Genomic DNA, 223,616 nt, shown 5'->3' on the forward strand with positions numbered 1-223,616 from the left:
CAGTTGGGTCGGGGCCGTTTTCTTGTCGCTGAATACGCCGGGAAGGTTGATCGTCGGCGGGTGGAAGGAGAACCCGCTTTCCGACGAAGTCGGTTGTCCGATGCCGGCGGCGAAGGCCCCCGTTCCGGACACAAACAGCACTGCCAACGTGCCGCTCAGGATTGATCTGAAATGCATATGCCTCTCGCCATGAAACCAGTGAACGTTCGCACCGCACCGACCGTCGAGCAAAACAACTGCATCACAAGGCAACTGCATTACTAGGCCCGCCGTCGTATCCGGCACTTTGGCCTTCTAGCAGGACGCCAGACTTCGGCCAAATTTTGTTTACGGCTGCCAAACATGGAAAAGGCGACCCTGCGGCCGCCTTTCCCCGAATATGTGTTGCAAAAATACCGATCAGCTGCCGGCGCCGGCAAGCGTGGTGACGGCGCGGCGGTTCTGCGACCAGCAGGAAATGTCGTCGCAGACGGCGACGGGACGTTCCTTGCCATAGGAAATGGTCTTCAGCCGGTTGCCCGCGACACCCTTGGCGACAAGGAAGTCGCGCGTCGCGGCAGCGCGGCGAGCACCGAGCGCGAGGTTGTATTCACGCGTGCCGCGCTCGTCGGCATGACCTTCGACGACGATGCGGTACTGGCCGTATTTGTTCAGCCACTGGGCCTGGCGAGCGAGCGTCTGCTGGGCGTCGGCGCGGATCGAGGTGGAGTCCGTATCGAAGAAGATGCGGTCGCCGATATTGACGGTGAAGTCCTGCGCCGAACCCGGCGACGCGGCACCGGCGCCATTCAGGCCGAGATCGGCAGCGCTGTTGAGGTTTTTCTTGGAAGCGCAACCGGCAATCGCCAGCGAGGCGAAAAGCGCGATCATGACCGGATTTGTTGCTAGTTTCGCGATACGGCGCATGCCGCCTCTCCTTCGCATTCGAGTGAATCCATTGATCGGTCAGTAACCATCTTTGGGTTAACCGCCATTCAACAAACACGGTTAAAATTCGGTTTCGGCTGCCGTCCGCAGCCCTTTGTCCGAGGCCATATTTCACGCGGACCCTAGGCCAAAATACGGCCAAAACGCGACGTAGATGCAAAAAGAGGCCATAAATGGCCTCTTTTTTCGTCGATTCCAAGAATTGCCGCGCTGTTATTCCAGCAAGGGCGACCATGCCGGATCGGATGCAAAGTTCGCGGTCGGGATAGACTGCTCGTTGCGGCCGGTCAGGTCCACGGAAACCAGTTTCGGCCCGCCGGACGAGTCGCGGAAGAACATCAGCACGCGGCCGTTGGGTGCCCAGGTCGGCCCTTCCTGCTGGAACCCGGAAGAAAGAATGCGCTCTCCCGAGCCGTCGGTGCGCATGACGCCGATCTGAAACTCGCCGGCCGTCTGCTTGGTGAAGGCGATGAGATCGCCGCGCGGCGACCACACAGGGGTCGAATACGTGCCGTCGCCAAACGAAATCCGGGTCTGGCCGGACCCGTCCGCGCCCATCACGTAGATCTGCGCGCGCCCGCCCCGGTCGGAGGTGAAGACGATTTTCGAACCGTCCGGCGAATAGGAGGGCGAGGTGTCGATGGCCGTCGAATTGGTCAGCCGGGTGGTCGAGCGGCTGCGCAGATCCATGGTGAAAATGTTGGAATTGCCGTCGTCGCGCAGCAGCGACATGATGACCTTCTGGCCGTCTGGCGAAAAGCGGGGGGCGAAGGTCATGCCGGGGAAGTTGCCGACCAGTTCGCGCTGGCCCGTTTCTATCTGCAGCAGATAGACGCGGGGCTCGCCGCCCTCATAGGACATGTAGGTTATTTCCTGCCGGTTCGGCGAGAAACGCGGCGTCAAAACGATCGCCTTGCCGTTGGAAAGATAGCGCACATTGGCGCCGTCCTGGTCCATGATGGCGAGGCGTTTTACGCGCGCGTTCTTGGCTCCGGACTCGTCGATGAAGACGATGCGGGTATCGAAATAGCCCTTCTCGCCGGTCAGCCTCTCATAGATAGCGTCGGCGATGATATGGGCGACGCGGCGCGTATTGCTGTCATTGGCAAAGAACTGCTCGCCGGAAAGCTGTTGGCCGGCATAAGTGTCCCACAGCCGGTATTCGGCGCGGATGCGCCCGTCGGCTTCCTTGGTGACGCGGCCGGTGACCAGCGCCTGCGCGTTGATGACCTTCCAGTCGTCGAAGCGGGGGGCGACGTCGGGGTTCGAAATCTTTTCGATGAAGGCCGATTTGTCGATCGGCGCGAACAGGCCGGATCGCTTCAGGTCTGCCGCGATAATGCCGGAAATCTCGGTACCGAGCTTGTCGCCGGCCAGAAAGTCGGTGATGGCGACAGGCAGCGGCTCGATATTGCCCTTGTTGACGTCGATCGTCACCAGCGCATGGGCCGGCACAGTGGCAAGCCCGGCAAGACCGGTGGCGAGGGCGCCTATCATCATCAGCGTAGAAAGCAGCTTCTTCATGCCATAAACCTCTTTTGTCCTTTTGGCGGCGTTCGTCAGAACATGTCGCTCGGATCGAAATTGACCACCACTTCGGCCCAGGTATCGTATTTGTCGGCAGGCAGGTTGAACGGCGCGCATTTCTGCACGGCGCGAACGGCGGATTCGGCCGCCGTCCTGCCGGGTCCGGACGGGGCACCCCCGGCAACGATTTCGGGACGCCCCTGCAGCATGCCCGAGCGGTCCAGTTGGAAGCGCACGGAAACTTTTAGCGTCGAGGCATCGTCCACGCCTGCCGGAATGCTCCAGCAGCCGCCCAGTTTCTGGCGCAGCGCGTCCATCTCGTTTTGCGACAGCTTGGCCCCGCCGGTCGATTTATCGCCGCCAAGCGAAGCCTGCTCGGTCGAGCGCTTGGCGCCGCCGCCGGAAGCCTTCTGCTTGTTCAAAAGCGCGGAAATGGCGTCGGCGTCGAATTCCTTGTCTTTCGATTGCGGCCTTGCCGAAGCTTCCTTGACCGGCTTGTCGGCATTCTTGCGGTCCGGCGCCTTCGCGGTTTCGGCTGGTGCCGGCCGCGGCTGCGGACGCGCGTCGGGTGCGGGTGCCGCGTCAGGCAACTGCACCGTCTCCGTCGGCGGCTCGGCGGCAATGGCCTCGGCCACCGCATCCGGCTTGACCTCGGGCTGCGGCTGCTTCTCGGCCGCCTTTTCCTTGGGTGGCTCCGGCTTCGCCTCAGGCTCCTTGATAGGCACCGGCTTGGGATCGGGCTGCTTGACCGGCTCCGGCTTCACCTCTTCCTTGAGCTGCGGCACCGGCGCCACGTCGGTGGCGGGCACGGGCTTGGGCTCTTCCTTGGGCTTGGGAACGTCCTCGGTCTTGACCGGCTCTTTCGATTCCGGTGCGGGCTTCGGGGCGGCAGCCTCTTCCACCGGCTTCGGCTTGGCCTCCGGCGTCACCGGCTTGTCGGTATCGACGCTGTTTTCGCCAACCTTCTGGGCATCGGCGACCACGTCGGGCCGCTCGGTCGGCGTCGGCGCGGGCTTGTCGTGCATGGTCGCCTTCTTGTCGCCCTGCTGGATCTGGGTGATTTCCGAAAGCGGAACGATGTCGACCGGCATCGATTCGATGTCGGTCACTTCCAGCGCAGAAGGCGCCGACAGCGAAAACAGCCCGAAGGCGAGCACCGCCGCGTGCAAGATCACCGATGTGGTGAGACCCGCCTTCAAGATTACTGATCCTGTTCCTGCAAGGTGACGAGGCCGATATTCTTGTAACCGGCGGCCGAAATGCGGGCCATCACCTTCATGACGGTGCCATAGTCGGCGGTCTTGTCGCCGCGCACGAAGATGCGCTCCTCATAGCCTGTCTTGGAGATGGCCTGCAGCTTGGCCACCACCTCCTCGATGGGGATTTCGGTTTCTTGCAGATAGACCTTGCCGGTATCGTTGATCGAAACGGTGATCGGCTGCGTATCGGCGTTCATCGACTTCGCCTGCGTGTCCGGCAGGTCGATCGGCACGCCAACGGTCAGGAGCGGCGCGGCCACCATGAAGATGATGAGCAGCACCAGCATCACGTCGACCATCGGCGTGACGTTGATCTCGGAGATCACGCCGTGTTGGCGACGCCGCCTGCCACCGCGTCCGCCTCGGCCTGAGCCACCGGAGCCCATAGACATTCCCATGATCGGTCCTAAACTTTCTGCGCTACTTTTTCATCGATTTGGCGCGAGAGTATGGCGGAGAACTCGTCGGCAAACCCTTCCATCTTCACGGCGATCTTGTTCGCGTCCGACGACAGCTTGTTGTAGGCGATGACGGCGGGAATGGCGGCGAGCAGGCCGATGGCGGTGGCCAGCAGCGCCTCGGCGATGCCCGGCGCCACGACGGAAAGACTCGTGTTCTTCGAGGCGGCAATCGCCTGGAACGAGGTCATGATGCCGATGACCGTGCCGAACAGGCCGATGAAGGGCGCGGCAGATCCGGTGGTGGCGAGGAAGCCGAGCCGGCCCTCCAGCGTCTCCATTTCGCGGGTCAGGGCCAGGTCCATCGCCTTGTCGATGCGGTTCTGCAAGCCGAGCGGCGACTTTGCGCCCTTCTCGAAGCTCTTCTTCCACTCACGCATGGCGGCCACGAAAATCGCGCCCATGCCGGTCGTCTTGCGGTCGGCCAGCGTGCGGTAAAGTTCTTCCAGCGACTGCCCCGACCAGAAAATCTGCTCGAAACGGTTGAGCGAGACCCGCATGCGCCCGTACGAAACCAGCTTGTCGACGATGATCGCCCAACTCCATACCGAAGCCACGATCAGGCCCAGCATGACCAGCTTGACCACCCAACCGGCCTGTATGAACAGTGCCCAAATCGACAAGTGCGCGCCCGGTTCGGCGAGAGCGATATTTTCCATTCCTGAGGTCCTTAAAAGATTTTCCGGGCGTGGCTTGCGGCTGGCCCCTGCGCATTCCTAGTTGTTCCGTTCGCCCGTTATCCGCGTACGGCCTCGAGAAATGCGGCGTCCGCGGCCTTTTCAGGGCAAATCTTGGTGAAAGGAAGGCGCTCGGTCCCTTCCATTTTCACCAATCTTTTCATGAACTGTTATGGTTAAGGATCGGTTAGGAGCCGAATGACGCATAAGATGGCGCTTAGATAGGCAACGGCGCGGTTTGCCGAGATGCTCGCGCCCGCGCCTATTTCCGCATGAAGGCCGCGATCCATTCCTTGGGAAAGCGCCGTGGCTTGCCATTCTCGCCGATGATGGCAGCCTGGACGCTCGCTTCGACCAGCAACTCGTCGCCGCGCTTCAATTGCTGGGCCATGACGATGCGCGCACCGGAAATCTCGTCAGCGCGGGTTTCGACGGTGAGAATGTCGTCGATGCGCGCCGGCGCACGAAAGTCGATCTCCATGCGCCGCACCACCCAGACGATCCTTTCGCCGTGCTTGCCGTCAGCCAGTTCCGTGTGATGCACGCCGGCCAGCCGCAGGAAATCCGAGCGGCCGCGCTCGAGGAATTCGAGATAGCGCGCATGGTAGACGACGCCGGAAAAATCGGTGTCGGCATAATAGACCCGCGCCAGAAGCCGGTGGCCGAAATCCGTCAGAACGCCCGAAAGGCCGGCTGCGAGCGCTTTTGCCGATTCACCATGATCGTCCATAACGCTTTCCTTTTCGCTGCCGAAGGGGCAGGCCCTAGCTCAATCGAATGCGATGGCCCCAACGCGATGACATTGTTGATGGCGACGATCAAGACCCTGATAATGGCATTGGCGCTCGGCCTGATGATGGCGCTGCCGTCTCAAGCCGCGAGCTTCGCCATGCAGCGGGGCCTCAATCTCGACCCATGGACGACATGGGCCGGCGAAGACCAGTGGGCCGATCCCGCCGTGATCCTGCCCTTTCCCGAGTGGCGCAAGTCTCTCGGCGATGCCGATTTCAGGGCGCTGAAGGATGCGGGCTTCGACTTCCTGCGCATGCCGGTCGACCCCGCGCCCTTCCTGTCGGACAAGACGGCGGCACTACGCAAAAATCTCTATGCCAGCGTGCTGGATTCGGTCCGGCTCATCAACCGCGCCGGGCTGAACGTGGTGGTCGACCTGCATTTGACGCCGTCCGGCGGCAATGGAACCGTCGGCATGGACGAGGTGATGGCCGATCCGGCCCTGTTCGAGCGCTATCTGGAGATTGTCCGCACCATGGCGCGCACGCTTGCCGGCGAAGACCCGGGCAAGGTCGCGTTCGAGCCGATGAACGAGCCGGTCGTGGATTGCGACGGCACGAATGTCTGGCCGCAGCGACTGAAGCACCTGTTCGCCGCCGCGCGGTCCTCGGCGACACGGTTGACGCTGGTGCTGAGCGGTGGCTGCTATTCGAATGCCGAAAGCCTGGCCGCGATCGACCCGAAGATCATTCCCGACGACAACGTCATCTGGACGTTCCATTCCTACCAGCCCTTCCTGCTCACCCATCAGGGCGCGACCTGGGCTGGCGACTTCATCCGCTATGTCACCGGCCTGCCCTACCCGCTGACGGCTGTCTCCCATGCCGAACTGGAAAGCACGCTCGACGCCATCCGGCGGAAGATAAAGACCGAAGCGCCATTGGCGCGCCGTGCCGGCCTACTCGCCTATCTCGATGAACAGGTCGCCGACATCGACACCGGGCAGAAGCTGCGCGCCGAAATGGAAGCGCCGTTCAGGCAGGCCGAAGCCTGGGCCAAGGCCAACGGCGTCAAGCCGCAAGACGTCACGCTGGGCGAGTTCGGCATGATCCGGCAGGAATATGGCAACCCGCATGTCGTGCCCGGCAAATACCGTGCCGCCTATGCGCGCGACATGATCGCATTGGCGGAGAAGCGCGGCTTTTCATGGTCGATCTGGGGCTATGGTGGAGCCTTCGGCATCGTCGACGCCTTCGACGGGGAAAAAGCCGAACCGGAGATGATGGAGATGATGCGGGAATTGGCGAAGTAGGTACCCGACGCATAGCTCATCCCGCCAAGGGGAGCAAAAGCATCGGCCCTCTCACTCCTCCTGGAACAAATTGATCTGCTGCTGCGCCAGATCCTTCGGCGCATCGAGGCCGAGATGCCGCCAGGCATTGGCCGTCAAAACGCGCCCGCGCGGCGTGCGCTGAATAAAACCCTGCTGGATCAGATAAGGCTCGATGATGTCCTCGATGGCGTCGCGGGGTTCGGAAAGGCCCGCAGCAATCGTTTCGATACCGACCGGCCCGCCGCCGAAATTTTGCGCGATCATCGACAAATAGCGCCGGTCGAGCGAATCGAGGCCGAGCGTGTCAACTTCCAGCCTCGTCAGCGCCTCGTCGGCGATCCGGCGGTCGACATGGCCGTCGCCCGCAACGGAAGCGAAGTCGCGCACGCGGCGCAACAGCCGTCCGGCGATGCGCGGCGTGCCGCGCGCGCGCCGCGCGATCTCCAGCGCGCCGTCATCGCCGAGCGGCATGCCCAAAATGCGCGCGCCGCGCCGCACGATCAGTTCCAGTTCCTCGACCGAATAAAAATTGAGCCGCACCGGAATGCCGAAGCGGTCGCGCAGCGGGTTGGTCAAAAGGCCAAGCCGCGTGGTGGCGGCTACCAGCGTGAACTTGGCAAGGTCGATTTTCACCGAGCGCGCGGCCGGCCCCTCGCCGATGATGAGGTCAAGCTGGAAATCCTCCATCGCCGGATAGAGGATTTCCTCGACAGCCGGCGACAGCCGGTGGATCTCGTCGATGAACAGCACGTCGCCGTCCTCGAGATTGGTGAGAAGGGCCGCCAGATCGCCCGCCTTGGCGATGACCGGGCCGGAGGTCGAGCGGAAATTGACGCCGAGTTCCCGCGCCATGATCTGCGCCAGCGTCGTCTTGCCAAGACCGGGCGGTCCGACGAACAGCACATGGTCGAGCGCCTCGCCGCGCCCCTTGGCCGCCTCGATGAACACTTTCAGATTGGCGCGCGCCGCCGCCTGCCCGACGAAATCGTCCAGCGTTTGCGGGCGTAGCGTCTGTTCGGCGTCTTCGCCGCGCTTTTCCGGTGTGATCAGGCGTGGAGAAAGGCTCATCGGCCCGTCCTGCCATGCGCAAGCCCCTCAAGCAAGCAACAGCTCACCGCGCCAGTTCCTTCAGCCCAAAACGGATGAGCCTGGCCGAATCCGCGTCCTCGCCTGCGGTCTTGAGTGCGGCGGCAACGGCATTGGCGGCGGTGTCGCGCGAATAACCGAGATTGACCAGCGCCGATACGGCATCAGCGATCGGCGCAGGCGCGACGCCCTCGCCCAGTTCCTGCTTCAGCCCGATGGTGCCGGATGCCGAACCGGCATAGGCCGGGGCCTTGTTCTTCAATTCGGTGACGATGCGCTCGGCCACCTTCTTGCCGACGCCGGGCGCGCGCGAAACCATGGCGATGTCGCGCAGCGCAATCGCGTTGGCGAGGTCGGCCGGCGACAGCGTCGACAGGATGGCGAGCGCTACTTTCGCGCCGACGCCTTGCACATTGCCCATCAGCAGCCGGAACCAGTCACGTTCGAGCGCCGACTGGAAGCCGTAGAGCCGGATCATGTCCTCGCGCACATAGGTTTCGATGAACAGCACCACGGCCTCGCCGGGCGAAGGCAGCGCAGCCAGCGTGCGCGTCGAGCAGAACGCCGCATAGCCGACGCCATGCACGTCGACGATGCAGTGGTCCTCGTCGATCTCGTCCAGTGTGCCCTTGAGCTTGCCGATCATTTACTCGTTCTCCAGGGCGTAGGTCTCGGGACTCAATATGTTGAGGCCGGGGAAATAGGAGCGGTATCGGCCCGCATCCCGCGTCAGCAGACGATGCCCCGCGACCATGGCATGCGCGCCGATGAGAAAGTCCGGCAGGGTTCTTTCCCGCTTTCCGCCACGCAGGCGGTACTGCGTGTGCGCCGTTCCAGCCGAAAAAGCGGCATCGAAAGGAAAGTCCTCGCGAAGCGGCCGAAGCCAGGCGAAGATACGCGACAGCGCCTCCTCGCCGAGGGAAGGTCTCGACAGTTCGGCCCAGACGATTGCGCTGAAGACGATTGGTCCTTCACCCAGCGTGTGCTTCAGCGCGGCCAACGACCAGCGCCGCGTTGCCAGTTCCACCGGGCCGAGAATGTCGATCAGGACATTGGTGTCAACGAGGGTCGAGATCTTCACGAGGTCCCCGCAGCCAGTCTACATAGGCCTTTCCGTCCATGCCCATCGTGTCGAATGTGCCGGCGATACTCGCAGCCCATTCATCGAAGCTCTGCTCCCCCGCTTCGGGTGCAGCCTGTCGCCTTTCCAGCAAAATGACGGCATCGCGCTCCACGAACTCGACTTCGGAGCCGGGGCCAATGCCCAGGCGATCACGAATTTCCTTCGGGATCGTAACCTGACCTTTTGTCGTGACGCGCATGGTAATACCTCTCCGGTATTACTTACTGCGCCAAGCAGAACAAGTCAAGAACAGGCGCGCCGAACCGGTATATGTGCAACCCTTTCGCGCTACCCGACCAGCGCCAGCCGATACGCCACGCTTTGCCGATGATGGGCGTGGCAGATAGCGATGGCGAGCGCGTCGGCGGCGTGTTCGCTGTCGAAAGTGGCCTTGGGCAGCAGCACCTTGACCATCATGTGGATCTGCTTCTTGTCGCCATGGCCGACGCCGATCACCGTTTTCTTGACGGCGTTGGGCGCGTATTCGGCGACCACCAGTCCGGCGCGCGCCGGAACCAGCATGGCAATGCCGCGCGCCTGGCCGAGCTTCAGCGTGGCGACCGCATCCTTGTTGACAAAAGTCTGCTCCACCGCCGCCTCGTGCGGCATCGCCGCGTGCAGCACGTCGACCAGCCCGTCATGCAATTGGCAAAGCCGGTAGGCCAATGCCGCCTTGTCGTCGGACTTGATGGTGCCGGAGGCGACGAAGCGCAGCGAATTGCCGAGGCTCTCGACGATGCCCCAGCCGGTGCGGCGAAGCCCCGGATCGATACCAATGATGCGAATCGCTTCCGCCATGAGCAAAGTCTACCTTTCGCGGCAAGCGATGCCAGCAAAAAGTGAACAAACCAGAAACGAGAAGGAAATTCAGCCGCGGCCGAAAGCGGTGTTCAGCAGCGATATCTGGTCCGACACCGGGTTCAGGCGGCGAACGCCCGGAGCCGCCGGGCCCATTGCCGAACCGTAGACCTCTTCATCCACGCGCCGCACCACCGCCTGCAAGCGCAAGGAACGGGTGACGAGACCGAGAAAGGCTTCGGGAAGTTCGTTCCAGCCCGTGGCATCCTCGTGGGCGGAAGCGGTATCCAGCCGGACTTTCGATTTTTCCGATGCGACCTGGTCGCGCGTCATTTCGCCGGAGTTGGCCGCGCGCTGCAAAAGCAGCCAAGAGGCGATCTGCATCAGCCGCGTGGTCAGGCGCATCGACTCGGCCGCGTAAAGCGTCGCGCCCAGCCTCGACAGCTTTTTCGCCTCGGCTCGGCCCTCGCCGTCGAGATATTCAGCGGTTTCCTCGACCAGCCCCATGCCTTCATTATAAAGCGGCTTGAAGGACTGCGAAAAAACACGGCGCTCCGCCAGTTTGATCGTTTTCACGCTTTCCCTCGACGGTTCGTTCATTGCTGCGCCCCTGCTGAAAGCGGCCGACTCAAGGCCTATTGCCGCGCCCGCTTTCTATACAACCAAGGTCGGGAAAATGCGCCTCGCGAACGGGCTTGGCAAGGATATGTTTAACAAAGGGTTAACGCCGGAAGCGCAGTGAAGTTGCGGCGGCGCGCAAAAAAAAGAGCCGCGAATAAGCGGCTCTCAGGAGTTTAACAGGGAGGCGTCAAACAAAGTGGCTCCAACCACTTGGTAAGAATCCAGATCACTGGATGCCGATAGTAAACACCTGTAAAGCTTAACGAGCCGTTAACCCGGCACAATTTTATTCAAAACAGAAAGGCTTTTGTCGTCGCTTGGCGGCTCATTTGCGCCAGACCACCGGCAGCGCGATGATGGCGAACAGCACGAACCCGGCATAAAAGCCCATGGACGAAACCGCCGTCACCGCTTCCATGGCTTCGTTGCCCGCAAGCAGGAGGTAAAGGCCGATAAGCAGGCCGATCCCACTGATTGCCGTCAGCCAGAAATGCGCCAGCGCCAGCGCCTTTTCCCGCGCTGCCGGAAACAGATGGTAGAAGAAGCCGAACACGGCCGACATCAGCCATCCGGCCACCATCGTGTGGGCATGGACCGGCATTTGCGTGTGGTCCTGCGTGATCGCCATATCGATCCCGAGCGCCATCCCGCACAATGCGTAGACGATCGCCAGCGTGAAAAAATTCCTTGCCACCCCTTGCATGGCGGTTTCCTCCGATTTGCCTTTTCCCGGTGCGGGAATGGGTATGCGACAAGCACGATGCGCCGTCTGTCGGGCAGCGGATCGTGCGCCGGCAAACGGCGCCGGCGCCGCTGTATTAGCACACCGAGATACGCCGGCAGGAGTCAGCCAAATGGATGCACCGTTTTATTTCACGCGGCAAAGCACCGGGGAAGCCAAGCCCCCTCTCGACTATCAGCTTTCCCTGGCCATTTCCCGAAGCCTGAACTTCTGGATCTTGCCGGTCGAGGTCTTGGGGATCTCCGCGAAGATCGCGGCCTTCGGCACCTTGAACCGCGCCAGAAGCGACCGGCAATGGTCGAGGATCTCTGCCTCCGTGGCGGATTTTCCCGGCTTCAGTTCGACATAGGCGATCGGCACCTCGCCCCATTTGTCGTCGGGGCGCGCCACCACGCCGCAAACCGACACCGCCGGATGCCGGTAAAGCGCATCCTCGATCTCGATGGAGGAAATATTCTCTCCGCCCGAAATGATGATGTCCTTGGAACGGTCCTTGATCTGGATATAGCCGTCCGGGTGCATGACGCCGAGGTCACCGGTATGGAACCAGCCGCCGGCGAACGCCTCGTCGCTGGCCTTGCGGTTCTTGAGGTAGCCCTTCATGACGATATTGCCGCGCACCATCACCTCGCCGATGGTTTCGCCATCGGCCGGCGTCGCCTGCATCGTCTCCGGATCGATCACGGCAAGCGCCTCCAGCGCCGCGTAGCGCACGCCCTGGCGCGCCTTCTTCGCCGTTTGCGCGCCCTTTTCCAGCGCATCCCAGTCGCGATGCCATTCATTGACGACGGCCGGCCCGTAGGTTTCGGTCAGGCCGTAGAGATGGGTGACGGCGAAGCCGGCATCCGCCATGCCCGAAAGTACCGCTTCCGGCGGCGGGGCGGCGGCCGTGTTGAAGGTGACGACCTGCTCGAACTCGCGCTTGTCCTCGTCCTTCGCGTTGATGAGCACGGACATCACCACCGGCGCGCCGCACAGATGGGTGACGCCGTGATCGGCGATGGCGTCGTACATCGGCTTGGCCCGCACCCAGCGCAGGCACACATGCGTGCCGGCCTGCACGGCCAGCGTCCAGGGAAAGCACCAGCCGTTGCAATGGAACATCGGCAGCGTCCACAGATAGACGGCGTGCTTGGCCATGCCGGCGTGGATCGTGTTGGTATAGGCCATCAGCGCCGCGCCGCGATGATGATAGACCACGCCCTTGGGGTTGCCTGTCGTGCCGGACGTATAATTGAGCGAGATGGCGTCCCATTCGTCGTCGGGCATAGACCATGCGAAATTTTCCGCGCCGCCGGCGACAAAATCCTCATAGTCGAGGCTGCCGATGCGCTCGCCCTTGGGATAGGGAGCGTCGGCCGCATAGTCTGGATCGTCATAGTCGATGACCAGCGGCTTCACTTTGGCGAGCCCGAGTGCCTGCCTGACCACGTCGGAAAACTCCCGGTCAACGATCAGCACCTTCGTCTCGGCGTGATCGAGTTGGAACGCGATAACCGCCGCATCGAGGCGCGTGTTCAGGCAATGCAGCACCGCCTTGACCATCGGCACGCCGAAATGCGCCTCCAGCATGGGCGGCGTGTTGGACAGCATGACCGTTACCGTGTCGTTCTTGCCCACACCCTTTTGAGCGAGCGCCGAGGCCAATTTCAGCGAGCGCTGCCAGAAGGTGCGATAGGATATGCGTTGGGCGCCATGGATGATGGCGACGTGGTCGGGAAACACTTTCGCCGCCCGCTCCAGATAAGAAATCGGCGTCAGCGGCTGGTAGTTGGCTGGGTTCTTGTCGAGATCGATGTCGTAGGGACTGGCCATCCCGTTCTCCCAAACTGTTTCCAGACGCTTCTAACCACAGCTTGCCGGCGGCGTCATCCTCTTCCATCGCGCCGCCCGCCTTCTCAACAGAAGCACTTTGCTCTATGCCGCAATGCAACCATCTTCGCCCGGCATTAGGCGAAAACCGGGATCGAGGATCATGAACCAGACAACGCCGCCCAATCGCTGCCGCATCGTGCTCATCGCACCGCCCGGCATTGCAGCCGCCTCCGTTCTTGCCGCATTTGACGGCGGCGACGTCGCCTCGCTGATCCTGCCGCAATACGATATGGATGAAGCCTCGTTTCAGGCACTGGCCGAAAAGATCGTGCCGGCAGCCCAGGCCGGCGGCATTGCCGTCATCCTGGCCGGCGACACCCGCATTGCCGGGCGCGTGCAGGCGGACGGTCTTCATGTCGAGGTCAAGGCTGCCGAACTTGCCCTAACCATCGAGGATTTTCAGGCCAGGATGATGGTCGGCTGCGGTGGCGCGAAAACCCGCGACGACGCGCTGGAACTCGGCGAAGCGCGGCCCGATTATATTTTCTTCGGCCGCTTCGGCTACGACAACAAGCCCGAGCCGCACCCGCGCAACCTGTCCCTCGGGCAATGGTGGGCCGAAATGATCGAAATCCCCTGCATCGTCATGGCGGGCAGCGACATCGCCTCCGTCGAAACGGCTGCCGCCACCGGCTGCGAGTTTGTCGCCCTGTCCAGCGCAATCTTTGCGGAAGGCATCGATCCGCGCGAGGCGATCGCCCGCGCCAACGCGCTGCTCGATGAGACAGCACCCCGTTTCGAGGGTTGAAAATGCCGTCGCGCCGATCCCTGCCATCACGTATGGCCCTGCCGTCACGCATGTCCCTGATTGCCGGCCTGCTCGCAGCGACGACCGTTCATGCCGTGGCTATCGAAACGGCAACGCCAGACCAACCCTCGCCACAAGTTACGCCCTCGCCGCAAGTCGGGCCGGCACCGCAAGACCGGCTCACGCCGCCGGTCGATACGCAAAAGCCCATCGCCAACCCCCTGCCACAGCCGGCCACCACGGCGGCACCCGCCCCGCTGCCATCGGCCGATGCCATCAACCCGGAACGGTTCGGCGCCAAGCCGTCCGATGCCGCTTATGGCGCCTTCCAGCGCGGCCTCTACATGACCGCCTACAATCTGGCCCTGGTGCGCGCCAAGAACGGCGACCCCGCCGCTCAGGTACTCGTTGCCGAAATCCTGTCGCGCGGCCTTGGCGTGCCGCTCAACGCGGCCGAGGCGGCGAAATGGTACGCCCGCGCCGCCGAGCAGGGCATGCCGGAGGCACAGTTCCAGTATGCGCTGATGCTGATCGACGGGCGTTACGTCAAGAAGGACGAGAAACAGGCCCACGCCCTGTTGCAGGCGGCCGCGGAAGCAGGAAATCGCCTGGCGCAGTTCAATTTCGCGCAACTGCTCGTCCAGGAGGATGCCAGCGATGCCGGGCTTGCGCGCGCCGTCCCCTATTACGAGCGCGCCGCCACCACCGGCCTTGCGGACGCGCAATACGCCATGGCGCAAATCTACGCCAATGGCGTCGGCGGCAAAACCAAGGACGACGCGCGGGCGCGGCTTCTGCTGGTGCAGGCGGCGCTGCAGAATTACGATACCGCACAGCTCGATCTCGGCGGTTGGCTCATCGACGGGCGCGGCGGCAAGCGCGATCTCAAATCGGGCTTCGCCTGGACCAAGCGCGCCGCCGACGGCGGCAACGTCGCTGCCCGCAACCGCCTCGCCAAGCTCTATATGGGCGGCATCGGCACCGATCCCGATTCCATTCTGGCGGCGGCATGGTACATGCTGGCCCGCCGCGCCGGCCTCGTCGATCCCCAGATGGAGGATTTCATGGCTGGCCTCACCAACGACGAAACCAAGCAGGCGCTGCAAAAAGCCAACCGCCTGCCCTGACCGCGGCAACGCCCGCCAGAGCGATTCGGGGCCGGACGGAACTGCGCCTGTTTCACGCCGGTAATCCGGCCTCTCTTGCCTCTTTCGGCAATTTGTGGTCTTGGAAGCGCCGAAACCGCCCCTGGCGGACAGCTCATTTTCCGGACCCCAACATCATGGCCAAGATCAACGGCAACGAAATCCGTCCCGGCAACGTCATCGAACACGATGGCGGCTTGTGGGTGGCGGTCAGGTGCAACCACGTCAAGCCCGGCAAGGGCGGCGCCTATAACCAGGTCGAACTGAAGAACCTCATCAACGGCACCAAGCTCAACGAGCGTTTCCGCTCCGCCGAGACGGTGGAAAAGATCCGCCTCGAGCAGAAGGATTTCTCCTTCCTCTACGAGCAGGGCGAGGCGCTGGTGTTCATGGACACCGAAAGCTACGAGCAGTTGGAACTGCAGAAGGATTTCGTCGGCGACCGCGCCGCCTTCCTGCAGGACGGCATGATGGTGACGGTGGAACTTCACGACGAGCGCCCGATCGGCATTTCGCTGCCCGACCAGGTGACGCTGACGATCACGGAAGCCGACCCTGTGGTAAAGGGCCAGACGGCGGCCTCTTCCTACAAGCCGGCCATGCTGGAAAACGGCATTCGCGTGCTGGTGCCGCCGTTCATCGGTTCGGGCGAGCGCATCATCGTCGATACCAATGAAATCACATACGTCCGGCGTGCCGATTAAGCACTGACGGCAGGAAGCTAGAGAAAAATGGCGCGTTCCGCTCTCCTCAACGTCATGGTGCAGGCCGCCATGAAGGCCGGCCGTTCGCTGTCGCGCGACTTCGGCGAAGTGCAGAACCTGCAGGTCTCGATGAAGGGGCCGGGCGACTATGTCAGCCAGGCCGACCGCAAGGCCGAGGACATCATCTTCGCCGAATTGTCCAAGGCGCGGCCCGGCTACGCCTTCCTGATGGAAGAGCGCGGCGCGGTCGCCGGCGACGACGACCAGCACCGCTGGATCGTCGACCCGCTCGACGGCACGACGAACTTCCTGCACGGCATTCCGCTTTTTGCCGTTTCGATCGCGCTGGAGCGCCAGGGGCAGACGGTCGCCGGCGTGATCTACAATCCGGCGATGGACGAACTCTACACCGCCGAGCGCGGCGGCGGCGCCTTCATGAACGACCGCCGGCTGCGCGTGGCGGCGCGCACCAAGCTTTCCGATTCCGTCATCGGCTGCGGCGTGCCGCATCTCGGGCGCGGCCAGCACGGCAATTTCCTTGTCGAACTGCGCAACGTAATGGCTGAAGTCTCCGGCATCCGCCGCATGGGCGCAGCCTCGCTCGACCTCGCCTATGTCGCCGCCGGCCGCATGGACGGCTACTGGGAAGCCGGCCTGTCGCCATGGGACATTGCCGCCGGCCTGCTCCTGATCCGCGAGGCGGGCGGCTTCGTGTCCGACGCCGATGGCGGCCAGGGCATGCTGGAAAGCGGCTCGGTGGTCGCCGGCAACGAGACCATCCACCGCATTCTGGCCAGGACGGTAAAGCGGCCTCTCAAGGGCTGATCCACAGCCTTTCGGGGCTTCCAGCGTGTCACAAAGCTGCGACATCGTTCTGGCATAAGACCTGCATCGTCCCCAGATAGTGGCAAGGCAGGCCTTTTGGATGAGCACAACTGAACCATTTCCCGACCTGAATATTCCCTTTATGGGACGCTGGCACTATTCGCGCGCCGAGCGCATCGCAGATGGCGTCGTCCATGCGGTGGGCATCGTGCTGGCCGTGATTGCAGGGTCCGTAACGCTGGCGCTCGCCGCCTCGCGCTCCCATCCCGGCGAATACCTGGCGGCCGTGTTGTTCGTTCTTTCGCTGCTCAGCGTGCTTTCGATTTCGCTCGCCTATAATCTGTGGCCGGTATCCTCGCCGGCAAAGTGGGTGTTGAGACGGTTCGACCATTCGGCCATCTATCTGCTCATCGCCGCGACCTACACGCCGTTTCTGGCGCAGATCGAGGGATCGCGCCTGGTGGACTGGATGATCGGCGTGGTCTGGGCAGCGGCCGCGCTCGGCATCGCCCTGAAAGTCTTCCTGCCCGGCCGCCTCGACCGGCTGGCCGTCTTCCTCTACCTCGCCATCGGCTGGAGCGGGGTCGTGCTGGCAGAACCGCTGGCGCAAACGCTGCCGGCGAGTTCGGTTTCCCTGCTTGTCGCCGGCGGCATCGTCTATTCCTGCGGCGTCGTCTTCTACGTCTGGAAGCGCCTGCGCTTTCATAACGCGCTGTGGCACGGTTTCGTCGTTGCCGGTGCGGGCCTGCATCTGGCCGCTTTGGCCGATTGCCTGGTGCTCAACCGCCTTTGAGCGCCCCCATGGCGCTCATTCACACCAAGCGCCTTTCAATTTCGTCACATTTCCGTTTAGAGTCGCGCTCGAACGCGGGCATCGGAACGGGACACGCATGGCTTTCCTAAAATCGTTCGGCGCAGGCAGGCGCACCGATGTACTGGACTACGATCCGCACAAGGTTTCCAGCCCGCAGGTCTTCCTTCTGTCGATGGTGGTTTTCCTGGCCATCGTCGCCTTTATCGCCATCATCCTGACGCGGCAGATATCGACCGCCTTCGCCCACAATCCGGGCCTGAACGGCCTGATCGTCGGCGTGCTCGGCATCGGCATCCTGCTCGCCTTCGGACAGGTCGTGCGGCTGTTTCGCGAAGTGCGCTGGGTCAATTCGTTCCGCGCCGGGTCCGAGACGGTAGAGCCGGTTCTGCTGGCGCCGATGAAGGCGATGATCGGACGTTCGGCGTCGGTCGCCTTCTCGACCAGTTCGATGCGCACCATGCTCGATTCCATCGCCACCCGCCTGGACGAAAGCCGCGACACCTCGCGCTACCTGGTCGGCCTGCTGATCTTTCTCGGCCTGCTCGGCACGTTCTGGGGCCTGCTCGGCACCATCAGTTCCATCGGCGACACTATCGAATCCCTCGACCCCGGCACCGGCGATTCCGCCGCCGTGCTCGAAGCGCTGAAGGCCGGGCTGGCAGCCCCGCTTGCCGGCATGGGCACGGCGTTTTCGTCGTCGCTTTTCGGCCTTTCGGGCTCGCTGGTGCTGGGCTTCCTCGACGTGCAGGCCGGCCGCGCCCAGACGCGTTTTTATACGGAACTGGAAAACTGGCTGTCCTCCGTTACCGACATGTCGTCCGACATGGTCGTTGCCGATACGGCCAAGGCCGAATCCTCCGACGAAGTGCGCGTCCTGACGGAGCGCCTGCGCTCGATGCAGGAGGCCGGCGGCTCGAACCCGCGCGTCGCCACCGCCATGGCCAACCTCGCCGACGGAATTTCCGGACTGGTCAAGAACATGCGCTCCGAACAGCAGATCATGCGCGACTGGGTCGAGGCGCAATCCGACGAACAAAAGGCGATGCGCGCGACGCTGGAGAAGATCGCCGATGCGCTGAACAAGCCGGGAGAGCGCTGACGTGGCGCTAGGCAGAGGGCGGCGCGGCGACCGCCACATCGACTACTGGCCGGGTTTCGTCGATGCCCTGTCGACGCTGCTTCTGGCGATCATGTTCCTGCTGTCGGTGTTCGTGCTGGCGCAATTCCTGCTTAGCCGCGAGATTTCCGGCAAGGACGCGGTGCTCAACCGGCTGAATTCCCAGATCAACGAACTGACCTCGCTGCTGGCGCTCGAAAAGGGCACCAATCAGGACGCGCAGGACGCCCTTGCCAATTTGCAAGCCTCGCTGTCGGCGACCGAAGAAGAAAAGAGCCGGCTGGAGCAACTTTTGGCGAAGGGCGCCGGCGCCGGCGATGCCGCCAATGCGCGGGCCGATACGCTTACCGGCGAGTTGGACACCCAGCGCCAGCTTAGCCAGCGCGCGCAGTCGCAGGTGGAATTGCTGAACCAGCAGATCGCCGCGCTGCGCAAGCAGATCGGGGCGCTGGAAGACGCCCTCGACGCCTCAGAGACGCGCGACCGCGATTCCAACACCAAGATCGCCGATCTCGGCAAGCGCCTCAACGTGGCGCTGGCGCAGCGCGTGCAGGAACTGAACCGCTACCGCTCGGATTTCTTCGGCCGCCTGCGCGAAATCCTTTCCGACCGCGAAAACATCCGCATCGTCGGCGACCGCTTCGTGTTCCAGTCGGAGGTGTTGTTTCCGACCGGCTCCGAACAGATCAACGATGCCGGCAAGGTCGAGATGAAGAAACTCGCCGACGCCATCATCGAGTTGCAAAAGGAAATCCCGCCGGAAATCAACTGGGTTCTGCGCGTCGACGGCCACACCGACAATATTCCACTGTCGGGCACCGGCCGCTACCGCGACAACTGGGAACTCTCGTCGGCGCGCGCGACCTCGGTGGTAAAATTCCTGATCGAGAACGGCGTGCCGCCGACCCGGCTGGTGGCTGCCGGCTTCGGCGAATTCCAGCCGCTTGATCCGGCAGATACCGCAGAGGCGCGCAACAAGAACCGCCGCATCGAGCTGAAGCTCACCGAGCGGTAGAGCGTTTCACCGCGCCGCCGCAATCGACTGCTTGCCGCAAACGCACGCCCGGGCCTTCTTCCTCCGAGAAAAGCAGCAGCACCCCGCCCTCTTCCAGCGCCTTGACGAGCAACAATTCCGACGCGCGGTGCAGCGCATGGCGGTGGCACTCGAAGTCCTTGATCGTGCTGCGCGATACACCGGCCAGGCAGGCCAGCTTTTCCTGCGTCCAGTTTAGCAGCCCCCGCGCCGCACGGCATTGTTCCGGAAGTAGATCCATCCATTTTGTGCCTTGCATACTCGTACCCAAGTCAACCATAATGGGTGAGATCAGGCAATGGTTGCCGATTTCCCAGATGAGCCGCCGCGCAGAATGACGCCTGACACATCCCTTTTGCTGATGATCGTCATGCCTTTCGCCGGCAGCATCATTGCCGCTTTCCTGCCTTCCAATGCCCGCAACGCCGAGGTCTGGCTCGCCGGCGCCGTGGCGCTTACCGTGCTGGTTCTGGCTACCGCCGCCTATCCGGCCATCGCCGCTGGCGGGGCCATTCGCAGCGAAACCGAGTGGATCCCCACGCTTGGCCTGAACTTCACGCTGCGGATGGACGGCTTCGCCTGGCTGTTTGTGATGCTGATAAGCGCCATCGGCTTCCTCGTCGTGCTCTATGCGCGCTACTACATGTCGCCGGAGGACCACGCGCCCCGCTTCTTCTCGTTCCTGCTGGCGTTCATGGGCGCCATGCTCGGCATCGTGATTGCGGGCAATCTCATCCTGCTCGTCGTCTTCTGGGAACTGACCAGCATCTTTTCCTTCCTGCTGATCGGCTACTGGCATCACAACGCCGCTGCCCGCGACGGCGCGCGCATGGCGCTGACCATCACCGGCATTGGCGGCCTCGGCCTGCTGGCCGGCGTGCTTTTGATCGGTCACATCGTCGGCAGCTACGATCTCGAAACGGTTCTGGCTTCCGGCAACCTTGTGCGCACGCACGACCTCTACGTGCCGGCGCTGGTGCTGATCCTGCTCGGCGCGCTCACCAAGAGCGCGCAGTTTCCGTTCCACTTCTGGCTGCCCAACGCCATGGCGGCCCCGACGCCGGTGTCGGCCTATCTGCATTCGGCGACCATGGTGAAGGCCGGCGTGTTCCTGATGGCGCGCTTCTGGCCGGTGCTTGCCGGAACCCAGGAATGGTTCTGGATCGTCGGCCTCGCCGGCATGATGTCGTTCGTTCTCGGCGCCTATTTCGCCATCTTCCAGCAGGACATCAAAGGGCTTCTCGCCTATTCCACCATCAGCCATCTCGGCCTCATCACCATGCTGCTCAGCCTCGGCAGCCCGCTAGGTGCTGTCGCCGCCATCTTCCACATGATGAACCATGCCACTTTCAAGGCATCGCTGTTCATGGCCGCCGGCATCATCGACCATGAGAGCGGCACGCGCGACATCAGGCGGCTGAGCGGGCTGTTCCGCTTCATGCCGATCACCGCCACGCTTGCCATGGTGGCGAGCGCGGCCATGGCCGGCGTGCCGCTGCTCAACGGCTTCCTGTCCAAGGAGATGTTCTTCGCCGAGGCCGCCGCCACGCACCAGGTCTCCATCCTCGATACCGCAGCACCTTATGCGGCCGTGCTGGGCAGCGCCTTTGCCGTGGCCTATTCCATCCGCTTCATCCACGGCGTGTTTTTCGGGCCCCCGCCCTCCGACCTGCCGCGCGAGCCGCATGAAGCGCCGTTCCTGATGCGCTTTCCCATGCAGTTGCTGGTTCTGGCGTGCCTTGTCGTCGGCACGATTCCGGGCCTCACCATCGGCCCCTTCCTGCATACCGCCGTCGAATCGGTCCTTGGTCCTTCCACGCCGGAATATAGCCTCGCCGTCTGGCACGGCTTCACGCTGCCTTTGATGATGAGTATCGCTGCCCTGGTCGGCGGAGCCATCCTCTATCTGCTGTTGAAGAACTACCTGGCGCATTGCGAGGAAGGGCCGCCGATCTTCCGACGGCTCAAGGGCCAGCGCATCTTCGAGCGCGCCATGGTGACGGTTTCGTGGAGATGGGCGCGCTTCATCGAAAGCCAGCTTGGCACGCGCCGGTTGCAACCGCAGCTTCGCCTGCTGGTCAGCGTGGCGTTCGTCGCGGCACTATGGCCGATCTACAAAACGGGCCTCCTCCTTCCCGGCGGGCTGGCATGGGCAGGCGCCGATCCGGCCTTCGCCGCCATCTGGGCGGTCGGCATCGCCTGCGCGCTCGGCGCCGCATGGCAGGCGAAGTTCCATCGGCTCGCGGCCCTGATCCTGCTGGGCGGCGCGGGCCTGGTCACCTGCATCACCTTCGTCTGGCTTTCGGCGCCAGACCTTGCCGTCACCCAACTGCTCGTCGAGGTCGTCACCACGGTGCTGCTTCTGCTCGGCCTGCGCTGGCTGCCGAAGCGGTTCAAAGAGACGGACGCCGGCATCGCGACCCTGGGCGACCGCTTGCGGCGCTTCCGCGACCTGGCCATGGCTGTAGCAGTGGGCCTCGGCACGATGCTGATCGCCTACGCCGTGATGACGCGGACCCCGCCCGCCACCATTGCCGACTACTTCATGGGAAAGGCCTATCTCGAAGGCGGCGGCAAGAACGTCGTCAACGTCATCCTGGTGGATTTCCGCGCCTTCGACACGTTCGGCGAGATCACGGTGCTGGGCGTCGTGGCGCTGACGGTGTTCGCGCTTTTGCGCCGCTTCCGCCCCGCCGCCGACAGTATCGAATCGCCCGAGCAACAGCGCGTCCAGAAGACGTTCGACGAGGATCGGCCCGATCGCCAGGCGGGCGACACGGTCAGCGATTACCTGCTGGTCCCGTCCGTCATCATGCAATGGCTGTTTCCAGTCATCATCGTATTTGCCGTCTATCTGTTCCTGCGCGGCCACGACCTTCCGGGCGGCGGCTTTGCTGCCGGCATCGCGATGGCGGCCGCCTTCATCCTGCAATACATGGCGGCCGGCACGACCTGGGTCGAGGCCCGGCTGCGGGTGCTGCCGGTCAACTGGATCGGCTTCGGCCTGCTCTTCGCCGCGCTGGTGGGCATGGGATCATGGCTGTTCGGCTACCCGTTCCTGACCTCGCATTCGCAATATCTGGAACTGCCGCTGATCGGGGCGGTGCCGATGGCGAGTGCTGCCTTCTTCGATCTTGGCGTCTTCTCGCTGGTGGTCGGCGCAACCGTCCTGATGCTGATCGCCTTCGCCCACCAGTCGATCCGCCGCCTTCGCGCCTCGCGCATCGCCGCCGAAGCCGCGCCGGAGGCTCCTTGATGGAACTGACACTCGCCATCGCCATCGGTGTCCTCGTGGGCTCCGGCGTCTGGCTGCTGCTGCGGCCACGCACCTTCCAGGTCATCATCGGCCTGTCGCTGATCTCCTACGGCGTCAACCTGTTCATCTTTTCCATGGGCAGGCTGCGCGTTGCGGCAGCGCCCGTGCTCGGATCGGGCGGCGCGATCGACCCGGCGGATTACGCCGATCCCATCCCGCAGGCGCTCGTCCTGACCGCCATCGTCATCGGCTTTGCGACCACGGCGCTGTTTCTCGTCGTGCTGCTCGTCTCGCGAGGCCTGACTGGCAGCGACCACGTCGACGGCAGGGAGCCGCGCTGATGGAGCTGGCCGACCATTTGCTGATCCTGCCGATCCTGCTGCCGCTGCTGACCGGCGCGGCGCTGCTGCTGTTCGACGAACGCCGCCATGTCCTCAAGGCAATGGTCAACTTCGTCTCGACATTGGCGCTGGCAGTTATCGCCCTGTCGCTGCTGAAACTGGCGGATGCGCCAGAGGCCACCACCAGCGTCTACCTGCTCGGCAATTGGCCGGCACCCTTCGGCATCGTGCTGGTGCTCGACCGGCTGTCGGCGATGATGGTGATGCTGACTTCCGTGCTGGCGATCGCCTCGCTGGTCTTCGCGCTGGCGCGCTGGCACCGCAGCGGCCCGCATTTCCACACGCTGTTCCAACTTCTCCTGATGGGCCTGAACGGCGCGTTCCTGACCGGCGACCTGTTCAACCTGTTCGTCTTCTTCGAGGTGCTTCTGGCGGCGTCCTATGGCCTGGTCCTGCACGGCTCCGGCGCGCAGCGGGTTCGGGCCGGCCTGCACTACATCGCCGTCAACCTTGCCGGCGCGTCGCTGTTCCTGATCGGCGTCAGCCTGATCTACGGCGTTACCGGCACACTCAACATGGCCGACCTTGCGGTACGCATTCCCCTGGTGGCGCCAAGCGACCGGATGCTGCTGGAGGCGGGCGCGGCCATTCTCGGCGTCGCCTTCCTGGTCAAGGCCGGCATGTGGCCGCTCGGCTTCTGGCTGCCCGGCGCCTATACCGCCGCCGCCGCCCCGGTCGCCGCCATCTTCGCCATCCTCAGCAAGGTCGGCATCTACATCATCCTGCGGCTTTCGCTGCTGCTGTTCGGCGCGGACGCCGGCGCATCCGCCGGCTTCGGCGAAGGCTTTCTGCTCTATGGCGGCATCGCCACCATTTTCTTCGGCACCGCAGGCGTGCTGGCTTCGCAGGCCATGGGACGGCTCGCCGGCTTCTACCTGCTGGTTTCGTCGGGCACGCTTTTGGCCGCGATCGGGAGCGCCAGTGTCTCGGTAACGTCCGGCGCGCTCTATTACATGGTCAGTTCGACCCTGGCGATCAGCGCGTTCTTCCTGCTCATCGAACTGGTTGAGCGGGCGCAGGACCCGGCCGCCAACGTGCTGGCGGTGACGATGGAAGCCTATGGCGACGAGATGGACGAGGAGGAGATCGAAGAAGAAGTCGGCGCCGCCATTCCCGCCACACTGGCTATTCTGGGTATCTGCTTCGCGGGTTGCGGGCTGCTCCTGTCCGGCCTGCCGCCGCTTTCCGGCTTCATCGCCAAATTCGCCATGCTGACCGCTCTGCTCAATCCCGAAGGCCTCGGTCCGGCGGGCAGCATAAGCGATGCTACCTGGGTGCTGACGGCCTTGATCATCCTGTCCGGTCTTTCCGCGATGATCGCCATGACGCGCGCCGGCATCCGCACTTTCTGGGCGCCGATTGAGGAAACGGTGCCGCGCGTCCGGGTTATCGAGATTGTGCCGGTGGCGTTCCTTCTTATCTTATGCGCGATGCTGGTCGTGCAGGGCGGACCCGCCATGCGCTACATGGATGCGACGGCGCGGTCCCTGCATGCGCCGCAGAACTATGTCCGCGACGTGCTCGCCGCGCCGCGCCTGCCCGGCCCCAAAACGGGGGCGAACCAATGAGCCGGGTGCTGCCCTATCCGGTGCTGACGGCGTCGCTGCTGGTCATGTGGCTGCTGCTCAACGGGCTTTCCGCGGGCCATATCTTGCTGGGTTCTATCGTGGCCGTCGGCGCATCGCTGGCGATGGTGGCGCTTCAGCCCGACAAACCGAAGATAAGACGCTGGGACATGATCCCGCGCCTGCTGCTGGTCGTGCTGATCGACATCCTGCGCTCCAACATCGCTGTCGCGGCCATTATCCTGCAAGGAGGGAGAAGACAGCGCCGCGCCGGCTTCGTGATGATCCCGCTCGATCTGCGCGATCCGACCGGCCTTGCGGTGCTCTCCTGCATCATCACCAGCACACCCGGCACGGCGTGGGTCGAATACCATGCCGGCAGCGGCAGGCTTCGCATCCATGTTCTCGATCTCGACGACGAACAGGCATGGGTCGATTTGATCAAGCAGCGCTACGAAGCGTTGTTGATGGAGATATTCGAATGAGCGGCATCATCATCGTCTGGGCCGTCACCATTGCACAATTCCTGCTGATCGCTGCCATGGCCTGCGCGCTGCTGCGGCTCATGCGGGGGCCGCGCGCGCAGGACCGCATCGTCGGCTTCGATGCGCTCTACGTTGCCGCGATGCTGCTGCTTCTGACCATGGGCATCCGCACCGGCAGCACGGTCTATTTCGAGGCGGCGCTGGTGATCGCGCTGCTCGGCTTCGTCTCGACCGTGGCGCTCGCCAAATTCCTCATGCGCGGCGAGGTGATCGAATGAACCCCCTCGCCGAACTGCCGCTATGGGCGGCCTTGCCCGCGGCATTCTTCCTTGTCCTGGGTGCCGGCCTGACCCTGCTTGGCGCAATCGGGCTTCTCCAGTTCCGAACCTTCTACGAACGCATCCACGCGCCGACGCTCGGCACGACCTGGGGCGCGGGCAGCATCCTCATCGCGTCGATGATCTGCTTTTCGGTGCTGCAGTCGCGCCCGGTCCTGCACGAAATCCTGATCGCGGTTCTCATCGTGGTCACGACACCGGTTTCGCTGATGCTTTTGGCGCGCTCGGCGCTCTTTCGCGACCGCACCGAAGGCCTGGGCGGCGTGCCCTCCTTCGAAGCAGCCGAGGGTCGATCGAATGAAAGCCCGCCATCCGATTCACCGGACGACGGGCCTGCACACTAGGCTTCAGATCTTAGCGAACACGCTCTTCACCGCGTCCGCCGTCTTCGACACGACGATGTCGGCTTCCTCGCGCGTCAGGCAGAGCGGCGGGGCGAAGCCGAGGATGTCGCCCTGTGGCATGGCGCGGCCGATGACGCCGAGCTCGGCAAGCGCTGCCGATACCTGTGGCCCGATCTTCTGCGATGCATCGAAGAATTTGCGGTCGTCCCGGTCGGCAACGAACTCCACCGCCGCCAGCATGCCGTCGCCGCGCACGTCGCCGACGTTTTTATGCCCGCCGACCGCCTTGGCCAGTTCAGCACGGAAGTAAGCTCCCGTCTCACCGGCGTTCTTGACGAGGCCGAGTTCGTCGATCAGTTCGAGGTTGGCGACGCCGGCGGCCACGCAGATCGGGTGCGCCGAATAGGTCCAGCCATGACCGATGGAGCCGAGCTTGTCGGACCCCTGCACCAGTCCCTGCCAGACCTTGTCGCCGACAATGACGCCCGACAGCGGCGCATAGGCCGAGGTCAGGCCCTTGGCGATGGTGATGAGGTCGGGCTTGATGCCGTAATGGTCGGAGCCGAACATGGTGCCCAGCCGTCCGAAACCGGTGACGACCTCGTCGGCGACCAGCAGCACGTCATACTTGTTCAGTACGGCCTGGATTTTCTGCCAATAGCCGGCAGGCGGCGGGACGATGCCCCCGGTGCCGAGCACCGGCTCGCCCATGAAGGCGGCAACCGTTTCCGGCCCCTGCGCCAGGATCAGCTTTTCAAGCTGGTCGGCGCAGAATTGCGAAAACTGCTCCTCCGACTGCGAGCGATCGGCGCGGCGGTAGTAATAGGGCGCTTCGGTGTGCAAGACCGGGGCGCGCGGCAGGTCGAAGGCATTGTGGAAAGCGTCGAGGCCGGTCAGCGATCCGGTCATGATGCCGGAGCCGTGATAGCCGCGCCAGCGCGAGATGATCTTCTTCTTTTCCGGCCGGCCGAGCACGTTGTTGTAGTACCAGATCAGCTTGATGTTGGTCTCGTTGGCGTCGGAGCCGGACAGGCCGTAATAGACTCTGGACATGCCCTTCGGCGCGCGGTCGATGATCATCTTCGACAGCGTGATAGAGGCCTCGGTGCCGTGGCCGACATAGGCGTGGTAGTAGGCGAGGTTCTTCGCCTGAGCGGCGATGGCGTCGGCGATCTTCTGGCGGCCATAGCCGACATTGACGCAGTAAAGCCCGGCGAAAGCGTCGAGGCTCTTCTTGCCGTTGGTGTCCCAGATGGTGACGCCTTCGCCGCCGGCCATGATGCGGTTCGGCGTTTCGCCGCGCGCATGCGTGCCCATATGTGTCGAGGGGTGGAAGAAGTGATCCCGGTCCCAGGCGTTGAGTTCGTTCGAATGATCGGCCATCTTTTTTCTCCTTTTCGATTACGCCAGATCGACGCAGACATATTTGAGATCGGTAAAGGCTTCGAGCCCGTGGCGCGAGCCCTCGCGGCCAAGGCCGGATTGCTTCGTCCCGCCGAAGGGTATCGGCGCACCGGTGATCTTGACCCGGTTGATCGCCACCATGCCATAGTCGAGCGCGTTCGCCATACGGCGCTGCCGCGAACCGTTTTCGGTGACGACATAGGCGACAAGCCCGTATTCCGTGGCGTTGGCGCGGGAAATCACTTCGTCTTCCGTATCGAACGGCGTGACTGCGGCAACCGGCCCAAACGTTTCCTCGTGCATGATAAGAGCATCTTCCGGCACATCGGCCAGCAGCGTCGGCTGATAAAACAGCGGACCGGCCTCGGCGCGCCTGCCGCCAGCCATCAATTTCGCGCCTTTCGCAACGGCGTCTTCGACCTGTTCTTCGACCTTGCGCACGGCCCGCTCATGCATCAGCGGGCCGATGTCGGCGTCCGGGTTCAAACCATCGGCGACCTTCAGCGCCCCGATGCGCGTGGTGAAGGCGGCGCAGAATTTCTCGTAAAGCGGACGCTGCACATAGATGCGGTTGGCGGCAAGGCAATCCTGCCCCGAAGTCGCGAACTTGGCGTCGATGGCGATTGTCACCGCTTTATCGAGATCGGCGTCGTCGAAAACGATCAGCGGTGCATGACCGCCCAGTTCCATGACCAGGCGCTTCATGGTTGGCGCACATTGCGCCGCGATCAGCCGGCCGATTTCGGTCGAACCGGTAAAGCTCATGGCCCGCATGCGGGCATCCGCACACATCGCCCCCACGATTGGCGCGGCCTTGCCGGTGACGACGTTGAACACACCCGCCGGCAGGCCGGCACGCTCGCCAAGCTCGGCAAGCGCCAGTGCTGAAAGCGGCGTCTCGGAAGACGGATGCGCAACGATGGTGCAACCGGCGGCAAGGGCGGCTGCGGCCTTGCGGGTCAGCATGGCGGCAGGAAAATTCCACGGCGTAACGACGCCGACGACGCCCAGCGCCTCACGGCGCACGCTCATTTCAGCATTCGGCAGATGGCTGGTGACGCTCTCAGTGTTGAGGCGCTTGGCTTCCTCGGCATACCACTCGATGAAGGAGGCGGCGTAATCGATCTCGCCCCGAGATTCCTTCAGCGGCTTGCCCTGCTCCAACGTCATCAAAAGCGCGAGATCGTCCTTGGCGGCGACGATCAGTTCAAACCATTTGCGCAGGATTTTCGAGCGCTCCTGCGGCAGCAAGGCGCGCCATGCCGGAAAGGCATTGGCGGCGGCATCGATGGCAAGCGTCGTTTGCGCGGCATCGAGCGAGGCGACGAAACCCACCGTCACGCCCGACGAGGGATCGGTCACTTCAAAACTGTTTGCGGCTTCGCTGGCGGTCCAGTGGCCGTCGACATAGGCGAGTTCGCGCAACAGCCGGCGATCGGCAAGGCGGTCGAGCGCTTCGTGGCGATGCGTGCGGGCAAAATGCGCGTTGGCGGACATTGCAGGTCTCCATGATCCTGGCGTCCAGCATAATGGCCGCCACACAACAGAGAGGCTATTCGCAGGCACGCAAAGAGAGAGTTCCTCTTCGTTTTCCGCCGGCGGAAGGCAATTCTTCCGAAAGCGCCTATTGTGCGCCGATCAGTTCGCCCACCGGCAACACGGTTTCCTCCTTCACCGTCTTGGTGACGATGTAGGTGAAATAGCGGTCTATGCCGATCTCGCGTTCCAGCAGGCCGTCGACAAGCCGCTGATAGGCGTCGATGTCGCGCGCCATGACCTTCATGAGATAATCGACGCCGCCGCCGACCGACCAGCACGCCACGATTTCCGGCATATCGCGGACAGTGCGCTCGAAGCGGTCGAAATCGGCCTGGCGGTGGCTGGCCAGCGTCACCTCCATCAACACGATGGCGACCGGCGCGATGACGCGCATGGCGACCCTGGCGTGATAGCCGCTGACGATGCCTGCCTTTTCCAGTTTCGCCAGCCGCATCCAGCACGGCGTCGGCGACAGGCCGGCCGCTTCGGCGAGCGCCAGCTTGGTGATGCGGCCGTCGCGCTGGATGGCGTCCAGTATCTTCAAATCGATGGCGTCGAGCTTCAATGCGGTCATGGTTGTCCACTTGTTCGTGAAGACACCATTGCGGAGCATGATTTCAGTTGTCAATTGCACTGATTTCGATCTCTAATAAGTCATGACATTGTGGCACCCCGATCCAGCCCTTATCCGGCGTCCCGCATACCTCTCGCTGGCCGACCAGATCGCGCGTGCGATCCACGACGGCCGGCTGGTGAATGGCGAGCGCCTGCCGACGCACCGGCGACTGGCCGACGATTTGAAACTGTCCGTCCAGACCGTCAGCCGCGCCTATGAGGAACTGATCCGGCGCGGGCTGATTTCGGGCGAAATCGGCCGCGGCTCGTTCGTGCAGACGCAGCGCAGCGAGCCCGAGCCGCCCTATCTGCCGGAGCGGCCGGGCGAGGTGATCGACCTGTCGATCCTGAAGCCGGTCTGCGAGACGATGCACCTGGAGCGCTTGAGGGCGGCGCTGGCCTGGCTTGCCGAAACGCTGCCGGCAAGTTCAGCGCTGTCGTTCCGGCCGAACATGGTGTTCCCGCGCCATCGCGCCATCGCCGTCGAATGGCTGCGGCTGTGCGGGCTCGAGGTTTCGGCGCAGAATATCAGCGTCACCAATGGCGCAACGGCGGCGATGACCGTTGCACTGATGAGCGTCGCGCCGCCCGGCTCGACGGTCGCGACCGAGGCCATCGGCCACCACACGCTGGTGCCGCTGGCGCGCTATCTCGGCTTCAACCTCGAAGGCCTGCCCATCGACGACAATGGTATCCTGCCCGAGGCGCTCGACGACGCCTGCCGGCATTCCGACATCAGGGCGGTGTTCGTGCAGCCGTCGGTCATCAACCCGACCGCCACGCTGATGGGATCGGTGCGGCGGTCCGAACTGGCAGAAGTAGCGCGGCGGCACGACATCGCGATCATCGAAAACGACGTTCTGGGGCCGCTGGTCGAGGACCGCGCCCCGCCGCTGGCCTGGTTCGCACCCGAACGCACGCTCTACGTCACCTCGTTTACCAAGATCGTGGTGCCAGGCCTGCGCATTGGCTATCTCGCGGCCCCCGACCGCTATGTGGCCGCCGTCGCCAACCGGCATCTCGTCTCCAACTGGATGGCGACGCCGATGGTGGCCGAAATCGCCAGCAAATGGGTGAGCGACGGCACCGCCATGGAACTGGTGGAGTGGCAGCGCGTAGCGCTGAGGCGTCGGCAGGAGATCGCCGCCGAAGTGCTGGGCGATGTCAGCTACCGCGCACAGCGGGACGGAATGCACCTTTGGCTGGAACTGCCCGGCGACCGCTCCGAGGAAAGCTTCGTCGCGCAGGCGAGGCTTCAGGGCGTGGCGATCGCGCCCGGCCAATCGTTCCGCATCGCCGATGCACCGTGGAAGCCGGCCGTGCGCATCTCGCTCGCCTCGACCACGGAGGGCGAATTGCGCGCCGGCCTCGGCGTCATCACCAAGCTTCTGCTCGGCGATCCCGAACATCTGCTGCTGGCGATTTGAGCATCGACACAGTCCATTGTGGCGAATCAGAAATATTGTCATGATTTTATTTTACCAATTGACATGATTTGAAGCGTTCCGCATCGTTAGGGACATCGGCATCTCCCACGGAGAAACGCATGCCCACGCCTATCATCAAGGTCGACGCCATCTCCAAGAGCTTCGGCGCCTTCAAGGTTCTGGACGGCCTGTCGATGCAGGTCATGCCCGGCGAGAAGCTGGCGCTGATCGGCCCCTCTGGCTCCGGCAAGACGACCATCCTGCGCATCCTGATGACGCTGGAGCGCATCGACGGCGGCCATATCCAGATCGACGGCGAGCAGCTTTACCACATGGAGCGCAACGGCCAGCTCCTGCCCGCCGACGAGCAGCATCTCACCAAGATGCGCCAGAAGATCGGCATGGTCTTTCAGCTCTTCAACCTGTTTCCGCACAAGAGCGTCATCGACAATGTGACGCTGGCGCCGATGCTGACCAAGGGCACGCCGCGCGCCGCCGCCGAGAAGCGGGCCATGGAACTGCTCGACATGGTCGGCATGGCCGACAAGGCCAAGAACATGCCGGCGCAGCTTTCGGGCGGGCAAAAGCAGCGCGTGGCCATCGCGCGCGCGCTGGCGCTGTCGCCCAAGATTATGCTGTTCGACGAAGTGACGTCCGCGCTCGACCCGGAACTGGTCAACGAGGTGTTGAACGTCATGCGCAAGCTTGCCGCCGAAACCGACATGACTATGCTGCTGGTCACCCATGAAATGGGCTTTGCGCATGATTTTGCCGACCGGGTGCTGTTTTTCGATCGCGGCAGGATCGTCGAGGAAGGCAAGCCCGATGAGATTTTCAGCCATCCGAAAGAGGAACGCACGCAAAGCTTCCTGAAAAAGATCATAGCGGCGGGCCATCGCGTCTGACCGCCATGCAGGGCGCGAGGAGAACGCCCTAATACGCTCAAAAAACAACACGAGAGGAGTTGGGAACGATGAAAAAGATTGGAATTTTGGCCGGTATAGCCGGTATTGCGCTTGGTGCGGTTCTGGCCACGTCGACGGCAAGTTCGGCCGACGATGCCAAGCTTGAGGCGCTGAAGGCACAGGGTTTCGCGCGTTTGGCTATCGCCAACGAGCCGCCCTACACGGCGGTTGCCGCCGACGGCAAGGTGTCGGGCGCCGCCCCCGACGTCGCCCGCGAGGTGTTCAAGCGGCTCGGCGTCGCCGACGTCGTCGCCTCGATTTCCGAATATGGCGCGATGATCCCCGGCCTGCAGGCAGGGCGCTTCGATGTCGTCACCGCCGGCCTGTTCATGAAGCCGGAGCGTTGCGCAGCCGTTGCCTATTCCGAGCCTGTGCTGTGCGACGCCGAGGCGATGCTGGTCAAGAAGGGCAATCCGAAGGGTTTTAAGAGCTACGAGGACGTCGCCAAGGATACGAGCGCGACCATCGGCGCACCCGGCGGCGGCACCGAGGAAAAGCTGGCGCTCAATGCCGGCGTTCCGCGCGAGCGCGTCATCGTCGTTCCGGACGGCCAGAGCGGCGTGAAGATGCTGCAGGACGGCCGCATCGACGCCTATTCGCTGCCGGTCCTGTCGATCAACGACCTGATGAAGAAGGCCAACGATCCCAACCTCGAAGTGATCGCGCCGGTACAGGGCGCGCCGGTCTATTGCGACGGCGCGGCCTTCAAGAAAGGCGACGAGGCATTGCGCGACGCCTTCGACGTCGAACTGGCCGCGATCAAGAAGTCGGGCGAATTCGCCAAGATCATCGAGCCTTATGGCTTCTCGGCGGCCGCCGCGATGTCGACGACGCGCGAAAAACTCTGCTCGGCGAAGTAAGCGCCGGATTACCTTCTCCCATTGTGGGAGAAGGTAATCCGCAGGTGACGGATGAGGGGTATCGGCCAAGCGGGCGTCCTCATCCGGCTTCGCTTCGCATAATCGACGCTTTCGCCAACCGGAAAAACCCATGATCATCGACTGGTCCGGATATCTAGGCCTGATCCTGCACGGCGCTTTGGTGACCCTCGAGCTTACGCTGATGGGCTCGGCGCTGGCGGTTGTCATGGCGTTCCTTGGTGGAATGGGGCGGCTGTCGCGCTTCTTCGCCGTGCGGGCGCTGGCCACCGCCTATATCGAGTTCTTTCGCGGCACCTCCATCTTCGTGCAGTTGTTCTGGGCCTATTTCGTGCTGCCCGTCATCGGCGTGACCCTGACGCCGCTGCAAACCGGCGTCCTGGCGCTTGGCCTCAATGTCGGCGCCTATGCCGCCGAAGTGGTGCGCGGGGCTATCCAGTCCATCGGCCGGGAACAGCATGAGGCCTGCATCGCGCTCAATCTCAGCCGCTGGCAGGGCATGCGCCATGTCATCCTGCCGCAGGCGCTGCTGGTCATGCTGCCGACCTTCGGCAACAACGCCATCGAATTGTTGAAGGCAACCTCCGTCGTCTCGCTGATCTCGCTTTCCGACCTGACCTTCCAGGCCCAGGTCGTGCGTGCCCAGACCGGCAACACGCTGGTGCCTTTCACCACGATCCTGATCATCTATTTCGTCTTCGCGCTCGCCATTTCCTGGGCCATGCGCAAGCTGGAGCGCCACATGGCGCGCGGGCTCGACGGAGTACGTGTGTGATGGCCGCAAGCCCTAAAAGGACGGTCCTGTAATGGAGTGGGATTGGAACTTCGTCTGGCAGATCATGCCGACCCTGCTGGAAGGCGTGAAGATCACGATCCTGGCGACGCTGCTCGGCTCAGTGCTGGCGGCGGTCGTCGGCCTCGGCATCGCGCTGGCGCGGCGCTCGCCCAACCGGCTGCTCTCGCGCAGTGTCGGCTTCGCCGCCGAATTCATCCGCGGCACCCCGCTTCTGGTGCAACTCTACTTCATCTTCTACGTGCTGCCGGATTTCGGCATCCTTTTGCCGCCGATGGTGGCGGGCACCATCGGGCTCGGCCTGCACTACGGCACCTATACGGCGGAAGTGTACCGCGCCGGCATCGACAATGTACCGCGCGGCCAATGGGAGGCTGCCAAGGCCTGCAATCTCAGCGCCCGCCAGACCTGGACGCACATCATCATTCCGCAAGCCATCCCGCCGATGATCCCGGCGCTGGCCAATTATTTCATCGCCATGTTCAAGGAAACGCCGCTGCTTTCGGCCATCACGGTGCTGGAACTGATGAACCAGGCCAAGAGCGTCGCCAATACCTACTACCGCTATGTCGAACCGATGACGCTGGTCGGCGTGTTCTTCCTCATCATCAGCCTTTTTTCCGTCATCGCGCTGCGCTGGCTGGAGCGCCGTTACGGCAGGGTCGAAAACTAGTTCATGACACGTTCCCCCGAAATCACCGTGCATTCCGCCCGTCCGCCGCTCGATCCGCGTCCGCTGGAAAAGCGCATCGGCCTGATCATTCTTGCCACGGACCATACGTCCGAGCCGGACTATCAGCGCATGGTGGCAAGCAGGAGGATCGGCGTCTATGTGGCGCGCATCCCCTATGCCAACCCGACCACACCGGAAAATCTGCGCAAGATGCAGCCGGCGCTGACGGCGGGCGCGGCACTCATCCTGCCGGACGAGGCGCTCGACGCGGTCTGCTATTCCTGCACCTCCGCCTCGGTCGTCATCGGCGATGACGAGATCGAGGCAGCCATCCATGCCGCCAAGCCGGGTGCGCCGGTCGTCACCCCGCCCATGGCCGGCGTGCGGGGCCTGCGCGCGCTGGGCGCGAAGAAAATCAGCATTCTGACGCCCTATACCGTGAAGACCACACAGCCGATGGTGGCGTATTTTGCCGCGCATGGATTCGAGATCGCCAGCACCACCTGTCTCGGCTTCGAAGACGACCGTGAAATGGCGCGGATTTCTCCGGCATCGCTGGTCGAACTCGCTCGCGAGGCAATGCACGACGAGGCGGACGCCCTGTTCGTTTCCTGCACGGCCTTGCGGTCGGCCTTGGCTGCCGTCGCGATGGAGGAAGCCACCGGCCGCCCGGTCGTCACCTCGAACCAGGCGACCGCGTGGAACTGCCTGCGGCTGTGCGGCGACGACGCTTCGCGTCCGGAATTCGGGCGGCTCCACACGCTCGCTTTGCCGCGTGACTGACCATGGCGAGCGTTACCCTTCAAGACATTGAAGCCGCGCGCGAACGGATCGCCGGCAAGGTCGAGCGCACGCCGACGGTCCTGTCCGCGAGCCTTTCCGAGCAAATGGGCATACCGGTCCATCTCAAGCTGGAACACCGCCAGACCACCGGCGCGTTCAAGCTGCGCGGTGCATCCAACGCCGTGGCCTCGCTTTCGCGCCAAGAAAAAGCGCGCGGCGTGATCGCCGCCTCCACCGGCAATCACGGCCGCGCCCTCGCTTATGCCTCGGCACGCGAAAACATGCGGGCGGTGATCTGCATGTCGACGCTGGTGCCGCAGAACAAGCTTGATGAAATCCGCCGCCTCGGGGCCGAAATCCGCATCGTCGGCAACAGCCAGGACGACGCGCAGCAGGAAGTCGACCGGCTGGTCGCGGCGGAAGGGCTGGTCATGGTGCCTCCCTTCGACCATCCGGCGGTGATTGCCGGGCAAGGCACGCTCGGGCTGGAGATCATGGAGCAGGTGCCGGACGCGCGAACCGTGCTGGTGCCGCTCTCCGGCGGCGGGCTGGCGGCAGGGGTCGCGGCAGCGGTCAAGGGCGTCAGCCCGGCCACCAGGGTCATCGGCATCTCGATGGAGCGGGGCGCTGCCATGAAAGCCAGCCTCGACGCCGGCCATCCGGTTCTGGTCGAGGAACTTCCGACGCTGGCCGATTCGCTCGGCGGCGGCATCGGCCTCGACAACCGGCTTACATTCGCGATGTGCCGGGATCTGCTCGATGATGTTGTCCTGCTTTCCGAGCAGGAAATCGCCGCCGGCATCCGCCACGCCTATGCGCAGGAGCGCGAGATCGTCGAAGGTGCCGGCGCTGTCGGCATCGCCGCCATCCTTGCTGGCAAGGTAGAGGCGGGCGGCCCGATCGTCGTCATTCTCTCCGGCCGCAACATCGACATGGGCCTGCACAGGCAGCTCGTGTGCGGCGAGGTGGAGCGCGCGGCATGACGATGATGACCATCCTCACCGAATCCGACCTGCGCAAGATCGTGAAGCTCGATCTCGATGTGGTCGCCTGCGTGGAAAACGCCTTTCTCGCGCTCGCCACCCTGCCCGTCGCCATGCCGCCGATCCTGCGCCTCGACATTCCCGAACATCGCGGCGAGGTCGATGTAAAGACGGCCTATGTGCCGGGTATCGACGGCTTTGCCATAAAAATCAGCCCCGGTTTTTTCGACAATCCGAAGCTCGGCCTGTCCTCGACCAACGGCATGATGGTGCTTCTGTCCGCCACCACCGGGCTGGTCGAGGCGCTGCTGCTCGACAATGGTTATCTGACCGATATCCGCACCGCCGCCGCCGGCGCGGTCGCGGCAAAACATCTGTCGCGACCGGATGCGTCCGTCGCCGCCATTTTCGGGGCCGGCGCGCAGGCGAAGCTGCAACTGGAGGCGCTGATGCTGGTGCGGCCTGTCGAGGAAGCCCGCATCTGGGCGCGCGACGCCGCCAAGGCCGAAGCCACTGCCGGCGAGTTGCGGGAAAAGCTGGGCATCCGCGTCCGCGCCGAACGCGACCCGGCCAAGGCCATGGCGGGGGCCGATATCATCGTGACCACAACGCCTTCGACCGAGCCGCTGATCCATGCCGGCTTCGTTGTCGCCGGCCAGCACATAACCGCCATGGGCTCCGACGCCGAGCACAAGAACGAGATCGCGCCGGCGATCATCCGCATGGCCGACCTCTATGTCGCCGATAGCGCGAAACAGACACGCCGGCTGGGCGAACTGCACCATGCCATTGCCGCCGGCGTGATGGCGGCGGATGCGGACGTGGCGGAGCTTGGCCAGATCATAGCCGGCAAAATACATGGCCGACGCTCTGCCGGCGACATCACCATCGCCGACCTGACCGGCACCGGCGTTCAGGACACGGCCATCGCCACGCTGGCGCGCGACCGGGCCAAAGCGGCCGGCGCGGGAATGATTTTCGAAAGCTGATACCGGCCTGAAAAGGCCCAACAAACGAGGACACGAAGAAAATGCAGCCCAATCTGAAATTCTCCCGCGAGGAATATGCGCAGCGTCTTGCCAAGACCCGGCAGGCCATGGAGGCAAAGGGCGTCGATGTCCTGATCTGCAGCGATCCGTCGAACATGGCGTGGCTGACCGGCTATGACGGCTGGTCGTTCTATGTGCATCAGGCGGTGATCGTGCCGCCTTCAGGCGAGCCTATCTGGTACGGACGCGGCCAGGACGCCAACGGCGCGAAGCGCACCGCCTACATCGGGCATGACAACATCGTCGGCTACGCCGATCACTATGTGCAGTCCACCGAACGCCATCCGATGGACTTTCTTTCCCAGGTGCTTGGCGAGCGCGGCTGGGGGTCGAAAAGAATCGGTGTCGAGATGGACAATTACTGGTTCTCCGCCGCCGCCTTTGCCTCGCTGCAGAAGAACCTTCCCAACGCCCGCTTTTCCGATGCGACGGCGCTGGTCAACTGGCAGCGCGCGATAAAGAGCCCGACCGAGATCGACTATATGCGCAAGGCCGCCCGCATCGTCGAAGCCATGCACGCCCGCATCGTCGACAAGATGGAAGTCGGCATGCGCAAATGCGATCTCGTCGCCGAGATCTACGATGCCGGCACGCGCGGCATCGACGGTCCAGATGGCCGGTTTGGCGGCGATTATCCGGCTATCGTGCCGCTGCTGCCGTCCGGCGTCGATGCCTCCGCGCCGCATCTGACCTGGGACGACAAGCCGATGAAGTCGGGCGAAGGCACCTTCTTCGAGATAGCCGGCTGCTACAACCGCTATCATTGCCCGCTGTCGCGCACCGTCTTCCTCGGCAAGCCGACACAGGAGTTCCTGGACGCCGAAAAGGCGACGCTGGAAGGCATGGAAGCCGGTCTGGCGGCGGCAAAGCCGGGCAACGCCTGCGAGGACATCGCCAACGCTTTCTTCGATGTGTTGAAGAAGTACGGCATCATCAAGGACAACCGCACCGGCTATTCGATCGGGCTTTCCTATCCGCCGGATTGGGGCGAGCGCACCATGAGCCTGCGCCCCGGCGACAAGACCGAGTTGAAGCCCGGCATGACCTTCCACTTCATGACCGGCCTGTGGCTGGAGACGATGGGGCTCGAAATCACCGAATCCATCCTCATCACCGAAACCGGCGTCGAGTGCCTGGCCAACGTGCCGCGCAAGCTGGTGGTCAAGGATTGATCCGATGGTGAGACCCTCGCCCATCTCCCCCACCGTCGATTTCGACCGCGATGGCGTCCAGCATGGCTTCCTGCGCCTGCCCTACAGCCGCGACGATTCCGCGTGGGGATCGGTGATGATCCCGATCTGCGTGATCCGCAACGGTGAAGGCCAGACGGCGCTGCTCACCGGCGGCAACCATGGCGACGAGTATGAAGGGCCGCTGGCCCTTTACGATCTCGCGCGTACGCTCGACCCGAAGGACGTTGCCGGCACTGTCATTATCGTGCCCGCGCTGAACTACCCGGCCTTCCGGGTCGGCACGCGCACCTCGCCCATCGACAAGGGCAACATGAACCGTGCCTTCCCCGGCGCTCCCGATGGCACGGTGACGGCCAAGATCGCGGATTATTTCCAGCGCGAACTGCTGCCGCGCGCCGACCTCGTGCTCGACTTCCATTCGGGCGGCAAGACGCTCGATTTCATGCCGTTCTGCGCCGCCCACATCCTGCCCGACAAGGCGCTGGAAGCAAAGGCCTTCGCGGCCGTCGAGGCGTTCTCCGCGCCCTACTCGGTCAAGATGCTCGAGATCGATGCCGTCGGCATGTACGATACGGCGGCAGAAGGCATGGGCAAGGTTTTCGTCACAACGGAACTCGGCGGCGGCGGCACCTCGCGCGCCGAGACGGTACGCATTGCAAGGCAGGGCGTCGCCAATGTGCTGCGCCATTCGGGTATCGTAAATGGTGCGGTCGAGAAGCAACCGACGCGCTGGCTCGACATGCCGTCCGGCGACTGTTTTTCCTTCGCGGAAGAGGACGGCATGATCGAAACCATGGTCGATCTGGGCGAACCCGTCGAGGCGGACGCGGTGATCGCGCGCGTCCACTCGACCGGCCGCACCGGCACCGCGCCCCAGGATATCCGCGCGAAAATGACGGGCCTGCTTGCGGCACGGCATTTCCCCGGCCTGGTCAAGGCCGGCGACTGCGTATCGGTGATCGCGGTCGGCTGACGCCGGCCCGCAACGCGATACGCGCCCGCCGCTTCTGCAGCTTGCAACCGCTCCGTCCATAGTGTCCCCTGCGCCCATCATGAAAACGGGAATCCTCAGGGGACAAGATGTCGTTTCAGAAACTTGACGATCTCGGGCACAAGCTCGAAGCGCTGGAGCACGCGCTGGCTGTTCTCGGTGCCGACGAGGCCACCCATATGGCCGTCGGCGGCGGCGAGAAGCGCGCCGAAGCGATGGCAGCACTGGCGGGAATGTACCATGCACAAGCCACCGCACCTCAAATCGCCGACTGGATCGATGCCGCCGGTCAGGAAGTGCTGAACGAAGACCAGGCGGCGGCGCTGTTTGAATTCAGACGGCAATACACCAACCTGACCTGCCTGCCCGTTGAATTCGTGGAACGCCAGACAGGCGCGCGCATGCGCTGCGAGCAGCTTTGGCGTGACATGCGCGCCAAGAACGACTGGGGCGGCTTCCTGCCCGCTCTGGAGGGCGTCCTGGCGCTGGTGCGCGAGGAAGCGGCGATGCGCGCCGATGTGCTCGGCCTTGATCCTTATGACGCGCTGATGGAGCAGTACGATCCCGGCAACCGCGCCGCCGACATCACGCCGGTCTTTGCCGAGCTGAAGGCATTCTTGAAGGATTTCGTTCCCGAGGCGCTGGCCGTGCAGGAAGAACGGACGCGCAAGCGCCCCGTAAAGCCACTGTCCGGCGTCTATCCGGTCGACCGGCAGCGGGAACTCGGCCTTGCCATGATGGCGGCGGTGGGCTTCGACCTCGCCCATGGCAGCCTCTCGATTTCGCATCACCCGTTCTGCGGCGGCGTGCCGAGCGACGTGCGCATCACCACGCGCTACCGGACCTCCGATTTCCTGTCGGCGCTGATGGGCGTGCTGCACGAAACCGGTCACGCGCTCTATGAGCAGAACCTGCCCAAGGCATGGGCGCACTGGCCGCTCGGCAAGGCGCGCGGCATGGCGGTACATGAAAGCCAGAGCCTGTTCGTGGAAAAGCAGATCGGCCGCAACCCCGCCTTCTGGCGCTGGGCGCTGCCGGTGGTGGAAAAACACCTCGGCGAAAACTGGTCGATGGAAGATATCCTGCCGCATGTGCATCATGTCGAGCGCGGTCTGATCCGCGTCGATGCCGACGAGGTCACCTACCCGCTGCATGTCATCCTGCGCTTCGAACTGGAGCAGGAGCTTGTTTCAGGCAGGCTGGAGGCGTCCGATCTTCCCGAGGCGTGGGATGCCAAGATGCGCACCTCACTCGGCCTGTCTACCATCGGCAACCCGGCTGACGGGCTGATGCAGGACGTGCACTGGGCCAGCGGCGCTTTCGGCTATTTCCCGTCCTATACGCTGGGCGCGATGATGGCGGCGCAGCAATGGGCGGCGCTGGCGAGGGAGCATCCCGGCGTGGACGACGACCTGGCCAAGGGCGATTTTTCCGCGATCAACGAATGGCGTCGTGCAAAAATATGGGCGCATGGCTCGCGCTTCTCGACGCCGGACCTGCTCGAACGCGCCACCGGCGAGAAACTCAACGCCGCGCACTTCACCAGCCATTTGAAGAAGCGCTACGGAGCATAAAGCGCCGAGCGGTAGAGCACCGGCTTGGAAGGCCGGTGTTCTATTCCGCCGCCGCGCCCTCGAAGGCGCGGGAACCTGTCTCGAACTGAAGCCGCGCCAGCCGCGCATAGATGCCGCCCTTGGCGACGAGGCTGCGGTGGGTGCCTTCCTCGACGATGCGGCCTTCGTCCATGACCAGGATGCGGTCGGCCTTCAGCACGGTCGCCAACCGGTGCGCGATGACGATGGTGGTGCCGCCCTGCATCAACCGCTCCAGTGCCGTCTGCACCAGCGTCTCGCTTTCGGCGTCGAGCGCCGAAGTCGCCTCGTCCAGAAGCAGGATCGGCGCGTCGCGCAGGATGGCGCGGGCGATCGCGATGCGCTGGCGCTGGCCGCCGGAAAGGGTCACGCCGCGTTCGCCGACCGGGCTGTCGTAGCCCTTTTCCAGCTTGAGGATGAATTCATCGGCAAGTGCATCCTTGGCCGCTGCCTCGATCTCGGCATCGGAAGCGCCCGGCCTGCCGAAGCGGATGTTGTCGCGGGCGCTGGCGGCGAAGACCGTGACGTCCTGCGGCACGATGGCGATCCGGTTGCGCACCGCCTTCGGGTCGGCATCGCGCACGTCGACGCCGTCGATCACGATGCGGCCCGTTTCGGGATCGTAGAAGCGCAGGATCAGCGAAAACACCGTGCTTTTGCCGGCACCCGATGCGCCGACGATGGCCACCGTTTCGCCGGGCTTCACGAAAAAGTTCAGGCTATGCACGGCGGTGCGGTCGGGGCGCGCCGGATAGGAGAAGGATACGCCCTCGAAGCTGACCGCGCCCTTGGCTGCGGCGGGCAGCATTTTCGGATGGGCGGGGGTTGCGATGCCGGGCACTTCGACCAGGATCTCGGTCAGCCGCTCGGCGGCACCGGCTGCCTGCGAAAGCTCGCCCCACACTTCCGACAAGGCGCCGAGCGCGCCGGCGGCGAACACCGAATAGAGCAGGAACTGGCCGAGGGTGCCCGGCGACAGCGTGCCAGCCAGCACGTCGCGAGAACCGAACCACAGGACCGCGACCACCGAAGCGAAAATGGTGAAAATGGCAAAGAAGGTCAGGAACGAGCGGGCAAAGATCGAGGCGCGCGCCGCCTGGAACGCCGTTTCGACCGCTTGCGAAAAATGGCTGGTGACAAGCTTCTCGTTGGTGAAGGCCTGCAGCGTGCGCACCGCGCCGATCTGCTCGCTGGCATAGGCGTTGGCTTGTGCCAGCGTATCCTGCGCCTGCCGCGACTTGCGCCGCACCGAACGCCCGAAGGCCACCAGCGGCAACACGATGATCGGGATGGCGGCAATGACGAGCCCGGAGAGTTTCGGGCTGGTCACCACCATCATGCCCAGCGCGCCGAAGCCCAGGATGACGTTGCGCAACGCCACCGATGCGGTGGCCCCGACCGCCGACTTGACCTGCGTGGTATCGGCGGCCAGCCGCGAGATGATCTCGCCGGTCTGCGCGGTGTCGAAGAAGGATGGGGAAAGCGTCGTCAGGTGCGAAAAGACCGAGCCGCGAATGTCGGCGACGACGCGCTCGCCCAGCGTGATGACGAAATAATAGCGCCCCGCCGAGGCCAGCGCCAGAACGGCCGCCATCGCCATCAGCATCAGGAAATAATTCGAGATCAAGGTCGAATCGGAGGTGGAAAAGCCGTGATCGATCATGCGCCGGACGGCCAGCGGCAGCGCCAGCGTGGTAACCGCCGCCATGGTCAGCGAAACCAGCGCACCGGCGACCAGGAAGCGGTAGCGTCCGATGAACGGGAAGAGGCGTCGGAGCGGCTTGAGCGAGCGTCTGCGCTCGTCTGCGCTGGTGGTTTGCGCCATTGGCTGGTTCCCTGCGCCTGGTTCTTCGCCGCATGCCTGAAATGGCAGGCTGTGGCCTTGTGGATCAGTTGCGACTGCTGTATAGGCTCCTCGACCGTTTTAGAAGCCGTAGCCCTTCAATAAGCTGCGGCTTCGCATTTTAGAAAGAGGCGCTTCGACGCAGGCCATCAGGCCGCTGCCGCGCCTTAAAGCCAGGATTAGACCGATGAAAGACAAGATCCATCCCGACTACCACGCCATCAAGATCGTCATGACCGATGGCACCGAGTACATGACCCGTTCGACCTGGGGCAAGGAAGGCGATACGATGAACCTCGATATCGATCCGACCACGCACCCGGCCTGGACCGGCGGCCAGCAGACGCTGCTCGACCGCGGCGGCCGCCTGTCGAAGTTCAAGAAGCGTTTCGAAGGTTTTGGGCTCTAAGCCGCGCCGCCTTTTCAGGATTTGAAAAACCCGCCCACGTGGCGGGTTTTTTGTTGCCGGTCGGGCGGCGCTTTCAGGCATAAAAAAAGCCGGGCGAACCCGGCTTTTGATCGTCATGAAATGTCGAAAAATCACGCCGGCAAAATGGCGCTCTCCAGCGTCGTAAGCTGGTGGAGATACTGCTCCGCCTTGGCGCGGCTGGCATCGTCCTTGGCGTCGGCGGCGTCTTCGCGCGCTTCCTGGATGCGGCGGGCGACATCGGTGCGGTCGATGTCGTTTACCGCGACCGCCGATTCGGCCAAAAGCGTGCAGCCGGACGGCAGGATGTCGGCGAAACCGCCAAACACAACGTAGCGTTCTTCCTGGCCGCTGGCACCCTTCACCGTGACCACGCCCGGCTGGATGGTGGTCATCACCGGGGCATGATGCGCCATGACGGTCATCTCGCCCTCGGCGCCAGGAATGACGACGGACTCGACCTGCTCGGAAACAAGCAGCCGTTCCGGCGAAACCAGTTCGAATTTGAAAGCTTCGGCCATGGCAAATTTAGCGAGTAGGGAATGGCGAATAGCGAATAGTTGAAAGAGACAACCTCACTACGCCGACCAATTTCCCTATTCGCTACTCCCTATTCACTAATCGCTTGATTACGCCGCTTCAGCAGCCAGACGCTGTGCCTTCTCGACCGCTTCCTCGATGGTGCCGACCATGTAGAAGGCGGCTTCGGGCAGATGATCGTATTCGCCGTTGCAGAGGCCTTTGAAGCCCTTGATGGTGTCGGCTAGGTCGACCAGCTTGCCCGGCGCGCCGGTAAACACTTCGGCCACGAAGAACGGCTGCGACAGGAAGCGCTCGATCTTTCGCGCACGCGCCACGGTGATCTTGTCCTCTTCCGACAACTCATCCATGCCGAGAATGGCGATGATGTCCTGCAGCGACTTGTAGCGCTGCAAGGTCGACTGCACCTGACGGGCCACCTGGTAGTGTTCGTCGCCGACGACCAGCGGGTCGAGCATGCGCGAGGTGGAGTCCAGCGGATCGACGGCCGGGTAGATGCCCTTTTCCGCGATGGAGCGGTTGAGCGTCGTCGTCGCGTCCAAGTGAGCAAACGAGGTCGCCGGCGCCGGGTCGGTCAAGTCGTCGGCGGGCACGTAAATGGCCTGCACGGACGTGATCGAACCCTTGTGCGTCGTCGTGATGCGCTCCTGCAACTGGCCCATGTCGGTGGCCAGCGTCGGCTGGTAGCCCACGGCCGAAGGAATACGGCCAAGCAGCGCGGACACTTCCGAACCTGCCTGCGTGAAGCGGAAGATGTTGTCCACGAAGAACAGAACGTCCTGGCCCTGGTCGCGGAAATACTCGGCAACGGTCAGGCCGGTGAGGCCGACGCGCGCACGGGCACCCGGAGGCTCGTTCATCTGGCCATAGACAAGAGCTGCCTTGGAGCCTTCGCCGCCGCCCTTCTTGTTGACGCCGGATTCGATGAACTCATGGTAAAGGTCGTTGCCCTCGCGGGTACGCTCGCCGACGCCGGCGAACACCGAGTAGCCGCCATGCGCCTTGGCGATATTGTTGATCAGTTCTTGGATCAGCACGGTCTTGCCGACGCCGGCACCGCCGAACAGGCCGATCTTGCCGCCCTTGGCGTAAGGTGCCAGCAGATCGAGAACCTTGATGCCGGTGATGAGGATCTGCGCTTCCGTCGACTGGTCGATATATTCAGGAGCCGGCTGATGGATCGAACGCATTTCAGTCGAGTCGACCGGGCCTGCCTCGTCGACCGGCTCGCCGATGACGTTGATGATGCGGCCGAGCATGCCCGGACCGACCGGCACCGTAATCGGCGCGCCCGTGTCATAGACCGCCTGGCCGCGAACCAGACCTTCGGTCGTGTCCATGGCGATGCAGCGCACGGTGTTTTCGCCGAGATGCTGCGCGACTTCGAGAACGAGGCGGTTGCCGACATTCTCTGTCTCGATCGCATTCAGGATCGCCGGCAGATTGCCTTCTTCGAACTGCACGTCGACAACGGCGCCAATCACCTGGCGAACCTTGCCGAGAGCCCCGGTCTTCTTGACCCCGGGTGTCGCGCTCTTGCTCGCGGCTGCCTTTGCCGGTGCAGCCTTGGCCGCTGCTGCCTTGGCAGGTGCCGCCGCCTTCTTTGCCGGTGCCGCGGCTGCCGCCTTCGCGGGTGCCTTTTGCGGGGTCGCTGCTTTCGCCATCGTGTTTACCCTTTTCGTCCGTGTTCTTGTCTCGCACAATCTTCGTGAAGGCTTCTGGCCTTCGGGATCGTGCCTAGAGCGCCTCGGCGCCCGAAATGATTTCGATCAGTTCCTTGGTGATCTGCGCCTGCCGCTGGCGGTTGTAGGTGATCGACAGCTTGTTGATCATGTCGCCGGCGTTGCGCGTCGCATTATCCATGGCGCTCATCTTGGCGCCCATCTCACCCGCCGCGTTTTCAAGCAGCGCATGGAAGACCTGCACCGAAATGTTGCGCGGAATGAGGTCGGAGAGAATTTCGCCCGGCTCCGGCTCGTATTCGTAAACCGCGCCGCCATTGGCTTCCTCGCCGCCGTCGGTGGCGGCAACGGCCGCCGGGATGATCTGCTGAGCGGTCGGAACCTGGCTGATCACCGACTTGAACTGCGAATAGAACAGCGTGCAGACATCGAAAGCGCCTTCGTTGAAAAGGCCGATGACCTTCTTGGCGATGGCGTCGGCATTGACGAAACCAAGCGTCTTGACCTCACGCAGATCGACGCGGTCGATGATGAGGGAGGCATAGTCGCGGCGCAGGATGTCGAAGCCCTTCTTGCCGACGCTGACGATCTTCACCGTCTTGCCGTCCGCGATAAGCTTGCGGGCATGCTCGCGGGCAAGCCGCGAAATCTGCGAGTTGAAACCGCCGCACAGGCCGCGCTCGGCGGTGCAGACGACGAGCAGATGCACGTCGTCCCGGCCGGTTCCCGTCATCAAGGCAGGCGCGTCGCCGCCGCCGCCAACCGCCTGGGCGATGTTGGCCAGAACGGCCCCCATGCGCTGCGAATAGGGACGTGCCGCTTCCGCGGCCTCCTGGGCACGACGCAGTTTCGCCGCGGCGACCATTTGCATCGCCTTGGTGATCTTCTGCGTCGCCTTGACGGAGGCAATACGGTTACGAAGGTCTTTCAGTGACGCCATGCTTCAACTCTAATCCTACGTGCGATCAGGCAAAAGTCTTGGCGAAGCTATCGATCTCCGCCTTGAGTTTTCCACGCAAATCGTCCGACAGCGCCTTTTCCTTGCGGATCTGGTCGAGGATTTCCTTGCCGGCTGCACGCATGTGCGACAGCAGGCCCTGTTCGAACCGGCCGACATCGTTGACCGCCAGCTTGTCGAGATAGCCGTTGACGCCGGCAAAGATCACCGCGACCTGCTCCTCGACCTTGAGCGGCGAGAACTGCGGTTGCTTCAAAAGCTCGGTCAAACGTGCGCCACGATTGAGCAGGCGCTGCGTCGACGCGTCCAGGTCGGAACCGAACTGCGCGAACGCCGCCATTTCGCGGTACTGTGCAAGCTCGCCCTTGATGGACCCGGCAACCTGCTTCATCGCCTTGATCTGGGCGGCCGAGCCGACGCGCGACACCGAGAGGCCGACGTTCACCGCCGGACGGATGCCCTGGAAGAACAGGTTGGTCTCGAGGAAGATCTGGCCATCGGTGATCGAGATCACGTTCGTCGGAATATAAGCCGACACGTCGTTGGCCTGCGTCTCGATGATCGGCAGGGCGGTCAGCGAGCCGCCGCCATGGTCTTCATTGAGCTTGGCCGCACGCTCGAGCAGGCGCGAGTGCAGGTAGAAAACGTCGCCCGGATAGGCTTCGCGGCCGGGCGGGCGGCGCAGCAAAAGCGACATCTGGCGATAGGCGACGGCCTGCTTCGACAGATCGTCGTAGGAGATCAGCGCATGCATACCGTTGTCGCGGAAATACTCACCCATGGTGCAGGCGGTGAACGGCGCCAGGAACTGCATCGGGGCCGGATCGGAAGCGGTCGCAGCAACGATGATCGAGTAATCGAGCGCGCCGCGCTCTTCCAGAACTTTCACGAACTGCGCGACGGTCGAGCGCTTCTGCCCGATCGCGACGTAGACGCAGTACAGCTTTTCCTGCTCGGGACCGTTGTCGTGAACCGACTTCTGGTTGAGCATCGTGTCGAGAATGATGGCGGTCTTGCCGGTCTGACGGTCACCGATGACCAACTCGCGCTGGCCGCGGCCAACCGGGATCAGGGCGTCGATGGCCTTCATGCCGGTCGACATCGGCTCGTTCACCGACTTGCGGGGGATGATGCCGGGCGCCTTGACGTCGACGCGCTTGCGTTCGGTGTACTTGATCGGACCCTTGCCGTCGATCGGATTGCCGAGCGCGTCAACGACGCGGCCGAGCAGGCCCATGCCGACGGGGGCGTCAACGATTGCACCGGTCCGCTTGACGACGTCGCCTTCCTTGATGTCGCGGTCGGCGCCGAAGATGACCACGCCGACATTGTCGGCTTCGAGGTTGAGCGCCATGCCGCGAATGCCGCCGGGGAACTCGACCATCTCGCCGGCCTGGACGTTGTCGAGGCCATAGACACGGGCAATGCCGTCGCCGACGGACAGAACCTGGCCGACTTCGGAGACCTCAGCCTCCTTGCCGAAATTCTTGATCTGGTCTTTCAGAATTGCGGAAATTTCCGCAGCGCGGATGTCCATCAGCCGACCTCTTTCAGTGCAAGCTTAAGCGAATTGAGTTTGGTTTTTAGCGAAGTGTCGATCTGGCGCGAGCCCATCTTGACCACCAGTCCGCCGAGCAGCGACGGATCGACGGTGACGGTGATCGCCACATCCTTGCCGGCGACGCTTTTCAGCGCGGCCTTCAGTTCGGTCTGCTGAGCCGGCGTCAGCGCGTGAGCCGAGGTGACGTCGGCAGACGTCTCGCCACGGTGTTCGGCGGCGATCTTGCGGAAGGCGCGGATCATGCCCGGCACCGCGAACAGGCGGCGATTGGCAGCAACGACGCGCAGGAAATTGCCCGCAAGCCCCTTGATCCCGGCCTTGTCGGCGACAGCCGCAATGGCCTTGGCCTGGTCTTCGCTGGAGAAGACCGGGCTTTTGATCAGGCGTTCGAGATCGGCGCTGCCGGCGAGCATCTTTTCGAAGCTGTTAAGGTCGGCCTCGACCTTGGCGACCGACTTCGCCTGGAGGGCAAGGTCGAACAGCGAGCCGGCATAGCGCTCTGCAACAGCCGAGATTGGCGATGACGATTGGGCCACGGACCGTCTTTTCTCTCAATTGACAGGCCGCAGATTGTTGGCGCGAGCAAAAACTCTGGCTAAATCTTTGACCTTACTACGTTTTCTCAAGCCAAGGGACACGGCTTCCGCATCCCCAAGCCGAAAGTCGATTGCCGTCTAGCACAGGCCTTTTAAGACCGCAATGCGTTGTCCGGATCGGTTTGGCGGCACTATTGTCGCATCCGGTGCCAGAACTCAACCGCTCGCCCCGGATTCAGGGCACAAAGCCGAAAGCGAAAGCCAGCGGCAGGGCGGCCAGCACCAGTTCGACCGCCGCGAAAACCCAGTTATAGGGCGTGTTGGCCCTGTCGGACATCATCGACAGCAGGCGGCCGAAGGCTGTGAACAACCAGGAAAAGCCGAGCGCCATGTAGAGCAGCGGCTGCGCAAGCAGGATGCAGCACAGGCCGACGCCGAGATAAAAGCCCGACATACGGCCGCGCGCTTCCGCGATCGCCGCCGGCTTTTCCGGCCTGGCCTGCAACCGCAGCGCTCGAAAAGACAGGCCGGGCGCCAGAAACAGACCCAAACCCAGCAGTACGGTGAACAGAGCGCTCGACCATGCCAGCCACTCGCCTTCGCTCATCGGCCACGGAAACGAATATTCCATTTTTTCCCCTTTTCGATGCGCGACGCCAACGCGCGCATCTTATCCGTACGTCAGCGCGTTTCCAGCGCCGTGCAAACACAATTTTGCCTGGTCGTGCCGCGTCACAAAAAACTCTGCGGGTCGATGTCCACCTGTACGCGCACCGAGCCGCGCACTTTCGGGCCGGCCGCCAGCATCGCCTTGACGAAGCCCTGCATGTCGGCCCGTTTTTCCCCCTGGATCAATAGGCGAAAACGATGCCGCCCGCCAAGCAGGGACAGCGGCGCTTCGGCCGGGCCGAGAACGAAGATGTCACCCGCTTGTGGTGCTGCCTGGCGCAGCCCCCGCGCATGGCCTTCGGCCTCGGCGCGGGACGCGGCACTGACGATGATGCCGGCCAGCCGGCCGAACGGCGGCAGCACGGCGCGCTCGCGTTCCGCCACCTCGCGCTCATAGAAGGCGTCGGCATCACCGGAGACGATCGCCCGCATCACCGGATGCTCCGGCTGATAGGTTTGCAAGAGGCCGAGGCTCTTCTTGCCGGTACGGCCCGCGCGCCCGGTAACTTGGCTCAATAGCTGAAAAGTACGTTCGGCGGCGCGCGGGTCGCCATTGGCGAGGCCGAGATCCGCATCGACGACGCCGACCAGCGTCATGTTCGGAAAATTATGGCCCTTGGCGACAAGCTGCGTGCCGATGACGATATCGGCCTCGCCCTTGGCGATGGCTTCCAGTTCCAGCCGCAGGCGGCGCACGCCGCCCAGCATGTCGGAGGACAAGACGATGGTGCGAGCCTCGGGGAAATGCTCGACGACCTCTTCGGCGATGCGCTCGACGCCCGGCCCGCAGGCGACAAGGTGGTCGAAAGTGCCGCATTCGGGGCAAGCATCGGGCCGCCGCTCATTGTGGCCGCAATGGTGACAGACAAGCTGGCCACGAAAGCGATGCTCGACCAGCCAGGCCGAACAGACCGGGCAGCCGAAGCGATGGCCGCAGACCCGGCACAGCGTCAGCGGCGCGTAGCCGCGCCGGTTGAGGAACAGCAGCGATTGTTCTTCCCGCTCCAGCGTTTGCCGCATGGCCGCGATGAGGATAGGAGATAAAAAACCGCCGCGCGCGGGCGGGGCCCGGCGCATGTCAACGGCCTGGAGTTGCGGCAAAGCGGCTTCCGCAAAACGCCCCGACAGCACGGCCCGCTCGTAGCGCCCCTGCGTGGCGTTGACCCGGCTTTCGACCGAGGGCGTTGCCGAGGCGAGCACGACGGGAAAGCCGCCGATATGGGCGCGCACCACCGCCATGTCGCGCGCATTGTAGAAAACGCGGTCCTCCTGCTTGTAGGCAGGGTCGTGTTCTTCATCCACGACGATCAGGCCAAGGTCCTTGAAAGGCAAGAACAGCGCCGAACGTGCCCCGGCAACGACTTTTAGCGTGCCTTCTGCCAGTTGCCGCCAGACCTTTTCGCGCATGCGCGGCGCAAGGTCGGAGTGCCATTCGCCGGGCTTTGCGCCGAAACGATCCTGAAACCGCTCGAGGAATGCGTGCGTCAGCGCGATTTCCGGCAAAAGGATCAACACCTGCTTGCCCCGGGCGAGCGCGGCCGCCACCGCTTCGAAATAGACTTCCGTCTTGCCGGAGCCGGTAACGCCGTCGAGCAGCGTGACGCCGAACGCCCCTGCCTCGACGCCCGCGCGCAGCATGTCGGCGGCGGCCTGCTGGTCCGGCATCAGGTCCGGCGCGGCATAGCTCGGGTCCGGCGGCACGACGACCGGGCGCGGCGGGATCATCACCGTCTCAAACACGCCCTGCGCCTTCAGCCCGTCGATCACCGTCGAGGAAACGCCGGCGGCATGCGCCAGGCCGGAGCGTGTCCACGCAAGCCCGCCCTCGGCCGTCTCCAGCACCCGCGCACGCGCCGCCGTCATCCGGTCTGGTTCGCCCGCAGTGCGTTGCAGGCCTTCGGTCCAGGGTTCGGGGTCGAAAGCTTCCGGCGCGCGCAACAGCATGCGCGCCACCATGCCGGGCGGCGACAGCGTATAGTGGGCAACCCAGTCGACGAAGCGGCGCATCGGTTCGGTGATCGGCGGGCAGTCGAAGACCTGCCCGATGGGGCGAAGCTTTTTCGCGTCGATGTTTTCAACCACGCCGTCCCAGACGATGCCGGCAACCTGGCGCGGTCCGAGCGGCACGCGCACGATCGAGCCCGGCACCACGCGCATCCCGTTTGGAACCGCATAGGTGTAGGGACGTTGCGCCGGCATGGGAACCAACACCGGCACGGCGGCATCAAAGGGCGAATCTCTATTCATCGGACGTGACCTTGCCCCGTCTTTGGTCTAGAGCAAAGCCCAACCAGTTAGAGTGAAGCCCAAGGCCGAGCGTGCCCTCCCGCCACCCGGAAAACACATAGGAGACCGCCATGAAGTTTTTTGTCGACACCGCCGATGTCAAGGACATCCGTGAACTGAACGAGCTTGGCCTCGTCGACGGCGTCACCACCAACCCTTCGCTGATCCTGAAATCGGGCGGCAAGATCGATGAAGTCACCCGGCAGATCTGTGAAATCGTCAAGGGCCCGGTCTCGGCCGAAGTGACCGCCACCGACTACGCCGGCATGATGGCGGAGGCCAAGGTGCTGGCCAAGATCGCCGACAATATCGCGATCAAGGTGCCACTGACCTTCGACGGGCTGAAGGCCTGCAAGGCGATCCGCTCGGAAGGTCGCATGGTCAATGTCACGCTGTGCTTTTCCGCCACGCAGGCGCTGCTGGCCGCCAAGGCCGGCGCGAGCTTCATCTCGCCCTTCGTCGGCCGCCTCGACGACACCGGCATCGACGGCATGGAACTGGTCGCCGAGATCCGGCAGATCTACGACAATTACGATTTCGACACCGAAATCCTCGTCGCCTCGGTGCGCTCCACCAATCACGTCAAGCAGGCGGCGCTCATCGGCGCGGATATCGCAACGGTGCCGCCGGCAACGCTGAAGGAACTGGTCAAGCACCCGCTGACCGACAAGGGACTGGCGCAGTTCCTCGCCGATTGGGCCAAGACCGGCCAGAAGATCGGCTGACCGCTGCGCCAGCCATCTAAAGGTTGGTTCCTTAGAGTCTGTTTGATAACTCGCCCAGCCGAGTCATATGGCGTGACTTTCGAGAACCGGAGCGGAGCGTACTACAGTACGTGAGCACCGGAAGCGCAGAAAGTTGCGGCAGATGACCGGCGGGGTAGAGTTTGCAAACGGACTCTCAGCGCTTGGCCAGGTCCTGGGCTATGGCCAGGCGCAAAAGATCGGCCAATTCCCGCGCAGCACGATCCTCGGCGTTGCGCAACGCGCGATAGGCGGCGAATTGCTGGGTCGGTATGTCGTAGGACGACGTCATGGAACGCCGACCGGAAGCTACTTGCTTGCCGGTCTTGGCGTCGGTCAAGGTGTAGGCGGCCGTCAGCGTCACGGTGCCGGCCGTGGGCACGTCTTCATTGGCGGACACCTGAACGGAGGCCGCCGACTGCACGGATTCGGAAACGCCGAGGTTGAGCGAATAGACCGGCGCCGCCGGCTGGCCGGCGCCGCCCGTAAGCGCGAAAATCAGATTGTTGCGAACCTGCTGGGCGTAGCGGCTGTCGACCGGCTTGATAGCGATGGAGGCAAGCTCGGCGGCCGGTGCGACCTGCGAACCCGCCGACAGCGGCGCGTTCGAATAGAGCGGGCGCACGGTGCAGGCCGAAACCAGCATTCCAGCGGCAATCAGGCCAAAAACCGCCACGCCGCGCATGGCCAGCGCCGTGCTCATCTTCCTGCTCTCAGGCAACCACATTGACGATCCTCTGAGGAACGATGACGATCTTGCGCGGCGCCTTGCCTTCGAGCGCCTTCTGAACGACGTCGAGAGCGAGCACGGCCTTTTCGATCTCACCTTGGTCCGCGTCGCGGGCAATTGTCAAATCGCCACGCTTCTTGCCGTTGATCTGCACCGGATAGGTGACGTCGTTTTCGACGATCAGCGCCGGATCGAATGCCGGCCATGGCTGTTCGGCTGCCATGCCTGTTCCACCTAGAACCAACCAGCACTCTTCCGCCAGATGCGGCATCATCGGCGCGATCATCACGGTCAGGAAATCGAGCGCCTGGCGCACACAGGCCGCACGCCCGTCCGTCGCGGCACCGCCGGTGGCGATTTCGCCGACATGCGGCGAAAGCACATTGGTCAGTTCGTAGAGGCGGGCGACGGCCTTGTTGAAGTGCAGCCGCTCGATATCCTCGCCGACGCCCTTCAGGATTTTGTGCGCGGCCCGCGAAACCGGCGCGAATTCGCCTCCGCGCGCGGGCTCCGGGCGAACCGCCTGCACATGCGGGGCGGCTTCCGCCACCAGACGCCAGACGCGCTGCACGAAACGGTGCGCGCCCTCGACGCCGGCTTCCGTCCAGATCACGTCGCGCTCGGGCGGCGAATCCGACAGCATGAACCAGCGCGCCGTGTCCGCGCCGTAGCTGGCGATGATGTCGTCGGGGTCGACCACGTTCTTCTTCGACTTCGACATCTTCTCGATGCTGCCGATCTGGATCGGCGTGTTGTCGGTCAACAGCGTGGCGTGGCGCTTGCCGTCGACTTCCTCGATCGCAACCTCGGCGGGCGTCACCCAGCCTTGCGGGCCTTTATAGGTTTCATGGACGACCATGCCCTGCGTGAACAGGCCCTCGAACGGTTCCTTGACCTCGTTCAGGTGGCCGGTGGCCTGCATGGCGCGGGCGAAGAAGCGCGAATAGAGCAGGTGCAGGATCGCGTGCTCGATGCCGCCAATATACTGGTTGACGGGCAACCAGCCGTTCTTGCCGTCGACATAGGCCAGCGTGGTCGGGGCCGTCTCGTTCCAGGGATCGGTGAAGCGGGCGTAGTACCAGGACGAATCCACGAACGTATCCATGGTGTCGGTATCGCGCCGTGCATCCTTACCGCATTTCGGGCAAGCGGTGTGCTTCCATGTCGGATGATGGTCGAGCGGATTGCCGGGCCGGTCGAAGGTCACGTCGGTCGGCAGTTCGACCGGCAACTGGTCGTCGGGAACCGGCACCGCGCCACAGACGTCGCAATGGATGACGGGAATGGGGCAACCCCAGTAGCGCTGCCGCGAGATCAGCCAGTCGCGCAGGCGAAACTGCACCTTGCGCTCGACTTGCGGGCGGTTGCCGACGCTGACGCCGGACAGGCGCGTCGCGACCTCTTCGAAGGCAGCTTCCGGCGTCATGCCATCGAGGAAGCGCGAATTGATCATGGTGCCGTCGTCGGTGAAGGCTTCTTCCGTTACCTGGAACGTCTTGGCGTCGGCACCCTCGGGCATGACCACGGGTACGACCGGCAGGCCGTATTTGTTGGCGAAGTCGAGATCGCGCTGGTCGTGGGCCGGACAGCCGAAAATGGCGCCGGTGCCGTAGTCCATCAAAACGAAATTCGCGACATAGACCGGCAGCGTCCATGCGGGGTCGAACGGATGGGTGACCCGAATGCCGGTATCGAAGCCGCGCTTTTCCGCCGTCTCCAGTTCCGCCGCCGACGTGCCGCGATGGCGCACGTCCTCAATGAAGGCGGCGAGTTCGGGATTGCCTTCGGCGGCCTTCTTCGCCAGCGGGTGGTCGGCGGCAATCGCCATGAAGGAAGCGCCGAAGATGGTGTCGGGGCGCGTCGTGAAAATTTCGAGTTCGCTTTTCCCGGCAGGCGCCGTGTCCGGGGCGAGCGGCCAACGCATCAACAGGCCCTGCGAACGCCCGATCCAGTTTTCCTGCATGACGCGGACTTTTTCGGGCCAGCGGTCGAGCGTGGCCAAGCTGTCGACCAGGTCCTGCGCCATCGAGGTGATCTTGAAGAACCATTGCGTCAGGTCGCGCTGCTCGACCGCAGCACCAGAGCGCCAGCCCTTGCCGTCGATGACCTGCTCATTGGCCAGCACCGTCATGTCGACCGGGTCCCAGTTGACTTTGGCCGACTTGCGCTCGGCCAGGCCGGCGCGCCAGAAATCCAGAAACATCTTTTGCTGGTGGCGGTAGTAGCTCGGATTGCAGGTAGCGATCTCGCGCGACCAGTCGAGCGACAGGCCCATCGTCTTCAACTGGCCCTTCATCGTCTCGATATTGGCATAGGTCCAGTCGCGCGGATTGACCTTGTTGTCGCGCGCGGCGTTCTCGGCCGGCAGGCCGAACGCATCCCAGCCCATCGGATGCAGCACGTTCTCGCCCTTGGCGCGGTGATAGCGCGCGACGACGTCGCCCATCGTATAGTTGCGGACATGGCCCATATGGACGCGCCCCGACGGATAGGGGAACATTTCCAGCACGTAGTATTTCGGGCGCGGATCGTCGTTACGGGTTTCGAACAGCTTTTTGGCGTCCCAAGCCTTCTGCCATTTAGGCTCGGCCGCGCGCGGATTGTATCGTTCGGTTGCCATGATCGGTTTTTCACTTAAGAAGGCGGGGAAACCCCGAGATTTACGTGTGGAGATCGTGGTTCGGGTCTTCACCACGGTTTGGCAAACCCGTCAACCACAAGGGCGCCTGCCGGCGCGAAAACGGAGAAATTGAGCCATGGGCGATGCAGTCGAACAGCTTGCCGGCGTCAAGGCAAAGATCGCGGCGGCCGAGCGGGCAGCCAAGCGCGAAAGCGGCTCCGTCACGCTGGTCGCCGTCTCCAAGACATTCGACGCCGATGCCGTCCGGCCGGTGATCGAGGCAGGGCAGCGCGTCTTCGGCGAAAACCGCGTACAGGAAGCGCAGGGCAAATGGCCGGCGCTCAGCGAAGAATTCCCCGACATCGAACTGCATCTCATCGGGCCGCTGCAATCCAACAAGGCGAAGGAAGCGGTGGCCCTGTTCGATGCCATCGAGACGGTCGACCGCGAGAAGATTGCGGCCGAACTCGCCAAGGAGATGGCGAAGCAAGGTCGGGTGCTGAAACTGTACGTGCAGGTCAACACAGGCTCCGAACCGCAAAAGGCGGGGATCGAGCCGCGCGAGGCGGTCGCCTTCGTCCAGCGTTGCCGCGATGTCCACAAACTGGCCATCGAAGGGCTGATGTGCATTCCGCCGGCGGATGAAAACCCCGGCCCGCATTTCGCGCTGCTGGAAAAGCTGGCGCGCGAAGCCGGCGTGGAAAAACTGTCCATGGGCATGTCGGGCGACTACGAGGTCGCCGTCGCCTTCGGCGCGACCAGCGTGCGTGTCGGCTCGGCGATTTTCGGCGGTAGGTGACGGTACTACCCCTCATCCGTCTCGCCGCTACGCGTCGAGACGGATGAGGGGTAGTGCCGCACACTCCCCTCCAAACAAAAAAGCCGGGAACTTTGCCCCGGCCTTCCTATTGATGCGTGTCCGAAAAATTACTCGGCGGCGACGATCTTGCTGTCTTCCCACTTGAACAGGGAGAAGCTCGGCGAGGACAGATCGCCGTTCTCGCCATAGGTCAGCTTGCCGATGGCGGTCTGGACCGGCTCGCCGTCCTTCAGCGCGGCAGCGACCGCAACGGCGTCATCGGCCTTGCCGACCTTCTCGATGCCGGCCTTGATGACCTGCACGGCGGCATAGGCGTTCAGCGTGAAGGCTTCCGGCGGAATGCCCTTTTCCTTCAGCACGGCCACGGCCTCGGCCGAATCCGCGTTCTTGAGCGCGTCGGAAGCGTTGGTGAACAGCGTACCCGCCGCCGCCTGGTTGCCAATCGCCCAGTATTCGGTGTTGGACAGGCCTTCGCCGCCGATGATCTGCGCCTTCACGCCGCCGTCAGCGAGTTGGCGGGCAAGCAGGCCGCCCTCGGGGTGATAGCCGCCGAAATAGATCACTTCGGCGCCGTCCTTCTTCAGCCGGCCGACGATCGCGGAATAATCCTTTTCGCTGGGCGTGATGCCTTCATACAAGACTTCGGTCTCGCCGCCGGCGTTGATGGCGGCCTTGAAGGCATCAGCCAGGCCTTTGCCGTAGGTTCCCTTGTCGTGGATGATGGCGATTTTCTTGCCCTTCAGGTGGTCCAGGACGTATTTGGCGGCAACTTCCGCCTGCTGGTCGTCACGGCCGCAGGTGCGCAGCACGTTGGTCAGGCCGCGATTGGTCAGGTCGGGCGCGGTCGCGGTCGGCGTCACCATCAGCACGCCGTTCTCGGCGAAGACGTCCGACGCGGCCATTGCCACGCCCGAAGTCACTGGGCCGACGACGAAGCGAACGCCATCGCCTACCAGATTGTTGGCGGCCGAAACGCCCTGCTTGGGATCGCCGGCGTCATCGGCGAGCTTCAGCGTAACCTGCTCTCCCAGGATGCCGCCACTCTTGTTGATCGTATCGACCGCGGCTTGCGCGCCGTTCTTGACCTGATCGCCATAGGCGGCGACCGCTCCGGTCAGCGGCGCGACCAGGCCGATGACGATATCCGCATGCGCCATGGGCGCGAAGGCAAACGAGGCAGCCAGCGCGACGCCAGCTAACAAACGGTTTTTCATGGGTTTTCTCCTTGTGCGACGACCGACCCGGTTCATCGTAACCAAGGCATTCCAATAGCCCTTGCCGGCAGGCTTTGCAACTGAGCCGCCTTTGCAAGCGAGAGCGAATGCTTGCGCCAGCATCTCCTGCGAACGCAGGTTGCACAAGGCTTTCAGCTCGATGTGCTTTCAGTGCAGCACGAACTCGCCGTCCACCTTGCGCCATTCGTTGGGCGCGATCAGCTTGCGGTGCGTGTAGGTGATCGAATGAAGCGGGCCGTCGAGCTTTTCCTTCCAGAACTCGATGAACCGGACCAGCACCGGAAAGGCGGGAGCGATATCGTAGTCCTGCCAGACGAAACTTTGCAGCAGATGCGGATGATCGGGATAATGGTAGAGGATGTTGGCCGTCGTCAGGCCATAGCCCTTCAGCATCAGATCCAGTTCGGATTGGTCCCTCATATCGCCCTCGCAAGCCTTGAGCACCGGTCCTTCGCCATCGGAGTCTGCGCCGGGATGGTTAACCAATGGTTGAAACGCGGCAAGCGCGCTTTGGCTCCGTCCGCAGGCGATCGGGCAGCGGCCCACAGCGCCGGCTGCGTCATCACGCCGCTGCCATTCGCAGGTCTGATGTTGCCGTAATGGCGTAAGTGGTAATAATACCACGGGTGCGCGACCGTTCGCCGCGCTGTTGCTTGCCGCATGCCGGCGACCGACCAGGGAGAGGAACCAGGAATGTCAGAGGTTTATGTCCACGAAGTACAGCCGGCGTGGAAAAAGAATGCGCTGATCGACAATGAAACCTACCAGAAATGGTATGCCGACAGCGTCAACGATCCTGACAAGTTCTGGGGCGAGCACGGCAAGCGCATCGACTGGTTCAAGCCCTACACCAAGGTGAAGAACGCCTCTTTCGAAGGCGACGTGTCGATCAAATGGTATGAGGATGGCCTCACCAATGTTTCCTACAATTGCATCGACCGGCATCTGGAAAAGCGCGGCGACCAAATCGCCATCATCTGGGAAGGCGACGACCCCTCGGACGAAAAAAAGGTCACCTATAAAGAGTTGCACGAGCATGTCTGCCGCTTCGCCAATGTGCTGAAGAAGCATGGCGTCAAACGCGGCGACCGCGTCACCATCTATATGCCGATGGTGCTGGAAGCGGCCTATGCGATGTTTGCCTGCACCCGTATCGGCGCCATTCACTCCGTCGTGTTCGGCGGCTTCTCGCCCGACGCGCTAGCCGGCCGCATCACCGACTGCAAGTCGCATTTCGTCATCACCGCCGACGAGGGCCTGCGCGCTGGCAAGCACATCCCGCTGAAGGACAATACCGACAAGGCGATCGAGATTGCCGCCCGGGATGGCATCAAGGTCGACAAGGTCATCGTGACGCGCCGCACCGGGGGCAAGATCGACTGGGTCGAGGGCCGCGACTACTGGCTGCACGAAGAGGCCGCGTCTGTCGAGCCGAATTGCGAGCCCGAACATATGAAGGCGGAAGACCCGCTGTTCATCCTCTACACATCGGGCTCGACCGGCAAGCCGAAGGGCGTGCTGCACACCACGGGCGGCTATCTCGTCTATGTGTCGATGACCCACCAATATGTCTTCGACTATCATGATGGCGACATCTACTGGTGCACCGCAGATGTCGGCTGGGTGACCGGCCATTCCTACATTCTCTACGGGCCGCTCGCCAATGGCGCGACCACGCTGATGTTCGAGGGCGTGCCCAATTATCCGACGCCGTCCCGCATGTGGGAGGTGGTCGACAAGCACCAGGTCAACATCTTCTACACGGCCCCGACCGCGATCCGCGCCCTGCGCGGCGTTGGCGACGAATGGGTCCAGAAAACCTCGCGCAAATCGCTGCGCATCCTTGGTTCGGTCGGCGAGCCGATCAATCCGGAAGCCTGGGAGTGGTACTTCAACGTCGTCGGCGAACAGAAGTGCCCGGTCATCGACACATGGTGGCAGACCGAAACCGGCGGCATCATGATCTCCCCCCTGCCGGGAGCCATTGATTTGAAAGCCGGTTCCGCCACCCGTCCGTTCTTCGGCATTGTTCCGGAACTGCTGGACGGTGACGGCAATATCATCGAGGGCGAAGGTAGCGGAAATCTGTGCATTCAACAGGCATGGCCGGGCATGACGCGCACCGTCTACGGCGACCATGAGCGCTTTGTGCAGACCTATTTCTCCGCCTACAAGGGCAAGTATTTCAGCGGCGACGGCTGCCGCCGCGATGAGGACGGCTATTACTGGATCACCGGCCGCGTCGATGACGTCATCAACGTGTCGGGGCACCGCATGGGCACGGCGGAAGTGGAATCCGCGCTCGTCGCCCATGACAAGGTGGCGGAAGCCGCCGTCGTCGGCTACCCGCACGACATCAAGGGCCAGGGCATCTACTGCTACGTCACGCTGGCCGAGGGCGTCACGGCAAGCGACGAGTTGCGCAAGGAACTGATCGCGCATGTGCGCCACGAGATCGGCGCAATCGCCACGCCCGACAAGATCCAGTTCGCGCCCGGCCTGCCGAAAACCCGCTCCGCCAAGATCATGCGCCGCATCCTGCGCAAAATCGCCGAAGACGATTTTTCGGCGCTGGGCGACACCTCGACGCTGGCCGATCCGTCCGTCGTCGACGACCTGATCGCCAACCGCCAGAACAAGCGGGCGTGAAGTAGGTCGACTGGTGATGATGACCGATCTCGGGCAGATAGAAGCGCTATGGCGCTATCCGGTGAGTTCACTCGCCGGACAGCCGATGCACGAGCTTTTATTCGGGCCGGGCGGCGCGGAAGGCGACCGCGTCTACGGACTTTTCGACGTGGCGAGCGGCATCGTTGCCGCTCCCGACAGGAATCCGGCGAAGTGGGCCCAGGCGCCCCGCATCCGCACGCGGTTGTCGGGCGAAGGCGGGCTGGAAGTGGCCCTTCCCGACGGCGAATGGCTTGCCGCGCCGGCCGTCATGAGCGACCGGGCGATCAGCGACTATCTCGGCTTCGAGGTTTCGCTCCGGCCTTATCTCGGCGACGGGCCGCAACCGGCGGACGGTTCCGCCATCGCCCCGCGCTACCAGAAGGCGCCCATACACCTACTCACCACCGCCTCGATGGCGCGGCTCAAGGCGCTGCATCCGGCCGGCGATCCCGATCCCCGGCGCTTTCGCCCGACCATCCTGGTCGACATGCCGGCGGTCGAGGGCGAATTTCCGGAATCCGGCTGGCTCGGTCGTCGTCTTGCCATTGGCGAGGTCGAACTGACGGTTTCCGAGCCGTGCCGCCGCTGCGGCTTCACCATTATCGCCCAGGACAATTTCGATCACGACCCTGGCATCCTGCGCAACATCGTTCGCCACAACGCGCATAATTTCGGCGTCTACTGCACGGTCGACCGGCCGGGCCGCATCGGCCTCGGGGAGCCAATGCGGTTTCTATAATTCGGTCAGCCCTTGCCAACTCGGCCGGGAGACCCCATCCTTAGCCCCGTGTTCAACCAATCGAAAGGAGGTGATCCGATGTCGAGTGATTTCGTTTTGCGTTGCGTGGTCTCGGCGGATCGTCTCTTCGGGAAGCAGCCTTCCTGAAACGGCGTGACGCGCGGTTGATGGCTTGAGAAGCCGTCCCAAGGGCCGCGCCTGCAACGAAAGAACGGGGCCGTCGCTTCAGCCGAAGCGACGGCCCTTTCTCTTGCGGGCATGCATTTGCCACCCACGAGTGCCATTCATGCAGTTCGGCCTATTTGGTCAACGCCAGGCGCTCGGTGTTCGCGATGATCTCCTTGAAGGCAGCGTCTAACTCCGGGCCGGTCGAAACATCGTAGAAGTGCTTCAGGGAGGATGTGTCGTCGGTGGCGCAATCCTTCAGCACAGCGCGCGCCTGGCTGGACTCGGACGTGGGCAGAGCGAAGCCGATGGTGAAGACGGAGATGCCTGCCTTTTTCATGTTGGCGCAGACGCTTTCGGCATAACTGCGCGATTTTGTGCTTTGGTCGTTTTGCGGCTGATTGTTCCTGTCGTCGCTGACCGGCACGCCCGCGAACGCGGTATTGAACGCGCCATCGGTCATCAGGATCGCCACCTTCGAGACCTTTTTCGAGTCGAAATTCGCCGGCCCCACACCCAAGCCAGCCGATTTGATCGTCGGAGCCCATTTCGGGGACAGCATATAGTATCCCCACTGCGCGGCGATTCCGCCAGCGGTTACGCCGTCCGCCTCGAAATCCCTGATGGTTGCCAGCAGCAAGTCCTTGTCCGCCGTCAGCGGCACCAGGTTGGCCAGAGGGCATATCTCGAGACGGTCATCACGATTGACCTTGGCGAAATACTCCTCGTCCTTGCCGTTACGACGAACGATGCGGATCGAATCGGGAGCGTCGTCCGAGAAATCGGCGCGGCCATCCTTCATTTTGCGCTCCGTGGCGCAGTTGTCCTGCGAACTGGTGAGCGAAACGAGGGTCGCGCCGGAATTGGCAGGCGGCAGATCCGGACCGCCGGGCTTCTCATAAAAAACGGTATTGGCGGCAAGCCCCCCGGCATTCACTCCTTCGGCATAAGGCACTATGGCCACCCGCACGCGCGGCTCGGCGCCGGCGACGTTGCCCCTGAGCAGGGCTTCTACGGCGTTCCGCGCCGCAGTCTGCAGATCGCCGATCTTATCCTTGTTGCCCGACTTCCTCATCGATCCAGTAATATCCAGCATCATCGCCACTTCGATCTGCTTGTCCGAATAGACCGCTGCGCCGACATTCGTGACGCGGCGGCTATTGGGCATGCCGAAAAGCGGAAAATAAAGCGGCACGTCGACATGGGCCGCGGCCTCCACCGTTTTCGCCGTCCTGTCGATGGTCAGCCTGTCGAGAACGATCTGGTCGTAAGTCAGGATGCCGCCCGTGCTGTTGGCGGTGAGAAACGCCTTCACCATCTTGGGTGCGTCGGCTTCCGTGATGTCGCCGAGCGTGATGCTGCGCGCCGTCGACGTGACGGCCGCATCGACGGCGTTGCGCAGCGCCGACTTGGCGTTCATGAGTTGCGCTGTATCGACGGCGAAGCCCACGGCAAGCGCCAGGACGGACGATGCCACGCCGAAGATGATGGCGAAATTGCCTTTCCGGTCCCGTGCGAAAATGCCTGCCGTCCGATTCAAATTTCCAAGAATCCGCATGATGCCTCCTATGCCGCTTGGCATGGGCAATGCAGGATCGTTGCCAGATGGGGCGTCGATGCCGGGCCGGCACGGCAATCTCAGCACAACATATTGATTTTGCTAGATTTACGGAGCGCTTATAGTGAATGAGCGGTAAACGAAATCGCGGCATCGCCGCCTGGTTTACCGATTGCTAACCATGCCCGGTTTTGCCTTTCCGGCGAGCGCGGCCCATTCCCGATACGGCACAGGCGTGCTGTCTCAAATACGGTCAACCGCACGGGCGTTTCGCCTCTCTTGCCCACTCGCGGTCCGGTCCATGCCGTGCAAGGATGGTCGAAGGCCGACGAAAAACGATGGAGCCCGAACGAATGCTGAAGATCGCCGGCCGGAAATTTGCGGCCTTCCTGTTCGACATGGACGGCACCATCCTCGATTCATCCAGGGTGGCGAGCCGGATATGGTCGGAATGGGCGGTTCGCCAAGGATTGGACGTGGAGGCGTTCATGCCGACCATCGCCGGCGTGCGGGCCATCGAGACCATCGCCCGGCTGGCGCTGCCCGGTATCGACGCCGCCTATGAGGCCGACGAAATCACGCGCGCCGAGATCGCCGATGTCGAGGGTATTCATGCCATCGATGGCGCGTTGGCGTTTTTGGCCGCGCTGCCCCCGCATCATTGGGCGATCGTCACCTCCTCGCCACGCGAACTGGCGCGGCGGCGGCTGGAGGCCGTCGGCATTCCCGTGCCGGCCGTTATCGTCACCGGCGAGGACGTGTCCCGCGGCAAGCCCGCTCCCGATTGTTTTCAACTGGGGGCAAAACGGCTCGGCGTTGATGTGCGCGATTGCCTCGTCTTCGAGGATGCGCCGGCCGGCATCGAGGCGGCGGAGGCTGCAGGGGCGGCGGTTGCCGTCATCACCGCCAGCCACCGCGATCGTTACGAGACGCGGCATCCGACGTTTGCCGATTACACCGGGCTAAAAGCCGTGGCGGACGCCGATGGCGGCATCTGGCTACATTCGGATTGATCCGAATGTTTCAGAAATCGCTGGTCAGGCCCTTCACTTCCCAGTCACCGTAGCGTCCGGGTTCCTTGCCGCCGCGACCGCCCAGTTCCTTCGGCAGGGTCGCTTCGTTTGCGTGAGCCAGACGGCGCGCTTCTGCTTCGGCCAACGCGCGCTTGGCCTCGGGCGTCAACGTCTTTGCCTGGATGTCGGTATCGGTCATTTTTCTGCTCCGTCGGCTATGGAAGCCTTCCGGTGGATTGAAACAGGGGTGACTATTCCCCATCCTATAGCGAAACCCGGGCCAGATCGTAATGATGAATTACGGATGGACCCCGCCGCTAGTGGAGCAGACGATGAATACCCTTCGCACCGCCATGCTTCTCGCCGTGATGACGGCGCTGTTCATGGGCGTCGGTTATCTGATCGGCGGATCGGGCGGCATGATGATCGCGCTGGTGGTCGCCGCCGGCACGAACCTGTTCAGCTACTGGAACGCCGACAAGATGGTTCTGTCCATGAACCACGCCGTCGAGGTCGATGAAAAGAACGCGCCCGAATATTACGCCATCGTGCGCGGCCTGGCCGAGCGCGCCGGCCTGCCGATGCCGAAAGTGTACCTGATCGACAGCGAACAGCCGAACGCGTTTGCCACCGGCCGCAACCCGGAGCATGCGGCGGTTGCCACCTCCACCGGCCTGTTGCAGCGCCTGTCGCATGAGGAAGTCGCAGCCGTGATGGCGCATGAGCTTGCCCATGTGCAGCACCGCGACACGCTGACCATGACCATCGTCGCGACCTTTGCGGGCGCGATCTCGATGCTGGGCAATTTCGCCTTTTTCTTCGGCGGCAACCGCAACAACAATTCGGGCTTCATCGGCGTGCTGGTGGCGATGATCGTCGCCCCCTTCGCCGCCATGATCGTGCAGATGGCGGTGAGCCGCACCCGCGAATATGCCGCCGACCGGCGCGGCGCGGAAATCTGCGGCAACCCGCTTTGGCTGGCTTCCGCTCTTGACAAGATCGCGCGCAACGCCGAACGCATCCCCAACCCGACTGCCGAACGAAATCCGGCAATGGCCCATCTCTTCATCATCAACCCTCTTTCCGGCGAGCGCATGGACAGTCTGTTTTCTACCCACCCGGCAACGGAAAACCGCATCGCCGCCTTGCAGGCGATGGCGCGCGACATGGGCGAGACCGCAACCGCCCGGGAAACCGTTCGCGAGGCCAGCCCGAGCGGTCCGTGGGGCGATGCGAACGAGCCGGAAGCGACAGCCGAACCAGCGCCGCCGAAGGCCAATCCGTGGGGACGCAATCCCACCTCCGGGCCGAAAGGCCCATGGTCTTGAGCGGCTCCGGGGACGGCGCACAACGCGAAAGAAATCCTCGGCCACGGGGCGCGCCTGTTGATCATGAGGCTGCCCGCACGCCCGGCCTTGCCGCGCGCAAGGCGGCTGCACGGCTGCTGGCCGCCGTCATCGATGCCCGGACGCCGCTCGACGGCATGACCGACCATGACAGCGGCCACCCGATGTATCGCTCGCTGGACATGCGCGACCGCGCGCTGGTGCGCGCCATCCTCGTTACCGCGCTGCGGTATCGCATGACCATTGCCGGGCTGATCGCGCGCCGACTGGACAAGACGCTGCCGCCCAACGCCACCGCGCTCTCGCACATCCTGCATGTGGCGGCGGCGCAGATATTGTTCCTCGACATCCCAGACAGCGCCGCCGTCGACCTCGCCGTCACCCACGCCAAGTCCGATACGCGCACGGCGCGCTTTTCCGGCCTCGTCAATGGCGTGCTGCGCGGTATCGCGCGCGGCAAGGATACCGATCTCACTGATGCGCTGGCGAAAACCGACGAAGCGCCGAAATGGTTTTCAGATCGGCTCGAACAGGCCTATGGCGCGGAGACGGCAAGGAAGATCCTTCAGGCCCACCGGCATGAGGCGCCGGTGGATTTCTCGGTGAAATCCGATCCGGAAGGCTGGGCGGAAAAGCTTGGCGGCATCGTCACGCCGACCGGCACGGTGCGGGTGGAAAAGCTTGCCGCTTCCGTCCCCGAATTGCCCGGCTTCGCCGAAGGCGCATGGTGGGTCCAGGACGCCGCCGCCAGCCTGCCCGCGCGCCTGCTGGGCGACATCAAAGGGCTTCGCGTTGCCGACCTATGTGCCGCTCCCGGCGGCAAGACCGCGCAGCTTATCCTTGCCGGGGCCAAGGTCACCGCGCTCGACACCTCGAAGAACCGGATTGTGCGCCTGGCGCAAAACCTGGAGCGGCTCGGGTTTGAGGCGGAGATCGTCCAGGCCGATTTGCTCCAATTCGAGCCGGAAACGCTGTTCGACGCGGTGCTGCTCGATGCGCCCTGTTCCTCCACCGGCACCGTGCGCCGTCATCCGGACGTGCCGTGGACGAAGACACCGGCCGATGTCGACAAGCTTGCGGATTTGCAGCGACGGCTACTCGCGCGCGCGGTCACGCTGGTCAAGCCGGGCGGGCGGATCGTGTTTTCCAATTGCTCGCTCGACCCGCGCGAAGGCGAAGACCTTTTTGGCGAATTTCTGGCGGAGACGCCGGGCGTCGCCAGCGATCCGCTCCTGCCCGGCGAAATCCCCAGCATCGACCCGTTTCTTTCGCCGCAAGGCACGCTGCGCAGCACGCCAGCCGACATGGACCTCGGCTCGCCGGGGCTTTCCGGTCTTGACGGCTTCTTTGCCGCGCGTTTGCGCAAGGCCGGCTGAACAAGCCAATCAGGACGGGAAATACGCGAAACCGCCTTCGCACAAGCCTTTGAATCAAATAGTCTTGTCTTTTGATAAGCAGCGATTCTGGAGGCGTATTGGCCATCGAAGCCGGCAACACGACGCGCGTATGGATGCTCGTCGCACAGGAGGTATGGCGCAGGTCGCGCCGACGCCTGCGCGCCGGGCCTGCCTATCGCTGGCGCTATTCCGGCCGGACGCCCGAGCGTGTGCTCATTGCCCCGCCCGATTTGCGCCTGGCCGATCCGCAGATCGCGCTCGAGATATACTACGGCCGCTATCCTTTCTCCGGGCACCTCGTCGAGAGCGGTGGCCAGTCGCCGTTTCAGATCGAGATCGCCAATCGCGGCTGGCAAAAGAGCCTGCACGGCTTTCGCTGGCTGCGCCATATGCGCGCCGCCGACACCGACCTTGCCGCCGCCAACGCGCGCGCCCTGGTCACCGACTGGATCGCCATGCATGGCGGCCGCATAGCGGGCGTCGCCTGGGAACCGGGAACAACCGCCAAGCGCATCATTGCGTGGCTGCAGCATTCGTCCGTCGTGCTGCAGGGCGCGGAGTTTCCCTTCTACCGCGCTTTCCTGAAGTCGCTGGCCATGCAGATACGCTATCTGCGCTCGATGGCGAGAGAAATGCCGGACGGCAAGGACCGGCTGCGCGCCCGCATCGCGCTGGCTTTCTCGGCCTTGTCGTTGCCCGCACCGGCCACCGCGCTGCGCGCCGCCACCCGTAATCTCAGCGAAGAGCTCGACCGCCAGATCCTGCCGGACGGCGGCCATATCTCGCGCAATCCGATGGCCGTTCTCGAAATCCTGGCCGATCTTCTGCCGCTTCGCCAGACCTATGCCAACCAGGCGGAAACCCCGCCGGCCGCCCTGATGGGCGCCATCGACCGGATGCTGCCGGCGCTGCGCTTTTTCCGCCATCAGGACGGCAGCGTTGCCCGCTTCAACGGCATGGGCGCGACCATCCACGACCGCGTCGTGGCCATCCTGCGCCATGACGACACCAGCGGCGCGCCGTTGCTGCATGCGCCGCATTCGGGTTATGAGCGGCTTTCCATGGGCGGCGTCACCGTCATCGCCGATACGGGTGCAGCACCCCCCATCGACGTTTCAGGTTCCGCGCATGCCGGCTGCCTGTCCTTCGAACTGTCGTCCGGCCGCCAACATTTCATCGTCAATGCCGGCATCGACACCTATGGCGCAGCCGAATTCCGGCCGCTGGCGCGGGCGACCGCCGCACATTCCACGGCAACGCTCAACGATACGTCGTCGGCGCGCTTCAGCCATACGCCCCGCTTCAGCGACCTGCTCGGCACGCCGCTGGTCGGCGGGCCGCGCCATGTGCCCTGCCGGCGCATAGACGACCGCGAGCGCCAGGGTTTCATCGCGCGCCATGACGGCTATGCCGCACGCTTCGGCCTTCTGCACGAGCGCGAACTGGGGCTAATCGCCAATGGCAATGTGCTGGCTGGCCGCGACCGCTTTTTGCAGGCGGGCGGCGGAGCGATCCATAAGGACGCGAAGGACGCCGTTGCGATCCGCTTCCACATTCACCCCGACATCATCCTCTCCCGTGACGAGCACGACCGGCTGGTGCTGACGGCGGACAATGCCGACCGCTGGGTCTTCACCTCGTCGGAGATCGAGCCGCAGGTTGAGGAATCGATCTATTTCGCCGGACTAGGCGGGCCGCGCCGCAGCCGCCAGATCGTGCTGGCGTTCCGCGCATCCGAGCTTGCCGAGGTCCATTGGCAGATGACGCGCACGAAAATCGCCGGCGCCCCACCAAGAGACTGACAAGCTGCCTCGGCAACGGTTTAATTTGGACGCGCCGTGTGATACGGCCCAGCCAACATCCCCCATGAAAGGCTGCATCGACATGGCCGTCGCCTCCAAAATGATTCCCGCGCCCGATCTCGTGCCGGTGCGCCGCGCCTTGCTTTCCGTCTCGGACAAGACAGGGCTGGTCGAGTTCGCGCAGACATTGGCAAAGGCGGGTGTGGAGCTTGTCTCGACCGGCGGCACGGCAAAGGCCATCGCCGCAGCCGGCATCGCGGTTCGCGACGTTTCCGAACTGACCGGCTTTCCCGAAATCATGGACGGGCGGGTCAAGACGCTGCACCCTTCCGTGCATGGCGCGCTGCTCGGCGTGCGCGACGATCCCGAGCATGTGGCGGCGATGCACAAGCACGGCATCGAGCCGATCGATCTCGTCGTCGTCAATCTCTACCCGTTCGAGGAAGTGCGCCGCTCGGGTGCGGACTATGCCTCCATCGTCGAGAACATCGACATTGGCGGCCCGGCGATGGTGCGCGCATCGGCCAAGAACCACGCCTATGTCGCGGTCGTCACCGATCCCGAAGACTACGCCTCGGTGCTCAACGCCATCGAGATGAACCTCGGCTCGCTGTCGCTGGATTTCCGCCAGAAACTGGCCGCCAAGGCCTTTGCCCGCACCGCCGCCTATGACGCGTCCATCTCCGGCTGGTTCGCCGACGCGCTTGCCGTCGAGCATCCGGGCTGGCGCGCTTTCGGCGGCAAGCTTGAAACCGTGATGCGCTACGGCGAAAACCCGCACCAGCAGGCCGGTTTCTACGTCACCGGCGACAACCGGCCGGGCGTCGCCACGGCCAGGCAGCTTCAGGGCAAGCAACTGTCCTACAACAACATCAACGACACCGACGCGGCGTTCGAACTGGTCGGCGAATTCGACCCGGCCCGCTCGGCGGCCATCGCCATCATCAAGCACGCCAATCCGTGCGGCGTGGCCGAGGGCGAGACGCTGAAGGATGCCTATCTGCGGGCACTTGCCTGCGATCCGGTTTCGGCCTTCGGCGGCATCGTCGCCATGAACCGCACCCTTGACGCAGACGCGGCGGCAGAAATCGTCAAGACCTTTACCGAGGTCATCATCGCGCCCGACGCCAGCGAGGATGCCGCGCGTATCGTTGCGGCCAAGAAGAATCTGCGCCTGCTGGTAACCGGCGGCCTGCCCGATCCGCGCGCGCCCGGCACGACCGCGAAATCGGTCGCCGGCGGCCTGCTGGTGCAGAGCCGCGACAATGCGGTGGTCGAAGACCTGGACCTCAAGGTGGTGACCAAGCGCGCGCCGACCGACAAGGAAATGGCCGACCTGAAATTCGCCTTCCGGGTCGCCAAGCACGTCAAGTCGAACGCCATCGTCTATGTGCGCGACGCAGCTACCGTCGGCATTGGTGCCGGCCAGATGAGCCGAGTCGATTCATCGCGCATCGCCGCGCGCAAGGCGTTGGATGCGGCTGAAGCCGCCGGCATCGCCGAGCCGTTGACCAAAGGTTCGGTCGTCGCCTCGGATGCGTTCTTCCCGTTCGCCGACGGCCTGATTTCAGCCATCGAAGCCGGCGCCACCGCCGTCATCCAGCCGGGCGGCTCGATGCGCGACGACGAAGTCATCGCCGCCGCCGACGCCCACGGCATCGCCATGGTGTTCACCGGCGTGCGGCACTTCCGGCACTGACTTTTCCCTTCTCCCCTTGTGGGGCCCGAAGGGCGGGCGAGGCCCGTGACTCGCCCCGGGCAGTAGCCGAGCGAAGCGAGGTCGGATGAGGGGTGTTGGCCGGAGCGCCAGCGCCTCATTCTTACCAACACCCCTCATCCGTCTCGACGCTGCGCGCCGATCCACCTTCTCCCACAAGGGGCGAAGGCAAAAAGCAACGGCCCTATTCCTTCTGCCTGTCCGCCGGATAGGGCGTGCCGGCCAAAATCCACATGCCGGCCCCGAGAAACAGGATAATCGCGGCCATGCCTAACCGGGGCGAGCCGCTGACGGCGGTAATCGTCGCCACGGTGAAGGGTGCGGCGAAGCTCGTGGCGCGCCCGGCGAGCGCATAGATACCGAAATAACGGCCCGATTCCGCCGCCGTGACGCTGCGCGCCATATAGGAGCGCGACGACGCCTGCACCGGGCCGAAAGCCAGCCCGATCAAAAACCCGAACGCGATATACGCTTTTTCCGCCGGCGTGCCGAACAGGCCGCCCGTACTCTCGCCTGGCATCTGCCACAAGCCGAACAGCGTATAACCCGGCCCCGTCGAGACGATGCCAAGCGTGGCAACGGTCAGGAAAACCAGCGAAATCATCACCATTTTCTTCGAGCCGAGCGACGTGTCGAGCCTAGCCGCGACCAGGCAGCCGAAAACGGCTACGACATTGAGGATGATGCCGAAGATGCCGATTTCGGTGATCGACCAGCCGAACATCGCGGCAGCAAAAGCGCCGCCCAGCGCCAAAAGCGCGTTGACGCCGTCCTGATAAAGCATGCGGGCGACAAGGAAGCGGAAGATGCCGCCGCGCTCGCGCACCTCGGCGATCGTCGCCTTCAGTTCCTTCAGGCCTGCCCGCACCGCCGGACCAATTGGAATGCCCCGCACCGCATCGGGCGTGTAGAAAAACATGGGCAGGATGAAAACGAGATACCACAGCGCCGACAACGGCCCGGTGGCGCGCGCGTCCTCCCCCAGTTTCGGGTCGAGGCCGAATAGCGGCGTCACGCCGATGATGGTCTTGCCGCTTTCCGGCGACCCCGCCAGGAAGGCGACGACGAAGATCAGCGCGATCATGCCGCCAAGATAGCCGAGCCCCCAGGCGACATTGGAAATCCTGCCGATCTCGCTCTTCGGCACCAGGCGCGGCATCATGGAATCGTTGAAGACGGTCGAGAACTCGGCCGCCACCGAGGCAAGCGAGAAAAGTAGCACGGCGAGGAAAAGGCTCGATCCGGGAGCCGCAAACCACAGCAGCGAGAGACTGCCGATCTGGATGATGGCGAAGAAGCCGATCCACGGCTTTCGCGGCCCGGTCTGGTCGGCGATGGAACCGAGCACCGGCGACAGGATGGCGATGACAAGGCCAGCCGCTGCGATGCCGTAGCCCCAAGCCGCCTGCCCCATGGCCGGGTCGCTCGCCATGCGCGACACGAAATAAGGGCCGAAGATGAAGGTGGTGACGAGGGTGAAGAAGGGCTGTGCCGCCCAATCGAACAGCATCCACCCCCAGATGCCCCGGCCGGTAGCGCGCTGAACGGTCGCGTCGGTCATGTTTTCTCCAGCCGCCTGTGACTTTCAGATGACTGCACGTTTTTCCGGGCGGTGCAAAGGGCAATCGAAGTGGAAGGTACAGTGCGTTGGCTAACCCCCACCCCTAACCCCTCCCGCAAGGGGGAGGGGAATCAGGTGGCGCTTGAGTCAAACGGCCAAGCACTCTGCCCGAGGTGTCGGCGCGAAAAATTCCCCTCCCCCTTGCGGGGAGGGGTTAGGGGTGGGGGTAATTCCCATGCAAAAGGTTTTCCCGGAAGCGAACCGGCGAATTTCAGCCCTCGGCCCGCGACGAACCCGCTTACATCCCCGTCAAGTCGCTCATCAGGCCGGCGGCAACCGACAGCCGCGAAACGGTCAGTTCGCCGCCTTCGGTCAGCGCCTGCAGGCGCTCGCGCACCCGCGCGATGTTCCCGCCACCCGCCTCCAGCCATGACGCGACCGGGTCGGCAGCGCCTGCGTGGGAGGTCAATGCCGCAACCGCGATGCCGCGCCGCGCCGCGCCGATCGTGTCGCCAGCCCGCGACAGGGCAAGCTGATCGTAATAGTCCGACGGCGTGATCGAGTGCACGGCGTCCTCGATGCGGGGGATACGGAAAGCCTCGCTGACCGCGAAGAACGCCCTGGCGGCGGCAACGATATCCGCCTTGGCTATCCTTGCGGTCAGCGCGATATCCGGGATCAGTTCGGAGATATCGTTCAAGGCGAGGCGCTCGGCCAGTTTCTCTGGCGCGCCACCCGCCAACAGGTCCTGCCTGCGTTGTTCCACCCGCTGGCGCGAATAGGCGGGCAACAACGCCAGCAGCTTGGGCTCGAGCGCCTTGCGGACTTCGACCAGATCGGCGATGCGCTTGTCGAGCGGCGCGGCGGCGGTATCGTTTTTCAGATACCAGCCGCTCGTCATGAAAATCAGCCGGCTTACCGACTGGTAGAGATCGAGTTGCACCTGGCCGTCGATCTTGTTGTCAAGCGCATCGATCTCGCGGTAGAGCGCCGGCAGGCCGAAGCCGTCGCGGACGGCGGCGAACGTGCGCACGACATCGGCGGCGCTTCGCCCGGTAGACTCCTGCAGGCGGTTGACGAAGGACGGACCGCCGCGATTGATCAGGTCGTTTGCGACGACGCGGGCGATGATTTCGCGGCGCAGACGATGGCCGTGGATCTCCGTGGCGTATTTCCGGGCCATGCGCTCGGGGAAGTACCCCATCAGGTCGCGGTCGAAATGCGGCTCGTCGGGAACGTCCGAAGCGACGATATCGGAAAACAGTACGATCTTGGCATAGGCCAGAAGCACGCCGAGTTCCGCCCTTGTCAGCGGCTCGCCGCGCGCTTCGCGTTCAGCCAACGCTGCAGGAGAAGGCAGGGTCTCGACTGCCCGGTTGAGCAGGCCGCGCGCTTCCAACGCTTCCATGAACCGACCCTGATGGGCGATATCGGTCAATCCACGCTTGCGAGCCAACGAAAGCGCCAGCGTCTGCTGGGTGTTGTTGGCAAGCACCAACTGCCCGACTTCGTTGGTCATTTCGGCCAGCAGCTTGTTGCGCGCGGGCCGCGCCAACTCGCCCTTGCGCATGGCGGACGCCAGTGCGATCTTGATGTTGACCTCGACGTCGGAGCAATTGACGCCGCCTGAATTGTCGATGGCGTCCGAATTGCACTGCCCGCCCTTCAGGCCGAATTCGATGCGCGCGCGCTGGGTGACGCCGAGATTGGCGCCCTCGCCGATGACCTTGGCGCGCACGTCCGAAGCGGTCAAGCGGATCGCGTCGTTGGCGCGGTCGCCGACTTCCTGGTTGGTCTCCCCAGAGCCGCGCAGATAGGTGCCGATGCCCCCGAACCACAACAGGTCGACGGGCGCTGCAAGAATAGCCCGCATGATTTCGCTCGGCGTCGCCACGGTCTTTGACAGACCGATCGCGGCGGCAGCGGCCGCCGGAAGAGTTACCGTCTTCTGGCTGCGCGAGACGATGACGCCGTCCTTCGACAGTTTAGACTTGTCGTAGTCCTGCCAGCTCGAGCGCGGCAGGTCGAACAGCCGCTGGCGCTCGGCGAAAGAGACCGCCATGTCCGGGTCGGGATCGATGAAGATGTCGCGATGGTCGAAGGCGGCGATAAGCCGTGTCTGCTCGGACCGCAGCGCACCGTTGCCGAACACGTCGCCCGACATGTCGCCGACGCCGACCATGGTAAAGGGCGTCGTCTGGATGTCGCGGTTCATCTCGCGGAAATGCCGCTTTACCGCCTCCCATGCGCCTTTGGCGGTGATGCCCATCTTTTTGTGGTCGTAGCCGGCCGAACCGCCGGAGGCGAAGGCATCGTCCAACCAGAAATCGTGCGCCTGGCTGATGGCGTTGGCGGTGTCGGAAAACGTTGCCGTGCCCTTGTCGGCGGCGACGACGAAATAGGGATCGTCAAAATCGCGGCGCGTCACGCCGACGGGCGGCACGACATGGTCGATGTCGATATTATCGGTGATCGACAACAGGCTGGAGATGAAATTCCGGTAGGCGGCCTTGCCGGCCTCGAACACTGCCTCGCGGCTGCCGCCTACAGGCAAGCGCTTGGGATAAAAACCGCCCTTGGCGCCGACCGGCACGATCACGGCGTTCTTGACCTGCTGGGCCTTGACCAGCCCGAGAACTTCCGTGCGGTAGTCCTGGGCGCGGTCCGACCAGCGCAGGCCGCCGCGCGCGACCGGACCGAAGCGCAAATGAACGCCCTCGACTTCGGAGCCATAAACGAGGATCTCGCGCCACGGCTTCGGTTCGGGCAGGCCATCGATAGCGCGGGAATCGAGCTTGATCGCCAGCGACTGGCCTTTTTCCGACTTGCCCGTAACGAAATGGTTGGTCCTCAGCGAGGCCTCGATCAGATTGAGATAGCGGCGGATGATGGTGTCGTCGTCGATATTGGGGACGTCCTCCAGCGCATCCTTGATCTTGGCCTTGAGGTGCTTGGCGGCAACGACGCCCTCGCTTGCGGCATCCGGCCCGAGCAGGGCGACGAACAAGGCGTGAAGCCCGCGCGCGATGTCGGGATAGCGGTTGAGCGCGGCGGCGATGAAACCCTGGCTCTGCGGAATGCCGGCCTGCTGCAAATAGCGCCCATAAGCGCGCAGCACGGTAATCTCGCCCGACCACAGGCCGGCGGTCTGGGCAAGCCCGTTATAGCCGTCATTGTCGACATCGCCGTTCCAGACGGCCAGAAAAGCGTCCGCGAACAACGCGCCGCCGTCGCCAAGCTCTATCGGCTTGCCGTTGGTGCTTTCCAGTTCCATGTCGTGGATGAACACCACGTCGGCCGTGTCCCGGCCGATCTCGAACGTACGCTCGCTGATGACCTGGAAGCCGATATTTTCCAGGATGGGAACGCGCCGCGACAGCGCCACCGGCGCGCCGTGATGGTAAATCTTCAGCGAAGCCTGCGTCGCGGCCTGGCCGGCATCGCGATAGTAATCGATGGCGATGGGATTGCCGGCGTTGATCCTGGAAATGCGTTCGGCATCGGCCAGCGCGACGGCCGCGGTGAAGCTGTCGCGGTAGCTTTCGGGAAAGCGCGCGGCGATGGCGTTGAGGCTCGTGCCGCTGCCCGTCGCCTCGGCGGCCTCGGCCAGCGCATCCTCCCAGGTCCGCACCATATCGCGGATCTCGGTCTCGATGACCGCCTGCTCGATTTTCGGCGTCTTGCCGCCGGAGCGGCCGATAATGAAGTGGATGCGCGCCAGCCCGCCTTCGGGAAATGCCGGATAGTAGGCCGACAAGCGCCCCTGATAAATCGTCTTCAGATAGGCGCCGATCTTTTCGCGCGCGACGCTGTCGTAGCGGTCGCGCGGCACGAAGACGAGGATCGAGACGAAACGGTCGAACTGGTCGACGCGCACCAGCGCCCGTACGCGCGGCCGGTCGATCAGGCCAAGGATCGCCTCGGCGTGCTTGCGCAGCGTCGGCACCGGAACCTGGAACAATTCGTCGCGCGGATAGCTTTCCAGCACATTGATCAGCGCCTTGCCGGAATGGTCGCCCGCATCAAAGCCCGCCTTGGAAATGACGCTTTGCGCCTTCGAACGCAGATAGGGGATTTTCATCACCGAGCGCGTATAGGCCGTCGAGGTGAACAGGCCGACGATACGCAGTTCGCCCGACAGCACGCCCTTGGCGGTGTATGTCTTGACGCCGACATAGTCGAGGTAGATGCGGCGGTGGACGACCGACTTGGCGTTTGCCTTGGTGACGATCAGCGGTTCTGGACCGTGCAGGAAGGCACGGATTTCAGGCGTCGTCGTAACTGCCTCGGTGCCCCGGCGCAGCACCAGCACGTCGGGATCGGTCAAAATGCCTAGCCCCTCGCCCTCTTCGCGGTCCAGCGTGCCGCTCTTCTCGCCGCCGCTATATTTGTATTCGCGCATTCCCAGGAAGGTGAAATTGTCGTCGCGCAGCCATTCGAGGAAGGCGATCGCCTCGGTAACGTGGTTCTTGTCGAGCGGCACCGGCGCATAGCGGAACTCGGAGATCGCCTGGTCGAGCCGGGCCAGCATCGGCTTCCAGTCGACAACGCAGGCGCGGACCTGCCTCACCACCTTTTCGAGCCGTCCCGCCAAGGCCTGTGCCTGTTCTGCGGTCAGCCTGCCGACATGGACGTGAACGACGCTCAGGCGGTCATACGCCGGATCGCCTTTGGCAAAACCGCCATCGCCGAGAATTTCGGCCACGCCGTTTTTGCCGTGCTTGACCACGATGACCGGGTGCGTGACGAGGTAAGGCTCGCTGAACTCTTCGGTAATCTCGCCCAGGATCGAATCGAACAGGAAAGGCATATTGTCGTTGACGACGGTAATGACGGTTACCGGACGGCCGTCGCGGACAACGCCGGACTCGGCATCGATGGCGACGACGCTTTCTCCTTTCCTGTGGCGGGCAACCGCGTTGCGGGCCAGGGCGGCGGCGCGCTGCAAGTCGGCTTCATCGTAGCTGGCGACATCTTCGGCGGGCGCGCGCGACAGCAGGTAGTCAGCGAACCCGGCGGGCTTTTCTCCGGGCTTTCCCGTTTCTGCTTTCGCTCCTGGAGCGCTTTTCGGTTTACGCGCAGTTTTCGGGTTTGCCATAACGCTGAATTCTCCCTCCTGGCCCAGGCTTTAACCTATCGTAACCAGATGATCCGTGTTTGGCGACAAGGGTTTGACGCCCGCCAAAGATAAATAACGATTAGCTTTCGGATGCCGGTCAGAGCGCCGAATGCAGGGAAAAGCGCGGCCTCGGGCTGGACGTGGTGCGTGGCAAATCAGTAACCGGCTTCTTTCTGATGCCGGAATGCGAGGATGAAGACGGAATTTTCCGCAGGGACAAACCGGTACAGCGCCGCATAGCCGGTTGCGCCGAACGGTATCAAGAACTCACGCAATCCCGGCTCATCAGGGTGGGGCCGACCGATGTCCGGATGCGTTTCAAGCAAGAGAAACGGATTGGCTATCGCGGCGGCGGCACGCCGCGCCGCCAGTGGATTTTTGGTAGCCAGAAAACGGCGGCATCTTTCCAAACCGGGAACGGCGCCGGCCGTCACGATTACTCGTGGCACGCAGGCGCTTCCGTTTCCTTTTCAGTACCCCAATCACCCAGCCAGTCTCGCACCTCTTCGCCGGTCAAGTGCAGCCCTGTTTCACGATAGGATTTCCAGGCGGCTTGCGCCTCTGCCTGAAAGCTCGCCTGTGCTTCCTCCCGGCCGACATACTGCTCGATCGCTTCGCGCATTATCCAATGCGCCGAGCGCTTGCGGCTCTCCGCCAGGCGCTGCACGCGTCCTTTCAACTCGTCGTCGATCTTGACGGAAACAGCCATGATGATTCCCAGGTACTACCAAGTGCTACATAGGCTGTTTCTACGATTGAGCAAGAATGCCGATCACGACCGCGTTGCGATCGCCGCGGCCGCTCCCGCCATCGTCGTTGCACTGAGGCGGTTGGCGATCCTCATGGCGCGCGGGCTTTTCAGGAGTTTTCGCGCCTGCGAGGCGGCGAGCGCCCAGAACAGGTCGACCGAAACCAGCACGATGGCCATGGTCAGCGTCAGTTCGATCCAGCCGGCGACGGTGACCGAGGCAAGATCGATGATCGTCGGCAGCAGCGCCAGATAGAACATCATGATCTTGGGATTGCCGAGCGTAACCGCCATGCCGGCGAAGAACAGTTTTGTCGGCGAATCCTCGCGCGGCATCTCGCCCTCGCGTGCCTCGACCGGCGCGGTCCACATCTTCCAGGCGAGGTAAGCGAGATAGCCGACACCGGCCCATTTTACGACCACGAAGGCGACGTGGAAGGTCTGCGCCACCACCGCCAGCCCGAAGACGGCGAAGGAAAGCCAGATGCCCTCGCCGATCCACATGGCGGCAAGGAAGGGAAACACATCGCGAAAACCCTTGGAGATGACGCGCGCGACGAGCGCCGCGATCGACGGGCCGGGCGAGCCGGCAGCGACGAAAAGGGCCGCGGCAAAGATGAGCAGCGAAGTGAATGTCACGGCGACTTTCCTTCTCGATGGCGAGCGCCGCGCTCTATACCGCAGCGACTTCGATTGGCTGAGCCAGCCGGGGTTTTGACCGGGATGCGACCAGGCAGCCAGCAATAATAAGTCCAGCACCCGCCATTGTCGACCAGCCGACGGCTTCGTGGAAGAACACCCATCCGAGTAGAATAGCCCAGACGAAAGCCGAGTACTCGGTCGGGATAAGATATTGGGCTTCGGCGCGGGCATAGGACCAGCTCATCATGAAATGCCCACTGAGCGCCAGCACCGTTACGCCCGCCAGAGGCAGCCATAGTTCCTGCGGCAGTGCAACGCCCAGCCATGGCGCGGCAAGGCCCAGCGTGACGCCGACGATGAGGTTCTGGAAGAACACGATCTCGAGCGGCTTCGCCATCAGCGCCTGTCGGCGCGCCAGGATCAAATTGTAGGCGTAGAGCGCCGCCGAGGCGAGGATGGCGGCCATTCCCAGGGTGGCGTCCGGGGAGTGATCGGCACCGTTGAACTTGCCAAGCATGATGACGATCACGCCCGCCATGCCAACGACGGAACCCCATACCGCGAAACGACCGATCTTCTCCCCCAACAGCATGGCGGCAAGGAACAGTGCCAAGAGCGGCGCGATGAAGGAGAGCGCGATCGCCTCGGCCAGCGGCAGGCGGCCCAAGCCGAAAAAGAAGGTCAAGGCGACGAAGGTGACAATCACGCCGCGCAAGACATGAAGCCGCAGCACATGCGCCCTGGGAGGCTGGCTGGCCGTGGCAGCCCAACTCGCTCCCGCCACGAAAGTCGCAAAAACGCTGCGCCACAGCAGCACGTTATAGGCGCCGAGCACAAGGACGAGCCCCTTCACCGCCGCGTCCATCGCCGAAAGCAGGAATATGCCCAACGTACAGACAAGAACGGCCAGCAGGGGGGATGTCGCGTTCTTGAGGTCAGGCATGTTTCAATCCAGATGCACTGGTAGCCGCTAGACTGGAACCATGGACACGCCAAGGGCGCAGCCGGACCTATCTCAAGGTCCAGACCGCGCCCTTGGTAGATGGGATATTGCCGGTGGCTCATGCATTGGCTGAAGACACGATGCAGCCAACGGCTTAGGAAACAGCCGCAGGCTGCAAGCCCGACCGGGCGTCGCGCCCGATGGCGCGCCCCCGCGGAGGGCCAGCCGCCAAAGGCGGCGGTACGGCCCGTGAGCGAGAGTTAGGCCGCGCCCGCTACCTTGGCCGACTTTTCGAAACGCTTGCGCTCGTTCGGGTCGAGATAGAGCTTCCTGAGGCGGATGGTCTTGGGCGTCACCTCGACCAGCTCATCGTCCTGGATCCAGGCCAGCGCGCGTTCCAGCGTCATGCGGATCGGCGGGGTCAGCTTGACCGCCTCGTCCTTGTTGACCGAACGGATGTTGGTCAGCTTCTTGCCCTTGAGCACGTTCACTTCGAGATCGTTGTCTCTCGAATGGATGCCGATGATCATGCCCTGATAGACCTTGACGCCCGGGTCGATGACCATGGGGCCGCGATCTTCCAGGTTCCACATGGCAAACGCCACCGCTTCGCCCTGTTCATTGGAGATCAAAACGCCGTTCGAGCGGCCGGCCATCTCGCCCTTGTAGGGCTGATAGGAGTGGAACAGCCGGTTCATCACGGCGGTGCCGCGCGTGTCGGTCAACAGCTCCGACTGGTAGCCGATCAGGCCGCGCGTCGGCGCATGGAAGACGATACGCTGGCGATCGCCGCCGGAGGGGCGCAGTTCGATCATCTCGGCTTTGCGCTCCGACATCTTCTGCACAACGATGCCGGCGTGTTCCTCATCGACGTCGATGACGACTTCCTCGATCGGCTCGAGCAGGTCGCCGTTCTCGTCCTTCTGCATGACGACGCGCGGGCGCGACACGGCGAGTTCGAAGCCTTCGCGGCGCATGGTCTCGATCAGCACGGCAAGCTGCAATTCACCGCGGCCCGACACGTAGAACGAATCCTTCTCGGTCGATTCCTCGATCTTCAGCGCGACGTTGCCCTCAGCTTCTTTGTACAGGCGGTCGCGGATGACGCGGCTGGTGACCTTGTCGCCCTCGGTGCCGGCCAGCGGGCTGTCGTTGACGATGAAGGACATGGTCACGGTCGGGGGATCAATCGGCTGCGCGTGCAGCGGTTCGGTCACGGCCGGATCGCAGAACGTGTCGGCGACGGTGCCTTTCGACAGGCCGGCGATGGCGACGATATCGCCCGCTTGCGCTTCGTCGATCGGCTGACGCTCGAGGCCGCGGAACGCGAGGATCTTGGAGACGCGGCCGGTTTCGACGACGACGCCGTCATTGTTCAGCACCTTGACCGGCTGGTTCGACTTCAGCGTGCCGGACTCGATGCGGCCGGTAATGATGCGGCCGAGGAACGGGTTGGCTTCCAAAAGCGTGCCGATCATCCGGAACGGGCCGGGATGAACGGCCGGCTCGGGGACATGCTTCAAAATAAGTTCGAACAGGGGATCGAGCCGCCGGTCCTTGGGGCCATCCGGGTTCTCGGAGGCCCAGCCATCGCGCCCCGAACCGTAGAGGATCGGGAAGTCCAACTGCTCGTCGGTGGCGTCGAGGGCTGCAAACAGGTCGAACACCTCGTTGACGACTTCAACATGGCGCGCGTCCGGCCGGTCGATCTTGTTGATGAAAACGATCGGCTTGAGGCCGACCTTGAGCGCCTTGCCGACCACGAACTTGGTCTGCGGCATTGGGCCTTCGGCGGCATCGACCAGCACAATGGCCGAATCCACCATGGAAAGGATGCGCTCGACCTCGCCGCCGAAGTCGGCGTGGCCCGGCGTGTCGACGATGTTGACGCGGGTGCCGTGCCAGTCGACCGAAGTCGCCTTGGCCAGAATGGTGATGCCGCGCTCTTTTTCGATATCGCCGGAATCCATGGCGCGCTCTGTGACGCGCTGGTTTTCCCGGAAGGAGCCGGCTTGCTTCAAGAGTTCGTCGACCAGCGTGGTCTTGCCATGGTCGACGTGCGCGATAATCGCGATGTTGCGGAGGTTCATGTTCAGGTCTCGGGAATGTTATGGGCAGCAAGCCCCCACGATCAGGGTCGGGACGCTGCCTTTTTCGGTTGGCCGGCTCTTACAGGTTTTTTCGCAAATGCGAAAGGGGAAGCGCGCTCAAATGAATCGTCACCAAATATTAAGGGTCCTGGGATGAAATGATTTCGTTAACCAAAGCGGAACGCAAGCCGCCGCAGCGAGTTCGCCTGAATGATCTACACCGCTGCCAAGTCCCCCCTGATCCTGTCGCTTGCCGGTGTCGCGCTCGCCGTGCTGCTGGCAACGGGCGGCGCGCCGTCGGCGGCAACGCGGGTCGTGCCATTCTCGGACCAGGGGCCAGCGCTGTCGGAAGCGCCGCAGATGTTCGCAGACGCACCGGATGGCGTCGATCCGGTGGTGACCGGGCCGGTCAGCGCCGCTTTCCGCCTGCAACAGGCCGACGCCGGTTGCGACAAGGCGGTCTGGCCGCATATTCCGGCAAGCTGCTACCCGGACTGACTTTTACCGGTCGCCGCCGCGCAGCGTCATATCTCGACCAGCCGGTTATCCAGCTCATCCACATCGTCCGGCGAAGCCGGGAAATGCTCGGCAAGGATCGCGCCCACCGTGTCGATCGCTTCGATAAAGCCGTCGACAAGGCGTCCATCGCCGGCATTTACCGTCAAGGCGTCCACGACATCGTCCCAGACACGCTGCTCGACATGGCTGTCGATGCCGCTATCGGCGACCACTTCGGCATAGCGCTCGGCCAGCGAGACGAAAATCAACACACCGGTCCGCGCCGACGTCAGATGCACATTGTGGGCAAGGAACTGCCGCGAGGCGTTGGCGTGCGCGGCTTGGAAACGCAAGCGGTGCGGCACCAGATGGATGCGCAGCCACGGCGCGGCCCATAGCAGCAAAAGTGCGGCCGCAACCGCCAGAAGCTGGGCGGCGGCGAAATAAGGCAGGCGGATCGAAAGCCACCAGGCTTCCAGCGCAATGGCCAACGCCAGGCTGGCCAGCAGGATGCCCACCATGGAGACAAAGGCGGCGGGAAAGAAATAGTTGTCGCTGGCATGCGCCACGACGCAGTAGATTTCGCCGTCGGTCTTGCCTTCGGCTGCCTTGATGGCCGCGCTCACGCGGGCGTGGTCTTCGGGTGAGATGGTGTGCCTTGCCATGATCTGCCTCACCAGCTTCCCGACGAGCCGCCGCCGCCGGACGAACCGCCGCCACCTGAAAAACCGCCTCCCCCTCCCGAAAAGCCCCCGCCACCGGACGACCAGCCGCCGCCGCCGGACGACCATCCGCCACCGCTAGCACCCGAAGATCGTGCGGTGTTGAAGGTCATGCCGAGCCAACGGTAGCGGTTCGGCCCGATCTTTTGGCCGAAGATCGGCGGCAGGATGGCCATGGCAAAGCCGCCGAAGAACAGGGTTGCCCAGACGATGATGAACAGGACGGGCAGCCAGTCCTCGATGTCGCCGGCGCTCGTCTGGTTGCGCTCGCCACGCGCTTCCAGTTCTTCCGGATTGCCGTCCAGCACCATGATCATGTCGTCGACGGCCTTCTCGATGCCGCCGGAATAGTCGCCGGCGCGGAAGGCCGGCACCATGTCGTTTTCGATGATGAGCCTGGTGTGCAGGTCGGTCAGCGTTCCTTCGAGGCCGTAGCCGACCTCGATGCGTATCTTCCGGTCGTTTTGGGCGACCAACAGCAAAACGCCGTTGTTCTCGCCCGCCTGGCCAAGCTTCCAGAACCGGAACAGCCTGTTGGCATAGGATTCGATATCCTCGCCATCGAGTGTGGGGACGGTGGCGACGACGATCTGGTCGGAGCCCTTCTTCTCGAAATCGGCCAGCTTCTGGGTAAGCAGCACTTCGCTTGCCGCATCGATAATGCCGGCATCGTCGACGACCCGGCCCGTCAGCGCCGGCAGGTCGGCCGCGAAAGCGTGAAGGGGGAGGAACAAAAGGAACGCAAGCAAGGCGAGCAGCCTTGTTTTGTCGATACCTCGTCTGGGCGCGAAGGAATTCAAGGTCGAACCGTTCAGGCTGGAATCACCCGCCCTGCTTTGTCCCGAAATCGACCTTCGGCGCTTCAAGCTTGTCTTCGGCGACGGTAAAGTTCTGGAACGGCTCGTTCGAGGTGAACCAGAACTTCGCCCACAGCAGCGAGGGGAACGTCCGCAGCGTCAGATTGTAGTCCCTGACCGCCTGGATATAGTCGCGCCTCGCCACCGCGATGCGGTTTTCGGTGCCTTCCAACTGCGCCTGCAACGCCAGGAAATTCTGGTTCGCCTTGAGATCCGGATAATTTTCCACCACGGCCAGAAGCTTCGAAAGCGCGCTGGTCAGACCCGATTGGCTCTCCTGGAACTTCTTGAAGGCTTCCGGGTCCTTGAGTGTTTCGGGCGTCACCGTGATCTGCGTCGCCTTGGCGCGCGCCTCGACCACCGCCTGCAGCGTGTCCTTTTCGTGGCTGGCGTAGCCCTTCACCGTCTCGACCAGATTGGGAATGAGATCGGCGCGGCGCTGGTACTGGTTCAAAACCTGGCTCCAGGCGGCCTTGGCGTTCTCTTCCGCCGTCGGAATGGTGTTGAAGCCGCACCCTGCAAGCAGCGGCAGCATGAACGCCATCATGAGGAAGGCCGGCAGGAGGCGATAAGTGCGGGATTGGGCGAACTGGGCAGCAGGCATGAAAAATCCCTGAATCAGGAGAGGAGAGCCAATCTCTAGCACAATCTCGGGCCAAGGAAACCGTGCCTTCTGCTGACCTAGCGCGAAGAGCGCCGAGGCCCTGTAACCGCAGGCGTGAACGCGATAGATTGGGCAGGCAACAAGGTACCATCATGCCGAAAAACCCCAATGACGACAGCGCCGAGTCGCGCCGCATCCTGAAAAGAATGGCCGGCGAGACCGAGCCGGGCGGCGCTTCGTTCGTGGCGCGCGCCGCCAAGGGCGCCATCGACAGCGTTTCGGCCAGGGATGCCGACCGTTCGGACCCGATCGAATATTGGGGAACACGCATTGGCCGATTGCTTGGCCTCGCCTTCGCGGTCGCGCTGATGATCTGGCTCGTCCTATTCATCATGCGGGGCAACTGACGGGCATGAGCGGCATACCAATTGTCACGCCGGGTGCTGCTCCGCGGGCTGGCTCCAAGGCGATCCCCAAGGCGGCAATCGTCATTTCCAGCCATGTCGTTCGCGGCTCGGTGGGAAACCGCGCTGCCGTCTTCGCGCTGGAAACGCTGGGCTTTCCCGTATGGGCGGTGCCGACCATCACCTTGCCCTGGCATCCCGGCCATGGGCGGGCGATGCGGATCGTTGCGCCACCGGAACAATTCGCGGCCCTGATGTCCGATCTCGAGCGCGCGCCCTGGCTGGGCGAGGTCGGTGCTGTGCTCTCGGGCTATCTCGGTGACGCCGCCCAGGCGCAAGCGGTCGCTTCGCTGGTCCGCGCGGTCAAGGCCCGGCGTCCGGAAGCGCTCTACATATGCGATCCGGTGATCGGCGATTCCGGCGGTCTCTACGTGCCCGAAGCGACGGCAACCGCCATGCGCGATACCTTGATCCCGATCGCCGACATCGCGACGCCGAACCGCTTCGAACTCGAATGGCTGACCGGCGCGAAGCTGCCAGACAGCAAGGCCGTGATGGCAGCGGCACTTGCCGCCCCTCCCGCGACCATGCTGGTCACCTCGGCCCCGGCGATGATGACCGACAGCATCGCCAACCTTCTCGTCGACGCAAATCAGGCGGTGATGGCCGAGCATCGCATCATCGACAGGCCGCCGAACGGGCTTGGGGACCTGACGGCCGCGGTCTATCTGGCGCGGATACTTTCAGGCCAAAGTCCGGCAAAGGCGCTGCAGTCGACCACCGCGGCCGTGTACGAAATCCTGGCCAGCACCGCCAGGCGCGGCGGCGATGAGTTGCAGCTTGAAACCGATGCGCAAAGCCTGGCGCACCCGATGGCCATGGTACAGATGCGCCATCTCCAGCATCCGGGACGGAAGCGTCCGGCATGATAATGGCGCAGGCCGTACGATTTTCATTGAACAAGCCCCGGCTTTTCCTTTAATTGCCTCCGCAATGGCTCATCTTCCAGAACACCTCCTCGCCGGCTACCGCAACTTCATGAAGGGCCGCTATTCGGCCGAGAGCGGTCGCTACGTCTCACTTGCCCGCGAAGGGCAATCTCCCGAAACGATGCTTGTCGCATGCAGCGATTCGCGTTCGGCGCCCGAGACGATCTTCGATGCGGGGCCGGGCGAACTGTTCGTGCTGCGCAATGTCGGCAATTTGATCCCGCCTTTCGAACCCGATGACGAATTCCACTCGACCTCGGCGGCGCTGGAATTCGCCGTGGACATCCTGAAGGTCAAGAACATCGTCATCATGGGCCATGGCCGCTGCGGCGGTATCCGCGCGGCGCTGGCGCAGGGCGGCAAGCCGTTGAAGCCGGGCGACTTCATCGGCAAATGGATGAGCCTGATCCATCCGGCGGCCGAGGCCGTGGCCTCCACGACGGTGATGACGCCGACCGAGCGTGAAACGGCGCTGGAGCGCATCTCCGTGCGCTATTCGCTGAACAATCTGCGAACCTTCCCGCAGATCAAGGAACGGGAAGAACAGGGCGAGCTTGCGCTTTATGGCGCATGGTTCGACATTTCGGCCGGCGAACTATGGGCGATGAACCAGGATACCGGCGATTTCGAGCGGCCCACACTGGATTGATCGTCCATTGGAGCGCACAAAGGCGCTCTACCGTTTGATCGAGCATCGAAACGACCCGAAATCCGGATTGCGCTTTTCGGGTCGATGCTCAAGGGAGCGCCGCCATGAAACTGCGTTGCCTTTCAATAGTGAGCACCACCCTTCTCCTGAGTATGGGGGTTGCGTTCCCTTCCTTTGCCGACGAAGCGGCGGTGATCGAGCGTTGGTACAAGGCGCTGCTTATCGCCGACCGTGCCGGCCTGTCCGACCTGCTTTCGGCCGATGCGCGCATCAAGCTGACCGATCTCGGCGTCGAACAGGACAGGCAGGAATTCATCGCCTCGATGGACGAATGGCAGGCATCCGCGAAGGGCGCGACGATCCGGCACCGCCTTGAAAAGAGCGAAGACGGCGTATCCACGGTCATCGTCTGCTACGATTTCCCGAACAACGATCTCCTGACGCAGGAAACCTTTGCCGTGACCGGCGGGCGCATTACCGCCAGTTCGCAGGCCATCGTCGCGGAAAACTGCGACGCGTTCTAGCGGTTGCAGGTCGCAAGCCGGCGTCTTACATCGAGGCGACCCGCCGACACTCAACCAACGAGAAACCCTTCATGCCCGATAATGCCATCGACCTTGCCACGCATCCGCTGACCGCATGGAACGGGCCGCTCGGCCTGCCCGATTTCTCGCGCATCGGCGACGGCGATTTCGTGGCCGTTTTCGATGCGGCGCTGAAGGCGCATGAAGCCGAGATCGCCACGCTTGCCGGCAGTACGCAAGCCGCCACCATCGCCAACACGCTGGCCGCGCTGGAACTGGCGGGTAATAGTCTCGACCGCGTTTCTTCGATCTTCTGGTGCCGTGCCGGCGCCCATACCAATCCCGAGATCCAGGCGCTGGAGCGCGAAATCTCGCCCAAGATGTCGCGGCATTTCTCGGCCATCTCGATGAACGCAAAACTGTTTGCGCGCCTGGATGATCTCTACCAGCGCAGCGCGACCCTCAACCTCGATTCCGAGACGCTGCGCGTGCTGGAAAAGACTTGGAAAAGCTTTGTCCGATCCGGCGCGAAACTCGATGAGGCAGGCAAGGCGCGGCTGGGTGCGATCAACGAGGAACTGTCGTCGCTGGGCACCAAATTCGGCCAGAACGTGCTGGCCGACGAGAGCGAGTGGGTGCTGTTCCTCGACGAAGCCGACCTTACCGGCCTGCCCAATTTCTTGAAAGCGTCCATGGCCGAAGCCGCCGAGATGCGTGGCCGCAAGGGTCGCTACGCGCTGACCTTGTCGCGCTCGCTCTACGAGCCTTTTTCGACCTTTTCCGAGCGCCGCGACCTGCGCGAGATCGCCTGGCGCGCCTTCACCATGCGCGGCCAGAACGGCGGCGCCAGCGACAACACCAATGTCGTGCGCGATCTTTTGCGCCTGCGCGCCGAAAAGGCGAAGCTGCTCGGCTATGCTTCTTACGCGGCGCTGAAGCTGGACGACACCATGGCCAAGACGCCGAAGGCCGTGCATGCGCTGCTCGATCCCGTCTGGAAAAAGGCACTGGAAAAAGCCGCCGCCGACCAGCAGGAGCTTAAGCGTCTGGCGGCGGAAGCGGGTAGCAACGACACGTTTTCGGCCTGGGACTGGCGCTTCTATCAGGAAAAGCTGCGCACTGAGAAATTCGCCTTCGACGAGGCGGAACTGAAACCTTATCTGCAACTCGACCGCGTTATCGCCGCCTGTTTCGACGTGGCGACAAGGCTGTTCGGCATCACTTTCGAGGAGAAGAACGGTATCGCCACCTGGCATCCAGACGTGCGGGCGTTTCTGGTGAAGAATGCGGACGGCTCCGAGCGCGGCGTATTCCTGGCGGATTATTTCGCGCGACCCTCGAAACGTTCCGGCGCATGGATGAGCGCGCTGCAGTCCGGCTACCGGCTCGGCGATGGCTCGCGCCCGGTCATCTACAACATCATGAACTTCGCCAAGCCGCCGAAGGGCGAGGCAGCGCTCCTGTCGGTGGACGAAGCCAGGACGCTGTTCCACGAATTCGGCCACGCGCTGCACGGCATGCTGACCGACGTGACATGGCCATCGGTTGCCGGCACCTCGGTGTCGCGCGATTTCGTTGAACTACCGTCGCAACTCTACGAACATTGGCTGACGGTTCCTGCCGTGCTGGAAAAGCACGCGCTGCATGTCGAGACCGGCAAGCCGATGCCGAAGGCACTGCTGGACAAGATGCTGGCGGCGCGCACCTTTGGCGCTGGCTTCGCTACAGTAGAATTCACCGCCTCGGCGCTGATCGACATGGCCTATCACGCACGCGCGGACGCGCCCGGCGAGCCGCTTCGTTTCGAAGCCGAAATGCTGGAAAAAATGGCGATGCCGGACACCATCGCCATGCGCCACCGCACCCCGCATTTCGGCCATGTCTTCGCCGGCGACGGCTATTCGGCAGGCTATTATTCCTACATGTGGTCGGAAGTGCTGGACGCCGACGCCTTTTCGGCCTTCGAGGAAATCGGCGACCCCTTCAACCCGGCGCTGGCCGAACGCTTGCGCAAAAACATCTACGCCGCCGGCGGCTCGAAAGACCCGGAAGAACTCTACACCGCCTTTCGCGGCAAGATGCCTTCGCCCGAAGCCATGATGGCCAAGCGCGGCCTGGTGTAGCTGGTGTAGCGCGTCTTTTGTTCTGCGGGCCGGCGACCGGAACTATCCCAACCCTAACCGGCCAGGCTCGCCCCGATCAGCAGGTCGGCATTCTTCGCCACCGATGCGGCCGGGCCGCCCTCTCCGAAAAGCTGGCCGGAGATATAGGCGCCTTCTATCAAAAGCAGCAGACCGTCGCCCAGCGTATCGGCATCTTGCGCGCCCATCGCGAGCGCCATGGCGCGCAGGCGGCGGCGCAGTTCCTTCTTGTTTTCCTCGCTGACGACGCGGGCCGGGTGGTCGTGTTCGGGATATTCCACCGCCGCGTTGGTCAGGCCGCAGCCGCGATAGCCGGGTCTTTGGGTTCGCTTGCCGATGCGGACGAAGAAGGCGCCGATCTGCGCGCGCGCGTCGCCCGGATGGGCTGCCACCGCCTCGTCGAAACGCGCCCAGAATTCGCCGTCGTAGTGCCTCAGATACGAAGCGGCGAGTTCGTCCTTGGAGGCGAAGCTGCGGTAGAGGCTGGGCTTGGTGACGCCCGCCGTCTTGACGATTTCCTCGACGCCGATCGCCCTTATGCCCTGCCGGTAGAACAGGTCGGACGCGGCAGTCATGATTTTTTCGGCAGCGCGCGGCACGTGGCCATCGCCATCCTTGATCCTTGCATCAATATTATTGGCGTCTGACATTCGCTGGCTCGCTTGACAATGTTACCGATCGGTACGAATAGTGGGCGCTCCGTAACGTACCGGTCAGTAACATGATAGCCCAACCCCGCATGCTTGGCCAGCGCTACGCGTTTGTCGTCGTCGCCGTCATCTTCTTCTGCTTGCTAATTGCGGCCGGCCTGCGTTCCGCGCCGGCGGTGATGATGCTGCCGCTGGAATCCGAGCTCGGCTGGGGCCGCGACGTGGTTTCGCTCGCCGCCGCCATCGGCATCTTCCTTTATGGCCTGGCCGGTCCGTTTGCCGCCGCCCTTATGGAACGCTTCGGCCTGCGCCTGATCCTGCTCGGGGCGCTTGCCCTGATGGCCGGTTCGACCGCCTCCAGCCTGCTGATGACCGAGCCGTGGCAGTTGGTCGCCAGTTGGGGCGTCTTTTCCGGGATCGGCTCGGGCGCCGTGGCGACCGTGCTCGGCGCCACCATCGTCAACCGCTGGTTCAAGACCAATCGCGGCCTGGTCATGGGGCTGATGTCCGCGTCGAGCGCCACTGGCATGCTGGTGTTCCTGCCGGTGCTGGCGATGCTGGCGCAGTGGGGCGGCTGGAGGCCGGTCGCCATGGCCGTCGCCATCGCCTGCGCCGCCTTGTTGCCGCTGGTCTGGCTTTTGGTGCCGGAGCGGCCCTCTTCCATCGGCCTCGTCCGCTTCGGCGCGGATGCCGACGACGTGCCGCCGGTATCGCCCGCCTCGCAGGGCAATTTCATCGCCCACACGCTCGGCACGCTGCGCCGTGCCGCGCGCACACGTGTGTTCTGGTATCTGTTCGCCACCTTTTTCGTCTGCGGTTTCACCACCAACGGGCTGGTCGGAACGCATCTCATCGCCTTTTGCGGCGACATGGGCATCCCCGAAGTAAAGGCGGCCGGCCTGCTGGCCTTGATGGGCGTGTTCGACCTCATCGGCACGACGCTGTCGGGCTGGCTGACCGACCGCTTCGACCCGCGAAAACTGCTCGGCATGTATTACGGCATTCGCGGCCTGTCGCTGATCTACCTGCCCATGTCGGGCTTTTCCGGCACGGCGCTGACCATCTTCGCCGTGCTCTACGGCCTCGACTGGATCGCCACCGTGCCGCCGACGCTGCGCCTGTCCAACGAAGCCTTCGGCGATCGCTCCGGCCCGATCGTCTTTGGCTGGATCGTCGCCGGCCACCAGGTCGGGGCGGCAACCGCCGCCTTTTTCGGCGGCGCGCTGCGCGAAATGCAGGGCAATTACGAACTGGCGTTCCAGATCGCGGGCATGACCGCCATCGTGGCCGCCTGCATCTCGCTGCTCATCGACACCAGCCGGCCGGCCTTTGAACCAGAAGGCCAGCCCGCCTGAGCGACGCGCCTGAACGACGCCTTTTTCGCCCTGTCGCCTTTGCGCTTTGGCGATGTCGCTTTCGTATGGCCGGACCCCATGTCCCGGTGATTAGATGGTGATGCTTAGGTGCCCGTTCGCGAAAGCCGGCGGGATAATTGGGAAGCCGGTTGGATGCCGGCGCTGCCCCCGCAACGGTAGCGGAGTTGAAAGTCTTGACAAAAACCACTGGGCGATAAGCCTGGGAAGGTGTCGAGACAGTCCGGGAGGACAACTCCGAAGCCCGGAAACCAGCCTCGAGCAAAGTGAACTCGACTGATCGCGGTGGGCGGTCAAGAGGCGAATTCTTGCGGACGGCAATCGGTGCCGGTGCGCAATCGTTCACCCCTGAAGTCACCACCAGTTCAGTCCTAGCATTTGCTGAGGGCAGGACATGGACACGAAGACCGAAATGCTGAAGCGGCTCGAGCGCCGCCGTCAGGGCTTCTCGCTGGAGCAACCCTTCTACACCGATCCCGATTATTTCAAGCTCGACATGGAACTGATCTGGTATCGCGACTGGCTTTTCGTCGGCCATGATTGCGAAGTGCCGAAGCCCGGCAATTATTTCACGCTGCAGATCGGCGACTATCCGGTGGTGCTGGTGCGGGACCAGAAGGGCAAGATCCATGCCCTGCACAATTCCTGCCGCCATCGCGGCAGCCGCGTCTGCCCGTCCGATAAGGGATCGGCAGCCAAGCTAGTCTGCCCCTACCACCAGTGGACCTATGAACTCGACGGCACCTTGTTGTTCGCCCGCGACATGGCGCAGGGCTTCGACAAGGCCGATTTCAGCCTGAAGCCGATCGCCTGCGAAAGCGTCGGCGGTTTCATCTTCATTTGCCTCGCTGAAAAGCCGGCCGATTTCGCCCCGATGCGGGCAATGATCGAGCCTTACCTGGCGCCGCACCGGCTGACCGAAGCGAAGGTCGCCTTCGAGAGCACCATCGTCGAGAAAGGCAACTGGAAGCTGGTCTGGGAAAACAACCGCGAGTGCTATCATTGCGCGGCGAACCACCCCGAACTGTGCAAGACCTTTCCCGAGGCCCCGACCGTCACCGGCGTCCAGGACGCCGACAGCGATCCGGAGATGCTGGCCCATTGGGCCAAATGCGAGGCCGCCAACCTGCCCAGCAAGTTCCGCATCGATCCCGCAGGCCAGTTCCGCGCCACCCGCGCGCCGCTGCTGCGCGATGCCGTCAGCTACACCATGACCGGCAAGCGGGCGGTGAAGAAGAACCTGTCCGACAGCGTCTCGACCGAGGGGATCGGCTCGCTGCTGCTCTATCATTATCCAACGACCTGGGACCACATCCTCGGCGACCATGCCGTCACCTTCCGCGTCCTGCCGATCAGCGCCACCGAAACGGCCGTGACCACGAAATGGCTCGTCCACAAGGATGCGGTCGAGGGCGTGGATTACGACCTCGCCGAACTCATCCATGTCTGGACCGTGACCAATGACGAGGATCGCCGCATCGTCGAGGAGAATGCCTTCGGCATCCAGTCGCCGGCCTACGAACCCGGTCCCTATTCGGAAGTGCACGAAGGCGGCGTCATCCAGTTCGTCAACTGGTACGCCGATTTTATCGGGCCAAGGCTGGCCGAGGGCGAGAAGCCGGCGTTGAAGAACGTCGCTTAGGGAGGCAGCCATGAACGCGGCAGTCAGCCTCTACAAGCATCTCGACGAGATGATACCGTGGAACGACCGGCTTCAGGTGCTGGAAGTGGTTGGCGTCATCGACGAGGCGCCGGACGTGAAGACCTTCACCTTCCGTTCGGACAACCAGACCTGGTTCCGCTACAAGCCGGGCCAGTTCATCACGCTGGAACTGCCGGTCGCGGACGCGCCGCTGATGCGCACCTATACGCTGTCGTCCTCGCCGTCGCGGCCGTTCTCGATCGCCGTGACGGTCAAGGCGCAGGCCGGCAGCGTCGGCACGCGCTGGATGTTCGACCATCTGAAGCCGGGCGAGCGGGTCAAGGCCTATGGCCCGTCCGGCGAGTTCTCGCTGCACAACCATCCTTCGGCCAAATATTTGTTCATCTCGGCCGGTTCCGGTATTACGCCGATGATGTCGATGCTGCGCTGGCTGAACGACTTTACCCCGCAGACTGATATTTCCTTCGTCAACTGCGCGCGCAGGCCCGAAGAGATCATCTTCCGCAAGGAACTGGAACTGCTCGGCATGCGCATGCCCGGCCTGTCGCTCGGCTTCATGATCGAGGAACGCTCGTCGCGCGAAAGCTGGTTCGGCCATATGGGCCGCATCGATGCGGTACGCCTGCCGATGCTGTCGCCCGATTTCCGCGAGCGCGAAGTGTTCTGTTGCGGGCCGGAACCCTTCATGCGCGCGGTCAGCCAGATGCTGGAAACCTCCGGTTTCGACATGGCGCACTATCATCAGGAAAGTTTTGGCGCACCGGCGATCGAGCCGGTGCCGGCACCCTTTGCCGATAGCCCGCAGCATGCGACGCCGGCGGGCGAGCCTGCACAAGCCGCCATCCCGATCCACTTTGCGCTCTCCGGCGTCGACGGCGAATGTCTCGCCGGCCAAACCGTTTTGCAGACGGCGCGCGCATCGGGCGTGCGTATTTCCGCCGCCTGCGAGTTCGGCCTGTGCGGCACCTGCAAGGTGAAGAAAATCTCCGGTGAGGTCGAGATGAGCCACAATGGCGGCATCCTCGAGCAGGAGATTGCCGACGGCTTCATTCTCGCCTGCTGCTCAAAGCCGCTCTCGCCGATCGAGATCGAGGCGTGACGATGGAATGACGCGATGACGCGTCCGGCTTCGCTGCCTGCTTCCAGGGCAATGCAGACGCGATCGACCGCAGCCGTTACGCCATGCCGAGAGCGGCCATGTACAGGTCGAGGATCGCTTCAGCTTCCGCACGTTCGTTCTGATCCTGCTTGCGCAGCCGGATGATCGTACGCACGGCCTTCGGCTCGAAGCCGGTGCCTTTCAGTTCCGCGTAGACTTCCTTGATGTCGTCGGCGATCGTCTTCTTCTCTTCTTCAAGGCGCTCGATGCGCTCGATGAAGGCGCGCAACTGGCCGGCGGCAACCGTCTGCGAGGAATCCGTTACGTCGTCGGCCATTCTCGTCTCTCCGTATGTGATCGCCGCGACTCGGAAGCCGCCGGGCAGGTTTTCAGCCGGTTCGATGCCCGACCGGCGCGGGCCGGTCAAGCGATTATCTTCACCCGTAGGTGACCAGAAGATCCTTGGCGTCGATCTGGTCGCCGGCCTTGACGAGCACTTCGGCGATGACACCGTCGCGCTCGGCATGCAGCGCCGTTTCCATCTTCATCGCCTCGATGGACAAAAGCACGTCGCCGGCCTTCACCGCCTGCCCCACGACCAGCGACACGCCCGAAACGACACCCGGCATCGGCGCGCCGACATGGGCGTCGTTGCCGGGTTCCGCCTTGCGCCGCGCCTTGGCGGCCGAGGCGCCATGCGCGCGATCCGCCACCTTCACCCGGCGCGGCTGGCCGTTCAGTTCGAAGAACACCGTCGCCAGGCCTTTTTCATCGACTTCGGCAATGCCGAGGCAGCGCACCACCAGGGTCTTGCCCTTTTCGATCTCGACGAAAATCTCGTCTTCGGGCTGCATGCCGTAGAAATAGGTCAACGTCGGCAGGACGCTGACCGGTCCGTAGATCTCCTGCGCGGCGGCAAAGTCCGAAAAGACCTTCGGATACATCAGCCACGATGCGAATTCCTGTTCGCTAAGGCTGCGCCCGACCTTTTCTTCAACCTCCTTGCGGCTGGCTTCGAGGTCGGCGGCTTTCAGCAGCGAGCCGGGGCGCACGGTATAAGGCTTGTCGCCCTTCAACGCCTTTTTCTGCAAGGCTGCCGGCCACCCGCCTGGCGACTGGCCGAGATCGCCGCGCAGCATGGACACGACCGAGTCCGGGAAGGCGATGTCGCGCGCCGGATTTTGCACATCGTCGACGGAAAGCTCCTGGCTGACCATCATCAGCGCCATGTCACCGACCACCTTGGACGACGGCGTCACCTTGACGATATCGCCCAGCATCAAATTGACGTCGTGATAGGTCTGCGCGACCGCATGCCAGCGCGTCTCCAGCCCGAGCGAGCGCGCCTGCTCCTTGAGGTTGGTGAACTGGCCGCCCGGCATTTCATGCAAATAGACCTCGGAGGCCGGCCCCTTGAGATCGTTTTCGAAAGCGGAATACTGATTGCGCACCGCCTCCCAATAGAAGGAAATCTTCCTTATCCATTGCGTATCGAGGCCCGGATCGCGCGCGCTTCCCTTCAGGGCTTCTACGATCGAGCCGAGACAAGGCTGCGAGGTGTTGCCGGAGAAAGAATCCATCGCCGCGTCGACGGCATCGACGCCCGCCTCCACCGCCGCCAGCACGGTTGCCGCCGACAGGCCGGACGTGTCGTGCGTGTGGAAATGGATCGGCAGGTGTGTGGCGTCGCGCAGCGCCTTGAACAACACCCGCGCCGCCGCCGGCTTCAAAAGGCCGGCCATGTCCTTGACCGCCAGAATATGCGCGCCGGCCTTTTCCAATTCACCGGCCAGCCCGACATAGTATTTGAGATCGTATTTCGCGCGCGCGGGGTCAAGAATGTCGCCGGTGTAGCACATCGCCGCTTCGCACAATTTGCCCTCGGCGATCACGGCATCCATGGCCACGCGCATGTTCTCGACCCAGTTCAGGCAGTCGAAGACGCGAAACAGGTCGATGCCGCCGCACGCCGCCTGGCGGACGAAATGCTGGACGACATTGTCGGGATAATTGGTGTAGCCGACGCCGTTGGCGCCACGCAGCAGCATTTGCAGCAGGATGTTCGGCGCGTTTTCGCGGATCAGCGAAAGCCGCTCCCACGGGTCTTCGGTCAGGAAGCGCATGGCCACGTCGAAGGTCGCGCCACCCCAGCATTCCAGCGACAACAGTTGCGGCAGCACGCGAGCATAGGTGCCGGCGATGGACGCAATGTCATGCGTGCGCACGCGGGTCGCCAGCAGCGACTGGTGGCCGTCGCGCATGGTGGTGTCGGTAATCAGGACCCCGGTTTGAGCGCGCATCCACTGTCCGAATTTTTCCGGCCCGAGCGCGTCGAGCTTGTTCTTGGTGCCGTCGGGAATGGAACTGGTGAACCACGGAATGACCGGGGCTGCCGCATCCGGGTGCGGCTTGGCGCGGCCGCGCGTTTCCGGATGGCCGTTGACCGACACATCGGCCAGATAGTTGAGCAGCTTGGTGGCGCGGTCCTGCCGCTTCACATGCTCGAACAGTTCAGGCGTCGTGTCGATGAACCGGGTCGTGTAGGAATTATCGGCAAAGCTTGGGTGATTGATGATCGCTTCGAGGAAGGTCAGGTTGGTGGCGACGCCGCGAATGCGGAACTCCCGCAAGGCCCGCGTCATGCGCGAGATCGTCTCGCCCGGCGTCGGTGCCCATGCCGTCACCTTCTCCAGCAGCGGATCGTAGAAGCGGGTGATGACCGCGCCCGAATAGGCGGTGCCGCCGTCGAGGCGAATGCCGAAACCGGTCGCGCCGCGATAGGCGGTGATGCGGCCGTAATCGGGGATGAAATTGTGCTCGGGGTCTTCGGTCGTGATGCGGCACTGGAGTGCATGGCCGTTGAGGCGGATGTCCGCCTGCGCCGGCACCCCTGACTCCGGCGTGCCGATGGCGAACCCGTCGAGGATGTGGATCTGCGCCTTGACGATGTCGATGCCTGTCACCTGCTCGGTGACGGTATGCTCCACCTGGATGCGCGGATTGACCTCGATGAAATAGAATTTTCCGGTGTCTGCATCCATCAGGAATTCGACGGTGCCGGCACCGATATAGGCCGTCTCGCGCGCGATCTTCAGGGCGTGGCCGCAAAGCTCGGCGCGCTGGCCAGCCTCGAGATACGGTGCCGGCGCACGCTCGACCACCTTCTGGTTGCGGCGCTGGATGGAGCAGTCGCGCTCGAACAGGTGGACGGCGTTGCCATGCGTGTCGCCCAGCACCTGCACCTCGACATGGCGGGCGCGTTCGACCAGTTTTTCCAGATAGACCTCGTCCTTGCCGAAGGCGGCCTTGGCTTCACGCTTGCCTTCCATCACCTCGCGGGCGAGGTCGGCCTCGGAGCGGATCGCGCGCATGCCGCGCCCACCGCCGCCCCACGAGGCTTTCAGCATCACCGGATAACCGATGGACTGGGCGAGTTTCTTCACCGTTTCCATATCGTCGGGAAGCGGCTCGGTTGCGGGCACGACCGGCACCCCGACCTCGATGGCGAGGTTGCGCGCGGCAACCTTGTTGCCGAGACGGCGCATGGTTTCCGGCTTCGGTCCGATGAAGACGATGCCGGCATCGAGGCAGGCCTCGGCGAATTCCGGGCTTTCGGACAACAGGCCGTAGCCGGGGTGGATGGCATCGGCGCCGGACAGCCTGGCGACCCGGATCACTTCCTCGATCGACAGATAGCTCTCGATCGGCCCCATCTCCCGGGTAAGGTGGGGGCCTCGGCCGACCTCGTAGCTCTCGTCGGCCTTGAAGCGGTGGAGGGAGTATTTGTCTTCCTCGGCCCATATCGCCACAGTTTTGATGCCGAGTTCGGTAGCCGCCCGAAAGACGCGGATGGCGATTTCAGACCGATTGGCGACGAGGATTTTCGTGATGGCCAAGGAGACGCTCCATGAACGGGGAGAAGGCGGCGCGCATGAATAACGCGAAAATGCTGCAGTGCAAACAAAATTGCCGATAACAGCGCCGGCGCCTTCTTTTCTTGCGCCGGAAAAAACGGCCCTGCCGGGAGGAGTTCGCCTAAAACGAAAAATGCCCGGCGCAGCGCGCCGGGCATTTTCCTTAAAAACTGGATAGGCTCAGTTGATCTGGACGTAGCTGTACTTGCCGTCGTCGCCCTTCTTCCACTCATACACGACATAGTCAGCGTCGGTACGGTCGCCCTTTTCGTTGAACGACAATTCGCCGAGAACCGTCTTGAACGGACCCTTCGACTTGATCGCCTTGGCGACTTCCTGCGGATCGTTGCTGCCGGCCGCGTTAGCGGCTTGAGCGACGACCTGCGTGGCGGCATAGGAATAGAGCGTATAGGCTTCCGGCTCGAAACCGGCCGCACGGAACTTCGCGACAACTTCCTGCGCAGCCGGGTTCTTGCGGGGATCCGGACCGAAGGTGTTGAGCGTACCGGCAACCGCATCGCCGGCGATCGAGGCCAGTTCGTTGGAGACGATGCCGTCACCGGAGAACATCGGCGCCTTCAGGCCCTGGTCGGCCGCCTGGCGGATGATCAGACCGGCTTCGGTGTGCAGGCCGCCCCAATAGATCAGCGTGACGCCGGCTTCCTTCATCTTGGCGATCAGTGCCGAGAAGTCCTTGTCGCCGGCATTGACGCCTTCATACATGACTTCCTTCATGCCGAGCTTGTTCAGCGCCCCCTTGGTGGCGTCCGCAAGACCCTGGCCGTATGGCGTCTTGTCGTGGATGACGGCGATCTTGGCGTCCTTGAAGTTCGCGGCGATGTAGGCGCCGGCAACGTCGCCCTGCTGGTCGTCACGGCCGCAGACGCGGATCGTGTTCCACAGGCCGGCCTCGGTGAACTGCGGGTTGGTTGCCGCAGGTGTCACATCGAGGATGCCGTTTTCGGCATAGACCTGCGAAGCCGGGATCGTGACGCCCGAGTTGAAGTGACCGATGACGAACTTGACGCCGTCCGCCACGAACTTGTTGGCCACCGAGATGCCCTGCTTCGGATCGGACACGTCATCGCCGACGCTGAGCTTGATCTGCTCGCCATTCATGCCGCCAGCGGCGTTGATGTCCGCCACGGCCATTTCCGTGCCCTTCTGCAACTGCGCGCCAAAGGCGGCGTTCGGGCCGGTGATCGGGGCGCCGACGCCCATCAGGACATCCGCCCATGCGCTGCCGCCAAACGCCAGTAGCGCCGACAGTGCGACCGCGGACAAGAGTGATTTTTTCATGTATAACGCTCCCATTTATGGAGTGGGCGTGGATGATGCTTTCATGCGATGCCCACCCATTATCGCAGAAAGTGTACTTTGCCGATTTTGCTGGCCTTGTCACGCCGATTCATCCCCGGATCGGCGTTAATCATGAACGTCAACCCTTGGATTTCCAGCTCAGGATCGATGCTCTTTCATAGAGCCAGTGATACTGCGTCACCATCTGGTTCGTGCGTGTATACTGGTATCCGATGAAGCCGATGATCATCAGGACGACCGTATCGACGACGTAGAATTGCAGGGAAAACATCGTGCCGTCGAACAAGGCATGATGGATGAATCGCACCGCAATTCCAAGACCGAGCAGGTACAGGAAGAGGTTGGGCAAGGACCGCCACGTCTGCGCGCAGGCCTTGCCCGTCATCCATGCCGCCCACCCGCCAAGCAGGCAGGTAACGAAGAAGAATTGCAAGATCGAGGGTTCCTCGTGAAGAATGCCCTGCATATCGATCGCTCCCAACTTTGCCAGGCCATAAGTGGCGTGTTAGCGGCCGCCTTCGAGATAGGCGGCACGCACTTCCGGATTGGCCAGCAGTTCCTTGCCGGTTCCGCTCATCGTCACATTGCCGTTGACCATCACATAGCCGCGCGTGGCCAGTTTCAGCGCGCCAAATGCGTTCTGCTCGACCAGGAATACCGTCAGGCCTTCAGTACGGTTCAACTCGCGGATGGCGTCGAAGATCTGCTTGACGACGAGCGGCGCCAGACCGAGCGACGGCTCGTCCAGCAAAAGCAGTTTTGGGCGCGCCATCAACGCACGGCCGATCGACAGCATCTGCTGCTCGCCGCCGGACAGGGTGCCGCCGCGCTGGGCGATGCGTTCCTTGAGACGGGGAAACAGCGTGAACACCTTCTCGACGTCCTCGTCGTAATGCTTCAGGCCATCGAGGCTCGCCCCCATCTGCAGGTTTTCCAGCACCGTCATGCGCGGGAAGATACGACGCCCTTCCGGCGACTGCGCGATGCGCAGCCTGGCGATCTGGTGCGTCGGCATCTGCGTGATGTCCGTGCCGGCAAAGACGATGCTGCCGGCCCGCGCCCGCGGCGCGCCGAATATGGTCATCATCAGTGTCGACTTGCCCGCGCCGTTGGCCCCGATCAGGGCGACGATCTCGCCCTTCTCGACATGGACGTCGACGCCATTCAGCGCCTGGATGTTGCCGTAGAACGTATGGACGCCCTTGATATCGAGTAGAGTATTGCCGGCCATTATTTACGCCCCCCGCGCTTGACCGCAGCCGGTGCCGCTTTTTGTTTGGCCGAAGCCTGTTTGGCGGCGGCTTTTTCAAAAGCCTTGGCCTGCCCGATCCAGTCTTCGCGGGCGATGCGCCCGTCGAAAGCGAGATAGCTCTCGACAGCCTCGATATCGGCCTTCTTCCACGCGCCGATCTGGTCGAAATGGAAGATGCCGTGCTCGTTGAGCTTTTGCTGGTTGACCGGCCCGATCCCCTTGATCACCAGCAAATCGTCTGGCCTGCCGCCGCGCGGCGCGGCAAGACGGTTCGCGATCCCCTTCGAGGCCGGAGCCTTCAAGACCGGGGCTTTCGGGGCCGAAGCTTTGGAGGCAGCAGCTTTCGGGGCGGGTTTGGCCGCCGTGGAAGGCGCGGCGGTTGTCGACTTGCCCGCAATTGGCTTGGCCGCAGCCTTCGGTGCGACCGTCTTGGCAGCAGGGGCCGGCTTGGCAGCGGGGGCCGGCTTGGCCGGGGCAGCCTTCACGGACGCAGGCTTTGGCGTTGCAGTCGCCCTCGGTGCGGAAACCGGCGCTGGCTTCTTTGCCGCGGCTGATTTCGCGGTTGAGCCCGAGGGCGAAGCCGCCGCCGCTTTCGAGCTGCGTCCTGCCGCAGAACCGGCCTTTGCCGGTGCGGACTTCGACGCGGCCTTTACCGGCGCAGACTGGGCCGATGCAGACTTTGCCGGCGCGGCCTTTGACGGCACAGGCTGGGCCGGTGCAGCCTTCCGCCGCTCGGCGATCGCATCCGCCTGTCCGGCTTTCGACGCCCCCTTGGCGACGGTAACCCGCTCGCCATCGCGATGACCGACCGTCTCGCTCATCGGCCCGGCCAGCATGGAAGCCGATGCGCTCGGCCCATGTTCCGGATCGGGTCCGGCATCGAGCCGCTCCAGCACGTCGTCGTCGCCAACCTCGGTCAGCACCGTTTCGACTTCGTCGTCGTCGACGCCCAGATAGGCGGCAATGACGCGCGGATCCATCTTGACCGATTCCGGATTGCCATCGGCGATTTTGCGCCCGTATTCAAGCACCACGACATGGTCGGAAATCTGCATGACCACGGACATATCGTGCTCGATCAGCAGGATCGAGGTGCCCGAGGTTTTCTTGATGTCCATGAGCAGCTTGTTGAGCGCCAGCGACTCACGCGGGTTCAGGCCGGCCGCCGGTTCGTCGAGGCACAGCAGTTCCGGTTCGGTACACATGGCGCGCGCGATTTCCAGGCGCCGCTGCGCACCGTAGGGCAAGTCCCCCGCCGGATCGTCTGCCCGATCGACCAGTTCGGCCTTGTCCAGCCAGTATTTCGCGACCTCGATGGATTGCGCCGACGCCTCACGGTAGCCGCCGATGCCCAGCAGGCCCAGCACCGTATAGCCGGATGCCTTCATCAGCTTGTTGTGCTGCGCCACCAGCAGGTTCTCCAGCACGGTCATGCCGGAAAACAGGCGGATGTTCTGGAACGTGCGGGCGACCTTGGCCTTGGCCGTGATCTGGAAATCGGCCATGCGCTCGAGCAGGAATTCGTTCCCCGCCTTGCCGGTAAAGCGGATCATGCCTTCCGATGGCTTGTAGAAGCCCGTGATGCAGTTGAACACGGTCGTCTTGCCGGCCCCGTTGGGGCCGATCAAGGCGGTGATCTCGCCGCGCCTGGCCGCGAACGACAGGTCTCCGATGGCAATCAGCCCGCCGAATTTCATCGACAGATGTTCAAGCTGAAGGACGTTTTCGGTCATGGTGCTGGATGCCGCCGATGTGTTCGTTGCCATCAGCCGTGCCCTTCCTTGGTGAAGGACGCGGAAACGGCCTTTCGTTCTTTCAGGAATGCCGTCGGTTCACGACTGCCGACGAAGCCGCGCGGTTTCCAGACCATGACGATGACCATGGCCATGCCGAACAGCAGCATGCGGTAAAGCTCCGGCGTAAAGTCCGGCCCGAACACCACTTTCAGGAAATCCAGTTCTCGAAGCACCTCGGTGCCGCCGATCATCACCACCGCCGCAATGGCGATGCCGATCAGCGAGCCCATGCCGCCAAGCACCACGATGGCGAGGATGATCGCCGACTCCAGGAAGACGAAGGATTCGGGGCTGACGAAACCCTGCCGTGCGGCGAAGAACGCCCCGGCAAAACCGCCGAACATCGCCCCGGTGGCAAATGCCGTCAGCTTCGTCGTGGTGGTATTGATGCCGAGCGACCGGCAGGCGATTTCGTCTTCACGCAGCGCCTCCCAGGCGCGGCCCACCGGCATGCGGCGCAGCCTTATGGTGACGAACGCGGTAAGCAGGCACAGAAGCAGGATGAGATAATAGAGGAATATCTTATAGTAGGCACTCGACTGGGCGATATCGAATACCTTGGAAATGTAGTTCGGATCGCTGACATTGAAGGAAAACAGGCCGAAGAACGACACTTTCGGGATGCCTGAGATACCGGCCGAACCGTTGGTGACTTCACGCCAGTTGATGAGGATCATCCGAATGATCTCGCCGAAGGCGAGCGTCACGATAGCCAGATAGTCACCCCGAAGCCTGAGCACCGGGAAACCGAGGATCACGCCCCAGAATGCGGCCATGATGCCGGCGCAGGGAAGCAGTATCCAGAACGACAGGCCGTAATGGGAGCCAAGCAGCGCATAGGCATAGGCGCCGACGGCATAGAAGGCAACGTAACCGAGGTCGAGCAGGCCGGCCAATCCGACGACGATGTTCAGCCCCCAGGCGAGCATCACATAGATCAGGATCTGGATGCCGAAATTGTCGACCCATTTCAACGAGCCCTGAAAGCCGCCCGCCATGGACCCCGACAGCAACGCCAGAAGCAGCACGATGAAGATCGGATAGAGCGCCAGCGCGCTGATGCCCAGCGCCGCGCTATGGCTCAAAATGAAGGTGCGGTAGTAGAAGAACGTGAAGGCCAGTGCGTAGATAATGGAGAGCGCGCGAAGGAAGCGCGCATAGCCGGCGAGTTCCGGCCCGAGCAGGCCGTTGAGCGAACCCGACGCCAGAAACAAGACGACGATCAGCGCGGCCGCCACCAGGAAATAAGGAACCTTGAAAAAGCGCGTTGCCATGCTGTCGGGCAACAGGCCGGTAGTGACGTTGGTGATCTTCTGCCGGGCAAGGAAAGGCCGGGCATAGGCGATGTAACAGAAGCGCCCGATCATGGTGAGCGCGACGACAATGGCGAGCAGCCCCCAGCGCTGAACCAGAACCAGTTCGTTGCGGATATTCTGGTCGGTCTTGAGGCCGATCAGAAGGACGAAGCAGCCGAACGCCATGACGCCAGCGAAGAGCGCTTCGCGAAAGGCCTGCGCGATCGGCGCCGGGGCCGTGGTTGCGTTGTCTGAGGAAACGGTTGCGCTCATTCTCTCAGACCTTTTCGACTTCAGGCCGGCCCAATATGCCGGAAGGCAGGAAGATCAGCACGATCGCCAGGATGGAAAAGGCCGCGACGTCCTTGTAGTCGATCGAGAAATACGCCGACCACATGCTTTCGATGAAGCCGATCAGCAAGCCGCCGATGACTGCGCCGGGGATCGAACCGATGCCGCCAAGCACCGCTGCCGTGAACGCCTTGACGCCCGGCACGAAGCCGTCGGAGAACACCACGACACCGTAATACATGAGGAACAGCGTGCCTGCGACGCCGGCCAGCGCCGCGCCGATGATGAAGGTGATCGAGATGGTGCGGTCCACGTCGATGCCCAGCAGCGCCGCCATTTTCTGGTCCTGCTCGCACGCCCTTTGCGCGCGCCCCAGCGACGTCTTGTTGACGACATACCAGAAGACCAACAGCAGCACGGCGGTAACCAGGACGATGACGATCTGCTTCAGGGAAACACTGACGCCGTAGATGTTATAGACTTGGCTGATCATCGGCGGGATCGGCTTGTTGCGCGGACCCTGCGTCACCTGCACGAAATTGGACAAAGCGATCGACATGCCGATTGCCGTGATCAGCGGCGCCAGGCGGAAGGAGCCGCGCAAGGGCCGGTAGGCCACCTTCTCGATCACCCAGTTGTAGAGGCCAACCATGATCATCGATACGATCATCATGATCAGCAGCGCGACGACCACCGGTATCGAGTAGAACAGCGCACCCAGGACGAGAAAGACGATCAGGGCGACAAAGGCGCCAACCATGAAAATGTCGCCATGGGCAAAATTGATCATGCCGACGATGCCATAGACCATCGTATAGCCGATCGCGATCAGCCCATAGATAGACCCCAGCGTCAGCCCATTGATAAGCTGCTGGATAAAATATTGCATGGTGCCGCTGCTCCCCTGGAATGTCGCTCGATCAAGCGCATCCCTTTTTATCTTCCCCTAGTCGTAAAGTCTCGAGCCCGGAATGCAACGTGATTTTCCGTTACGGAGCACGTTTTTTCGAGGCGGACTGCCCCGTTCGCTTGTTCTCCGGGCCTGTGGTCCAGCCGCACCATATCCTTGGTATAATCCAATGTCTTTGCGGATTTGAACCTTTCCCGTGGCAATTTTGGAAGAAACCACGACTAAAATCGATTTGCTGAAAGGATCGTTGCACAACCGCCATCCTTGCGTGCGCGCGCCGCTTGATGCCCGAAAGTGCTTCGCCGCCTCATTTGACGACGAAGCCGTGGGCGAACGGATCGCGGTCGTCGATGAAGATCGTGTTCAATCCGGTCATCCGCGCCCAGCCTCCGATGGACGGGATTATCGCCGGCCGGCCCGCCATTTCGACCTCCTTTTCGACCCGGCCCTTGAACAGCGAGCCGATGATGGATTCGTGCACGAAGGCGTCGCCTACCTTCAGTTTTCCCTTGGCGTGAAGTTGCGCCATGCGCGCCGACGTGCCGGTGCCGCAAGGGCTGCGATCGATCGCCTTGTCGCCATAGAAGACGGCGTTGCGGGCATGCGCGCCTTCCACGGTCGGCGCGCCGGTCCACAGCATGTGCGTCAGCCGGTTGATGCCGGGATTTTCCGGATGTTCGAAGCTGTATTTCTCGTTCAGCCGCTGGCGCACCACCGGGCTCCAGGCAATCAGCTCGCCGGCTGAATAAACGGCCATGTCGCGAAAATTCTCCTGCGGCTCGACGATGGCGTAGAAATTGCCGCCATAGGCGACATCCACCTTGATCTCGCCCAGTTGCGGGCATTCCACCGTCAACCCTTCGGCATGGAGGAAGGACGGCACGTTGGTGATGCGCACTTCCTCGACATAGTCGCCAACCTGCTTGTACTGCGCCCTCACCAGGCCTGCCGGCGTGTCGAGCCGCAACATGCCCGGCGTCCTTGGCTTGATCAGCCCATGCTCGATGGCCATCGTCACCGTGCCGATGGTGCCGTGGCCGCACATCGGCAGGCAGCCGGAGGTTTCGATGAACAAGATGCCGATGTCGCAATCCTCGCGCGTCGGCGGATAAAGGATCGAGCCCGACATCATGTCGTGACCGCGCGGCTCGAACATCAGGCCGGTGCGGATCCAGTCATACTCAGCCAGGAAATGCGCGCGCCGCTCCATCATCGTCGAGCCTTCCAGCAGCGGCCCGCCACCCGCCACCAGCCGCACCGGGTTGCCGCAGGTATGTCCGTCGATGCAGAAGAAGGATTTCTTGGCCATGGCGTACTCTTAGAAACGTTTGGAACTGAAGGGAGAAAGATCGAGAGCCGGACTTTGCTCCTGCACCAGGTCGCGGATCAAGCGGCCCGTCGCTGCCGCCTGTGTCAGGCCGAGATGGCCGTGGCCGAAGGCATAGACGACGTTTGCCGCACCAGGCGCCTTGACGATGACCGGAAGCGAATCCGGCAGCGACGGGCGAAACCCCATCCACTCGCGGCCGCCTTCGGGATTGAGGCCCGGCAGGAATGTCTTCGCCTTTTGAAGCAGCGCCCTTGAGCGGGCATAGTTAGGTGCTCGCTCGATGCCGCCAAGTTCGACGGCGCCGCCGATACGAAGCCCGGTCGAGAGCGGCGTGATGACAAACCCATGGCCGGGAAAAATAAGCTGACGCTTCACATCGAAAGCGGAGGACGGCAGCGTCGTGTTGTAGCCGCGCTCGGTTTCGAGCGGGATGCGGTCGCCCAGTTGCCTTGCCAGCAGATGCGACCACGCACCGGCGGCAAGCACCAGCGTCCTGGCCTGCCGTCTCGCGCCGGCGGCAAAGATGAGCGTCGCCCCGTTCTCGCCTGCTTCGATGCGATCGACCCGCGCCTTTTCAAAGCGTGCGCCTTTGGTCTGCGCATAGGCCCAGACCGCCTTGCCCAGCAGCTTGGGGTCGGCGACCGTCTTCCATTCGGGAACGAAAGTCCCCTTGACGAAGCGCGGCGACACGCCGGGTTGGAGTTCCGCCAGTTCCTGGCCTTCGAGGTGGCTATAGGCAATGCCGAAACGGTCGCGCACGGCCCAGCCGGGCAGCGAGGCCAAAAACTCCGCCTCGCTTTCATAGAACTCGATCGAGCCGTCCTCGCGCAGCATCGGGCGCGTGCCGGAACGGTCCATCAGGCCCATCCATTCCGCTTCCGCAAGCTTCATCAGCGCCGCCTGCGCGACCAGGCTGGCTTCGTAATTGCTGTCGGAGCCGGCGCGCCAGAAGCGCCACAGCCAGGGCGCAAGTTTGGGCAGGTATGCGGGCGGGATGGCAAGCGGCCCCAGCGGGTCCATGAGCCATCGCGGCAGATTGCGCATCATGCCCTTGTGGGCAAGCGGCAGCATGTCGGTAAAGGCGAAGGCGGCGGCATTGCCGGAACTCGTCTCCTCGCAGATGCCGGTGCGGTCGAAGACGGTGACGGAACGCCCCGCCTCCGCCAGATAGGCCGCCGCGCAAATGCCGATGATGCCGCCGCCGACAATGGCGATGTCGAGAGAAGTGCTGGTCATGGTTGAGGTACTACGCCGCCTTCGACAAGTTCGACAATGTCGGGCGCGCGGCAAGCGCGCCCTTGACGATCTTTTCCACCGCCTTGCGGCGCTCGCCCGCCAGCGATCTTTCGTGCCGTGCGAAACACTTCGAACTGCTCGTCGATCGACAGCATCGGCCCCTCGCCAAGCGAGCCGCAGGCGACGATTCCGTCACAGCCGCCATCCATTTGAAGTGCAAAGCAGCGCTCCATCTGGGCATGGTCGAGACGGTCGTCCTCGGTGAACTTGGTAGTGACGGCAGGAAAAATTCCAGACCACATAGTGGCTCTCCATCTGATATATCTACCGCATATCAAAGCTGCGTGCCGGCTGTCAATGCGATTCAAGCTATGATATGCAGGCAATATATCAGGAGATATTCGTGGCGCTTACGGAAGAAGCCTCAGCCTCCGAGCCAGCCGCCATACGGGCTTACCGGGCACTGGAACGCATGATCGTCATGCTCGAACTGGCCCCCGGTAGCTTCGTTACCGAAGGCACGCTCATCGACAGGCTCGGGCTTGGGCGAACCCCGGTGCGCGAGGCGATCCAGCGGCTTGCCTGGGAAGGCCTGCTCGACATCAGGCCCCGCGCCGGCATCGCCATTGCGCCGCTGCATGCCGGCGATTGGGTACGGGTGCTGGATGCGAGACGCGGCGTCGAGATCGTGCTGGCCCGCTCGGCCGCGCGCTACGTCACCCGCGCCGCCACCGACCGTTTCCACGCTGCGGCGCTTGCCATGCAGGGGGCCGCCGTCTCCAGCAGCGTGCAGGCCTTCCTCGAAGCCGACAAGGCGTTCGACGAAGCGCTGGCCTTCGCCGCCGACAACATTTTTGCCGCACGGCTGGCCGCACCCCTGCAGACCCACAGCCGCCGCTTCTGGTTTCGCTACCGGGCCGAGACCGGGCTGGCCGAAGCCGCCGAGCACCATGTCGGCCTGATCCGCTCCATCCTGTCCGGCGACGAGGATTTAGCGGCCGCGGACGCCGAACGCTTGATGGCGCTGCTCTGCGCCCATGCCGAGGCGGCTGCACGGCGTTAAGCTCAGGCAGCAGCCAAAAACAAAAGAGGACGCGGCCGAAGCAGCGCCCTTTTTCAATATCGGGATTGGCCCGAAAGCCGACTCAGGAGGTCGGCATGGCGAACTCTGCGCCTTCCTTGACGCCCGATGGCCAGCGCTGGGTGACCGTCTTGGTCTTGGTGTAGAAGCGCACCGAGTCCGGGCCGTACTGGTTGAGGTCGCCAAAGCCGGACTTCTTCCAGCCGCCAAACGTGTAGTAGGCAACCGGCACCGGGATCGGCACGTTGATGCCGACCATGCCGACCTGGACGCGGGCAGCGAAATCGCGCGCGGCATCGCCGTCGCGGGTGAAGATGGCGACGCCGTTACCATATTCATGCTCGGACGGCAGACGCACCGCCTCTTCAAAATCGTGTGCGCGCACCACCGACAGAACCGGGCCAAAGATTTCTTCCTTGTAGATGCGCATGTCCGGCGTCACGTTATCGAACAGGCAGCCGCCCATATAGAAGCCGTTCTCATAGCCCTGCATCTTGAAGCCGCGGCCATCGACGGCAAGCTTTGCCCCTTCCTTGATGCCGATCTCGACATAATTCTTCACGCGCTCCAGCGCCGCAGCGGTGACCAGCGGGCCGAAGTCGGCTGCCGGATCGGTCGAGGGGCCGATCTTCAGGCTCTCGACGCGCGGGATCAGCTTTTCCATCAGCCTGTCGCCGGTCGCCTTGCCGACGGGAACCGCAACCGACACCGCCATGCAGCGCTCGCCGGCGGCACCGTAGCCGGAACCGATCAGCGCATCGACCGCCTGGTCCATGTCGGCGTCGGGCATGATGATCATGTGGTTCTTGGCGCCGCCGAAGCACTGGCAGCGCTTGCCGGTCTGGGCGGCGCGCTCGTAGATATATTGCGCGATCGCCGACGAGCCGACGAAGCCGATAGCCGAAATGTCCTGATGGTCGAGGATGGCATCGACCGATTCCTTGTCGCCGTTGACGACGTTGAGGATACCGTCCGGCAGGCCGGCTTCGGTCATCAGTTCGGCCAGTTTCATGGGCACGCCGGGATCGCGCTCGGAAGGCTTGAGGATGAAGGCATTGCCGCAGGCGATGGCCGGGGCGAACTTCCACATCGGGATCATGGCCGGGAAGTTGAACGGCGTGATGCCGGCAACGACGCCGAGCGGCTGGCGGATCGAATAAAGGTCGATGCCGGGGCCGGCACCCTCGGTGAACTCGCCCTTCAGCAGATGCGGGATGCCAAGCGCGAACTCGACGACTTCGACGCCGCGCAAAATGTCGCCCTTGGCGTCGGGAATGGTCTTGCCGTGCTCGCGAGCCAAAAGCTCGGCCAGCGCGTCGTTGTCGCGCGTCACCAGTTCGAGGAACTTCATGAAAACGCGCGCGCGGCGCTGCGGGTTGGTCGCCGCCCACGCCGGCTGTGCCGCTTTCGCATTGGCGACGGCCGCATCAAGTTCCGACTTGGAAGCAAGCGCCACCTTGGCGCGCACCGTGCCGTCGAGCGGCTGGAACACGTCGGCTTCGCGTCCGGAAGTGCCCTTGACGTTCTTGCCGCCGATATAGTGCCCGTAATGGATCATTTTTTTCTCCCTGATGGCCCGAGGTGCAAATGGATGAAGGCCCATTGTCGGCCTTTGCCCGCCCAATGGCAACGTGAGCCGAAACGCAACCGTTGTGCATAATTTGATATACGCTCAGTGGTGGAATATGCTTTCATGCAGATGATGATGCTCTATTCCCGACCTTCCCAAACCGCCACCGGCGCTCCGTCCCATGAACTGGGATGACGTGCGCATCTTCCTGGCGGTCGCCCGCGCCGGGCAGTTCCTCGGTGCGGCAAGGCGGCTGGAACTGAACCACGCCACCGTCTCGCGCCGCATCGCAGCCCTGGAGGAGGCGTTGCGGGCAAAGCTGTTTCGCCGCCTCACCACCGGCAGCGAACTGACGCCGGCCGGGACACGCTTCCTCGACATTGCCGAGCGCATGGAGGCCGACATGATCGCGGCCCGCTCGACGCTTGCCGGCGAGGGCGACGACATCTCCGGCACGGTGCGCATCGGCGCGCCGGACGGCTTTGGCGTGGCATTCCTGGCGAAACATCTAGGCAGCCTGACGGCAGCGCACCGGGAACTGACCATCCAGTTGGTGCCGGTGCCGCGCTCGTTTTCGCTGTCGCGGCGCGAAGCCGACATCGCCATCACCGTCGAGCGCCCGACCGAGGGGCGGCTGGTGGCGGGCAAACTGGTCGACTACACACTCGGCCTGTTCGCCTCGCGCGCCTACGCCAAGGCGAACGGCCTGCCGAAATCGGCCGCGGAACTGAAAACCCACACGCTGATCGGCTACGTGCCGGACCTCATCGTCAGCCCGTCGCTGGACTATGACGCCGAGTTCAGCCCGGAATGGCGCAGCGCCTTCGCCATTTCATCCGCGCTTGGCCAGGCCGAAGCGGTGCGCGCCGGCGCCGGCATCGGCATCTTGCACACTTTCATCGCGCGCTCGATGCCAGACCTTATACCAGTCGACATCGTCGCGCCCATCCGCCGCGCCTACTGGCTCGTCTATCATGAATCGGTGAGGCCGATGCGCCGCGTCCAGCTTGTCGCCAGCTACATCACCAAGGCCGTCGAGAGCGAGCGCGCGCTTTTCCTGTAGATCAGGAAGCGTAGCGCTCCGGGCCGAGCTTGCTGGCGTCGATATCCGGCTTGCGGCCGGAAACGATGTCGGAAAGCACCCGAGCCGAGCCGCACGCCATGGTCCAGCCAAGCGTGCCGTGCCCCGTGTTGAGGTAGAGGTTCGGGTATTTCGACGCCCCGATGATGGGCGGCCCGTCCGGCGTCATCGGCCGCAAGCCGGTCCAGAACGTGGCCGCACCGAGGTCGCCGGCACCTGGGAACAGATCGCCGACGGAATGTTCCAGCGTCTTTCGCCGCCCCGGATGCAGCGACAGATCGTAGCCGGCGATCTCGGCGGTGCCGCCGACGCGGATGCGATCGCCGAGCCTTGTGATGGCGATCTTGTAGGTTTCGTCCATCACCGTCGATTCGGGTGCTGCCTTGGCGTTGACGATCGGCACGGTGATCGAATAGCCCTTGATCGGATAGACCGGGATAGGCTGGCCGAGCTTGCGCATCCAGATCGGCGAATAGCTGCCCATCGCCATGACATAGGCGTCCGCCTTCTTCTCGCCGGCGCTGGTCGAGCAACCGGTGATGCGGCCCTTGTCGGTATGGATCGCATTCAGCGTCACGCCGTACTCGAAGCGGACGCCCGCCGCGACGGCGATCTCCGACAGCCGCGTGGTGAACATCTGGCAGTCGCCGGTCTCGTCGCCCGGCAATTGCAGGCCGCCGACAAACTTTTCGCGCACCGAAGCCAAGCCCGGCTCGGCGGCGATGCAGCCGTCCTGGTCGAGCACGTTGAAGGGCACGCCATACTGCTTGAGCACCGCGACATCGCCGCCGATCCCGTCAAGCTGGTACTGCTTGCGGAACAGTTGCAGCGTGCCCTTGGCGCGGTCGTCATAGGCGATGTTGGTCGAGGTCCTCAGCGCCTTCAGCACATCGCGGCTGTATTCGGCGATCGGCACCATCCGCGATTTGTTCACCGCGTAGCGCTCCGCCGTGCAGTTGCGCAGCATCTTGGAGACCCAGCTCCACATATTCAGGTCGAGAGCAGGCCGGATGACCAGCGGCCCGTATTTCATCGTCAGCCATTTGATCGCCTTCACCGGCACGCCGGGCCCCGCCCAGGGCGAAGAATAGCCGGGCGACACCTCGCCCGCATTGGCAAAGCTGGTTTCAAGCGCCGGGCCAGGCTGTCGGTCGATCACCGTCACCTCATGGCCGGCCTCGGTCAGATAATAAGCCGTGGTCACGCCGATCACGCCGCCGCCCAGCACCAATACTTTCATCGTCTACTCTCCTTGCCGGGCCGTCAGGCATCTAATGGCCGGGGCCGTCAGGCTGCCGACGGACCCGGATCGTCGTCATCATGGCGTGTCTGCCGCATTTTCCACTTCTCGCCAAGGGGCTGGACATCAGACGCGGCACTGTGGACCAGCCGAAGTGCCGGCCGTCCCGTCGGCACGGACGGCTGGTCCCGCGCCGCGAGGCTTCGCTTGGCCGCCTCCGGCTGGTAAACGACCTTTTCGATCAGGATGGTTTCCCGTCCGCCGCCAGGCCGCACCACCGTCACCTTGTTTCCCTCGGACATGCCCAGCATCGACAGGCCGCGCATGGTGCTTACCGGCAGGTTCAGGCCGACCGGCCCGCGAGCGTCCTGCTGCACGAGCGTGCGTGTTTCCGCCTCCCCTGCGTCGACCCGGAATATCACCCGGCTGTTCAGCGTCGCCACGTCGGCCTCGACCGACAGGACGGAAACGACGGTTGCGTCCGCCAGTTTCTGCCGCAACAGGGCAAGGATAGGATCGCCAGAGGCAATCCGACGCTCCAGCATCGCCTCCAGGATGGAGAAATCCTTGGTCGTCAGGCAACAGGGCCGGCGCGCCTCTTCCGCATTCCCCGTCATGACGAGAGGCCGGCGGCCGGAGGCTCGACCTGTGCGATCTCAAGCACCCGCTCCTTGCCGTCGCGGGCGATCCAGACCACCGATTGACCGGCAGCCAGCCCGATCAGCGCCGTTCCGAGCGGGGTCAGGATCGAGATCTTGTTTTGCGCAATGTCCGCCTGTCCGGGATAGACGAGCGTGATGCGCTTTGCTTCCTCGCCGCCGCTGCGGAACATGACGCTGGAGCCCATGCGCACGACATTTTCGGGCACCGGATCGGTGATCGTCGCCCGATCCATTTCGGCCAAAAGGTCTTCGGCTATCTCCGGCACCCGGTCGAGTGCCGTTTGCGCCAGGCCGGTCAGCCTGTTGTGATCGGTCGCGCCCACCAGGATATCGAGTTGCGCGCGATGCTTGGTCGCTTCTTGCATTGAATTGTCCTCTTCAGGTCCGGCGGCGCATGCGATGCGCGTCGACGGCCACCCGGAACCGAAGTCCGGGATTGATGTTTCATGGAGAACGAGCGCCTCGCCTCAGGCGAAAGCGCTCGGATGGTCAACTTACTGGAAAAAAGGCCCCGCACCGCCCGGCCGCGATGTGCGGTCGAGCCGGGGCTAGGATCCCGCGATCGGGCATACCCGGAAAAAAGTCTGGCTGGGCGCAAGGTTGCTCATAGGGAAGAACGTGGGTGACATGATGGTCCTTGTCAAGCGCCCAGGTAGCGGCGATGGAAGCGATGACCGAGGCTTGTCAGCACCTCGTAGCCGATCGTGCCGGAAAAACCCGCAACCTCGTCCAGCGTTTGCGAAGGGCCGATCATCTGCACATAGTCGCCGGCTTTCAGGCGACCTTCCGGAAGGGCTGAAATGTCGAGAATGATGGAATCCATCGACACCCGGCCGACAAAGGGTAGGCTTGTGGCATCGAGATGGGCGGCAGCCATGGCGCGCCGACGCCATCCGTCGGCATAGCCCAGCGCGATCGTCGCCACCCTGAGCGGCCCGTCGGTGACGACGGTATGGCCATAGCCGATGCCTGCCCCGGCTTCGAGCGTGCGCGTCTGGATCACTTTCGCTTCCAGCCGCACGACCGGCAGCATCGGGTTTTTCGAGGCGGGCGTCGGATTGATGCCGTAAAGGGCGGCCCCCGGCCGGGCCAGGTCGAAATGATAGGCGGAACCAAGGAAAATACCCGACGAATTGGCCAACGACGCGGGCGCCGCCGGCAGCATGGCGCGCAACCGGTTGAATTCCTGCAACTGGGCGCGATTGGCCGGATGTTCCGGCTCGTCGGCGCAGGCCAGATGGCTCATCACCAGCCTTATATCGAGGCCCTCGAACGCCCCTGCATCGCCTGCCGCCGCCTCGACTTCACGAGGGGCCATGCCCAGCCGTGACATGCCGCTGTCCACCTGGATCGCCGCCGGCAGCTTCTTGGCCGCGCGTTGCGCAGCCTCCCGCCAACCGGCGAGTTGCTCCGTGCTGTTGATCACCGCCGCAAGGCCGGCAGTCACCGCTTCCATCTCCGCGCCGGGCAGGATGCCGTTCAGCACATAGATCGACGGTTTTGCCCCGAGCACGCCGCGCAGCGCCAAGCCTTCGTCCAGATGCGCGACGAAAAAGGTATCGCAGCCTTCCCCGGCAAGAGCGGTCGCCACTTCGGCGGCACCTAGCCCGTAGCCATCGGCCTTGACCACGCCGGCACAGGCGACACCGCCCAACTGCGCCTTCAGCCGCCGGTAATTCTCGCGGATCGCGCCCAGATCGATGGTCAGGACCGCTCCGGCAGCGGTGAGGCCCGGCTGGTCCGCCATGGGGCTTTTTATCAAAATCTGGTTCATGTCCAAACCCGATTCCTTCCGTCCGTCTCGGTTCAAACGACACAACCATGCTTGTAACATGGGATGGACGCACGATCCTTGCCAAAGACAGGCAATACTCGCAGATTCTCCCGAAAGATGGGCGATCGGCTCCGCACAGCGCACGGAAGCGTCGTTGCCCCTGAACGGTCAGGCTGGCACCCTGCTCCAGGCCTCCAGCCGGCAGGTCTTACGGGGCGAGATGCCGGAACGCCGCCACGACGTCGGCGTACAGTTTGCGCTTGAACGGAACGATCAGTCCAGTCAGGTCGGCCATCGGCCGCCATGCCCATTCGTCGAACTCGGCTTTTTCACCCGCCGGCGGCGGATTGATGCGGATTTCGCGCTCGTCGCCCTCGAAGCGAAAAGCGAACCATTTCTGCGTCTGCCCGCGATATTTTCCCTTGAGAGCGACGCCGACGAGGTCGGTCGGCAGGTCGTAATTTATCCAGTCCGGTGATTCCTCGACCAGGGTCAGGCTTTCCATGCCCGTCTCCTCGAAGATTTCGCGGCGTGCCGCCTCGAGCGGCTCTTCGCCCTTGTCGATGCCGCCCTGCGGCATCTGCCACAGCTTCACCGCGCCGGAAAACTCACTGTCCGGCTCGGCGATGCGACGCCCGACCCAGACCAACCCCTGTGCGTTGAGCACCATGATGCCGACGCAGGGACGGTAAGGCAGGCTTTCAGGATCGATTTTTTTGCCCGTGACCTTGTGCGTGCTCTTGCCCACGGTTCACCCCTTTTCCGGGTCGCTGGCTACCGCCGAGATCGGCACGATCTCGATGCCGCGTTTCTTCGCCTCGGCAATCCATGCCGTCACGGTTTCGACGGTCACGTCGAAGGCCGAACCGGTACCGACGGCAAAACCCTTGGCGCGCGCCGTCGCTTCCAGTTCGTCGAGTTTCTTCAGGATGGCGCCGCGATCCTGCTCCGCATCGATCGCCGTGTCGGCGACGGCCAGCGGCACCCGGTCCTTCAGGGCCAGTTCCGGGGCCACGCTGCGCGCCGAAGAGCCATCGTCGAGATAGCCGAGGCCGCGCTTGCCAAGTTCGGCCATGATCGGCTCCATGGCCGCTTTGTCGGCGGAAAACCGGGCGCCCATATAGTTCATCACGGTGGTGTAGTTGGTGGTCCGCGACAGCGCCCAGAGCAGATTTTTCAAATTCTCGTCCGCACCGGCATCGATGGTCAGCGTGTTGCGGCCGGGATTGACGTTCGGATAGTCGAACGGCTCCAGCGGCACCTGCATGACGATCTCATGGCCGAGCCGGCGCGCCTCCTGCATCCAGCGGCCGATCGAGTTGCCCTGCGGCGCGAAGGCCAGCGTGACCTCCGCCGGCAGTTTGGCGATGGCCGCCTGCGTTCCCGTCTGCGAAACGGCAAGCCCGCCGATGACGATGGCCACCCGCGCCCCGCGGCTGCCCGACCACGGCCTTGCATAGACATCAAACGGACGCCTTCCATCGGCGCTGCGGATCGGCAGCGGTCCCGTGGCGCTGTCCTCGATCAGGGCCTTGTCGGGAAGGTGCGCTACCCTCAGATTCTGGCCAAGGGTCGAGGGATCGTGAATGACGATGGCGCCACGCGGCGGCGCATCGCCTTCCTCTGTCTCGACATGAATGATCTTCGGCCCGCTGTCCGGTTGCGCCGGCGCGGCTTTGGCGGGCGGCTTGGCGTCCGTCGCTACCGGCGACTGTACCGGACTTGCCACGGCCGGAATCGAAACGGCGACGGTTTCCGGCTTGCGAAACGGCTTTTCCCGCAGCGCGATGGCGCCGGAAACGCCAATGACCGCCAAAACGCCGAACGCCGCAGCTACGGTGCCGGGGCGCAGCCGCACCGAACTTCGCTGCGGCCGGGCAGCCTGCCCGAGCGGCCGTTCGATGTCCTTGATGTCAGCCAAGCCGCCCCCCTTGGCGCAAGCGTCCATTCAAACCGCGACCCCCCCGAATCAAACTGTGGGCGAATCAAACTGCCGGAACCTTTCAGCCCCGGCAGCATCGCATTGCTTCTATCGGTCAGCCAGACACCATTGCCCGGCGGCCTATTGGTTGTTCATGACCGCCTTTTCGGGATTGGGCGGAAAGGACGGATCGGTCTTCTGGCCGCGCAGCAGTTCCTCGGCATAGATCAGTTGCAGATCGTCCTTGGGATCCGGCGGCACATAGGCGGCCGAACCCGAGCCGGTGTCGCTTTCGTCAGCGCCCTTGATATGGCCCTTGAGGTCCGACTCGCCGCGCGTCAGGTCGCGTCCCTGCAATTCCGGCGGCAGCGGCTGCTCCACCTTGATGTCGGGGGTAATGCCCTTGCCCTGGATCGATTTGCCAGCTGGCGTGTAATAAAGCGCCGTCGTCAGCCGCAACGCACCGTTTTCGCCGAGCGGGATGATGGTCTGCACCGAACCCTTGCCGAAGGACTGTGTGCCGACGACGGTGGCCCGCTTCAGATCCTGCAATGCGCCCGCCACGATTTCGGAGGCGCTCGCCGAACCGCCATTGACGAGCACGATCAGCGGCTTGCCGTCGATATCGTCGCCCGGCCGGGCGTCGAAGCGGGTGATGTCCTTCGGATCGCGGCCGCGCGTCGAAACCACTTCGCCACGATCGAGGAACGTATCGGACACGCTCACCGCCTGATCGAGCAACCCGCCGGGATTGAGCCGCAGGTCAAGCACGTAGCCCTTCAGCTTGTCCTTGGGGATCTGCTTCTTGATCGTGCTGATCGCGCTCTGCAGATCGTCATAGGTCTTTTCGGTGAACGAGGTGATCTTCATGTAGCCGATGTCGTTCTCGACCCGGTATTTCACCGCCTTGACCTTGATGACGGCGCGCACGACCGTCAGTTCGATCGGCTTGTCGGCGCCCTTGCGCAGGATGGTCAGCTTGATCGGCGTCGCCACCGCGCCGCGCATCTTGTCGACCGCGTCGTTCAGCGTCATACCGCGAACTTCGGTGCCGTCGATCTTGGCGATGAAGTCGCCGGCCAGCACGCCGGCCTTGGCGGCGGGCGTATCGTCGATCGGGGTGATGACCTTGACCAAATCGTCTTCCATCGTGACCTCGATGCCGAGGCCGCCGAACTCACCCTTGGTCTGGACGCGCATGTCCTGGGCCGCTTCCGCATTCATATAGGACGAATGCGGGTCAAGCGAGGTCAGCATGCCGTTGATGGCATTCTCCACCAGCGCCTTGTCGTCGGGCGGCGTCACATATTGCGACCGCACCCGCTCGAAGATATCGCCGAAGATGGCCAGTTGCTTGTAGGTCTCGGAAGCAGCCGCATTGGCCGTCGAGCCGGGCGCGCCGTAGACGAGGCTCATGGCCGATGCGCCCATCAAGGCACCGGCAAGCAAGAGCGACAATTTCCGCATATTCACGTCCTTCCAGAGAGACGGTCCGCCCACCAGGGGGCCGGATCGACGGGTTTTCCATCCTTGCGAAACTCTACATAGAGTTCCGGCGTACTGTTTTCATCCAACGAAGCCGTGGCGCTTGCCACCCTTGCCTCGCCCATCGCGCCTATTGGTTCTCCCGCGAGCACGGACTGGCCCGACGCGACGTTCAACGTGGTCATTCCCGCCAACACGACATGATAGCCGTCGCCGGCATCAAGGATCAAGAGTTGACCGTAAGAACGGAACGGCCCCGCATATAAAATTTTCCCATCCGCTGGCGCGGTAACGATGGCGCTCGATTGTGTCGCAACCATGTCGCCAAGCATGGCCGCGCCATTGCCGTCGCTAGCGCCGAAGCGGCGCTTTATCTTGCCTGTCACCGGCAAGGAAACCTGCCCTTTAAGGGCCGCAAACGGCGCAGAAGCGGCAAGGCGGTTGGCTTCCGGCACGGGCAACGAGGCCAGTTCGGCCTTGGCGGCGTCACGTTCCTGATCGGTCGTCGCCTCGGCCTGGGCTTTCTCGGCGGCAGCCCTTGCCGCATCGTCCGCCTTGCGCCTTCGCTCGGCCTCGCCGTCAAGCGAGGCGATCAATTCTTTGAGACTTCTGGCCTTGGCCGCGAGATCTTGCGACCTCTGCTTCTCTTCGGCCAGCGCCGATTCGGTATCGGCCTCCAGTTTCCGCTTGGCGGCGAGCAGCATGGTCAGGCGCTGCTTTTCCGCCACCTGTTCGCCGACCGTCGTGGTCAGCCTGAGGCGCTCGGCCTCGATGGAAGCCGTGACCTTGGACAATTCCTTGAGGTCCGAAACCAGGATCTCGGTCTGTGCGCGCAATTCCGGAACGACCGCACCCAAAAGGATGGCGCTGCGCACCGACGACAGCGCGTCCTCGGGCTTCACCAGGATCGCCGGCGGCGGGTTGAGGCCCATGCGCTGCAGCGCGCCCAGCACTTCGGCCAGCACGTCGCGGCGCTTGGCCAGGGAGGCGCGGATGATCGCCTCCTTGCCCTTCAACCCTTCCAGTTTGCCGGCGATTTCCTCGATGTCCTGGCCGATCTTCTGCTCGGTCTTGGCGGACTGGATCAGCGCCGCCGTGATCGACGCATGGTCCTTCTTGACCGTGGCGATGTCGGCGGCAAGCCTGGCCATCCGCTCCGCCGACAGGGTGATCTCGTGCGAGACGCTTTCGTACTCCGTCCGGCTCCGGTCGGGGTCCGGGGCGGCATCGGACGCATCCTGCGCCTGTACACGGCCTACAACTACATGGCCCACAAAAAGCAGGGACGCCGCCGCAATAACGCAGCCGCGCCAAAAGCCCACCCTGGATTTTCCGTCTTCAGACATTCGAGGCCGACTGTATTGGCTGCATCGTTAACGAACCATCAACCATGTTCGCCAAGCCCGGTCGTTCAGCGGTTATGCGCGCCATTGGGGCGAAAATCCGGGCGTCGGGACCAATCGCAAGAAAATCACGATCGATGGTAGGGATGCCCGGCAAGGATCGTCGTCACCCGGTAAAGCTGCTCGGCCAGCATCACCCGCACCAATTGGTGCGGCCAGGTCAGCGCGCCGAAGGACAGCACCAGTTCCGCCTGGTCGCGCAGCGACGCGTCATGGCCATCCGCACCGCCAATCGCCACCAGCATCGCCTTGCGGCCACTGTCGCGCAACAGCCCGATGCGCCCCGCCAGTTCTTCCGATGGCAGGCTCTTGCCGCGCTCGTCGAGCAGCACCAGCGCCGTACCGGCCTGGAGATGCGCTTGCAGACGCTGCCCCTCCTCGCGGCGGCGCTCGGTCGCGGTCTGGGCACGGCTTTCCACGATTTCCGTTATGCCGGAGAATTCGATCCCGACCGCCGGGCCGCTCTTTGCCAGGCGGTCGAAATAGCGGTCCGCCAATTCCCGCTCGGGGCCAGCCTTCAGCCGGCCCACGGCATGGACGATCAACTTCATACCGGCCCTGCCGAGACGCTGCGGCTTGTCAGTGCAGCGTCTCTTCCTCGAGATCCGGCGTCTGCCACATCTTTTCCAGATTGTAGAAGTCGCGAACCTCGGGCCTGAAGATATGGACGATGATGTCGCCCGAATCGATCAGCACCCAGTCGGCGCCGGCCAGGCCCTCGACGCGAGCGGTGCCCAAGCCGGCCTCCTTCAGCGCCTTGAGGAGATGATCGGCGACCGCCGCGACATGACGGTGCGACCGGCCCGACGCGACGACCATATAGTCGCCGAGGCTCGATCTTCCCTGAATGTCGATGGAGACGATGTTTTCGGCCTTGGAGTCATCGAGACTGGCAAGAACCACGTTGATGGCGCGGGAAGCGGCGTCGTTTACGCTGATCCCGGCCGGTGAAGGCATGATGTCGGCCTTCTTCCGAAGTGCTGTTCTCAGTGTCTTTCCTTTCGCATCAAGAACAACCAGATCACCATGAAAGGCGGTGATACGCTCTAAATAGGCAGAGTCGCGTTGCAGTTTCAAGACAGGCTCTGCCATTAACGAAACCTACGGCCGCCACCTCTAACGCCTTCATAGGAAGGGCGACGGCCGCATGGCCTTGGAAAACCTCACAGATTGACGCCCGGTCAGCCCCGCCATCGACTCAGGCGGCATTCGCCCGGCGCGGCAATTTCCAGTCGGGGCGCACGAAATGGCAGGTATAGCCGTTGGGAATGCGCTCGAGATAATCCTGGTGCTCCGGTTCGGCTTCCCAGAAATCGCTGACCGGCGTCACTTCCGTCACCACCTTGCCGGGCCAGAGCCCGGAGGCGTCGACATCGGCGATGGTGTCCAGCGCCACCCGCTTCTGTTCCTCATCGGTATAGAAGATCGCGGAACGATAGCTTGCACCCCTGTCGTTGCCCTGCCGGTTCGGCGTGGACGGATCGTGGATCTGGAAGAAGAATTCCAGCAGTATGCGAAAGCTGGTCTTGTCCGGATCGAAGACGATCTCGATGGCCTCGGCATGACTACCGTGATTGCGATAGGTCGCATTCGGCACGTCGCCGCCGCTATAGCCGACGCGCGTGGAAATCACACCCGGCATGCGGCGCACCAGATCCTGCATGCCCCAGAAACAGCCGCCGGCCAGAACCGCGCGTTCCTCACTCATGATACCACCTCCACCTGATCGACATAATCCGCGTAGCCTTCGGCTTCCATCGCCTCAAGCGGAACGAAGCGCAGCGAGGCCGAATTGATGCAATAGCGCAGCCCGCCTCTATCCTGCGGACCATCTGGAAAGACATGGCCCAGATGGCTGTCGCCATGGGCAGAACGCACTTCGGTGCGCACCATGCCCAGCGTGGCGTCGGTCAGTTCGCTAACATGGGCCGGCTCGATCGGCTTGGTGAAGCTCGGCCAGCCGCAATGGGATTCGAACTTGTCGGCCGAGGCGAACAGCGGCTCGCCGGATACGATGTCGACATAGATGCCCGGCTTTTCGTTGTTCAGATATTCGCCGGTTCCCGGCCGCTCGGTGCCGTTCTGCTGGGTGACGCGATATTGTTCGGGTGAAAGGGCGGAAACGGCTTCCGTCGTCTTGCGGTAGTCGGCCATACTTGTCTCCATCGGCGTTTGATTTCCCCTAAAATGGGTATTCCATGGCCGCGTGTCCACCCTATTTGAACGGCGTACGCCCTGCCCGGTCCGGCCTCCCGGTGCGACAGCGGCGCAGGTCAAGATTTCCGCGCCGTGCCCGTTCCGGCATTGACAAGACAGTGATCGTCCTCCACCTCATGGCCGAACGCGTACAGGCGGCCCCTGCGCCGACAGGCGCGGCGCTTCGCAACCAGTATGAGGCGACGACCGGCATGACCGGATATTTTTCCTCCCCCTTCCCGCGCCGGACCTCGGTCGGCGTCGATGTCGGCGGCGTCCTGGTCGGCGGCGGCGCGCCGGTCGTGGTGCAGTCGATGACCAACACCGACACCGCCGATATCGACCGAACCGTAGCCCAGGTCGCGGCGCTTCACCGCGCCGGCTCGGAAATCGTGCGCATTACCGTCGATCGCGACGAGAGTGCCGCTGCCGTGCCGAAAATCCACGAACGGCTTCAACGGCTCAACATCGATGTGCCGCTGGTCGGCGATTTCCATTATATCGGCCACAAGCTTCTTGCCGACCATCCGGCCTGCGCCGAGGCCCTGGCGAAGTACCGCATCAATCCCGGCAATGTCGGCTTCAAGGACAAGCGCGACCGGCAATTCACCGACATCGTCGAGATGGCGATCCGGCATGACAAGCCGGTGCGCATCGGCGTCAACTGGGGCTCGCTCGACCAGGAGCTGCTGACCCGGTTGATGGACCAGAACCAGGAACGAGGCTTTCCGCTGACCGCCCAACAGGTCATGCGCGAGGCCATCGTGCAGTCGGCCATTCTCTCGGCCGAAATGGCGGAAGAAATCGGCCTCGCGCGTGAAAAAATAATCCTGTCCGCCAAGGTCAGCGGCGTACAGGACCTGATCGCCGTTTATACCGAGCTTGCGACGCGCTCCAACCATGCGCTGCATCTCGGCCTCACCGAAGCCGGCATGGGCTCGAAGGGCATCGTCGCCTCGTCCGCCGCCATGGGCATCTTGCTGCAGCAGGGCATCGGCGACACCATCCGCATCTCGCTGACGCCGGAGCCGAACGGCGACCGCACCCGCGAAGTGCAGGTTTCGCAGGAATTGTTGCAGACCATGGGTTTCCGGCAGTTCGTGCCGATCGTCGCGGCCTGCCCCGGCTGCGGCCGCACCACTTCGACCGTGTTCCAGGAGCTGGCGCAGAACATCCAGGAAGACTTGCGCAAGAACATGCCGGTCTGGCGCGAAAAATACCCCGGCGTCGAAAATTTGAAGGTCGCGGTCATGGGCTGCATCGTCAACGGCCCCGGCGAGTCCAAGCATGCCGATATCGGCATTTCGCTGCCCGGCACCGGCGAGACGCCGACGGCTCCCGTGTTCGTCGACGGCAAGAAGGCGGCGACGCTGCGCGGCCCCAACATCGCCGAAGATTTCGAAAAAATGGTCGCCGCCTATATCGAGCAGCGCTTCGGGCAAGGCGGCCAAGCCGCCGCCGAATAGCGCATGCGGGGCCGGTTCGCCGCCTGCGTGCTTGCTTTCTGCACCATCTGGGCCAGCGTTGCAGTTGCCGGCCCCTCGCTGACCGAACGCCAGAAACTGGTCGGCCGCGCCTGCGACCTGATCGAGGCGCATGCACGGCAAAACGGCCTGCCCAGGGATTTCTTCGCCCGGCTGATCTGGAAGGAAAGCCGCTTCGATCCCAATGCCGTCAGCCCGGTCGGTGCGGAGGGCATCGCGCAATTCATGCCCGGAACGGCCAAGATGCGTGGCCTCGCCAATCCGTTCGACATCGAGCAGGCCATTCCCGCTTCCGCCCGCTATCTCGGCGAACTGAAAACCGGCTTCGGCAATCTCGGCCTGGCGGCTGCCGCCTACAATGCCGGCGAAAGCCGGGTTTCGCGCTGGCTGGCAAGCGGCGGCTTCCTGCCGCTGGAAACCGAGGAATACGTGCTCGGCGTGATGGGCGAGCCGGCCGACAATTTTACCGACCGCACGCATGCCGGCACCATCCGCCCGCTCGATGCGAAAAAGACGTTTTCGGTCGCCTGCCGCAGCCTGCCGACGATCATGTCGAAAACCGTCGCCATGGCCAATGTCAACATCAAGCCATGGGGCGTGCAGGTTGCCGGCAATTTCCGGCGCTCGGCGGCGATCAGGCAATGGCAGCGCGTGCAGGGCCGGTTCCGGGCGCTGCTGGGCACGTACGAACCGGTAGTCAGCCGCGTGCGCACGCCGATCGGCCGGCGCGGCGTCTATGCGGTGCGCATCGGGGTCGACAGCCGTGCGGGTGCCGGCGACATCTGCCAAAAATTGCGCAGCATCGGTGGTGCCTGCATCGTGATGCGCAACAGATGAGGAAGCCAATGGATCACGGTCAAACGCCAGCCGATCGTCTCTATCGCGATGCCGAACTCGTCGACTTCTACGATCTGGAAAACGAGGGCGGCGCGGATTTCGAATATTGCGTGGCCCTGGCGAAAGAGGCCGGCTCCGTGCTCGACCTTGGTTGCGGTACCGGCCTGCTCGCTGCCGCGCTGGCTAAGGGACGGCAGGTTACCGGCGTGGATCCCGCCCCCGCGATGCTGGATGTGGCGCGAAAGCGGCCCGGAACGGTCGAGTGGATCGAGGCCGATGCGCGCAGCGTGCGGCTTGGCCGCACCTTCGATCTCGTCATGCTGACCGGCCACGCCTTCCAGGTTTTCCTGACAGAGAATGATCGGCGATCGGTGCTGGAGACGATCGCCCTGCACCTTTCCCCCAATGGCCGCTTCATTTTCGACACGCGCAATCCAGCGCGGCAGGAATGGCTGGAATGGACGCCGGCACAATCGCAACGCCAGCTGTTCCACCCGCGCCATGGCGATGTGAGGGCATGGAACGATGTGCGCCGCGACAGCGCGGAAGCCATCACCTACTGGACCTTTTACGAGATCGCCGACGCCCGGCGGACGCTCTCGGCTCAGTCGCAGATTGCGTTTCCAGCCAAGGCTGGGCTGGAAGAATTGATTTCAGGCGCAGGACTGGTCGCCGAACAATGGCTGGGCGACTGGCACGGCACGCCCCATGCCGACACGTCGCCGGAGATCATCCCGATCGGGCGGCTCGCCTGAGTAGAGCAGTCAAAGCGTTAGAGCGCCCGAGAGCGTGCTTGAACGACCTGTTCAGGCCCTCTTCGCCATTCCCGCCTCGCCGAGCCAGGTGCCGATCTTGGCGCCGAGGCGGTCGGGCGACACCGGCTTGGGCAGATAGTCGTCCATGCCGGCCTCGATGCACTTGTCGCGGTCGCCCTTCAGCGCATGGGCGGTCACGCCGATGATCGGGATACGCCTGCCGCCCCCCGCCTCGTCGGCGCGAATGGCGCGGGTGGCCTCGTAGCCGTTCATTTCCGGCATCGAGACGTCCATCAGGATCAGCTTGGGCGCCAGCGCCCGATACATCTCGACCAGAGTGCGGCCGTTCCCCGCGATCCGGTAGCTCAGCCCGAGGCCGCTCAGGATCTGGCCGAAGACGAGTTGGTTGATCTCGTTGTCCTCGGCGATGAGGATATCGACCGGCCCATTTGCGCTTAGCGGCGATGCGTCGGGAACCGGCTGCGGCGCCGAGCGAATGACGGTAAAGGCCGGGATTGCCGGTTTCGGACTGGCCGCCGGCTCGCGCACGAAGTGCGCCTTGCCGATCTGGGCGCGTGCCTTCTGGATGGACGAAATGACCGTGCCGAGCAGCACGGCCGAGCGTGCCGGCTTGGTCAGATAGGCGGCGATGCCGAAATCCACGATCAGCTTGCCGAAATCGACCTGGTCGACCGAGGTCAGCAGCACCACCGGGATGGCCGACAGCCTGCTGTCGCCGCTGATCGCCTTGGCGACATCGGCGCCGTTCATTCCCGGCATCTGGTAGTCTAGGATGATGCAATCGACCGACGCCCCGAGTTCGACGGCCCGGTGCAGGAAGGCAAGCCCGACCGCGCCGCTTTCGGCGGCGGCGCAATCGAAACCCCAGCCGCGCAACTGTTCGAGCAGGATGTTGCGGTTGACGGGATTGTCGTCGATGACCAGCACCCGCGCGCCGGTCACGTCCACCGGCACGATCTCATCGCGTACCTGCTTTTCATCGACAGCCAGGGACAGGGTGAACCAGAAGACCGATCCGCGCCCGATTTCGCTCTCGACGCCGATCTTGCCGCCCATCAGATCGATCAGCCGGGCGCTGATGGCGAGGCCGAGGCCCGTGCCTTCGTGGCGGCGCGTGGAGGAACCGTCCACCTGCGCGAATTTCTCGAACACGCTGTGCAGCTTTTCGGCCGGGATGCCGATGCCCGTATCCTCGACCCTTACCTTCATCTGGATCGCGCCATCGACGACTTCGCCGCTTACGTCGATCAGCACATGGCCCTTTTCGGTGAACTTGACGGCATTGCCGAGCAGGTTGGTGATGATTTGCCGGAAGCGCCCGGCATCGCCGACCACGAAGGCGGGAAGATGCGGATCGACGCGAACGATGAGTTCGAGGTTCTTTTCCGCCACGCGGGCCGAGACAAGGGTGGCGACATCCTCGACCGCTTCCACCAGGCAGAACGGCCCCGGATCGAGCGTAAGCTGGCCGGCATTGATCTTGGAGAAGTCGAGAATGTCGTTGATGATCGTCAAAAGCGCATTGCCCGACTTGACGATGACATCGGTGAACGTCTTTTGCCTCGAATTCAGCTCGGTCTTGGCGAGCAGTTCGGCCATGCCGAGAACGCCGTTCATCGGCGTCCTGATCTCATGGCTCATATTGGCCAAAAATTCCGACTTGGCCCGGTCGGCCGCTTCGGCCTTGAACAACGATTCGGCGGATTCGGCGAAGGCGCGGCGGATCGCCATTTCCATCGGCCTGAATATCCACAGCGCAACGATTGCCAGCGCAAACGCCAGCACCAGCGTTCCCCAAGCCAGAAGCCTGTCGCTATGCGCATCGGCAAGACGCCGCTCGTTGTCGATGGCGGTCCGGGCGCGGATCAGCATCGGCTGGGCGAAAAGGCTGTTCTGGTTGCTGATATCGTGGGCATGGAAATCGACAACGCTGCCTGCCGATGCCATCAGATTGAGGTTTCGCACCATGTCGCGCGCCGACCACAGCAAATAGCCGTTGACCGAGGCGGATGTCAGTTCGCTGGTCGTGCTCTTGTCGAGCCGTGGATTGATGGCATGGAGTTGGTCCGACAGGATTTGTATATCCTCGACCAGGCGGTCGGCGTGAGCCGTCGCGGATTTGGCCAGTTCTTCACTTGTATCGGCCCGCCATGAAGTAGAGGCGGATTCGGCGAAATTGGACGCCTCGTTGAGATCCCCGGAGAATTTCACCATGTGGCCGCCCAACCGATCGACCTGATGACGGTACGAACTCGCCTGATTGAGCAGGAAGATGCCGGCGGCAACCGACAGCGCAAGGATCAGAAGACCCGATACATACCGTATCCGGATGGACCGGATTAACGAAGAATATTCCCGCATGCGCAACCCAAACCCATACGCACCATTTTTAATGGCCGGGATTACGCTCTATTAGGGTTAAAATTTGGTTCTGATGGCTGCTTTACTTGATCCGCCGCTTATTTAGAGGCTGTTTGAAGATCAACTGGCGCGGGTGGCGATGAAGACCGCAGCCGCGTTCAAAAGCGCGGCCTTTTCGCCGTAAGGCTCAAGCAGGCCGTGCGCTTGGCCGACAAGACCCTGAAGCTGCTGCCGCGCCCAGGCAACGCCGTGCAGCGCCACAAGCGTGGCTTTTCCGGCGGCTTCATCCTTGCCGGTTGCCTTGCCCATCTGCCCGGCATCGGCGGTAACGTCGAGCAGGTCATCGGCGAGTTGAAAGGCAAGACCGATCGCCGAGCCGAATTCCGCCAGCCTTTCGCGGTCTGCCGCCGGCGTGCCGGCAAGGATCGGCCCCGCCTCGCAGGCAAAGCGGATCAAGGCGCCGGTCTTCATCGCCTGCAGCATGATGATGCCGCCCTCGTCGGGCCTGTTGCGCTCGGCGTCGAGATCGAGCATCTGCCCTCCCGCCATGCCGCCGGCGCCGGCGGCGCGGGCAAGCGCCGAGACCAGTGCTATCCTTCGCTCGGGCGCAAGCAGCGTGGCATCGTCGGCCAGGATATCGAATGCCAGCGTCAGCAGCGCGTCCCCGGCCAGGATGGCGCTCGCCTCGTCAAAGGCCTTGTGCACCGTGGGTTGTCCTCGCCGCAGATCGTCATCGTCCATGGCCGGCAAATCGTCGTGGATCAGCGAATAGCAATGCACGCATTCAAGCGCGGCCGCGACCCGCAGTGCGGCTTCGCCATCGCCATCGCCATCGCTTGAAAACAGCGCAGCGCTTTCCAGCACCAGAAAGGGCCGCAGGCGCTTGCCGCCATTGAGGACGCCATGGCGCATGGCCGCCATCAGGCCGGCCGGGCGGGCGATCTCGCCCGAAAGCGGCCGATCTTCGAGCAGTTGCCGCAACACAGCATCCACCGCCTGCCCGCGCACGGCAAGCGCTGCCTCCAATGCCATCTGGTCGCCTATCGTCATGGCGGCGAGCGGTAGCCGACACTCAGGCGTTGCGCAAGAAGCCAAGCACCATTATGCCGGAAGCGGGGATACGGAAGGCGGGCGGCGTGGCGGAACCGATCATTGATCCCGAAATCGAATGGCCCGGGACCGAGAGGCTCGAGTCCGCAAGGCCAGAAATTGAACGGCCCGAATCCGAAAGGCTTGAAATGTCGGCACGGCCAAGACGGGGGAACCGCGCCCGACGAAAGGGCTGGGTCCGGCGCGGCATTCTGGGCGTCGTCGCCGTGGCGGTCCTGCCGCTGGCATTGACGCTTCTTTACCTGCCGTCCTTCGTCCATCCCGTCTCCACGCTGATGCTGAAGGATCTGGCGACATTCACGAGCTATGACCGGCGCTGGGTTTCGATCGACGACGTGGCGCCGGTTCTGGCGCATTCCGTCATCATGTCGGAAGACGGTCAGTTCTGCTTCCATCACGGCATCGACCTGCGTGAGTTGAAGGGGGTGGTCGACGACGCGCTGCAGGGCGAGGCCACACGCGGCGCTTCGACCATCACCATGCAGACGGTGAAGAACCTGTTCCTGTGGTCGCGGCCGCTGGCCAGCCTGCGCAAGCTGATCGAACTGCCGCTGGCCGTTTATTTCGACGCCGTCCTGCCGAAGCGGCGTATCATGGAAATCTACCTCAACATCGCCGAGTGGGGACCCGGCATCTACGGGATCGAGGCCGCCGCCCAGCATCACTTCGGCATTTCCGCCAAAAAGCTGTCGCGGCGCCAAGCTGCCCTGCTTGCCGTTACCCTGCCCAATCCGATCGCCCGCAACCCAGCAAAGCCCGGCAAGGGATTGCGGCGGCTGGCGAACGTGATCGAACACCGCGCCGCTCGGTCCGGCGCCTATGTCGGCTGCCTCGATTGAGCCGGAACCGATGAAAAAATTATGCGGCGGCGCTGGCCAAAACCACGGAGGGCGTGTATAGGCACCCCACTTATCTCAGATTCCGGCCCCGGCAAGAGGCCCTTTCGAGGGCATGCGGGGCTTTTTGACCATGTAATGGAGCATATCCATGGCCGTACCGAAGCGAAAAACCTCTCCCTCCAAGCGCGGCATGCGCCGTTCGGCCGACGCGTTGAAGGCCCCGACCTATGTCGAGGACAAGAATTCCGGCGAAATGCGCCGCCCGCACCACATCGACCTGAAGACCGGCATGTATCGCGGCCGCCAGGTTCTGGAGCCGAAGGAAAGCTGAACCCGGCTTCCATCGGCGATACGTATCCAAATGACCGGCCCGCTGGCCGGTCTTTTCGTGTTTGCGGCGGCGTTTCCATCACCAGCGACGCCTGATCGGGCACTTGATCGGGCGGGCTACGCATCGAAGATACTTGACGCGAAACGCTTGCCGTCTTCTACAGGAGGCACGCAATGCGGAGATTTGAAATGCTCGGTGCCGTTCCCCTGCTGATCGTGCCCTTCATCCTCTACAATCTGGGGCTTGCGGGCTTTCTCGGCGTCGGCGCGGCCGGCGACCCCTGGGCAACGGTGATCTTCACCCTGGGCATGATGTCGGGCGGCGTCTTTTCCATGACGCTCGGCGATCTCATGGTGCTGATCGGGCTGGCCTTCTTCTTCGTGGAAATCCTGAAATCGACCCGCACCAGCAACGCCTCGGTGATGGACCACCTTCTCTCGACCTTCGTCTTCGTGGCCTATCTGGTCGAGTTCCTGCTGGTGAAGGGCGCGGCCCACTCCGTATTCTTCACGCTGACGATCATCGCGCTGATCGACGTTCTGGCCGGCTTTTCGGTCTCCATCCGCGCGGCCGGCCGCGACGTCAATCTCAGTTAGATTTTTCTTTATTTTCCCGCAATTCCGGACGGAAAACCGGCTTCCATTTTTCCTGGAATTGCTTAGCCCGCGTCGGGCGTAAAGCCTGCCGCCTGAATGCCGGCGATGGCGGCGGCCTCGTCATTGTCGGACGTGTCGCCCGAAATGCCGACCGCGCCGATGATCGCGCCCGAGCCGTCCCGGACGAGCACGCCGCCTGGAACCGGCACGACGCGGCCATCGGAAACGCCCGACAGACCCTGCATGAAGTGAGGACGCTCCATCGCTACCTTCGCGACCGTTCGCGAACCCGCATCCATCGCCAGCGCGCCAAAAGCCTTGCCGCTGCCGATCTGCAGGCGCAGGAACGAGGCCCCGTCCTGCCGCTGGAACGCAACCAGATGCCCGCCGGCATCGAGAACCGAAACACCAAGCGGCTTCAATTTCAGCTCGGCGGCCTTGGTGAAAGCGGCATCGATGATCTTGTTGGCTTTATCGAGTGGCAGGGCCGTCATGAATATCTCCAGTTACAAAAAGCACAATTTTCCGGTCTGCCTGGCAGATGACAATAGCGCCCAGCGTTGAAAGTGCTTCTTAGAGACCGTTTGGAAATTCTACCCTGACGGTCATCTGGCGCGGTTTTCTGCGCTTCCGGTGCTCACGTACCGGTGTACGCTCCGCTCGTCGCCTATGGCGACCCCGAAAACCACGCCATATGCCTCGGCAGGGCGAATTATCAAACGGTCTCTTAGTCGAAATGGTCTGTCAGGAAGGCTTCTTTTTCGCGCGCGGCTTCTTGACCGGCGCGGGCGGTGCGTTGGCGAGGTCCTCGGCTTCCTTGGCGAGCCGCAAGGCCTTCAACTTGTCGGTTTTGATCTGGCGCGCCTTGCCCTCTGCGACATATTCCGCCATCGCCTTTTGCCGGACGGAGGCCTGCTCTTCCTGCTTCTTGAAGCGCAGGTCGGCACGGGCGCGCGCGGTGTCCTTGGAATTTTCCACCAAATGCTTATCCAATCGCGTGTGTATAACTTCGACCCTTAGTAGCAGACGCCGGTCTGAAATAGCGAACTAACTTGCCCGCAGCGGCCGCTTCCAGCGACAGTCAGGCTTCCCAGAACTGATCCAGCCACAGGTTGAGCTTCAGGAAGCCGCCATTGCTGACCGCATAGACGCGGCGCGTTCCCTCCGCCGTGGCGCTGACCAGGCCGGCTTCGAGCAACACCTTCAGGTGCTGGGAAACGGCCGGGCGCGATACCGGCAGGCCAGAGGCAAGCTCATTGACGGTCTTAGGCCCGCGTCGCAGTTCCTCAAGCAGGTAGCGCCTGTTGGGATCGGCTATGGCGGCAAACGCGTCGACTTGCATCATGCTTCATTTGTGGGGCAAAGCCGATCAAAGCTCAACCTTCGGTTTCATCTTTTCTACGCGGGTCGAGCCGAAGCGATTCCGGCGTGATCGACCGTTCGACCGGCAGCGTCTTGAACGCGTCGCGATCCTCGATAGGAACCGGCGCGCGGCGGCGCACGCGCAGCATGGTGTAGCCGGCAAGGCAAAGATGCGCGAAGGCGGTGGCCAGGAACAGGCTTTCCGGACGCATCCAGCCCATCAGGCCAGCCGCCAGCAACGGCCCGATCATCGTGCCGAAGCCGTAAAGCATGAGCAACCCGCCCGAAACTTTTACGAAATCCTCGGCGTCGGCATGGTCGTTGGCATGCGCCACCGCGATCGAATAGAGCGTATAGGCGAACGCGCCATAGGCCGCCGTGAAGACGATGACGAAAGTGCCCGAACGCGGCTGGAACAGAAACAGCGCGATGGCGAAAAGGGCCGCGCCGCCGGCCGCCCCCGCCAGCACGTAGCGGCGGTCGGTCCGGTCGGACAGCCGCCCCGCCGGCATCTGCATCGCAGCCCCCGCGACGACCACAAGCGACATCATCAGCGCGATCTGGGGCGTCGAGACGCCGATGCGCGCGCCATAAACCGCGCCCAGCGTTCCCCATGCGCCGTTGGCGATGCCGATCAGCACGCAGGCGACGGCCGAAACCGGCGAATTGGCGTAAAGGCCCTTCAGGTCAAGCGAAACATCCTGCAGCGGCTTGGGATGCGACGCGCTCGAAACGGCGGTCGGGATCAGCGACAGGCAAAAGAAGATGCCGGTAATCATGAACAGCGACGCCGATTGCACATCGCCCGCCGCTACGATCATCTGCCCGGCCATGATCGAGGCGTAGGTGACCATCATATACATGCCGAATACCGTGCCGCGCGTCTCGTTGGTCGCCTTTTCGTTCAGCCAGCTTTCGATGACCATGAAAGCGCCGGCCATGACGAAGCCGGTACAGGCGCGCAGCAGGATCCAGACAGTTTCATTGATGATGAGCCCGGTCAAAAGCGCAACGATCGCGGCTGACGCGGCAAACGTGCCGAAGGCCCGCACATGGCCGGCGCGCCGCACGATGCGGGGCGCAAAGAAGCAGCCGGCGACGAAGCCGCCGGCCCAGGCCGTGCCCATCAGGCCGAGCGACGCCGTGGAAAAGCCTTCCGCCTGCCCGCGCAACGGCATGAGCAGGCCATGCAGTCCCGATGCTGCCAGCAGGAATGCCGTTCCCCGCAGGAGAGACAGGATTGGTGTGTAGGCTGCAAACATCGGGCTGCTCGGGTCAAGAGTGGGCTGGGAGTGTCGCAGAGATGCGTCGTTTCAGGCTTTTCGGCGGCGCTTGCCGCGTTTAGCCACGCCTGAACAGGGCTTCCGCCTCCGATTTGGTCGCGCCCTTGGCCTTGAGTTCGGCCTCGAGCCTGGCTATTTCCTCGCGGAGCAATCCTATCCGTTCCAGCAACTCGCTCTGCGCGAGAAGCGACAGATCCTGCCCGATTTCATGCGGCTTGGGCTTTTTCCTGGGTTCGTCGTCAAAGATCGCCATTGCCGGTCCTCCGCATCGGGGTCCAATAGTTTGCGTGATTTGCCAATCAGCATACATAGGGCAGCGGCAAGGATCAAAAGCAACAGAGCGGAGCGACCCGGTGAGCGCACGGCACACGATTCCAGAAAAAATGAACGCGGTGGCGATCTCCACGCCCGGCGGGCCGATGGTGCTGAAGCCGGAACGGCGCGCCGTGCCGCAGCCAGCCCCCGGCGAAATCCTGATCCGCGTCCATGCAGCCGGCGTGAACCGGCCCGACGTCCTGCAACGCAAGGGCGCCTATCCGCCGCCCATAGGCGCGTCCGACCTGCCCGGCCTCGAAGTCGCCGGCGAAGTGGCGGCGCTTGGCGAAGGCGCGGCGCGCTGGGCCGTCGGCGACCGCGTCTGCGCGCTGACGCCGGGCGGCGGCTATGCCGAATATGTCACGGTGCATGCCAGCAACGCGCTGCCGCTGCCTGCCGGCTTTACCTACACGGAAGCGGCCGCCGTGCCCGAAACCTACTTCACCGTCTGGCACAATGTGTTCGAGCGCGGCGCCTTGAAGGCCGGCGAGGTGCTTTTGGTCCATGGCGGCTCGTCCGGCATCGGCACGACCGCGATCCAGCTTGCATCGGCCTTCGGCGCCACCGTCATCGCCACCGCCGGCTCGGCGGAAAAATGCGAAGCCTGCGTAAGGCTGGGCGCAGCCCGCGCGATAAACTACCGCGACGAGGATTTCGTGGCCGTGGTCAAGGAGGCGACCGGCGGCGCGGGCGCCAACGTCATCCTCGACATGGTCGGCGGGGCCTATGTCGGCCGCAACTACGACGCCGCCGCAGTCGAAGGCCGCATCGTCCAGATCGCCACGCAGGGCGGCGCGGTGGCCAGCGCCGATTTTTCCAGGCTCATGATCAAGCGGCTGGTCCATACCGGCTCGACGCTGCGGCCGCGCACGGTCGAATTCAAGGGATCGGTCGCGGCCGGCCTGGAAAGCCGGGTGTGGCCGTTGCTGGCAACCCGCCGCGTCGCCCCGGTGATGGACATGATCTTTCCGCTCAACGACGCATGGCGGGCGCATGAGCGCATGGAAGAGGGCGAACATATCGGCAAGATCGTGCTGGACGTCGGTTGAAAAGGACGGTTGCCATTTTAAGCATGCGTTAATGTTGCAATGCAGCATTTGCATTGCCGCCATGCAAAATCATGCATTTATTTCGGGAACCGAAAGAACTATCTACCTCCCATCAGATTGAACAACCCCCGATGGAGGAAATCATGAACCCGATCCGCTCTTTCCGTAACTGGCGCATGTACAACGAGACCGTGCGCGAACTGAACCGCCTCAACACCCGCGAGCTGAACGACCTCGGCATCAATCGCGCCGACATCCAGAAGATCGCCCGCGCTTCGATCTAATCAGAAGCCTGGCCCCGCAAAGCGCATCCGCGCCCGAGGCCAGGCAACAAAGTAGAGCCGAACAGCACAGCATTCCGTGTTCGGTTCCGAACCCGCCAGACCCTGTCCGGCGGGTTTGTTCTTTTTGGCGGCAAAACGCCGCCATGGATGCCATAGCCACCGGCAATCGGCAATCGGCCGGCAGCGGTCTGAACAGAAAAACACAATGATGTTCCGGCGAAAATCATCTCGCCGGAACGGGCAAGGCCTGCCCTGTCAGCCGGTCCGTTCAGTGAGCGGTCGGCTGCGCTTTCAGCTTTTCAATCTCGTCCTTGAGTGCCAGCTTGCGTCGCTTGAGATCCACGATCTGAAGATCGTCGACAGAGGGATGCGTCATCGCGTTGTCGATTTCACGCTCGATATCGCCGTGTTTTCTGTGCAACTCGTCAAGATGGTTAGCAAGAGACATGATTGGTGCTCCCTTTCATGATTTCCTCGACTACTGCCGTCAGGACGTCCACCGCAGGCAAGTCTGTGACGGCACGATGACAGTGTGTCACCATCGCATCGCCATGTCGAATGGACACTCTCGCATTTCCCGATAAAGTGAAACGTGCTAGAAGCACTCCACCGGCTCGTATTGCGCAGCCGGTCCCGCCCGATTGCCCATCGCTGGGCGCAGCACACACGCAGATGGAACGATGCCCGATCAGGAACAGGCCGATACCCGCCTAGAGTTTGCTCGATTGAAGCAGGAGCATGCGGATTTCGACGCCGCCATCAACGCGATGATTGCCATGGGCTGCGATCCGCTCCAGATCCAGCGAATGAAGAAGAAGAAATTGTTCCTCAAGGACAGGCTGATGGCGCTGGAAGACAGGATCATCCCCGACATCATCGCCTGACCGGGTCGCAACACCCGCTGCTTGCGGCTTTCCGTCAATTCCGCTACGTCGTCGTTTTGCCGCCGGGAGCCTGACATTGAGCGATCAACGCGTCGACGTCGCCATTATCATGGGCAGCCAGTCGGACTGGGTCACCATGCGCCATGCCGCCGAAACGCTGGAAGCGCTCGGCGTGCCGCACAAGGCGCTTATCGTCTCCGCCCACCGCACGCCGGACAGGCTGTATGAATTCGCCAAGGGCGCCAAAGCGGCCGGCTACAAGGTAGTTATCGCGGGTGCCGGGGGTGCTGCCCATCTGCCCGGCATGACCGCCGCCATGACGCCGCTGCCGGTCTTCGGCGTGCCGGTTGAATCAAAGGCACTATCGGGGCAGGATTCGCTCTATTCCATCGTGCAGATGCCAGCCGGCATCCCGGTCGGAACGGTCGCCATCGGCAAGGCAGGCGCGGTCAACGCGGCGCTGCTGGCAGTCGCCGTGCTGGCGCTCAACGACGAAGCGCTTGCCGGCCGTCTCGACGCCTGGCGCGAAGCCCAGACCGCAAAGGTAGCGCTTGAGCCGGTGGACGCACCATGAGCCTGCCGGCCGGATCGACCATCGGCATCATCGGCGGCGGCCAGTTGGGCCGCATGCTGGCGATGGCCGCCGCCCGCCTCGGCTACAGGACGGTCGTGCTCGAACCGCAACCGGATTGCCCGGCAGCGCAAGTCGCCAACCGGCAGATCGTCGCCGCCTATGACGCCGCCGCGGCACTTGCCGAACTGGCCGCGGCATCGGCCGTCGTCACCTATGAATTCGAAAACGTTCCCGTCGGCGCGGCCCAGAGCCTGGCGGCGACGGTTCCGGTCTATCCGCCGGCCCGCGCCCTCGAAGTAGCGCAAGACCGGGTAACTGAGAAAAAATTTCTCAACGGCATAGGCGTGCCCACCGCCGACTTCTGCCCGGTGTCCACCGACGAGGAACTGACGCAAGCTCTGCACAAATTCAACGGCAGCGGCGTGCTGAAGACGCGGCGCATGGGCTATGACGGCAAGGGCCAGCGCGTGTTCCGAAACATGGCGACCGGCGGCTTTGCCGGCACCTGCGAGGCGATGGGCTCGGTGCCGCTTATCCTGGAATCGCTGGTCGGCTTCGAGCGCGAGATTTCGGTGATCGCCGCGCGCGGCATCGATGGCTCGATCGCCGCCTACGATCCGGCCGAGAACGTGCATCGCGCCGGCATCCTGCACAGTTCGACCGTCCCTGCCGCGATTTCGGCGCAGACGGCCATCGCGGCACAGGCTGCGGCGAAAACAATCCTGACCGCGCTCGACTATGTCGGCGTCATCGGCGTCGAATTCTTCGTGCTGCAAGACGGCTCGCTGCTTTGCAACGAGATCGCGCCCCGTGTCCACAATTCCGGCCACTGGACGGAAGCCGCCTGCACCGTCTCGCAGTTCGAGCAGCATATCCGCGCCATTGCCGGCCTGCCGCTCGGGCAGCCTCGCCGCCATTCGGACTGCGTCATGGAAAACCTCATCGGCGACGATGTTTTGCGCACGGACGAATTGCTTGGCCAAGCCGATGTGATGCTGCATCTCTACGGCAAGGCCGAAGCCCGCCCCGGCCGCAAGATGGGCCATTTCACCCGCGTCCTGCGCAATCGCTGAGAACCCGGCCCGCTGCAGGTGAATCCGTGGTGCCGAGAGCCTGTCGCGGTTGACACGGACAAGACTCCTCGTTTATGAGCCGGGCACAGGAAATGGCGTGTCTTCGGGCGTGCCTTCAGATTTCGGCCCGCACAGGGCACAGACCGACAGGCAAGACCATGAAGATCAAGAATTCGCTCAAGTCGCTGCGCGCGCGTCACCGTGACAACCAGCTCGTCCGCCGCAAGGGCCGCGTATATATCATCAACAAGACCGCTCCGCGCTTCAAGGCGCGCCAGGGTTGAGTTGTCGTGACGGAGGCCGCGCCTCCGTCGCCTGACGCCACGGCCGGTTTGCCGGCTGTCACGCTAAATTCAGTTTGACGTTCCCTTGGCCGAGGATAGACTCCCCGCCATGCGGAATGTCTTTGCGTTTCTGGCCGTTCTTTTGCTGCTGGGCGTTGCGCCGCCGGCATTGGCGGGCGCTCCGGCGACGCCTTCTGCCGCGACCGCCCAGAAAGCCCGGCTCGACAAGCTGTTTGCCGATCTCAAGCGCGAGCGCAACGACAAGGCGGCCGAGCGCATTGCCGGCAATATCTGGCGGGAATGGACGGATTCCGGCAGCGCCAGCATCAATCTGATGATGCAGTGGTCGCAAAAGGCCATGGAAACGCAAAAATTCGGCGTCGCGCTCGATTTTCTCGATCAGGTGGTGACGCTCGACCCGACCTATGCCGAAGGCTGGAACCGTCGCGCCACCGTTCACTACATGATGAAGAGCTATGGCAAGTCGATGGCCGACATCGACCGGACCTTGCGGCTGGAGCCACGCCATTTCGGCGCACTGTCGGGCCTGGCGCAGATCATGACGGACACCGACCACAAGCAGGCGGCGCTGGATGCCTGGCAGCGCGTGCTTGCCATCTACCCGATGATGCGCAGCGCCCAGGAACAGGTTTCGACCCTGTCCGAGGAACTGGCCGGCGAACGCATCTGATCCACGCGATCGGGGTCGCGGTTCCGGCGGGTCAGCGGCCGCCGTCTTCCGAGCCGACATAGGCGATGCGCAGCATATTGGTCGAGCCGGGCGTCCTCAGCGGCACGCCGGCGGTGATGATGATACGGTCGCCACGCTGGCCGAACCCCTCCTCCAGCGCGATGCGGCAGGCGCGCGTGACCATGTCGTCCAGGTCGCTGGCGTCCGGCGAGACGACGCAGTGCGTGCCCCATACCAGCGACAGCCGCCGCGCCGTGTTGAGGATCGGCGTTAGCGCGATGATCGGCACTTGCGGGCGCTCGCGCGCGGCGCGCAGGCCGGTGGTTCCCGACGCCGTGTAGGTGACGATGGCGGACAGGTTCAGCGTCTCGGCGATTTCGCGCGCCGCAAACGAGATGGCGTCCGCGCCGGTCTTTTCCGGGGCCGCGCGCTGGCCATTGATGACGGCAGCATAGGTCGGGTCCTGTTCGACCTTCTGGGCGATGCGGTTCATGGTCGCCACCGCCTCGACCGGATAGGCGCCCGCAGCCGATTCCGCCGACAGCATCACCGCATCCGCGCCCTCGAACACCGCCGTGGCGACGTCGGACACTTCCGCGCGGGTGGGAACCGGGGCCTCGATCATCGATTCCAGCATCTGGGTGGCGACGACGACCGGCTTGCCGGCGCTGCGCGCCTTGCGGGTGATCTGCTTCTGGATGCCGGGTACGGCCTCGAGCGGCATTTCCACGCCGAGATCGCCGCGCGCGACCATGATGGCGTCGGAAAGCTCCATGATCTCGGCCAGCCTGGCGACGGCCTGCGGCTTCTCGATCTTGGACATGATGAGCGCGCGCCCGCGCGCGATCTTGCGCGCCTCGGCCAGGTCTTCGGGACGCTGGATGAAGGACAGCGCGATCCAGTCGACGCCCGCGTCCAGCGCCGCGTCGAGGTCCCTGCGGTCCTTCTCGGTCAGCGCGCCGACAGGCAGGTCGGTGTCCGGCAGGCTGACGCCCTTGCGGTCGGAGATGTTGGTGCCGGCAACGACCGTGCAGACAATCTGCTTGCCGTCGCTCTTGAGCGCCGTCAGTTCCAGCCTGCCGTCATCGATCAGCAGGCGGTGGCCGGCCTGCACGGAGCTGAGGATTTCCGGGTGCGGAAGATAGACGCGCGATGCGGTGCCGGGCTCGGGATTGTCATCCAGCGTGAAAGTCTGGCCGGCGGTCAAGGTTTCCTTGCCATTGGCGAATTTGCCGACGCGAAGCTTCGGTCCCTGCAGGTCGGCGAGGATGCCGATGGGGCGGCCGACCTTTTCCTCGACAGCGCGGATGCGGCCGATCAGCGTGCGCATCAGTTCGTGATCGGTATGGCTCATATTGATGCGGAAAACGTCCGCGCCCGCTTCGAACAGCTTTTTCAGCATTTCCTCGGACGAGGAGGCGGGACCGATGGTGGCGAGTATCTTAACCTTGCGGTTGCGTCTCATGGACTCTTGCTTTCGGGGGCGGCAGCAGCGCCGTCCGTTGCGGGCTGATCGGTCAACTGGACCATCCAGCTTGCCTGTTCGCCCGTGTCGTATTCCTGGAAGCCGGCGCGCTGGAAGCCGCGAGCGATGCAGTCGCTGACGCCGGCTATCTTGAACTCTTTTTCGGCCACGCACATGTTGATGGGGCCGTCCCAGCGCCCGCCGCGCTCTGCGTCTTCCGCATAAAGATAGTAGAACCGCGACGACAGCGGCCCTTCGATCAGCGTCTTGCAGCTCGAGCCGTCGATGTGCCACCAGCCCTCGGTGATCCAGCCCGCCTTGGCGCGATAGCCGATGCCGACGCCGATCAGGTTCTGCGTCGCGTTGCAGACGCGAAAGTCAGCCCGCGCCGGCGTCGCCGCGACCAGCGTCATCAACGAGGCGGCAACGATCGCAAACGGCAAAAAGGCAGCGCGCCGAAGCGGCCTGCCAGCGGAAATCATGCTCAAAACCCTCAACAACGACGCAGTCATATGGCTCTCACGTCCCTTTTCGGAAAACTCCGCGCGCAAGTCAACGCGCCGGATCGCCTAAATCCAATCGATTTAGATGCTGCCGGGCACGGCCGTGCGCGGCCTTACACCAGATTTCTGCAAAAACCTTGTTCAAACAACGGCATTGCGCCCGTTCCCTGTTCGTGGAATGACGCTACCACTGCTCCTTTGACGATAAATGGATCCTTTTGGCTCCCCATGACCCGATCCACAGTTTTCGCGCCCTTCGACATCATCGAGGGTGATCGCAGGCGCGGCATTGTCCTTGTTGCCGACCATGCGCGGCGCGACCTGCCGGAAGAATATGGCAATCTGGGCCTGCCGGCAGCGGAATTCGACCGCCACATCGCCTACGACATCGGCGTCGAGGCGGTGACGCGCGAGCTGGCCGCCCTTCTCGGCGCGCCGGCCGTCATCGCGACCTTTTCACGCCTGCTGATCGACCCCAACCGGGGCGAGGACGACCCGACGCTGATCCGCCAGCTTTACGACGGCACCGTCATCCCGGCGAATTATCCGATGCTCGCCGAGGAACGCGAAAGACGGCTGGAAACCTTCTATCGGCCCTATCACGATGCGGTCGGGGCCATGGTCGCCTCGGTCGCGCAGGCATCCGGCAAGGCGCCCTTTATCCTGTCGGTACATTCCTTCACGCCTTCCATGCACGGAAGGGCAAGGCCATGGCATGTGGGCCTGCTGTGGGACCTGGACGACCGCGTCGCCCGGCCCCTGATGGAGATGCTGGCGGCGGACGAGAAGCTGAGCGTCGGCGACAACGAACCCTATGACGGGGCGCTGCGCGGCGACACGATGTTCAAGCACGCCGTCGTCAACGGCTTCGCGCACGCGCTAATCGAGATCCGGCAGGACCTGATCGCCGACCCTGAGGGTGCTGTCGCCTGGGCCGAGCGGCTGGCCCCGATCGTTGAAGAAATCAACCGGAGGCCCGATATACATCAGGTGAAGCAGTTCGGCTCGCGAACCGGGCCGCTGTGAGAAACAGGTGACGGAGGTGGCCATGACCCCATTGAGCGACGAACAGAAACGCGATTTCGAAGCCGCCGCCTTCCGCCGGCTGCTTGGCCATCTGAGCGAGCGCAGCGACGTCCAGAACATCGACCTGATGAACCTGGCCGGCTTTTGCCGCAATTGCCTGTCCAACTGGTATCGCGAGGCCGCCGAGGAGCAGGGGGCCGTGTTGTCCAAGGAGGAGTCGCGGGAAATTGTTTACGGCATGCCCTATGTCGACTGGCAGAAGCAGCACCAGACCGAGGCTTCGGATGCCAAGAAGGCTGCGTTCGAGGTTAGTCGGCCGGCAGACCATTGAACCTGATAGGGGTTTTCTTGCGCTCCGGGACGGGAGTGCGTCCTTCGAGGCTCGCCCATGGCTCGCACCTCAGGATGAGGACCGTGGTGCTACAGTACCCAAATCAGAGGTGCGGTAGGCTGCCATTCTTATTCTGAAGTCAGTAGCCCTACCGTCCCCATCCTAAGATGCCGTGGTGCCCTATGATCCTCATCCCGAGATGTCGAAGCGCTACCTCCCTCATCCTGAGGTGCCGTGGTGCTCTACGGTCCTCATCCTGAGGTGCCGCGGAGCGGCCTCGAAGGACGCACCACGCACCAACCACCAAAGAAAAACGCCCCGGCAAGACCAGGGCGTAAAAAAAACTCAAGCGGCGCTGAGTTTGGCCAGGGTCTCGTCGTCGACCTCGAAATTGGCATAGACGTTCTGCACGTCGTCGTCGTCTTCGAGCGTGGCGACCAGCTTCATCAGCGATTGCGCGCGTTCCTCGTCGACCGGGATGCTGCTTTGCGGCTTCCAGATGATCTTTACCGATTCCGCCTCGCCAAGTGCGCCTTCCAGCGCCTTTGACACGTCGCCGAGGCCCTCGAAAGCGCACAGGATGGTGTGGCCGTCCTCGTCCGACTGCACGTCGTCGGCGCCAGCCTCGATCGCCGCGTCCATGACTTTTTCGGCGTTGCCGGCGGAGGCGGGATAAAAGATTTCGCCGACGCGGTCCCACATGAACGACACCGAGCCGGTTTCGCCCATGGCGCCACCGGCCTTGGTGAAGGCGGCCCGCACATTGGAAGCCGAGCGGTTGCGGTTATCGGTCAACGCCTCGACGATGAGGGCGATGCCGCCGGGGCCATAGCCCTCATAGCGCACTTCCTCGTAGTTCTCGGCGTCGCCCATCGAGGCCTTGTTGATGGCGCGCTGGATGTTGTCCTTCGGCATCGACACGGCTTTGGCGTTCTGAACCGCGAGGCGCAGGCGCGGGTTCATCGACACGTCGGGCGCGCCGGTCTTGGCGGCGACGGTGATTTCGCGCGCCAGCTTGGAAAACATTTTCGAGCGGACCGCGTCCTGGCGGCCCTTGCGGTGCATGATGTTCTTGAATTGTGAATGGCCGGCCATGGGGTTCCTGTCGTCTTCGCGGCGGTCGGGCCGTCTGACGCTCGCACGGGCCGCGCCGGGGACAGTCCAACATTTTTCGATAATGGCCGGCTTATAGATAAATCGGCTCAATTCGTCCAGCCGGCCGAGGAAAAGTCGACGGCGAAGCTGTCATGCTGGCCGCAATCCAGCGTCAGCCCTCCATATCCGCCTGCAGCCGGTCGATAATGCTGAGCGCATGCGTGGCGTATTCGCTGATCCAGCGGTCATGAATGCGCTTGATCGGCAGCGCGTCGAGATGGTTCCATCGCTCGCGCCCCTTGCGCTTGGCCACCACCAGGCCCGCCTCCTCCAGCACTTTCAGATGCAGCATCACCGTGCAGCGGTCCATGTCGGCGAAGGCCTCGCACAGCATGCCCGTGGTGCGCGGCCCGTCCTTCAGCTCGTCCAGCAGCAGGCGGCGGCGCGGATGCGCCAGCGCCTTGAATACGGCATCGTCTCTGGTTTCGCTTGACATGTTATGTTTATATAACATATTTTACGGACTTCAAGAAATGCAAGTCAGGGAGTTGTGGACATGTCCGTTGGATTCCGTGTTTCCGGCCGCATCGGCAAGCCGGTGGCCGAGGTTTTCGATGCCGTGGTCAATCCGAAGAAGCTGAGCGGCTATTTCACGACGCTGGGCGGCGCCAGCGCGCCGCTGGTTGCCGGCACCACCGTCACATGGTGGAAGACGGTGCCGGTGGAAGTCGACGAGGTGGTGGAAAACAAGCGCATCGCGCTGCGCTGGGACGGTGCCGCCGCCAAGGGCCAAGCCGCCTACAAGACGAAGATCGAGATGGGTTTCGAACAACTGGAGGACGGCGGCACCTTCGTTACCATCGCCGAATCCGGCTGGACCGAGGACGATGCCGGCCGGAAATATTCCTACGGCAACTGCGAGGGCTGGTCGCAGATGCTGTCTTGCATGAAGGCCTATGTCGAATACGGCATCAATCTGCGCGAAGGGTTCTATCCAAGCGAGATGAGGGGCGAACTACCGACGCCGGAGAGCAAATAGGTGGTCAGTGACCGCCCTGCCGCGCCTTCCTGCGCCGCCGCGCCAGCATGTTGAGGCCTTCGACCAGCGCGGAAAAGCCCATGGCGGCGTAGATGTAGCCCTTGGGCACATGGTAGCCCATGCCGTCGGCGATCAGCGTCATGCCGATCATCAAAAGGAAGCCCAGCGCCAGCATGACGATGCTCGGGTTCTTGGCGATGAAGTCGGCCAGCGGCCCGGCGGCCAGCATCATGGCCGTCACCGCGACGATGACGGCGATATACATGATGGCGATTTCGTCGGTCATGCCGACGGCGGTGATGATGGAATCGATCGAGAACACCAGGTCGAGCAGCAGGATCTGGAAGATCGCCGCACCCAGCGACAGCTTCAGCGTGCCTCCTAGCGTCGCCCCTGCCTCGCCCTCGTCCTTGTCGACGGTGTGATGGATTTCGGTGGTGGCCTTCCACACCAGGAACAGGCCGCCGGCGATCAGGATCAGGTCGCGCCACGAAAAGCCGTGGCCAAGGGCCGAAAACACCGGCTCGGTCAATTGCACAATAAAGGAAATGGTGGCGAGCAACACCAGCCGCATGATCAGCGCCGCCGAAATGCCCAGCCGGCGCGCGCGCGCGCGTTGCGCTTCGGGCAGCTTGTTGGTCAGGATCGAGATGAAGATCAGATTGTCGATGCCGAGCACGATCTCGAGCACGATCAGCGTAATCAGCGCCACCCAGGCGGTCGGATCGCTGACAAAGGTAAAGTGAGGCGCCAGGAAGTCGACGATCGGCATCATGGCGGCTTGCTCGCTGCAACAGTTGAAAATATTTCAGCCCAAATAGGGCGCGGCTTTCACAGCTTCAAGCACCAGCCCGCAAAAATCAAACGGTCTCTTACCAGAAGGAGGGCGCAGTCTCTTCCAGACGAGGGCCACGCCGGAACGGCGCGATCTTTTCGGCCAGCCCGGTGCGGTCGGAAATATCGAGGCCGACGCCGCAGAGCGTGGCGGGGCCGTTGGCGGCCTCGAAGCGCCCTTTCGGCACTTTCGAAAGAAACCGGTTGAGCGGTTCTTCCTTGTCCATGCCGAGCGAGGAATCGTAATCGCCGCACATGCCGGCGTCTGAAATATAGGCGGTGCCGCCGCTGAGAATCTGGTGGTCGGCAGTCGGCTGATGCGTATGCGTGCCGACGACCAGCGAGACCCGGCCATCGACGAAATGCCCAAAGCACATCTTTTCCGAAGTCGCCTCGGCATGGAAATCGATGACGACGGCATCGGCCTGCTCGCCGAGCGGACAGGCGGAAAGCTCGCGCTCGCCGGCCTGGAACGGATCGTCCAGTTCGGGATGCATGAAAACGCGGCCCATGATGTTGGCGACCAGCACGCGCGCGCCGTTTTTGGCCATGAAGACACCGGAGCCCTTGCCCGGCGTACCTTTCGGAAAATTGGAGGGCCGCAGGAAACGCGGTTCGCGCGGCGCAAAGGCCAGCGCGTCGCGCTGGTCCCAGACATGGTTGCCGGTGGTAACGACATCGGCCCCGGCCGCGAGCGTCGAGCGGAAAATCTCCTCGGTGATGCCGAAGCCGCCGGCGGCGTTTTCGCCGTTGACGATGACGAAATCGAGTTTGAAATCGGAAATCAGGCCGGGAAGCTGGTCCCAAACCGCCGTGCGTCCGGATTTACCAACCATGTCGCCGAGGAAAAGCAGTCTCACCAGAAATAACCTTGAAAAGCGGCACGGTTTTTTGAAAAAAACATGCGCGATGGACGAAAACTGTTCTAGCCACTAGCACCAAAGCGGCGCAAGCCGCTTTCGGTCAGTATTTCGGCCAGGACCACGTCGTGCTTCTCTTCGGGCACGCGCTCGACCCGCTGGCAGTCGAAGGCGACGCCAATCAGGTGCGGCGGTTTACCGGCCTTGTGCAGTCGCTCGATGGCCCGGTCGTAATAGCCGCCGCCATAGCCGATGCGGTGGCCGCGCGCGTCGAAGGCGGCCAGCGGCACCAGCATCATAGCGGGGTCAAGCACTTGCGCCTCCTCATGCGGGCCGACGGTGCCGAACCCCATCTCGACCATCGGCGCGCCGCGCACCAGTTCGCGAAAGACGATGGTGGTCTTGTCGAGGATGGCCGGCAGGCAAAGCCGCGCGCCTTTTTCAGCCAAGGCAAACATCAGCGGCCGCACATCGACCTCCGAGCGCATCGGCCAGAAGCCGGAAACGACCTGCCCCGGCTCGACGGTGATTTCCTTGCGCGCCGTCTCGGCCATGTCGAGCGCCGCTTCCACCCGCCAGACCGGATCGAGCGCATCGCGGCGGGCCAGCGCTTCAAGGCGCAGGTGTTTTTTCAATTCCTTGGGAGAAATCATGGCGCGGCCCGTTGCAGAGCCGCAGAACAATCGCAACTTGTGGGGCAGGTCAAGTGACGATCCACACAACCGGTGGAGAGAGCGATCCCGGGAACCTACAAAGTAGGTGGGCGCCGTGTGTCCAAACCCACGGGTCGGGACAGGGACAGCTCCCTGGGGATCATTAAGGCCCCGGGGAAAATGTTCTCCTGCCGGGAAGCACAGATCGTCACGCCCAATATAGGCTTCTTGGCCTCGCTTAGCCAGACGCCCATTGCGTTATTCGACGCCTGCCGCTCTTGCACCCGCGGAGCCGGCTCCGTAGGTTCTGGCCAACAAAAGGAACACAAAAAATGCGCTTCGAAGGCACGGCGGCCTATGTCGCCGACAAGGATCTGATGGTGGCCGTAAACGCGGCAATCGCACTGGAACGGCCGCTGCTGGTCAAGGGCGAACCCGGCACCGGCAAGACCGAACTCGCCAAGCAGGTGGCGGCAGCACTCGGGCTCGACCTGATCGAATGGAACGTCAAGTCTACGACGCGCGCGCAGCAGGGCCTCTACGAATATGACGCCGTTTCGCGGCTGCGCGACAGCCAGCTCGGCGACGCCCGCTTCAACGACATCAAGAACTACATCAGGCGCGGCAAATTATGGGACGCCTTCGCGGCGGGCAGGAAGATCGTTTTGTTGATCGACGAGATCGACAAGGCCGACATCGAGTTTCCCAACGATCTGCTGCAGGAACTCGATAAAATGGAGTTCTTCGTCTACGAGACCGGCGAGACGGTTCGCGCTGAGGTCCGCCCCATCGTCATCATCACCTCCAACAACGAGAAGGAACTGCCGGACGCGTTTTTGCGCCGCTGCTTCTTCCACTATATCCGCTTCCCCGACGTCGAGACGCTGCACCGCATCGTCGAGGTGCATTATCCGGGCATCAAGCAGAACCTGGTGCGGGCGGCCCTCACGCAGTTCTACGAAATCCGCGACGTGCCCGGCCTGAAGAAAAAACCCTCGACCTCGGAAGCACTCGACTGGATCAGGCTTTTGGTCTCCGACGACATTTCGCCGGAGGATTTGCGCGCCGACCCGAAGAACGCGCTGCCGAAACTGCATGGCGCGCTGCTCAAGAACGAGCAGGACGTGCACCTGTTCGAGCGCCTCGCCTTCATGGCAAGGCGGCAGGGGTGAGGAACGATTTTTCGCGCAGCGGACGAGCGCCCGGAGCCATGGGCCGTATCAGGAGCAAAAAAATGACCGCCATCACTATCCGTCCGTACGAACAATCCGACCACGCCGATTGGCATCGCCTGTGGACGGCCTATCTCGATTTCTACGAAACAAAGCTGCCGGAAGAAGTCTACACGAGCACCTGGGAGCGGCTGTTCAGCACCGGTGAGTACGAGCCGAAAGGGTTTATTGCGCATCTCGACGGCAAGGCGGTCGGCCTGACGCACTATCTCTACCACCGCAACGGCTGGTCGCTGGTCAACAACTGCTATCTGCAGGACCTGTTCGCCGACCCCGCAGCGCGCGGCAAGGGCGTCGGCGCGGCACTTATCGAGGCGGTGCGGCAGGAAGCGGCCAAGATCGGCGTCACCAACGTCTACTGGATGACCAATGAAACCAACGCCACCGCGCGCAAACTCTACGACCGCGTGGCACGGCGCACGGGGTTCATCGAGTACGATCTGCTGTAGGCCATGTTCATTCCCTTCTTCCTTGAATTGAAGGCCGCGAAAATTCCGGTTTCGCTGAGGGAATATCTGTCGCTGCTGGAAGGGCTGGAGGCGGGGTTGGTCGACTATGATGTCGAGGGTTTTTATTATCTCGCCCGCGCCGCTTTGGTGAAGGACGAGCGCCATATCGACCGCTTCGACCAGGTCTTTTCGCATGTCTTCAAGGGTATCGAGGCGCTTGCCGGCGAAGATGCCATCGATGTTGCGAACCTGCCGGAAGACTGGCTGCGGCGACTGGCGGAAAAGCACCTGTCCGACGAAGAGAAAAAGCTGGTCGAGGCGCTCGGCGGCTTCGACAAGCTGATGGAGACGCTGAAACAGCGGCTGGAGGAGCAGAAGGAACGGCATCAGGGCGGTTCGAAATGGATCGGCACCGCCGGCACTTCGCCCTTCGGCGCCTATGGCTACAACCCCGAAGGCGTACGTATCGGCCAGCATGAAAGCCGCCACCGCCGCGCGGTAAAGGTCTGGGACAAGCGCGAGTTCCGCAATTTCGACGATAGCGTCGAGCTTGGCACCCGCAACATCAAGATCGCGCTGAAACGGCTGCGCCGCTGGGTGCGCGAGGGCGCGGAGGAGGAATTCGACCTGCCCGGCACCATCCACGCCACCGCCGAGCACGGCTATCTCGATGTGCGCACCCGCCCCGAACGGCGCAACGCGGTGAAGCTGTTGATGTTCTTCGATGTCGGCGGCTCGATGGACGATCACATCCGCGGCGTGGAGGAATTGTTTTCGGCGGCGCGCGCCGAATTTCGCCAGCTCGACTTCTTCTACTTCCACAATTGCGTCTATGAGCGCGTCTGGAAGGACAATCGCCGCCGCTCAGAAACCATTCCCACCTTCGACCTGATCCACAAATACGGCCCCGACTACAAGGTGGTGTTCGTCGGCGACGCCGCCATGAGCCCCTACGAGATCATCCAGCCGGGCGGCTCCGTGGAGCACTGGAACAAGGAGGCCGGCAGCGTCTGGCTGACCCGCCTGCTGCAGCAATGGCCGAGTTCGGTATGGCTCAACCCGGTGGCCGAAAAGCACTGGGGCTACACCCACTCTACCGGCATGATCCACCAGATTTTCGATGGCCGCATGTTCGGCCTGACGCTCGCCGGTCTCGAGGCCGCGACAAAACAATTGTCGCGAAAGCACTGAACCGGCGGCGTACGCCTGAAAGATCAGGCCTTCTTGAGGAACTCGGTCTTCAGCACCAGCCCCTTGACCTGCTTGGTATTGCACTCGACCTCGCCGGGGTTTCCGGTCAGGCGAATACCCTTGACCAGCGTTCCGCGCTTGATGGTTTCGGAGGTGCCCTTGACCTTCAAATCCTTGATCACGGTCACGGAATCGCCGTCGCTGAGCTGACTGCCGTTGCTATCCCGTACGATCACGTCGCTCATGTCTTTTTCGCGTCCTGTATCTGGTGTTTCGCGCCGGAAGGCGGCTTTGGCCTGATCTTACGAGACCCGCAACATAACTGCCAGTCAGGACAGGCGATTGGTTCGGTCGTGCTCTACGTTGCCCCTCTCTGGCCAAAGCTGCCCTTCGCAGCATGTTGCGCTCATTCCCGGTTCGGGCGATATTCTGTGCTACCGACAACATGAGGCAGATTCACCGATGACCGACGAACCGACCAAGGGCCCAGCCTCCTACTTCCCTTCAATTGAAAAGAAGTACGGCCGTCCCATCATCGACTGGCAGGAGTTGGTACGTAAGGGCCTCCCGGCGAAGCACATGGATCTCGTCGCGATGCTGAAGAACGAGCATGGAATGGGCCACGGGCACGCCAACGCGGTTGTCGCGCACACATTGGCGCAGGACAAAAAATAACCTGATGACGGCGGTCAAATGGCGCGCCGCCGCCCGGCACTAAAACGTCCGCTACGTAGATTATGGACCCGATATTGGACTGTCCGCTAACCGCCCAGGCGGTGCCGTAGACTTCAAATTCGTCGACCTCGAAAGCAGAAAATGATCATCCACCTATTCGGGGGCCAAGAGGGGACGGGTGCTTTTTGCGTCCTTAGGCCATCAATGCGGCCGCTTCCAGGTCTGCCGAGGTTGCTTTCGACGAGTCATGTGACCACTGCGGCCTCTGTCGAATCGCCAAGAGAGAACGAACACCCTCGCACGTATCGGCGCCTGCTCCCGTGGGGGTGGACGCATTCACTTCGGCGCAATATGGATAGGGATGTAGCCCGCTGTAGCGCTCACATTTCACCGCGTCCCTAAGTCAGGTGACGAAGACGTTCGATATCAGGGGAACTGGTCATGACCGACAACAAGCCAGACGTTACCAAGGATTGGCAAGCGACGCAGGGTCAGAAGTCTTCCGCCACGCGCCTTCGCCTTTTCGCCGCGCTCGCGTGGCTTATCGCCATAGGCGGCGAGATCTACGGGATTATTCTGCTTCGCCAGCACAAATTCGACCAGGGAAACATGCCCCTGCTGATCGGCATTCTGGTCGGGATCGCGGTTTTCGCAATCGCCGGCAACTTGCTGTGGAAGGCTGCCAATCGGCACGATCCGGCCCGCGCATCCGAAACGGGAAGGTTCTTCTTCCAAAACCAGCTCGGTGCGATCATCACGCTGGTCGCCTTCCTGCCGCTGATCTTCCTGATTCTCACCGACAAGAACATGGACCCGAAGACCAAGAAAGTGGCCGGCGGCATCGGCGCGGCGCTGGCCGTGCTTGCCACGGTAATTGGGGTAAGCTTCGAACCCCCATCGGTCGAGCAGTACACCCAGGACATGAACGCGTGCGCGACGCAGATCAAGTCGGGGCAGCCCACCACCGCCTGTTCGCCCGACGTTGCCGCCCAGGCGCAGGAGATCGCCACGGACACCGCAGCGGTGACGGCGGCGACGAAGGACGCCGCTCACCCCGACGGTCTGGATGTCGTCTACTGGATCGCGCCGGAAGACGGCGCCGCGAAGTCCGCGGACCCGCATGTTTTCCATCTCTGCGCAGCCGTCAGTCCGCTGAAGGGCAAGACCGTGAATAGCGGCTCTGTGACGGAGGCGTACGCGCAGAACGCCATCCGCATCACGAAGCAGATCGATATGGAACAGAAGCAATGCGGGATCACCGGCGCAACCAGCGCCAATTGAACCCGCCCGCACTCCTCTATCGCACCCGCACTGCAGTTGCGGCCCCGCCTGGTGGAGCGAGGCCGCCTGTCTCATATCTCCGTTGCCCCGGCCAATGTCAGTGCATCGTCCACGTCCACGCCGAGATACCGGACGGTGTTTTCAATCTTTGTGTGCCCGAGCAGGATTTGGATCGCGCGAAAGTTGCCGGTTGCCTTGTAAATTATCGACGCCTTGGTGCGGCGTAGAGAGACCTGGTTAGGCCGAGTGATCGGCAGCTTGCGTAGCAGATACGGGTAGATCTTGTGGCCCGGAGCCGGCTTCGATGTATTCGGTCGCCTATAGATCGCTGCGATTCTCATCCGCTTCATCAGCGTCGCCACATGTAGCCGGCCGACATCGAAGCCCTCGCGAACCAGAAAGTCGCGCATCATCCGACTGCCCGCGAACGGGTAATCCTGATGCAACTTGTCGATCCGAAGCATCAACGCCAGATCGGCAGGGGGAACCGGTCGCGGCAGATAATAGACGCTCCCCCGACTGATGCCGAGCGCCGCCGCCTGTTTCCTGACGGGCAAAAGGTGCTGACGGTCGATCATCGTTTTGCGCTCAGCAATCCCGCCTTGGTGAGCGCGCCGGCTAAAAAATCGTTCGTGAGCGTCAACTCTCCGATCTTCGCGTGGAATTCCTTCACACGATCGGTGCCGGCGCTTCGGCTTTGGTGTCGCCGCCGAAGACCTCGGCAGCCCCTTCCAGAAGCTGCATACGCCAGGACGTGATCTGATTGGCGTGGATGTCATACTGCTCGGCCAATTCGGCCAGCGTCTTCTCGCCCTTGATCGCGGCAAGCGCAACTTTCGCCTTAACGGCCGGGCTGTGGTTCCGGCGCGGTCGTCTGGTCATGGTCTCTCCTGTTCACGGCATCATGCCGATCTCAGGCAGAATTTCCCCTTATCACCGATGTCCCGATTTCCCGAACCAGCTCTGTACTGACCGGCGCCATTAACAAATGCTCGTTGGTTATCAGCTTCGCAACGCGAGCGGTCATTGCCGGCCGACCATCTGACGTCGCGTTTGGGGTCATGTCGGTCAAACCCCATGACTCTTGGTATTACCCATGTCTCCGGTCTAAACTGTGACCTACGTGTGCGGAGCGGACCGAAAGTATTTGGTGTCCACGAGAGGATTCGAACCTCCGACCCCAGGATTCATACCACTTCGGCTTTAGCCGCCGCACGAGGCGTTCGTGGTCTGGACTGTCCCTTCACCATAGACCGAAGTCCTTAGGTGCCGCCCGTCCAGTCTCTACACCTTCCCGAGATTTCTCCCGGACTTGGCTCGGGATTGGCATGCTGAGAGATCAGCGAAGCGTTCCCCGACTTTGAGCGGATCAGTTGTACCGTTTCCGAATTACAACTCCCAATTACAGGAATCCTGTGCTCTATCCAACTGAGCTACGTGGACATTTTTACGTCTGACCCCAATAACGTAGCATCGCTTTCGGAGCAACCACCCCTCCTGTGAGGGTGGTAAATTTACCGCTTCACGAACCGCCTATTTCACGTATCGTTCCACGTAAACGGTAAGTTCCCTACCCTAAAACCTTCTCTATCCAACTGAGCTACGTGGACTTGGCCGACCTGTAACAACCTTCACGGCAAAAATCACCCGAAAAACGTCTGTCGCCGCAGGGCTTCGCCCTCACGCCGCCAGCGCCGTCTCGGCGATCTTCACCCAGTAGCTGACGCCGTGCGGGATCGCCTCGTCGTTGAAGTCGTAGGCGGGGTGGTGGAGGCCGGCGGTATCGCCATTGCCGATGAAGATGAACGCGCCCGGCCGCGCTTCCAGCATGTAGGAAAAATCCTCGCCGCCCATCACCGGCGGCATGGCGCGGATCACCTGCGCGTCGCCGGCGATGGAAGCCGCCATGTCGCCTGCAAACACGGTCTCCTCGGCGTGGTTGAAGGTGACTGGATAATTGGCGTTGTAGTCGACCGTGATCTCGGCGCCGAAGGTGGCGGCGATGCCGGCGCAGATGGCGCGTATGCGCTGCTCGGCCATTTTCGCCATTTCCTTCTTCAGCGTGCGCACCGTGCCGGCGATCTCGGCCTGCTCGGGGATGACGTTATAGGCGTCGCCGGCGTGGAATTTCGTCACCGAAACCACCAGCGCCTCGACCGGGTCGGCATTGCGCGAGGTGACCGTCTGCAGCGCCGTCACCAGATGGCTGGTGACGACGATCGGGTCGATGGTGCTGTTTGGCATCGCCGCATGGCCGCCACGGCCTTTCACCGTAATGGTCAACTCGGCGGTCGCCGCCATGATCGGGCCTGGCCGGATGGCGAAATAACCGACCGGCAGGGTCGGCATGTTGTGCATGCCAAACACCTTGGAGATGCCGAAGCGGTCCATCATGCCGTCCTTGACCATCTCGTTGCCGCCACCGCCGCCCTCTTCGGCCGGCTGGAATATGACCGCGACGGAGCCGGCAAAATTGCGGGTCTCGGCCAGGTATTTGGCGGCGCCCAGCAGCATGGCCGTATGCCCGTCATGGCCGCAGGCATGCATCTTGTTGGGGATCGTCGAGGCGTAGGGCTTGCCGGTGATCTCGTTGATCGGCAGCGCGTCCATGTCGGCGCGCAGGCCGACCGTCGTGCCTTCGCCCTGGCGGCCGCGAATGATGCCGACCACGCCGGTCTTGCCAAGGCCGGTCACCACTTCGTCGCAGCCGAACGCCTCCAGCTTCTCGGTAACGAAGGCAGCCGTCTTGAAAACGTCGAAGCCGAGTTCGGGCGTCTCGTGCAGATGGCGGCGCCAGCCGGTGACTTCTTCCTGCATTTCGGCGGCACGGTTCAAGATCGGCATGTTCTATTCTCGCTGTTGGCTTGCGCTTTAGGGGTGTGGACCTGGCGCTTTGCCATGTTAGCGTCACATAGGCTAAATAGCACCGGAGAAAATGACGGTCCGCAATGTGGCGGCACGACGCTGCCGTGGACCCTTTGTACCTTACGGAGCGTTCAACGATGACGGCAAGAGGCGATTTCGGATATCATCATGCGAACTGAACGTTTCCTGAAATTGCTGCTGGCGGCTTCCGCCGCGCTGCCCATGCTGTGCGCGCCGGCGCTCGCCAACCCCTCGATGCTGTTCGATCTCCAGACCGGCAAGGTGCTCGAGCATCAGGACGCGTTCAAGCGCTGGTATCCGGCATCGCTGTCCAAGCTGATGACCGCCTATGTCACCTTTCGCGCCATTGCCGCCGGCGAGGTCCAACTCGATTCGCCGATCAAGGTGACGAAGCATTCCGCCGCCGAACCGCCGTCGAAGATGGGTTTCAAGCCCGGCCAGATCATGCGGCTGGACAATGCGATGGAGATGATGCTGGTCAAGTCGGCCAACGACATCGCCATGGCCATCGGCGAGAATATCGGCGGCTCGCAGGCCGAATTTGCCGCGCGCATGAACGCCGAGGCGCAAAGGCTCGGCATGGCCGGCTCGCATTTCGTCAACCCGAACGGGCTGTTTTCGCCGGAGCAATATACGACGGCGCGCGATCTCGCTTTGCTGGTGACGGCGATCCGCACCGAGTTTCCGCAGTATGATCCATGGTTCTCCATCGAAGGCCTTGCCGTCGGCAAGCGGACGATCCCGAACTACAATCTTCTGGTCGGCCGTTATCCCGGCGCCGATGGCATGAAAACCGGTTTCGTCTGCGAATCCGGCTTCAATCAGATCGGCTCGGCAACCCGGAACGGGCGCACGCTGGTCGCCGTGGTGCTTGGCGAGGAAAACGCGATCAGCCGCGCCGAGGCGGCGGCGAAACTGCTCGACATGGGGTTCGCCATGCCCGGTTCCGGCTCGCAGGCCGGCGCGGCCACGGTACGGACGCTGCCGAGCTATGGCGACAGTATCTCGGAAAATAATATGCGCGCCGAAATCTGCGCCAAGAAGCCGGCCGCCGCCCAGTCCGAAGCACCGGCGGCTGCCGAAAAGGACAAGCCGAAATCGCCCTATCAGATCAAGCTGACAGCGCCCACGCTGGTCGCGGTCGGTCTTGGCGGCGCGACCGGCCCGCTGCCCAAGGCGATGATCGGCAAGGTGGAATATGCCGATGTGCCGACGCCAAGCTGGCGGCCGGACAAGCCTTCCCCCTTTGCCGGCGCCACCGCGGCCGCCGAAGGCGACCAGTAGAACAGGCTTTTGACGATGGCAGGCTTTCCCATTCCCGTTTCGGTGCTGACCGGCTTCCTTGGCGCCGGCAAGACGACGCTGCTGAACCGCCTGCTGAAAGACCCGACGCTGACCGACACCGCCGTCATCATCAACGAATTCGGCGACGTGGCCATCGACCATCTGCTGGTCGAGCAGGCATCGGACGGCGTCATCCAGCTTTCCGACGGCTGCCTGTGCTGCACCGTGCGCGGCGAACTGGTCGACACGCTGGCCGATCTCGTCGACCGCCTTCAGACAGGAAAGCTGAAGCACCTGGCCCGCGTCGTCATCGAAACAACCGGCCTTGCCGACCCGGCCCCCGTGCTTCAATCGATCATGGCGCATCCGGTGCTGGTGCAGGCTTTTCGGCTCGACGGTGTCATCACCCTGGTCGATGCCGTCAACGGCAGTGCCACGCTCGATGCGCATGTCGAGGCGGTCAAGCAGGCGGCGGTCGCCGACCGCATTGTCTTCACCAAGACCGATCTGGCGGACGACGTGCATAGCGTCGATGCGCTGCGCTTACGTTTGCGCGGCCTCAATCCGGGCGCGAAACTGCTCGATATCGGCGAAGCTGGAGTCGCCACGCTGTTCGATTGCGGCCTTTACAACCCGGCCACCAAGACCGCCGACGTGCGCCGCTGGCTGGGCGAGGAAGCCGAACACGATCACGACCATCACGACCATCACGGGCACGACCACCACGACCACCACGACCATGCCCACCGGCATGATTCGCGCGTGCGCTCCTATTCCCTCCTGCATGACGGGCCGGTGCCGCTTTCGGCCATCGAGATGTTTCTGGACCTGCTGCGCTCGACGCAGGGCGACCATCTGCTGCGCATGAAGGGCATCATCGAACTGAGCGACGACCGTTCACGGCCTCTGGTCATTCACGGCGTGCAAAAGACGCTGCATCCGCCGATCCGCCTGGCCGCGTGGCCGGACGAGCAGCGTGGCACGCGGCTGGTCCTGATCACGCTCGACATGCCGCAAGACTATGTCCAGCGGCTGTTTTCGGCCTTCACCAACAAGCCTTCCATCGACACGCCCGACCGTGCCGCGCTGGAGGCCAACCCGCTGGCCATCGCCGGCGGCTAGAGCATCGGGCCGAAAACGGGAAACCGGTCAGGCGGCGTTTGCAATGTCCGCTTCGGCATCGAACACGCCTTCCGGCAGGGAAAGCGCCCGGGCGATCCTATCGCGATAGCCTTTCTCGAAACGGTGGCCCGCCTCGATCTGTTCGACTTCCTGGACGGTCAAGCCGCTTGTGATGGCGACGTCGCCAATGGTGTAGCCAAGATGTTCCCGATAGGCGCGGGCAACGTGAACGCCGGCCGTGATCGCGTTCAAGACGGCTTCGGGTAGTGTGAAGGGCTTTGATGTAGCCATTTTGTCTCCAAATATGAGAGCGGCCGAGCGAGAACTCGAAACAACTGCCGGCCGGTATGATGGTGGATGCCGAAAAAGCCCCAGGGGGCGGCATCCAAAAATGCGCGAGACTCTCTCAAATCAGGAGAGGCGCTGTCGCAATATGGAGGCTGCCGGGCCGCCAATCAAGAGGTGTTCTGTAACCAGCGGCCCCAGCCTTCGCATCGCACCATCGTTCCGGCGAGTTCCGGGCCAGCCGGCTCGCCGTTTGACCGAACTTCACCCCGTGCTAGCTTTTTGTCGGCGGGCGGCATTTCGTGCCTACGCGCCGTCGTCGATACCCATCGGTTAGCGAGGAAGCAAAATGAGGCAGCCATACTGCCCCCGGACGGGCGGAGCGGATATTCTGGATTTCCGTCCATCCGTCCGGGAAAGAAATGGCTACTTCTTCTGGTGGTGCATCTTGTGATGACCGGCACGCTCGCCGTGCTTTGCGCCCTTATGGGCGGCGCGCAGTTCCTTGCGGTCGAGCTTGCCGTCGTTATTGCGATCCAGCGCGGCGAATTCCTTCTGCCTCTGCTGTTCGACCTCGGCAACCGTCACCTTGCCGTCGCCGTCGACGTCGAGACGCCGTTCCATGCGGTCGGCGGCTCGCTTGACCAACTGCTTGAGCGCATGGTCCTCGATCTCCTCGCGTGAAAGCACACCGTCGCCGTTGCTATCGATGGCTTTCAGTTCGTCGGCTTTCGAGAACTTGGCCCGGTCGATCGGCCCGCGCTTGAAATGCTCGCCCTTCCTGGGGGCGTCAGCCGATGTTTCCGTGGCATCCGGCTGCTTTGTTTCCTGCGCGAAGGCGTATCCAGCCGAGGCAAGAGTCGCCAGGACGATGATGGATGCAGCTACTCGTTTCATGACTTCCAACTCCATTGGTTTCAATGCAAACGTCTTGGGAGGACGCGAGCCAATGATCGGGGCTCGCGCATGAACCACGGATGAATGGCGGCATTAAACCTTTGTAATGTTAGCGGTATCCGGGAAAGACCGTCACACCGGACAGCCTGCCGGCGCGCAGAATCGGGCAAGTCCGCTCAAGATCAGCCGCGTTCCACCAGGAAGCGGTGGAAGCCGTCAAGCGCTTCCGTCTCGACCAGGCGATGGCCGTCCTCGGTGCAGAATGCGGGAATGTCGATGACCGCCAGCGGATCGGTGGTTTCCAGCCACAGCCGTCCGCCGGCCGGCATTCCGGCCAGCCGCTTTTTCGCCTTCAGCACGGGCAAGGGACAGTTCAGCCCCTTGAGGTCGTAGACATCGACCCGCGCGTTCGCTACGTGGTCAGCCACCGAACATGCCGAGCAGTTTCTTCTTCAGCTTCTGCGCGGTGCTGTCGGACTGCGCGGTCTGCGTCTCAATGGCGGCGGACGCCGTTTCAGGCAGGGGCACCGTGACGGGCGCGGGGTTCTTGGCGGCTTCCTTGGCCGCGATGGCCTGCGCCTTGGCCGCTTCCTTCTCGGCCTTGGCGGCGGCGAGCATTTCCGCCTTCTGCTCCGCGGCCCGCTTCTTGGCCGCCTTTTCGGCGTCGATCGCAGCCATCTTGCGGCCCTCGGCCGAATCGATGCGACCCATGCGCCCCGTTTCGGTGATGGAGCCATCCGTATTCAGCGAGGGCGGCTCGATCGGCACGCGTTCACCGCGCGCGCGCTTGTGCGACCATTCGGAGACGACCTTGGCCTCCTTGATGCCGGCAATGGTCGGCCTGGGCGCGGGGGTGCTCGCCTTGACGGCGCTGTTGAACGCCGCATCATAGGTGCTCTGGTAGCTGCTATACGCGGTCCTGAGCGAGTCAGGCTGCGTCGTCGCCGGGCAGGCGGCGGTCGGGTTGAAGCTCTGGCCGTCGGCCGCGATCTGGTTGAACACATAGCGCTTTTCGCAGACATCGACCTTCGGCGGCACCTTGGTGACCTCGAAATTGTCGTAGCCGACCTTCAGCATCTTCCAGAAATCGTAATTGGGGTCGTTGCGGTAGCGCGCCATGTTGGCGGCGGTCATGCGGAACGGAAACGCCTGGATCTGGAATTCGCTCTGGCCGCCCTGGAAGGCGTCGCGACCGAAGGCGTAGATTTCCTCGATCTGCGGATCGGTCATCGAATAGCAGCCGGAAGACGAACACGCGCCATGCACCATCAAATTTGCGCCGGTGCGGCCATTGGCCCGGTCATAGGCATTGGGGAAGCCGATGTTGAACGCAAGGTGGTAGCTCGACCTCGGGTTCATCTGCGAGGGGCGAACGGTGTAGAAACCTTCCGGCGCCTGCCGGTCGCCTTCCGTATATTTCGGGCCGAGCTTGCCGGACCATTTGCAGATGTCGTAGCTGGCGATCATGTCGTAGCGGCCATTGGTCTTGGCCTTCCAGATTTCCAGCTTGCCTTCTTCCTTGAAGATGCGGGCCATGACCGGCGAATTGCGCGACATGCCCTTTGCCGACATCGCGGCAAGGATTTTTGGCGGCAATTGCTTGTTGGCTTGCTGGGGAACGAAATCGCCCACGGAAGTTTCGGTGCAGCCGGCGATGCCGAGGGCCGCGATGAGTAGTCCGGTACGGGCAAGCTTTGCAAACATGGGATCGGTTATCGTCTTCATTCCGGCGGCGCCGCTGTCACGCGACGTCGCTCCTGACCATTTCGACGGACAATACATCCGTTAACCTTGAAAATTCCTTACCGCAAGCGCCACGCCTGCCCCTGACAGTCCTGTCATTGACCCGATCGGCGCGGCATTTTTGTGGCAAAGATGCGGCACCCGCCGCAATTGGCGGCCGCTGCCGGAATTACTGCCCCTGTCGCAATTACTTGCAGAGTGCGTCCGCACTCCATGCAGCACGTCGCGCAATTAAAGGGTGCGGCCCATCGCCAGGTATTTTTCGCGGCGCTGTTCGCGGAAATCGGTGTTGGAACCGGCAAATTCCGTCATCGTCCGGGCTATGAGGTCGCCGGTGGCGGCAATCACGGCCTGCGGCGCGCGATGCGCCCCGCCCAGCGGCTCGGGAATGATGGCGTCGATGATCTTCATCCCCAAAAGATCCTGCGCGGTGATCTTCATGTTGGTCGCCGCATCCTTGGAACGCGTCGTGTCGCGCCACAGGATCGACGCCGCGCCCTCCGGCGAGATCACCGAATAGATCGAATGTTCAAGCATATAGACGCGGTTGGCGGTGGCGATGGCAATGGCCCCGCCCGAGCCGCCCTCGCCGATCACCACCGAGATGGACGGCACTTTCAGGCCAAGGCTGGCCGAGGTCGAGCGCGCGATGGCTTCCGCCTGGCCGCGTTCTTCGGCGGTGACGCCGGGAAACGCGCCGGCCGTGTCCACCAGCGTCAAAAGCGGGATGTCGAAGCGGTCGGCCATTTCCATCACCCGCACCGCCTTGCGGTAGCCTTCCGGGCGCACCGAGCCGAAATTGTGCTTGAGGCGGCTCGCCGTATCCGAGCCCTTTTCCTGGCCGATCACCGCTATCGGCTCGCCACGGAAACGGGCGAAGCCGCAGATGATCGCCTGGTCTTCGCCGAAATTTCGGTCGCCGGCCAGCGGCGTGAAATCGGTCAGCAGGGCGTCGACATAATCGACGCAATGCGGCCGGTCGGGATGGCGCGCCACCTGCACCTTTTGCCACGGCGTCAGCGCCTTGTAGGCGTCGCGCAGCGCGTCGCGGGAGCGCTTTTCCAGCCGCGAAATCTCGTCGGCGACATCGACCGCCTCGCCGCTTTCGGCAAGCTTCTTCAACTCGATGATCTTGCCTTCGAGATCGGCGACCGGTTTTTCGAAATCGAGGTAATTATACATGCGTGAGCAGACCGATACGCCAGGATTGAGAGCACACAAAGCCGCAGAACCACGGCTGCGCGCTGCGGATTGTCGCTTTCACATAGCGGCAGAGAGCCTAGTCGGCAAGCGGGTGATGCTCGTTGACCAGGCGCACCAGCCGCTCCTCCAACACATGGGTATAGATCTGCGTGGTGGAAATATCGGCGTGGCCAAGCAGTTGCTGCACCGCGCGCAGGTCGGCGCCGTTCTGCAGCAGATGGCTGGCGAAGGCATGGCGCAGCACATGCGGCGATATTTTTGCCGAAGCGATGCCAGCGCGCGCGGCCAGTCCCTTCAGGTCGCGGGCAAACACCTGCCGCGAAAGCGCCCCGCTTGTCGAGGCCGCCGGGAACAGGAACGGGCTTTGCGCCAGCGCCGGCACCTTTTTTCGCGCGGCGAGCCAGGCCCGCATCGCTGTTTTCGCCTTGGCCGACAGCGGCACCATGCGCTCCTTGTCGCCCTTGCCGCGCACCATGAAGAAGCGGTCGTCGCGCAGCGCTACAGTCACCGGCAGGCCGACCAGTTCGGAGACGCGCAGGCCGGTGGCGTAGAGCACCTCGACCAGCGCATGCAGGCGCAGCGCCTCCAGCGGATCGCCCTCACCCTGTGACGGATCGGCGGCTTCCAGTGCCGCCCGGTCGAGCAGGCGACCGGTGTCGGCCTCGCTCATCGTCTTGGGCAGCGGGCGGTCCTTGCGCGGGCTATCCAGCGTGCCGGTCGGGTCGTCGCCGCGCAGCCCTTCCGAATAGAGAAACTTGAAGAACTGCCGGATCGCCGACAGTTTTCGCGCCTGCGAGGTCGCGGCAAAGCCGCGTTCGGCGATGGCGTTCAGATAGGACCGCAGGTCCGTCGTATTTGCGCCCGCCAGCCCACCCTTGATGGATTCCGAGGCGTCTTCTAGGTCGCGGCGATAGCTGGACAGCGTGTTTTCGGCAGCCCCCCGCTCGGCGCTCATCATTTCGAGGAAGGCCTCGATGCGGGCGGCGCTGTTCATTCGCCCGGCTCAGAATTTGTCAAGGGATCGGGCTTCGTCGAAGGATCGAGCACGGCCGCCGGGATGCGCACGCTGATTTCGGCCGTGTTCGGCTCCACGAACAGCACCAGCGCGAACATCGCCCCATAGGCGATGCCGGCCAGCACAAGCAGCGTCACGACAAAGCGAAACAGTGTCGGCATCGATCTCTTTTCTGTACGCCGGGCACGGTCCGAACCCAATCCCGTGCCGTTATGAGACGCCCTTGGCGCTATTTCAAGCGCCAAGCGTCCGCCGCGCCATCCCACACGCCATGCTTGACGCAAACGGCCTTTTCATGTCGATACGGCTCGGAGGGCATAGTGTCAGATGAACGCACAACCGAAAAATCCACAACCGGGAAGCCACGCCGGCCTGCTTGAGGCGCTGGGCGACCGCTCCATCGTCTTTGTCGGCCTGATGGGCGCGGGCAAGACGGCCATTGGCCGCAAGGTCGCTTCCGCCCTGTCGCTGCCCTTCATCGACAGCGACCACGAGATCGAAACCGTTTCGCGCATGACCGTTCCGGAACTGTTCGAGCAGTACGGCGAGCCTGAGTTCCGCACGCTGGAGCAGCGCGTCATCCTGCGCCTTCTGGAAAGCGGGCCGCAAATATTGTCGACCGGCGGCGGCGCCTTCATGAACGAACATACCCGTGAAGCGATTGCCGGCCACGGCGTTTCCGTCTGGCTCAAGGCCGATCTCGACCTGCTCATGGAGCGCGTCGCCAAGAAGCAGAACCGGCCGCTGCTCAAGGACCCCGACCCGCGCGGCGTGCTGGAACGGCTGATGGGCGAGCGCTATCCCGTCTATGCCATGGCCAGCCTCACCGTGGAGACGCGCGACGACCGCAAGGAAACCATCGCCGCTGAAGTCATCGAGGCGCTGGAGCGGCATTTTTCCACCGAAAGCGCCGTTGTGCACGAGGCAGGCCTATGAACGAACCCGTCACCGTTACCGTCGGGCTTGGCGAGCGCGCGTATGACATCCTGATCGGGCCCGGCCTGCTGGCGCGCGCCGGCGAGGAAATCGCACCGCGGCTTTGCGGCACGCGGGCGGTCGTCGTCACCGATGAAAACGTCGCCGCCGCCCATCTCGACACGCTGAAGGCCGGCCTTGCAACCGGCGGCGTCGAAGCGGCCGTCCTCACGCTGCCGGCCGGCGAAAAGACCAAGAGCTTTGCGCACCTTCAGGACGTGGTGGACGGTATTCTCGCCGCGAAACTCGAGCGCCGCGACACCGTCATCGCCTTCGGCGGCGGCGTCGTCGGCGACCTGTCGGGCTTTGCCGCCGGCATCACGCGGCGCGGCATGAATTTCGTGCAGATACCGACCTCGCTTTTGGCGCAGGTCGATTCCTCCGTCGGCGGCAAGACCGGCATCAACTCGCCACGCGGCAAGAACCTGGTCGGCGTCTTCCACCAGCCGAAGCTGGTTCTGGCCGACACCGAAGTGCTCGACACGCTGCCGATCCGGGAATTTCGCGCCGGCTACGCCGAACTTGCCAAATACGGCCTGATCGACCGGCCGGACCTGTTCGACTGGCTGGAAAAGAACTGGCAGGCGGTGTTTTCAGGTGGTCCGGCGCGGATCGTGGCGATTGCCGAGGCCTGCCGCGCCAAGGCCGATGTCGTCGCCCGCGACGAGTTCGAGACGGGCGACCGCGCGCTGCTCAATCTCGGCCACACCTTCGGCCACGCGCTGGAGGCGGCCACCCAGTATGACGGCGCGCGGCTCGTGCATGGCGAGGGCGTGGCCATCGGCATGGCGCTGGCGCACCGCTTTTCGGCCCGCATGAACCTCGCCAGCCCCGACGACGCGGCGCGAGTCGAGGCGCATCTCCAGGCTGTCGGCCTGCCGTGGCGGATGAGCGACATTCCAGGCGAACTGCCCGGCGCCGACGCGCTGCTGGGCTTCATCACCCAGGACAAGAAGGTGTCGCGCGGCGCGCTAACCTTCATCCTCACGCACGGCGTCGGCCAGTCCTTCATCGCCAGGGACGTGCCGGCATCCGAAGTTCTTTCCTTCCTCAAGGAAAACCACTCCTGATGGACGAAGCGGGCTGGATCGTCGCCGGTATCCTCGCTGTGGCTGGCATCGCGACTTTCGCGGTGCGCACCCGCCTGCTTACCGCGCTTGGCCTCGAATTGAAGCCGGTCGCCCGCACCGACGAACCGCGCAACGGCTCGGTCACGGAGCGCGGCGGCGACCCGACCCGGCCCGCGCGCAGCCGGCTGGAAGGCCTGTTCGACCTCGACGAACTCGAAGTTTCCGACGTCATGGTTCACCGCACCAATATGCGCTCGGTCAATGCCGACAATCCGCCGGAGGCGGTGGTGCGCGAAATCCTGCAAAGCCCGCACACGCGCATGCCGCTGTGGCAAGGCTCGCTCGACAACATCGTCGGCGTGCTGCACGCCAAGGATCTTTTACGCGCGCTCAACGAGGTGGAGAACGACTTTTCGCGCATCGAGGTGATGAAGGTGGCGTCGAAACCGTGGTTCGTGCCCGACACCACGACGCTTCAGGAACAGCTCAACGAATTCCTGCGCCGCAAGGCGCACTTCGCCATCGTCGTCGACGAATATGGCGAGGTCGAAGGGCTGGTGACGCTGGAAGACATCATTGAGGAGATCGTCGGCGAGATCGCCGACGAACACGACATCGACATGCAGGGCGTCAAGCGCGAGGCCGACGGCTCGGTCGTGGTCGACGGCACCGTGCCGATCCGCGACCTGAACCGGGCACTCGACTGGAACCTGCCCGACGACGAAGCGACGACGATCGCCGGCCTGGTCATCCACGAAGCGCAGTCGATCCCCGAAGAGAAGCAGGCGTTCACCTTCCACGACAAGCGCTTCATCGTCATGAAGCGCGACAAGAACCGCATCGCCCGCATCCGGATCAAGCCGGTGGAAACACGCGCCTGATCGTCGGGGTATGAGCGCAGGTGACCATGGTCATTGCCTATGGTCATTTTAAGCCTTATCTTGTCACGACAGGAGGAAGGCGATGACCGCGCACATATCGAAATCGAAGTTCAAGGCAAAGGCGCTCGAATATTTTCGCCAGGTGGAGACGACCGGCGAGCCCCTGATCATCACCGATCACGGCACGCCTGCGCTTGAGATCCGCAAGATCGCCAAAGACGCGCGTGATCCGTTGGAGATATTGCGGGGTTCCGTCCTGCGCTACGACGATCCGTTCGAACCGGTAGGCGTCGAGGATTGGGAAGCGCTTAAGTGATCGTGCTGGACACGCATGTCCTTGTCTGGTGGCTCGGGGCGGAACGAACGAGGCTGTCTTCCGCCGCATCGCGTGCGATCGAGCATGAACTGGCGGGTGGCCGGATCATGGTCTCCTCCATATCGGCATGGGAGATCGCGATGCTGGTGCAGGCAAACAGGCTCGACCTATCGTTGGATATCTTTACCTGGCTTGAAACGGCGAGCCGGATCGAGAGGCTGGAATTCGTTCCGGTCGACAATTTGATCGGTGTGGGAAGCCGGTTTCTTCCCGGCGAATTCCACGCCGATCCTGCCGATCGCATCATCGTGGCCTTGGCACGCGGACTGGAGGCGCCCTTGGTGACGGTCGACACCAAAATCCGCAATTACCCGCACGTCGTCACGATCTGGTAGGCACGCCTACCACCGCACGCTTTCGCCGGGTGCGGCCGGTTCGATGGCGAGCGCGTGCAGGCCGGCTTCGATTTCGCCGGCCAGCACGGCATTGACGGCGCGGTGCCGCTCAATGCGGCTCATGCCGGAAAAAGTCGCCGCGACGATCCGCACCCGAAAATGCGTCTCGCCGGTCCCGTCGAATTCCGCTACCTCGCCGTGCTCGACATGATGGTGGCCGGCATGCAGGTGGCTTTCGTTCAGCACGACAAGCCGCTCCGGGGAAAACGCGTCGTTCAGTTTCTTTTCCATCGTCGCCTGTATGGACATCGCCGCTTCCCTTCGCCACATATGCCGTGCCGCGACAAATTCGGCCTCTTGCCCGCAATATGCCGCGATTCAGCGGTTAGGGCTATCGATCCTGAAAAGTCAATTCTTGTTTCGCATCGCGAACAGACCATAAATGCAGCCAATGAAGCCGTACCCAAAATATTTCGAGAAGATTCGCGTCCGCCCCGACAAGGACGCCGAAGTGAAGTCGCATGCGCCGATCTGCCAGTGGGACGGGTGCAAGGAAGCAGGCACCCACCGCGCGCCGGTGGGCCGCATGAAGGAAGGCGAGTATTTCCGCTTCTGCATCGACCATGTGCGCGAGTACAACAAGGGCTTCAATTATTTCTCCGGTGTGCCCGACAGCGAGGTCGCGCGCTTCCAGAAGGAAGCGATGACCGGCAACCGCCCGACCTGGAAGATGGGCGTCAACGGCGCCACCACGACTTCCTCGCCCGATTTTGCCAAGGCGCGTTCCGGGCGGGCTGGCTACTACAACCGCATGCGCGATCCGTTCGACCTGTTCAAGGGACCGAAAGATCCGCGCCAGCCCCGCGACCGCAAGGCCAAGCCGCTTGAGGCCAAGGCGCTGGAAACGCTTGGCCTTGATACAAAGGCGACTGGCAACGACATCAAGGCGCGCTATAAGGAACTGGTAAAGCGTCACCATCCGGATGCGAATGGCGGCGACAGAGGTTCGGAAGACCGGTTCCGGGATGTTCTCCAGGCCTATCGCGTGCTCAAGCAGGCGGGCCTGTGCTGAGCGGAGCGACAGTCCGTGCCTTTTTCCAACTTTCATCCGGTTGGAAAAGGTTCTAAGACGCCCCCCGAACAAATTCGATTGCCGGGCAAGCGCAACAGCTTGGCCCCTGGAGACGTTGAGGCGTTATGAACAAGGTCGATCGCGACATCGCTAACCTGCCGGACACCACGGTTTCGGTGAAGGAACAATTCGGTTTCGATTCCAACATGGTGGTGCCGGCCTATTCGGCGACCAGCGAGCATGTGCCGGATTTCGACCCCGACTATCTGTTCGATCCGCAGACGACCTCCGCCATCCTTGCCGGCTTTGCCTATAATCGCCGCGTCATGGTGTCGGGCTACCATGGCACCGGCAAGTCCACCCATATCGAGCAGGTTGCCGCCCGCCTCAACTGGCCCTGCGTGCGCGTCAATCTCGACAGCCATGTCAGCCGCATCGACCTCGTCGGCAAGGACGCCATCGTCGTCAAGGACGGCATGCAGATCACCGAATTCAAGGACGGCATCCTGCCCTGGGCCTACCAGCACAATGTCGCGCTGTGCTTCGACGAATACGATGCCGGCCGCCCCGACGTCATGTTCGTCATCCAGCGTGTGCTGGAAGCATCGGGCCGGCTGACGCTGCTCGACCAGAGCCGGGTCATCCGCCCGCATCCGGCTTTCCGGCTGTTCGCCACAGCCAACACGGTCGGCCTCGGCGACACCACCGGCCTCTATCACGGCACCCAGCAGATCAACCAGGCGCAGATGGACCGCTGGTCCATCGTCACCACGCTGAATTATCTGCCGCACGAAAACGAAGTGAACATCGTGCTGGCCAAGGCCAAGCACTACCGCAACGCCAAGGGCCGAGAGATCGTCAGCAAGATGGTCCGCGTCGCCGACATGACCCGCTCGGCTTTCGTCAATGGCGATCTGTCGACGGTGATGAGCCCGCGCACGGTCATCACCTGGGCGGAAAACGCGGAGATCTTCGGCGATTTGGGCATGGCGTTCCGCCTGACCTTCCTGAACAAATGCGACGAACTGGAGCGCTCGGTGGTGGCCGAATTCTACCAGCGCGCATTCGGCGAGGATCTGCCTGAATCAGCCGCCAACGTGGTTCTTGGCTAACGGGAGTGTGACATGGCCTATCAGGGCGGATGCCATTGCGGAACGGTGCATTTCAAAGTCGAGGTGGACCTGTCCAACCCGATCACCTGCAACTGTTCCTACTGCTCCCAGCGCGGCAGCATTCTGGCCTTCACGCCCGAATCCAGCTTCACGCTTGAAAAGGGCGCGGAGGCCTTGAGCGAATACCGCTTCAACTCGAAAGCGATCGCGCATCTGTTCTGTGCGGCCTGCGGCATGGAATCCTTCGCGCGCGCAACAGCGCCCGACGGCACGCCAACCGTGGCGGTCAACGTCCGTTGCCTCGAGGGCGTGGACCTCGATGCGCTCACGCCGCACCGTTATGACGGGCGCTCGCGCTGACAGGCAGGCATATGGCGGGTCCAGGCGACAACACACGCAACAAATCGAAAACGGGCTCCGAGGCGGACAGCTTCAAGCGCGCGATCACCGTCTGCATGCGCGCCATTTCCGGCGACAAGGAAATGGAGATCGCCTTCGCCAAGGACAAGCCGGCGCTGGCCGGCAACCGCGCGCGCCTGCCTGAATTGGCCAAGAAGCCCACCCGCACCGACATCGCCGTCACCCGCGGCCTTGGCGATTCCATGGCGCTGAAGCGGGCCTGCCACGACCAGCGCATCCACACCAAGCTGGCGCCCGAGGGCAAGCAGGCCCGCGCCGTGTTCGACGCCATCGAGCAGGCCCGCGTCGAGGCCATCGGCTCGCGCATAATGGCCGGTGTCGCCGACAATATCGGCACCATGCTGGAGGACAAATACGCCAAGGCCAATCTGGCCGAGGTTTCCGACAGGGCCGAAGCGCCGATCGAGGAAGCGCTGGCGCTGATGGTGCGCGAGAAACTGACCGGCCGCGCCCCGCCAAAGAGTGCCGGGAAGCTGGTCGACCTGTGGCGTCCCTGGGTCGAGCAGAAAGCCGGCGCCGGGCTGGAGGGCCTGTCCGACAAGCTTGGCGACCAGCAGGCTTTCGCCCGCGTCGTGCGCGACATGCTCGCTTCCATGGAAATGGCCGAGGAACTGGGCGACGACGACGAGACGGAAGACAATGAGGACCAGGACGACGACAACCAGCCGCAGGGCGAGGAGCAGAGCGAGGACGGCGGCGAGGACGATTCCGGCTCCGACCAGTCCCAGCAGGATGATTCGGAAGCCTCCTCCGACGAGGAACAGTCGGCCGAAACAGAAGCCTCCGACGAAACCGCGGACGACGATTCCGATTCCGACGACGCGGATGCCGAGACGCCCGGCGAGGCCAAGCGCAACGACAATCCCTTCGCCAATCTGCCCAAGGAAATCGACTACAAGATCTTCACCACCGCCTTCGACGAGACGGTCGGGGCCGAGGAGCTTTGCGACGAGGAGGAACTCGACCGGCTGCGCGCCTTCCTCGACAAGCAGCTTTCCAACCTGTCCGGCGTGGTCGGGCGGCTCGCCAACCGCCTGCAGCGCCGCCTGATGGCGCAGCAGAACCGCTCCTGGGACTTCGACCTAGAAGAAGGCTATCTCGATCCGGCCCGCCTCGTGCGCGTCGTCATCGACCCGATGCAGCCGCTATCGTTCAAGCAGGAGCGCGACACCAAGTTCCGCGACACGGTGGTGACGCTGGTGCTCGACAATTCCGGTTCCATGCGCGGCCGTCCGATCACGGTTGCCGCCACCTGCGCCGACATATTGGCGCGCACGCTGGAACGCTGCGGCGTTTCGGTCGAAATCCTCGGCTTCACCACGCGTGCGTGGAAAGGCGGACAGGCGCGGGAAAAATGGCTGAAGGACGGCAAACCGCCGGCGCCCGGCCGCCTCAACGATCTGCGCCACATCATCTACAAATCAGCCGACCATCCATGGCGGCGCGCGCGGCGCAATCTCGGCCTGATGATGCGCGAGGGCCTGCTCAAGGAAAATATCGACGGCGAAGCCTTGCTGTGGGCGCACCAGCGCCTCATGGCGCGGCCCGAACAGCGCAAGATCCTGATGATGATCTCGGATGGCGCGCCGGTCGACGATTCGACGCTGTCGGTCAATCCGGGCAATTATCTGGAGCGCCATCTGCGCGCCGTCATCGACCTGATCGAGACGCGCTCGCCGGTGGAACTGTTGGCCATCGGCATCGGCCACGACGTCACCCGCTACTACCGCCGCGCCGTCACCATCGTCGACGCCGAGGAACTAGCCGGCGCGATGACCGAGCAACTCGCCTCGCTCTTCGAGGAGGAGAGCACCCGCGACCGCCATGGCAGCGGCGGCCGGCGGCGCGCCGGATGATAGGGCGGCCGTTCTCGCGATCGAGGCAGCTTATAAAATTCCTTAATGTCGCGCTCTGTCGCGCCGTACTTTTCCTAGCCCTCGCTCACCCGAATCTCACCCTCGCCTCTGAACGCCTGCCAACCGAACCGATCGAGATTTCCGTCCGGCCGATCACGCAATTCCGGATAGGAAGCGCCGAAAAGAATTTCGGGCCGCTCGAATTCGTCGGCGGGCTGGAAATGACCTCTTACGACCGCGATTTCGGCGGCCTGTCGGCCTTCCGGTTCCTGAAAGCCGGCGGCGATTTCATCGGCGTGGCCGACACCGGCTTCTGGTTCTTCGGAACGATTGCCCGCGACGCCGACAGACGCCCAATGGCTGTCCAGAATTTTCGCATGCTGCAAATGGTCGACGAGGCCGGCCAGCCGATCGACCGGAAATGGGAGGTCGACGCCGAGGGCCTTGCCGTGCGGGACGATGTCGCCACGGTCGGCTTCGAGCGCAACCACCGTATCGCCCAGTTCAGGATCGATCCGGAAGCGATGAAAGCGCCATTTCGGCAAATGGACTTTCTGGTGCCGAAGAAAGAACTGCGCCAGAATCGCGGTTTCGAAACCGTCACCAATTCCAACCCCGGCGGGACGCTTGAGGGCAGCCTGGTCATCGTCTCCGAAAAGAGCCTGGACAAAGATGGCAACGTCTTCGCCGCCATCCTGGAAGGGCCGCGCAAAGGCATCTTCACGGTCAGGCGCGACGGCGTGTTCGACATCACCGACGGCGCTTTCCTGCCGGACGGCGACCTGCTTTTGCTGGAGCGCAGCTTCTCCATGGCAACGGGCATCCGAATGCGGCTACGGCGCATCCATGGCGACAGCATTGCCAAGGGGGCCGTGGCCGACGGGCCGGTGCTGATGCAAGCCGACATGAGCTACCAGATCGACAACATGGAAGGGCTGGATGTGTGGAAACGAGACGACGGCGTCCTGATGGTGTCGCTGATCTCCGACGACAACCACTCCATCCTCGAGCGCAATCTGTATCTGGAATTCATTTTGCACGAGGATTGAGACGGCAAGCCCGGCTTTTGTCGCGCTCCGTCCAGCACCCCTCATCCGTCTCGCCGCTACGCGGCGATCCACCTTCTCCCACAAGGGGAGAAGGCAAATGCAGCGCCGGCTTTCCCTTCTCCCCTTGTGGGAGAAGGTGGCCCGAAGGGTCGGATGAGGGGTGCTGGACGAAGCGCGCCTTCGAAAATAAACTTGTCCACACCCTCCCCGCCTTCCCGCATAATCCCTCGCAGTTTCTCCCATGGGAACACCGGTCGCGACGGTGAACGTGTGGGGAGAAACCGGCGCCTCCGGCGGCAGGGAAACGTGCCTGTTGCCCGGGGAGGTTTCGTCCAGAGGGTCACCCGCGGGTACTATGGCCCGTGCGTGCTGGAGCGAGCACACAAACCGAAAGGCGCAAATGCCGGACGGTGTAGCGGATCGGACGGAAACGGAAAACGCCGGCGTGACGCGAGGTTCGCGCCATGTATCAAATTATCGAAGGCACGGCCTCGCGTCGCGCTTCCCACCTGCCCAAAAGGCAGCGTTCTTTGAAATGGCCAGACTGCGAATGCAGGGCGTGGCAACGGGAAAACACGTTCAGCAGCGTATGAGCGGAAAAATGTCGGGACCGCCGCTGCCCGCACGTCCTTGCAACGAAGCAGCCATCGGTACGTTGCCATCATCCATGGAAGAAATGCCGTTTCACCGGGCAGGGGTTTTCCGGAAAGGAAGCATCATGTTGAAGGACAAATCGTCATCCGCTATCGTTGCCGTCAGCGCCATCGACAGGGCGCGGGCTTTCTATCAGGACATACTCGGTCTCGAAATCGTCGACGACAGCATGGGCGAAGTGCTGGTGTTCCGCACCGGCGACACCTCGTTGATCGTCTATCGATCCGATTTTGCCGGCACCAACAAGGCCAATGCGGTGGTTTGGGACGTCGGCGACGAGATCGAGGCGATCACCGCCGGGCTGCAGGCCAAGGGCGTCACCTTCGAGCATTATGAGGGGATGGGGCTGAAGGGCGACATCCACGTCGACGGCGCGATGAAAATGGTGTGGTTCAAGGACCCGGATGGCAACATCCTGCACCTGAACAATATGTGAGGTTTTTTCGCCCGCCCTTGAGTGAAAAAAATCAGGCTTTCCGGGTGGCGAGCCAGATGGTGTGGCGGGCGCCGCGCTTGCCGTTGGCCCTGATGCCGACCTCCTCGACGGTAAACCCGGTTCGGGTCAGACGCCGGGTAAAGCCGGCATTCGGGGCCGACGACCACACCGCCAGCACGCCGCCCGCTTTCAGCGCGGTATGGGCCTGCGACAGGCCTCGGGGGTCGTAGAGCGCATCGTTGGCCTCGCGCGTCAGGCCTTCGGGGCCATTGTCGACGTCGAGCAGGATGACATCCCAGGCGGCCGGTTCGGCGCGGATGAGCAGGCCGACATCGGTTTCGCGGATCGAGACACGGGGATCGTCAAGGCAGGTGCCGAACACCGCCGTCATCGGGCCGCGCGCCCAGGCGACGACTGCCGGCACCAGTTCGGCAACGGTGATACCGGCATCCGAGCCAAGCGCGGCAAGGGCGGCGCGCAGGGTAAAACCCATGCCCAGCCCGCCGATGAGTATTTTTGACGCGGTACGGCCGCGTATCCGTTCGCAGGTCAGCGACGCCAGCGCTTCTTCCGACCCGGAAAGCCGGCTGTTCATCAACTCGTTGGTGCCTAGCATGATCGAGAATTCGCTGCCGCGCTGCTTCAGGCGAAGCTCGCCGCCTTCCGGCAACGGCGCGGCATCGAGTTGCACCCAGGGGATCACGCGGCAACCGCGTGCCGGGTCCAGCGCAGGACAATCAGCCGGTAGGGGATCAGCGCGAACACGGCGATGATCAGCTTGACCGAGAGGTCGCCCACCGCCCAGGACAGCCAACGCATGGCCTCGACCGGGAACACGCCCATCAGCGGCGCCGTCTCCAGCGCAAAGGCGTCGTTGGGGCCGGCAAAGGCGAACGCGCCGGAGAAAGCGATGGTGAAAAAGACCATCGTATCGAAGACCGAGCCGGTCAGCGTGCCGACAACGGGCGCGCGCCACCAGCTTTGCCGGCGCAGGCGGTTGAACACGGTGACGTCGAGAAGCTGGGCGATGAGGAAGGCGCAGCCCGAAGCGGCAGCGATACGTACCAGCCGGTCGGCCGCCGTCTCGAACTCGATCAGGCCATGGCGAAACAGAAGCGGCGGCACCACGATCGAACAGACGATTGCCGTCATGAAGCCGACGAACACGATTTTTCGCGCCACGGCCGGGCCGTAGCGGCGATTGGCAAGGTCCGTGACCAGGAAGGAAAAGGGATAGGTGAACGCGCCCCAGGTCAGGATGTCGGCCAGCGACAGGCCGCCGATCGTGCCCTGCATCGGAAACTGTACGAGAATGTTCGACGCCACGACGACAAGCGCCATGGCCAGAACGAACGGCAAATATCGGGAGAGAAAAGGCATTTTTTTATCCTGGGTAATGGAACCAGCGAAGCGCAATGCCGAAAGGATCACGCTTCTAGACGGTTGTCCCCCGCCTTGAAACTTTAAGCAGCCGGCTGAGCAGCCGGCTGATCGGCCATCTTCTTGGCGATCTGCTTCTTCAACAGGCGCGCGCGCTGCGACAACACCTTCGCGTCGGCCTTGGCCAGAAACGCGTCGAGGCCGCCGCGATGCTCGACCGAGCGCAGCGCCGCCGCCGAAACGCGCAGGCGCACGTTCTGGTTCAGCGCTTCCGAGATCAGCGTCACATTGACGAGGTTCGGCAGGAACCGGCGCCGGGTTTTGTTGTTGGCGTGGCTCACATTGTTGCCGGACATGACCGACTTGGCCGTGAGTTCGCAGGTGCGGGACATGGGTGCTACCTTCAGTTCTTGTCGCCCAAACCGTAGAAACCGCGCTGGCTTGCACGCGGTCTCGATGGGACGACCATATGGAAAAGTTGGCGTTCCATAAGTGGATTTCAGCCGAACGTCAAGCGCAAGCTTCCAACCGTCATTCCATATAAACGCCGGAATTGCACGACAAGCAACAAGCCTAACAGGAAAGAGGGACGCTTTCCGTATCTACTTGGATCATCCCTGCCCATGCGCAATCCCCTCCCCTCCTTTGCCGCCGCGCTTGTGATCACGCTCGCCGCCATCGGCGCGCCCGGCGTCCCCTCGTCAGGCAATGCCGCGCAAGGACAGGCGTTTCGCGGCGACTACACCGTGTCCTATCTCGGCCTGTCGGTGGCAAGGGCAAGTTTCGACAGCCGCTACGAAAACGAGACCTATGCGATCCACGGCAGCGTTTCCAGCGCCGGCCTCGCCCGCATCTTCGACGACACGCACGGCACGATCTCGACGTCGGGCAGCCTGCGCGGCGACGGGCTAGAACCGGACACGTTCCGGGCCGACTATACGTCGGGCAAGAAAGTATCGCTGATCGATATCCGCTTTGCCGGGGGCAAGGTCGCCTCCACCAAGGTGCTGCCGCCGCCGAAAAAGCGAGGAACGGACTGGCTGCCGCTCGACGCGGGCGACCTCGCCGGCGTCGCCGACCCGATCGCCGCCACCGTCATCCGCGCCGACAGCCCCGACAAGGTATGCGGCCGCACGGTGAAATTGTATGACGGCGAAATGCGCGCCAACCTCAACCTCGCTTTTGTCGAGAAAGGCTCGATAGCCGTGGAGGGCTATGAGGGACCGACGGTCACCTGCCGGCTTAATTTCGAGCCGATGTCCGGTTATCGCAAGGGCCGCAAGGCGCTGGAATTCCTCCGCAAGAAAAGCCGCATCAAGGTGACGTTTGCGCCGATCGGCCAAACCGGCATATATGCGCCGATCTACGCCACGGTCGGCACGGAAATCGGTCCAATCACCGTCCGCGCGCGGCGTTTCGAGGCAATAAATTAGGCTGCGGCGCGATGCGCCAGGGATGAGGCATGGCGCGAGCGACATTGATCGGCTTTTCGGCGGTAGCCATGTGGGCGCTGCTGGCGCTGTTGACCGACGCGTCCGGCACCATGCCGCCGTTCCAGCTTTCCGCGCTGACCTTCACCCTCGGCACCGGCGTCGGCCTTGTCGCGCGCCTGTTCATGCCGGCGGCCCGGCACGGCGATAAAATACCGCCGGTGGTGTGGGTCATCGGCATTGCCGGGCTGTTCGGCTATCATTTCTTCTATTTTACCGCGCTGCGCAACGCGCCGGCGGTCGAGGCAAGCCTGATCGCCTATCTCTGGCCGCTGCTGATCGTGCTCGGTTCGGCGCTGATGCCGGGCGAAAAACTTGCCTGGAACCATGTCGCCGGCGCGCTGCTGGGTCTGGCCGGCACTATGCTGATCGTCACCAAGGGCGGCGGCCTCGCCTTCGATTCGCGTTATGTTTTCGGCTATGCGATGGCCGCCGTCTGCGCGGTGCTGTGGGCGTCCTATTCGCTTTTATCGCGCCGCTTTGCCGAGGTGCCGACCAGTATCGTCACCTGGTTCTGCGCGGCCACCGCCGTCCTGTCGCTGCTTTGCCACCTGGCGCTGGAGCAGACCGTGTGGCCCGAAAATGCCGGCCAGTGGCTTGCGGTTGCGGGGCTTGGCCTGATGCCGGTAGGAGCGGCGTTCTATGCCTGGGACATCGGCGTCAAGCGCGGCAACATCCAGGTGCTGGGCGCGGCCAGTTACGCCGCGCCGCTGTTATCGACGCTGGTGCTGATCGTTGCAGGCTTTGCCGAACCCAGCTATCGCATTCTCGCCGCCTGCGTGCTCATTACCGGGGGTGCCGTGCTGGCGGCGAAATCGCTGCTGTTTCGCAAATCAAGCGCTGCCAGCAAAGCCGGGGCATGAAGCCCCTGCCCGCTTAGAAATTATCCTTGCGCTTGCGGATTTCGGCGAACACGTCGGCATCCGAGGCGTTTTCCATGCCTAGATTCTTGCGGATCGCCGGATCGGCCCAGCGCAGGAACGGGTTGGTTGCCAGTTCCTCGCCGATGGTCGTGGGCAGCGTCGGCTTGCCTTCGGCGCGCAGCGCCTCGATCGTTTTCGCCCGCGCCTGAAGCGCCTCGTTGGTCGGATCGATGGTCAGCGCGAACTTCGCGTTGGAAAGCGTGTATTCATGGCCGCAATAGACCGCCGTTTCGGGCGGCAGGACAGCCAGCTTCTTCAGTGATTCGAACATCACCGGCGGCGGGCATTCGAGCAACCGCCCGCAGCCCAGAGCAAACAGCGTGTCGGCCGCGAACAACACCTTCGACTGCGGAAAATGGTAGGAGACGTGGCCCGCCGTATGGCCGGGCGTAAAGATCACCTCGACCTTCTCGTCGCCGAACGGCACCACCGATCCCTGCTCGACGGTCTCGTCAATGCCGGGAATCTTGGCCTTTTCCGCCTCGGGGCCAACAATGCGCAGCTTGAAGCGATCTTTCAGCGCCAGATTGGCCTCGACATGGTCGACATGGTGATGCGTGGTCAGGATCATCGCCGGCATCCAGCCAGTGCGCTCGATCGCGGCAAGGACCGGCGCTTCCTGCGGCGCATCGATCAGCGCCGTCTGGCCACTTTTCGCGTCATGGATCAACACGCCGAAATTGTCCTCGTGGCACATGAACTGGTCGATCTGGATGGTCATCTATAAAATCTCCTGTGAACGGTGCAGACATAGGGTGCCGGGGCACATAAGTCATCCCGTACAACAGGCTTTGTTGAACTCGCCCCGCATCGCGGCTACCGTCCGCCGTTCTCAACAGGCGGTATCATGCATTCCGACATCGTCGATCTTCGCTCCTTTTACGCCAGCCAGCTCGGACGCCTGACCGAGCACTCGATCGGCATGGCGCTTTCTTCCCTGTGGACAGCCGTCCCCAACGAAAGGCTGGTCGGCCTCGGCTACGCGCTGCCCTGGCTGGAACGGTTCGGCGCCGATGCCGAACGTGTCTTCGCCTTCATGCCGGCAACGCAAGGGGCCGTGGTCTGGCCGGCAAGCGGACCGATCGCGACCGCGCTGGTGTTCGACGAGGAATTACCGCTGGTCGATTCCTCGATCGACCGGATGCTCCTGGTCCACGCGCTGGAGCATGCCGAAAACCCGCGCGAAACGTTGAACGAGATCTGGCGCGTGCTGTCGCCCGGCGGCCGCGTCGTCATCGTCGTGCCCAACCGGCGCGGCGTGTGGGCGCGCTTCGAGCATACGCCGTTCGGTGTCGGACGACCCTTTTCGCGTGGGCAGTTGACCGAACTGCTGCGCGAAGCCAATTTCACCCCGGCGGCCTGGACCGACGCGCTGCTGTTTCCGCCGTCGCAGCGCCGCTTCCTGATGCGCTTCCATGCGCTGCTGGAGCGCATGGGCCGGCGGCTGTGGCCGATATTCTCGGGCGTGATCATCGTCGAGGCGCAGAAGCGGCTCTATCAGGGCGTACCCGTCGCACAGCGGGCGTCGCGCCGCGTCTTCGTGCCGGTGCTGTCGCCGCATGGCGTTACGGGCAGGGGCGTAGCCGGCATGGGCAGGCGCACAAGCCCGCGACAGTAAGTATGATCCGCCGCTCCTACGCATTCGTGATCGCCCGCCGCCTTCGCCGTAGCGCGCTAGTTTGATAGCTGTTTGCGCCGTGGCCGACTTCGGCTACCGCTTGTGGTGCAAGGACATCTTCGATGGCGGATCACGAGGACGCAGACAATCCCGCCGGCCCGGCGGCACCGGACAGCGTGCAGGCCAGCAGCCTGCGCGACCAGATCGCGACGGTTCGCCAGGCGCTGGCCGGTTCGCCGGTGCGGCGCAAGCTTCTGCTGTACTGTGCCGGGATCGTCGCCGTCATCATGGCCATTGCCGGTGGCCAAGTATTGCTCAACCGCTGGAACCAGCCCTTCTATGACGCGCTGCAGCGGCGCGATCTGGCCGGCTTCCTGCATCAGCTTGTCGTCTTTGCCGAAATAGCCGGCGGGCTGCTTTTCCTCAATGTCGCCCAGACCTGGCTGAACCAGATGATCCGGCTGCGGCTGCGCGAGGCGCTGACGCTCGACCTGATCGACCAGTGGATGCGGCCCAACCGCGCCTTCCTGGTTGCCAAGGCGGGAGCCATCGGCGTCAATCCGGACCAGCGCATGCAGGAGGATGCCGGCCACCTCGCCGACCTGACGACCGGCCTCGGCGTCGGCCTGTTCCAGTCGCTCATCCTGCTTGCCGCCTTTGTCGGCGTGCTGTGGACGCTCTCTTCAGGCTTCGTGTTCCATTTCGACGGCCGCTCGCTGGCCATCCCCGGCTACATGGTGTGGGCGGCGATGCTCTATGCCGGCTCGGCCTCATGGCTGAGCTGGCTGGTCGGGCGACCGCTGATCCAGCAAAACAGCGAGCATTATGCCCGCGAGGCGGATTTGCGCTTCTCGATGATGCGGGCCAACGAGCATATCGACGCCATCGCGCTGGCCCGCGGCGAACCCGGCGAAAAGCGACGGCTGCAACTCGACCTCGCCACGCTGCTCGGCGCCATCCGGCGCATCTACACCACGCAGATCAACCTTGCCTGGGTTACCGACACCTATGGCTGGATCACGGTCGTTGCGCCGATCCTCGTTGCCTCCCCGGTCTATTTCGCCGGCGATATTTCGTTCGGCGGGCTGATGATGGCGGTCGGCGCTTTCAATCAGGTGCATTCCTCGCTGCGCTGGTTCATCAACAATATCGGCGGCATTGCCGACTGGCGCGCGACACTGATGCGCGTTGCCGATTTCCGGCTGGCGCTGGTCGAGACGGACGTGCTGCACGGCACCGAAAAGCGCATCGAAATCGCTGAAAACGAAAACGATGCGATGACGTTCGACGCCCTGGAGGTCAAATCCGCGGACGGCTGCACGCGGCTGACCAAACCGCATGTCGAGATCGCGGCCGGCGAGCATGTCCTGTTTACCGGCGATCCGGGGGCCGGCAAGACGCTGTTCTTCCGCGCCATCGCCGGCCTGTGGCCATGGGGGCGGCGGCCGCATCGGCCTGCCCAAAGGCGAAGTGCCGGTGCTTGTCCCGCGCACGCCCTATTTCGCGCCGGGCAATTTGCGCGAGGTGCTGGGCCAGCCGGCGGGCGGCGACAAGCCGACCGATGCCGAGCTGGAAACCGTGCTGACCGAGATAGGCCTCAAGCGCCTGTCCGGTTTGCTCGACCGCGCGGGCTGGGAACACGAACTGAACGAGGACGAGCAGCGCCTGTTGGCGCTGGCCGCCGTGGCGGTGCGGCGGCCCCGCTTTGTCGTCATCGACGAAGTTCTCGACACCCTCGATACCGACACGCTGAAGCGTGTGCTGGCGCTGTTTTCAAAGCGGCTCGAAGGCACCGCGATCCTGGCAATCGGCCGGGCGCTGCCCGACAGAAAATTCTTCCACAAGACGCTGACCATCGTGAAGGACGCCACAGCCCCCGCCCTGAAGCCTCCCAAGCTGCGCGCCGGGGCGATGGAACCGCCGCCCGCTCAGGTCCGCGGACGTACGCCGACATCCTCCAAGTTGAACGACGTCGTCTGATAGACCTGGTTGATCCAGTTGCCGAACAACAGATGGGCGTGCGAGCGCCAGCGGTTGAGCGGCGGCCGGGACGGATCGTTGTCGGGGTAGTATCCATGCGGAACCTCGACCTCTACGCCGGTGGCTACGTCGCGGTCGTACTCGTCCTTGAGCGAGGTGGAATCGTATTCGATATGGTTGAACATGTAGAGCCGGTTACCGGTTTCCCCGGCCAGCAGGCAGGGGCCGGTCACGTCCGATTCCATCAAAAGGTCGAGCCCGGTCTCGGGCCGGATATCGGCGCGGCGCACCTCCGTCCAGCGTGAAACCGGAATGGCGAAATCGTCTGAAAAGCCTGAAAGATAGGGCGAGGCGGGCGCATTGTTGCGGTGCCGGAAGACGCCGAAGGCCTTCTTGTCCAGCGTGTATTTCGGAATGCGGTGGAAATGCCAGGCCGCCGCCATCGCCCCCCAGCAGATGAAGAACGGGGAATGGACGTTGGTGGTCGTCCAATCGAAGATGCGCTCGAGTTCGCGCCAGTAGGTGACTTCCTCGAAGGGCAAAAGCTCGATGGGCGCGCCGGTGACGATGAAGCCGTCGAATTTGCGGTGCTTTACCTCCTCCCAAGTCTGGTAGAAGGAGATCAGGTGCTCTTCGGGCGTGTGCTTGGCCTTGTGATTGCCGATGCGCACCAGCGTCAGCTCGACCTGAAGCGGTGTCGCCCCGATCAAGCGCGCGATCTGCGTCTCCGTGCGGATCTTGTTGGGCATGAGGTTTAGCAGCGCGATCTGCAGCGGGCGGATGTCCTGACGCCGCGCCGTCTTCTCGTCCATCACGGACACGCCCTCGCGCACAAGCACTTCGTGGGCGGGAAGTTGATCGGGGATCTTGATCGGCATCTGGCAGACTCCAAACAAAAACCGGCGGCGAAATCACGACCGGTCTGAACGAGTTTGCCAGCAACGGTCATTTAGCGAGTTATTTAACGTGGCTGCAAGCCGACCGGCCAAATCACCACGGAACGGCTATTCTTCTAGAACTGCAGGCGCTGTGCGTCAACGGTTCTCTCGACAAGCGCGGGTGCGGCCTGTATGCCGCAACCGCATCATCTGAACGGAACCACCCGATGTCCGCACCTTCCCAGAACGACCGCCCGACGCCGCGTGCCGGTATCATGGACATCGAGGCCTATGTGCCGGGCAAGAGCGCCGCACCTGCCGGCGTAAAGCTCTACAAGCTCTCCTCCAACGAGAACCCGCTGGGCGCTTCGCACAAGGCGATCAAGGCCGCACGCGACGTGGCCGGCCACCTCGAATTCTATCCCGATGGGTCCACCACGCGACTGCGTGAGGCGATTGCCGAAGTTCACGGCCTCAACCCGGCGAACATCATCTGCTCGAACGGTTCGGACGAGGTGCTGGGGCTGTTGTCGCAAGCCTATCTGTCGCCCGGCGACGAGGCGATTTTCACCGAGCACGGCTTTCTGGTCTACAGGATATCGACGCAAAGTGCGGGGGCAACGCCCGTATCCGTCAAGGAAGCCGACGAGCGCGCCGATGTCGACGCCATTCTGGCGGCGGTAACGCCCAGGACAAAAATCGTTTTCCTGGCCAATCCCAACAACCCGACCGGCACCTATTTGCCGTTCGAGGAGGTGCGCCGCCTGCATGCCGGCCTGCCGAAGACCGTGCTTTTGGTGCTCGATGCGGCCTATGCCGAATATGTCCGCCGCAACGACTACGAGGCCGGCGTCGAGCTAGTGGCCGGCTCGCAAAACGTCGTCATGACCCGCACCTTCTCGAAAATCCATGGCCTTGGCGGCGCGCGCATCGGCTGGATGTATGCGCCGGCCCACATCATTGATACGCTCAACCGCATTCGCGGGCCTTTCAACGTCAACGCGACCGCCATCGAGGCCGGCATCGCGGCCATGCGCGACCGTGCCCATGTCGAGCGCACGGTTTCGCACAACGAGACATGGCTGAACTGGCTGACGGAAGAACTGACGAAACTCGGCCTGCGCATAACGCCCAGCGTCGGCAATTTCATCCTGATCCATTTCCCCGATGAGGCGCGGCATTCGGCGGCGGACGCCGACGGCTATCTGACGGCTCGAGGCTATATTCTGCGGCGCGTTGCCGGCTACGGTTTTCCCAACGCGCTGCGGATGACGGTCGGAACCGAAGACGCCAATCGCGGCGTAGTCGCCGCACTCACGGAATTCCTGAAAAGTTGAAGCAATGCCCGAACCCCTGTTTGAAAAGATCGCCCTGGTCGGCATCGGCCTGATCGGCTCGTCGCTGGCGCGTGTCATCGCCCGCGAAGGGCTGGCCGGCCATGTCGCCATTTCCACCCGCAGCGCAAACACCCTGAAGCGAGCCGAGGAACTCGGTCTTGGCGACAGCTACTCGACGGACGCGGCGGAAGCCGTTCGCGACGCCGATCTGGTCATCGTCTCGGTGCCGGTCGGCTCGTCGGAAGCCGTCGCCAGGGAGATTGCCCCGGCGCTGAAAGCGGGCGCGATCCTCACCGACGTCGGCTCGACCAAGGCTTCCGTCATCGCGCAGATGCAACCTTATGTCCCCGAAGGGGTGCATTTCATTCCCGGCCACCCGCTGGCCGGCACGGAAAAGTCAGGCCCCGACGCCGGCTTTGCCGAATTGTTCGAAAACCGCTGGTGCATCTTCACGCCGCTGCCCGATACCGACCCGGCGGCGCTGGAAAAACTGTCGGAATTCTGGCGGCGCTGCGGCGCCAATATCGACACGATGGACCCCGCACATCATGACATGACGCTGGCCATCGTCTCGCACCTGCCGCACATCATCGCCTACAACATCGTCGGCACCGCCGACGACCTGCAATCGGTGACCAAGTCGGAAGTCATCAAATACTCGGCTTCCGGCTTTCGCGACTTCACCCGCCTGGCGGCGTCCGACCCGACCATGTGGCGCGACGTATGCCTGCACAACAAGGACGCGATCCTTGAAATGCTGGCGCGCTTTTCGGAAGACCTCGCCTCGCTTCAGCGCGCGATCCGCTGGGGCGACGGCGACAAGCTGTTCGACCTGTTCACCCGCACCCGCGCCGTGCGCCGCTCCATCATCGAGGCCGGCCAGGATACCGCCGCGCCGGACTTCGGGCGGCAGAAATAAGGGAGTAGGGAGTAGGGAGTAGGGAGTAGGGAGTAGGGAGTAGCATTGACGGGAGTTCCGACTTCCGCAACCCTACTGCCCTAACCCCCTACTCCACCGGCTTGATCTGTCCCAGCGGGATGAACCCCAACGACGCCTTGCCTTTGACGATCTTCAAGGGCATGGCCGGTTCGTTGCCCAGCAGCGACAGCGCAGCAAAACCCTGCTGGATTTTGCGTTGCTGTTCGGGAATGGCGGTTGCCAGGATGGTCGCCGTCGCATTCGGGTCCTGAAGCTTGATCATGAGGCTGGCGTCGATCAGCCCGTCCGCATCGACCGAGATAGGCCCGGAAACCGAGATGCCCGCCGTGCCCGACGACAGGTCGAGTTGCACGATGTCGATCGCTTGGCCGCGCAGGCTTCGAGATTGCGAGGCCAGCAGCGCCACCCCGTTCTTCACCGTTGCGAAACCGGTCCCGTCGAGCGGTGGCAATACGCGCCCGTCGATGGCCTCGGCATCCACTTGCAAATCGTTGAAGCTGAACCCCGCATTGACGTCCTGACCGCTGGGCCGCAACTTCGCGTCGGCCTTGGCCGCGCTGAACAACTGAACCGGATCGGTATCGTCCTGCGGATCGGTCTGGCCGGATACGCCTTCGCCCTGCAACGAGACGCCCGCCGTCGCCGAAAGGGAAAGGTTTGCAACGACGCGCATCTTGTCCCAGTCGAGCCACAGCGGCGTCATGCCGGGCGCTGACGTACGCAGCGGGCCGACAATGTCGGCAGCCGGCGACAGCGGCCTGAAGAGTTGCGCCATCGCGTCGATCCTGCCGGTCGAGGCGGCGATCTTGCGGGTGTCGTCCTCATACGCCATGTTGTCGCAGGAAACGACAAAGCGAAGCGGATAGCCGCTGACGGTCAGATTAGCGCAATCCGCGTTTGCGCCAGCGGCGTTGACGGCGGCGATGACGGAGCCGACTTCGCCGCGCACGCGATCCGCATAGTAGAACCAGCCCGCGCTATAGGCGCCGAACAAGACGATAACGATCAGCGCGAGCCACAGGAAACGGCGTTTTTTCGGCTTTTTCTGGTCGTTCAAGGGCATGCTGGGGCTTCTCGCTGGGCTCGAGGGGTTGGAACAACGTTTCTCGACTTAGGGTCTGTTTAGATCGAACCGGCTGGACAACGGCTTGTTTTGGCGCGACACCGCCGCTTTATGCAATAGGCTTGGCGATATGGGCGATTTTTGGGTTTTTGGCTATGGCTCGCTGATGTGGCGGCCGGGTTTTGCCCATAGCGAGGCCAGGCGGGCGCGGCTTTTCGGCTACCGCCGGGCGCTTTGCATCTATTCCTTCGTGCATCGCGGCACGCCCGCGCGGCCAGGCTTGGTGCTGGGGCTCAACCGTGGCGGCTCCTGCGTCGGCATGGCTTTTCGGGTTGCGGGTGATTCGCGCGAGGAAGTCATCACCTATCTGCGCGAGCGCGAACAGGTCACCGGTGTCTATCTCGAACGCACCCTGCCGCTTCGCCTGGAAAGCGGAGAAAGCGTGGAAGCGACCGCCTACGTCGCCGATCGCGGGCATGAGCAATATGCCGGTTCGCTCGACGCCGCCGACGCGGCAGCGATGGTAACCGGCGCCGTCGGCCAGTCTGGCCATAACGAAGCCTATGTGCTCAGCACCATCGAGCATTTGCAGGCGCTGGGCATCCGCGACCGTTGGCTGGAGGACGTCGCCGGCCGCATCACGCCACCGTGAACGGCCGGGCCGCGCGCACCTGCTAAACCCCCTGCGGGCACCTTGAGTCCGGGCCTGCCGAACCTAGATGTGAACCATTTCGCTGCCTTGCATGCCACCAAAACGGAGAGATTTCTTGCAGAAACGCCGCCTCGGTCGGACCGACCTCACCATCGCCCCGCTGGTTTTCGGCGGCAACGTCCTTGGCTGGACAGCCGACGAGAAAACCTCGTTCGACCTGCTCGACCGCTTCGTCGGTGCGGGCCTGAACGCCATCGACACCGCCGACGCCTATTCGCGCTGGGTGCCGGGCCATTCGGGCGGTGAGTCCGAAACGATCATCGGCAAGTGGATGAAGGAGCGGAAGAACCGCGACCAGATCGTGCTCATCACCAAGGTCGGCTCGGACATGGGCCAGGGCAAGAAGGATCTCTCCGCGCCGCATATCGAAAAGGCCATCGACGCTTCGCTGAAGCGGTTGCAGACGGATACCGTCGATCTCTATTTCTCGCACTGGCCGGACCCGACCGTGCCGCACGAGGAAACGCTCGGCGCCTACCAGAAGCTGATCGCCAAGGGTAAAGTCCGCTTCATCGGAGCGTCCAACCTCGATGCCGGGCAGATGCGGGCCGCCCTCGACGTGGCGAGGCTGCGCGACCTGCCGCGCTACGAGGTGCTCCAGCCCGGCTATAACCTCTACGACCGCGACGATTATGACGGGCCGCTGCGCAACCTCTGCATGACGGAAAATCTCGGCGTCATCACCTATTACGGCTTGGCCAAGGGCTTTTTATCCGGCAAGTACCGCAGCAAGGCCGACCTCGACAAAAGCCCGCGCGGCGGCGGCGTGCAGGAATACCTCAATCCGCGCGGCATGCGCATCCTGGCGGCGCTCGACGCGGTGTCGGCCCGGCATTCCGCCACGCAGGCTGAAGTGGCGCTTGCCTGGACGATCGCAAGGCCGGGCGTCACCGCCCCGATTGCCAGCGCGACCCGCCTCGATCAGGTGGACAGCCTGGTCAAGGCGGCTTCCCTGAAGCTCAGCGCCGAGGATATCGCCGAACTCGACAAGGCCAGCGCTTAGAGACCGTTTGATAATTCGTCCTGCCGAGGCATATGGCGTGGTTTTCGGGGTCGCCACCGGCGACGAGCGGAGCGTACTACAGTACGTGAGCACCGGAAGCGCAGAAAACCACGCCAGATGACCGGCAGGGTAGAATTTCCAAACGGTCTCTTAGGCCTTTCCGGCGTCCCGCAGTTCTTCCAGCCGCTTGACAGCCGTCGGCGGCAGCGGCGGCGCATCCTGCGCGGCGGCCGCCTCGACCAGCAACTGGTCGCAGGCTTCCTCCGTTTCGCCGATCAGCCGCGCCATGAATACGTCCTTGGGCAGGCCGGGTGGGATGGCGGGCAAAAAGCGCGCATGGATGGTGCCGGGATAGCGCAGGAATTTGCGGCGCGGCCAGTAAAGCCCGGCGACATGGGCGACGGGCACGACCGGTACGCCAAGCTGGTTATAGAGTTCGACAATGCCGTATTTGTAGGCAGGTTCCGCGCCCGGCGGACGGCGGGTGCCTTCCGGGTAGATGATAAGCTGGCGCGGATTTCGCGCCATCTCCTTGTTGGTGGCGGCAACTACGATCTTGAGGGCCTTCGAACGGCTGCCCCGGTCGACCGGGATCATGCGCATCTTCATGACATACCAGCCGAAGAAGGGGATCCATGTCAGTTCACGCTTGAGGATATAGATCGGGTCGTGGAGATAGGGAAAGAACGCCATCACATCCCAGAACGACTGGTGCTTGGGGGCGAGGATGAACGACCCTTCTGGCAAATGTTCCTGACCGGTGATTTCACTGCGCGTGCGGGCGATCTTGGCATAGAGCCACAGGCTGCTGCGCGCCCAGAATTTCGGCACGAACCATGCGCGATGCCGTGGCGACAGGAAATAGAACGGCGCCCACAAGAGCATCTGCAAGATAAGGCTGGCATAGAAGACGAAGTTGAACGCCAGCGAACGGATTTGGAGCATGCGGAACGGTCCGGTGAGGATAGTTCATGCTGGTTACACCAAGGCCACGCAAAAAGGAAACGGCGTGCGTCCCCTTATGCAGCGCTAGCGTGTATTCATCCCGGCCAGCGAGACGCTTCGCGACGTGGAAGGCACCGGCAGAACGCCGCGCACCAGTGACACGAGATATTTGTTGTATTCGGTAAACAGCACCCGCAGCGCTTCAGGCTTGGTCAGCCAGCCGCCATTGTCGAGATTGGAATTGACGACCGGGTAGGGCTCGAGCCTGGCGTTATGCAATAACCGGCCCATCTCCAGCAGGCTGCGCGGCATGTGGTAATTGTTGGTGACGAGGATCACCGTGCCATAGGCATGGCTATCGACCCATTTGGCGCTTTCCTCGGCATTGCCGATGGTGTCGAGCGCGGCATGGTCGATATCGACGCAGCAGGAAAACAGCCTCTTGTTGCCGCCGGTCGCTATCTGCAATTGCCGTCGCGTGGCGGATGGATGAACGCCGCTGATCAAAAGCCGCTGCCCCTTGCCGGTTTCCAGCAGGTCCATCGCTGCATCGAGCCGCGATGTGCCCCCGGTCAGGACGATGATGGCGTCGGCTTTTTCCGGATTGGCAGGCGTCGCCAGATGACTGACATGGTTGGCGAACCAGCCGAAACCGCCCGCAAACAGCACCGCCGCACCGGCGAACAGCAGCGCGGCGGCCCGCAAGGCCGGCCGCAAGCGCTTCGCCTTGCCGTTGCCGCTGGATACCGTCGGCGTCTCAGCAGCCGATTCGATCGAATCCTGACCGTTCATGATGCGATGGTTAACCTCGAAAGGCTGCCGTGGGTAGCGAAATTCCACACTTTCTGGAACGCTGATATTTCTGGTCGTGATCATGTCGGGTCGTGCTGGCGAACGTCGATGTCGCTGAGATAGGCAACGACCGTTGCATGCGAGGTCGCGGCGGTCAGCGCGCCGATCACCAGCACCATCAGCACAACGCCGAGATACCCCGCCGAGCCGATGGCGAAGTTGCCGAACAGCGCGGTCGCCTGGTCCGCCTGCGGCGTCGCCATGTTGCGCGACGACCACCACGAAAAGATCACGAAGACGAAGATGGCCGCAACACCGCCGACGGCGGCCCCCTTCATGCCGGTGAGCAGGAAGTGCCGCCTGAACTCGCGCGCAATAAAGCTTGCTTCAGCGCCGACGAAATGCAGCACCTCGATGATATGGCCATTGCCGGCCATGGCGCCGCGCGTCGCGAACACCACGGTCAGCACCGTTGCCGACAGCATCAGCACCAGCACGGCAACGCCGATGGTCACCGTGGTATGGGCCATGGCGACAAGCCGGTCGACCCAGGTGCGGTGATCGTCCAGCGAAGCGCTCGAGAGCTTATCGGAGAGGGCGGCGCGGATGGCCGCGAAATCGGGCGGATTGCTCTCGTCGATGGTGACGATGACCAGGCGCGGCACCGGCAGTTCGTCGATGTTCAATCCGGTTCCCAGCCATGGCTCCAAAAGCCGTGCCGTCGCTTCGCGATCGATGATCCTGGCGCCGGTCACGCCGGGAAAGCCGGTGACGAGCCCTTGCGCGGTCGTGAGCGCCGCCTCCATGTCGAGGCCGTCGACCGGCTTGATCTGGATCGTTGCCTCGCGCGAGATCTGGTTCTCCCACACCGAAGCTGTGTCGCGCACCAGCGTTACCGCGCCGAAAGTCAGGCACGACAGGAACGTCATGATGGCGATGACCAGCACCAGTGCCCGGCCGGCGATGTTCTGCGCCGGCACGATGGAGGCCATCTTGCGCTGCTGCCGGTGCCGGGAGCCGGACTGGTCCATGCCGCTTTCGCGGATTTCCTCCTGATGCGGCTCGTCGGCGAAGGTGTCAGTCATAGATGTCCAGCCTTCCTCCGGCCAGAATCATGCGGCGGGCATCGACCTGCTCCATCAGGCCAAGGTCGTGGGTGGCGATGACCACCGCCGTGCCCAGCCGGTTAAGCTCGATGAACAACCGCAAAAGCCGGCGCGCCAGGGGCGGATCGACATTGCCGGTCGGCTCGTCGGCCAGCAGGATTTCCGGCTGTTCGATCAGGGCGCGCGCAATGGCCGCACGCTGCTTTTCGCCGCCTGAAAGAACCGGCGGCAACACATGCATGCGCTCGCCAAGCCCTACCCATTTCAGCAGTTCGATAACGTCGGTGCGGTAGCTCGCCTCCTCGCGCCCGCGCACGCGCAACGGCAGCGCCACGTTTTCGTAGGTGGTCATGTGGTCGAGCAGGCGGAAATCCTGGAACACGACGCCAATACGGCGGCGCAACAGCGGCAATTCGGTCCGGGAGATGCGGGCGCGGTCCTTGCCGAACATGGTGATAAGCCCGCGGGTCGGCTTCAGCGACATGAACAACAGGCGCAAAAGCGTCGTCTTGCCGGCGCCCGAAGGGCCGGTCAGGAACTGGAACGAACGCTCCGGGATGTGCAGGGAGATGTCGCGGAGAATCTCCGGACCCATGCCATAGCGGAGGCCGACATTTTCGAAGCGGATCACGTTCGGCGACCTAAAATCTCTAGAGCGGCGAACCACCCCTGTCTTTCCGGCCGACCATGGGTCGACATGGTTAACTGCCGGTTAATTTTCGCATGTTTTGAACTGTTCACGAAGGCTCCGGTCGGGAAATGTTAACCATTTCTCTTTACGAAAATGAAATACATGGAAAACTGGGGCGAATAAGGGCCAGCATGGCTGACACGCGTACCGCACGCCCGGTTTCCGGCGAAATCATGGCCGGCACGGCGACCGAGCGCACGGTGCCGCCCGCCACCGGCGATATTATCGATGCCGACTACGAAATCCTGCCACAGCTTGGCGAGCGCGCGCCCGCTTCTCAGCCACCATCGCCGCGCAGCACGCCGACGCCTTCCGTGGAGGGCATGGACATGCTGCGCAGGCAGGACGGCGCGCCCGCCCCGCGCCGGACGGTGCGCGGCGGCCCGATCTTCTGGATCGCCGGGGTCGGTGCCGCGATCGCCGCCTTCTGGGTATCGGGCGGCCACGCGCTGGTGCGCCAAGCCCAAGCCCCACTGTTTGCACCCGCCAGACAGGTGCAGGCGACGTTCAGCCTTACCGGCGTCAAGTCGCGCGTCGACGGCTCTGGCGCAAAAACCCTGCTTTTCGTCGATGGCGAGGCGGCCAATGACGGCCCCGACGCCGCGCCCTTGCCGCCGCTCGTCATCAAGGTCACCGGCACGGACGAGCGGATCACGCGCTATACGTTGGGGACAGCCGGCTATCCGCTGGCCCCAGGCGAAAGATTTGCCTTTTCGAGCCGCCTGGACGTGCCTAAGAACGGAGTGAAGACCGTTTCGGTCGTTTTTGCCGAATAGGCTACAATTCCGGAGAAGCGAACATGCCAGTTGTGCGCGGCAAGGACATCGAAGTCCTGTTTTCAGCGTCGACGATTGCCCGGCGCAACCTGGAACTGGCCAAGGAAATAGCCGGGCACGCCTATCACGACCTGCTGGTGATCTCGATCCTGAAAGGCTCCTTCATCTTCGCGGCCGATCTCATTCGCGCCATGCACGATGTCGGCCTGTCGCCCGAGATGGAGTTTATCTTCATTTCCAGCTACGGCGCGGGCACCACCAGCGGCGAGGTTAGGGTGTTGCGCGACATCGACAACGAGGTCGCCGGCCGCGACATATTGCTGATCGACGACATTCTCGAATCCGGCAAGACACTGACCTTCACCCGCGAACTGATGCTGTCGCGCGGCGCCAAAAGCTGCTCCATCGCCGTGCTGCTCGACAAGCGCATGCGCCGCCAGACCGATCTCAACGCCGATTATGTCGGCTTCGACTGCCCCGATCATTTCGTCGTCGGCTACGGCATGGATGCCGGCCACGCGTTTCGCGAACTGCCATTTGTAGGCATCGTGCGCGGCGACGCTTAAACTCTCGGCGGCTTCAGGAAAATTCAACTTTTACCCGCCAAACATCTGCGCATGGCAAAGCTTCTGATCGTCGAGGACGACGCGTCCGTCCGCACCCTTTGCGCCCGCGCCTTCGAGCGCGCCGGCCACAGCGTCGATATGGCCGAGGACGGGGCGCAAGGCCTTGCCCTCATCACCGAGGCACGGGGCAGCTACGATATCGTCGTTTCCGATATTCGCATGCCCGAGATGGACGGCATCGAGATGGCCAAGGCGGCGGCGAATAAATTTCCCGGCCTGAAGATCGTCTTGATGACCGGCTATGCCGACCAGCGCGAACGCGCCGAGGAACTCAACGGCATCATCCTCGACGTCGTCCAGAAGCCGTTTACGCTGGCCGAAATCCGCTCGCGGGTCGAGCAGGCGCTGGCCTGTTTCGCCTAGAGCGCCGTGCGTCCTATTGGACGCACAAAGGACGCTCTAGCACTTTGGTTGCCCGGTTACGCCGGATCGCCCAAGGCGACACCGGCATCCCTGCGCCGTCCCACGCTGAGTGCGAACAGCCCCGCGCCGACGATCAGCGTCGCGCCGATAACGGTGGTATGCCTCGGCACTTCGGCGAAGAATAAAAAACCCCAGAGCGGCGACCACAGGATGCCGGTATATTCGAAGGTCGCGACCCGGTTGGCGGGTGCGAGGCGGTAGGCCTGCGATAGCAGGATCATGCCGGCGGACGCGATGAGGCCGCACGCCGCCATCATCGCGAAATCGGGCAGTGTCGGCCAAATCCACGGCCGCACCAGGAATTCCAGGCTCGGATGCACGGCGCTTTCAATCCCGGCGAGATGAAACAGGATGGCGGCGAAGGCCGCGCCGGCCAGATAGACGCCGTTCTGGTAAAACGTCATGATGCTGGCGGCTTCCGTGTCGCTGATCTTGCGCGCCATGAGCTGCGAGAAGCCGTAGAGCAGGGCGGAGCCGAGCGACAAGAGCGCCGCCCAGTCGAACAGGCCGGCGCCCGGCCGCAGCATGATCATCACGCCGACCATGCCGACCAGAACCGTGACAAGCGTCTGCCACGCGACGCGCTCGCCGAGATAGGGACCTGCCAGCACCATGATGAACAGCGGGGCCATGAAATAGAGCGCGATGGCGTCGGCCAGCGACAGCGCGGCAATGGCCAGGTAGTACAAGGTGTAGGAGGAAAACAGGATGGTGGCGCGTAGCGTCAGCAGGCCGAGCCGCTTCGAAAGGAGGGCGCGCAGGCCGACCTCGTAATGCACGATGGCCAGCAGGATCGGCAACGCCACGATGGAGCGGATCGCCATGACCTGCGTCAGCGGATAGCGGCCCGAAACAGCCTTGATGATCGGGTCCTGAAGCGAAAACACCAGCACGCCCAGGCATAGGCAGGCGATGCCGCGCAGCAAGCTGTCCCGCATGGTCACGATCTCCGAAGCGGCATCGCGCGGTGGTCCTGTGAAGAAAGAACCCGCCACCTTGAAGGTGACGGGCAAAGTGAGGAATGCCAACTATCCGTCGGTATTTGACATGATGCAAACGAATTGAAATGATACCAGCAATCAAATTTGCTTATGGCAAGGACAATGCGGCCTCCTCTCGACAGCGATCTTTTACGAACCTTCGTGGCGGTGGCCGAAACCGGCAATTTCACGCGGGCGGCGGAGCAGGCGGGCCGTACCCAGTCGGCCGTGTCGATGCAGATGAAAAAGCTGGAAACCATGGTCGGCGAGGCGCTGTTCGAGCGCGGCTCGCGCGGGGTGGCGCTGACACGGCGCGGCGGTGAACTGATCGACAATGCCCGCCGCGTCATCTTGCTGCTGGACGAGACGGCGGCGGCGATGACCGCGCCGCCGCTCGATGGCCCGGTACGCATCGGCATACCGGAAGAATACGGCCATTCGATCCTGTCGCGGGCACTCAGCGCCTTTTCCAGGCGGCACGCGCAGGTCGAGGTCACGGTGCGCTATGCCCATTCGGCCTCGCAGATGCAGGCGCTTGCCGCCGGCGATCTCGATCTGGCGGTGGTGTTCGAGTGGCAGGATTTTGCGGGCGGCGAGGTGCTGATGCACGATCCGACCGTGTGGGTAACCTCGACGCTGCATCCGATGCATGAGGAACGGCCGGTGCCGATCGCGCTCTACAGCCGCGCCGGCTGGTGCCGCGATTTTGCGATGGAGTCACTCGAACAGCGCGGGCTTGCGCACCGTGTCGCCTATACGAGCGACACCACCGGCGGCCTGAAACTGGCGGTCACCGCCGGTCTTGCCATCGCGCCGATCTCGCGCAGCAACATTCCGGAAGGCTGTCGGGAACTGACGGTCGCCGACGGTTTCGGCGACATCGATTCGTCCAATGTCGTGCTGCGCCGCAACCCGTCGGCCTCGGGCGAGGCCATCGACGGCATGGCCGATGCCATCCGCGAGGCTTTTACGAACCGATAGCGTCGGCCTGCTGGGGGCCTACTTGCCCTTGGCGCGTTCGATGGCCTCGACGATCATCTTCTTGGCGTAGCTGGCATCCTGCCAGCCGCCGAGCTTGACCCATTTGCCGGGCTCGAGATCCTTGTAGTGCTCGAAGAAATGCGCGACCTGGTCGAGGCTGATCTGCGGCAGGTCGGTATAGTTCGTCACATTCTCGTAACGCTTGGTCAGATGCGGCGACGGCACGGCGATAATCTTTTCGTCCATGCCGGCATTGTCTTCCATCAAAAGCACGCCGATGGGCCGGACATTGATGACACAGCCCGGTATCAGCGCGCGCGTGTTGCAGACCAGCACGTCGATCGGGTCTCCGTCGCCCGACAGCGTGTGCGGCACGAACCCGTAATTGCCGGGATAGCGCATCGGCGTGTACAGGAAACGGTCGACGACCAGCGTGCCGGCATCCTTGTCCATCTCGTATTTGATCGGCTCGCCGCCGACCGGAACTTCGATGATGACGTTGACGTCTTCCGGCGCGTTATGTCCGGTGGCGATGGCTTCAATGCGCATGGCGGGGATTCCTCTGTCGATCCGGGACCGATAGCGGCTACGGCGACGGCAGGCAATGCGGCGAATCGTTCAAAAAGCCAAAGACGGCCAATTTAAATGGAATGACCGACTGCCGGTTATTCCCAGACGAAAGCCACCTTCTTCAGGGCTTTCTGCTCGAAAACCTCGACGCCTTCGGCGACATCGCGGCCGCCAGCCCCGGCATAGAAGGCCAGCGCGTTCTGGTTGTCTTCCAGCGCCCACACCACCATGCCCTTGAGGCCATTGTCGGCAAGCCGTGCCCGCGCAGCGGCAAACAGCCGGCTGCCAAGCCCGATACCCTGGTATTCGGGGCGCAGGTAAAGCTCGTAAATCTCGCCCTGCTGCCGCAGTTCGCGGGCGCGGTTCCTGCCCAGCGTCGTATAGCCGGCGATCTTGCCGCCGATCTCGACGACCAGGACGGTCGCGGCGCGGCGGATGGCGTTTGCCCACCAGTCGCTGCCACGGCGTTCGATCATCGAGGTCAGCGCTCGATGCGGGATGAGGCCGGCATAGGCGCCGCGCCATGCCTGACGATGCACATCGGCAATCTCGGCGGCGTCGCGCGGCTCGGCTTTTCTGATGTCGATCGTCAGCGTATTCATGATTTGTTAACCATAGACCCGCATCGGCCGATTGCAAGATAGTCAACGGTCCGGACGGCATTTTTCACACAGGACGGGCCTACCCACTTTGTTGGTGCGGACCGGCGCGAAAGGTCGGCTTAAGCTGCGGAAAAATCGGTGAAATTTCATCGATAGAGGCTTGAAAGCCAGGGCCGAGAAAATGCTCGAATTTCACAAGCCATTGCATTTCAATGTAAAATGTGCTTTTATTGAATGAACATTCAACAAAAAGCCGAGACGAGGCATGAACCTGCACCTGCACGACGTGGTGATCCCCAACGATTGGGACCGTCGGGGCCTGCCGGGTTGGAGCTATCACTCGCAGGCGCTGCTGGAGCTGGAAAAGGAACACATCTTCCGCAATCACTGGCAGATTGCCGGCCATGTTTCCGACGTGCCCGATGCCGGCGATTATCTTGCCATGGACGTGGTCGGCGAGCGAGCGCTGATCGTTCGCGGCAAGGACGGCGTGGTGCGCGGCTTCCATAATATGTGCCGGCACCGCGGCAGCCGCGTCGTCGCCGAGGACAAAGGCACCTGCAAGAACGCGCTGGTGTGCCCGTTTCACGGCTGGGTCTACAATCTCGACGGCACGCTGCGGGGTGCTGCCCAGCCGGCAACCTTTCCCGAAATGGACAAGACCGAGTTCGGTTTGCTGCCGCTCGATCTCGAAATCTGGATGGGCTTCATCTTCATCCGCTTCCGCAAGGGTCCACAGCCCTCGGTGGCCGATCTGCTGAAGCCGATCGCAGCGGAAATGGCGCACTACAAACCCGAGGACATGGTGCCTGCCGCCGGCATCTGGACGCAGAAGTCGCCGGTGAACTGGAAGTCGGTGCGCGACGTCGACAATGAAGGCTACCACGTCGCCATGGCGCACCCCGCTTTGCAGGATCTGTATGGCGCGACCTATTTCGACGAACCCTTCGTCGACGGGCTGTCGCGCTCCTTCGCTACCTACAACCCGCATGCGGGCCGCCGCTGGAGCGTCAAGAACTATGTCAAGATCGCGCCGGAACCCGCCCACCTGCCCGACCATCTGAAGCAGGCCTGGGTCTATTACGGCATCTTCCCCAATGCGGTGTTTTCGGTGATGCCGGAATCCGTGCAGTTCTATCAGGAATTTCCGCTATCGACCGGCGAGACGCTGCTGCGCGGCGGCATCTACCGCTACCGCGACGAAAGCCGCGAGCAGGCCGCCGCCCGTTACCTGTCATACCGCATCGACCGCGACACCCAGAACGAGGACGTGCAACTCACCGTCTGGTCCAACGAATCCATGCTGTCGGAATCCTTCAAGGGATTTTACCTGTCCGACCTCGAATATGGCGTGCGCACCCACCACGACCATCTGCGCCGGCAGTTGCCGGTCCTGACGATGGAAACGGCGCCCGACGAGCGGGAGATGGCCGGCGTCAACGAGGCGCTGCGGGAGCGCGGATAAGGCTGCCGCTCCGGGGGCGTGAGCCCCCGAAACGGGTTTACCTCACTTTGCCACCCCGACAGGCAGTCCCCTCACCCCTGCCAGACGCCTTCCTTGCGCAGATCGTCCATGGTGCGGGAAATGCCCTCGCGTAAAATGCCGACCAGATCGTCGATCTGGCTGCGCGTGATGATGAGCGGCGGCGACATCACGCACATATTGATCAGCGGCCGCACCAGAAGGCCGAGATCCTGGCAATGCGCGTCGATGCGCGCACCGACATTCTTGTCGAGTTCCAGCGGATCGAGGCTGTCGCGGTCGGCCACGCATTCGACGCAGACCATCAGCCCCATGCCGCGCACTTCACCGACCAGCGGCAATTCCTCCAGCGCCTTCAGTTGCGCCTGGAAATACGGAGCCACATCCTGGACATGGGCAAGCACGCCCTGCTCCAGCAGGTCCAGGTTCTTCAGCGCCACCGCGCAGCCGATCGGGTGGCTGGTATAGGTCAGACCATGGCCGAACAGCGCGTCAGGATGGTTGGAGCGGCGCAGTTCCTCCAGCAGGCGCTCGGAGATGACGACCCCGCCGAGCGGGAAATAGCCGGAAGTGACGCCCTTGGCGAAGGTGATCATGTCCGGATCGATGCCGAAGCAATCGCCCGAAGCAAAGACCGACCCCAGCCGCCCGAAAGCCGTCACCACCTCGTCCGACACGAAAAGGATGTCGTTGTCGCGGCAAATCTCGCGGATGCGCTTCAAATAGTTCTGCGGCGGCACGATGACGCCGCCCGACGCCTGCACCGGCTCGCCGACGAAAGCGCCGATCTTGTCGGCCCCGATACGGGAGACCGTGTCGCGGAACTCATCGACAAGGAAGTCCGCGAAAGCCTCGATGGTCATGCCCCTAGGGCGGCGGAACGGATCGGGCGAGGACAGCTTGACGACCAGACCGTCGACGCCGTCCATCCAGTCGCGGTCACGGGCGCGGCCGTTGAGCGACGCCGACAGAAAGGTGGAGCCGTGATAGGCGCCGCCGCGCGACAGGACCAGCTTCTTTTCCGGCCGGCCTTTGACATTGTTGAAGAACTGCATGAAACGCAGCGCCGTTTCCACGGCGGTCGAGCCGCCGGTGGTGAAGAAGACATGGCTGAGATCGCCGGGCGCATGGTCGGCAATACGCCGGGCGAGTTCCGCCGACGGCGCGTTCATCGTGTACCATGGCGTGTTGTAGGACAGCGCCATGGCCTGCTCGTACATGGCGCGCGCCATTTCCTCGCGGCGGTGGCCAACATTGGTGCACCACATGCCGGCCGGTCCGTCGATCAGCCGCTTGCCCGCGGCGTCGGTGATGTAGATGCCGTCCCCCTCGCCGATCAGCGTGCGCGCTTCCGCGCCGACCGACCCCGCATAAGGCCATGGCTGGACGAGATGGCGCGTGGCCAGTTCGACGGCATCGTCGCCCGGTTCGCCCGCATCGCCTGATCTCATATCTCTTGCCGCAGCCATTGCTTGCCTCTCATCGTGCCAGTGGACTCATGGGAACAAGAGCAATTTCCAATCGACCGTACCGGTCGAAACGGCCTGGAAATCATCCCTTTCTTCACGCCATTTTGAATGTCCGTTCAATCAATATTGCAGAAATAATGCTTGATTTCAATGCAGGAATGCGCGCATGATGAAAGAAAGCCGGAACGGGAACATCCGGCGCGCAAAGGGGGCGGCACGCAATGCCAGGAACCGAGAACCGCACTATGCGAGGCGCCCCGCAATGACGGCGCTGGCGGAACGGTCGCCCCGGCGGGGCATGACGAAAGCCCGCCGCAACGTCCTTCTGCAATCCGAAGCCGTGCAGGGCCTGACGCTGATCAGCCCGACCTTCCTCTACGCGTTTGTCCTGTTGGCGATGCCCATTCTCGTCGTCATTGCCCATTCGTTCTGGACGCAGCACTACCTCACCATCGACCGCACCTTCACGCTGGAAAACTACCGCATCGCGCTGACCGAGCCGATGTACCGCGACCTTCTGTGGCGCTCGCTTTACATCTCGGTGATGGTCAGCTTCTTCACCGTCGTGCTGGCCTATCCGATCGCCTATTACATCTCCTTCCACGGCGGCCAGCGCAAAGGCCTGTGGCTGTTCCTCATCACCATCCCGTTCTGGACCAGCTACCTGCTGCGCGTCATGGCCTGGAAGGTCATCCTCGGCTACAATGGCGTGCTCAATTCCGGTCTGATGGGTCTGGGCATCACCGATGAGCCGACGACGGCGCTGCTCTATAATTCGAGCGCCGTCATCATCACGCTGACCCATGCCTGGGCGGCTTTCGCCGTGCTGCCGATCTTCGTCTCGCTGGAAAAGGTCGACCGCACGCTGGTCGAGGCGGCAAAGGATCTGGGCGACGGGCCGCTGCGCAGTTTCCTGCGGGTGACGCTGCCGCTATCCATGCCCGGCGTCATTTCCGCCATGCTGATCGTCATGATCCCGACCGTCGGCGACTATGTCACGCCCAAGCTCGTCGGCGGCAAGGACGGCGTCATGATCGCCAACGCCATCCAGGTCCAGTTCGGCAAGGCCGCCAACTGGCCGCTGGGGGCTGCCCTTTCGGTGACCACCATGGTCGTCGTCACGGCCATGGCCGGGGCCGCGGTATTCATCCTGCGCTCCGCCGCAAAGTTAGCGCGATGAAGAGGCTGCGCCGTTTCATACCCGGCGGCAGCTGGCTCGGCACCTACGCGCTGCTCTATGTCATTTTCCTGTACCTGCCGGTGATCTTCCTGCCGATCTTCTCGGTCAACACGGCGGCGACGCCGAAATTTCCGCTCTCGGGCTTCACCTGGAAATGGTACGAGCAACTGCCGCATACGCCGGCCCTGCTCGATGCCGCCTGGAACAGCCTGATCGTCGGCGTTTCGGCTTCGGTGCTGGCCACGACCTTCGGCATTCTCGCCGCCCGCGCCATCACCCGCTACCGCTTTCCCGGCCGCCGCCCCATCAACGGCCTGATCATGGCGCCGCTGGTGCTGCCGGAAATCATCATCGCCATCTCCATGCTTCTGGTGATGCTGCAGCTTGGCCTCAGCCTCTCGCTGTTCACGGTCGTCCTTGGCCATATCCTGATCTGCATCCCCTATTCGATGACGGTGCTCATCTCCGGTTTCGAAGGCTTCGATCGCAGCCTGGAAGAAGCTTCCGCCGACCTCGGCGAATCGGCCTTCGGCACGTTTCGGCGCGTGACGCTGCCGATGGTGGCGCCGGCCATCATCTCCAGCCTGCTGGTCTCCTTCACCATCTCGCTGGACGAATTCATCATCGCCTTCTTCCTGACCGGCACGGACGCGACCTTGCCGATCTACATCTGGGGCCAGTTGCGGTTTGCCGCGAAACTGCCGGGCGTGCTGGCGCTGGGCACGCTGCTGCTGGTTGCCTCCTTCGTCCTGATGACGCTTGCCGAGATCCTGCGCCGCCGCGCGGCCAACCGCACCCACAATGAGGGAGGCCTCTATGCTTGAACGCGCGAGCCCCGAGCGAACCATGCCCGAACGAACGATGATAGAGATCAGCCATGTCACCCGCAGCTACGGCTCCTTCAAGGCGCTGGACGACGCCAATGTGACGATTCGCGAGGGCGAGTTCTTTTCTCTGCTCGGGCCTTCCGGCTGCGGCAAGACCACGCTTTTGCGCATGATTGCCGGCTTCGATAACCCGACCAGCGGCTCGATTGCCATTGACGGCCAGCCGATGGAGGGCATTCCCGCCAACCGTCGCCCGACCAACATGGTGTTCCAGAGCTATGCGATCTTTCCCCACCTCAATGTCGAGCAAAACGTCGCCTATGGCCTGAAGCGCCTCAAACTCGAGAAGGCGGAGGAAAAGCGCCGCGTCGAAGAGGCGCTGGCACAGGTGTCGCTGACCGGCTTGGGAAAACGCGGCGCAACGGAATTGTCGGGAGGCCAGCGGCAGCGCGTGGCGCTGGCGCGCGCTTTGGTCATGCGGCCCAAGGTGCTGTTGCTGGACGAGCCGCTTTCGGCGCTGGACAAGAAATTGCGCGAGCAGATGCAGGTGGAATTGCGGCGCCTGCAAAAGGCCGTCGGCATCACCTTCATTCTGGTGACGCACGACCAGTATGAAGCGCTCGCTATGTCGGACCGCATCGCGGTGATGTTCGGCGGCAAGATCGCTCAGGTCGCCTCCCCCAAGGAAATCTACCAGCATCCCGCCAACCGCCAGGTCGCCGATTTCCTCGGCGGCATGAATTTCGTCAAGGCCGACCTCGTCGAGGAAAGCGACACGTCGCTGACCGTCGACACGCAAGGGTTCGGCCGCGTCAGGACGGCAAGGCCGAAAGAGTTCGTCCGCAACGGGAACGCCGCCACGCTCGGCATCCGCCCGGAACGCCTGCGCGTTCTGTGGGACGACGACAAGGCCGATTTCGAGGTGGCGGGCAAGGTGGTCGAGCGGCACTATTTCGGCGAAATCACCCATTTGATCGTCGAGATACCGGGGCTGGAAAGCCCGCTTTCGGTGACCGAGACTAATGATTTCGGCGCCGACGACATTCCTGTCGGCGCCACGATCCGCCTCGCCTACGACCCCGAGGCGCTGGTGGCGATGGCGGACTGAAGCTTGATGATTTTTCGCGCGGCGATGCGGCCGGCGACGAGTGCGCCCTCGATATAGCCGGGGAAGGATGGCGACAGTTCCGATGCTGAAAAATGCACCGGCGGCGCGCCGGCCAGCAGCAACGCTTCTGCGTCGGTCGCATCCGGATCGAGAATGAGATCGCTATAGGCGCCGCCGCTCCAGCGGTCGTCCGTCCAGTCGCGAAAGCTGAAATCGAGCATGTCGCCGGCCTCGCTGCCAAGTGCAGCCACCAAGCGCCTGGCGATTTCGGTGCGCAGCACGGCGGCGTCGAAGCCTCCCCATCTTACGGCAAGCAGGCCGCCGACGAAGACGACAAGTGCTGCATGCTCGTCGTCCGCGCTTACGTCGCAGGCATATAGGCCGGGCAGTTCGTTCCAGACGACCATGCCGCTCAGGCCGCGCTCGCGCCAGAACGGCTTCGAATAGCGCACCAGGATTTTGATCACCGTGCCGCTGCGCCAGACAGACAGCGCATGGGCAAGGGGTTGCGGTAGTTTCGGCGAGAACGCAATGCTTGACGTGGCCATGGGCGGCACGGCGACCAGCACGGCTCGGGCCTCGATCTCTTCGTTCTGCGCCATGACGCGCACGCCGCCGGGACCATGGACGATACGCGTTACCGGCCGGCCGAGGCGGACACGTCCCTCGAGGTCGCCGGCCATGGCTTCGGCCAGGGAATGCATGGTTTCACGGACAAAATATTGCAATTCCGGCGCTTCGTTGATGATGCGGCGGTCGTTGCTGATTAGGTGCCACAGCGGTATTTTCTCCAGTGCCTGGCACCACAGCCCCTCGATCATCGAACGGAAGGCGGCTTTGGCCTTGGCCGTATCGGGTTGTTTGTCGAGCCACGCCGCGACGCTCAGCCCCGCGAACGCTGGATCGGCAGGCTCGATCCGGTTCATGCGGTCGCGGATCGCCATCGAGGTCGCATAGATTTTTTCAGCTTCGCCGTCCGGCATTTCAGGTTGCGAGACAAACTCACCTTCAACATAGGCCTCGACCAGCGTCCTTCCCCGGACCCGCGCCAACGCCAGCAATTCCGGCATGTCGTCGCACAGGAACTGGCCGCCGCTGTCGATCTTTTCGCCAAGCCCGTTCAGCGTCGCCTCGACGCGTCCGCCGACCCTGTCGCGGGCTTCAACCAGCAAAAAGTCGACGCCGGCCTTTTTCAGTTCATGTGCGGCAGCGAGGCCGGTGAACCCGGCCCCGACGATGACGACATTCGTGCGTTCGATAGTGGCGCTCAATAGCCCGCCTTGATCTTCTCGAACTCGGCGATCATCTTGAGCTTCAGGTCGGATGGAACAGGCGACTGGAACAGCGTCTTGTCGACGAATTTGTCGACGTCGTCGTAGCCCTTCGCCTTGAGCACCGCGGGATCTACGCCTTCCATGCCCTTGACGTTGGCCTGGCCGTAACCCCAGTCGCCGACCAGCGTCTTGGCGACTTCCGGGTCGTTGACCGCATTCAGGAAGTCATAGGCCTTGTCGGTGCTGCCGGGCGCATCCTTGAACATGACGTAGCCGCATACCCAGGTCGAGATGCCTTCATCGGTGTCCTTCTTGCCCTTGATCGGCGCGCCGGCCAGCACGGACTGGGTGGTCGCATCGTTCCAGGCCCATGCCAGGTCGACTTCGCCGCCGGAAAGCGCCTGGACGATGTTGGTGGTGTCGGTCCAGTAGAAGCGGACGTTCTTGTGCACCTGCCGCAGGAAGTCGGACGCCTGCTTGAACTGGTCGTCGGTCATCTTGGTCCAATCCTTCAGGCCGATAGCGAGGCTGGCCAAGGCATAGGCATCGTCGACATTGTCGCCGATCGAGACGCGGTCCTTGAATTTTGGATCGGCGAAGGCTTTCAGCGAGTGAACGTCCTTCTCGTCGACCTTTTCGGAATTGTAGGTGAGCTGGGTGTCGCCCCAGTCCCACGGCATGAACCATGCCTTGCCGTCTGCTGTGGTGGCGAGATCCTTCATCGCCATGATGCCGGGGTTGAGGTCCTTCCAGCCGGTGATGCGTGACGTATCCAGCGGCTGTAAGAGCCCGGCCTCACGCCATTTGGTCACGCTTTGCGAACAGGGATGGCCGAGATCGGCCTTGAAGCCCGAGCGCAGCTTTTCAAAGGCCTCGTCCTCGTCGCCGAAAAAGGCAAAGGTCGGCGCGTCCTTGTTTTTCTCGGCATATTTCGGATGGAAGCTCGGGTCCTCATAGCCGGCCCAGTCGAACACGATCAGGCTCTGATCCTCGGCCACGGCAAATGCCGCAGCCGATGCGGCAAGCGTACCTGCCAGCGCCAATGTCAGTGTCAAGCGTCGGGTCAGTGTCAGGCGTCGGGTTAATCTGTTCATTCTTCCATCCTCCCTTTTTTTGATTTCAGAAGCCCGTCATCGGGCCGTACTCCGCACCGTTCCCTCGCGCGGATAGTGTTTTGGAAAGACCGATGCCAGAAAGGCATTGGCGCCGTTGAGCGCGATCTCGCGGGACACGTCTTCCGTGCCCATCATCAGCCTGAGCCACAAGCCTTCCAGCATGGCGCTAAGCGCCAGCGCGATCGATTCCGGATCGTAGCCGTAGCCGGCATCGTGCTTGAGCAGGCCGCACAATTCCACGATCGTTCCCTGATAGGCCTTGTCGCGCGCGCCGCTGAGCGCCTGATAGGTCGGGCGGGACTTGGCCTCGCCCCAGAAGGCGCACCAGGCGGCGAGCTTGCGCTTGTTGCAAATCGAGCGGTCGAAATCGGCCGCGACCAGCGCCTGCAGCCGCGAAGCCGGGTCGTCACCCGCTTTGTCCAGCGCGGTTCGCCAGTGCGCGGCATATTCGTCGTACATATGCTGCAAGGTCGCGACGAGCAGCTTGTCCTTGCTCTCGAAATGGAAATTGACGATGCCGCGCGACAGGCCTGCACCGTCCGCCACATCGGCCATGGTGGTGTCTGAATAGCCGCGCTTGGCCAGAGAATCGATCGTAGCCTCGATCAGTTGCAACTGCCTGATTTCTTTTGAAGCCTTGCGCCCGCGCCTTTCGGTCGGATGCTTTTCAGTAGCGGTTTTCTGTTGCGGATCGCCCGCCCGCTTTTGCGCTGCCACTATGCTCATACGGATATGTGCCTCCTTCGCCGCCGGCTGTCCGGCGCTGCCGGATGTCGATCCGCGCAGATCAGCTTGGCGGCATGCCCTCCTGTCAAGCCCCGCCAAGCCAGAGCGTTTTCGTTCATAGGCCTATCCCACAGCGCGGCCGCACCAGCCGAACACAGGCCAAAGTCTATCGCATCGGCGGGAAACCGCAACATATTTGTTGAACATTCATTCAATACGGCTGGACAATATGCGGCTGCCCGTGCGAAATTCCCACCATAGGGGCAGCAGTCCGCGCTGAAACAGATCAAAAACGGCGCAGGCAGTCAGGATTCGGATTGAAAGACTGGGACGTGATCGTGATCGGCGGCGGCCATAACGGGCTGGTCAATGCCTGCTATCTGCAGCGGGCTGGGCTGGACGTGCTGGTGGTGGAGAAGAACGACTGGGTCGGCGGTGCGGCCACCAGCCGCTCGCATACGCCGGGCTTTCTCTATTCCAACTGCTCTTATGTCTGCTCGCTGTTTCGGCCGGAAATCATGCGCGACCTGGAATTGCCGCGCTTCGGCCTGCAGGTCATCGCCTATGAGGGCGGCGCGGTGCTGACGCAGGACGGCGATTATCTCGGCAACTACCGCGACCACCATGCGCACCGGCGCGAGTTCGCCCGCTTCTCCAAGCGTGACGCCGAGGCCTATGACCGCTATGCCCGCGACGTGACGCGGCAATGCCGCTTCATCCAGCCGCTGTTGATGCGCACCGCGCCCGACCCGACCCGCTTTCGCCCGCGCGATATCGGCGAACTGCTCTATCTGGGCAAAAAATTCGGCGGCTTGAGTTCGGAAGAGATGGCGCTGACGTTGCGCTTCTGGACCATGTCGATTTCGGAGTTTCTCGACGAATATTTCGAGACCGATGTCATCAAGGCGAATTTCGCCATCTCCGGCATCATCGGCACAGCGCTCGGGCCGATGTCGCCCGGCACCGCCTATGTGCTGCTGCACCATTATATGGGCGAGGTCGACGGCTCGGTCGGCGCCTGGGGTTATGCGCGCGGCGGCATGGGCGCGGTGACCAAGGCGCTCGCCGCCTCGTTCCAGGCTTCCGGCGGCACCATCCGCACCGGGGCCGAGGTCGATCATGTGCTGGTCGGTCGCGGCAAGGCGAAGGGCGTGGTTCTGGCCGGCGGCGAGGAAATCTACGGCAAGCTCGTGGTTTCCAATGCCGACGTAAAACGCACCTTCCTCAAGCTGGTCGAGGAAAAAGAATTGCCCGATATTTTCCTGCGCCGCGTGAAGAACTTCAAGATTCGCGGCTCGTCCGGCAAGGTCAACATCGCGCTGGATTCCATGCCGGAATTTCCCGCCCTGCCGAAGGATTCGCCCTGCCTTCGCGGCGATCTGCATTTCACCGATTCGGTCGAGCGCATGGAGCGCGCCTATGACGACTGGAAGGCCGGCACATGGTCGGCCGACCCAATGCTCGACATGATGATCCCGACCACGCTCGACCCGACCATGGCGCCGCCCGGCAAGCACTTCATGAGTTGCTTCGTGCAATACGCCCCGCCCAAGATCGCCGGTCGCGAATGGACCGACGCCGACCGCGACGGCTTCGCCGAGAGCGTGATTTCGCAGATCGCCGACTATTCGCCGGGCTTTCGCGATCGCATCATCCATATGGAAGTCCGCACGCCGCGCGAGATCGAGGCCGAAGTCGGGCTCACTGAAGGCAACATCTTCCAGGGCGAACTGACCTTCGACCAGCTTCTGTTCAACCGCCCGGTGCCGGGCTACGCGCAATACCGCTCGCCGGTGGGCGGGCTTTATATGTGCGGTTCCTCCACCCATCCCGGCGGCGGCGTCATGGGCGCGCCCGGCCGCAACGCCGCCGCCGAGATTTTGCGCGATCTTGCCAAGCCTACCCAGCATATGAGCCCGGCCCATGACATCATTTGATGCCATCATCATCGGCGGCGGCCATAACGGCCTCGTCTGCGCCGCCACGCTGGCCAAGGGTGGCCGCAACGTGCTGGTGCTGGAAGCGGATGCCGAAGTCGGCGGTGCGGCGCGCACGGAGGAATTCTTTCCCGGCTTTCGCAGCTCTGCCATCGCCCATGTGCTGAACCGCCTGCATCCCGATGTGGTGAAGACGCTTGAGCTGGAAAAGCATGGGCTGAAATTTTCACATGCAGCTTTTGCGCCCTCCGTGGCCTTGTCTCGAGACGGCAACCCGCTGGTGCTGCACGGCGCCTATGGCGAAACACTGTCCGGCGTGAGCGCTTCGGAACAGGCGGCATGGAAGGAACTGCGCGCGCAATTGCTGCGCTATGCCGGCGTATTGAAGCCGTTGCTTGGCCATCGTCCGCCCGACCTCGATGGCCTGTCGCTCGGCGAGAAGATGCGGCTGGGCAAGACCGGGCTGTCGCTCAAAAGGCTCGGCAAGGAAGACATGCGCGACTTTCTGCGCGTGCTGTTGATGAATGTCGCCGACCTGCTCGACGAGCAATTGTCCGACGACCGGCTGAAGGGCCTGCTTGCCTTCGACGCGGTGCTGGGATCGCATCTCGGGCCACGCTCGCCAACCTCGCTGCTCGGCCTTTACTACCGGCTGACGGGCGAGACGGGCGGTGCATCCGGCGCTCAACTGCTGCCGCAGGGCGGCATGGGCGCTGTCGTCGCCGCCATCCGAGCCTCGGCGGAAAAGTCGGGCGTGACGATCCGCACGTCGGCCCCGGTGGCGAAGATCCTCGTCGAAAATGACCGCGCCATTGGCGTGACGCTCGACAGCGGCGAAGAAATCCGCGCGAAGTCGATCGTATCCGCCATCAATCCGGCGACGACGTTTTTCGATCTCGTCGGCGCGACAAAGCTCGATACCGGCTTCGTGCGCAAGGTGAAACACATCCGCTTGAAGGGCGATGCCGCCAAGCTGAATCTGGCACTGGACCGGATGCCGGAATTTTTGGGCGTCGACGCGGCGGGCCACAGGGGAAGGCTGGTCATCGCGCCCTCGACCGACCATGTCGAACGCGCCTTCAACCCGTCGAAATACGGAGAATTCTCGCCCGAGCCGGTGATGGAAATCACGCTGCCGTTGCTCACCGTTCCTTCGCTCGCGTCCGATGGAGCCTGCGTTCTTTCAGCCGTGGTGCAATACGCGCCCTATGCGCTGAAGGAAGGCTGGGAGGCTGGAAAACCGAAATTCCTGGCCGCCATCATGGCGCAGCTTGAAATTTTCGCCCCCGGCATCGGCAAGACGGTGCTGCATGCCGAATTGCTGACGCCGGCCGATATCGAGGCGCGCTATCGCATGCCGGGCGGCCACTGGCACCACGGCGAGTTGCAGGCCGACCAGATGCTGGTCTCGCGTCCGGTTTCAGGCTGGTCGGGCTACGACACACCGCTCGACGGGCTGTTTTTGGCCGGGGCTGGCTCGCACCCCGGCGGCGGCGTTTCCGGCGCACCCGGGCTGAATGCGGCGCAGCGGGTGATGGCGGTGAGAGGGTAGCGTCATGAACCAGCAAATCACAAACCCGCGCACCACCGCCCAGTCCCATTTCCGCACGTTGCGCATCGACACGCCGTTCCAGCCGCGCATCGATGCGCTGGCGAAAACCAACGACTGGTATGACTGGGCCGGCTATCGCGCGCCCAATTCGCTGTGGGACGAGGAACTGGAATATTTCGCCATCCGCAGCCAGGCAGCACTGTTCGACATTTCGCCGATGGTCAAATACCGGATCGAGGGGCCGGATGCGGAAGCCTACTGCAACAAGGTGACGCTGCGCGACGTGACCAGACTGAAGCCGGGCCGCGTACAGTACACCGCTTGGTGCGACGATAGCGGCCATGTACTCGACGACGGCACGCTGTTTCGGCTTTCTCCAACGCGCTTCAGGCTGTGTTCGCAGGAACGGCATCTGCCATGGCTGCTGGATTCAAGCCTCGGTTTCGATGTTGTGATCGAGGAAGAAACCGAGGCGGTCGCCGGTCTCGCCTTGCAAGGGCCGACCTCCTTCGCCGTCTTGCGCGAAGCGGGCTTTGCCGGTGTCGAGGGGCTAAAAATCTTCGACCTCGCCGAATTTGCGCATGAGGGTGGGCCGGTCATCATTTCGCGCACCGGTTTCACCGGCGATCTCGGCTATGAACTGTTCGTGCGGGCGGAACTGGCGCTGTCGCTGTGGGATCGGCTGATGCAGGCCGGACAGTCGCGTGGCATCCGCGCCATCGGCTATACGGCGCTGAACCGCGCCCGGCTCGAAGCGGGGCTGATCGTCGCCAATTCGGATTTTATCACGGCGGACCACGCCATCCGCTCGGACCGGCTGCGCATGCCCGACGAGATCGGCCTCGGCTTCATGGTCGATGCGGAAAAAGGCCATTTCAACGGCCGCCGCGCCATTCTGGAGGCTCGGGCGAAGAAACGGCTGCGCCACGTGCTCGTCGGGCTGGAGATCGAGGGCAATGTCCCGGCCGAACACGCCATCGTCTACCACAAGAAAAATCGGGAAGTCGGCCTGATCAGCGCCGCCATGTGGTCGCCCATGGCCAAACGCAACATCGCCATCGCCTCGCTGGAACTGCCTTATGGCGATGTGATCGTCGATGATTTGTGGGTCGAAATCTACGCCATGCGCGAACTGCAATACGTGAAGATGATGAAGCGCGCCAAAATTGTGCCGCGCCCGTTCATCAAGCTCGAACGCCGCACCGCCAACCCGCCCGCGGATTTTTAAGCTATGTCCGACGAGGCCGATCTCGCCGAGCAATGGGCGCTCGTCAACACGCCGCTGGGTGAAGCATGGTCGGGGCGCACGCGTTATGCGGCGGCAATGTATTTCTACAAGCGCAGCGAGATGGATGCCGAGACGCTGGAGGTCTATCGCCTCAGCGCCCGGCTGGACGGGCAAGACCCGCTGCCGATCATCCGTGACCGGGGTGTCGGAAAACAATGGCTGGAACGTATGGAGGCTGGATAGTCGAAACTCGGCAGGTTTAACCGATCGACCGCTCTAGCACGTTCACCCAGTTTTTCCACGCAATCTTCTCGATCAGTTCCTTGCCGTAGCCATGCTTTTCGAAGGCCTCGATCAGTCTTGGCAGGCCCGACACGTCGCCGATTTCCGAAGGTATCGGCGCACCGTCGAAATCGGAGCCCAGCCCGACGCCGTCCTCGCCTACCGTTTCCAGCATGGCATCGACGTGGCGGATCATCATGTCGAGATCGGCGCCCCGGCCGGCGGAGCCTTGCGGATTGAGGAAGCCGGTGGCGAAATTCAGGCCGACCATGCCCTTGCTGTCGCGGATCGCGCCAAGCTGCCACGCGGTCAGGTTGCGGGCACTGGCGCAGATCGCATGGACGTTCGAATGCGTGGCGACCAGCGGCGCATCCGAAAGGGCCGCCACATCGCGAAAACCCTTCTCGTTGAGATGCGAAAGATCGATCTGGATTCTTAGCCGGTTGCAGGCCTTGACCAGATTTTTGCCGGCGTCGGTCAGGCCATCGCCGATATCGGGCGAGGCCGGAAACCGGAATGGCACGCCGTTGCCGAACGCGTTTGGCCGGCTCCAGACGATGCCCAGCGAGCGCAGGCCGGCGGCATAAAGCACATCGAGCATGGCCAGGTCGGGATCGATCGCCTCGACGCCCTCGATGTGGAAGACGGCGGCAAGCGAGCCGCGCCCTATCGCGGCGCGAATGTCGGCCGCACTTCGGCAGACGGTCAGCGCGCCGGCGCGCTCGAGCTTGAACAGGATCGACGCCATGGCGAGCGTCGAGACGCGCGCATCGTTCATCGGCAGTTCCGGCGGCAGCGGTTCATCGTTGCCGGGCATGGGACCGGGACCGTCGACCTTCTTGCGCTTTTCCAGCGGCGGCGGAAAGATCGCGAACATGCCGCCGGCAAAGCCGCCTTTTTTCGCGCGCGGCAGGTCTATGTGCCAGTCGGCCGGAGCACCTTCGACGAACAGCTTTTCCTTGTCCGCCTCGGGCGACAGATAGAGCTTGAGCAGCGTGTCGTTGTGGCCGTCGAAAACGGGAACGAGAGGAGTTTCTGTCATGCTTGGAACCATTCGATTTCGTGGAAAGATGCCCGCAGCGCTTCTGGCCCGCCCGGAAACGACACCCCTGTTTAGGCACATTGGCCGATGCGTGCAAAGGCCAGATGCAGTTTGGGTCTTGTGGCTGCGCCGCCGGGGTGCTGGAAAGGACATCTGAGGTTTGGGGAGAATGCGGCATGTCCAATACGATTTACGATGCTCTTTTCTGGCCCCACGGGCAAAGCGAACGGACGTTCCTCACGCTGAAGGATGGCCGCGCTATCTCGTATGGCGAGTTCCTTCGTCTCACCGCGCGCCTTGCCCATGCACTGGCTGCCAGCGGCATCGGCCCCGCGACCGGGTTGCGCTGCAGGCGAAAAAATCGACCGAGGCGCTGGCGGTTTATGCGGCCTGCATTACCGCAGGCGCAGTCTTCCTGCCGCTGAACACCGCCTATACGGCAAGCGAGGTCGCCGCACGTTGCTGGCCGGCATCGGCCCGAAGCTCGCCCGCTTCAAGCAACCGCGCCGTGTTTTTCTCATCGACGAATTGCCGCGCAATACAATGGGCAAGGTGCAGAAGAACATGCTGCGCCAGCGTTTCGGCCAGACTTTCGACGCCGGCAAATAGGGCGAAGCGCCCGTACCGGCGTAAACTCAGGACATGGTGTCCAGCTTGCGCTGCATGGCGGCGATCTGTTCCTTCAACTGCTGAAGGTCGTCGGATTTTTCCGGCGCTTGCCCGCCGGCCTGTTCCTCGGTCGCCTCCGGCTCGGGGCCGACGCCGGTTCCGCCTTGCGGAAATGGCGTGAACATCCGCATGGCGTTCTGGAACATCTCCATGTTGCGGCGCGTCTGCTCTTCGATCGCCTTGATCGGCGACTTCATGACATCAATGGGCGACTTTGCCAGCGACGCTTTCATCTGCTCGCGAAACCGCGACTGCTCCTTGGAAAAGGCGCTCATCGACTGTTCGAGGAAGCTGGGCACGATCGACTGCATCTGGTCGCCATAAAAGGCGATCAACTGGCGCAGGAACGGCACGGGCAGCATGTTCTGCCCATCCTTGTTTTCCAGCTCGAAGATGATCTGGGTCAGCACCGGATGGGTGATGTCGTCGCCGGTCTTGGCGTCCTGGACCGTGAACTCCTCGCCCTTCTTGACCATCTCGGCAAGATCCTCGAGCGTCACATAGGTGCTGGTGCCCGTATTGTAGAGGCGGCGGTTGGCGTATTTCTTGATCACCACCGGTTCGTTTTTTGCTGCCATCAGCATCCTCCCGGGGGCCGGCAAACCCGATATGGGTAGCCGGCGACATTGCACGTTTTTTCGAGGATTGCGCAAAAGCGATACGATTCCAAGTAGTTTGTGCAGTGCGGGAGCTTTTGGCGCTGCAAAGCGCCCCTATGGCAAGCTTTCTCCTCGAAAGCACATGATAGGAGCACCATTTCCGGTTTGACTCGGAGGTTGGAAAGGGCAAGAAAAGTATCCACAACCCTTGGCCATCCTGTCCGTACTGGAGAAAAAAATGCCTGCTGCCAATGCCATCGTCGTCGCCAGCGCGGCGCGCACACCTGTTGGATCCTTCAACGGAGCGTTTGCCAATACGCCGGCGCATGATCTGGGCGCGACGGTCATCCGCGAGCTTCTGGTCCGTGCCGGCATCGAACCGGCCGAGGTCAACGAAGTCATTCTCGGGCAGGTCCTGACGGCTGCACAGGGACAGAACCCGGCGCGCCAGGCCTCGATCAATGCCGGCCTGCCGAAAGAAACGACCGCCTGGGGCCTCAACCAGGTCTGCGGCTCGGGCCTGCGCGCGATTGCGCTCGGCATGCAGCAGATCGCGGCCGGCGACGCCAAAATCATCATCGCCGGCGGCCAGGAATCCATGTCGTTGTCGACGCATGCCCAGCATCTGCGTTCCGGCACCAAGATGGGCGATCTGAAACTGATCGATACGATGATCAAGGACGGGTTGTGGGATGCTTTCAACGGCTATCACATGGGCACGACCGCCGAGAACGTCGCCAAGCAATTCCAGATCACCCGCGACGAGCAGGATCGGTTTGCGCTTGCCTCGCAAAACAAGGCCGAGGCGGCGCAGAACGCCGGCAAATTCAAGGACGAGATCGTCGCCTTCACGGTCAAGGGCCGCAAGGGCGATACCGTCGTCGACCAGGACGAATATATCCGCCATGGCGCGACCATGGACGCCATGACCAAGCTGAAGCCGGCCTTCGACAAAGAAGGCACGGTAACCGCCGCCAACGCATCCGGCATCAACGATGGCGCGGCCGGCGCGCTTTTGATGAGCGAGGCGGAAGCGGTGCGCCGCGGCCTCACCCCACTGGTGCGCATCGCATCGTGGGCGACCGCCGGCGTCGATCCGGCGATCATGGGCACCGGCCCGATCCCGGCCTCGCGCCGCGCTTTGGAAAAAGCAGGCTGGTCGGTCGGCGATCTCGATCTGGTCGAGGCCAACGAGGCCTTCGCCGCGCAGGCCTGCGCCGTCAACAAGGACATGGGCTGGGACCCGGCGATCGTCAACGTCAATGGCGGCGCGATCGCCATCGGCCATCCGATCGGCGCTTCGGGCGCGCGCGTCTTCAACACGCTGGTGTTCGAGATGAAGCGCCGCGGCGCGAAGAAGGGTCTTGCCACGCTGTGCATCGGCGGCGGCATGGGCGTCGCCATGTGCGTGGAAGCGATGAACTGAGCGAATGAATTTAGCGAATGGCGAATAGGGGTAGCGAATAGGGAAGAAGAGCGAAAACCAGTCGGGACGACTTCCCTACTCGCAATTCGCTACTCTCTACTCGCTTCTCCGACCAACGGGAGGAGAACATTCATGAGCAAAGTAGCAATCGTCACAGGCGGCACACGCGGCATCGGCGCTGCCATTGCGATAGCCCTCAAGAAGGCCGGCTATACGGTGGCTGCGAACTACTGCGGCAATGACGAGGCGGCACAGAAATTCACCGCCGAGACGGGCATCAAGACCTACAAATGGTCGGTCGCCGACTACGATGCCTGCGCCGCCGGCATAAAACAGGTCGAAGCCGACCTCGGTCCGGTCTCTGTGCTGGTCAACAATGCCGGCATCACCCGCGACGCGCCGTTCCACAAGATGACCCGCGAGCAGTGGAAAGAGGTGATCGACACCAACCTCAACGGCGCCTTCAACATGACGCATCCGCTCTGGAATGGCATGCGTGAGCGCAAGTTCGGCCGCGTCATTACCATCTCTTCCATCAACGGCCAGAAGGGCCAGTTCGCCCAGGCCAACTATTCCGCCTCCAAGGCCGGCGACATCGGCTTCACGAAAGCCCTTGCACAAGAGGGCGCGCGCGCGGGCATCACGGTCAATGCAATCTGTCCCGGCTACATCGCCACCGACATGGTCATGGCCGTGCCGGAAAAGGTGCGCGAATCCATCATCGCCCAGATCCCGATCGGGCGGCTCGGCGAACCGGAAGAGATCGCGCGCTGCGTGGTTTTCCTCGCCTCCGACGATGCCAGCTTCATCACAGGCTCGACCATCACGGCCAATGGCGGGCAGTATTTCACCTGACCGCACGGGCATCACATGGTTAAGGCGGGCCGCTTGCGGGCCGCCTTTTTTCTGGCCACCTGTCCCGATCCGGCACGCAAGCCTTAACGGGGCCCACCCTTGTCGGTCCGCCCCTGCGGCCGGGCCTGTGGATTATCGGTGGACAAGCTGTGCACAACACAAGATGTTGCCGTGAACGAAACGGGAAACTTTGCCCATCGCTGATTCGTCGCCGTTTCGTTCCGGCTTTGGCCGATAGGTTAATGGAGAGCGCGCGAAGCGGCAGAAAAGGGTTAACGTCCGTTAGCAAAAGATAAAAGATTTCAAGGCTTTGCCGGAGCGAAACCCTGACTCGACGGTCACCCGCCGGCAGAAGTTAACGGCGGCGGCTCCACTGGCATCACGGCGAGCCTCCGTGATTCAGCATGTGGTAAATCTCCGAGAGAAAGAACTACATGTAGCCGTGAACAAACCCTGAATCAGACTGAGTCAGCGATTCGTCGCCGATTCGTTCCAGTCCCGTTCCACTTGTTAATTCCGCGCCGCAGACCCGCTCTCGAGAGAGAGGCACGACGCGGAGCAGGAACATTCGGCTTTCGCTTGGGCTGTCAAATGCCTATGTGTCGTTCGTCCCTGCGACCTATAAGGTTTTTCTTCCGCGTCGATGAACATCCAGCCCAAACAGACCGAACCCCTGATCCTGTCCGGCCGTGACGTGACCGCCGTTCTGGGGCCGACCAATACCGGCAAGACGCATCTCGCCATCGAGCGGATGGTGGCGCATGAAAGCGGCATCATCGGCCTGCCGCTGCGGCTGCTTGCACGCGAAGTCTATGCCCGCGTCTGCGAGAAGGTCGGCGCCCACAAGGTTGCGCTGATAACCGGCGAAGAAAAGATCCAGCCCAAGGGCGCGAAATATTCGGTCTGCACGGTGGAGGCGACGCCGCGCGAGACCGACGTGGCGTTCGTTGCGCTGGATGAAGTGCAGCTTGCCGGCGACCTGGAGCGCGGCCACATCTTTACCGACCGTATCCTGCATCTGCGCGGGCGTCAGGAAACGCTGCTTTTGGGCGCTGCCACCATGCACGGCATCCTGCAAAAACTGTTGCGCGGCGTTTCCGTGGTGACGCGGCCGCGCCTTTCGCACCTTGCCTATGCCGGCTCCAAGAAACTGACGCGGCTGCCGCGCCGCACGGCCATCGTCGCCTTTTCGGCGGACGAGGTCTACGCCATCGCCGAACTGATCCGCCGCCAGCAAGGGGGTGCCGCCGTCGTGCTCGGCGCACTCAGCCCCCGCACCCGCAATGCGCAGGTGGCGCTCTACCAGTCCGGCGACGTCGATTACCTGATCGCCACCGATGCCATCGGCATGGGGCTCAATCTCGACGTCGATCATGTCGCCTTCGCCCAGAACCGCAAGTTCGACGGCTTCCAGTATCGCCAACTCACCGCCGCCGAGCTTGGCCAGATCGCCGGCCGCGCCGGGCGGCATCTGCGCGACGGCACCTTTGGCGTCACCGGTCGGGTCGATCCGTTCGACGACGATCTGATCCAGAAGATCGAAGGCCACGATTTCGAGCCGGTGAAAGTGCTGCAATGGCGCACCCCCGCTTTCGACTTTGCCAGCCTCGATGCGCTGAAGCGCTCGATCGAGACCAATGCGCCGGTCGAGGGACTGACCCGCGCCTTGCCGGCCGTCGACGCGCAGGCGCTGGAACAGCTTTCGCGCGACGCCGAAATCCGCGCGCTGGCAACGGGGCGCGAACGCGTGGCGCTGTTGTGGGAAGCCTGCGCCCTGCCCGACTATCGACGGATCGCGCCGGCCCAGCATGCGGATCTGATCGCCTCCATCTACATGGACCTTGCCCGGCACGGCCATGTCGATGAAAATTACATGGCCGAACAGGTACGCCGTGCCGACACAACCGAAGGCGATATCGACACGCTGTCGCACCGCATCGCGCAGATCCGAACCTGGACTTTCGTGTCCAACCGCCCCGGATGGCTTGCCGATCAGGCACACTGGCAGCAAAAGACGCGAGAAATCGAAGACAGATTGTCGGATGCGCTGCATGAGCGGTTGACGAAACGTTTTGTAGACCGCAGGACTTCCGTCCTCATGCGCCGCCTTAGAGAAAACACGATGCCTGAAGCTGAAATTAGTCCTGCTGGAACCGTTCTTGTCGAAGGCCACCATGTTGGCGAGTTGCAAGGGTTCCGATTTACCGCCGACCAGAGCGCTGGCGGCGAAGACGCCAAGGCGGTCAAGGCCGCCGCGCAAAAAGCGCTCGGCACGGAGTTCGAAGCCCGCGCCGAGCGGTTTGCGGCTTGCGCCAATGGCGATATCGCGCTGGGTTCTGACGGCACGCTGCGCTGGATCGGCGCGCCGATCGCCACGCTTGTGGCCGGCGAGGATGCGCTCAAGCCGCGCCTTGTCCTTTTGGCCGACGAACAACTGACCGGCCCCGCGCGCGACAAGGTCGCGGCCAGGGCGGAACGTTTCGTCAATTTCCAGATCGAGCTTCTTTTGAAGCCGCTGGTCGATCTGAAGAACGCCGAGCAGGTTTCCGGCATCGCGCGCGGCATCGCCTTCCAGTTGGTCGAGAATTTCGGCCTCATCAACCGCCGCGACATTGCGGGCGAAATGAAGACGCTGGAACAGGAAGGCCGCGCGGCCCTGCGCCGCCTCGGCGTGCGCTTCGGCGCCTACCATGTGTTCGTGCCCGCGCTGGTCAAGCCGGCGCCGGCAGGGCTGATAACGCTTTTGTGGGCGCTGAAGAACGACGGCAAGGACAAGCCCGGCTTCGGCGACGTGGTCCACGCGCTGGCTTCGGGCCGCACCTCGGTCGTCATCGACCCTGCCTTCGACCCTGCTTTCTACAAGCTTGCCGGCTATCGCAATCTCGGCCGTAGAGCCGTACGTATCGACATTCTGGAGCGGCTGGCCGATCTCATCCGCCCGGCGACCAACTGGAAGCCGGGCCTCGGCGCGCGACCGGAAGGCGCCTATGACGGCCAGGCCTTCATGGTGACGCCACCGATGATGTCGATTCTCGGCGCCAACGCCGACGACATGGAAGAAATCCTCAAGGGTCTCGGCTATCGCGCCGATCCGAAGCCGGCCGCCGAAGTAAAGGCCAGGCTGGAGGCGCAGGACAACGCCGCCCGCGAGGCGGAAGAAGCTAGGCAGGCGGCGGAAGAAGCAGCGCGCGCGGAGCAGGCCAAGGCGGCCGAGGCAGCGACTGCCGAAGCCGCTGGCGAAGTTTCGGCCGAGGCAGCGGAACCTGCAGCGGAGGAAATGCCTTTAGCAGAGCCGGCGGCGCAAGCTGCTTCGGAAACGGCGCAGGCTGTGGAAGAGCAGGCGGACACGCCCGCTGACGTGGCGGAAGAAGAGCAGCCGGTTGCTGAACCCGTTGCGGAGACGCCAGAAGAGGCTGTGCCCGCAGAGGAAGCTGAAGCGGCTCCCGTGGAGGCGACGGCCTCCGTCGAAACTCCGGTTGAGAGCGTCGAGACGGCAGCGGAAACTCCCACGCCGGAAACCGTCCAAGAAGCCGTTGAAGAAGCCGCCGCGCCGGAAATCGCGGCCGACGTTTCCACACCGGACGCCAAGGCCGAAGAGACTGCCCCCGAAGAGCAGCCCAAGCCCATTCTGTTGTGGCGGCAGGCGCGCTTTGAGCGGCCTCGCGGCAATCATCGCCACGACAATCGTCCGCGCGGCGGGCAGGCACGCAACGCCCCGGCCGTGGCCGCTGGAGAACGGGCACCTGGCGAACCGGCCGGCGAAGCCGACAAGGGCAAAGGCCGCCCGCGCTTCGACCGCAGCCGCTACAAGGGCAAGCCTGTCGAGGGCCAGCCGACCGAAGGCCGTGGCAAGCCGCAGGGTGAGCGTCAGGATCGACACCGGCCGAATAGGCAGGGCAGGCCGGACGGTTCTGCTGGTGCGCCGGGCAAACCTGCGTTCCAGCCGCGCGAGGAACGCCCCGTGCGCTTCGACCCGGATTCGCCCTTCGCCAAGCTCGCGGCACTTCGCGACCAGTTGAAGAAATGATGCCGGCGCTGGCCTTGCAACCGGCCTTCGCTTCCGCCGGCTGAAGCCGATGGCCGCAGACGGTCGCCAGCGCATCGACAAATGGCTGTTCTTTTCGCGGGCGGTCAAATCCCGCTCGCTGGCGGCAAAGCTGGTGGTCGGCGGGCGCGTTCGCATCAACAGCGACAAAGCAGCGCAGGCATCCGATCTGGTCAAGCCGGGGGATGTTTTGACCATCACGCTCGAGCGCACCGTCCGCATCTGGAAGGTGGTTGCGGCGGGCGCAAGACGCGGCCCGGCGGAAGAGGCCCGTACGCTCTACCTGGATATGACGCCTGCGCCCGTTTCGAACAAGGAAGCCGTCACTGCTCCGCAGCGGGATCCCGGCAGCGGCCGGCCGACTAAAAAGGAACGTCGCCAGACGGACCGGTTCTTCGGCCATGAGTGAGGCGGCCCTGTTCGCTCCTATGCGGCCGATTGGAAATTCGTTCCGCCTGCGCCGATTTGCATGGGCGTCTGTCCCTTGCAAGGGACTGGCAAAGGCGTTACCTCCCCGGCATAGAATGACACGTACGGGACTTCCCGGAGCCGACCGATGACCTATGTCGTTACTGATAATTGCATCAAATGCAAATACATGGATTGCGTCGAGGTCTGTCCGGTCGACTGTTTCTACGAAGGCGAGAACATGCTCGTCATCCACCCCGACGAGTGCATCGACTGCGGCGTGTGCGAGCCCGAATGCCCCGCCGATGCGATCAAGGCCGACACCGACTCCGGCCTGGACAAGTGGCTGCAGGTCAACGCCGAATATGCGGATAAATGGCCCAATATCGCCGTCAAGCGCGACCCGCCGGCGGATGCCAAGGCCTTTGACGGCGAAACCGACAAGTTCGAGAAGTATTTCTCTGCCGAGCCGGGCCAGGGCGACTGAGTTCAGCCGATTGCCGGGTGCGGCCGGCTATTTAGCCGGTTGACACTTGCACTGCGCCTTCGCGCATGCAGCAAATTCTTGATTCTTCCGACTTTTTGTGTTATCAAGCCCCAACATGCCAGACACAATGTCGATCTATGGCGATAGACGCCTAAATCACTGAAGGGTGAACTTCCTTAATCTGGACCAGAGCAATCTGGGCCAGGCGACCGCTTATGCGGGTCGCTGGCTCTGGGGTCTGTTTTCGGGTGGTTCATCTGTGGCTGGCGACCAAGCCGGAAGTTTCCGGCCATTCGGGCTCGGCTGGCAACTGCCGGCACCACAACGAAGGAGTTCATGCGTAATGGCAACGACGACCCCGCAGAAGAAGGCCGCAACACCGGCGCGCCACGGTTTCAAGACAGGCGAGTTCATTGTCTATCCGGCCCATGGCGTCGGCCAGATCGTCTCGATCGACGAGCAGGAAGTTGCGGGACACAAGCTCGAGCTTTTCGTCATCGATTTCCAGAAGGACAAGATGCGGCTGAAGGTGCCGGTCGCCAAGGCGACCTCCATCGGCATGCGCAAGCTGTCGGAAGAAGACTATGTTGAGCGCGCGCTCAAGGTCGTGCAGGGCCGTGCCCGCGTCAAGCGCACCATGTGGTCGCGCCGCGCGCAGGAATACGACGCCAAGATCAATTCGGGCGATCTTATCTCGATCGCGGAAGTGGTTCGCGACCTCTACCGCGCCGACAACCAGCCCGAGCAGTCCTATTCCGAGCGGCAGCTCTATGAGGCGGCCTTGGACCGGATGGCCCGCGAGATCGCGGCCGTCAACCATATGTCGGAAACCGAGGCCGTTCGTCTCATCGAGGTGAACCTCAACAAGGGCCCCAAGCGCGGCGCCAAGGCCGACAACGAGGAAGCCGAGCAGGAAGAAGCCGCCTGAGTCCTGCACCACCCCAATCCGAACAAAGCCCGGCCTCGCGCCGGGCTTTGTTTTTGGCGCCTCACCTCGGCGCGTTCTGTAGCCTGAGGCCGCTATATTCCGCAATCAGCACGCCCAGCACCACCAGCGCCAGCGCAACCGCGTGATAGGCCTGGAAGGTTTCACCGAGAATGACGCCGGAAAGCAGGACACCCCACAAGGGCAGGAGGTTGATGAAAACGCCGGCCCTGTTGGGGCCGATCTCCTCCACCGCCCGCACGTAGAAGGCCTGCGCCATCAGCGAGGGGAACACGATCGCATAGGCGATGACCATCCAGCCCTGCATGTCGGGCAGCAGCAGGGAGCCGGAAACGGCTTCCGCGACAACGAAGGGAACGGCGCCGATGACCGCGCCGATGCACAGGGCGGTCATCAGGCTTATCCAGTGAATATCGGGCATTCGCCGCACCGCCGCCGTATAGAAGCCGAAGGCGATGATCGCCAGAAGCATCAGCGCATCGCCGAAATTCATGTCGAGATGAAGCAGGTTGTAGACATTACCATGGATCGCCGTGACCACGACGCCGATAAAGGAAAGCACGAAGCCGGCCGCCTGCCCCGAAGTGGTCCGCGTCCCAAACAACAGGAACGACGCCAGGAAGACGAACAGCGGCATGCCACCCTGCTCGATGCTGACATTGGTGGCGGACGTGTAGCGCAGCGCGCTGTACATGGCCACGCTGAAGCCAGTGAAGCCGAGCGCGCCCATAAAAAGCAGGAACCGCCAATGGCCCCGGATGGCCGCCCGGTCCGCGGCCAGATGCCGTTGGCCGACCGCCAGCAGCAGGGCGAGCATGAAACACCAGCGGGCGGCGTTCAACAGCATCGGCGACACATGCCCGACCGCCAGTTTGCCGGCTACGGCATTGCCGGCCCAGAACAGCGTGGTCGCCAGAAGCAGCAGATAGGCTTTTTTATGCATGGCAGAAATCCGTATGCTCGGGCGTCAGTCGGCTTATGGCGTGGATTTACGCAAGTAAAGGATGCGAAAAGCGAAAATTGTTGTGCCTCGGCGCGATTCGCCCGGCAAAGAATGGTCGCGCTCGCCATGTCTTGACGCTATAGAGGCCTGTCGTTTGGCAGCAGTCGCTGCGGCTTCTTTGCACGGATTGAAGGGAAGACACTATGGCCAATGTGGTGGTCGTCGGTTCGCAGTGGGGCGACGAAGGCAAGGGCAAGATAGTCGATTGGCTGTCGGAGCGCGCCGATGTCGTCGTGCGGTTTCAGGGCGGCCACAATGCCGGCCATACGCTGGTCGTGGACGGCACGGTATATAAATTGTCGCTGCTGCCGTCGGGCGTGGTGCGCAAGGGCAAGCTGTCGATCATCGGCAACGGTGTCGTCTTCGACCCGCACGCTTTCGTAGCCGAAATGGCGAAACTGAAGGCGCAGGGCGTCGATATAACGCCCGATTGCCTGAAAATAGCCGAAAACACGGCGCTCATCCTTTCCGTGCACCGGGAACTGGACGGCTTTCGCGAGGACGCCGCTTCCGATTCCGGCACGAAGATCGGCACGACCCGCCGTGGCATCGGCCCCGCCTATGAGGACAAGGTGGGCCGCCGCGCGATCCGGGTGATGGATTTGGCGAATTTGGAAACACTTCCCTTGAAGATCGACAGGCTGCTCACGCACCATAACGCCTTGCGGCGCGGTCTTGGCCAGTCAGAGGTTGCGCATGAGACGCTCATGCAAGAACTCACCTCGGTTGCCGACCGGATCCTCCCCTATGTCGATCGTGTCTGGAAAGTCCTGGACGACCGCCGCCGCGCAGGCCAGCGAATCCTGTTTGAAGGCGCGCAGGGAACCCTGCTCGACATCGACCATGGCACCTATCCGTTCGTCACCTCCTCGAACACCGTCGCCGGCCAGGCCGCGGCCGGTTCGGGCGTCGGCCCGAACGCCATCGGCTACGTGCTGGGCATCACCAAGGCCTATACGACGCGGGTCGGCGAGGGACCGTTCCCGACCGAGCAGCAGAACGAGATCGGCGAATTCCTCGGCACCAAGGGCCATGAATTCGGCGTCGTTACCGGCCGTAAGCGCCGCTGCGGCTGGTTCGACGCCGTTCTGGTACGCCAGGCCGTCGCGGTCAACGGCATCAAGGGCATTGCGCTGACCAAGCTCGACGTGCTCGACGGGCTGGACGAGATCAAGGTCTGCACCGCTTATCGTCTCGACGGCGAACTGATAGACTATCTGCCGGCAAGCCAGGGAGCGCAGGCGCGCGTCGAACCGGTCTATGAGACGCTGGAAGGGTGGACAGGCACGACCGCCGGCGCCAGAAGCTGGAACGATCTTCCCGCGCAGGCCGTCAAATATGTCCGCCATATCGAGGAACTGATCGGCGCGCCGGTTGCGCTGCTCTCCACCAGCCCGGAACGGGATGACACGATTCTCGTGACCGATCCCTTTCAGGATTAATTGAGGTCTTTCCGGCATTGCCATGACTTAGGCGCTCGCGGGAAATGAAGACAGGTCGACTGAAGCATGGCAGATTTCGTTGCTGTTTTAAAAAAAACAATCGACGGCATGGGCGCAACGACGCCGGCAACGCGTTCGCGGGTCTATGACAAGGCAAGGTCGACCATCGCGGCCAAGCTTGCAGCCATCGACCCGCCGCCGGCCGCCAGTGTTGCCGAGCGTCAGAAGCGGGCGCTGGAAGATGCCATCGCAACCGTCGAGCAGACTTACGCTGTACCTGCGCCAGCCCCGGCATCGGATCCGCTGGCCGAACTGGAAAACATCTTTTCCTCCATCGACCGCAACAGGAACCAGCCAAGCCACTCCAGCCCGACAGCCAGGACCGAGCCTGCGCCGGCCCCGCAGGTGCAGGCCGCGCCCGTCGGCGGCGCGCAGTACGGCCAGGCGGTCCGCAAGGATGCGCCCGCTGCCGAGACCGCGCGCGGCAGCGCGGACCGACGCTCGGGGCCAAATGCTCCCGTTGCCGCCGACAATCCCCCTTCTTATTCAAGCGCAGAACCCGAAACCGACATTCCCGAGGATTCGCGGTCGTTCGGGCCCAAGCGAGGCCGGGGCGGCCTGATCGCCGCAGGCGTGGCGCTGCTGGTCATCGCCGCCGGCGGCTATGGCATCTGGTTGAATGCCGATGCCTTCAAGGGCATGTTTGGCGCCGGCAAGACGGAAACCGTAAAACTGGAACCGCTTGCACCGGCCGCGTCGGCGTCCAGTACGCCCGCTCCCGCTCCCGCACCCGCCGAAACCAGCGAGCCGCCGAAATTCACCCAGCGGCTGAACGCCGATGGAAAGGAAACCGATCCAGGCCCGGCCGGCGGCGAAAGCAGCATCGGCGAAGGCACCTCCGTGGTGGCGCTGACAACGCCGCCCCCGGAGGTCGCGCCAACTACACCAACGGCACCAGCCGGATCGGCCGGAACGCCCGCGGCCGCACCGGCAAGCGACACCGCCCCGCCCGCGATAGAGGCCCCGCTGGCGGTCGGGCAAAAAGCGATCTTCTATGAAGAGCGCACCAATGTCGCGCAGGGCTCGGCCGAGCCCGGCAGCATAGTCTGGTCTCTGGTGCAGGAATCGCCCGGCGGCGATGCCCCGCCGGAGCCCGCGATCCGCGCCGAAGCGACCATCCCCGGCAAGGACGTCCAGTTGCGCATGACCATCCGCCGTAACACCGACGCGTCGCTGCCGGCCAGCCATATCATCGAGCTGATCTTCCTTACCCCGGACAGCTTCGAGGGCGGCGGCATCGACAACATCCTGCGCGTGGCAATGAAAACCTCCGAGCAGGACGCCGGCAGCCCGCTGATCGGCATTCCCGCCAAGATCGCCGACGGGTTCTTCCTTGTCGCGCTCAACGACACCAAGGCGGACGAGGCCACCAATCTGGCCCTGCTCAGAAACCAGGACTGGATCGACGTGCCGGTCATCTATAAATCCGGCCGCCGCGCGCTGCTGACCATGGAAAAAGGCATACCGGGCGACAAGGTCTTCGACGAGGCTCTGAAAGCCTGGGCTGCCAAGACGGCGGGGTAGGACGCAGCGATTGCTGATGCAGCGGTTGCTCTAAAAGCCCTGGAACAGCATGTCCAGCGCGGCGACGATGTCGTCATGGTGGTGGAGAAGATTGGTTCGCGGTTCGGCGAGTTCCCTGGTGGGAATTGTGCCGATAAGGTGGGTGGCCATCACCAGCCTGTGCCCGTCAATATCGAATACCGGATGGAGTTTTCGTGTTGGCGGCGGTACCGTGTTGACCGGCAGGAGAGGCACCACCGCTCGTGTTTTGAACTGACCGAGCAGGTCGGCTTGAATGTCGAGCAGGTAACCGCCGCCGGCTCGAGCAAAAACGTCGTAACGTGCCATCAGAACTGCCGGTATTCTTCCAGTGGAATACCGTGTTCTTCTACATATTCGTTCCACGATTCGATGGCGGCGCGGTTTTCAAGCTTCCATCGTCGTGCCTTTTCGGCGGCGACTGCTTCCGCTATTCCTGCTTCCGCCGCCCGAGACGCGTTGACGTCGAGATCCTTGGCGTCCTTCATGAGATGAGTGTCGATCGACAGGTTGGTCGGTCGCCGAGCCACATTCGCCGCTGATCTGGGCATCCGCTATCTCCTTAATGGCGCGCATATATTATGCGCATACGCGCAGGTCTGCAAGCGCGCGCTACCCCTCCAACTCCTCGCGCAGCATTTCCAGTTCCAGCCATTCCTCTTCCAGCGCGGCCAGCGTGACGCGTTCCTTGTCGAGCGCGGCGATGGTTTTCTGGAACGATGAAGGGTCGCGTTCGTAATAGGCCGGATCGGCGATGTTGTTTTCCAGCCGTGCGATGGATTGCGTCACCGCCTCGATCTTCTTGGGCAGCGTATCCAGCGCGAATTTCTGCTTGAACGACAGCTTTTTCGCAGGGCCTTTTGGCGCGGCGGGTTCGGGCTTTCCAGCCGCTGCGCCCGCTTGCAGCTTCGCGCGCGCCTTGCGGTCGTCCAGCCTGGTGCCGCCGCGCTGCGCCAGCATGTCGGAATAGCCGCCGGCATATTCGATCCAGCTTCCATTGCCGTCCGGCGCGATGATGCTGGTGACGGTGCGGTCGAGGAAATCGCGGTCGTGGCTGACCAGGATAACCGTGCCGGCGAAGCCCGCGACCAGTTCCTGCAGCAATTCCAGCGTTTCCATGTCGAGATCGTTGGTCGGTTCGTCCAGCACCAGAAGGTTTGCCGGCCGTGCCAGCACGCGCGCCAGGATGAGCCGCGCCCGCTCGCCGCCGGACAGTTCGCGGACCGGCGTGCGCGCCTGCTCGGCCTTGAACAGAAAGTCCTTCATGTAGGAAACGACGTGGCGCTGCTCGCCATTGATGACGAGGTTTTCGCCGCGCCCGTCGGTGAGGTACTGCGCCAGCGTCTCGGCCGGATCGACCGCCTCGCGCTTCTGGTCGAGGGTGGCGATTTCCAGATTGGTGCCGAGCCTAATCGAACCCGTGTCCGGCTGCAGTTCACCGGTCAGCATCTTCAAAAGCGTCGTCTTGCCGGCCCCGTTCGGCCCGACCAGGCCGACGCGGTCGCCGCGCTGGATGCGCGTCGAAAAGCCGTCGACCACGGTCAGATCTCCAAAGCTCTTGCCGATATTCCTGGCTTCGATCACCAACTTGCCGGATTCGGTGGCGTCGCTGGCCGTCATGGTGGCTGAACCCTCGGCCCCGCGATGACCGCGAAACTGCTGGCGCATGGTCTGCAATTCGCCGAGCCGGCGCATGTTGCGCTTGCGCCGCGCGGTCACGCCATAGCGCAGCCAGTGTTCCTCGCGCACGATCTGGCGGCCGAGCTTGTGCTGGTCGCGCTCTTCCTCTTCCAGCACCTGGTCGCGCCAGGCCTCGAAATGACCGAACCCCTTGTCCAGCCGCCGCGTCTGGCCGCGATCGAGCCACACCGTTGCGCGCGACACGCGCTCCAGAAAGCGGCGGTCGTGCGAAATGACGATCAGCGCCGACGAGGTGCGAACCAGTTCCTCCTCCAGCCATTCGATAACCTGAAGGTCGAGATGGTTGGTCGGCTCGTCGAGCAGCATGATATCCGGCTCTGGCGCCATGACGCGAGCAAGGGCCGCGCGCCGCGCTTCACCGCCCGAAAGATCGGCCGGGCGCTCTTCACCCGTAAGCCCCAGATGCTCCATCAGATAGGTGGCGCGATGCGGATCGTCGGCCGGCCCGAGACCCGCCTCGACATAGGCGCGCACGCTGTCGAACCCATCCATGTCCGGCACTTGCGGCAGATAGCGGATGGTTGCCGAAGGCTGGCGGAAGACTTCGCCGTCCTGCGGTTCGATCAGGCCGGCGGCGATCTTAAGCAGCGTCGATTTGCCGGAGCCGTTGCGGCCGACCAGCGCGATCTTGTCGCCGGCGGAGGCCATCAGTTCGGTGCCGTCGAGCAGCGGCGTGCCGCCGAAAGTCAGTTTTATTCCGTCGAGATTGAGCAGCGGAGGGGCCATTTTCAGCTTCCTGCCAGCGGATAGGGATGAACCAGCAGCATGGCGCGGCCGCTGCCGAGCGTGATGCGCAGCCGGCCCCTGACTTCGTTGGATATCGTCAGCGACGAACCGAAGGCGACCTCGACATTGTTCAGCGGCCATTTCGCGCCCTCGACGGTGAGCCCGGAAAGGTCGGAAAAGCCGAGAACCGAAAACAGCGTGCCGGTGGCGTAGTCGAATTCGTGCGTACCGTGCGGCAGCGGAATGCCTTCCTGCGCGCCGCTGGTCAGCAGGATCCCGGTTCCGCTTTCGGCAAGTTGCACCGCCAGCGCCAGATGCAGGA

The 223,616-nt window shown here is 63.2% G+C and carries 224 protein-coding genes, 1 other RNA gene, 4 pseudogenes and 2 riboswitches (2 of these 231 only partly in view); of the genes and pseudogenes, 110 read left to right on the top strand and 119 right to left on the bottom strand.

The features are described from left to right. From ybgF to ybgC, 7 genes are all read right to left on the bottom strand, one after another. Positions 1–177, bottom strand: the start of a protein-coding gene (ybgF, locus tag ACX3P0_RS08985) for a tol-pal system protein YbgF (protein WP_459087952.1). The gene continues 927 nt to the left of window position 1, outside the view; 177 of the gene's 1,104 nt are visible here — the first part of the coding sequence; it begins with the start codon at positions 175–177; the stop codon falls past the left edge of the window. A gap of 222 nt (positions 178–399) precedes the next feature. Further along, positions 400–906 (bottom strand): peptidoglycan-associated lipoprotein Pal, encoded by a 507-nt coding sequence (pal, locus tag ACX3P0_RS08990; RefSeq protein ID WP_459079378.1) that lies wholly within the window; start codon positions 904–906, stop codon positions 400–402. 234 nt (positions 907–1,140) lie between these two features. Next, entirely contained in the window at positions 1,141–2,451 is a 1,311-nt protein-coding gene (gene tolB, locus ACX3P0_RS08995) for a Tol-Pal system beta propeller repeat protein TolB (RefSeq protein WP_459087953.1), read from the bottom strand. A 35-nt stretch (positions 2,452–2,486) separates the two neighbouring features. Then, positions 2,487–3,653: a hypothetical protein gene (locus ACX3P0_RS09000; protein ID WP_459079376.1), complete on the bottom strand. Its 1,167-nt coding sequence runs from the start codon at positions 3,651–3,653 to the stop codon at positions 2,487–2,489. Between the two features lie 2 nt (positions 3,654–3,655). Then, the gene (tolR, locus tag ACX3P0_RS09005; protein ID WP_459079375.1) at positions 3,656–4,111 is read right to left on the bottom strand and encodes a protein TolR; all 456 of its coding nucleotides are present in this window, start codon (positions 4,109–4,111) and stop codon (positions 3,656–3,658) included. Between the two features lie 8 nt (positions 4,112–4,119). Beyond that, positions 4,120–4,830 carry a protein TolQ gene (gene tolQ / locus ACX3P0_RS09010; RefSeq protein ID WP_459079374.1) on the bottom strand — a complete coding sequence of 237 codons (711 nt, stop codon included), beginning with the start codon at positions 4,828–4,830 and terminating at the stop codon, positions 4,120–4,122. Positions 4,831–5,110: 280 nt separating this feature from the next. Next, positions 5,111–5,578, bottom strand: a complete 468-nt coding sequence (gene ybgC / locus ACX3P0_RS09015; protein WP_459079373.1) for a tol-pal system-associated acyl-CoA thioesterase — start codon at positions 5,576–5,578, stop codon at positions 5,111–5,113. A gap of 66 nt (positions 5,579–5,644) precedes the next feature. Between ybgC and ACX3P0_RS09020 the strand changes: the two genes are divergently transcribed. Further along, a complete protein-coding gene (locus ACX3P0_RS09020) occupies positions 5,645–6,892 on the top strand; it encodes a glycoside hydrolase family 5 protein (RefSeq protein ID WP_459087954.1) in 1,248 nt (415 codons plus the stop codon). Positions 6,893–6,943: 51 nt separating this feature from the next. Here ACX3P0_RS09020 and ruvB read toward each other — a convergent pair whose 3' ends face one another. From ruvB to ACX3P0_RS09060, 8 genes are all read right to left on the bottom strand, one after another. After that, entirely contained in the window at positions 6,944–7,981 is a 1,038-nt protein-coding gene (gene ruvB / locus ACX3P0_RS09025; protein WP_459087955.1) for a Holliday junction branch migration DNA helicase RuvB, read from the bottom strand. A 43-nt stretch (positions 7,982–8,024) separates the two neighbouring features. Continuing rightward, complete coding sequence (gene ruvA / locus ACX3P0_RS09030) at positions 8,025–8,645, bottom strand: Holliday junction branch migration protein RuvA (protein ID WP_459079370.1); 621 nt, start codon at positions 8,643–8,645, stop codon at positions 8,025–8,027. Then, entirely contained in the window at positions 8,646–9,080 is a 435-nt protein-coding gene (locus ACX3P0_RS09035; RefSeq protein WP_459079369.1) for a type II toxin-antitoxin system VapC family toxin, read from the bottom strand. Beyond that, entirely contained in the window at positions 9,058–9,321 is a 264-nt protein-coding gene (locus tag ACX3P0_RS09040) for an AbrB/MazE/SpoVT family DNA-binding domain-containing protein (RefSeq protein WP_459087956.1), read from the bottom strand. Before ACX3P0_RS09040 ends, ACX3P0_RS09035 begins: the two co-directional genes overlap by 23 nt. Before the next feature lie 89 nt (positions 9,322–9,410). Continuing rightward, entirely contained in the window at positions 9,411–9,920 is a 510-nt protein-coding gene (gene ruvC / locus ACX3P0_RS09045) for a crossover junction endodeoxyribonuclease RuvC (protein WP_459079367.1), read from the bottom strand. 69 nt (positions 9,921–9,989) lie between these two features. After that, positions 9,990–10,520 (bottom strand): protease adaptor protein RcdA, encoded by a 531-nt coding sequence (gene rcdA, locus ACX3P0_RS09050; RefSeq protein WP_459079366.1) that lies wholly within the window; start codon positions 10,518–10,520, stop codon positions 9,990–9,992. 346 nt (positions 10,521–10,866) lie between these two features. Further along, positions 10,867–11,244: a hypothetical protein gene (locus ACX3P0_RS09055; protein WP_459087957.1), complete on the bottom strand. Its 378-nt coding sequence runs from the start codon at positions 11,242–11,244 to the stop codon at positions 10,867–10,869. 213 nt (positions 11,245–11,457) lie between these two features. Beyond that, the gene (locus ACX3P0_RS09060) at positions 11,458–13,098 is read right to left on the bottom strand and encodes an acyl-CoA synthetase (RefSeq protein ID WP_459087958.1); all 1,641 of its coding nucleotides are present in this window, start codon (positions 13,096–13,098) and stop codon (positions 11,458–11,460) included. 160 nt (positions 13,099–13,258) lie between these two features. On the opposite strand from ACX3P0_RS09060, the gene ACX3P0_RS09065 reads away from it, so the two are divergent. The 7 genes from ACX3P0_RS09065 (at position 13,259) to ACX3P0_RS09095 (ending at position 19,526) form a co-directional block, all read left to right on the top strand. After that, the gene (locus ACX3P0_RS09065) at positions 13,259–13,906 is read left to right on the top strand and encodes a thiamine phosphate synthase (protein WP_459079363.1); all 648 of its coding nucleotides are present in this window, start codon (positions 13,259–13,261) and stop codon (positions 13,904–13,906) included. Between the two features lie 50 nt (positions 13,907–13,956). Beyond that, positions 13,957–15,033: a tetratricopeptide repeat protein gene (locus ACX3P0_RS09070; protein ID WP_459087959.1), complete on the top strand. Its 1,077-nt coding sequence runs from the start codon at positions 13,957–13,959 to the stop codon at positions 15,031–15,033. Between the two features lie 155 nt (positions 15,034–15,188). Continuing rightward, positions 15,189–15,755, top strand: a complete 567-nt coding sequence (gene efp / locus ACX3P0_RS09075; protein ID WP_459079361.1) for an elongation factor P — start codon at positions 15,189–15,191, stop codon at positions 15,753–15,755. A 27-nt stretch (positions 15,756–15,782) separates the two neighbouring features. Further along, entirely contained in the window at positions 15,783–16,580 is a 798-nt protein-coding gene (locus tag ACX3P0_RS09080; protein WP_459087960.1) for an inositol monophosphatase family protein, read from the top strand. Between the two features lie 100 nt (positions 16,581–16,680). Next, on the top strand, positions 16,681–17,373 hold the full coding sequence (trhA, locus tag ACX3P0_RS09085; protein ID WP_459087961.1) for a PAQR family membrane homeostasis protein TrhA: 693 nt from the start codon (positions 16,681–16,683) through the stop codon (positions 17,371–17,373). A 97-nt stretch (positions 17,374–17,470) separates the two neighbouring features. Further along, positions 17,471–18,493 carry a MotA/TolQ/ExbB proton channel family protein gene (locus tag ACX3P0_RS09090; protein WP_459079358.1) on the top strand — a complete coding sequence of 341 codons (1,023 nt, stop codon included), beginning with the start codon at positions 17,471–17,473 and terminating at the stop codon, positions 18,491–18,493. Between the two features lies 1 nt (position 18,494). Continuing rightward, positions 18,495–19,526 carry a peptidoglycan -binding protein gene (locus ACX3P0_RS09095; protein WP_459087962.1) on the top strand — a complete coding sequence of 344 codons (1,032 nt, stop codon included), beginning with the start codon at positions 18,495–18,497 and terminating at the stop codon, positions 19,524–19,526. Here the strand turns inward: ACX3P0_RS09095 and ACX3P0_RS09100 are convergent. Next, positions 19,513–19,785, bottom strand: coding sequence for a helix-turn-helix domain-containing protein (locus ACX3P0_RS09100; protein ID WP_459087963.1), 273 nt, complete (start codon positions 19,783–19,785; stop codon positions 19,513–19,515). The genes ACX3P0_RS09095 and ACX3P0_RS09100 overlap by 14 nt on opposite strands. Positions 19,786–19,878: 93 nt before the next feature. Here ACX3P0_RS09100 and ACX3P0_RS09105 point away from each other — a divergent pair, with 93 nt between their 5' ends. From ACX3P0_RS09105 to mnhG, 6 genes are read left to right on the top strand one after another with little or no spacing between them, the layout of a single operon-like run. Next, positions 19,879–22,800, top strand: coding sequence for a monovalent cation/H+ antiporter subunit A (locus ACX3P0_RS09105; protein WP_459087964.1), 2,922 nt, complete (start codon positions 19,879–19,881; stop codon positions 22,798–22,800). Next, the gene (locus ACX3P0_RS09110) at positions 22,800–23,141 is read left to right on the top strand and encodes a Na+/H+ antiporter subunit C (RefSeq protein ID WP_459079354.1); all 342 of its coding nucleotides are present in this window, start codon (positions 22,800–22,802) and stop codon (positions 23,139–23,141) included. The genes ACX3P0_RS09105 and ACX3P0_RS09110 overlap by 1 nt, the downstream gene beginning before the upstream one ends. Further along, the gene (locus ACX3P0_RS09115) at positions 23,141–24,769 is read left to right on the top strand and encodes a monovalent cation/H+ antiporter subunit D (protein ID WP_459087965.1); all 1,629 of its coding nucleotides are present in this window, start codon (positions 23,141–23,143) and stop codon (positions 24,767–24,769) included. The genes ACX3P0_RS09110 and ACX3P0_RS09115 overlap by 1 nt, the downstream gene beginning before the upstream one ends. After that, a complete protein-coding gene (locus ACX3P0_RS09120) occupies positions 24,766–25,251 on the top strand; it encodes a Na+/H+ antiporter subunit E (RefSeq protein WP_459087966.1) in 486 nt (161 codons plus the stop codon). Before ACX3P0_RS09115 ends, ACX3P0_RS09120 begins: the two co-directional genes overlap by 4 nt. Beyond that, the gene (locus ACX3P0_RS09125) at positions 25,248–25,529 is read left to right on the top strand and encodes a K+/H+ antiporter subunit F (protein ID WP_459087967.1); all 282 of its coding nucleotides are present in this window, start codon (positions 25,248–25,250) and stop codon (positions 25,527–25,529) included. The genes ACX3P0_RS09120 and ACX3P0_RS09125 overlap by 4 nt, the downstream gene beginning before the upstream one ends. Next, on the top strand, positions 25,526–25,933 hold the full coding sequence (gene mnhG, locus ACX3P0_RS09130; protein WP_459087968.1) for a monovalent cation/H(+) antiporter subunit G: 408 nt from the start codon (positions 25,526–25,528) through the stop codon (positions 25,931–25,933). The genes ACX3P0_RS09125 and mnhG overlap by 4 nt, the downstream gene beginning before the upstream one ends. 3 nt (positions 25,934–25,936) lie before the next feature. On the opposite strand, the gene ACX3P0_RS09135 is transcribed toward mnhG, so the two are convergent. The 3 genes from ACX3P0_RS09135 to ACX3P0_RS09145 all read right to left on the bottom strand — a co-directional run bounded on the left by ACX3P0_RS09135 (position 25,937) and on the right by ACX3P0_RS09145 (position 29,441). Then, positions 25,937–27,316 (bottom strand): aminotransferase, encoded by a 1,380-nt coding sequence (locus tag ACX3P0_RS09135; RefSeq protein WP_459087969.1) that lies wholly within the window; start codon positions 27,314–27,316, stop codon positions 25,937–25,939. An 18-nt stretch (positions 27,317–27,334) separates the two neighbouring features. Beyond that, positions 27,335–28,834 carry an NAD-dependent succinate-semialdehyde dehydrogenase gene (locus ACX3P0_RS09140; RefSeq protein WP_459087970.1) on the bottom strand — a complete coding sequence of 500 codons (1,500 nt, stop codon included), beginning with the start codon at positions 28,832–28,834 and terminating at the stop codon, positions 27,335–27,337. 127 nt (positions 28,835–28,961) lie between these two features. Next, entirely contained in the window at positions 28,962–29,441 is a 480-nt protein-coding gene (locus ACX3P0_RS09145; protein WP_459088223.1) for an Lrp/AsnC family transcriptional regulator, read from the bottom strand. Between the two features lie 91 nt (positions 29,442–29,532). On the opposite strand from ACX3P0_RS09145, the gene ehuR reads away from it, so the two are divergent. The 11 genes from ehuR (at position 29,533) to ACX3P0_RS09200 (ending at position 40,800) form a co-directional block, all read left to right on the top strand. Beyond that, on the top strand, positions 29,533–30,918 hold the full coding sequence (gene ehuR / locus ACX3P0_RS09150) for a MocR-like ectoine utilization transcription factor EhuR (RefSeq protein WP_459087971.1): 1,386 nt from the start codon (positions 29,533–29,535) through the stop codon (positions 30,916–30,918). A 119-nt stretch (positions 30,919–31,037) separates the two neighbouring features. After that, the gene (ehuA, locus tag ACX3P0_RS09155) at positions 31,038–31,823 is read left to right on the top strand and encodes an ectoine/hydroxyectoine ABC transporter ATP-binding protein EhuA (RefSeq protein WP_459079345.1); all 786 of its coding nucleotides are present in this window, start codon (positions 31,038–31,040) and stop codon (positions 31,821–31,823) included. Between the two features lie 68 nt (positions 31,824–31,891). Beyond that, on the top strand, positions 31,892–32,743 hold the full coding sequence (ehuB, locus tag ACX3P0_RS09160) for an ectoine/hydroxyectoine ABC transporter substrate-binding protein EhuB (protein ID WP_459087972.1): 852 nt from the start codon (positions 31,892–31,894) through the stop codon (positions 32,741–32,743). Positions 32,744–32,876: 133 nt separating this feature from the next. Next, entirely contained in the window at positions 32,877–33,536 is a 660-nt protein-coding gene (ehuC, locus tag ACX3P0_RS09165) for an ectoine/hydroxyectoine ABC transporter permease subunit EhuC (RefSeq protein ID WP_459088225.1), read from the top strand. Positions 33,537–33,567: 31 nt separating this feature from the next. Continuing rightward, the gene (ehuD, locus tag ACX3P0_RS09170) at positions 33,568–34,227 is read left to right on the top strand and encodes an ectoine/hydroxyectoine ABC transporter permease subunit EhuD (protein WP_459087973.1); all 660 of its coding nucleotides are present in this window, start codon (positions 33,568–33,570) and stop codon (positions 34,225–34,227) included. 3 nt (positions 34,228–34,230) lie between these two features. Beyond that, entirely contained in the window at positions 34,231–35,010 is a 780-nt protein-coding gene (eutA, locus tag ACX3P0_RS09175; RefSeq protein ID WP_459087974.1) for an ectoine utilization protein EutA, read from the top strand. Positions 35,011–35,012: 2 nt separating this feature from the next. After that, positions 35,013–35,993, top strand: a complete 981-nt coding sequence (gene eutB / locus ACX3P0_RS09180) for a hydroxyectoine utilization dehydratase EutB (protein ID WP_459087975.1) — start codon at positions 35,013–35,015, stop codon at positions 35,991–35,993. Continuing rightward, on the top strand, positions 35,990–36,982 hold the full coding sequence (gene eutC / locus ACX3P0_RS09185; protein WP_459087976.1) for an ectoine utilization protein EutC: 993 nt from the start codon (positions 35,990–35,992) through the stop codon (positions 36,980–36,982). Before eutB ends, eutC begins: the two co-directional genes overlap by 4 nt. 41 nt (positions 36,983–37,023) lie before the next feature. After that, positions 37,024–38,214, top strand: a complete 1,191-nt coding sequence (gene doeA, locus ACX3P0_RS09190; RefSeq protein WP_459087977.1) for an ectoine hydrolase DoeA — start codon at positions 37,024–37,026, stop codon at positions 38,212–38,214. 4 nt (positions 38,215–38,218) lie between these two features. Next, positions 38,219–39,208, top strand: a complete 990-nt coding sequence (gene doeB, locus ACX3P0_RS09195; RefSeq protein WP_459087978.1) for a N(2)-acetyl-L-2,4-diaminobutanoate deacetylase DoeB — start codon at positions 38,219–38,221, stop codon at positions 39,206–39,208. Positions 39,209–39,315: 107 nt separating this feature from the next. Further along, the gene (locus tag ACX3P0_RS09200) at positions 39,316–40,800 is read left to right on the top strand and encodes a carboxypeptidase M32 (RefSeq protein ID WP_459087979.1); all 1,485 of its coding nucleotides are present in this window, start codon (positions 39,316–39,318) and stop codon (positions 40,798–40,800) included. 40 nt (positions 40,801–40,840) lie between these two features. Here ACX3P0_RS09200 and ACX3P0_RS09205 read toward each other — a convergent pair whose 3' ends face one another. Next, positions 40,841–42,643 carry an ABC transporter transmembrane domain-containing protein gene (locus ACX3P0_RS09205; RefSeq protein WP_459087980.1) on the bottom strand — a complete coding sequence of 601 codons (1,803 nt, stop codon included), beginning with the start codon at positions 42,641–42,643 and terminating at the stop codon, positions 40,841–40,843. Between the two features lie 205 nt (positions 42,644–42,848). On the opposite strand from ACX3P0_RS09205, the gene rpmE reads away from it, so the two are divergent. Beyond that, complete coding sequence (rpmE, locus tag ACX3P0_RS09210) at positions 42,849–43,070, top strand: 50S ribosomal protein L31 (RefSeq protein WP_459079335.1); 222 nt, start codon at positions 42,849–42,851, stop codon at positions 43,068–43,070. Between the two features lie 131 nt (positions 43,071–43,201). On the opposite strand, the gene ACX3P0_RS09215 is transcribed toward rpmE, so the two are convergent. The 7 genes from ACX3P0_RS09215 to ACX3P0_RS09245 form a co-directional block, all read right to left on the bottom strand. After that, positions 43,202–43,609: a F0F1 ATP synthase subunit epsilon gene (locus ACX3P0_RS09215; protein WP_459087981.1), complete on the bottom strand. Its 408-nt coding sequence runs from the start codon at positions 43,607–43,609 to the stop codon at positions 43,202–43,204. A gap of 108 nt (positions 43,610–43,717) precedes the next feature. Next, the gene (gene atpD, locus ACX3P0_RS09220) at positions 43,718–45,292 is read right to left on the bottom strand and encodes a F0F1 ATP synthase subunit beta (protein WP_459087982.1); all 1,575 of its coding nucleotides are present in this window, start codon (positions 45,290–45,292) and stop codon (positions 43,718–43,720) included. Positions 45,293–45,365: 73 nt separating this feature from the next. After that, positions 45,366–46,250, bottom strand: coding sequence for a F0F1 ATP synthase subunit gamma (locus ACX3P0_RS09225; RefSeq protein ID WP_459087983.1), 885 nt, complete (start codon positions 46,248–46,250; stop codon positions 45,366–45,368). A 25-nt stretch (positions 46,251–46,275) separates the two neighbouring features. Next, positions 46,276–47,805: a F0F1 ATP synthase subunit alpha gene (gene atpA, locus ACX3P0_RS09230; RefSeq protein WP_459079331.1), complete on the bottom strand. Its 1,530-nt coding sequence runs from the start codon at positions 47,803–47,805 to the stop codon at positions 46,276–46,278. Continuing rightward, a complete protein-coding gene (locus ACX3P0_RS09235) occupies positions 47,805–48,365 on the bottom strand; it encodes a F0F1 ATP synthase subunit delta (protein ID WP_459087984.1) in 561 nt (186 codons plus the stop codon). Before ACX3P0_RS09235 ends, atpA begins: the two co-directional genes overlap by 1 nt. A 235-nt stretch (positions 48,366–48,600) precedes the next feature. Beyond that, positions 48,601–48,996 carry an AGROH133_08824 family phage infection protein gene (locus ACX3P0_RS09240; RefSeq protein ID WP_459087985.1) on the bottom strand — a complete coding sequence of 132 codons (396 nt, stop codon included), beginning with the start codon at positions 48,994–48,996 and terminating at the stop codon, positions 48,601–48,603. A gap of 101 nt (positions 48,997–49,097) precedes the next feature. Continuing rightward, positions 49,098–51,281: a primosomal protein N' gene (locus ACX3P0_RS09245; RefSeq protein WP_459087986.1), complete on the bottom strand. Its 2,184-nt coding sequence runs from the start codon at positions 51,279–51,281 to the stop codon at positions 49,098–49,100. Positions 51,282–51,391: 110 nt separating this feature from the next. Here ACX3P0_RS09245 and fsa point away from each other — a divergent pair, with 110 nt between their 5' ends. Further along, on the top strand, positions 51,392–52,045 hold the full coding sequence (fsa, locus tag ACX3P0_RS09250) for a fructose-6-phosphate aldolase (protein WP_459087987.1): 654 nt from the start codon (positions 51,392–51,394) through the stop codon (positions 52,043–52,045). A gap of 175 nt (positions 52,046–52,220) precedes the next feature. Here fsa and lptE read toward each other — a convergent pair whose 3' ends face one another. Both lptE and leuS read right to left on the bottom strand, forming a co-directional pair. Further along, entirely contained in the window at positions 52,221–52,790 is a 570-nt protein-coding gene (gene lptE / locus ACX3P0_RS09255) for an LPS assembly lipoprotein LptE (protein WP_459087988.1), read from the bottom strand. Next, positions 52,777–55,413 (bottom strand): leucine--tRNA ligase, encoded by a 2,637-nt coding sequence (gene leuS / locus ACX3P0_RS09260; protein WP_459087989.1) that lies wholly within the window; start codon positions 55,411–55,413, stop codon positions 52,777–52,779. Before leuS ends, lptE begins: the two co-directional genes overlap by 14 nt. Positions 55,414–55,549: 136 nt before the next feature. Here leuS and ACX3P0_RS09265 point away from each other — a divergent pair, with 136 nt between their 5' ends. Continuing rightward, positions 55,550–56,212 (top strand): YggS family pyridoxal phosphate-dependent enzyme, encoded by a 663-nt coding sequence (locus ACX3P0_RS09265; protein WP_459087990.1) that lies wholly within the window; start codon positions 55,550–55,552, stop codon positions 56,210–56,212. Positions 56,213–56,340: 128 nt separating this feature from the next. On the opposite strand, the gene ACX3P0_RS09270 is transcribed toward ACX3P0_RS09265, so the two are convergent. Further along, on the bottom strand, positions 56,341–57,447 hold the full coding sequence (locus tag ACX3P0_RS09270; RefSeq protein ID WP_459087991.1) for a branched-chain amino acid ABC transporter substrate-binding protein: 1,107 nt from the start codon (positions 57,445–57,447) through the stop codon (positions 56,341–56,343). A 168-nt stretch (positions 57,448–57,615) separates the two neighbouring features. Then, positions 57,616–57,888 (bottom strand): usg protein, encoded by a 273-nt coding sequence (locus tag ACX3P0_RS09275; protein ID WP_459087992.1) that lies wholly within the window; start codon positions 57,886–57,888, stop codon positions 57,616–57,618. Between the two features lie 273 nt (positions 57,889–58,161). On the opposite strand from ACX3P0_RS09275, the gene acs reads away from it, so the two are divergent. Continuing rightward, entirely contained in the window at positions 58,162–60,117 is a 1,956-nt protein-coding gene (gene acs, locus ACX3P0_RS09280; RefSeq protein WP_459087993.1) for an acetate--CoA ligase, read from the top strand. Positions 60,118–60,133: 16 nt separating this feature from the next. Then, complete coding sequence (locus ACX3P0_RS09285; RefSeq protein WP_459087994.1) at positions 60,134–60,877, top strand: MOSC domain-containing protein; 744 nt, start codon at positions 60,134–60,136, stop codon at positions 60,875–60,877. Between the two features lie 298 nt (positions 60,878–61,175). Here the strand turns inward: ACX3P0_RS09285 and ACX3P0_RS09290 are convergent, their stop codons facing one another. Beyond that, positions 61,176–62,600, bottom strand: coding sequence for a TadE/TadG family type IV pilus assembly protein (locus ACX3P0_RS09290; RefSeq protein ID WP_459079319.1), 1,425 nt, complete (start codon positions 62,598–62,600; stop codon positions 61,176–61,178). 353 nt (positions 62,601–62,953) lie between these two features. Between ACX3P0_RS09290 and ACX3P0_RS09295 the strand changes: the two genes are divergently transcribed. Next, on the top strand, positions 62,954–63,613 hold the full coding sequence (locus ACX3P0_RS09295) for an HAD-IA family hydrolase (protein ID WP_459087995.1): 660 nt from the start codon (positions 62,954–62,956) through the stop codon (positions 63,611–63,613). Positions 63,614–63,623: 10 nt separating this feature from the next. Here ACX3P0_RS09295 and ACX3P0_RS09300 read toward each other — a convergent pair whose 3' ends face one another. Then, a complete protein-coding gene (locus ACX3P0_RS09300; RefSeq protein WP_459079317.1) occupies positions 63,624–63,812 on the bottom strand; it encodes a DUF1674 domain-containing protein in 189 nt (62 codons plus the stop codon). A 133-nt stretch (positions 63,813–63,945) separates the two neighbouring features. Between ACX3P0_RS09300 and htpX the strand changes: the two genes are divergently transcribed. From htpX to purH, 4 genes are all read left to right on the top strand, one after another. Further along, positions 63,946–64,941 carry a zinc metalloprotease HtpX gene (gene htpX / locus ACX3P0_RS09305; protein ID WP_459087996.1) on the top strand — a complete coding sequence of 332 codons (996 nt, stop codon included), beginning with the start codon at positions 63,946–63,948 and terminating at the stop codon, positions 64,939–64,941. After that, entirely contained in the window at positions 64,932–66,335 is a 1,404-nt protein-coding gene (locus tag ACX3P0_RS09310) for an RsmB/NOP family class I SAM-dependent RNA methyltransferase (RefSeq protein WP_459087997.1), read from the top strand. The genes htpX and ACX3P0_RS09310 overlap by 10 nt, the downstream gene beginning before the upstream one ends. 98 nt (positions 66,336–66,433) lie before the next feature. Then, complete coding sequence (locus ACX3P0_RS09315) at positions 66,434–68,158, top strand: heparinase II/III family protein (protein ID WP_459087998.1); 1,725 nt, start codon at positions 66,434–66,436, stop codon at positions 68,156–68,158. An 82-nt stretch (positions 68,159–68,240) separates the two neighbouring features. Next, positions 68,241–69,857, top strand: coding sequence for a bifunctional phosphoribosylaminoimidazolecarboxamide formyltransferase/IMP cyclohydrolase (gene purH / locus ACX3P0_RS09320; RefSeq protein WP_459087999.1), 1,617 nt, complete (start codon positions 68,241–68,243; stop codon positions 69,855–69,857). A gap of 202 nt (positions 69,858–70,059) precedes the next feature. Here purH and ACX3P0_RS09325 read toward each other — a convergent pair whose 3' ends face one another. From ACX3P0_RS09325 to typA, 7 genes are all read right to left on the bottom strand, one after another. Next, complete coding sequence (locus ACX3P0_RS09325; protein ID WP_459088000.1) at positions 70,060–71,436, bottom strand: MFS transporter; 1,377 nt, start codon at positions 71,434–71,436, stop codon at positions 70,060–70,062. Between the two features lie 298 nt (positions 71,437–71,734). After that, positions 71,735–76,534: an NAD-glutamate dehydrogenase gene (locus ACX3P0_RS09330; RefSeq protein ID WP_459088001.1), complete on the bottom strand. Its 4,800-nt coding sequence runs from the start codon at positions 76,532–76,534 to the stop codon at positions 71,735–71,737. Positions 76,535–76,710: 176 nt separating this feature from the next. Further along, positions 76,711–76,989, bottom strand: coding sequence for a type II toxin-antitoxin system RelE/ParE family toxin (locus tag ACX3P0_RS09335; protein WP_459088002.1), 279 nt, complete (start codon positions 76,987–76,989; stop codon positions 76,711–76,713). A gap of 2 nt (positions 76,990–76,991) precedes the next feature. Further along, a complete protein-coding gene (locus tag ACX3P0_RS09340) occupies positions 76,992–77,264 on the bottom strand; it encodes a CopG family ribbon-helix-helix protein (protein ID WP_459088003.1) in 273 nt (90 codons plus the stop codon). Between the two features lie 63 nt (positions 77,265–77,327). Then, a complete protein-coding gene (locus ACX3P0_RS09345; protein WP_459088004.1) occupies positions 77,328–77,942 on the bottom strand; it encodes a LysE family translocator in 615 nt (204 codons plus the stop codon). Positions 77,943–77,976: 34 nt separating this feature from the next. Continuing rightward, a complete protein-coding gene (locus tag ACX3P0_RS09350; protein ID WP_459088005.1) occupies positions 77,977–78,888 on the bottom strand; it encodes a DMT family transporter in 912 nt (303 codons plus the stop codon). A 260-nt stretch (positions 78,889–79,148) separates the two neighbouring features. Next, complete coding sequence (typA, locus tag ACX3P0_RS09355) at positions 79,149–80,978, bottom strand: translational GTPase TypA (protein ID WP_459088006.1); 1,830 nt, start codon at positions 80,976–80,978, stop codon at positions 79,149–79,151. 210 nt (positions 80,979–81,188) lie between these two features. Here typA and ACX3P0_RS09360 point away from each other — a divergent pair, with 210 nt between their 5' ends. Next, positions 81,189–81,476: a hypothetical protein gene (locus ACX3P0_RS09360; RefSeq protein ID WP_459088007.1), complete on the top strand. Its 288-nt coding sequence runs from the start codon at positions 81,189–81,191 to the stop codon at positions 81,474–81,476. 26 nt (positions 81,477–81,502) lie between these two features. Here ACX3P0_RS09360 and ACX3P0_RS09365 read toward each other — a convergent pair whose 3' ends face one another. From ACX3P0_RS09365 to ACX3P0_RS09375, 3 genes are all read right to left on the bottom strand, one after another. Continuing rightward, the gene (locus tag ACX3P0_RS09365) at positions 81,503–82,141 is read right to left on the bottom strand and encodes a TPM domain-containing protein (RefSeq protein WP_459088008.1); all 639 of its coding nucleotides are present in this window, start codon (positions 82,139–82,141) and stop codon (positions 81,503–81,505) included. An 8-nt stretch (positions 82,142–82,149) separates the two neighbouring features. Beyond that, positions 82,150–82,956, bottom strand: coding sequence for a TPM domain-containing protein (locus tag ACX3P0_RS09370; protein ID WP_459088227.1), 807 nt, complete (start codon positions 82,954–82,956; stop codon positions 82,150–82,152). Positions 82,957–83,020: 64 nt separating this feature from the next. Further along, positions 83,021–83,659, bottom strand: coding sequence for a LemA family protein (locus ACX3P0_RS09375; RefSeq protein ID WP_459079305.1), 639 nt, complete (start codon positions 83,657–83,659; stop codon positions 83,021–83,023). A gap of 152 nt (positions 83,660–83,811) precedes the next feature. Here ACX3P0_RS09375 and ACX3P0_RS09380 point away from each other — a divergent pair, with 152 nt between their 5' ends. From ACX3P0_RS09380 to ACX3P0_RS09400, 5 genes are all read left to right on the top strand, one after another. Next, entirely contained in the window at positions 83,812–84,066 is a 255-nt protein-coding gene (locus ACX3P0_RS09380; RefSeq protein WP_459088009.1) for a hypothetical protein, read from the top strand. 5 nt (positions 84,067–84,071) lie between these two features. Continuing rightward, entirely contained in the window at positions 84,072–84,992 is a 921-nt protein-coding gene (gene pdxY, locus ACX3P0_RS09385; protein WP_459088010.1) for a pyridoxal kinase PdxY, read from the top strand. Between the two features lie 64 nt (positions 84,993–85,056). Further along, positions 85,057–85,701, top strand: a complete 645-nt coding sequence (locus ACX3P0_RS09390; protein WP_459088011.1) for a carbonic anhydrase — start codon at positions 85,057–85,059, stop codon at positions 85,699–85,701. 104 nt (positions 85,702–85,805) lie between these two features. After that, on the top strand, positions 85,806–86,225 hold the full coding sequence (locus ACX3P0_RS09395; RefSeq protein ID WP_459088012.1) for a nuclear transport factor 2 family protein: 420 nt from the start codon (positions 85,806–85,808) through the stop codon (positions 86,223–86,225). Positions 86,226–86,296: 71 nt separating this feature from the next. After that, positions 86,297–88,348 (top strand): M3 family metallopeptidase, encoded by a 2,052-nt coding sequence (locus ACX3P0_RS09400; RefSeq protein ID WP_459088013.1) that lies wholly within the window; start codon positions 86,297–86,299, stop codon positions 88,346–88,348. A gap of 53 nt (positions 88,349–88,401) precedes the next feature. Here ACX3P0_RS09400 and ACX3P0_RS09405 read toward each other — a convergent pair whose 3' ends face one another. Beyond that, positions 88,402–89,016 carry a TetR/AcrR family transcriptional regulator gene (locus ACX3P0_RS09405; RefSeq protein ID WP_459088014.1) on the bottom strand — a complete coding sequence of 205 codons (615 nt, stop codon included), beginning with the start codon at positions 89,014–89,016 and terminating at the stop codon, positions 88,402–88,404. 71 nt (positions 89,017–89,087) lie between these two features. Here ACX3P0_RS09405 and ACX3P0_RS09410 point away from each other — a divergent pair, with 71 nt between their 5' ends. From ACX3P0_RS09410 to ACX3P0_RS09420, 3 genes are all read left to right on the top strand, one after another. Beyond that, complete coding sequence (locus ACX3P0_RS09410; protein ID WP_459088015.1) at positions 89,088–90,371, top strand: MFS transporter; 1,284 nt, start codon at positions 89,088–89,090, stop codon at positions 90,369–90,371. Positions 90,372–90,460: 89 nt separating this feature from the next. Then, a riboswitch (cobalamin riboswitch) is annotated at positions 90,461–90,663 on the top strand. Positions 90,664–90,783: 120 nt separating this feature from the next. Then, positions 90,784–92,031 carry an aromatic ring-hydroxylating oxygenase subunit alpha gene (locus tag ACX3P0_RS09415; protein WP_459088016.1) on the top strand — a complete coding sequence of 416 codons (1,248 nt, stop codon included), beginning with the start codon at positions 90,784–90,786 and terminating at the stop codon, positions 92,029–92,031. 10 nt (positions 92,032–92,041) lie between these two features. Continuing rightward, the gene (locus ACX3P0_RS09420; protein WP_459079296.1) at positions 92,042–93,151 is read left to right on the top strand and encodes an FAD-binding oxidoreductase; all 1,110 of its coding nucleotides are present in this window, start codon (positions 92,042–92,044) and stop codon (positions 93,149–93,151) included. Positions 93,152–93,227: 76 nt separating this feature from the next. Here the strand turns inward: ACX3P0_RS09420 and ACX3P0_RS09425 are convergent, their stop codons facing one another. The 11 genes and pseudogenes from ACX3P0_RS09425 to ACX3P0_RS09475 all read right to left on the bottom strand — a co-directional run. Then, on the bottom strand, positions 93,228–93,488 hold the full coding sequence (locus ACX3P0_RS09425; protein WP_459079294.1) for a DUF2312 domain-containing protein: 261 nt from the start codon (positions 93,486–93,488) through the stop codon (positions 93,228–93,230). Between the two features lie 100 nt (positions 93,489–93,588). Then, positions 93,589–97,047: a pyruvate carboxylase gene (pyc, locus tag ACX3P0_RS09430; protein ID WP_459088017.1), complete on the bottom strand. Its 3,459-nt coding sequence runs from the start codon at positions 97,045–97,047 to the stop codon at positions 93,589–93,591. Positions 97,048–97,245: 198 nt separating this feature from the next. Further along, complete coding sequence (locus tag ACX3P0_RS09435) at positions 97,246–98,364, bottom strand: branched-chain amino acid ABC transporter substrate-binding protein (RefSeq protein WP_459079292.1); 1,119 nt, start codon at positions 98,362–98,364, stop codon at positions 97,246–97,248. 139 nt (positions 98,365–98,503) lie between these two features. Then, positions 98,504–98,851 carry a DUF6867 family protein gene (locus ACX3P0_RS09440; protein ID WP_459079291.1) on the bottom strand — a complete coding sequence of 116 codons (348 nt, stop codon included), beginning with the start codon at positions 98,849–98,851 and terminating at the stop codon, positions 98,504–98,506. Between the two features lie 39 nt (positions 98,852–98,890). Next, positions 98,891–99,616: an ABC transporter ATP-binding protein gene (locus ACX3P0_RS09445; protein WP_459079290.1), complete on the bottom strand. Its 726-nt coding sequence runs from the start codon at positions 99,614–99,616 to the stop codon at positions 98,891–98,893. Beyond that, positions 99,616–101,403 carry an ATP-binding cassette domain-containing protein gene (locus ACX3P0_RS09450; RefSeq protein ID WP_459088018.1) on the bottom strand — a complete coding sequence of 596 codons (1,788 nt, stop codon included), beginning with the start codon at positions 101,401–101,403 and terminating at the stop codon, positions 99,616–99,618. The genes ACX3P0_RS09445 and ACX3P0_RS09450 overlap by 1 nt, the downstream gene beginning before the upstream one ends. Further along, positions 101,403–102,953, bottom strand: coding sequence for a high-affinity branched-chain amino acid ABC transporter permease LivM (gene livM, locus ACX3P0_RS09455; protein WP_459079448.1), 1,551 nt, complete (start codon positions 102,951–102,953; stop codon positions 101,403–101,405). The genes ACX3P0_RS09450 and livM overlap by 1 nt, the downstream gene beginning before the upstream one ends. A 52-nt stretch (positions 102,954–103,005) precedes the next feature. Further along, entirely contained in the window at positions 103,006–103,908 is a 903-nt protein-coding gene (locus ACX3P0_RS09460; RefSeq protein ID WP_459088019.1) for a branched-chain amino acid ABC transporter permease, read from the bottom strand. Between the two features lie 328 nt (positions 103,909–104,236). Beyond that, positions 104,237–105,238 carry a 4-hydroxyproline epimerase gene (locus ACX3P0_RS09465; protein ID WP_459088020.1) on the bottom strand — a complete coding sequence of 334 codons (1,002 nt, stop codon included), beginning with the start codon at positions 105,236–105,238 and terminating at the stop codon, positions 104,237–104,239. Positions 105,239–105,247: 9 nt separating this feature from the next. Continuing rightward, the gene (locus tag ACX3P0_RS09470; RefSeq protein WP_459088021.1) at positions 105,248–106,495 is read right to left on the bottom strand and encodes an NAD(P)/FAD-dependent oxidoreductase; all 1,248 of its coding nucleotides are present in this window, start codon (positions 106,493–106,495) and stop codon (positions 105,248–105,250) included. Between the two features lie 98 nt (positions 106,496–106,593). Further along, a pseudogene (locus ACX3P0_RS09475) lies at positions 106,594–106,797 on the bottom strand (dihydrodipicolinate synthase family protein); the annotation flags it as partial. 74 nt (positions 106,798–106,871) lie between these two features. Between ACX3P0_RS09475 and ACX3P0_RS09480 the strand changes: the two are divergent. Next, entirely contained in the window at positions 106,872–107,558 is a 687-nt protein-coding gene (locus tag ACX3P0_RS09480; protein ID WP_459079286.1) for a GntR family transcriptional regulator, read from the top strand. Between the two features lie 82 nt (positions 107,559–107,640). Here ACX3P0_RS09480 and ACX3P0_RS09485 read toward each other — a convergent pair whose 3' ends face one another. Further along, positions 107,641–109,134: a CoA-acylating methylmalonate-semialdehyde dehydrogenase gene (locus ACX3P0_RS09485; RefSeq protein WP_459079285.1), complete on the bottom strand. Its 1,494-nt coding sequence runs from the start codon at positions 109,132–109,134 to the stop codon at positions 107,641–107,643. 193 nt (positions 109,135–109,327) lie between these two features. Here ACX3P0_RS09485 and ACX3P0_RS09490 point away from each other — a divergent pair, with 193 nt between their 5' ends. Beyond that, the gene (locus ACX3P0_RS09490; protein WP_459079284.1) at positions 109,328–110,209 is read left to right on the top strand and encodes a LysR family transcriptional regulator; all 882 of its coding nucleotides are present in this window, start codon (positions 109,328–109,330) and stop codon (positions 110,207–110,209) included. A gap of 1 nt (position 110,210) precedes the next feature. On the opposite strand, the gene ACX3P0_RS09495 is transcribed toward ACX3P0_RS09490, so the two are convergent. The 12 genes from ACX3P0_RS09495 to msrB all read right to left on the bottom strand — a co-directional run bounded on the left by ACX3P0_RS09495 (position 110,211) and on the right by msrB (position 120,866). Beyond that, positions 110,211–111,467 carry a D-amino acid dehydrogenase gene (locus ACX3P0_RS09495; RefSeq protein WP_459079283.1) on the bottom strand — a complete coding sequence of 419 codons (1,257 nt, stop codon included), beginning with the start codon at positions 111,465–111,467 and terminating at the stop codon, positions 110,211–110,213. 47 nt (positions 111,468–111,514) lie between these two features. Next, positions 111,515–112,084 (bottom strand): nucleoside-diphosphate kinase, encoded by a 570-nt coding sequence (locus tag ACX3P0_RS09500; protein WP_459088022.1) that lies wholly within the window; start codon positions 112,082–112,084, stop codon positions 111,515–111,517. Further along, complete coding sequence (gene rnk, locus ACX3P0_RS09505) at positions 112,081–112,494, bottom strand: nucleoside diphosphate kinase regulator (protein ID WP_459088023.1); 414 nt, start codon at positions 112,492–112,494, stop codon at positions 112,081–112,083. Before rnk ends, ACX3P0_RS09500 begins: the two co-directional genes overlap by 4 nt. A gap of 275 nt (positions 112,495–112,769) precedes the next feature. Further along, positions 112,770–113,903, bottom strand: a complete 1,134-nt coding sequence (alr, locus tag ACX3P0_RS09510; protein WP_459088024.1) for an alanine racemase — start codon at positions 113,901–113,903, stop codon at positions 112,770–112,772. A gap of 208 nt (positions 113,904–114,111) precedes the next feature. Next, a complete protein-coding gene (locus ACX3P0_RS09515) occupies positions 114,112–114,651 on the bottom strand; it encodes an RNA pyrophosphohydrolase (protein ID WP_459088025.1) in 540 nt (179 codons plus the stop codon). A gap of 3 nt (positions 114,652–114,654) precedes the next feature. Beyond that, positions 114,655–115,824: a divergent polysaccharide deacetylase family protein gene (locus tag ACX3P0_RS09520; protein WP_459088026.1), complete on the bottom strand. Its 1,170-nt coding sequence runs from the start codon at positions 115,822–115,824 to the stop codon at positions 114,655–114,657. A gap of 141 nt (positions 115,825–115,965) precedes the next feature. Further along, complete coding sequence (locus tag ACX3P0_RS09525) at positions 115,966–117,291, bottom strand: S41 family peptidase (protein ID WP_459079277.1); 1,326 nt, start codon at positions 117,289–117,291, stop codon at positions 115,966–115,968. 2 nt (positions 117,292–117,293) lie between these two features. Further along, positions 117,294–118,655, bottom strand: a complete 1,362-nt coding sequence (locus ACX3P0_RS09530) for a murein hydrolase activator EnvC family protein (RefSeq protein WP_459088027.1) — start codon at positions 118,653–118,655, stop codon at positions 117,294–117,296. A gap of 125 nt (positions 118,656–118,780) precedes the next feature. Continuing rightward, positions 118,781–119,263 carry a 23S rRNA (pseudouridine(1915)-N(3))-methyltransferase RlmH gene (rlmH, locus tag ACX3P0_RS09535; RefSeq protein ID WP_459088028.1) on the bottom strand — a complete coding sequence of 161 codons (483 nt, stop codon included), beginning with the start codon at positions 119,261–119,263 and terminating at the stop codon, positions 118,781–118,783. 28 nt (positions 119,264–119,291) lie between these two features. Further along, entirely contained in the window at positions 119,292–119,669 is a 378-nt protein-coding gene (gene rsfS, locus ACX3P0_RS09540; protein ID WP_459088029.1) for a ribosome silencing factor, read from the bottom strand. 241 nt (positions 119,670–119,910) lie between these two features. Further along, a complete protein-coding gene (gene msrA / locus ACX3P0_RS09545) occupies positions 119,911–120,420 on the bottom strand; it encodes a peptide-methionine (S)-S-oxide reductase MsrA (protein WP_459088030.1) in 510 nt (169 codons plus the stop codon). Continuing rightward, a complete protein-coding gene (gene msrB / locus ACX3P0_RS09550; RefSeq protein WP_459088031.1) occupies positions 120,417–120,866 on the bottom strand; it encodes a peptide-methionine (R)-S-oxide reductase MsrB in 450 nt (149 codons plus the stop codon). The genes msrA and msrB overlap by 4 nt, the downstream gene beginning before the upstream one ends. Before the next feature lie 254 nt (positions 120,867–121,120). Between msrB and ispG the strand changes: the two genes are divergently transcribed. The 3 genes from ispG to ACX3P0_RS09565 are packed head-to-tail and all read left to right on the top strand — an operon-like array spanning position 121,121 to position 123,984. After that, complete coding sequence (ispG, locus tag ACX3P0_RS09555) at positions 121,121–122,374, top strand: flavodoxin-dependent (E)-4-hydroxy-3-methylbut-2-enyl-diphosphate synthase (protein WP_459088229.1); 1,254 nt, start codon at positions 121,121–121,123, stop codon at positions 122,372–122,374. Positions 122,375–122,377: 3 nt separating this feature from the next. Then, on the top strand, positions 122,378–123,229 hold the full coding sequence (locus ACX3P0_RS09560) for a transglycosylase SLT domain-containing protein (RefSeq protein ID WP_459088032.1): 852 nt from the start codon (positions 122,378–122,380) through the stop codon (positions 123,227–123,229). Positions 123,230–123,237: 8 nt separating this feature from the next. Then, the gene (locus ACX3P0_RS09565; protein ID WP_459088033.1) at positions 123,238–123,984 is read left to right on the top strand and encodes a class I SAM-dependent methyltransferase; all 747 of its coding nucleotides are present in this window, start codon (positions 123,238–123,240) and stop codon (positions 123,982–123,984) included. 51 nt (positions 123,985–124,035) lie between these two features. On the opposite strand, the gene ACX3P0_RS09570 is transcribed toward ACX3P0_RS09565, so the two are convergent. Both ACX3P0_RS09570 and ACX3P0_RS09575 read right to left on the bottom strand, forming a co-directional pair. After that, on the bottom strand, positions 124,036–126,366 hold the full coding sequence (locus ACX3P0_RS09570) for a response regulator (RefSeq protein WP_459088034.1): 2,331 nt from the start codon (positions 126,364–126,366) through the stop codon (positions 124,036–124,038). 120 nt (positions 126,367–126,486) lie between these two features. Further along, a complete protein-coding gene (locus tag ACX3P0_RS09575; protein WP_459088035.1) occupies positions 126,487–127,416 on the bottom strand; it encodes a polyprenyl synthetase family protein in 930 nt (309 codons plus the stop codon). Positions 127,417–127,469: 53 nt separating this feature from the next. On the opposite strand from ACX3P0_RS09575, the gene ACX3P0_RS09580 reads away from it, so the two are divergent. The 3 genes from ACX3P0_RS09580 to ACX3P0_RS09590 all read left to right on the top strand — a co-directional run bounded on the left by ACX3P0_RS09580 (position 127,470) and on the right by ACX3P0_RS09590 (position 129,242). Next, a complete protein-coding gene (locus ACX3P0_RS09580; RefSeq protein WP_459079446.1) occupies positions 127,470–128,315 on the top strand; it encodes a biosynthetic peptidoglycan transglycosylase in 846 nt (281 codons plus the stop codon). 148 nt (positions 128,316–128,463) lie between these two features. Then, complete coding sequence (gene rpmF / locus ACX3P0_RS09585) at positions 128,464–128,646, top strand: 50S ribosomal protein L32 (protein WP_006203806.1); 183 nt, start codon at positions 128,464–128,466, stop codon at positions 128,644–128,646. A 188-nt stretch (positions 128,647–128,834) separates the two neighbouring features. Beyond that, positions 128,835–129,242, top strand: coding sequence for a hypothetical protein (locus ACX3P0_RS09590; protein WP_459079445.1), 408 nt, complete (start codon positions 128,835–128,837; stop codon positions 129,240–129,242). Positions 129,243–129,304: 62 nt separating this feature from the next. Here the strand turns inward: ACX3P0_RS09590 and ACX3P0_RS09595 are convergent, their stop codons facing one another. The 5 genes from ACX3P0_RS09595 to ACX3P0_RS09615 all read right to left on the bottom strand — a co-directional run bounded on the left by ACX3P0_RS09595 (position 129,305) and on the right by ACX3P0_RS09615 (position 132,140). Then, positions 129,305–129,736: a GlcG/HbpS family heme-binding protein gene (locus ACX3P0_RS09595; protein WP_459088036.1), complete on the bottom strand. Its 432-nt coding sequence runs from the start codon at positions 129,734–129,736 to the stop codon at positions 129,305–129,307. Positions 129,737–129,986: 250 nt separating this feature from the next. Then, on the bottom strand, positions 129,987–130,220 hold the full coding sequence (locus ACX3P0_RS09600; RefSeq protein WP_459088037.1) for a hypothetical protein: 234 nt from the start codon (positions 130,218–130,220) through the stop codon (positions 129,987–129,989). A 103-nt stretch (positions 130,221–130,323) separates the two neighbouring features. Next, on the bottom strand, positions 130,324–130,587 hold the full coding sequence (locus tag ACX3P0_RS09605; protein ID WP_459088038.1) for an ArsR/SmtB family transcription factor: 264 nt from the start codon (positions 130,585–130,587) through the stop codon (positions 130,324–130,326). A 31-nt stretch (positions 130,588–130,618) separates the two neighbouring features. Then, a complete protein-coding gene (locus ACX3P0_RS09610; protein WP_459088039.1) occupies positions 130,619–131,866 on the bottom strand; it encodes an MFS transporter in 1,248 nt (415 codons plus the stop codon). A gap of 79 nt (positions 131,867–131,945) precedes the next feature. Then, positions 131,946–132,140 carry a DUF1192 domain-containing protein gene (locus ACX3P0_RS09615; RefSeq protein ID WP_459088040.1) on the bottom strand — a complete coding sequence of 65 codons (195 nt, stop codon included), beginning with the start codon at positions 132,138–132,140 and terminating at the stop codon, positions 131,946–131,948. 130 nt (positions 132,141–132,270) lie between these two features. On the opposite strand from ACX3P0_RS09615, the gene ACX3P0_RS09620 reads away from it, so the two are divergent. Both ACX3P0_RS09620 and ACX3P0_RS09625 read left to right on the top strand, forming a co-directional pair. Next, the gene (locus ACX3P0_RS09620; RefSeq protein WP_459088231.1) at positions 132,271–133,251 is read left to right on the top strand and encodes an NAD(P)H-quinone oxidoreductase; all 981 of its coding nucleotides are present in this window, start codon (positions 132,271–132,273) and stop codon (positions 133,249–133,251) included. A 143-nt stretch (positions 133,252–133,394) separates the two neighbouring features. After that, entirely contained in the window at positions 133,395–133,535 is a 141-nt protein-coding gene (locus ACX3P0_RS09625) for a DUF1127 domain-containing protein (RefSeq protein WP_459079263.1), read from the top strand. 268 nt (positions 133,536–133,803) lie between these two features. On the opposite strand, the gene ACX3P0_RS09630 is transcribed toward ACX3P0_RS09625, so the two are convergent. After that, a complete protein-coding gene (locus ACX3P0_RS09630; protein WP_459079262.1) occupies positions 133,804–133,983 on the bottom strand; it encodes a YdcH family protein in 180 nt (59 codons plus the stop codon). A gap of 232 nt (positions 133,984–134,215) precedes the next feature. Here ACX3P0_RS09630 and ACX3P0_RS09635 point away from each other — a divergent pair, with 232 nt between their 5' ends. The 5 genes from ACX3P0_RS09635 (at position 134,216) to ACX3P0_RS09655 (ending at position 137,041) form a co-directional block, all read left to right on the top strand. Next, positions 134,216–134,419, top strand: a complete 204-nt coding sequence (locus ACX3P0_RS09635; RefSeq protein WP_459079261.1) for a YdcH family protein — start codon at positions 134,216–134,218, stop codon at positions 134,417–134,419. A 76-nt stretch (positions 134,420–134,495) separates the two neighbouring features. After that, positions 134,496–134,993 carry a 5-(carboxyamino)imidazole ribonucleotide mutase gene (gene purE / locus ACX3P0_RS09640; protein WP_459088041.1) on the top strand — a complete coding sequence of 166 codons (498 nt, stop codon included), beginning with the start codon at positions 134,496–134,498 and terminating at the stop codon, positions 134,991–134,993. After that, positions 134,990–136,066 carry a 5-(carboxyamino)imidazole ribonucleotide synthase gene (locus tag ACX3P0_RS09645; RefSeq protein WP_459088042.1) on the top strand — a complete coding sequence of 359 codons (1,077 nt, stop codon included), beginning with the start codon at positions 134,990–134,992 and terminating at the stop codon, positions 136,064–136,066. The genes purE and ACX3P0_RS09645 overlap by 4 nt, the downstream gene beginning before the upstream one ends. A 158-nt stretch (positions 136,067–136,224) precedes the next feature. Further along, complete coding sequence (ykgO, locus tag ACX3P0_RS09650; RefSeq protein WP_459079258.1) at positions 136,225–136,350, top strand: type B 50S ribosomal protein L36; 126 nt, start codon at positions 136,225–136,227, stop codon at positions 136,348–136,350. Between the two features lie 109 nt (positions 136,351–136,459). Beyond that, on the top strand, positions 136,460–137,041 hold the full coding sequence (locus ACX3P0_RS09655) for a tetratricopeptide repeat protein (RefSeq protein WP_459088043.1): 582 nt from the start codon (positions 136,460–136,462) through the stop codon (positions 137,039–137,041). Between the two features lie 31 nt (positions 137,042–137,072). Here ACX3P0_RS09655 and pyk read toward each other — a convergent pair whose 3' ends face one another. Both pyk and ACX3P0_RS09665 read right to left on the bottom strand, forming a co-directional pair. After that, positions 137,073–138,506: a pyruvate kinase gene (gene pyk, locus ACX3P0_RS09660; protein WP_459079256.1), complete on the bottom strand. Its 1,434-nt coding sequence runs from the start codon at positions 138,504–138,506 to the stop codon at positions 137,073–137,075. Next, positions 138,503–138,919, bottom strand: a complete 417-nt coding sequence (locus ACX3P0_RS09665; RefSeq protein ID WP_459079443.1) for a DUF1036 domain-containing protein — start codon at positions 138,917–138,919, stop codon at positions 138,503–138,505. Before ACX3P0_RS09665 ends, pyk begins: the two co-directional genes overlap by 4 nt. 318 nt (positions 138,920–139,237) lie before the next feature. Here ACX3P0_RS09665 and ACX3P0_RS09670 point away from each other — a divergent pair, with 318 nt between their 5' ends. Both ACX3P0_RS09670 and ACX3P0_RS09675 read left to right on the top strand, forming a co-directional pair. Continuing rightward, positions 139,238–140,035 carry an N-formylglutamate amidohydrolase gene (locus ACX3P0_RS09670; protein ID WP_459088044.1) on the top strand — a complete coding sequence of 266 codons (798 nt, stop codon included), beginning with the start codon at positions 139,238–139,240 and terminating at the stop codon, positions 140,033–140,035. Between the two features lie 22 nt (positions 140,036–140,057). Continuing rightward, positions 140,058–140,366 (top strand): DUF1244 domain-containing protein, encoded by a 309-nt coding sequence (locus ACX3P0_RS09675; RefSeq protein ID WP_459088045.1) that lies wholly within the window; start codon positions 140,058–140,060, stop codon positions 140,364–140,366. Positions 140,367–140,711: 345 nt separating this feature from the next. Here ACX3P0_RS09675 and ACX3P0_RS09680 read toward each other — a convergent pair whose 3' ends face one another. Next, the gene (locus tag ACX3P0_RS09680; protein WP_459079253.1) at positions 140,712–141,461 is read right to left on the bottom strand and encodes a YebC/PmpR family DNA-binding transcriptional regulator; all 750 of its coding nucleotides are present in this window, start codon (positions 141,459–141,461) and stop codon (positions 140,712–140,714) included. 172 nt (positions 141,462–141,633) lie between these two features. Continuing rightward, positions 141,634–141,957: an ArsR/SmtB family transcription factor gene (locus tag ACX3P0_RS09685; protein WP_459088046.1), complete on the bottom strand. Its 324-nt coding sequence runs from the start codon at positions 141,955–141,957 to the stop codon at positions 141,634–141,636. A gap of 60 nt (positions 141,958–142,017) precedes the next feature. Between ACX3P0_RS09685 and ACX3P0_RS09690 the strand changes: the two genes are divergently transcribed. Further along, a complete protein-coding gene (locus ACX3P0_RS09690) occupies positions 142,018–142,500 on the top strand; it encodes an SRPBCC domain-containing protein (RefSeq protein ID WP_459088047.1) in 483 nt (160 codons plus the stop codon). A 4-nt stretch (positions 142,501–142,504) separates the two neighbouring features. Here the strand turns inward: ACX3P0_RS09690 and ACX3P0_RS09695 are convergent, their stop codons facing one another. From ACX3P0_RS09695 to ssrS, 4 genes are all read right to left on the bottom strand, one after another. Next, complete coding sequence (locus tag ACX3P0_RS09695; RefSeq protein WP_459088233.1) at positions 142,505–143,272, bottom strand: TerC family protein; 768 nt, start codon at positions 143,270–143,272, stop codon at positions 142,505–142,507. A gap of 100 nt (positions 143,273–143,372) precedes the next feature. Beyond that, positions 143,373–144,194, bottom strand: a complete 822-nt coding sequence (locus tag ACX3P0_RS09700; RefSeq protein WP_459088048.1) for a TIGR00282 family metallophosphoesterase — start codon at positions 144,192–144,194, stop codon at positions 143,373–143,375. A gap of 65 nt (positions 144,195–144,259) precedes the next feature. Beyond that, a complete protein-coding gene (locus ACX3P0_RS09705) occupies positions 144,260–144,847 on the bottom strand; it encodes a 5-formyltetrahydrofolate cyclo-ligase (RefSeq protein ID WP_459088049.1) in 588 nt (195 codons plus the stop codon). Positions 144,848–144,901: 54 nt separating this feature from the next. Beyond that, positions 144,902–145,057: non-coding RNA, 6S RNA (gene ssrS, locus ACX3P0_RS09710), on the bottom strand. A gap of 122 nt (positions 145,058–145,179) precedes the next feature. Here ssrS and ACX3P0_RS09715 point away from each other — a divergent pair. The 3 genes from ACX3P0_RS09715 (at position 145,180) to ACX3P0_RS09725 (ending at position 147,719) form a co-directional block, all read left to right on the top strand. After that, positions 145,180–146,019: an AAA family ATPase gene (locus ACX3P0_RS09715; protein WP_459088050.1), complete on the top strand. Its 840-nt coding sequence runs from the start codon at positions 145,180–145,182 to the stop codon at positions 146,017–146,019. 62 nt (positions 146,020–146,081) lie between these two features. Beyond that, positions 146,082–146,528 carry a GNAT family N-acetyltransferase gene (locus tag ACX3P0_RS09720; protein ID WP_459088051.1) on the top strand — a complete coding sequence of 149 codons (447 nt, stop codon included), beginning with the start codon at positions 146,082–146,084 and terminating at the stop codon, positions 146,526–146,528. A 3-nt stretch (positions 146,529–146,531) separates the two neighbouring features. Then, entirely contained in the window at positions 146,532–147,719 is a 1,188-nt protein-coding gene (locus tag ACX3P0_RS09725; RefSeq protein WP_459088052.1) for a vWA domain-containing protein, read from the top strand. A 23-nt stretch (positions 147,720–147,742) separates the two neighbouring features. Here ACX3P0_RS09725 and ACX3P0_RS09730 read toward each other — a convergent pair whose 3' ends face one another. Then, positions 147,743–147,964 (bottom strand): alkylphosphonate utilization protein, encoded by a 222-nt coding sequence (locus tag ACX3P0_RS09730; protein WP_459079245.1) that lies wholly within the window; start codon positions 147,962–147,964, stop codon positions 147,743–147,745. A gap of 217 nt (positions 147,965–148,181) precedes the next feature. Between ACX3P0_RS09730 and ACX3P0_RS09735 the strand changes: the two genes are divergently transcribed. Then, positions 148,182–148,394, top strand: coding sequence for a DUF4287 domain-containing protein (locus tag ACX3P0_RS09735; protein ID WP_459079015.1), 213 nt, complete (start codon positions 148,182–148,184; stop codon positions 148,392–148,394). A 441-nt stretch (positions 148,395–148,835) separates the two neighbouring features. Further along, positions 148,836–149,675, top strand: a complete 840-nt coding sequence (locus tag ACX3P0_RS09740; protein WP_459079014.1) for a hypothetical protein — start codon at positions 148,836–148,838, stop codon at positions 149,673–149,675. 230 nt (positions 149,676–149,905) lie between these two features. On the opposite strand, the pseudogene ACX3P0_RS09745 reads toward ACX3P0_RS09740, so the two are convergent. Further along, positions 149,906–150,557: pseudogene (locus ACX3P0_RS09745) on the bottom strand (IS3 family transposase); the annotation flags it as partial. 798 nt (positions 150,558–151,355) lie between these two features. Further along, positions 151,356–152,519, bottom strand: a complete 1,164-nt coding sequence (locus ACX3P0_RS09750; RefSeq protein ID WP_459079013.1) for a M20 aminoacylase family protein — start codon at positions 152,517–152,519, stop codon at positions 151,356–151,358. A gap of 189 nt (positions 152,520–152,708) precedes the next feature. On the opposite strand from ACX3P0_RS09750, the gene ACX3P0_RS09755 reads away from it, so the two are divergent. Further along, the gene (locus ACX3P0_RS09755) at positions 152,709–153,845 is read left to right on the top strand and encodes a D-alanyl-D-alanine carboxypeptidase family protein (protein WP_459088053.1); all 1,137 of its coding nucleotides are present in this window, start codon (positions 152,709–152,711) and stop codon (positions 153,843–153,845) included. A 15-nt stretch (positions 153,846–153,860) separates the two neighbouring features. After that, complete coding sequence (locus ACX3P0_RS09760; RefSeq protein WP_459088054.1) at positions 153,861–154,967, top strand: CobW family GTP-binding protein; 1,107 nt, start codon at positions 153,861–153,863, stop codon at positions 154,965–154,967. Positions 154,968–154,994: 27 nt separating this feature from the next. Here the strand turns inward: ACX3P0_RS09760 and ACX3P0_RS09765 are convergent, their stop codons facing one another. The 7 genes from ACX3P0_RS09765 to ACX3P0_RS09795 all read right to left on the bottom strand — a co-directional run bounded on the left by ACX3P0_RS09765 (position 154,995) and on the right by ACX3P0_RS09795 (position 160,271). Then, positions 154,995–155,258: a helix-turn-helix domain-containing protein gene (locus ACX3P0_RS09765; protein ID WP_459088055.1), complete on the bottom strand. Its 264-nt coding sequence runs from the start codon at positions 155,256–155,258 to the stop codon at positions 154,995–154,997. Between the two features lie 420 nt (positions 155,259–155,678). Next, positions 155,679–156,149, bottom strand: coding sequence for an EF-hand domain-containing protein (locus ACX3P0_RS09770; RefSeq protein WP_459088056.1), 471 nt, complete (start codon positions 156,147–156,149; stop codon positions 155,679–155,681). Between the two features lie 182 nt (positions 156,150–156,331). Next, complete coding sequence (locus ACX3P0_RS09775) at positions 156,332–156,577, bottom strand: sulfurtransferase TusA family protein (RefSeq protein ID WP_459088057.1); 246 nt, start codon at positions 156,575–156,577, stop codon at positions 156,332–156,334. Next, positions 156,570–157,853 carry a L,D-transpeptidase family protein gene (locus ACX3P0_RS09780; protein WP_459088235.1) on the bottom strand — a complete coding sequence of 428 codons (1,284 nt, stop codon included), beginning with the start codon at positions 157,851–157,853 and terminating at the stop codon, positions 156,570–156,572. The genes ACX3P0_RS09775 and ACX3P0_RS09780 overlap by 8 nt, the downstream gene beginning before the upstream one ends. Before the next feature lie 270 nt (positions 157,854–158,123). Continuing rightward, entirely contained in the window at positions 158,124–159,074 is a 951-nt protein-coding gene (locus ACX3P0_RS09785) for an acetyl-CoA carboxylase carboxyltransferase subunit alpha (RefSeq protein ID WP_459079007.1), read from the bottom strand. A 97-nt stretch (positions 159,075–159,171) separates the two neighbouring features. Beyond that, on the bottom strand, positions 159,172–160,089 hold the full coding sequence (locus tag ACX3P0_RS09790; RefSeq protein WP_459079006.1) for a site-specific tyrosine recombinase XerD: 918 nt from the start codon (positions 160,087–160,089) through the stop codon (positions 159,172–159,174). Next, positions 160,086–160,271 carry a histidine kinase gene (locus tag ACX3P0_RS09795; RefSeq protein WP_459088058.1) on the bottom strand — a complete coding sequence of 62 codons (186 nt, stop codon included), beginning with the start codon at positions 160,269–160,271 and terminating at the stop codon, positions 160,086–160,088. The genes ACX3P0_RS09790 and ACX3P0_RS09795 overlap by 4 nt, the downstream gene beginning before the upstream one ends. A 166-nt stretch (positions 160,272–160,437) precedes the next feature. Between ACX3P0_RS09795 and ACX3P0_RS09800 the strand changes: the two genes are divergently transcribed. The 5 genes from ACX3P0_RS09800 to ACX3P0_RS09820 all read left to right on the top strand — a co-directional run bounded on the left by ACX3P0_RS09800 (position 160,438) and on the right by ACX3P0_RS09820 (position 163,747). Beyond that, on the top strand, positions 160,438–161,046 hold the full coding sequence (locus tag ACX3P0_RS09800; RefSeq protein WP_459088059.1) for a shikimate kinase: 609 nt from the start codon (positions 160,438–160,440) through the stop codon (positions 161,044–161,046). Next, positions 161,043–162,155 (top strand): 3-dehydroquinate synthase, encoded by a 1,113-nt coding sequence (aroB, locus tag ACX3P0_RS09805; protein WP_459088060.1) that lies wholly within the window; start codon positions 161,043–161,045, stop codon positions 162,153–162,155. Before ACX3P0_RS09800 ends, aroB begins: the two co-directional genes overlap by 4 nt. Further along, positions 162,152–163,036, top strand: a complete 885-nt coding sequence (locus ACX3P0_RS09810; RefSeq protein ID WP_459088237.1) for a transporter associated domain-containing protein — start codon at positions 162,152–162,154, stop codon at positions 163,034–163,036. Before aroB ends, ACX3P0_RS09810 begins: the two co-directional genes overlap by 4 nt. Positions 163,037–163,118: 82 nt before the next feature. Continuing rightward, the gene (locus ACX3P0_RS09815) at positions 163,119–163,352 is read left to right on the top strand and encodes a type II toxin-antitoxin system Phd/YefM family antitoxin (protein WP_459079002.1); all 234 of its coding nucleotides are present in this window, start codon (positions 163,119–163,121) and stop codon (positions 163,350–163,352) included. Then, the gene (locus tag ACX3P0_RS09820) at positions 163,349–163,747 is read left to right on the top strand and encodes a type II toxin-antitoxin system VapC family toxin (RefSeq protein ID WP_459088061.1); all 399 of its coding nucleotides are present in this window, start codon (positions 163,349–163,351) and stop codon (positions 163,745–163,747) included. The genes ACX3P0_RS09815 and ACX3P0_RS09820 overlap by 4 nt, the downstream gene beginning before the upstream one ends. Before the next feature lie 6 nt (positions 163,748–163,753). On the opposite strand, the gene ACX3P0_RS09825 is transcribed toward ACX3P0_RS09820, so the two are convergent. Next, positions 163,754–164,056, bottom strand: coding sequence for a BolA family protein (locus ACX3P0_RS09825; RefSeq protein ID WP_459079000.1), 303 nt, complete (start codon positions 164,054–164,056; stop codon positions 163,754–163,756). Between the two features lie 133 nt (positions 164,057–164,189). On the opposite strand from ACX3P0_RS09825, the gene ACX3P0_RS09830 reads away from it, so the two are divergent. The 6 genes from ACX3P0_RS09830 to ACX3P0_RS09855 all read left to right on the top strand — a co-directional run bounded on the left by ACX3P0_RS09830 (position 164,190) and on the right by ACX3P0_RS09855 (position 170,346). After that, positions 164,190–164,819 carry a J domain-containing protein gene (locus ACX3P0_RS09830; RefSeq protein WP_459078999.1) on the top strand — a complete coding sequence of 210 codons (630 nt, stop codon included), beginning with the start codon at positions 164,190–164,192 and terminating at the stop codon, positions 164,817–164,819. A 125-nt stretch (positions 164,820–164,944) separates the two neighbouring features. Beyond that, a complete protein-coding gene (gene cobS, locus ACX3P0_RS09835) occupies positions 164,945–165,931 on the top strand; it encodes a cobaltochelatase subunit CobS (protein ID WP_459088062.1) in 987 nt (328 codons plus the stop codon). Positions 165,932–165,943: 12 nt separating this feature from the next. Then, the gene (locus ACX3P0_RS09840) at positions 165,944–166,291 is read left to right on the top strand and encodes a GFA family protein (RefSeq protein ID WP_459088063.1); all 348 of its coding nucleotides are present in this window, start codon (positions 165,944–165,946) and stop codon (positions 166,289–166,291) included. Positions 166,292–166,302: 11 nt separating this feature from the next. After that, positions 166,303–168,207 (top strand): cobaltochelatase subunit CobT, encoded by a 1,905-nt coding sequence (cobT, locus tag ACX3P0_RS09845; RefSeq protein WP_459088064.1) that lies wholly within the window; start codon positions 166,303–166,305, stop codon positions 168,205–168,207. Beyond that, the gene (locus ACX3P0_RS09850; RefSeq protein ID WP_459088065.1) at positions 168,204–169,256 is read left to right on the top strand and encodes an esterase-like activity of phytase family protein; all 1,053 of its coding nucleotides are present in this window, start codon (positions 168,204–168,206) and stop codon (positions 169,254–169,256) included. The genes cobT and ACX3P0_RS09850 overlap by 4 nt, the downstream gene beginning before the upstream one ends. 718 nt (positions 169,257–169,974) lie before the next feature. Next, on the top strand, positions 169,975–170,346 hold the full coding sequence (locus ACX3P0_RS09855; protein ID WP_459088066.1) for a VOC family protein: 372 nt from the start codon (positions 169,975–169,977) through the stop codon (positions 170,344–170,346). Between the two features lie 31 nt (positions 170,347–170,377). Here ACX3P0_RS09855 and ACX3P0_RS09860 read toward each other — a convergent pair whose 3' ends face one another. The 3 genes from ACX3P0_RS09860 to rpmB form a co-directional block, all read right to left on the bottom strand. Next, a complete protein-coding gene (locus tag ACX3P0_RS09860; protein WP_459088067.1) occupies positions 170,378–171,049 on the bottom strand; it encodes a polyamine aminopropyltransferase in 672 nt (223 codons plus the stop codon). Next, on the bottom strand, positions 171,046–171,726 hold the full coding sequence (locus tag ACX3P0_RS09865) for a queuosine precursor transporter (protein ID WP_459088068.1): 681 nt from the start codon (positions 171,724–171,726) through the stop codon (positions 171,046–171,048). The genes ACX3P0_RS09860 and ACX3P0_RS09865 overlap by 4 nt, the downstream gene beginning before the upstream one ends. 83 nt (positions 171,727–171,809) lie before the next feature. Beyond that, on the bottom strand, positions 171,810–172,118 hold the full coding sequence (gene rpmB / locus ACX3P0_RS09870; protein ID WP_459078992.1) for a 50S ribosomal protein L28: 309 nt from the start codon (positions 172,116–172,118) through the stop codon (positions 171,810–171,812). A 231-nt stretch (positions 172,119–172,349) separates the two neighbouring features. On the opposite strand from rpmB, the gene ACX3P0_RS09875 reads away from it, so the two are divergent. Both ACX3P0_RS09875 and yddG read left to right on the top strand, forming a co-directional pair. Beyond that, positions 172,350–173,159, top strand: coding sequence for a DUF3108 domain-containing protein (locus ACX3P0_RS09875; protein WP_459078991.1), 810 nt, complete (start codon positions 172,350–172,352; stop codon positions 173,157–173,159). A 29-nt stretch (positions 173,160–173,188) separates the two neighbouring features. Beyond that, positions 173,189–174,079 (top strand): aromatic amino acid exporter YddG, encoded by an 891-nt coding sequence (gene yddG, locus ACX3P0_RS09880; protein ID WP_459088069.1) that lies wholly within the window; start codon positions 173,189–173,191, stop codon positions 174,077–174,079. Positions 174,080–174,092: 13 nt separating this feature from the next. On the opposite strand, the gene gloB is transcribed toward yddG, so the two are convergent. Further along, positions 174,093–174,860 carry a hydroxyacylglutathione hydrolase gene (gene gloB, locus ACX3P0_RS09885; protein WP_459088070.1) on the bottom strand — a complete coding sequence of 256 codons (768 nt, stop codon included), beginning with the start codon at positions 174,858–174,860 and terminating at the stop codon, positions 174,093–174,095. A gap of 126 nt (positions 174,861–174,986) precedes the next feature. Here gloB and ACX3P0_RS09890 point away from each other — a divergent pair, with 126 nt between their 5' ends. Both ACX3P0_RS09890 and ACX3P0_RS09895 read left to right on the top strand, forming a co-directional pair. Next, positions 174,987–175,757, top strand: coding sequence for a class I SAM-dependent methyltransferase (locus ACX3P0_RS09890; protein ID WP_459088071.1), 771 nt, complete (start codon positions 174,987–174,989; stop codon positions 175,755–175,757). Between the two features lie 122 nt (positions 175,758–175,879). Beyond that, positions 175,880–177,737, top strand: a pseudogene (locus ACX3P0_RS09895) (ABC transporter ATP-binding protein/permease). On the opposite strand, the gene metA reads toward ACX3P0_RS09895, so the two are convergent. Continuing rightward, a complete protein-coding gene (metA, locus tag ACX3P0_RS09900) occupies positions 177,686–178,615 on the bottom strand; it encodes a homoserine O-acetyltransferase MetA (protein ID WP_459088072.1) in 930 nt (309 codons plus the stop codon). The pseudogene ACX3P0_RS09895 and the gene metA sit on opposite strands and share 52 nt — an antisense overlap. 51 nt (positions 178,616–178,666) lie before the next feature. Beyond that, a riboswitch (SAM riboswitch) is annotated at positions 178,667–178,744 on the bottom strand. A 98-nt stretch (positions 178,745–178,842) separates the two neighbouring features. On the opposite strand from metA, the gene hisC reads away from it, so the two are divergent. Together hisC and ACX3P0_RS09910 are read left to right on the top strand one after the other, a co-directional pair. Continuing rightward, the gene (gene hisC / locus ACX3P0_RS09905; protein WP_459088073.1) at positions 178,843–179,952 is read left to right on the top strand and encodes a histidinol-phosphate transaminase; all 1,110 of its coding nucleotides are present in this window, start codon (positions 178,843–178,845) and stop codon (positions 179,950–179,952) included. 4 nt (positions 179,953–179,956) lie between these two features. After that, complete coding sequence (locus ACX3P0_RS09910; protein ID WP_459088074.1) at positions 179,957–180,871, top strand: prephenate/arogenate dehydrogenase family protein; 915 nt, start codon at positions 179,957–179,959, stop codon at positions 180,869–180,871. 88 nt (positions 180,872–180,959) lie between these two features. On the opposite strand, the gene ACX3P0_RS09915 is transcribed toward ACX3P0_RS09910, so the two are convergent. Then, positions 180,960–181,955, bottom strand: coding sequence for a DUF2125 domain-containing protein (locus ACX3P0_RS09915; protein ID WP_459088075.1), 996 nt, complete (start codon positions 181,953–181,955; stop codon positions 180,960–180,962). A gap of 130 nt (positions 181,956–182,085) precedes the next feature. On the opposite strand from ACX3P0_RS09915, the gene ACX3P0_RS09920 reads away from it, so the two are divergent. Together ACX3P0_RS09920 and ACX3P0_RS09925 are read left to right on the top strand one after the other, a co-directional pair. After that, positions 182,086–182,607, top strand: a complete 522-nt coding sequence (locus ACX3P0_RS09920) for a gamma-glutamylcyclotransferase (RefSeq protein ID WP_459088076.1) — start codon at positions 182,086–182,088, stop codon at positions 182,605–182,607. 115 nt (positions 182,608–182,722) lie between these two features. Then, positions 182,723–183,670: an aldo/keto reductase gene (locus tag ACX3P0_RS09925; RefSeq protein ID WP_459088077.1), complete on the top strand. Its 948-nt coding sequence runs from the start codon at positions 182,723–182,725 to the stop codon at positions 183,668–183,670. A 150-nt stretch (positions 183,671–183,820) separates the two neighbouring features. On the opposite strand, the gene ACX3P0_RS09930 is transcribed toward ACX3P0_RS09925, so the two are convergent. The 4 genes from ACX3P0_RS09930 to ftsE all read right to left on the bottom strand — a co-directional run bounded on the left by ACX3P0_RS09930 (position 183,821) and on the right by ftsE (position 187,144). Further along, positions 183,821–184,615 (bottom strand): lysophospholipid acyltransferase family protein, encoded by a 795-nt coding sequence (locus ACX3P0_RS09930; RefSeq protein WP_459088078.1) that lies wholly within the window; start codon positions 184,613–184,615, stop codon positions 183,821–183,823. Positions 184,616–184,699: 84 nt separating this feature from the next. Next, positions 184,700–185,407: a YdcF family protein gene (locus tag ACX3P0_RS09935; RefSeq protein WP_459088239.1), complete on the bottom strand. Its 708-nt coding sequence runs from the start codon at positions 185,405–185,407 to the stop codon at positions 184,700–184,702. 80 nt (positions 185,408–185,487) lie between these two features. Next, positions 185,488–186,492 carry a cell division protein FtsX gene (locus ACX3P0_RS09940; RefSeq protein ID WP_459088079.1) on the bottom strand — a complete coding sequence of 335 codons (1,005 nt, stop codon included), beginning with the start codon at positions 186,490–186,492 and terminating at the stop codon, positions 185,488–185,490. Further along, positions 186,485–187,144 (bottom strand): cell division ATP-binding protein FtsE, encoded by a 660-nt coding sequence (ftsE, locus tag ACX3P0_RS09945; protein WP_459078977.1) that lies wholly within the window; start codon positions 187,142–187,144, stop codon positions 186,485–186,487. The genes ACX3P0_RS09940 and ftsE overlap by 8 nt, the downstream gene beginning before the upstream one ends. A 191-nt stretch (positions 187,145–187,335) precedes the next feature. On the opposite strand from ftsE, the gene ACX3P0_RS09950 reads away from it, so the two are divergent. From ACX3P0_RS09950 to ACX3P0_RS09960, 3 genes are read left to right on the top strand one after another with little or no spacing between them, the layout of a single operon-like run. After that, the gene (locus ACX3P0_RS09950) at positions 187,336–187,980 is read left to right on the top strand and encodes a protein kinase family protein (RefSeq protein WP_459088080.1); all 645 of its coding nucleotides are present in this window, start codon (positions 187,336–187,338) and stop codon (positions 187,978–187,980) included. Between the two features lie 23 nt (positions 187,981–188,003). Beyond that, a complete protein-coding gene (gene hpt / locus ACX3P0_RS09955) occupies positions 188,004–188,546 on the top strand; it encodes a hypoxanthine phosphoribosyltransferase (protein WP_459088081.1) in 543 nt (180 codons plus the stop codon). Between the two features lie 51 nt (positions 188,547–188,597). Continuing rightward, positions 188,598–188,969, top strand: a complete 372-nt coding sequence (locus ACX3P0_RS09960; protein WP_459078974.1) for a response regulator — start codon at positions 188,598–188,600, stop codon at positions 188,967–188,969. 56 nt (positions 188,970–189,025) lie between these two features. Here the strand turns inward: ACX3P0_RS09960 and ACX3P0_RS09965 are convergent, their stop codons facing one another. Continuing rightward, positions 189,026–189,967 carry a DMT family transporter gene (locus tag ACX3P0_RS09965; RefSeq protein WP_459078973.1) on the bottom strand — a complete coding sequence of 314 codons (942 nt, stop codon included), beginning with the start codon at positions 189,965–189,967 and terminating at the stop codon, positions 189,026–189,028. A gap of 165 nt (positions 189,968–190,132) precedes the next feature. On the opposite strand from ACX3P0_RS09965, the gene ACX3P0_RS09970 reads away from it, so the two are divergent. Continuing rightward, positions 190,133–190,990: a LysR family transcriptional regulator gene (locus ACX3P0_RS09970; protein WP_459088082.1), complete on the top strand. Its 858-nt coding sequence runs from the start codon at positions 190,133–190,135 to the stop codon at positions 190,988–190,990. An 18-nt stretch (positions 190,991–191,008) separates the two neighbouring features. Here ACX3P0_RS09970 and ppa read toward each other — a convergent pair whose 3' ends face one another. Both ppa and ACX3P0_RS09980 read right to left on the bottom strand, forming a co-directional pair. After that, positions 191,009–191,539 carry an inorganic diphosphatase gene (ppa, locus tag ACX3P0_RS09975; protein ID WP_459078971.1) on the bottom strand — a complete coding sequence of 177 codons (531 nt, stop codon included), beginning with the start codon at positions 191,537–191,539 and terminating at the stop codon, positions 191,009–191,011. A gap of 116 nt (positions 191,540–191,655) precedes the next feature. Beyond that, positions 191,656–192,162 carry a GNAT family N-acetyltransferase gene (locus ACX3P0_RS09980; protein WP_459088083.1) on the bottom strand — a complete coding sequence of 169 codons (507 nt, stop codon included), beginning with the start codon at positions 192,160–192,162 and terminating at the stop codon, positions 191,656–191,658. 265 nt (positions 192,163–192,427) lie between these two features. Here ACX3P0_RS09980 and ACX3P0_RS09985 point away from each other — a divergent pair, with 265 nt between their 5' ends. After that, positions 192,428–193,627 carry an aromatic ring-hydroxylating oxygenase subunit alpha gene (locus ACX3P0_RS09985; RefSeq protein ID WP_459088084.1) on the top strand — a complete coding sequence of 400 codons (1,200 nt, stop codon included), beginning with the start codon at positions 192,428–192,430 and terminating at the stop codon, positions 193,625–193,627. Between the two features lie 71 nt (positions 193,628–193,698). On the opposite strand, the gene ACX3P0_RS09990 is transcribed toward ACX3P0_RS09985, so the two are convergent. Beyond that, positions 193,699–195,114, bottom strand: a complete 1,416-nt coding sequence (locus ACX3P0_RS09990) for an aminotransferase (protein WP_459078968.1) — start codon at positions 195,112–195,114, stop codon at positions 193,699–193,701. A gap of 262 nt (positions 195,115–195,376) precedes the next feature. Between ACX3P0_RS09990 and ACX3P0_RS09995 the strand changes: the two genes are divergently transcribed. The 3 genes from ACX3P0_RS09995 to ACX3P0_RS10005 are packed head-to-tail and all read left to right on the top strand — an operon-like array spanning position 195,377 to position 198,229. Then, positions 195,377–196,294: an ABC transporter permease gene (locus ACX3P0_RS09995; RefSeq protein WP_459078967.1), complete on the top strand. Its 918-nt coding sequence runs from the start codon at positions 195,377–195,379 to the stop codon at positions 196,292–196,294. Beyond that, a complete protein-coding gene (locus ACX3P0_RS10000) occupies positions 196,291–197,118 on the top strand; it encodes an ABC transporter permease (RefSeq protein WP_459088085.1) in 828 nt (275 codons plus the stop codon). Before ACX3P0_RS09995 ends, ACX3P0_RS10000 begins: the two co-directional genes overlap by 4 nt. A gap of 37 nt (positions 197,119–197,155) precedes the next feature. Next, positions 197,156–198,229, top strand: a complete 1,074-nt coding sequence (locus ACX3P0_RS10005; protein WP_459088241.1) for an ABC transporter ATP-binding protein — start codon at positions 197,156–197,158, stop codon at positions 198,227–198,229. Here the strand turns inward: ACX3P0_RS10005 and ACX3P0_RS10010 are convergent. Genes ACX3P0_RS10010 through betI form a run of 3 tightly spaced genes read right to left on the bottom strand, consistent with a single transcriptional unit; the run spans position 198,193 to position 201,344 of the window. Further along, the gene (locus ACX3P0_RS10010; RefSeq protein ID WP_459088086.1) at positions 198,193–199,500 is read right to left on the bottom strand and encodes a flavin monoamine oxidase family protein; all 1,308 of its coding nucleotides are present in this window, start codon (positions 199,498–199,500) and stop codon (positions 198,193–198,195) included. The two genes, ACX3P0_RS10005 and ACX3P0_RS10010, sit on opposite strands and share 37 nt — an antisense overlap. After that, complete coding sequence (locus tag ACX3P0_RS10015) at positions 199,497–200,597, bottom strand: extracellular solute-binding protein (RefSeq protein ID WP_459088087.1); 1,101 nt, start codon at positions 200,595–200,597, stop codon at positions 199,497–199,499. Before ACX3P0_RS10015 ends, ACX3P0_RS10010 begins: the two co-directional genes overlap by 4 nt. 36 nt (positions 200,598–200,633) lie before the next feature. Continuing rightward, on the bottom strand, positions 200,634–201,344 hold the full coding sequence (gene betI / locus ACX3P0_RS10020) for a transcriptional regulator BetI (protein WP_459088088.1): 711 nt from the start codon (positions 201,342–201,344) through the stop codon (positions 200,634–200,636). A gap of 317 nt (positions 201,345–201,661) precedes the next feature. Here betI and ACX3P0_RS10025 point away from each other — a divergent pair, with 317 nt between their 5' ends. Genes ACX3P0_RS10025 through ACX3P0_RS10040 form a run of 4 tightly spaced genes read left to right on the top strand, consistent with a single transcriptional unit; the run spans position 201,662 to position 206,304 of the window. After that, positions 201,662–203,281: a phytoene desaturase family protein gene (locus ACX3P0_RS10025; RefSeq protein WP_459088090.1), complete on the top strand. Its 1,620-nt coding sequence runs from the start codon at positions 201,662–201,664 to the stop codon at positions 203,279–203,281. After that, positions 203,268–204,833, top strand: a complete 1,566-nt coding sequence (locus ACX3P0_RS10030; RefSeq protein ID WP_459088092.1) for a phytoene desaturase family protein — start codon at positions 203,268–203,270, stop codon at positions 204,831–204,833. The genes ACX3P0_RS10025 and ACX3P0_RS10030 overlap by 14 nt, the downstream gene beginning before the upstream one ends. Positions 204,834–204,837: 4 nt before the next feature. Next, the gene (locus ACX3P0_RS10035; RefSeq protein ID WP_459088094.1) at positions 204,838–206,061 is read left to right on the top strand and encodes an aminomethyltransferase family protein; all 1,224 of its coding nucleotides are present in this window, start codon (positions 204,838–204,840) and stop codon (positions 206,059–206,061) included. Between the two features lie 3 nt (positions 206,062–206,064). Continuing rightward, positions 206,065–206,304: a hypothetical protein gene (locus tag ACX3P0_RS10040; RefSeq protein ID WP_459088096.1), complete on the top strand. Its 240-nt coding sequence runs from the start codon at positions 206,065–206,067 to the stop codon at positions 206,302–206,304. A 16-nt stretch (positions 206,305–206,320) separates the two neighbouring features. On the opposite strand, the gene ACX3P0_RS10045 is transcribed toward ACX3P0_RS10040, so the two are convergent. Continuing rightward, a complete protein-coding gene (locus ACX3P0_RS10045; RefSeq protein WP_459078958.1) occupies positions 206,321–207,385 on the bottom strand; it encodes a dipeptidase in 1,065 nt (354 codons plus the stop codon). Between the two features lie 169 nt (positions 207,386–207,554). Here ACX3P0_RS10045 and ACX3P0_RS10050 point away from each other — a divergent pair. Together ACX3P0_RS10050 and ACX3P0_RS10055 are read left to right on the top strand one after the other, a co-directional pair. Beyond that, positions 207,555–207,785 (top strand): annotated as a pseudogene (locus ACX3P0_RS10050) (hypothetical protein); the annotation flags it as partial. Between the two features lie 59 nt (positions 207,786–207,844). Further along, positions 207,845–207,994, top strand: coding sequence for a hypothetical protein (locus ACX3P0_RS10055; protein WP_459088251.1), 150 nt, complete (start codon positions 207,845–207,847; stop codon positions 207,992–207,994). 26 nt (positions 207,995–208,020) lie between these two features. Here the strand turns inward: ACX3P0_RS10055 and phaR are convergent, their stop codons facing one another. Further along, positions 208,021–208,632: a polyhydroxyalkanoate synthesis repressor PhaR gene (gene phaR, locus ACX3P0_RS10060; protein WP_459088098.1), complete on the bottom strand. Its 612-nt coding sequence runs from the start codon at positions 208,630–208,632 to the stop codon at positions 208,021–208,023. Between the two features lie 259 nt (positions 208,633–208,891). Here phaR and ACX3P0_RS10065 point away from each other — a divergent pair, with 259 nt between their 5' ends. From ACX3P0_RS10065 to ACX3P0_RS10090, 6 genes are all read left to right on the top strand, one after another. Continuing rightward, the gene (locus tag ACX3P0_RS10065) at positions 208,892–210,079 is read left to right on the top strand and encodes an acetyl-CoA C-acetyltransferase (protein ID WP_459088100.1); all 1,188 of its coding nucleotides are present in this window, start codon (positions 208,892–208,894) and stop codon (positions 210,077–210,079) included. Between the two features lie 132 nt (positions 210,080–210,211). Further along, complete coding sequence (gene phbB / locus ACX3P0_RS10070) at positions 210,212–210,934, top strand: acetoacetyl-CoA reductase (protein WP_459088102.1); 723 nt, start codon at positions 210,212–210,214, stop codon at positions 210,932–210,934. 643 nt (positions 210,935–211,577) lie between these two features. After that, the gene (locus ACX3P0_RS10075) at positions 211,578–214,961 is read left to right on the top strand and encodes a helicase-related protein (protein ID WP_459088104.1); all 3,384 of its coding nucleotides are present in this window, start codon (positions 211,578–211,580) and stop codon (positions 214,959–214,961) included. A 49-nt stretch (positions 214,962–215,010) separates the two neighbouring features. Then, complete coding sequence (locus ACX3P0_RS10080; RefSeq protein ID WP_459088106.1) at positions 215,011–215,388, top strand: RNA-binding S4 domain-containing protein; 378 nt, start codon at positions 215,011–215,013, stop codon at positions 215,386–215,388. Positions 215,389–215,535: 147 nt separating this feature from the next. Continuing rightward, positions 215,536–215,874 carry a ferredoxin FdxA gene (gene fdxA, locus ACX3P0_RS10085; RefSeq protein ID WP_459078951.1) on the top strand — a complete coding sequence of 113 codons (339 nt, stop codon included), beginning with the start codon at positions 215,536–215,538 and terminating at the stop codon, positions 215,872–215,874. A 343-nt stretch (positions 215,875–216,217) separates the two neighbouring features. Continuing rightward, complete coding sequence (locus tag ACX3P0_RS10090; protein ID WP_459078950.1) at positions 216,218–216,802, top strand: CarD family transcriptional regulator; 585 nt, start codon at positions 216,218–216,220, stop codon at positions 216,800–216,802. Between the two features lie 61 nt (positions 216,803–216,863). Here the strand turns inward: ACX3P0_RS10090 and ACX3P0_RS10095 are convergent, their stop codons facing one another. Next, positions 216,864–217,763 carry a DMT family transporter gene (locus ACX3P0_RS10095; protein ID WP_459088108.1) on the bottom strand — a complete coding sequence of 300 codons (900 nt, stop codon included), beginning with the start codon at positions 217,761–217,763 and terminating at the stop codon, positions 216,864–216,866. Between the two features lie 203 nt (positions 217,764–217,966). On the opposite strand from ACX3P0_RS10095, the gene ACX3P0_RS10100 reads away from it, so the two are divergent. Together ACX3P0_RS10100 and ACX3P0_RS10105 are read left to right on the top strand one after the other, a co-directional pair. Further along, on the top strand, positions 217,967–219,265 hold the full coding sequence (locus tag ACX3P0_RS10100) for an adenylosuccinate synthase (protein WP_459078948.1): 1,299 nt from the start codon (positions 217,967–217,969) through the stop codon (positions 219,263–219,265). A 66-nt stretch (positions 219,266–219,331) separates the two neighbouring features. After that, positions 219,332–220,849 carry a DNA polymerase III subunit gamma/tau domain-containing protein gene (locus ACX3P0_RS10105; RefSeq protein ID WP_459088110.1) on the top strand — a complete coding sequence of 506 codons (1,518 nt, stop codon included), beginning with the start codon at positions 219,332–219,334 and terminating at the stop codon, positions 220,847–220,849. Positions 220,850–220,879: 30 nt separating this feature from the next. On the opposite strand, the gene ACX3P0_RS10110 is transcribed toward ACX3P0_RS10105, so the two are convergent. The 4 genes from ACX3P0_RS10110 to ACX3P0_RS10125 all read right to left on the bottom strand — a co-directional run. Then, complete coding sequence (locus tag ACX3P0_RS10110; RefSeq protein ID WP_459088112.1) at positions 220,880–221,176, bottom strand: CcdB family protein; 297 nt, start codon at positions 221,174–221,176, stop codon at positions 220,880–220,882. After that, positions 221,176–221,418: a type II toxin-antitoxin system CcdA family antitoxin gene (locus tag ACX3P0_RS10115; RefSeq protein WP_459088114.1), complete on the bottom strand. Its 243-nt coding sequence runs from the start codon at positions 221,416–221,418 to the stop codon at positions 221,176–221,178. Before ACX3P0_RS10115 ends, ACX3P0_RS10110 begins: the two co-directional genes overlap by 1 nt. 61 nt (positions 221,419–221,479) lie before the next feature. Further along, positions 221,480–223,294 (bottom strand): ABC-F family ATP-binding cassette domain-containing protein, encoded by a 1,815-nt coding sequence (locus ACX3P0_RS10120; protein ID WP_459088116.1) that lies wholly within the window; start codon positions 223,292–223,294, stop codon positions 221,480–221,482. A gap of 2 nt (positions 223,295–223,296) precedes the next feature. Next, on the bottom strand, positions 223,297–223,616 hold the 3' end of the coding sequence (locus tag ACX3P0_RS10125) for a thiamine diphosphokinase (protein ID WP_459088118.1). The gene runs 325 nt beyond the window's last position; the window shows 320 of its 645 coding nt (coding positions 326–645); the start codon falls outside the window, past its right edge; it ends in the stop codon at positions 223,297–223,299.

Source organism: Mesorhizobium sp. A556 (assembly GCF_054489545.1).

Bases quoted from the DNA above. Each gene is read 5' to 3' on its own strand.
- pal (WP_459079378.1), bottom strand. From the start codon at position 906: ATGCGCCGTATCGCGAAACTAGCAACAAATCCGGTCATGATCGCGCTT.
- tolB (WP_459087953.1), bottom strand. From the start codon at position 2,451: ATGAAGAAGCTGCTTTCTACGCTGATGATGATAGGCGCCCTCGCCACC.
- tolR (WP_459079375.1), bottom strand. From the start codon at position 4,111: ATGGGAATGTCTATGGGCTCCGGTGGCTCAGGCCGAGGCGGACGCGGT.
- tolQ (WP_459079374.1), bottom strand. From the start codon at position 4,830: ATGGAAAATATCGCTCTCGCCGAACCGGGCGCGCACTTGTCGATTTGG.
- ybgC (WP_459079373.1), bottom strand. From the start codon at position 5,578: ATGGACGATCATGGTGAATCGGCAAAAGCGCTCGCAGCCGGCCTTTCG.
- ACX3P0_RS09020 (WP_459087954.1), top strand. From the start codon at position 5,645: ATGACATTGTTGATGGCGACGATCAAGACCCTGATAATGGCATTGGCG.
- ruvB (WP_459087955.1), bottom strand. From the start codon at position 7,981: ATGAGCCTTTCTCCACGCCTGATCACACCGGAAAAGCGCGGCGAAGAC.
- ruvA (WP_459079370.1), bottom strand. From the start codon at position 8,645: ATGATCGGCAAGCTCAAGGGCACACTGGACGAGATCGACGAGGACCAC.
- ACX3P0_RS09040 (WP_459087956.1), bottom strand. From the start codon at position 9,321: ATGCGCGTCACGACAAAAGGTCAGGTTACGATCCCGAAGGAAATTCGT.
- ruvC (WP_459079367.1), bottom strand. From the start codon at position 9,920: ATGGCGGAAGCGATTCGCATCATTGGTATCGATCCGGGGCTTCGCCGC.
- rcdA (WP_459079366.1), bottom strand. From the start codon at position 10,520: ATGAACGAACCGTCGAGGGAAAGCGTGAAAACGATCAAACTGGCGGAG.
- ACX3P0_RS09055 (WP_459087957.1), bottom strand. From the start codon at position 11,244: ATGCAAGGGGTGGCAAGGAATTTTTTCACGCTGGCGATCGTCTACGCA.
- ACX3P0_RS09060 (WP_459087958.1), bottom strand. From the start codon at position 13,098: ATGGCCAGTCCCTACGACATCGATCTCGACAAGAACCCAGCCAACTAC.
- ACX3P0_RS09065 (WP_459079363.1), top strand. From the start codon at position 13,259: ATGAACCAGACAACGCCGCCCAATCGCTGCCGCATCGTGCTCATCGCA.
- ACX3P0_RS09070 (WP_459087959.1), top strand. From the start codon at position 13,957: ATGTCCCTGATTGCCGGCCTGCTCGCAGCGACGACCGTTCATGCCGTG.
- efp (WP_459079361.1), top strand. From the start codon at position 15,189: ATGGCCAAGATCAACGGCAACGAAATCCGTCCCGGCAACGTCATCGAA.
- ACX3P0_RS09080 (WP_459087960.1), top strand. From the start codon at position 15,783: ATGGCGCGTTCCGCTCTCCTCAACGTCATGGTGCAGGCCGCCATGAAG.
- trhA (WP_459087961.1), top strand. From the start codon at position 16,681: ATGAGCACAACTGAACCATTTCCCGACCTGAATATTCCCTTTATGGGA.
- ACX3P0_RS09090 (WP_459079358.1), top strand. From the start codon at position 17,471: ATGGCTTTCCTAAAATCGTTCGGCGCAGGCAGGCGCACCGATGTACTG.
- ACX3P0_RS09100 (WP_459087963.1), bottom strand. From the start codon at position 19,785: ATGGATCTACTTCCGGAACAATGCCGTGCGGCGCGGGGGCTGCTAAAC.
- ACX3P0_RS09105 (WP_459087964.1), top strand. From the start codon at position 19,879: ATGACGCCTGACACATCCCTTTTGCTGATGATCGTCATGCCTTTCGCC.
- ACX3P0_RS09110 (WP_459079354.1), top strand. From the start codon at position 22,800: ATGGAACTGACACTCGCCATCGCCATCGGTGTCCTCGTGGGCTCCGGC.
- ACX3P0_RS09115 (WP_459087965.1), top strand. From the start codon at position 23,141: ATGGAGCTGGCCGACCATTTGCTGATCCTGCCGATCCTGCTGCCGCTG.
- ACX3P0_RS09120 (WP_459087966.1), top strand. From the start codon at position 24,766: ATGAGCCGGGTGCTGCCCTATCCGGTGCTGACGGCGTCGCTGCTGGTC.
- ACX3P0_RS09125 (WP_459087967.1), top strand. From the start codon at position 25,248: ATGAGCGGCATCATCATCGTCTGGGCCGTCACCATTGCACAATTCCTG.
- mnhG (WP_459087968.1), top strand. From the start codon at position 25,526: ATGAACCCCCTCGCCGAACTGCCGCTATGGGCGGCCTTGCCCGCGGCA.
- ACX3P0_RS09135 (WP_459087969.1), bottom strand. From the start codon at position 27,316: ATGGCCGATCATTCGAACGAACTCAACGCCTGGGACCGGGATCACTTC.
- ACX3P0_RS09140 (WP_459087970.1), bottom strand. From the start codon at position 28,834: ATGTCCGCCAACGCGCATTTTGCCCGCACGCATCGCCACGAAGCGCTC.
- ehuR (WP_459087971.1), top strand. From the start codon at position 29,533: ATGACATTGTGGCACCCCGATCCAGCCCTTATCCGGCGTCCCGCATAC.
- ehuA (WP_459079345.1), top strand. From the start codon at position 31,038: ATGCCCACGCCTATCATCAAGGTCGACGCCATCTCCAAGAGCTTCGGC.
- ehuB (WP_459087972.1), top strand. From the start codon at position 31,892: ATGAAAAAGATTGGAATTTTGGCCGGTATAGCCGGTATTGCGCTTGGT.
- ehuD (WP_459087973.1), top strand. From the start codon at position 33,568: ATGGAGTGGGATTGGAACTTCGTCTGGCAGATCATGCCGACCCTGCTG.
- eutA (WP_459087974.1), top strand. From the start codon at position 34,231: ATGACACGTTCCCCCGAAATCACCGTGCATTCCGCCCGTCCGCCGCTC.
- eutB (WP_459087975.1), top strand. From the start codon at position 35,013: ATGGCGAGCGTTACCCTTCAAGACATTGAAGCCGCGCGCGAACGGATC.
- eutC (WP_459087976.1), top strand. From the start codon at position 35,990: ATGACGATGATGACCATCCTCACCGAATCCGACCTGCGCAAGATCGTG.
- doeA (WP_459087977.1), top strand. From the start codon at position 37,024: ATGCAGCCCAATCTGAAATTCTCCCGCGAGGAATATGCGCAGCGTCTT.
- doeB (WP_459087978.1), top strand. From the start codon at position 38,219: ATGGTGAGACCCTCGCCCATCTCCCCCACCGTCGATTTCGACCGCGAT.
- ACX3P0_RS09200 (WP_459087979.1), top strand. From the start codon at position 39,316: ATGTCGTTTCAGAAACTTGACGATCTCGGGCACAAGCTCGAAGCGCTG.
- ACX3P0_RS09205 (WP_459087980.1), bottom strand. From the start codon at position 42,643: ATGGCGCAAACCACCAGCGCAGACGAGCGCAGACGCTCGCTCAAGCCG.
- rpmE (WP_459079335.1), top strand. From the start codon at position 42,849: ATGAAAGACAAGATCCATCCCGACTACCACGCCATCAAGATCGTCATG.
- ACX3P0_RS09215 (WP_459087981.1), bottom strand. From the start codon at position 43,609: ATGGCCGAAGCTTTCAAATTCGAACTGGTTTCGCCGGAACGGCTGCTT.
- atpD (WP_459087982.1), bottom strand. From the start codon at position 45,292: ATGGCGAAAGCAGCGACCCCGCAAAAGGCACCCGCGAAGGCGGCAGCC.
- ACX3P0_RS09225 (WP_459087983.1), bottom strand. From the start codon at position 46,250: ATGGCGTCACTGAAAGACCTTCGTAACCGTATTGCCTCCGTCAAGGCG.
- atpA (WP_459079331.1), bottom strand. From the start codon at position 47,805: ATGGACATCCGCGCTGCGGAAATTTCCGCAATTCTGAAAGACCAGATC.
- ACX3P0_RS09240 (WP_459087985.1), bottom strand. From the start codon at position 48,996: ATGGAATATTCGTTTCCGTGGCCGATGAGCGAAGGCGAGTGGCTGGCA.
- ACX3P0_RS09245 (WP_459087986.1), bottom strand. From the start codon at position 51,281: ATGAATAGAGATTCGCCCTTTGATGCCGCCGTGCCGGTGTTGGTTCCC.
- fsa (WP_459087987.1), top strand. From the start codon at position 51,392: ATGAAGTTTTTTGTCGACACCGCCGATGTCAAGGACATCCGTGAACTG.
- lptE (WP_459087988.1), bottom strand. From the start codon at position 52,790: ATGTGGTTGCCTGAGAGCAGGAAGATGAGCACGGCGCTGGCCATGCGC.
- leuS (WP_459087989.1), bottom strand. From the start codon at position 55,413: ATGGCAACCGAACGATACAATCCGCGCGCGGCCGAGCCTAAATGGCAG.
- ACX3P0_RS09265 (WP_459087990.1), top strand. From the start codon at position 55,550: ATGGGCGATGCAGTCGAACAGCTTGCCGGCGTCAAGGCAAAGATCGCG.
- ACX3P0_RS09270 (WP_459087991.1), bottom strand. From the start codon at position 57,447: ATGAAAAACCGTTTGTTAGCTGGCGTCGCGCTGGCTGCCTCGTTTGCC.
- ACX3P0_RS09275 (WP_459087992.1), bottom strand. From the start codon at position 57,888: ATGAGGGACCAATCCGAACTGGATCTGATGCTGAAGGGCTATGGCCTG.
- acs (WP_459087993.1), top strand. From the start codon at position 58,162: ATGTCAGAGGTTTATGTCCACGAAGTACAGCCGGCGTGGAAAAAGAAT.
- ACX3P0_RS09285 (WP_459087994.1), top strand. From the start codon at position 60,134: ATGATGACCGATCTCGGGCAGATAGAAGCGCTATGGCGCTATCCGGTG.
- ACX3P0_RS09290 (WP_459079319.1), bottom strand. From the start codon at position 62,600: ATGCGGATTCTTGGAAATTTGAATCGGACGGCAGGCATTTTCGCACGG.
- ACX3P0_RS09295 (WP_459087995.1), top strand. From the start codon at position 62,954: ATGCTGAAGATCGCCGGCCGGAAATTTGCGGCCTTCCTGTTCGACATG.
- ACX3P0_RS09300 (WP_459079317.1), bottom strand. From the start codon at position 63,812: ATGACCGATACCGACATCCAGGCAAAGACGTTGACGCCCGAGGCCAAG.
- htpX (WP_459087996.1), top strand. From the start codon at position 63,946: ATGAATACCCTTCGCACCGCCATGCTTCTCGCCGTGATGACGGCGCTG.
- ACX3P0_RS09310 (WP_459087997.1), top strand. From the start codon at position 64,932: ATGGTCTTGAGCGGCTCCGGGGACGGCGCACAACGCGAAAGAAATCCT.
- purH (WP_459087999.1), top strand. From the start codon at position 68,241: ATGGCCGTCGCCTCCAAAATGATTCCCGCGCCCGATCTCGTGCCGGTG.
- ACX3P0_RS09325 (WP_459088000.1), bottom strand. From the start codon at position 71,436: ATGACCGACGCGACCGTTCAGCGCGCTACCGGCCGGGGCATCTGGGGG.
- ACX3P0_RS09330 (WP_459088001.1), bottom strand. From the start codon at position 76,534: ATGGCAAACCCGAAAACTGCGCGTAAACCGAAAAGCGCTCCAGGAGCG.
- ACX3P0_RS09340 (WP_459088003.1), bottom strand. From the start codon at position 77,264: ATGGCTGTTTCCGTCAAGATCGACGACGAGTTGAAAGGACGCGTGCAG.
- ACX3P0_RS09350 (WP_459088005.1), bottom strand. From the start codon at position 78,888: ATGCCTGACCTCAAGAACGCGACATCCCCCCTGCTGGCCGTTCTTGTC.
- typA (WP_459088006.1), bottom strand. From the start codon at position 80,978: ATGAACCTCCGCAACATCGCGATTATCGCGCACGTCGACCATGGCAAG.
- ACX3P0_RS09360 (WP_459088007.1), top strand. From the start codon at position 81,189: ATGATCTACACCGCTGCCAAGTCCCCCCTGATCCTGTCGCTTGCCGGT.
- ACX3P0_RS09365 (WP_459088008.1), bottom strand. From the start codon at position 82,141: ATGGCAAGGCACACCATCTCACCCGAAGACCACGCCCGCGTGAGCGCG.
- ACX3P0_RS09375 (WP_459079305.1), bottom strand. From the start codon at position 83,659: ATGCCTGCTGCCCAGTTCGCCCAATCCCGCACTTATCGCCTCCTGCCG.
- ACX3P0_RS09380 (WP_459088009.1), top strand. From the start codon at position 83,812: ATGCCGAAAAACCCCAATGACGACAGCGCCGAGTCGCGCCGCATCCTG.
- pdxY (WP_459088010.1), top strand. From the start codon at position 84,072: ATGAGCGGCATACCAATTGTCACGCCGGGTGCTGCTCCGCGGGCTGGC.
- ACX3P0_RS09390 (WP_459088011.1), top strand. From the start codon at position 85,057: ATGGCTCATCTTCCAGAACACCTCCTCGCCGGCTACCGCAACTTCATG.
- ACX3P0_RS09395 (WP_459088012.1), top strand. From the start codon at position 85,806: ATGAAACTGCGTTGCCTTTCAATAGTGAGCACCACCCTTCTCCTGAGT.
- ACX3P0_RS09400 (WP_459088013.1), top strand. From the start codon at position 86,297: ATGCCCGATAATGCCATCGACCTTGCCACGCATCCGCTGACCGCATGG.
- ACX3P0_RS09405 (WP_459088014.1), bottom strand. From the start codon at position 89,016: ATGTCAGACGCCAATAATATTGATGCAAGGATCAAGGATGGCGATGGC.
- ACX3P0_RS09410 (WP_459088015.1), top strand. From the start codon at position 89,088: ATGATAGCCCAACCCCGCATGCTTGGCCAGCGCTACGCGTTTGTCGTC.
- ACX3P0_RS09415 (WP_459088016.1), top strand. From the start codon at position 90,784: ATGGACACGAAGACCGAAATGCTGAAGCGGCTCGAGCGCCGCCGTCAG.
- ACX3P0_RS09420 (WP_459079296.1), top strand. From the start codon at position 92,042: ATGAACGCGGCAGTCAGCCTCTACAAGCATCTCGACGAGATGATACCG.
- ACX3P0_RS09425 (WP_459079294.1), bottom strand. From the start codon at position 93,488: ATGGCCGACGACGTAACGGATTCCTCGCAGACGGTTGCCGCCGGCCAG.
- ACX3P0_RS09435 (WP_459079292.1), bottom strand. From the start codon at position 98,364: ATGAAAAAATCACTCTTGTCCGCGGTCGCACTGTCGGCGCTACTGGCG.
- ACX3P0_RS09440 (WP_459079291.1), bottom strand. From the start codon at position 98,851: ATGCAGGGCATTCTTCACGAGGAACCCTCGATCTTGCAATTCTTCTTC.
- ACX3P0_RS09445 (WP_459079290.1), bottom strand. From the start codon at position 99,616: ATGGCCGGCAATACTCTACTCGATATCAAGGGCGTCCATACGTTCTAC.
- ACX3P0_RS09450 (WP_459088018.1), bottom strand. From the start codon at position 101,403: ATGGCAACGAACACATCGGCGGCATCCAGCACCATGACCGAAAACGTC.
- ACX3P0_RS09460 (WP_459088019.1), bottom strand. From the start codon at position 103,908: ATGCAATATTTTATCCAGCAGCTTATCAATGGGCTGACGCTGGGGTCT.
- ACX3P0_RS09465 (WP_459088020.1), bottom strand. From the start codon at position 105,238: ATGGCCAAGAAATCCTTCTTCTGCATCGACGGACATACCTGCGGCAAC.
- ACX3P0_RS09470 (WP_459088021.1), bottom strand. From the start codon at position 106,495: ATGACCAGCACTTCTCTCGACATCGCCATTGTCGGCGGCGGCATCATC.
- ACX3P0_RS09480 (WP_459079286.1), top strand. From the start codon at position 106,872: ATGCAGGCAATATATCAGGAGATATTCGTGGCGCTTACGGAAGAAGCC.
- ACX3P0_RS09485 (WP_459079285.1), bottom strand. From the start codon at position 109,134: ATGATCCATTACGGGCACTATATCGGCGGCAAGAACGTCAAGGGCACT.
- ACX3P0_RS09490 (WP_459079284.1), top strand. From the start codon at position 109,328: ATGAACTGGGATGACGTGCGCATCTTCCTGGCGGTCGCCCGCGCCGGG.
- ACX3P0_RS09495 (WP_459079283.1), bottom strand. From the start codon at position 111,467: ATGAAAGTATTGGTGCTGGGCGGCGGCGTGATCGGCGTGACCACGGCT.
- ACX3P0_RS09500 (WP_459088022.1), bottom strand. From the start codon at position 112,084: ATGACGGGGAATGCGGAAGAGGCGCGCCGGCCCTGTTGCCTGACGACC.
- rnk (WP_459088023.1), bottom strand. From the start codon at position 112,494: ATGCAAGAAGCGACCAAGCATCGCGCGCAACTCGATATCCTGGTGGGC.
- alr (WP_459088024.1), bottom strand. From the start codon at position 113,903: ATGAACCAGATTTTGATAAAAAGCCCCATGGCGGACCAGCCGGGCCTC.
- ACX3P0_RS09525 (WP_459079277.1), bottom strand. From the start codon at position 117,291: ATGCGGAAATTGTCGCTCTTGCTTGCCGGTGCCTTGATGGGCGCATCG.
- ACX3P0_RS09530 (WP_459088027.1), bottom strand. From the start codon at position 118,655: ATGTCTGAAGACGGAAAATCCAGGGTGGGCTTTTGGCGCGGCTGCGTT.
- rlmH (WP_459088028.1), bottom strand. From the start codon at position 119,263: ATGAAGTTGATCGTCCATGCCGTGGGCCGGCTGAAGGCTGGCCCCGAG.
- rsfS (WP_459088029.1), bottom strand. From the start codon at position 119,669: ATGCCTTCACCGGCCGGGATCAGCGTAAACGACGCCGCTTCCCGCGCC.
- msrA (WP_459088030.1), bottom strand. From the start codon at position 120,420: ATGAGTGAGGAACGCGCGGTTCTGGCCGGCGGCTGTTTCTGGGGCATG.
- msrB (WP_459088031.1), bottom strand. From the start codon at position 120,866: ATGGCCGACTACCGCAAGACGACGGAAGCCGTTTCCGCCCTTTCACCC.
- ispG (WP_459088229.1), top strand. From the start codon at position 121,121: ATGACCGGATATTTTTCCTCCCCCTTCCCGCGCCGGACCTCGGTCGGC.
- ACX3P0_RS09560 (WP_459088032.1), top strand. From the start codon at position 122,378: ATGCGGGGCCGGTTCGCCGCCTGCGTGCTTGCTTTCTGCACCATCTGG.
- ACX3P0_RS09565 (WP_459088033.1), top strand. From the start codon at position 123,238: ATGGATCACGGTCAAACGCCAGCCGATCGTCTCTATCGCGATGCCGAA.
- ACX3P0_RS09570 (WP_459088034.1), bottom strand. From the start codon at position 126,366: ATGCGGGAATATTCTTCGTTAATCCGGTCCATCCGGATACGGTATGTA.
- ACX3P0_RS09575 (WP_459088035.1), bottom strand. From the start codon at position 127,416: ATGACGATAGGCGACCAGATGGCATTGGAGGCAGCGCTTGCCGTGCGC.
- ACX3P0_RS09580 (WP_459079446.1), top strand. From the start codon at position 127,470: ATGCCGGAAGCGGGGATACGGAAGGCGGGCGGCGTGGCGGAACCGATC.
- rpmF (WP_006203806.1), top strand. From the start codon at position 128,464: ATGGCCGTACCGAAGCGAAAAACCTCTCCCTCCAAGCGCGGCATGCGC.
- ACX3P0_RS09590 (WP_459079445.1), top strand. From the start codon at position 128,835: ATGCTCGGTGCCGTTCCCCTGCTGATCGTGCCCTTCATCCTCTACAAT.
- ACX3P0_RS09595 (WP_459088036.1), bottom strand. From the start codon at position 129,736: ATGACGGCCCTGCCACTCGATAAAGCCAACAAGATCATCGATGCCGCT.
- ACX3P0_RS09605 (WP_459088038.1), bottom strand. From the start codon at position 130,587: ATGATGCAAGTCGACGCGTTTGCCGCCATAGCCGATCCCAACAGGCGC.
- ACX3P0_RS09610 (WP_459088039.1), bottom strand. From the start codon at position 131,866: ATGTTTGCAGCCTACACACCAATCCTGTCTCTCCTGCGGGGAACGGCA.
- ACX3P0_RS09615 (WP_459088040.1), bottom strand. From the start codon at position 132,140: ATGGCGATCTTTGACGACGAACCCAGGAAAAAGCCCAAGCCGCATGAA.
- ACX3P0_RS09620 (WP_459088231.1), top strand. From the start codon at position 132,271: ATGAACGCGGTGGCGATCTCCACGCCCGGCGGGCCGATGGTGCTGAAG.
- ACX3P0_RS09625 (WP_459079263.1), top strand. From the start codon at position 133,395: ATGAACCCGATCCGCTCTTTCCGTAACTGGCGCATGTACAACGAGACC.
- ACX3P0_RS09630 (WP_459079262.1), bottom strand. From the start codon at position 133,983: ATGTCTCTTGCTAACCATCTTGACGAGTTGCACAGAAAACACGGCGAT.
- ACX3P0_RS09635 (WP_459079261.1), top strand. From the start codon at position 134,216: ATGCCCGATCAGGAACAGGCCGATACCCGCCTAGAGTTTGCTCGATTG.
- ACX3P0_RS09645 (WP_459088042.1), top strand. From the start codon at position 134,990: ATGAGCCTGCCGGCCGGATCGACCATCGGCATCATCGGCGGCGGCCAG.
- ykgO (WP_459079258.1), top strand. From the start codon at position 136,225: ATGAAGATCAAGAATTCGCTCAAGTCGCTGCGCGCGCGTCACCGTGAC.
- ACX3P0_RS09655 (WP_459088043.1), top strand. From the start codon at position 136,460: ATGCGGAATGTCTTTGCGTTTCTGGCCGTTCTTTTGCTGCTGGGCGTT.
- pyk (WP_459079256.1), bottom strand. From the start codon at position 138,506: ATGAGACGCAACCGCAAGGTTAAGATACTCGCCACCATCGGTCCCGCC.
- ACX3P0_RS09665 (WP_459079443.1), bottom strand. From the start codon at position 138,919: ATGACGCTGGTCGCGGCGACGCCGGCGCGGGCTGACTTTCGCGTCTGC.
- ACX3P0_RS09670 (WP_459088044.1), top strand. From the start codon at position 139,238: ATGACCCGATCCACAGTTTTCGCGCCCTTCGACATCATCGAGGGTGAT.
- ACX3P0_RS09675 (WP_459088045.1), top strand. From the start codon at position 140,058: ATGACCCCATTGAGCGACGAACAGAAACGCGATTTCGAAGCCGCCGCC.
- ACX3P0_RS09680 (WP_459079253.1), bottom strand. From the start codon at position 141,461: ATGGCCGGCCATTCACAATTCAAGAACATCATGCACCGCAAGGGCCGC.
- ACX3P0_RS09685 (WP_459088046.1), bottom strand. From the start codon at position 141,957: ATGTCAAGCGAAACCAGAGACGATGCCGTATTCAAGGCGCTGGCGCAT.
- ACX3P0_RS09690 (WP_459088047.1), top strand. From the start codon at position 142,018: ATGTCCGTTGGATTCCGTGTTTCCGGCCGCATCGGCAAGCCGGTGGCC.
- ACX3P0_RS09695 (WP_459088233.1), bottom strand. From the start codon at position 143,272: ATGCCGATCGTCGACTTCCTGGCGCCTCACTTTACCTTTGTCAGCGAT.
- ACX3P0_RS09705 (WP_459088049.1), bottom strand. From the start codon at position 144,847: ATGATTTCTCCCAAGGAATTGAAAAAACACCTGCGCCTTGAAGCGCTG.
- ACX3P0_RS09715 (WP_459088050.1), top strand. From the start codon at position 145,180: ATGCGCTTCGAAGGCACGGCGGCCTATGTCGCCGACAAGGATCTGATG.
- ACX3P0_RS09720 (WP_459088051.1), top strand. From the start codon at position 146,082: ATGACCGCCATCACTATCCGTCCGTACGAACAATCCGACCACGCCGAT.
- ACX3P0_RS09725 (WP_459088052.1), top strand. From the start codon at position 146,532: ATGTTCATTCCCTTCTTCCTTGAATTGAAGGCCGCGAAAATTCCGGTT.
- ACX3P0_RS09730 (WP_459079245.1), bottom strand. From the start codon at position 147,964: ATGAGCGACGTGATCGTACGGGATAGCAACGGCAGTCAGCTCAGCGAC.
- ACX3P0_RS09735 (WP_459079015.1), top strand. From the start codon at position 148,182: ATGACCGACGAACCGACCAAGGGCCCAGCCTCCTACTTCCCTTCAATT.
- ACX3P0_RS09740 (WP_459079014.1), top strand. From the start codon at position 148,836: ATGACCGACAACAAGCCAGACGTTACCAAGGATTGGCAAGCGACGCAG.
- ACX3P0_RS09750 (WP_459079013.1), bottom strand. From the start codon at position 152,519: ATGCCGATCTTGAACCGTGCCGCCGAAATGCAGGAAGAAGTCACCGGC.
- ACX3P0_RS09755 (WP_459088053.1), top strand. From the start codon at position 152,709: ATGCGAACTGAACGTTTCCTGAAATTGCTGCTGGCGGCTTCCGCCGCG.
- ACX3P0_RS09760 (WP_459088054.1), top strand. From the start codon at position 153,861: ATGGCAGGCTTTCCCATTCCCGTTTCGGTGCTGACCGGCTTCCTTGGC.
- ACX3P0_RS09765 (WP_459088055.1), bottom strand. From the start codon at position 155,258: ATGGCTACATCAAAGCCCTTCACACTACCCGAAGCCGTCTTGAACGCG.
- ACX3P0_RS09770 (WP_459088056.1), bottom strand. From the start codon at position 156,149: ATGAAACGAGTAGCTGCATCCATCATCGTCCTGGCGACTCTTGCCTCG.
- ACX3P0_RS09780 (WP_459088235.1), bottom strand. From the start codon at position 157,853: ATGTTTGCAAAGCTTGCCCGTACCGGACTACTCATCGCGGCCCTCGGC.
- ACX3P0_RS09785 (WP_459079007.1), bottom strand. From the start codon at position 159,074: ATGTATAATTACCTCGATTTCGAAAAACCGGTCGCCGATCTCGAAGGC.
- ACX3P0_RS09790 (WP_459079006.1), bottom strand. From the start codon at position 160,089: ATGAACAGCGCCGCCCGCATCGAGGCCTTCCTCGAAATGATGAGCGCC.
- ACX3P0_RS09795 (WP_459088058.1), bottom strand. From the start codon at position 160,271: ATGCCGACACTGTTTCGCTTTGTCGTGACGCTGCTTGTGCTGGCCGGC.
- ACX3P0_RS09800 (WP_459088059.1), top strand. From the start codon at position 160,438: ATGAACGCACAACCGAAAAATCCACAACCGGGAAGCCACGCCGGCCTG.
- aroB (WP_459088060.1), top strand. From the start codon at position 161,043: ATGAACGAACCCGTCACCGTTACCGTCGGGCTTGGCGAGCGCGCGTAT.
- ACX3P0_RS09815 (WP_459079002.1), top strand. From the start codon at position 163,119: ATGACCGCGCACATATCGAAATCGAAGTTCAAGGCAAAGGCGCTCGAA.
- ACX3P0_RS09825 (WP_459079000.1), bottom strand. From the start codon at position 164,056: ATGTCCATACAGGCGACGATGGAAAAGAAACTGAACGACGCGTTTTCC.
- ACX3P0_RS09830 (WP_459078999.1), top strand. From the start codon at position 164,190: ATGCAGCCAATGAAGCCGTACCCAAAATATTTCGAGAAGATTCGCGTC.
- cobS (WP_459088062.1), top strand. From the start codon at position 164,945: ATGAACAAGGTCGATCGCGACATCGCTAACCTGCCGGACACCACGGTT.
- ACX3P0_RS09840 (WP_459088063.1), top strand. From the start codon at position 165,944: ATGGCCTATCAGGGCGGATGCCATTGCGGAACGGTGCATTTCAAAGTC.
- cobT (WP_459088064.1), top strand. From the start codon at position 166,303: ATGGCGGGTCCAGGCGACAACACACGCAACAAATCGAAAACGGGCTCC.
- ACX3P0_RS09850 (WP_459088065.1), top strand. From the start codon at position 168,204: ATGATAGGGCGGCCGTTCTCGCGATCGAGGCAGCTTATAAAATTCCTT.
- ACX3P0_RS09855 (WP_459088066.1), top strand. From the start codon at position 169,975: ATGTTGAAGGACAAATCGTCATCCGCTATCGTTGCCGTCAGCGCCATC.
- ACX3P0_RS09865 (WP_459088068.1), bottom strand. From the start codon at position 171,726: ATGCCTTTTCTCTCCCGATATTTGCCGTTCGTTCTGGCCATGGCGCTT.
- rpmB (WP_459078992.1), bottom strand. From the start codon at position 172,118: ATGTCCCGCACCTGCGAACTCACGGCCAAGTCGGTCATGTCCGGCAAC.
- ACX3P0_RS09875 (WP_459078991.1), top strand. From the start codon at position 172,350: ATGCGCAATCCCCTCCCCTCCTTTGCCGCCGCGCTTGTGATCACGCTC.
- yddG (WP_459088069.1), top strand. From the start codon at position 173,189: ATGGCGCGAGCGACATTGATCGGCTTTTCGGCGGTAGCCATGTGGGCG.
- gloB (WP_459088070.1), bottom strand. From the start codon at position 174,860: ATGACCATCCAGATCGACCAGTTCATGTGCCACGAGGACAATTTCGGC.
- ACX3P0_RS09890 (WP_459088071.1), top strand. From the start codon at position 174,987: ATGCATTCCGACATCGTCGATCTTCGCTCCTTTTACGCCAGCCAGCTC.
- metA (WP_459088072.1), bottom strand. From the start codon at position 178,615: ATGCCGATCAAGATCCCCGATCAACTTCCCGCCCACGAAGTGCTTGTG.
- hisC (WP_459088073.1), top strand. From the start codon at position 178,843: ATGTCCGCACCTTCCCAGAACGACCGCCCGACGCCGCGTGCCGGTATC.
- ACX3P0_RS09910 (WP_459088074.1), top strand. From the start codon at position 179,957: ATGCCCGAACCCCTGTTTGAAAAGATCGCCCTGGTCGGCATCGGCCTG.
- ACX3P0_RS09915 (WP_459088075.1), bottom strand. From the start codon at position 181,955: ATGCCCTTGAACGACCAGAAAAAGCCGAAAAAACGCCGTTTCCTGTGG.
- ACX3P0_RS09920 (WP_459088076.1), top strand. From the start codon at position 182,086: ATGGGCGATTTTTGGGTTTTTGGCTATGGCTCGCTGATGTGGCGGCCG.
- ACX3P0_RS09930 (WP_459088078.1), bottom strand. From the start codon at position 184,615: ATGCTCCAAATCCGTTCGCTGGCGTTCAACTTCGTCTTCTATGCCAGC.
- ACX3P0_RS09935 (WP_459088239.1), bottom strand. From the start codon at position 185,407: ATGAACGGTCAGGATTCGATCGAATCGGCTGCTGAGACGCCGACGGTA.
- ACX3P0_RS09940 (WP_459088079.1), bottom strand. From the start codon at position 186,492: ATGACTGACACCTTCGCCGACGAGCCGCATCAGGAGGAAATCCGCGAA.
- ACX3P0_RS09950 (WP_459088080.1), top strand. From the start codon at position 187,336: ATGGCTGACACGCGTACCGCACGCCCGGTTTCCGGCGAAATCATGGCC.
- hpt (WP_459088081.1), top strand. From the start codon at position 188,004: ATGCCAGTTGTGCGCGGCAAGGACATCGAAGTCCTGTTTTCAGCGTCG.
- ACX3P0_RS09960 (WP_459078974.1), top strand. From the start codon at position 188,598: ATGGCAAAGCTTCTGATCGTCGAGGACGACGCGTCCGTCCGCACCCTT.
- ACX3P0_RS09965 (WP_459078973.1), bottom strand. From the start codon at position 189,967: ATGCGGGACAGCTTGCTGCGCGGCATCGCCTGCCTATGCCTGGGCGTG.
- ACX3P0_RS09970 (WP_459088082.1), top strand. From the start codon at position 190,133: ATGCGGCCTCCTCTCGACAGCGATCTTTTACGAACCTTCGTGGCGGTG.
- ppa (WP_459078971.1), bottom strand. From the start codon at position 191,539: ATGCGCATTGAAGCCATCGCCACCGGACATAACGCGCCGGAAGACGTC.
- ACX3P0_RS09980 (WP_459088083.1), bottom strand. From the start codon at position 192,162: ATGAATACGCTGACGATCGACATCAGAAAAGCCGAGCCGCGCGACGCC.
- ACX3P0_RS09985 (WP_459088084.1), top strand. From the start codon at position 192,428: ATGAACCTGCACCTGCACGACGTGGTGATCCCCAACGATTGGGACCGT.
- ACX3P0_RS09990 (WP_459078968.1), bottom strand. From the start codon at position 195,114: ATGGCTGCGGCAAGAGATATGAGATCAGGCGATGCGGGCGAACCGGGC.
- ACX3P0_RS09995 (WP_459078967.1), top strand. From the start codon at position 195,377: ATGACGGCGCTGGCGGAACGGTCGCCCCGGCGGGGCATGACGAAAGCC.
- ACX3P0_RS10000 (WP_459088085.1), top strand. From the start codon at position 196,291: ATGAAGAGGCTGCGCCGTTTCATACCCGGCGGCAGCTGGCTCGGCACC.
- ACX3P0_RS10005 (WP_459088241.1), top strand. From the start codon at position 197,156: ATGATAGAGATCAGCCATGTCACCCGCAGCTACGGCTCCTTCAAGGCG.
- ACX3P0_RS10015 (WP_459088087.1), bottom strand. From the start codon at position 200,597: ATGAACAGATTAACCCGACGCCTGACACTGACCCGACGCTTGACACTG.
- betI (WP_459088088.1), bottom strand. From the start codon at position 201,344: ATGAGCATAGTGGCAGCGCAAAAGCGGGCGGGCGATCCGCAACAGAAA.
- ACX3P0_RS10030 (WP_459088092.1), top strand. From the start codon at position 203,268: ATGACATCATTTGATGCCATCATCATCGGCGGCGGCCATAACGGCCTC.
- ACX3P0_RS10035 (WP_459088094.1), top strand. From the start codon at position 204,838: ATGAACCAGCAAATCACAAACCCGCGCACCACCGCCCAGTCCCATTTC.
- ACX3P0_RS10040 (WP_459088096.1), top strand. From the start codon at position 206,065: ATGTCCGACGAGGCCGATCTCGCCGAGCAATGGGCGCTCGTCAACACG.
- ACX3P0_RS10045 (WP_459078958.1), bottom strand. From the start codon at position 207,385: ATGACAGAAACTCCTCTCGTTCCCGTTTTCGACGGCCACAACGACACG.
- phaR (WP_459088098.1), bottom strand. From the start codon at position 208,632: ATGGCAGCAAAAAACGAACCGGTGGTGATCAAGAAATACGCCAACCGC.
- ACX3P0_RS10065 (WP_459088100.1), top strand. From the start codon at position 208,892: ATGCCTGCTGCCAATGCCATCGTCGTCGCCAGCGCGGCGCGCACACCT.
- phbB (WP_459088102.1), top strand. From the start codon at position 210,212: ATGAGCAAAGTAGCAATCGTCACAGGCGGCACACGCGGCATCGGCGCT.
- ACX3P0_RS10075 (WP_459088104.1), top strand. From the start codon at position 211,578: ATGAACATCCAGCCCAAACAGACCGAACCCCTGATCCTGTCCGGCCGT.
- ACX3P0_RS10080 (WP_459088106.1), top strand. From the start codon at position 215,011: ATGGCCGCAGACGGTCGCCAGCGCATCGACAAATGGCTGTTCTTTTCG.
- fdxA (WP_459078951.1), top strand. From the start codon at position 215,536: ATGACCTATGTCGTTACTGATAATTGCATCAAATGCAAATACATGGAT.
- ACX3P0_RS10090 (WP_459078950.1), top strand. From the start codon at position 216,218: ATGGCAACGACGACCCCGCAGAAGAAGGCCGCAACACCGGCGCGCCAC.
- ACX3P0_RS10095 (WP_459088108.1), bottom strand. From the start codon at position 217,763: ATGCATAAAAAAGCCTATCTGCTGCTTCTGGCGACCACGCTGTTCTGG.
- ACX3P0_RS10100 (WP_459078948.1), top strand. From the start codon at position 217,967: ATGGCCAATGTGGTGGTCGTCGGTTCGCAGTGGGGCGACGAAGGCAAG.
- ACX3P0_RS10105 (WP_459088110.1), top strand. From the start codon at position 219,332: ATGGCAGATTTCGTTGCTGTTTTAAAAAAAACAATCGACGGCATGGGC.
- ACX3P0_RS10110 (WP_459088112.1), bottom strand. From the start codon at position 221,176: ATGGCACGTTACGACGTTTTTGCTCGAGCCGGCGGCGGTTACCTGCTC.
- ACX3P0_RS10115 (WP_459088114.1), bottom strand. From the start codon at position 221,418: ATGCCCAGATCAGCGGCGAATGTGGCTCGGCGACCGACCAACCTGTCG.
- ACX3P0_RS10120 (WP_459088116.1), bottom strand. From the start codon at position 223,294: ATGGCCCCTCCGCTGCTCAATCTCGACGGAATAAAACTGACTTTCGGC.